At 55.8% G+C, this 230686-nt stretch carries 201 protein-coding genes and 4 pseudogenes (2 of these 205 cut by a window edge); 176 read left to right on the plus strand and 29 right to left on the minus strand.

Going from position 1 to position 230686, the window contains the following annotated elements; genetic code table 11:
• The 14 genes and pseudogenes from CDO73_RS01800 to CDO73_RS01860 form a co-directional block, all read left to right on the plus strand.
• Positions 1–764, plus strand: the 3' portion of a protein-coding gene (locus tag CDO73_RS01800; protein WP_088486788.1) for a class I SAM-dependent methyltransferase. 124 nt of this gene lie to the left of the window's left edge; 764 of the gene's 888 nt are visible here — the last part of the coding sequence; the start codon falls outside the window, past its left edge; it ends in the stop codon at positions 762–764.
• Between the two features lie 115 nt (positions 765–879).
• Positions 880–1845: a hypothetical protein gene (locus CDO73_RS01805; RefSeq protein WP_088486789.1), complete on the plus strand. Its 966-nt coding sequence runs from the start codon at positions 880–882 to the stop codon at positions 1843–1845.
• A 33-nt stretch (positions 1846–1878) separates the two neighbouring features.
• A pseudogene (locus tag CDO73_RS01810) lies at positions 1879–2418 on the plus strand (HAD-IIIA family hydrolase); the annotation flags it as partial.
• A gap of 15 nt (positions 2419–2433) precedes the next feature.
• Positions 2434–2976, plus strand: a complete 543-nt coding sequence (locus CDO73_RS01815) for a GrpB family protein (RefSeq protein WP_088487210.1) — start codon at positions 2434–2436, stop codon at positions 2974–2976.
• A 17-nt stretch (positions 2977–2993) separates the two neighbouring features.
• On the plus strand, positions 2994–3233 hold the full coding sequence (locus CDO73_RS01820) for a DUF3977 family protein (RefSeq protein WP_088486790.1): 240 nt from the start codon (positions 2994–2996) through the stop codon (positions 3231–3233).
• Between the two features lie 98 nt (positions 3234–3331).
• Positions 3332–4165, plus strand: a complete 834-nt coding sequence (locus CDO73_RS01825) for a GNAT family N-acetyltransferase (protein WP_256972516.1) — start codon at positions 3332–3334, stop codon at positions 4163–4165.
• Positions 4166–4207: 42 nt separating this feature from the next.
• Positions 4208–4606 (plus strand): GNAT family N-acetyltransferase, encoded by a 399-nt coding sequence (locus CDO73_RS01830; protein WP_088486791.1) that lies wholly within the window; start codon positions 4208–4210, stop codon positions 4604–4606.
• Positions 4607–4724: 118 nt separating this feature from the next.
• A complete protein-coding gene (locus CDO73_RS01835; RefSeq protein ID WP_256972517.1) occupies positions 4725–5264 on the plus strand; it encodes a hypothetical protein in 540 nt (179 codons plus the stop codon).
• 75 nt (positions 5265–5339) lie between these two features.
• Positions 5340–5849: a GNAT family N-acetyltransferase gene (locus CDO73_RS01840; RefSeq protein WP_088486793.1), complete on the plus strand. Its 510-nt coding sequence runs from the start codon at positions 5340–5342 to the stop codon at positions 5847–5849.
• Positions 5850–6012: 163 nt separating this feature from the next.
• Positions 6013–6159, plus strand: coding sequence for a hypothetical protein (locus tag CDO73_RS26635; protein ID WP_179218474.1), 147 nt, complete (start codon positions 6013–6015; stop codon positions 6157–6159).
• Between the two features lie 31 nt (positions 6160–6190).
• Positions 6191–6751, plus strand: coding sequence for a hypothetical protein (locus CDO73_RS01845; RefSeq protein WP_088486794.1), 561 nt, complete (start codon positions 6191–6193; stop codon positions 6749–6751).
• Positions 6752–6788: 37 nt separating this feature from the next.
• Positions 6789–7259 (plus strand): GNAT family N-acetyltransferase, encoded by a 471-nt coding sequence (locus tag CDO73_RS01850; protein ID WP_088486795.1) that lies wholly within the window; start codon positions 6789–6791, stop codon positions 7257–7259.
• Positions 7256–8044 carry a hypothetical protein gene (locus CDO73_RS26935; protein WP_218821606.1) on the plus strand — a complete coding sequence of 263 codons (789 nt, stop codon included), beginning with the start codon at positions 7256–7258 and terminating at the stop codon, positions 8042–8044. Before CDO73_RS01850 ends, CDO73_RS26935 begins: the two co-directional genes overlap by 4 nt.
• A gap of 78 nt (positions 8045–8122) precedes the next feature.
• Positions 8123–8584: a hypothetical protein gene (locus tag CDO73_RS01860; RefSeq protein WP_088486796.1), complete on the plus strand. Its 462-nt coding sequence runs from the start codon at positions 8123–8125 to the stop codon at positions 8582–8584.
• A gap of 240 nt (positions 8585–8824) precedes the next feature.
• On the opposite strand, the gene CDO73_RS01865 is transcribed toward CDO73_RS01860, so the two are convergent.
• On the minus strand, positions 8825–9229 hold the full coding sequence (locus CDO73_RS01865; RefSeq protein ID WP_088486797.1) for a hypothetical protein: 405 nt from the start codon (positions 9227–9229) through the stop codon (positions 8825–8827).
• Between the two features lie 84 nt (positions 9230–9313).
• Between CDO73_RS01865 and CDO73_RS01870 the strand changes: the two genes are divergently transcribed.
• From CDO73_RS01870 to CDO73_RS01960, 19 genes are all read left to right on the plus strand, one after another.
• Positions 9314–10318: a phosphodiester glycosidase family protein gene (locus CDO73_RS01870; protein ID WP_256972518.1), complete on the plus strand. Its 1005-nt coding sequence runs from the start codon at positions 9314–9316 to the stop codon at positions 10316–10318.
• A gap of 3 nt (positions 10319–10321) precedes the next feature.
• Positions 10322–11335 (plus strand): bifunctional glycosyltransferase family 2/GtrA family protein, encoded by a 1014-nt coding sequence (locus tag CDO73_RS01875; RefSeq protein ID WP_088486798.1) that lies wholly within the window; start codon positions 10322–10324, stop codon positions 11333–11335.
• Between the two features lie 151 nt (positions 11336–11486).
• Positions 11487–11951 carry a hypothetical protein gene (locus CDO73_RS01880; protein ID WP_088486799.1) on the plus strand — a complete coding sequence of 155 codons (465 nt, stop codon included), beginning with the start codon at positions 11487–11489 and terminating at the stop codon, positions 11949–11951.
• A gap of 56 nt (positions 11952–12007) precedes the next feature.
• Complete coding sequence (locus tag CDO73_RS01885; RefSeq protein ID WP_088486800.1) at positions 12008–12820, plus strand: class I SAM-dependent methyltransferase; 813 nt, start codon at positions 12008–12010, stop codon at positions 12818–12820.
• A 29-nt stretch (positions 12821–12849) separates the two neighbouring features.
• Complete coding sequence (locus tag CDO73_RS01890; RefSeq protein WP_088486801.1) at positions 12850–13563, plus strand: hypothetical protein; 714 nt, start codon at positions 12850–12852, stop codon at positions 13561–13563.
• Between the two features lie 164 nt (positions 13564–13727).
• Complete coding sequence (locus tag CDO73_RS01895) at positions 13728–14060, plus strand: hypothetical protein (protein ID WP_088486802.1); 333 nt, start codon at positions 13728–13730, stop codon at positions 14058–14060.
• Positions 14061–14104: 44 nt separating this feature from the next.
• A complete protein-coding gene (locus CDO73_RS01900) occupies positions 14105–14404 on the plus strand; it encodes a hypothetical protein (protein WP_088486803.1) in 300 nt (99 codons plus the stop codon).
• Positions 14405–14513: 109 nt separating this feature from the next.
• A complete protein-coding gene (locus CDO73_RS01905) occupies positions 14514–15203 on the plus strand; it encodes a hypothetical protein (RefSeq protein WP_088486804.1) in 690 nt (229 codons plus the stop codon).
• Between the two features lie 377 nt (positions 15204–15580).
• Entirely contained in the window at positions 15581–16531 is a 951-nt protein-coding gene (locus CDO73_RS01910; protein WP_088486805.1) for an ABC transporter permease, read from the plus strand.
• Positions 16532–16552: 21 nt separating this feature from the next.
• A complete protein-coding gene (locus tag CDO73_RS01915) occupies positions 16553–17437 on the plus strand; it encodes a carbohydrate ABC transporter permease (protein WP_088486806.1) in 885 nt (294 codons plus the stop codon).
• 121 nt (positions 17438–17558) lie between these two features.
• Positions 17559–19124, plus strand: a complete 1566-nt coding sequence (locus tag CDO73_RS01920) for a type 2 periplasmic-binding domain-containing protein (protein ID WP_088486807.1) — start codon at positions 17559–17561, stop codon at positions 19122–19124.
• A gap of 140 nt (positions 19125–19264) precedes the next feature.
• Entirely contained in the window at positions 19265–21115 is a 1851-nt protein-coding gene (locus CDO73_RS01925; protein ID WP_256972519.1) for a heparinase II/III-family protein, read from the plus strand.
• 106 nt (positions 21116–21221) lie between these two features.
• Positions 21222–23591 (plus strand): AraC family transcriptional regulator, encoded by a 2370-nt coding sequence (locus tag CDO73_RS01930; protein WP_088486808.1) that lies wholly within the window; start codon positions 21222–21224, stop codon positions 23589–23591.
• A 109-nt stretch (positions 23592–23700) separates the two neighbouring features.
• The gene (hfq, locus tag CDO73_RS01935; protein WP_088486809.1) at positions 23701–23934 is read left to right on the plus strand and encodes an RNA chaperone Hfq; all 234 of its coding nucleotides are present in this window, start codon (positions 23701–23703) and stop codon (positions 23932–23934) included.
• 166 nt (positions 23935–24100) lie between these two features.
• Complete coding sequence (locus tag CDO73_RS01940) at positions 24101–25480, plus strand: dihydrolipoyl dehydrogenase family protein (protein ID WP_088486810.1); 1380 nt, start codon at positions 24101–24103, stop codon at positions 25478–25480.
• A gap of 64 nt (positions 25481–25544) precedes the next feature.
• Positions 25545–26318, plus strand: a complete 774-nt coding sequence (locus CDO73_RS01945) for a DeoR/GlpR family DNA-binding transcription regulator (protein ID WP_088486811.1) — start codon at positions 25545–25547, stop codon at positions 26316–26318.
• Between the two features lie 89 nt (positions 26319–26407).
• Complete coding sequence (locus CDO73_RS01950) at positions 26408–28159, plus strand: class I mannose-6-phosphate isomerase (protein ID WP_088486812.1); 1752 nt, start codon at positions 26408–26410, stop codon at positions 28157–28159.
• Positions 28160–28186: 27 nt separating this feature from the next.
• A complete protein-coding gene (locus tag CDO73_RS01955; RefSeq protein WP_088486813.1) occupies positions 28187–29197 on the plus strand; it encodes an ROK family protein in 1011 nt (336 codons plus the stop codon).
• Complete coding sequence (locus CDO73_RS01960; protein WP_088486814.1) at positions 29161–31611, plus strand: glycoside hydrolase family 38 N-terminal domain-containing protein; 2451 nt, start codon at positions 29161–29163, stop codon at positions 31609–31611. The genes CDO73_RS01955 and CDO73_RS01960 overlap by 37 nt, the downstream gene beginning before the upstream one ends.
• Before the next feature lie 110 nt (positions 31612–31721).
• Here CDO73_RS01960 and CDO73_RS01965 read toward each other — a convergent pair whose 3' ends face one another.
• Positions 31722–32006: a hypothetical protein gene (locus CDO73_RS01965; RefSeq protein WP_088486815.1), complete on the minus strand. Its 285-nt coding sequence runs from the start codon at positions 32004–32006 to the stop codon at positions 31722–31724.
• A 266-nt stretch (positions 32007–32272) separates the two neighbouring features.
• On the opposite strand from CDO73_RS01965, the gene CDO73_RS01970 reads away from it, so the two are divergent.
• The gene (locus CDO73_RS01970; protein ID WP_088486816.1) at positions 32273–33865 is read left to right on the plus strand and encodes an acetate--CoA ligase; all 1593 of its coding nucleotides are present in this window, start codon (positions 32273–32275) and stop codon (positions 33863–33865) included.
• Between the two features lie 178 nt (positions 33866–34043).
• Here CDO73_RS01970 and CDO73_RS01975 read toward each other — a convergent pair whose 3' ends face one another.
• Positions 34044–34742: a Na-translocating system protein MpsC family protein gene (locus CDO73_RS01975; protein WP_088486817.1), complete on the minus strand. Its 699-nt coding sequence runs from the start codon at positions 34740–34742 to the stop codon at positions 34044–34046.
• Positions 34743–34988: 246 nt separating this feature from the next.
• Here CDO73_RS01975 and CDO73_RS01980 point away from each other — a divergent pair, with 246 nt between their 5' ends.
• Complete coding sequence (locus CDO73_RS01980; protein WP_088486818.1) at positions 34989–35903, plus strand: DMT family transporter; 915 nt, start codon at positions 34989–34991, stop codon at positions 35901–35903.
• On the opposite strand, the gene CDO73_RS01985 is transcribed toward CDO73_RS01980, so the two are convergent.
• On the minus strand, positions 35827–36402 hold the full coding sequence (locus tag CDO73_RS01985) for a GNAT family N-acetyltransferase (RefSeq protein ID WP_179218476.1): 576 nt from the start codon (positions 36400–36402) through the stop codon (positions 35827–35829). The two genes, CDO73_RS01980 and CDO73_RS01985, sit on opposite strands and share 77 nt — an antisense overlap.
• Before the next feature lie 165 nt (positions 36403–36567).
• Between CDO73_RS01985 and CDO73_RS01990 the strand changes: the two genes are divergently transcribed.
• The 7 genes from CDO73_RS01990 to CDO73_RS02020 all read left to right on the plus strand — a co-directional run bounded on the left by CDO73_RS01990 (position 36568) and on the right by CDO73_RS02020 (position 43225).
• On the plus strand, positions 36568–36879 hold the full coding sequence (locus CDO73_RS01990; RefSeq protein ID WP_088486820.1) for a DUF3219 family protein: 312 nt from the start codon (positions 36568–36570) through the stop codon (positions 36877–36879).
• Positions 36880–36926: 47 nt separating this feature from the next.
• Positions 36927–37397 (plus strand): DinB family protein, encoded by a 471-nt coding sequence (locus CDO73_RS01995; protein ID WP_088486821.1) that lies wholly within the window; start codon positions 36927–36929, stop codon positions 37395–37397.
• Between the two features lie 16 nt (positions 37398–37413).
• Positions 37414–38346, plus strand: a complete 933-nt coding sequence (locus CDO73_RS02000; RefSeq protein ID WP_088486822.1) for a LysR family transcriptional regulator — start codon at positions 37414–37416, stop codon at positions 38344–38346.
• A gap of 47 nt (positions 38347–38393) precedes the next feature.
• The gene (locus tag CDO73_RS02005; RefSeq protein WP_088486823.1) at positions 38394–39533 is read left to right on the plus strand and encodes a 5-methyltetrahydropteroyltriglutamate--homocysteine S-methyltransferase; all 1140 of its coding nucleotides are present in this window, start codon (positions 38394–38396) and stop codon (positions 39531–39533) included.
• Positions 39534–39765: 232 nt separating this feature from the next.
• Positions 39766–40908, plus strand: coding sequence for a 5-methyltetrahydropteroyltriglutamate--homocysteine S-methyltransferase (locus CDO73_RS02010; RefSeq protein WP_088486824.1), 1143 nt, complete (start codon positions 39766–39768; stop codon positions 40906–40908).
• 164 nt (positions 40909–41072) lie between these two features.
• Entirely contained in the window at positions 41073–41480 is a 408-nt protein-coding gene (locus CDO73_RS02015) for a hypothetical protein (RefSeq protein WP_088486825.1), read from the plus strand.
• A 173-nt stretch (positions 41481–41653) separates the two neighbouring features.
• The gene (locus CDO73_RS02020) at positions 41654–43225 is read left to right on the plus strand and encodes a DUF4362 domain-containing protein (protein WP_088486826.1); all 1572 of its coding nucleotides are present in this window, start codon (positions 41654–41656) and stop codon (positions 43223–43225) included.
• Positions 43226–43296: 71 nt separating this feature from the next.
• Here the strand turns inward: CDO73_RS02020 and CDO73_RS02025 are convergent, their stop codons facing one another.
• Entirely contained in the window at positions 43297–44118 is an 822-nt protein-coding gene (locus tag CDO73_RS02025; RefSeq protein ID WP_088486827.1) for a helix-turn-helix transcriptional regulator, read from the minus strand.
• A 233-nt stretch (positions 44119–44351) separates the two neighbouring features.
• On the opposite strand from CDO73_RS02025, the gene CDO73_RS02030 reads away from it, so the two are divergent.
• Positions 44352–46091, plus strand: coding sequence for a glycoside hydrolase family 2 protein (locus CDO73_RS02030; RefSeq protein ID WP_088486828.1), 1740 nt, complete (start codon positions 44352–44354; stop codon positions 46089–46091).
• Between the two features lie 117 nt (positions 46092–46208).
• On the opposite strand, the gene CDO73_RS02035 is transcribed toward CDO73_RS02030, so the two are convergent.
• Positions 46209–47849, minus strand: coding sequence for a sensor domain-containing diguanylate cyclase (locus CDO73_RS02035; RefSeq protein ID WP_088486829.1), 1641 nt, complete (start codon positions 47847–47849; stop codon positions 46209–46211).
• A 56-nt stretch (positions 47850–47905) separates the two neighbouring features.
• Positions 47906–48283, minus strand: coding sequence for a hypothetical protein (locus CDO73_RS02040; RefSeq protein ID WP_143536047.1), 378 nt, complete (start codon positions 48281–48283; stop codon positions 47906–47908).
• Between the two features lie 210 nt (positions 48284–48493).
• Here CDO73_RS02040 and CDO73_RS02045 point away from each other — a divergent pair, with 210 nt between their 5' ends.
• The 11 genes from CDO73_RS02045 to CDO73_RS02095 all read left to right on the plus strand — a co-directional run bounded on the left by CDO73_RS02045 (position 48494) and on the right by CDO73_RS02095 (position 66478).
• The gene (locus tag CDO73_RS02045) at positions 48494–50338 is read left to right on the plus strand and encodes an assimilatory sulfite reductase (NADPH) flavoprotein subunit (protein ID WP_088486831.1); all 1845 of its coding nucleotides are present in this window, start codon (positions 48494–48496) and stop codon (positions 50336–50338) included.
• A 72-nt stretch (positions 50339–50410) separates the two neighbouring features.
• A complete protein-coding gene (gene cysI, locus CDO73_RS02050) occupies positions 50411–52144 on the plus strand; it encodes an assimilatory sulfite reductase (NADPH) hemoprotein subunit (RefSeq protein WP_088486832.1) in 1734 nt (577 codons plus the stop codon).
• 590 nt (positions 52145–52734) lie between these two features.
• Positions 52735–54444 carry an alpha,alpha-phosphotrehalase gene (treC, locus tag CDO73_RS02055; protein WP_373446961.1) on the plus strand — a complete coding sequence of 570 codons (1710 nt, stop codon included), beginning with the start codon at positions 52735–52737 and terminating at the stop codon, positions 54442–54444.
• A 39-nt stretch (positions 54445–54483) separates the two neighbouring features.
• Positions 54484–56544: a PTS system trehalose-specific EIIBC component gene (treP, locus tag CDO73_RS02060; protein WP_088486833.1), complete on the plus strand. Its 2061-nt coding sequence runs from the start codon at positions 54484–54486 to the stop codon at positions 56542–56544.
• A gap of 206 nt (positions 56545–56750) precedes the next feature.
• Positions 56751–57476, plus strand: a complete 726-nt coding sequence (treR, locus tag CDO73_RS02065; RefSeq protein ID WP_088486834.1) for a trehalose operon repressor — start codon at positions 56751–56753, stop codon at positions 57474–57476.
• A 315-nt stretch (positions 57477–57791) separates the two neighbouring features.
• On the plus strand, positions 57792–58607 hold the full coding sequence (locus CDO73_RS02070; protein WP_179218478.1) for a cyanophycinase: 816 nt from the start codon (positions 57792–57794) through the stop codon (positions 58605–58607).
• On the plus strand, positions 58588–61392 hold the full coding sequence (cphA, locus tag CDO73_RS02075; RefSeq protein WP_256972520.1) for a cyanophycin synthetase: 2805 nt from the start codon (positions 58588–58590) through the stop codon (positions 61390–61392). Before CDO73_RS02070 ends, cphA begins: the two co-directional genes overlap by 20 nt.
• A complete protein-coding gene (locus tag CDO73_RS02080) occupies positions 61385–62425 on the plus strand; it encodes an asparaginase (RefSeq protein WP_088486836.1) in 1041 nt (346 codons plus the stop codon). The genes cphA and CDO73_RS02080 overlap by 8 nt, the downstream gene beginning before the upstream one ends.
• Positions 62426–62435: 10 nt before the next feature.
• Positions 62436–63392 (plus strand): alpha/beta hydrolase, encoded by a 957-nt coding sequence (locus CDO73_RS02085; RefSeq protein ID WP_088486837.1) that lies wholly within the window; start codon positions 62436–62438, stop codon positions 63390–63392.
• Positions 63393–63681: 289 nt separating this feature from the next.
• Positions 63682–64059, plus strand: coding sequence for a BlaI/MecI/CopY family transcriptional regulator (locus tag CDO73_RS02090; protein ID WP_088486838.1), 378 nt, complete (start codon positions 63682–63684; stop codon positions 64057–64059).
• A 4-nt stretch (positions 64060–64063) separates the two neighbouring features.
• On the plus strand, positions 64064–66478 hold the full coding sequence (locus CDO73_RS02095) for a M56 family metallopeptidase (protein WP_088486839.1): 2415 nt from the start codon (positions 64064–64066) through the stop codon (positions 66476–66478).
• 211 nt (positions 66479–66689) lie between these two features.
• Here the strand turns inward: CDO73_RS02095 and CDO73_RS02100 are convergent, their stop codons facing one another.
• Together CDO73_RS02100 and CDO73_RS02105 are read right to left on the minus strand one after the other, a co-directional pair.
• Entirely contained in the window at positions 66690–67571 is an 882-nt protein-coding gene (locus CDO73_RS02100; RefSeq protein WP_088486840.1) for an amidohydrolase family protein, read from the minus strand.
• 3 nt (positions 67572–67574) lie between these two features.
• The gene (locus CDO73_RS02105; protein ID WP_179218480.1) at positions 67575–70760 is read right to left on the minus strand and encodes a GNAT family N-acetyltransferase; all 3186 of its coding nucleotides are present in this window, start codon (positions 70758–70760) and stop codon (positions 67575–67577) included.
• Positions 70761–70948: 188 nt separating this feature from the next.
• On the opposite strand from CDO73_RS02105, the gene CDO73_RS02110 reads away from it, so the two are divergent.
• From CDO73_RS02110 to CDO73_RS02135, 6 genes are all read left to right on the plus strand, one after another.
• Positions 70949–72232: a S1C family serine protease gene (locus tag CDO73_RS02110; protein ID WP_088486842.1), complete on the plus strand. Its 1284-nt coding sequence runs from the start codon at positions 70949–70951 to the stop codon at positions 72230–72232.
• A 160-nt stretch (positions 72233–72392) separates the two neighbouring features.
• The gene (locus CDO73_RS02115) at positions 72393–72872 is read left to right on the plus strand and encodes a CBS domain-containing protein (RefSeq protein WP_088486843.1); all 480 of its coding nucleotides are present in this window, start codon (positions 72393–72395) and stop codon (positions 72870–72872) included.
• A gap of 228 nt (positions 72873–73100) precedes the next feature.
• Positions 73101–74102: an EAL domain-containing protein gene (locus tag CDO73_RS02120; protein ID WP_088486844.1), complete on the plus strand. Its 1002-nt coding sequence runs from the start codon at positions 73101–73103 to the stop codon at positions 74100–74102.
• Positions 74103–74179: 77 nt separating this feature from the next.
• Positions 74180–75154, plus strand: coding sequence for a GGDEF domain-containing protein (locus CDO73_RS02125; RefSeq protein ID WP_256972521.1), 975 nt, complete (start codon positions 74180–74182; stop codon positions 75152–75154).
• 222 nt (positions 75155–75376) lie between these two features.
• Positions 75377–76078, plus strand: a complete 702-nt coding sequence (locus tag CDO73_RS02130) for a response regulator transcription factor (protein ID WP_088486846.1) — start codon at positions 75377–75379, stop codon at positions 76076–76078.
• Complete coding sequence (locus tag CDO73_RS02135) at positions 76065–78407, plus strand: sensor histidine kinase (RefSeq protein ID WP_088486847.1); 2343 nt, start codon at positions 76065–76067, stop codon at positions 78405–78407. The genes CDO73_RS02130 and CDO73_RS02135 overlap by 14 nt, the downstream gene beginning before the upstream one ends.
• 151 nt (positions 78408–78558) lie before the next feature.
• Here the strand turns inward: CDO73_RS02135 and CDO73_RS02140 are convergent, their stop codons facing one another.
• A complete protein-coding gene (locus CDO73_RS02140) occupies positions 78559–79491 on the minus strand; it encodes a LysR family transcriptional regulator (protein WP_088486848.1) in 933 nt (310 codons plus the stop codon).
• Between the two features lie 148 nt (positions 79492–79639).
• On the opposite strand from CDO73_RS02140, the gene dapA reads away from it, so the two are divergent.
• The 8 genes from dapA to CDO73_RS02180 all read left to right on the plus strand — a co-directional run bounded on the left by dapA (position 79640) and on the right by CDO73_RS02180 (position 91112).
• Positions 79640–80539 (plus strand): 4-hydroxy-tetrahydrodipicolinate synthase, encoded by a 900-nt coding sequence (gene dapA, locus CDO73_RS02145; protein ID WP_088486849.1) that lies wholly within the window; start codon positions 79640–79642, stop codon positions 80537–80539.
• Between the two features lie 419 nt (positions 80540–80958).
• Positions 80959–82386, plus strand: coding sequence for a family 43 glycosylhydrolase (locus CDO73_RS02150; protein ID WP_088487216.1), 1428 nt, complete (start codon positions 80959–80961; stop codon positions 82384–82386).
• Between the two features lie 149 nt (positions 82387–82535).
• The gene (locus tag CDO73_RS02155) at positions 82536–83519 is read left to right on the plus strand and encodes an ABC transporter permease (protein WP_088486850.1); all 984 of its coding nucleotides are present in this window, start codon (positions 82536–82538) and stop codon (positions 83517–83519) included.
• A gap of 15 nt (positions 83520–83534) precedes the next feature.
• Positions 83535–84416 carry a carbohydrate ABC transporter permease gene (locus CDO73_RS02160; RefSeq protein ID WP_088486851.1) on the plus strand — a complete coding sequence of 294 codons (882 nt, stop codon included), beginning with the start codon at positions 83535–83537 and terminating at the stop codon, positions 84414–84416.
• An 81-nt stretch (positions 84417–84497) separates the two neighbouring features.
• Entirely contained in the window at positions 84498–86063 is a 1566-nt protein-coding gene (locus CDO73_RS02165; RefSeq protein WP_088486852.1) for an extracellular solute-binding protein, read from the plus strand.
• A gap of 114 nt (positions 86064–86177) precedes the next feature.
• Positions 86178–87911, plus strand: coding sequence for a sensor histidine kinase (locus CDO73_RS02170; protein ID WP_256972552.1), 1734 nt, complete (start codon positions 86178–86180; stop codon positions 87909–87911).
• Positions 87908–88648, plus strand: coding sequence for a response regulator transcription factor (locus CDO73_RS02175; protein ID WP_088486854.1), 741 nt, complete (start codon positions 87908–87910; stop codon positions 88646–88648). Before CDO73_RS02170 ends, CDO73_RS02175 begins: the two co-directional genes overlap by 4 nt.
• Before the next feature lie 22 nt (positions 88649–88670).
• On the plus strand, positions 88671–91112 hold the full coding sequence (locus CDO73_RS02180) for a glycoside hydrolase family 31 protein (protein ID WP_256972522.1): 2442 nt from the start codon (positions 88671–88673) through the stop codon (positions 91110–91112).
• Here the strand turns inward: CDO73_RS02180 and CDO73_RS02185 are convergent.
• Positions 91096–91995: an AraC family transcriptional regulator gene (locus tag CDO73_RS02185; protein ID WP_179218483.1), complete on the minus strand. Its 900-nt coding sequence runs from the start codon at positions 91993–91995 to the stop codon at positions 91096–91098. The two genes, CDO73_RS02180 and CDO73_RS02185, sit on opposite strands and share 17 nt — an antisense overlap.
• Before the next feature lie 130 nt (positions 91996–92125).
• Here CDO73_RS02185 and CDO73_RS02190 point away from each other — a divergent pair, with 130 nt between their 5' ends.
• The 5 genes from CDO73_RS02190 to CDO73_RS02210 all read left to right on the plus strand — a co-directional run bounded on the left by CDO73_RS02190 (position 92126) and on the right by CDO73_RS02210 (position 98014).
• Positions 92126–92980, plus strand: coding sequence for an amidohydrolase family protein (locus tag CDO73_RS02190; RefSeq protein ID WP_179218485.1), 855 nt, complete (start codon positions 92126–92128; stop codon positions 92978–92980).
• Complete coding sequence (locus CDO73_RS02195; protein WP_088486857.1) at positions 92981–93946, plus strand: aldo/keto reductase; 966 nt, start codon at positions 92981–92983, stop codon at positions 93944–93946.
• The gene (locus CDO73_RS02200; RefSeq protein ID WP_088486858.1) at positions 93943–94962 is read left to right on the plus strand and encodes a zinc-binding alcohol dehydrogenase family protein; all 1020 of its coding nucleotides are present in this window, start codon (positions 93943–93945) and stop codon (positions 94960–94962) included. The genes CDO73_RS02195 and CDO73_RS02200 overlap by 4 nt, the downstream gene beginning before the upstream one ends.
• A 17-nt stretch (positions 94963–94979) precedes the next feature.
• A complete protein-coding gene (locus CDO73_RS02205) occupies positions 94980–97280 on the plus strand; it encodes a glycoside hydrolase family 95 protein (protein WP_256972523.1) in 2301 nt (766 codons plus the stop codon).
• Between the two features lie 134 nt (positions 97281–97414).
• Entirely contained in the window at positions 97415–98014 is a 600-nt protein-coding gene (locus CDO73_RS02210; protein ID WP_088486859.1) for a GNAT family N-acetyltransferase, read from the plus strand.
• 127 nt (positions 98015–98141) lie between these two features.
• Here CDO73_RS02210 and abc-f read toward each other — a convergent pair whose 3' ends face one another.
• Positions 98142–99611 (minus strand): ribosomal protection-like ABC-F family protein, encoded by a 1470-nt coding sequence (gene abc-f / locus CDO73_RS02215; RefSeq protein ID WP_088486860.1) that lies wholly within the window; start codon positions 99609–99611, stop codon positions 98142–98144.
• Positions 99612–99803: 192 nt separating this feature from the next.
• Entirely contained in the window at positions 99804–100751 is a 948-nt protein-coding gene (locus CDO73_RS02220) for an NADP-dependent oxidoreductase (RefSeq protein WP_088486861.1), read from the minus strand.
• Between the two features lie 204 nt (positions 100752–100955).
• On the opposite strand from CDO73_RS02220, the gene CDO73_RS02225 reads away from it, so the two are divergent.
• The gene (locus CDO73_RS02225; protein ID WP_143536048.1) at positions 100956–101510 is read left to right on the plus strand and encodes a TetR/AcrR family transcriptional regulator; all 555 of its coding nucleotides are present in this window, start codon (positions 100956–100958) and stop codon (positions 101508–101510) included.
• A gap of 90 nt (positions 101511–101600) precedes the next feature.
• On the opposite strand, the gene CDO73_RS02230 is transcribed toward CDO73_RS02225, so the two are convergent.
• Positions 101601–102572, minus strand: coding sequence for a DMT family transporter (locus CDO73_RS02230; RefSeq protein ID WP_088486863.1), 972 nt, complete (start codon positions 102570–102572; stop codon positions 101601–101603).
• A gap of 139 nt (positions 102573–102711) precedes the next feature.
• On the opposite strand from CDO73_RS02230, the gene CDO73_RS02235 reads away from it, so the two are divergent.
• The 21 genes from CDO73_RS02235 to CDO73_RS26640 all read left to right on the plus strand — a co-directional run bounded on the left by CDO73_RS02235 (position 102712) and on the right by CDO73_RS26640 (position 128325).
• On the plus strand, positions 102712–103611 hold the full coding sequence (locus tag CDO73_RS02235; protein WP_088486864.1) for a LysR family transcriptional regulator: 900 nt from the start codon (positions 102712–102714) through the stop codon (positions 103609–103611).
• An 86-nt stretch (positions 103612–103697) separates the two neighbouring features.
• A complete protein-coding gene (locus CDO73_RS02240) occupies positions 103698–105494 on the plus strand; it encodes a glycoside hydrolase family 35 protein (RefSeq protein WP_088486865.1) in 1797 nt (598 codons plus the stop codon).
• A gap of 123 nt (positions 105495–105617) precedes the next feature.
• A complete protein-coding gene (locus CDO73_RS02245) occupies positions 105618–106985 on the plus strand; it encodes an AraC family transcriptional regulator (protein ID WP_088486866.1) in 1368 nt (455 codons plus the stop codon).
• 114 nt (positions 106986–107099) lie between these two features.
• Positions 107100–108641, plus strand: coding sequence for a response regulator transcription factor (locus CDO73_RS02250; RefSeq protein WP_179218487.1), 1542 nt, complete (start codon positions 107100–107102; stop codon positions 108639–108641).
• The gene (locus CDO73_RS02255; protein WP_088486868.1) at positions 108638–110449 is read left to right on the plus strand and encodes a sensor histidine kinase; all 1812 of its coding nucleotides are present in this window, start codon (positions 108638–108640) and stop codon (positions 110447–110449) included. The genes CDO73_RS02250 and CDO73_RS02255 overlap by 4 nt, the downstream gene beginning before the upstream one ends.
• Positions 110450–110451: 2 nt before the next feature.
• On the plus strand, positions 110452–111987 hold the full coding sequence (locus CDO73_RS02260; RefSeq protein WP_088486869.1) for a response regulator transcription factor: 1536 nt from the start codon (positions 110452–110454) through the stop codon (positions 111985–111987).
• A 141-nt stretch (positions 111988–112128) separates the two neighbouring features.
• On the plus strand, positions 112129–113781 hold the full coding sequence (locus tag CDO73_RS02265) for an ABC transporter substrate-binding protein (RefSeq protein ID WP_088486870.1): 1653 nt from the start codon (positions 112129–112131) through the stop codon (positions 113779–113781).
• Positions 113782–113912: 131 nt separating this feature from the next.
• Positions 113913–114830: an ABC transporter permease gene (locus tag CDO73_RS02270; RefSeq protein ID WP_256972553.1), complete on the plus strand. Its 918-nt coding sequence runs from the start codon at positions 113913–113915 to the stop codon at positions 114828–114830.
• A gap of 58 nt (positions 114831–114888) precedes the next feature.
• The gene (locus CDO73_RS02275; protein ID WP_088486872.1) at positions 114889–115794 is read left to right on the plus strand and encodes a carbohydrate ABC transporter permease; all 906 of its coding nucleotides are present in this window, start codon (positions 114889–114891) and stop codon (positions 115792–115794) included.
• A gap of 19 nt (positions 115795–115813) precedes the next feature.
• Positions 115814–116818 (plus strand): endo-1,4-beta-xylanase, encoded by a 1005-nt coding sequence (locus tag CDO73_RS02280; RefSeq protein WP_088486873.1) that lies wholly within the window; start codon positions 115814–115816, stop codon positions 116816–116818.
• A gap of 50 nt (positions 116819–116868) precedes the next feature.
• Positions 116869–117858 (plus strand): glycoside hydrolase family 43 protein, encoded by a 990-nt coding sequence (locus tag CDO73_RS02285; protein WP_088486874.1) that lies wholly within the window; start codon positions 116869–116871, stop codon positions 117856–117858.
• Between the two features lie 99 nt (positions 117859–117957).
• Positions 117958–119535, plus strand: a complete 1578-nt coding sequence (locus CDO73_RS02290) for a glycoside hydrolase family 43 protein (RefSeq protein ID WP_088486875.1) — start codon at positions 117958–117960, stop codon at positions 119533–119535.
• Between the two features lie 385 nt (positions 119536–119920).
• A complete protein-coding gene (locus CDO73_RS02295) occupies positions 119921–120871 on the plus strand; it encodes a phosphate ABC transporter substrate-binding protein (RefSeq protein WP_088486876.1) in 951 nt (316 codons plus the stop codon).
• A gap of 84 nt (positions 120872–120955) precedes the next feature.
• A complete protein-coding gene (gene pstC, locus CDO73_RS02300) occupies positions 120956–121879 on the plus strand; it encodes a phosphate ABC transporter permease subunit PstC (protein WP_088486877.1) in 924 nt (307 codons plus the stop codon).
• Positions 121876–122772: a phosphate ABC transporter permease PstA gene (gene pstA / locus CDO73_RS02305; RefSeq protein ID WP_088486878.1), complete on the plus strand. Its 897-nt coding sequence runs from the start codon at positions 121876–121878 to the stop codon at positions 122770–122772. Before pstC ends, pstA begins: the two co-directional genes overlap by 4 nt.
• A 13-nt stretch (positions 122773–122785) precedes the next feature.
• The gene (gene pstB, locus CDO73_RS02310; RefSeq protein ID WP_088486879.1) at positions 122786–123553 is read left to right on the plus strand and encodes a phosphate ABC transporter ATP-binding protein PstB; all 768 of its coding nucleotides are present in this window, start codon (positions 122786–122788) and stop codon (positions 123551–123553) included.
• Positions 123554–123853: 300 nt separating this feature from the next.
• Positions 123854–124669 carry a (2Fe-2S)-binding protein gene (locus CDO73_RS02315; RefSeq protein WP_088486880.1) on the plus strand — a complete coding sequence of 272 codons (816 nt, stop codon included), beginning with the start codon at positions 123854–123856 and terminating at the stop codon, positions 124667–124669.
• The gene (locus CDO73_RS02320) at positions 124666–125301 is read left to right on the plus strand and encodes a metallophosphoesterase family protein (RefSeq protein ID WP_306437501.1); all 636 of its coding nucleotides are present in this window, start codon (positions 124666–124668) and stop codon (positions 125299–125301) included. Before CDO73_RS02315 ends, CDO73_RS02320 begins: the two co-directional genes overlap by 4 nt.
• A gap of 161 nt (positions 125302–125462) precedes the next feature.
• Positions 125463–127451 (plus strand): LTA synthase family protein, encoded by a 1989-nt coding sequence (locus CDO73_RS02325; protein ID WP_088486881.1) that lies wholly within the window; start codon positions 125463–125465, stop codon positions 127449–127451.
• On the plus strand, positions 127448–128083 hold the full coding sequence (locus tag CDO73_RS02330; protein ID WP_088486882.1) for a DNA-3-methyladenine glycosylase I: 636 nt from the start codon (positions 127448–127450) through the stop codon (positions 128081–128083). The genes CDO73_RS02325 and CDO73_RS02330 overlap by 4 nt, the downstream gene beginning before the upstream one ends.
• An 86-nt stretch (positions 128084–128169) precedes the next feature.
• Entirely contained in the window at positions 128170–128325 is a 156-nt protein-coding gene (locus tag CDO73_RS26640; protein ID WP_179218489.1) for a hypothetical protein, read from the plus strand.
• Between the two features lie 148 nt (positions 128326–128473).
• On the opposite strand, the gene CDO73_RS02335 is transcribed toward CDO73_RS26640, so the two are convergent.
• Complete coding sequence (locus CDO73_RS02335) at positions 128474–130135, minus strand: putative bifunctional diguanylate cyclase/phosphodiesterase (RefSeq protein ID WP_088486883.1); 1662 nt, start codon at positions 130133–130135, stop codon at positions 128474–128476.
• Positions 130136–130338: 203 nt separating this feature from the next.
• Between CDO73_RS02335 and CDO73_RS02340 the strand changes: the two genes are divergently transcribed.
• Positions 130339–131061, plus strand: coding sequence for a general stress protein (locus CDO73_RS02340; RefSeq protein ID WP_088486884.1), 723 nt, complete (start codon positions 130339–130341; stop codon positions 131059–131061).
• A 91-nt stretch (positions 131062–131152) separates the two neighbouring features.
• Here CDO73_RS02340 and CDO73_RS02345 read toward each other — a convergent pair whose 3' ends face one another.
• Entirely contained in the window at positions 131153–132370 is a 1218-nt protein-coding gene (locus CDO73_RS02345; RefSeq protein WP_483880246.1) for an MFS transporter, read from the minus strand.
• Between the two features lie 177 nt (positions 132371–132547).
• Here CDO73_RS02345 and CDO73_RS02350 point away from each other — a divergent pair, with 177 nt between their 5' ends.
• The 19 genes from CDO73_RS02350 to CDO73_RS02440 all read left to right on the plus strand — a co-directional run bounded on the left by CDO73_RS02350 (position 132548) and on the right by CDO73_RS02440 (position 157807).
• Positions 132548–132970, plus strand: a complete 423-nt coding sequence (locus tag CDO73_RS02350; RefSeq protein WP_088486886.1) for a hypothetical protein — start codon at positions 132548–132550, stop codon at positions 132968–132970.
• Positions 132971–133105: 135 nt separating this feature from the next.
• Entirely contained in the window at positions 133106–133828 is a 723-nt protein-coding gene (locus tag CDO73_RS02355; protein ID WP_088486887.1) for a YebC/PmpR family DNA-binding transcriptional regulator, read from the plus strand.
• 318 nt (positions 133829–134146) lie between these two features.
• Positions 134147–135217 (plus strand): SDR family oxidoreductase, encoded by a 1071-nt coding sequence (locus CDO73_RS02360; RefSeq protein ID WP_088487220.1) that lies wholly within the window; start codon positions 134147–134149, stop codon positions 135215–135217.
• A 190-nt stretch (positions 135218–135407) separates the two neighbouring features.
• A complete protein-coding gene (rhaB, locus tag CDO73_RS02365) occupies positions 135408–136886 on the plus strand; it encodes a rhamnulokinase (RefSeq protein ID WP_088486888.1) in 1479 nt (492 codons plus the stop codon).
• On the plus strand, positions 136883–138163 hold the full coding sequence (rhaA, locus tag CDO73_RS02370) for an L-rhamnose isomerase (RefSeq protein ID WP_088486889.1): 1281 nt from the start codon (positions 136883–136885) through the stop codon (positions 138161–138163). The genes rhaB and rhaA overlap by 4 nt, the downstream gene beginning before the upstream one ends.
• A gap of 248 nt (positions 138164–138411) precedes the next feature.
• Positions 138412–139251: a rhamnulose-1-phosphate aldolase gene (gene rhaD, locus CDO73_RS02375; protein WP_088486890.1), complete on the plus strand. Its 840-nt coding sequence runs from the start codon at positions 138412–138414 to the stop codon at positions 139249–139251.
• A 190-nt stretch (positions 139252–139441) separates the two neighbouring features.
• Complete coding sequence (locus CDO73_RS02380; protein WP_088486891.1) at positions 139442–139804, plus strand: response regulator; 363 nt, start codon at positions 139442–139444, stop codon at positions 139802–139804.
• A gap of 96 nt (positions 139805–139900) precedes the next feature.
• On the plus strand, positions 139901–140827 hold the full coding sequence (locus tag CDO73_RS02385) for a sensor domain-containing diguanylate cyclase (protein WP_179218491.1): 927 nt from the start codon (positions 139901–139903) through the stop codon (positions 140825–140827).
• Between the two features lie 41 nt (positions 140828–140868).
• Entirely contained in the window at positions 140869–142884 is a 2016-nt protein-coding gene (locus CDO73_RS02390) for a PAS domain-containing sensor histidine kinase (RefSeq protein ID WP_088486893.1), read from the plus strand.
• 39 nt (positions 142885–142923) lie between these two features.
• Positions 142924–143574 (plus strand): response regulator transcription factor, encoded by a 651-nt coding sequence (locus tag CDO73_RS02395; RefSeq protein WP_088486894.1) that lies wholly within the window; start codon positions 142924–142926, stop codon positions 143572–143574.
• 239 nt (positions 143575–143813) lie between these two features.
• Positions 143814–144233, plus strand: coding sequence for a chemotaxis protein CheW (locus CDO73_RS02400; RefSeq protein WP_088486895.1), 420 nt, complete (start codon positions 143814–143816; stop codon positions 144231–144233).
• Between the two features lie 16 nt (positions 144234–144249).
• Complete coding sequence (locus CDO73_RS02405) at positions 144250–146370, plus strand: chemotaxis protein CheA (protein WP_218821607.1); 2121 nt, start codon at positions 144250–144252, stop codon at positions 146368–146370.
• Positions 146371–146453: 83 nt separating this feature from the next.
• Positions 146454–149870 carry a methyl-accepting chemotaxis protein gene (locus CDO73_RS02410; RefSeq protein WP_256972524.1) on the plus strand — a complete coding sequence of 1139 codons (3417 nt, stop codon included), beginning with the start codon at positions 146454–146456 and terminating at the stop codon, positions 149868–149870.
• A gap of 86 nt (positions 149871–149956) precedes the next feature.
• Positions 149957–150775 (plus strand): CheR family methyltransferase, encoded by an 819-nt coding sequence (locus CDO73_RS02415; protein WP_088486896.1) that lies wholly within the window; start codon positions 149957–149959, stop codon positions 150773–150775.
• 5 nt (positions 150776–150780) lie between these two features.
• Complete coding sequence (locus tag CDO73_RS02420) at positions 150781–151833, plus strand: protein-glutamate methylesterase/protein-glutamine glutaminase (protein WP_088486897.1); 1053 nt, start codon at positions 150781–150783, stop codon at positions 151831–151833.
• 63 nt (positions 151834–151896) lie between these two features.
• Positions 151897–152346 (plus strand): chemotaxis protein CheW, encoded by a 450-nt coding sequence (locus tag CDO73_RS02425; protein WP_088486898.1) that lies wholly within the window; start codon positions 151897–151899, stop codon positions 152344–152346.
• Between the two features lie 1484 nt (positions 152347–153830).
• Positions 153831–154403 (plus strand): GNAT family N-acetyltransferase, encoded by a 573-nt coding sequence (locus CDO73_RS02430; protein ID WP_088486899.1) that lies wholly within the window; start codon positions 153831–153833, stop codon positions 154401–154403.
• A 190-nt stretch (positions 154404–154593) separates the two neighbouring features.
• On the plus strand, positions 154594–155193 hold the full coding sequence (locus CDO73_RS02435) for a biliverdin-producing heme oxygenase (RefSeq protein ID WP_088486900.1): 600 nt from the start codon (positions 154594–154596) through the stop codon (positions 155191–155193).
• Between the two features lie 58 nt (positions 155194–155251).
• A complete protein-coding gene (locus CDO73_RS02440; RefSeq protein ID WP_088486901.1) occupies positions 155252–157807 on the plus strand; it encodes a diguanylate cyclase domain-containing protein in 2556 nt (851 codons plus the stop codon).
• A gap of 167 nt (positions 157808–157974) precedes the next feature.
• Here the strand turns inward: CDO73_RS02440 and CDO73_RS02445 are convergent, their stop codons facing one another.
• Complete coding sequence (locus CDO73_RS02445; RefSeq protein WP_179218552.1) at positions 157975–159168, minus strand: cytochrome P450 family protein; 1194 nt, start codon at positions 159166–159168, stop codon at positions 157975–157977.
• A 190-nt stretch (positions 159169–159358) separates the two neighbouring features.
• Here CDO73_RS02445 and CDO73_RS02450 point away from each other — a divergent pair, with 190 nt between their 5' ends.
• From CDO73_RS02450 to CDO73_RS02480, 8 genes and pseudogenes are all read left to right on the plus strand, one after another.
• Positions 159359–159823, plus strand: a complete 465-nt coding sequence (locus CDO73_RS02450) for a DinB family protein (protein WP_088486902.1) — start codon at positions 159359–159361, stop codon at positions 159821–159823.
• A 70-nt stretch (positions 159824–159893) separates the two neighbouring features.
• The gene (locus tag CDO73_RS02455) at positions 159894–160862 is read left to right on the plus strand and encodes an alpha/beta hydrolase (RefSeq protein ID WP_088486903.1); all 969 of its coding nucleotides are present in this window, start codon (positions 159894–159896) and stop codon (positions 160860–160862) included.
• A gap of 188 nt (positions 160863–161050) precedes the next feature.
• Positions 161051–161479, plus strand: a complete 429-nt coding sequence (locus CDO73_RS02460; RefSeq protein WP_088487224.1) for a DMT family transporter — start codon at positions 161051–161053, stop codon at positions 161477–161479.
• 45 nt (positions 161480–161524) lie between these two features.
• Positions 161525–162226, plus strand: coding sequence for a Crp/Fnr family transcriptional regulator (locus CDO73_RS02465; protein ID WP_088486904.1), 702 nt, complete (start codon positions 161525–161527; stop codon positions 162224–162226).
• Between the two features lie 19 nt (positions 162227–162245).
• Positions 162246–162734, plus strand: a complete 489-nt coding sequence (locus CDO73_RS02470) for a DMT family transporter (protein WP_088486905.1) — start codon at positions 162246–162248, stop codon at positions 162732–162734.
• A gap of 34 nt (positions 162735–162768) precedes the next feature.
• On the plus strand, positions 162769–163224 hold the full coding sequence (locus CDO73_RS02475; RefSeq protein WP_088486906.1) for an NUDIX hydrolase: 456 nt from the start codon (positions 162769–162771) through the stop codon (positions 163222–163224).
• A 251-nt stretch (positions 163225–163475) separates the two neighbouring features.
• Positions 163476–163787, plus strand: a pseudogene (locus CDO73_RS27070) (GNAT family N-acetyltransferase); the annotation flags it as partial.
• A gap of 57 nt (positions 163788–163844) precedes the next feature.
• Complete coding sequence (locus CDO73_RS02480; protein WP_256972554.1) at positions 163845–165101, plus strand: aminotransferase class I/II-fold pyridoxal phosphate-dependent enzyme; 1257 nt, start codon at positions 163845–163847, stop codon at positions 165099–165101.
• Between the two features lie 107 nt (positions 165102–165208).
• Here CDO73_RS02480 and CDO73_RS02485 read toward each other — a convergent pair whose 3' ends face one another.
• Positions 165209–165688, minus strand: coding sequence for a DUF2798 domain-containing protein (locus tag CDO73_RS02485; protein WP_088486908.1), 480 nt, complete (start codon positions 165686–165688; stop codon positions 165209–165211).
• Between the two features lie 140 nt (positions 165689–165828).
• On the opposite strand from CDO73_RS02485, the gene CDO73_RS02490 reads away from it, so the two are divergent.
• The 3 genes from CDO73_RS02490 (at position 165829) to CDO73_RS02500 (ending at position 167728) form a co-directional block, all read left to right on the plus strand.
• The gene (locus CDO73_RS02490; RefSeq protein WP_088486909.1) at positions 165829–166260 is read left to right on the plus strand and encodes a MarR family winged helix-turn-helix transcriptional regulator; all 432 of its coding nucleotides are present in this window, start codon (positions 165829–165831) and stop codon (positions 166258–166260) included.
• 105 nt (positions 166261–166365) lie between these two features.
• Positions 166366–166890: a cysteine hydrolase family protein gene (locus tag CDO73_RS02495; RefSeq protein WP_088486910.1), complete on the plus strand. Its 525-nt coding sequence runs from the start codon at positions 166366–166368 to the stop codon at positions 166888–166890.
• A gap of 121 nt (positions 166891–167011) precedes the next feature.
• Complete coding sequence (locus CDO73_RS02500; RefSeq protein ID WP_088486911.1) at positions 167012–167728, plus strand: MOSC domain-containing protein; 717 nt, start codon at positions 167012–167014, stop codon at positions 167726–167728.
• 132 nt (positions 167729–167860) lie between these two features.
• On the opposite strand, the gene CDO73_RS02505 is transcribed toward CDO73_RS02500, so the two are convergent.
• The gene (locus CDO73_RS02505; protein ID WP_088486912.1) at positions 167861–168742 is read right to left on the minus strand and encodes a LysR family transcriptional regulator; all 882 of its coding nucleotides are present in this window, start codon (positions 168740–168742) and stop codon (positions 167861–167863) included.
• 169 nt (positions 168743–168911) lie between these two features.
• On the opposite strand from CDO73_RS02505, the gene CDO73_RS02510 reads away from it, so the two are divergent.
• The 14 genes from CDO73_RS02510 (at position 168912) to CDO73_RS02570 (ending at position 187717) form a co-directional block, all read left to right on the plus strand.
• On the plus strand, positions 168912–170708 hold the full coding sequence (locus CDO73_RS02510; protein ID WP_088486913.1) for an ABC transporter ATP-binding protein: 1797 nt from the start codon (positions 168912–168914) through the stop codon (positions 170706–170708).
• Positions 170705–172447, plus strand: coding sequence for an ABC transporter ATP-binding protein (locus CDO73_RS02515; RefSeq protein ID WP_088486914.1), 1743 nt, complete (start codon positions 170705–170707; stop codon positions 172445–172447). The genes CDO73_RS02510 and CDO73_RS02515 overlap by 4 nt, the downstream gene beginning before the upstream one ends.
• 160 nt (positions 172448–172607) lie before the next feature.
• A complete protein-coding gene (locus CDO73_RS02520; RefSeq protein ID WP_088486915.1) occupies positions 172608–173597 on the plus strand; it encodes an ROK family transcriptional regulator in 990 nt (329 codons plus the stop codon).
• 37 nt (positions 173598–173634) lie between these two features.
• On the plus strand, positions 173635–174867 hold the full coding sequence (locus CDO73_RS02525) for an MFS transporter (protein WP_088486916.1): 1233 nt from the start codon (positions 173635–173637) through the stop codon (positions 174865–174867).
• 445 nt (positions 174868–175312) lie between these two features.
• Positions 175313–177037, plus strand: coding sequence for a DNRLRE domain-containing protein (locus CDO73_RS02530; RefSeq protein ID WP_088486917.1), 1725 nt, complete (start codon positions 175313–175315; stop codon positions 177035–177037).
• A gap of 76 nt (positions 177038–177113) precedes the next feature.
• Positions 177114–182192 carry a polymorphic toxin-type HINT domain-containing protein gene (locus CDO73_RS27075; protein WP_256972525.1) on the plus strand — a complete coding sequence of 1693 codons (5079 nt, stop codon included), beginning with the start codon at positions 177114–177116 and terminating at the stop codon, positions 182190–182192.
• A 9-nt stretch (positions 182193–182201) separates the two neighbouring features.
• The gene (locus tag CDO73_RS02540) at positions 182202–182498 is read left to right on the plus strand and encodes a hypothetical protein (RefSeq protein WP_088486919.1); all 297 of its coding nucleotides are present in this window, start codon (positions 182202–182204) and stop codon (positions 182496–182498) included.
• A gap of 149 nt (positions 182499–182647) precedes the next feature.
• The gene (locus CDO73_RS26940) at positions 182648–183778 is read left to right on the plus strand and encodes a polymorphic toxin-type HINT domain-containing protein (protein ID WP_088486920.1); all 1131 of its coding nucleotides are present in this window, start codon (positions 182648–182650) and stop codon (positions 183776–183778) included.
• A gap of 17 nt (positions 183779–183795) precedes the next feature.
• On the plus strand, positions 183796–184119 hold the full coding sequence (locus CDO73_RS02550) for a hypothetical protein (protein WP_088486921.1): 324 nt from the start codon (positions 183796–183798) through the stop codon (positions 184117–184119).
• 1164 nt (positions 184120–185283) lie between these two features.
• Positions 185284–185520, plus strand: coding sequence for a hypothetical protein (locus CDO73_RS02555; protein WP_088486922.1), 237 nt, complete (start codon positions 185284–185286; stop codon positions 185518–185520).
• An 87-nt stretch (positions 185521–185607) separates the two neighbouring features.
• On the plus strand, positions 185608–185757 hold the full coding sequence (locus CDO73_RS26655) for a hypothetical protein (protein WP_179218494.1): 150 nt from the start codon (positions 185608–185610) through the stop codon (positions 185755–185757).
• 39 nt (positions 185758–185796) lie between these two features.
• Entirely contained in the window at positions 185797–187032 is a 1236-nt protein-coding gene (locus CDO73_RS02560; protein WP_088486923.1) for an RHS repeat-associated core domain-containing protein, read from the plus strand.
• 54 nt (positions 187033–187086) lie between these two features.
• A complete protein-coding gene (locus CDO73_RS02565) occupies positions 187087–187326 on the plus strand; it encodes a polymorphic toxin type 8 domain-containing protein (RefSeq protein ID WP_088486924.1) in 240 nt (79 codons plus the stop codon).
• A 16-nt stretch (positions 187327–187342) separates the two neighbouring features.
• On the plus strand, positions 187343–187717 hold the full coding sequence (locus CDO73_RS02570; RefSeq protein WP_088486925.1) for a DUF2750 domain-containing protein: 375 nt from the start codon (positions 187343–187345) through the stop codon (positions 187715–187717).
• Between the two features lie 88 nt (positions 187718–187805).
• Here the strand turns inward: CDO73_RS02570 and CDO73_RS27400 are convergent.
• Positions 187806–187910, minus strand: a pseudogene (locus CDO73_RS27400) (IS5/IS1182 family transposase); the annotation flags it as partial.
• A 110-nt stretch (positions 187911–188020) separates the two neighbouring features.
• Between CDO73_RS27400 and CDO73_RS02575 the strand changes: the two are divergent.
• Both CDO73_RS02575 and CDO73_RS02580 read left to right on the plus strand, forming a co-directional pair.
• Positions 188021–189172, plus strand: a complete 1152-nt coding sequence (locus CDO73_RS02575) for an RHS repeat-associated core domain-containing protein (protein WP_088486926.1) — start codon at positions 188021–188023, stop codon at positions 189170–189172.
• A 34-nt stretch (positions 189173–189206) separates the two neighbouring features.
• Positions 189207–189929 carry a hypothetical protein gene (locus tag CDO73_RS02580; RefSeq protein WP_088486927.1) on the plus strand — a complete coding sequence of 241 codons (723 nt, stop codon included), beginning with the start codon at positions 189207–189209 and terminating at the stop codon, positions 189927–189929.
• 95 nt (positions 189930–190024) lie between these two features.
• Here CDO73_RS02580 and CDO73_RS27405 read toward each other — a convergent pair whose 3' ends face one another.
• Positions 190025–190252 carry a BsuBI/PstI family type II restriction endonuclease gene (locus CDO73_RS27405; protein ID WP_088486928.1) on the minus strand — a complete coding sequence of 76 codons (228 nt, stop codon included), beginning with the start codon at positions 190250–190252 and terminating at the stop codon, positions 190025–190027.
• A 128-nt stretch (positions 190253–190380) separates the two neighbouring features.
• Between CDO73_RS27405 and CDO73_RS02590 the strand changes: the two genes are divergently transcribed.
• From CDO73_RS02590 to CDO73_RS02680, 19 genes and pseudogenes are all read left to right on the plus strand, one after another.
• Positions 190381–191130 carry a P-loop NTPase family protein gene (locus tag CDO73_RS02590; protein WP_088486929.1) on the plus strand — a complete coding sequence of 250 codons (750 nt, stop codon included), beginning with the start codon at positions 190381–190383 and terminating at the stop codon, positions 191128–191130.
• A gap of 399 nt (positions 191131–191529) precedes the next feature.
• Positions 191530–191841: an RHS repeat-associated core domain-containing protein gene (locus tag CDO73_RS27410; protein ID WP_088486930.1), complete on the plus strand. Its 312-nt coding sequence runs from the start codon at positions 191530–191532 to the stop codon at positions 191839–191841.
• 14 nt (positions 191842–191855) lie between these two features.
• The gene (locus CDO73_RS02600) at positions 191856–192803 is read left to right on the plus strand and encodes a polymorphic toxin-type HINT domain-containing protein (protein WP_256972526.1); all 948 of its coding nucleotides are present in this window, start codon (positions 191856–191858) and stop codon (positions 192801–192803) included.
• A gap of 90 nt (positions 192804–192893) precedes the next feature.
• The gene (locus CDO73_RS02605; RefSeq protein ID WP_143536051.1) at positions 192894–193280 is read left to right on the plus strand and encodes a hypothetical protein; all 387 of its coding nucleotides are present in this window, start codon (positions 192894–192896) and stop codon (positions 193278–193280) included.
• 346 nt (positions 193281–193626) lie between these two features.
• The gene (locus CDO73_RS26385; RefSeq protein ID WP_143536052.1) at positions 193627–194001 is read left to right on the plus strand and encodes a hypothetical protein; all 375 of its coding nucleotides are present in this window, start codon (positions 193627–193629) and stop codon (positions 193999–194001) included.
• A 285-nt stretch (positions 194002–194286) separates the two neighbouring features.
• Positions 194287–194883 carry a hypothetical protein gene (locus tag CDO73_RS02610; protein ID WP_143536053.1) on the plus strand — a complete coding sequence of 199 codons (597 nt, stop codon included), beginning with the start codon at positions 194287–194289 and terminating at the stop codon, positions 194881–194883.
• A 500-nt stretch (positions 194884–195383) separates the two neighbouring features.
• Positions 195384–195614: a DUF7336 domain-containing protein gene (locus CDO73_RS02620; RefSeq protein ID WP_088486935.1), complete on the plus strand. Its 231-nt coding sequence runs from the start codon at positions 195384–195386 to the stop codon at positions 195612–195614.
• 264 nt (positions 195615–195878) lie between these two features.
• Positions 195879–196577: a HEAT repeat domain-containing protein gene (locus tag CDO73_RS02625; protein ID WP_088486936.1), complete on the plus strand. Its 699-nt coding sequence runs from the start codon at positions 195879–195881 to the stop codon at positions 196575–196577.
• A gap of 17 nt (positions 196578–196594) precedes the next feature.
• Entirely contained in the window at positions 196595–197149 is a 555-nt protein-coding gene (locus CDO73_RS02630; RefSeq protein ID WP_088486937.1) for a hypothetical protein, read from the plus strand.
• A 32-nt stretch (positions 197150–197181) separates the two neighbouring features.
• A complete protein-coding gene (locus tag CDO73_RS02635; RefSeq protein WP_088486938.1) occupies positions 197182–197523 on the plus strand; it encodes a hypothetical protein in 342 nt (113 codons plus the stop codon).
• An 83-nt stretch (positions 197524–197606) separates the two neighbouring features.
• Entirely contained in the window at positions 197607–197936 is a 330-nt protein-coding gene (locus CDO73_RS02640; protein ID WP_088486939.1) for a hypothetical protein, read from the plus strand.
• Between the two features lie 214 nt (positions 197937–198150).
• Positions 198151–199068, plus strand: coding sequence for a WG repeat-containing protein (locus tag CDO73_RS02645; RefSeq protein WP_179218496.1), 918 nt, complete (start codon positions 198151–198153; stop codon positions 199066–199068).
• 11 nt (positions 199069–199079) lie between these two features.
• Positions 199080–199463, plus strand: coding sequence for a YxiG family protein (locus CDO73_RS02650; RefSeq protein ID WP_088486941.1), 384 nt, complete (start codon positions 199080–199082; stop codon positions 199461–199463).
• 41 nt (positions 199464–199504) lie between these two features.
• Positions 199505–200059, plus strand: coding sequence for a hypothetical protein (locus tag CDO73_RS02655; protein WP_088486942.1), 555 nt, complete (start codon positions 199505–199507; stop codon positions 200057–200059).
• A 450-nt stretch (positions 200060–200509) separates the two neighbouring features.
• A complete protein-coding gene (locus CDO73_RS02660) occupies positions 200510–200863 on the plus strand; it encodes a hypothetical protein (RefSeq protein ID WP_143536054.1) in 354 nt (117 codons plus the stop codon).
• Position 200864: 1 nt separating this feature from the next.
• Positions 200865–201371 carry an Imm42 family immunity protein gene (locus tag CDO73_RS02665; protein WP_088486944.1) on the plus strand — a complete coding sequence of 169 codons (507 nt, stop codon included), beginning with the start codon at positions 200865–200867 and terminating at the stop codon, positions 201369–201371.
• A gap of 206 nt (positions 201372–201577) precedes the next feature.
• Positions 201578–201856 (plus strand): annotated as a pseudogene (locus tag CDO73_RS27415) (DUF4279 domain-containing protein); the annotation flags it as partial.
• A 282-nt stretch (positions 201857–202138) separates the two neighbouring features.
• Positions 202139–202702: a helix-turn-helix domain-containing protein gene (locus CDO73_RS02675; protein ID WP_088486946.1), complete on the plus strand. Its 564-nt coding sequence runs from the start codon at positions 202139–202141 to the stop codon at positions 202700–202702.
• A 19-nt stretch (positions 202703–202721) separates the two neighbouring features.
• A complete protein-coding gene (locus CDO73_RS02680; protein ID WP_088486947.1) occupies positions 202722–203201 on the plus strand; it encodes a YbaK/EbsC family protein in 480 nt (159 codons plus the stop codon).
• 50 nt (positions 203202–203251) lie between these two features.
• Here the strand turns inward: CDO73_RS02680 and CDO73_RS02685 are convergent, their stop codons facing one another.
• Entirely contained in the window at positions 203252–203833 is a 582-nt protein-coding gene (locus tag CDO73_RS02685; protein WP_088486948.1) for a DUF4865 family protein, read from the minus strand.
• A 117-nt stretch (positions 203834–203950) separates the two neighbouring features.
• On the opposite strand from CDO73_RS02685, the gene CDO73_RS02690 reads away from it, so the two are divergent.
• The 3 genes from CDO73_RS02690 to CDO73_RS02700 all read left to right on the plus strand — a co-directional run bounded on the left by CDO73_RS02690 (position 203951) and on the right by CDO73_RS02700 (position 209303).
• Positions 203951–204838 carry a LysR family transcriptional regulator gene (locus CDO73_RS02690; RefSeq protein ID WP_088486949.1) on the plus strand — a complete coding sequence of 296 codons (888 nt, stop codon included), beginning with the start codon at positions 203951–203953 and terminating at the stop codon, positions 204836–204838.
• Positions 204839–204994: 156 nt separating this feature from the next.
• Positions 204995–206290, plus strand: a complete 1296-nt coding sequence (locus tag CDO73_RS02695; protein WP_088486950.1) for an arsenic transporter — start codon at positions 204995–204997, stop codon at positions 206288–206290.
• Positions 206291–206501: 211 nt separating this feature from the next.
• A complete protein-coding gene (locus CDO73_RS02700) occupies positions 206502–209303 on the plus strand; it encodes a glycoside hydrolase family 2 TIM barrel-domain containing protein (RefSeq protein ID WP_088486951.1) in 2802 nt (933 codons plus the stop codon).
• A gap of 856 nt (positions 209304–210159) precedes the next feature.
• Here the strand turns inward: CDO73_RS02700 and CDO73_RS02705 are convergent.
• Together CDO73_RS02705 and CDO73_RS02710 are read right to left on the minus strand one after the other, a co-directional pair.
• A complete protein-coding gene (locus tag CDO73_RS02705; protein ID WP_088486952.1) occupies positions 210160–212607 on the minus strand; it encodes a molybdopterin-dependent oxidoreductase in 2448 nt (815 codons plus the stop codon).
• Positions 212604–213035, minus strand: a complete 432-nt coding sequence (locus CDO73_RS02710; RefSeq protein ID WP_088486953.1) for a hypothetical protein — start codon at positions 213033–213035, stop codon at positions 212604–212606. Before CDO73_RS02710 ends, CDO73_RS02705 begins: the two co-directional genes overlap by 4 nt.
• Before the next feature lie 248 nt (positions 213036–213283).
• Between CDO73_RS02710 and CDO73_RS02715 the strand changes: the two genes are divergently transcribed.
• The 6 genes from CDO73_RS02715 (at position 213284) to CDO73_RS26660 (ending at position 218052) form a co-directional block, all read left to right on the plus strand.
• On the plus strand, positions 213284–213949 hold the full coding sequence (locus CDO73_RS02715; protein ID WP_088486954.1) for a GntR family transcriptional regulator: 666 nt from the start codon (positions 213284–213286) through the stop codon (positions 213947–213949).
• A gap of 54 nt (positions 213950–214003) precedes the next feature.
• Positions 214004–215704 (plus strand): dihydroxy-acid dehydratase, encoded by a 1701-nt coding sequence (ilvD, locus tag CDO73_RS02720; RefSeq protein WP_088486955.1) that lies wholly within the window; start codon positions 214004–214006, stop codon positions 215702–215704.
• Between the two features lie 26 nt (positions 215705–215730).
• Complete coding sequence (locus CDO73_RS02725) at positions 215731–216333, plus strand: sugar O-acetyltransferase (protein WP_088486956.1); 603 nt, start codon at positions 215731–215733, stop codon at positions 216331–216333.
• 206 nt (positions 216334–216539) lie between these two features.
• The gene (locus CDO73_RS02730; protein ID WP_088486957.1) at positions 216540–217355 is read left to right on the plus strand and encodes an HAD-IIB family hydrolase; all 816 of its coding nucleotides are present in this window, start codon (positions 216540–216542) and stop codon (positions 217353–217355) included.
• A gap of 100 nt (positions 217356–217455) precedes the next feature.
• Positions 217456–217812 carry an MmcQ/YjbR family DNA-binding protein gene (locus CDO73_RS02735; protein WP_088486958.1) on the plus strand — a complete coding sequence of 119 codons (357 nt, stop codon included), beginning with the start codon at positions 217456–217458 and terminating at the stop codon, positions 217810–217812.
• A 93-nt stretch (positions 217813–217905) separates the two neighbouring features.
• On the plus strand, positions 217906–218052 hold the full coding sequence (locus CDO73_RS26660; protein WP_179218499.1) for a hypothetical protein: 147 nt from the start codon (positions 217906–217908) through the stop codon (positions 218050–218052).
• A 71-nt stretch (positions 218053–218123) separates the two neighbouring features.
• On the opposite strand, the gene CDO73_RS02740 is transcribed toward CDO73_RS26660, so the two are convergent.
• Positions 218124–219116, minus strand: a complete 993-nt coding sequence (locus CDO73_RS02740; protein WP_088486959.1) for a helix-turn-helix domain-containing protein — start codon at positions 219114–219116, stop codon at positions 218124–218126.
• A gap of 217 nt (positions 219117–219333) precedes the next feature.
• Between CDO73_RS02740 and CDO73_RS02745 the strand changes: the two genes are divergently transcribed.
• Both CDO73_RS02745 and CDO73_RS02750 read left to right on the plus strand, forming a co-directional pair.
• Positions 219334–220740, plus strand: a complete 1407-nt coding sequence (locus tag CDO73_RS02745; RefSeq protein ID WP_088486960.1) for an MFS transporter — start codon at positions 219334–219336, stop codon at positions 220738–220740.
• Positions 220741–220801: 61 nt separating this feature from the next.
• Positions 220802–222388 carry an alpha-L-rhamnosidase-related protein gene (locus CDO73_RS02750; RefSeq protein ID WP_256972527.1) on the plus strand — a complete coding sequence of 529 codons (1587 nt, stop codon included), beginning with the start codon at positions 220802–220804 and terminating at the stop codon, positions 222386–222388.
• Positions 222389–222554: 166 nt separating this feature from the next.
• On the opposite strand, the gene CDO73_RS02755 is transcribed toward CDO73_RS02750, so the two are convergent.
• The gene (locus CDO73_RS02755; RefSeq protein WP_088487226.1) at positions 222555–223982 is read right to left on the minus strand and encodes a DHA2 family efflux MFS transporter permease subunit; all 1428 of its coding nucleotides are present in this window, start codon (positions 223980–223982) and stop codon (positions 222555–222557) included.
• A 287-nt stretch (positions 223983–224269) separates the two neighbouring features.
• Here CDO73_RS02755 and CDO73_RS02760 point away from each other — a divergent pair, with 287 nt between their 5' ends.
• Both CDO73_RS02760 and ric read left to right on the plus strand, forming a co-directional pair.
• Positions 224270–224863 (plus strand): TetR/AcrR family transcriptional regulator, encoded by a 594-nt coding sequence (locus CDO73_RS02760; protein WP_088486961.1) that lies wholly within the window; start codon positions 224270–224272, stop codon positions 224861–224863.
• A gap of 135 nt (positions 224864–224998) precedes the next feature.
• Positions 224999–225700 carry an iron-sulfur cluster repair di-iron protein gene (ric, locus tag CDO73_RS02765; protein ID WP_088486962.1) on the plus strand — a complete coding sequence of 234 codons (702 nt, stop codon included), beginning with the start codon at positions 224999–225001 and terminating at the stop codon, positions 225698–225700.
• Positions 225701–225844: 144 nt separating this feature from the next.
• Here ric and CDO73_RS02770 read toward each other — a convergent pair whose 3' ends face one another.
• The 3 genes from CDO73_RS02770 to CDO73_RS02780 form a co-directional block, all read right to left on the minus strand.
• The gene (locus CDO73_RS02770) at positions 225845–226966 is read right to left on the minus strand and encodes a DUF4179 domain-containing protein (RefSeq protein ID WP_088486963.1); all 1122 of its coding nucleotides are present in this window, start codon (positions 226964–226966) and stop codon (positions 225845–225847) included.
• Positions 226953–227486: a sigma-70 family RNA polymerase sigma factor gene (locus CDO73_RS02775; protein ID WP_088486964.1), complete on the minus strand. Its 534-nt coding sequence runs from the start codon at positions 227484–227486 to the stop codon at positions 226953–226955. Before CDO73_RS02775 ends, CDO73_RS02770 begins: the two co-directional genes overlap by 14 nt.
• Positions 227487–227692: 206 nt before the next feature.
• Positions 227693–229006 carry an aldehyde dehydrogenase gene (locus tag CDO73_RS02780; protein WP_088486965.1) on the minus strand — a complete coding sequence of 438 codons (1314 nt, stop codon included), beginning with the start codon at positions 229004–229006 and terminating at the stop codon, positions 227693–227695.
• 177 nt (positions 229007–229183) lie between these two features.
• Between CDO73_RS02780 and CDO73_RS02785 the strand changes: the two genes are divergently transcribed.
• Positions 229184–229792 (plus strand): TetR/AcrR family transcriptional regulator, encoded by a 609-nt coding sequence (locus CDO73_RS02785; RefSeq protein ID WP_179218501.1) that lies wholly within the window; start codon positions 229184–229186, stop codon positions 229790–229792.
• 147 nt (positions 229793–229939) lie between these two features.
• Positions 229940–230686, plus strand: the 5' portion of a protein-coding gene (locus CDO73_RS02790; RefSeq protein ID WP_088486967.1) for a hypothetical protein. It continues 294 nt past the right edge of the window; only the first 747 of its 1041 coding nucleotides appear in the window; it begins with the start codon at positions 229940–229942; its stop codon lies off the right edge, out of view.

Below are 230686 nucleotides of genomic sequence, written 5' to 3' on the forward strand. Positions count from 1 at the left end.
AGTTCAACGAGCAGTCTTTTAACGAAGAAGGCCGGAGACGCAGCGCGCGAATCGTCAATTGGCTGGCGAGCCGCGGCGTGCAGTTCGACGGGGCGAAGATTCTGGACGTAGGCGCAGCTTCTGGCGTATTTACGGTACCTTTTGCCGAACGGGGCGCGCAGGTGACCGCGTTCGAATCGTCGCCGCCGCAGGTCGAACTGCTGCGCGCGAACACGGCACGTTTTGCGGATCGTCCGGTCGAGATCGTCTCCGGCGAGTTCGAGAAGATCGATATCGCCGCAAAAGGTTGGAACGAAGCGTTCGATCTGGTGTTCGTCTCGATGTGTCCGGTCGTGCACGATTGGGACAGCGTGGAGCGGATCTTGAGCTGCGCGCGCCGGTTTGCTTATATCAGCATGCCGGTCAGTTCCTCGGAGAACAGCTTGGTCGACGAAGTCGTGCCGCTGATCACGGGCGAGCCGTTCCGACCGAAGATGACGGAGATGACTTATCTGCTGCACTTGCTCGCGCTCAAAGGGTATGCGTTCGAGACTCTGGTCACCCGAGAACTCAAGACGACCGAACACACGCCCGAAGAAGCGTTGGAGGAGACGATGATGTGGCTGCGCCACCATAAGCTGCCTGCGGACGAACGGAGCCGGAGCATCGTCGAAGAACATTTGAAGCGCAATTATCCGGCAGACAACGTACAGATTCATCAGGGCGGCCGTTTCGGCAAGGTATTGATTCGGCTTCAGGACCAGAATATGTACGTCGAAGAGTAAACGAATCGGGAAAATTCCGGCAGGGGTGTTCAAACGAACATCTGTGCCGGTTTTTTTGTGCGGATCGGCTAAAACGGGTATACTGAAAAGACGAGATCAGGCATAGGAGGTTACGATGAATCGTTTTCTTTTAACGCAAGGCCTTTCGATCATTTCCGCCTGCAAAAAGGAAACCGGAGACATCTGGCAGGCGCATTTCGGCGCGGCGGCGATCGGAAGCTGGTTTTTCGCGCAAAATCCTGCATTGGACATCGGGACGCGGCAGCAGATCCATACTCAAGCGGAAAAGATGGTTCGGTCCGTGTATGCTTCGGAAAACGGCAGCCGTTCGGATCAAGCCGAAGACGGACCTCAAGTCGATCGGGCAAAAGCGGAAGCGGCGGTTCTGAACGCGTTGGAACGGACGATCGACGGCCTGCATTGGGTCGGGCATAACGTCATTTACAGCGCGGCGAGTTTGTCTGCGATTCGCGAATTGGACGGGTGGGGAACGGACGAACAGATCGCGGGCCTCGTCGAGCTGATCGCTTCGTTCGAGAAAACGATTCCCGGCCGTTCATGGATCGGATACAGCGCGTCTGAAGTGAAACGTTTGCCGATCGCGCCGGAAGACGGGTTTCCGTTGATCGCGGGGCCCGAAGAGTTGTCGGCTTTCGTACTGGAAGAGTTGGCGTCGTTTTCGGTCATCTACCGCGCGGAAGCGCATCACGATCTGATCGGCCATCTACTGACTTTCTCGCATGCGCTGAACGTGCTGCATGACCTCGGTTATCCGGAGTTTTTCGAGCGAGGTCTTGTTCCTCTGCTGAAGTTGGCCAAAGCGCTGCGCGCAAGCCGCTCGATTGCTGCTATGGAGACGGTTAAGTTGGTCTCTTCCGTGGATCGGCTTCCGCTGCAACCGGCTAAGCGCAGCGCATACCTCCCGCTCGACAGCAAATTCTGGGCCGAAGATTACGAGCGAACGAATTGGGATTTCGGCCATGTGTTCAAGTTCGCGCACAGTTTCTACGATCATCTGGCTCGCGTGAACAAGTCGGAATTATCATACATACAAGCTTTTCGGTACGTGATCGCTCAATAAAAAGAAGCAAAAGAAAGCAGGGATAAGATGGGGATTCCTAAACTGCAAGCCGTTTTTCTGGATCGCGACGGCACGCTGGGCGGCAGCGACGAGATGATTCTGCCGGGAGCGTTCGAATGTTATCCGTCCGTGCCGGAATCGATCGCCGCGCTTAAATCCGCAGGCAAACGCATCTATTCGTTCACGAATCAGCCGGTGATCGCTCGCGGTCAAGCTCGCATGGAGCAGTTCGAACAAGAATTGACGGGTTTCGGATTCGACGGCGTGTACGTATGTCCGCACGAGCACGGGGAAGGCTGCGCGTGCCGGAAACCGGCGGTCGGCATGCTGACCCGCGCGGCGGAGACCGACGGCTTGGATCTGCGAAGATGCGCCGTGGTCGGAGACCGATGGACGGATATGGTCGCCGCCTATGCGGCCGGCTGCATCGGCATTCTGGTTCGGACGGGAGCGGGACAGGCGGAGCTTGACCGGTATGAACGCGGCGAATTTGGCGAAGCTTGGGCAGCCGCGTATCCCGCTTACGTCGCGGAGGATTTGAACGAAGCGGTATCTTGGATATTGGATCAAGAGCAGACCGACGGATCCATAAGCGAAGGTATCGATACGGAGTGGCCGGTCTGGGCGACGGAAGCGATCGAGATCAAGCCGGCCGATCCGGCATGGCTGAGCAAAGGGGAAACGGAAGCTTCCCGCGTTCGCGATCTGCTGGCAGAGTACGAAGTGGATGCGGTGGAACATATCGGAAGCACGTCCATACCGGGACTTCCGGCGAAGCCGATTCTCGATCTGATGGCCCGTATTCCGTCTTACGACGAATTGGAAGCCGTGGTCGCGAAGCTGGGCGAGCACGATTGGCATTACGTGCCGCCGGAATTGGACGGAGTGCCGTCCCGGCGCTTTTTCGTCAAAGTCAAACTCGATAAACGACAATGCCACCTGCATCTGATGCGGCCCGGCGAAGCCAAATGGGACCGGCAGCTGCGTTTCCGCGATATTTTGCGGGAACGTCCGGAGCTTGCGCAGCAGTACGCCGAGCTGAAGACCGACTTGGCCGAGCGCCACGGCGACGATCGGGAAGCGTATACGCGCGCCAAAACCGATTTCGTGCAGCGGGTATTGAGCGAATAACGGGAGGATGTCACGGATTGAAAAAGTATATCGAGATCGGAATCGGCAACCGCTGGTTCGTTCGAACGGAAACCGAGCACGAAGACGGCACCGAGACCGAAGCCCGAGGGATCGTCAGGCCTTTTTCCTGCCGAACGTTGTATATCCGCATCTGGATCGGGAAAAAGGTATGGATTCTGGATTCCCGGGAAGGCTTCAAGACCGCATCGAAAAAACGCAAAGCATTTAAGCTTATCCTCGGGTTTGCCGGGGAATAGGAGGCATCATCGGGGGATCGACGACGCCCGCAATATCGCCCGCATTTTCGTCTACTATCAAGACAAGATAGCTGGAATTTGGCTTAAAGGAGGTTCCTATGTCTATACCTATTGCAAATCACGCTTCCATGCTTCCTTCGCCCGAACTGACCGCCGCGATCGAACGTTCGGAGATCGACTATATGCTTGATCGCATGACGGCGATTCAAGAACGGCCCGGCAATCCGGAAGGCATCGAGATTCGCCGATTCGGCGGCGCCGTCGCTTTTTCCAGCCGGACGATGCCGTGGCCTTCGTTCAACACGGTAAAAGGATTGACGGACGCGAATCTGGACGATCTGGATGCGATTCTGGAATTCTACCGCCTTCAAGGCCGCAAAGCTCAATTGGAAATCGTACCTTCCCGGGTAGGACCTGATTTCCTCAGACGTCTGAACGAACTGGGGCTCTATCAGTCGGGCTTCCATTGTTCGCTGATCGGAGAGCCTCGGCCTCCCGTCTCGGATCGAGCCGGGCAGACGATCGCGATCCGCGAGATCGGCGCAGACGAATTCGAACTGTACGCGACCTTGCACTGCCGGGGGACGGGGCTGCCGGACGAGGGGATTCCGCATGTGCGGCGCAATAACGAAGTGCTGCACGGACGAGCCGGATGGACCTTTTTCGCGGCGGAGTCGAACGGGGTTCCTGCGGCGGCCGCCGTCATGTACGAACGCGGCGGAATCGCTTCGCTGACGTTCGCGGCCACGCTGCCCGAGTTTCGCCGGCAAGGTTTGCAGCGGGCTTTGATCCAACATCGCGCGGCCGAAGCTTCGGCGCGGGGCAGCAAGGCGATCGTCGGCCAATGCGCTTATCTGTCGCAAAGTCATCGCAATATGGAATCTGTCGGCATGAAATTGGGTTATATCCGTACGGCTTGGACGCAGCTCTGAGCCGAACGAATCGATACATAGGAGCATAGGAGGCGAGCAAGCATGACGATCGTATACCACGACTACAAAGGAATTTCGCCGGAAGACGTCTCGAACGTGTTTCGCGGCTCGGGCATCAAACGTCCGTATGAAGATTTGCCGCGTCTGGCGAAAATGATCGAAGGCGCGGATATCGTGATCACGGCATGGGACGGCGGGAAAATCGTCGGTCTCGCCCGGGCGCTGACGGATTACGCGTACTGCTGCTACCTGTCCGATCTTGCGGTCGACGCGGATTATAAGCAGAGCGGAATCGGCAAACGGCTGATCGAAGAAGTACGTGCGAGGATCGGCGACGAATGTTCGCTCGTGCTGCTGTCGGCGCCTTCGGCGACCGATTATTATCCGAAAGTCGGTTTCGAGCGGACGGACAAAGCGTTCGTGATCGCGCGCAAAAAGTAAACGCGAAAAACGGAGGGACGGATCGATAAACGACGAATCGGTAAACGGAGAGGCTTCGACGGGACTGCCTACGCTTCCGCCCGCGGAAGAATGCCGCAGAATCTTCCGGGCGGCGGCCATGTTGGATGCGATACTGTCGCCGGAATGGGAGTTCCGGTACTATTCCTATAACGCGGCTTGGTACGAAGGCGAAGAGATGGCGTCTATGCGCGACGGGGAAGGCAGTCATTACTTTGCTTGGTTCGGTGCGCATGGCTTGATGATCAAAGGTTTCGATCATGAGCTTGTCGAAGCCGGTAAGACAAAGATCGGTGTCGCCCCGGTGCCTGACGCCGTCGCCGAATTTCTGCGGGAGCCGGCATTCATGGGCGAAGAGACGACGTTCTGCTTCTGGATGCTGCCGGACGAATCCGGCTGGACAGCGGACAAAACTTATAGCGAAGAAGAATTCCGCCTGCTTGGGCTGCTGATTGGCGGAGCGGAATATTATCGGAAATGGGCGTCTGAGTACTACGAGACGAAAGTCGATCTCGACGCGGTCAAGCGGGTGTTCGCGCAGGAACCGATAACCGAGGAACTGCTGCGGTCGCTTAACGAAGAGCTGACGCTGGAAGATTTGGCGGAAGATCTGGAAGAGATCGGGTATCCGCGCGGTTAAGCGCGATAGAATGCAGCGGCCAAAACCTTGCGAGAAAGGACGCTGCGAAACCGCAATCGAAGGAGGTAAAGGAATATGGAGATCAAGATCCGCAGATTGAATTCGGACGATCCGGCGATCATCGAAGACGCGTTCCGCGAACAGGGCTGGCACAAGCCTGCGGAATTGTTCGAACGTTATCTGGCCGAGCAAGAAGCCGGGCTGCGCGTGACGCTGGTCGCGGAAGCGGACGGAGCATTCGCGGGTTACGGCAGCGTAATCTGGCAGCCGGACTATCCGCCTTTTCGCGAGCAGAGCATTCCCGAGATCAGCGATCTGAACGTGCTGATTCGGTTCCGCAAACAGGGGATCGCTTCGCGGTTGATGGATCGGGCGGAGCAGGAGATCGCGGAGCGTTCGTCGTCGGCAGGAATCGGGGTGGGATTGTTCGCCGATTACGGGCAAGCCCAGATCATGTACGTCAAACGCGGTTACGTGCCGGACGGTCGAGGCCTGTACATGGGCGATCGTCAGCTTCAATACGGCGATAACATCACGGTGGACGACGATCTCGTGCTGTATTTGACCAAAAAACTGTCCGTATAAAAAAGTTTGGCGAAAAAGCAGGAAGCGTCGGGTTACGAGCTGCTGGACAAAGACCTATTCCGACCTGTTTTGGCGCAATACAAGATCGACGGCGAAGACCCGGATGCCGAATTTGATTTGCTCGAGCAGGTCGAAAATGCGATGAACGAATGTCTGCTTTGCCTTGAATACGGAACTTGCGCTGCGCGAGATCCGCGAAACATTGGAGCAGAACGGACAGCTCGACGGCTGCATGATCGCTTATATGCAAGCTGAGAAATACATATGGTCTTATCCGACCGCGGGCGAAGAAGTCCGATTGTTCTTATAAACGTTCCAATAAAAAGGCGAGGTGAAGCCGAATGAACATCCCCGCTATGATCCAAAAGCTTCGCGGTTACGGCCTTGTGTTCGATCCCGGCTTGACGCCGGAAGAGGTCGAACGTGTCGAGCGCGAATACGGGATTCTTTTTCCGCCGGATCTGCGAGCGTTATTGGAAGCGGCCGTGCCGAGAGGCGAGAAGTTTCCGAATTGGCGAGACTTCTCGGAACGCAATAAACGGCGGATTCGCGAAAAACTCGACTGGCCGCTGGAAGCTCTCTTGTTCGATGTAGAGTACAACCGTTATTGGCACGCGGATTGGGGCGATCGTCCGAGCGATCTTAATGAAGCCAAAGAAGCGGCGAGCCGTTTCTATCATACGAATATTCCCAAGCTGATTCCGATCTACGGCCACCGTTATCTGCCCGAGACGCCGCACGAAACGGAAAACCCGGTGTTTTCGGTATGGCAGGCGGACGTGATTCCTTACGGAGAAGATCTGAAGCAGTATTTCGAAATCGAATTCGGCGGCCGTCCTTATACCGATCTTCGGTACGAGAACGTCAAACCGATCGTGTTCTGGAGAGAATTGTCGGAATAACCCTAAACGTCGATCGAACGAAAAAGGAGGCGAACGTTTGAATATTACGCTGCAATTGGCGGATCTTGAAGACGCGACCGAGATTCAGGCGATGCAGGTGCGCGCTTTTGCGCCGCTGCTTGCGAAATACCAAGATCACGACACCAGCCCGGCCAACGAGTCGGTGGAAGGCATCGAACGACGGATTCGTCAGCCTCAGACCGATTATTATCGGATTCTGGAAGGCGAAGAGGCGGTCGGCGCAATCCGTATCGTGCGGGGAGAACCGGCGCACCGGATCAGCCCTTTGTTCGTTTTGCCGGAATATCAAGGACGCGGCATCGCGCAGCAGACGTTCAAGCTGATCGAGCAGCTCTACCCGGAAGTTCGATATTGGGAATTGGCGACCGTGCGGGAAGAACGGGGCAACTGCCATTTGTACGAGAAAGTCGGCTATACGTTAAAAGGAGAACCCGAAGTCGTGAACGAACGCATGACGATGGTGTTCTACGAGAAGGTGATCGAATGAACGGAGAACTGCATCAACTGCTGCTGCTGTCTTCGGCCGCCAACTTCTATCTGCGAACCCGCGAATATCGGCCGCTGGAAGGGTTCGATCCGCAGGTTTTTCGTTTGCGTTTTCAAGACGAGCAAGGACAACCGCTGCCTGCCGCGCGTAAAGAAGACTCGCTGCAGAGTTGGCTGCATCATCTTCGCAAGCTTCGCTGCCGCGGCGTGCTGGCGATTCGACTGGACGCCGGCGTCAAAGATCGCGAGCTGAGCGGATTCTCGGGCGGCGGGCAAAGATGGGCGCTGGTCGCCAGATTCGCCGAGTTCGACGAGATCTGGACAGCCGATTGGAACGCGGAACGGCAGGGGGACGCGATGCATTGGAATATCGACTATCGCTGCCGCCGGACGACGGAGTTCGATTGGAATGCCGATCGTACCGACCTCGAAAAATCCGCCGGGCGATTGGAGCAAGCCTTGACGGAGATCGGGAAGCTGGCGGACAAGATCGGCGAACGACATTGGAAAATCAACTTTTTCGATCCGGCGTTGGATCTGCTGAGCGGCAGGGTACGTGTGAAAAATCAGCTTCCTAGCGGATATTCCGATCGGGCGCAGCGGGTGTATGCGGCCGTGTACCGGTCATGGGTGTTCGGGGGAATGGGTTCGTGGAACGACGTCCCTCCTTATTCCGCGCATGAACACGGATTGTCCGCCGAATTCGATGCCTGTTCCGATGCGCTGTACTCGGCGATGCAGGAAGCGCTCGAAGCGGCGGTCAACGAGTCGGCGGAGCAGGAGTAGAAGTAGGACCGGTACGGAAGCTGCGAGACGAGAGTGAAGTTGCTTCGACCCCCGAAGAGGGAGAAAGGAGGCCGAACGATGTCGAATCCGCGCAAGATCGTCGTAAACGATCAGCAATTCGTTTATACGCTGAATGCCCAGTATGACGGGATCGACGGGACAAGCCGGGTCGCATTGACGCTGTTCCGAGCAGAGAGCCGCAGGCGCGCGTTCGCGTTTCGTTTTCACACTTGGGAAGACGTCGTCGCGGGCAGCCCGCTGATGGTCGGGATCGATCTTCGCTATCGGGAAACGGGGGGGATCGAGCGATGGAATCTACATCATCCCGGTCGTGTGCGGCTTTTTGTGCTCTATGCGCTTGAAAGTGGATGGGGCGGGAACGCAGAGACGGACGCGGTCGACGGAATCGGCGTGTTGGAGGAGCTGGGTTGGGAAGCCGAGATGCTGCGGCCCGGAAACGAGACGACGCTTTTTGTCTCAAGGGCTACTGCAACCGCAGCAAGCACGCCGTCTCGCCGACCGACTACTGACGATTGTTGACTTTTTGCACACATTTTCGCCTTAAAAAGTGGATTCCAAACAAGATGTTGACGTAAAGTCAACAATTTTCCTCTAAAACGCCGATTGCGAGCGATTATAGGCGAAATTGTTGACCAAACGTCAGCATTTTTCAAATCAAGCTCGAAATCAGCGCAAATTGTTGACGGTTTGCACACATTTCAGCCACGGAGCTTCTTTTACTATAAAAGTCCCGTCACCGTCGCACCGATTTACGCCACTTTACAACAGCACTTCCGGAAAACTGCCCACCGTCTCGTATCTGCACACATACGTACCGCCTCGAATCGCACGCAATAGCCGTTTATCGACCAGACTTTTCAGCAGGCGGCTGCATTTGCGATGGCTGAAGCCGTATAGATCGCGGATGTCTTTCGGTCGAGTCGCTCTCCCCAGACGCCAAGCGGTTCGCAGCACGTCCTTTTCTTCGGGAGAAAGCTCCGACCGCGCCGCGCGGTTCGACGTCTCGATCAGGAGCAGTCCGAGGCTGAGCTGCAGCAGCATCCGGCACACTTCCGGCCGCTGCTGAATATCGTCGAAAGCGAAATGCAGCATTTTCCACCCCATTCCGGTCAGAAACGAGTCGCGGTTCAGCGCATACCGAAATTTCTCGCATTCGAGCAGCATGGCCTCCTCTTTTTCATTTCAGATTCATTTAAGTTCGCTCTCTTATCCTAAGTTCATCACAGAACGCGAAGAGGTGAGCTTCCCATGATGAGAGCAGACGACAACATTTCCATCCGATCCAAAAAGAAGCGCAAGTGGCCGGTGATCGTGCTGGTCATCGTCCTTGTGCTCGGCACCGTTTTATACAGCTTGGCAAACCGTTACCTGATCCCGCACGTCGAAGTCGCCGTCGTGGACAGCACGCTCAGCAGCGGTGGTGGCAGCAGCAACTCCGATTCCGGTTCGGCCGCGACGACGATAGAAACGACTGCCGCCGCAGCGCAAGCGAACGTCACGTCCGACGATTGGAACTATAAGAGCGACGACCTCGACATCAGCATCAAACAGGTCGTGACCGGTTCGGGTTCCGATCAGATCACGTATTACGTCGCCGATGTGGTCGTGGACGACGCGACCGATCTCAAGTCGGCGCTCGCCAACAACAGCTTCGGCACGAATATCACGGATACGACTTCGAATATCGCGTCGAACGCCGGAGCGATTCTCGCGATCAACGGCGATTATTACGGCTTCCGCGACGACGGCGTCATTATCCGTAACGGCACGCTGTACCGCGACGAACCGACCCGGGACGGTATGGCGCTGATGAAGGGCGGCACGATGAAGACGTACGACGAGACGACCATTTCTTCCTCCGAGCTGCTCGCGGAAGGCGCGCTCAACACGCTGTCGTTCGGTCCGATTCTCGTGCAGAACGGCGAGATCGCCGGCGATTTCAGCAGCGTCAGCATCGACAAGAACTTCGGCAACCGTTCGATCCAGAGCGCCAACCCGAGAACGGCGATCGGCATGATCTCCGCCAATCATTACGTGTTCGTCGTGGTCGACGGCCGTTCGAGCGAGAGCCGCGGCATGACGCTCAGCGAACTCGCCCAGACGATGCAAGACCTCGGCGCGACCGAAGCGTATAACCTCGACGGCGGCGGTTCCTCGACGATGTATTTTATGGGCCGAGTGGTCAACAACCCGCAGGGCGAAAACAAAGAACGGGCCGTCAGCGATATCCTGTACGTCGCGGAGGGGGAATAAGCCATGACCATTCTGATTCCTTCTTACGAACCCGACGTGCGCCTGCTCAATCTGATCGTCAAATTGCAAGAATACGGTCTCGGTCCGATCGTGATCGTCGACGACGGCAGCGGACCTTCTTATCGGGATCTTTTCGACATGGCGCGGTCTTACGGCTGCACGGTGCTGACGCATCGGCATAATCTCGGAAAGGGCAGCGCGCTCAAAACCGGTTTTCGCCATATTCGCGAGTGGGATCTGCGCGATCCCGTCATCTGCGCCGACAGCGACGGTCAGCATCTGCCTAGCGATATCAAGAAAGTAGCGGACGCCGTTCTGCTGCATCCTTCCGCGGGCATGGTGCTCGGCAGCCGCAAATTCACGGGCAAAGTGCCGCTGCGCAGCCGTTTCGGCAACAGTGTGACCCGCAGCGTGTTCGCGATCGCGACCGGCGGCAAAGTGCATGATACCCAGACGGGACTGCGCGGATTCTCCTACAATATGCTGGATTGGTTGTGCGATCTTCCGGGCGAGCGTTTCGAATACGAGATGAACATGCTGCTCGCCGCGCGTAAAGACGGGTATGCCATTCGGGAAGTATTCATCGAGACCGTCTATCTGGAAGAAAACAAATCGTCGCATTTTCGTCCGCTGATCGATTCGTTCCGCATTTATCTACCGATTCTGGCTTTCGGCGCTTCGTCTGCCGCTTCGGCGGCGATCGATTTTCTGCTGCTGTTCGTGTTCCAATATCTGACGCATAATCTGTTCTTGTCCGTAGTCGCCGCGCGGCTGTGCAGTTCGATCTTCAATTATTCCGTGAATCGCAGATACGTTTTCGGAGGCGCTAACGCGGCGAAGGTCCGCAGGTCGATGCCGAAATATTTTTCGCTGGTCGTGCTGGTCCTGCTGTTGAATTACGGATTGCTGTACTTCTATAACGAGCAGTTGATCCTCCCGCTTGCGGTTGCCAAGATTCTAACGGAAGTGTCGATCTTCGTGTTCAGTTTCTGGATGCAGCGGCGGTTCGTGTATTAAGCAGCGGAGAAAAGAGGACTCCTTCGGTTAACGCCGAAGGAGTTTTTGGCGTTGTTATCTATTGAAAAAGCCAACCATTCGGACAGACGCGCGTTTATAGTAGATAGAGAGCCGGTAAACAAGGTAAACCGAAGAACGGAGGAGTAGAAGAATGAACGAAAAAAGAAAAATGTGGATATGGCTGCTGATTCCGTTTCTGTACGGGGCTTTGTCGTTCGTGTTCATACGGATTGTGCCTCCACTGATCGCGCAGATCGTGATGGGAGCATTCTGGCTGTGGGTCGGGATGCAGTTCGCTCGCCTCGGCGGCAGCTCGATCCGGAATTTCGTATGGGGCAACAGTCTATGGCTAATCTCGTTCCTGCTGTTCTTGTGGCAGTTCGTACTGTTGAACGACGAGAATCGGAATATGGTCATCGCCTCGCTCAGTCAGAATTACATGTTGGCATTTGTCGTGTCGGGCGTGTGGGCGTACAAGCTATCCAATCCGAGCGTTTTCTATTCGACTACTGCGATTCTGCTCGCTTATCTCGTGATGTTTGCGGTGTTCGCGATCGGATTCGTTTGGGGGAAAATTAAAAAAGCAGGATACAGCAAGCAAACGGCGAATCGTTGAAATAGACGAAGCGGACTGCCTGATCGGCAGCGCAAATAGGAAAAGGAGAGAAAAATATGAGCAGCTTGATCGATTACTATAGCGCTTTCGACGAATGGGGAAGATTGGAGCGCGAGCCGTTGGAATTCACGATTAACCGGCATCATATTCTGGCCCATCTGCCGGCCGAAGGACGGGTGCTCGACAACGGAGCGGGACCCGGGCAATATGCGATGGCGCTCGCCGAGCGAGGATATCGGATGACTTTGACCGATCTGACGCCGAGACTGGTCGAGATCGCCGAAGCCAAAGCGGGAGAACTGGGCTTGAGCGCCGAGTTCGACGGATTCCATGCCCGCGACGCCCGCGATCTGAACGGTCTGGAGGACGAAAGATTCGACGCGGCGCTGATGCTCGGACCGATGTATCATTTGCAGCAGGAAGCCGACCGCGAGCAGGCCATTCGAGAACTGCACCGCGTGACGAAGCCGGGCGGTACGGTGTTCGTTGCGTTTATGCCGCGAACCGCGTTCTTGAGCAAGTCGCTGGCGCATCCGCAATCGTGGAAACCTAATCATAACGCCGAAGGGCTGAATCGCCTGATGACGACCGGCGCGTTCGATCATGCCGACGAAGGACGATTTACCGGCGCTTATTATTTCGAAGTCGGCGAGATCGAACCGTTTATGGCGCGCTGCGGATTCGAGAGCGTCAAGATGATAGCGTCGAGCAGCATCGCGGGCGCGATGAACTCCGAACAATGGGCGTATTGGCGGGAACGCGGGGAAGAAGAGTTTCAAGCGGTGGTCCGGCATCTGATCGACGTCTCGGACGATCCGCATATCTTGGGGATGTCGCCGCATGTGCTGTATATCGGGCGGCGGAAGTAAAGGTTGAGCGCTGACTTTGGAGGTATTTCATGCAGCAGGAACATTCTTTGATTTTCTGGGCCAGAGCCAAAGCAGACGAAACGTTTGATGAAGCGGCGGAAAAAGCTTATCCATTGATGCAATTATTGATGACAAAAGGTGAAGATTTCTTTCCGAAATATAAAGTTCCGAGTCGAGCGAAAAACAAAGATTTGCCGTTCGAATGGACTTTTGAGAATTTTAAAAAGGTTCTGAGAAAAGGAAGCAATCGGGAAGGAAAAGTCGAGTTTCTGGATTTAGGGTATTCAGTGATCTTTGCGTCTTCTTTACAAAGTAAAGATCAAACCTCTATCAAACTTCGAGTAGGCACGCAGCATTCTCGTTTTAGCAATACAATGATTGTTAAGTTTCCGGACAATAGTTCTTTAAGCAGTAAAGAACAAGCTAATCGCTTGGAACAGCTTTTCAAAGATTGTATTCCGCTATTTGATCCTTACTGGGCGGCTATTGTGAATTTGACTAATCGAAGAATACTCAATCCTTATGATAATGGCGGGTTATCTGCTTTTGTGCACTGGTTGAACTACTGGAATAGCGAATATTTTCAAGAATTCATCGAAAATAAGATTAACGATGCTCCTGTATTATCTATGACAGAATGGCAGGATGGCTATCTGATAAAACTCCAAGAAAATCCGATCGACAGCGAGAATCCTGCAGAACTTGAAGCGCAACGAGCCGCTAAAGAATACTTCGGTTTATAGAAAAAATCCATCTCAAACGTCGGTCCTCGCCTTTTAGCGACCGGCGTTATTCCTTTTCATTACAAATAGTCTCAAGAAACTGCCGACTTTAAGTTTGATTTCTGAGTTCAAAAAGATTTCAGTTTGGGTTTGCTCTTAATATTTTACGTAAAAGGAGAGCCTTTATGTCTGTTGCGGCTTTTGTCATCAATGAGTGTGATGCCAATAATACGAATTTTTACGTGCCGATCGCTACAGAAGAGTTTTTCGAAAAATACTGGAAACCGGCCGCTGAAGAGCTTGGTTTAATCTGGATTCCGTTGTTTCAATTCGGGTTAGACATTACGGCCGAGGATATGGAGTCCGTAAACACCGAGCTGGATGCCCTTCAAGAATGGACCGGCAAATATATGTCGGGAGATCCGAAAGAGCATCTATTAACAAGAGCAAACCTTCTGCAAACCAAGTTGAATACGATTTTCGCTGCACAAAAAGACATTCGAATCTGTATTGGATAAGTCGGGCATGATCTAATTCTCTGGCTAAAAGGAGGAAGAAACCGTTGGGTAAATTTATGTGTAGGTGCGGGAAGCTTTTGTCTAATTCTCTAGACCCTAACGAAGTTGAGCTTTGGGTGTATACGGATAAAGAATTCAGCGAAAAAGTAACGGATAAGGAATCGACTTGGCTTATCGATCTCCCTGAATATGCAGTCTGGAGATGTACGCGTTGCGAGCGAATCTACTTTTTTAAAGATTTGCAACCGGTCAAAGTTTATAAACTCGAAGAAGACTGGCAGGATGATGGAGAGGACGAAGATGACGATGAGGAAGAAGGCGAAGTCGTCATCATAGAAACCTAAAATCCAATGCTCGATTCAACACAACAATCATCCGAACGTCGGCCTTTCGCCTCCCAGCGAACCGGCGTTTTTACGACTAGAGTAATAACGCAATCAAGGAGAAGATCCAATGAGAGAGACCAATAAGTTAATCTGCTGGTCTAAATCCAGAGAGGAAGGCTTCGATGAAGCGGCGGAACGAACCTACGCATTGCTTCAAATGTTAAGAGAACATGGAGAAGAAGTGTATCCTCGGTATCAAGGGAAACGTCGCAAAAATAAAGTGCCTTTCGAATGGAACTTAGAGAATTTCAAAAAAGCATTTCGAAAAAGCGGCGATAAAGATTCTCGGGATATCGGATATATGATGTGGTTTTTATCTACGCCGGAAGAAAAGACGCAAGCCTGTATTATGTTTTCGAACGGAACACGAAGCCCGCTCTTGCAAAATACGTTAAAAATTCAGTTGAGTCCGAACTTTTCTTTTTATGAGGAAGAGAATATACACAATGTTGAGCAGATTTTTCGCAAGTGTATTGATCGGTTCGATCCGTATTGGGCTGCCGTTATTAACACAAACAATACGAGCAGACCTGAATATAAAGAAAGCTCTTTGGATGAGTGTGTTCATTGGCTTAATTATTGGGGGCCGGAGCAGGTTGAAGAAGTAGGCGAGGAGAAGATTCAAAAGGCTCCTTTACTCGCTGTCGAGAAACACGATGAAGGTTATCTGTTGAAATTGCAGCCAAGCCCGATTCGCAGTGATGAGGAAGAGGACTTTCGGCGGCAGTTAAATGCGAATCGGTATTTCGGATGGTAAGAACGAAATTGTATTAAAAGTTTATTTAAACGCCGGTCTTCGCGTATGAGCGAACCGGCGTTTTTCTTTTCCCCATCACGAAATCCCCATTCTCTATCCTCACCCGCCAAACCCCGCCGTTAAGCCATTCTCTTGCCAATCCCACCGCATAAAATCACCCTTTCCGCAAAAAACGCCACTTTTTTTACCCAACGTTTTCGTCAAAAAATCGCCATCAGGGCGAATATGAGTCATTGCCCGGAGCGGATCCGGCGGGTAGAGTGGGGACCAGAAATTGAATACGCTTTCAGTCGATCGGCGGGATCTTTTCTCCCTACATACGAATCCCGTCTCAGGCCGCTTAAGCGTTTCGTTCATCCTATCTACGGAGGTGACTCATGCAGCGCAAATCGATCGCCCTGCGCGGTTCGGCGGAGCGCAGAAGCTATCCCATGCTCAGACGCTACGCCAGCCACAAATACTATTTTCTGATGCTGCTGCCGGTCCTGGCCTACTTCATCATCTTCCATTACGTCCCGATCTACGGGGTGCTGATGGCGTTTCAGGACTACCGGATCTTCAAAGGCATCTCGGGCAGCGAGTTCGTGGGACTGAAGCATTTCCGCGAATTGTTCGACGGGATCTACTTCCTGCCGGTGCTGAAGAATACGCTCATTATTAACGCGTACAAGATTCTGTTCGGGTTCCCGGCTCCGATCATTCTGGCTCTGCTGATCAACGAGATCATGCGGCCGAAGTTCAAGAAGTTCGTGCAGACGGTCAGCTACCTGCCGCATTTCCTGTCTTGGATCGTACTGTCGGGCATCATCATCGAAGTGCTGTCGCCGAGCCGCGGCATCGTGAACATGATCTTGATGGAGTTCGGCTTCCAGCCGATCTACTTCCTCGCCGATACGAGTTGGTTCCGTTCGGTATTGGTCAGCACGGAAGTATGGAAAGGCGTCGGCTTCTCGGCGATCATCTACTTGGCCGCGATCGCGGGCATCAGCCCCGATCTGTACGAAGCGGCGGAAGTGGACGGCATCAGCCGATTGAAGAAGGTCTGGTACATTACGCTGCCGTCGATCGCGCCGGTCATCGTGATCATGATCATTCTGAATTCCGGCAGCATCATCAACGACGATTTCGATCAGATCTTCAACTTATTGAACACCAACGTGCAGAGCGTCGGCGACGTGATCTCGACTTACACGTATACCGAAGGCATCGCCAAGATGAATTACAGCTACGCCGCCGCCGTCGGATTGTTTAAGAACGTGATCGCTTTGATCATGGTATTGACCGCCAACACGATCGCCCGCCGTTTCAGCGATCAGGCGATTTTCTAGGAAGAGAGGAGGAGCCAAGAAGTGAAAATCAAAAATCGCAGTTGGGGCGACCGCATCTATGTCGGGTTCGCGTATACCGTATTGGTTCTGCTCTGCGCGTCGATCATCGTCCCGATGCTTCAAGTGGTGACGATCTCGATGAGTCCGGTGGAAGTCATCAACAGCTACGGCTTCCATCTGTTTCCGACCAAATTCGATTTCAGCGGCTACGAGCAGGTCTTCCGCAAATCGATCATTTGGACCGCTTACGGAAACACGATTATCCGTACCGTACTGGGTACCGCGCTGACCGTCATGCTGACCTTTATGGGCGCGTATCCGTTGTCTAAAAAAACGCTGCCTCATCGTCCGTTCTGGACGGCGCTGATCGTGTTCACGATGTTCTTCTCCGGGGGACTGATTCCGAGCTACATGCTGATCAAAAACTTGGGTCTCATGAACTCCGTGTGGTCGTTGGTCCTGCCCGGCGTGGTCAGCGTGTTCCTGCTGTTGATCGTCCGCAACTTTATCTCCGCGCTGCCGGAAAGTCTGGAAGAGTCGGCCAAAATCGACGGCGCCGGCGAAATGTACATCCTCTGGAAGATCATCATGCCGCTGTCCATGCCGATTCTCGCGACCGTCTCGCTCTACAGCGCCGTCGGCCATTGGAACGCTTGGTTCGACTCCATGCTGTACATTCAGGACGAACATAAACAGGTGCTTCAATTGATCCTGCGCCGCATCGTCATCGACGGCACGCTCGATCCGGCCGCCGGCGGCGGAGCGGATCTGATCGACAAGCCGGTCAACGGCGAATCCATGAAGATGGCGACGCTGGTCGTATCGATCGTGCCGATCATCTGCGTGTATCCGTTCCTGCAAAAGTATTTCGTCAAAGGCACCATGCTCGGTTCGGTCAAAGGTTGATCCATAGACCCAGCCGGGTTCACAGCTCGGACAATGTCCGATATAATTTAAGCGGACGGCTATGCGTTTCCTGACATAAAGAAAGGAAGCGTATAGACGCCGTATCTGGAGGGAATAAGGAATGAGAAAAGAGCGATGGGGTCACAAATGGGCAGGATTCGCCGCGGCGGCGCTGTTGGTCGGCACGCTGACGGCATGCGGCGGAGGCAAAACGTCGGATTCCGCGGGAGCGGCCGCCGATCCGTCGAAGCCAGTCGAACTGGATTGGCTGGCGTATAACTCGTATGCCCAACCCGATCCGAATTCGGATATTTTCAAGATGGTAGAGAAGAAATTCAACGCGAAGTTCAATGTCTGGTACGTCGATACGCAGCAGTGGAACGATCAGGTCAACGTCAAATTCGCGGCAGGCGAAATTCCGGACGTGCTTCAGATTCGGGAGCAGATTCCGAAGTATGTCGCGAACGGCATTCTGGCCGACATTTCCGAAGACGATATTCGCAAATACGCGCCGACGTACGCCAAAGTCATCGACGAATACGACGCTTCGCTGTGGAACACGGTCAAGTACGAAGGCAAGATCTACGCGCTGCCGTCCATCAACCTGAACGGAGACTATCCGCAGTCGCTCGTCTGGCGCAAAGACTGGCTGGATAAAGTCGGCATTACTAAAATTCCCGAAACGTTAGAGGAATTTGAAACCGCTTTAAAGAAGTTCCGTAACGAGGACCCCGACGGCAACGGCAAAAAAGACACGTACGGCATGTCCGACCATGCGATCCCGTTCGTGCTCGGCGCGTTCGGACTGCCGGCGGACAATACCAACTATGTCCTCAAAGACGGCAAGATCGAGTTCGCGGCGGTGCAGCCGGAGATGAAAGAAGCGCTTGCGCTGCTGAACAAATGGTACAAAGAGGAGCTGATCGATCCCGAATTTATCACGGGCGAGAATACCGGCGGATATTGGGCGGATTCGCAAGCGTTCTACAACAACCGCATCGGTCTTACCGGCGGCGGCATGTTCTACCATTGGCGCAACAAGCCGATCGGCGAAGGCGACGCGGGCGGCGGACAATATCTGAACTTCAAGAAAGCGCAGCCGAACGGCGAGATCGCTTTCGGAGTGCCGCCGGTCGGTCCGAACGGGCAGTCGGGCGCGCCTCAGTGGGGCGTCAGCAGCACCCCGGTCGGCATCACGCCTAAAGCCGCCGAAGATCCGCGCAAATTGCAGACGATCTTGACCATGCTGGAGGCCAGCTTCACGGATTACGATTATTACATGACGGTGTTCCGCGGCACGGAAGGCGTCGACTGGAAGAAGGAAGGCGACACGGTCGTCAATATCGAGGACCCGAACGACGACAATGCCAGCTTCAAACGCGGCGCGCAGGTGTTCAGCATGATGGAGAACCCGGAGTTCGGCAAGAAAGCGTTCAGCGGATTGTACAAGTTCGGCGATTCCGTCAAAACGAAAGGGTATCCGCCGGTCATCGCTCCGGCCGTGGACAGTCTGTCGCAATATTCGGGCAACCTCGGCAAACTTCAGAAAGAAACGTACACCAAGATCATCATCGGCGAGCAGCCGGTCGACAGCTTCGACAAGTTCGCGAAGACCTTTATGGATAACGGCGGTTCCCAAGTCTTGAAAGACGTCAACGAAGCGTATCAGAAAATGGTCGGCGAGTAAGAGGGAAAAGGGACGCTTCGGCGTTCCGCCTACATACCCGCAGCGTCAACGCCGTCGCCCTTCGGGGGCGGCGGCCGTTTGCGGCTTTATTCGGAATTCATACTATTCGTAACGGAACACGATCGAGGAGGATCAGACTTATGATAGCTTATCATCGATTGAGAGACGCGATCTTGCAGGTAGAGAAGCGGCCGGACGATCTGGCCGGAGCGGCGATCACGCCGGAGAAATTGGCGGAGCTGCGCGAATCGGAGCGCTTGGCGGAGCTGCTCGGCGAGATTCGCGCCGAAGCGAAATTAGGGACGGAAGAAGCGCTGCCGGCGCTGCGTTTCGCCGATTTCCAAGCGTTTCGCGAGCGCGGCACGCGCTTCGAATGCGAACGGCCTTATTTCCGCCGCCGGTCGCGGCTGCTCGCGCTGACGCTCGCGCTGCTGATCGACGAAGACGACAGGTATCTGGCGCTGCTGGAGCAGACGATCTGGGAGATCTGCGGCGAATACAGTTGGGCGGTGCCGGCGCATCTGCCTTACGGCGTGAGCGAAGCCGGCGAAGACATCCTGCCGCCGGACGAGATCGTCGACCTGTTCGCGGCGGAGACGGCTCATGCGCTCGCCGAGCTGCTGTCGCTGGTCGGAGATCGGCTGCATCCGTGGATCGCGCAGCGGATCCGGCACGAAGTGGAACGCCGGATCTTCAAGCCGGCGTTCGGCAGCGAGCGTCCGTTCTTCTGGTTCTCGGTCGAGAACAACTGGTCGGCCGTCTGCGCCGGAGCGGTCGGCATGGCCGCGCTGCTGCTGGTCGAAGACCGGGAGCGTCTGGCTTGGATGCAGGCGAAGGTCGTCGACGCGATGGAGAGTTTCCTTGCCGGTTACGGCGACGACGGATGCTGCCTCGAAGGCGCCGGATATTGGACCTACGGCTTCGGTTATTACGTCTACTGGGCCGAGATGCTGCACGCTTATACCGGCGGCGCGATCGATCTGCTTCAAGGCGAGAAGATCCGCCGCATCGCGGCTTATGCGGGCAGCGTCTCGCTGACCGTGCCGGCCTGCGTCAATTATTCGGACTGTTCGCCGTCCATGCGCCTGCATCCGGGGCTGATCAGCCGTCTGCGGAAGCGCACCGGCGCGCCCGCTCCGGCCGTTCCTTATCCGCCTTCGTTCCACGACGACCACTGCTACCGCTGGCCGCATCAGGTCCGCAATCTGCTGTGGACCGACGAGAGCACGCTGCGCGGCGAGAACGAACCCGGCACGACTTTGTTCGAAGACGCCGGATGGATCATCGACAAACGCGATACTCCCGCAGGCTTGTTCGCGTTCTCCGCGAAAGGCGGAACCAACGCGGAATCGCATAACCATAACGATCTGGGCCATTTTATCGTCCATGCCGGCGGCGAGACGCTGCTGACGGACCTCGGTCCGGGCGTGTACACGCAGGACTATTTCGGTCCCGAACGGTACAAATACTTGAACACGTCTTCGCGCGGCCATTCGGTCCCGGTAATCAACGGGCAGGAACAATCCGACGGCCATGAACGCCGGGCGCGGATTCTTCGCAGCGACAACGACGGCGAAGGGCTGCATTTCGATCTCGAATTGACGACGGCTTACGGCGAAGAAGCCGGCCTGTCGTCGTACATCCGGCATTTCGTCTGGCAGGCGGAGAACGGCCGATCTTCGGCTTCGCTCGCAGTTCGGGATGTATTCGAATTCGCGTCCGAGGCGGCGGAATCCGGCGGCAGCGAGATCGTCGAGCATTTCGTCAGCTTGCACCGTCCGGAGCTGTCTCCCGGCGCGGTCGTCTGGCAGGGCGAGCGCGGCCGCGTCGAACTGAATTATGACGCCTCCGTATTCGAACCGTCGGTCGAACAGTTGGAGAGCAACGCCCATCTGGGCCAGATGCAGAACGTGTACCGCACCGCGCTGACCGCGCGGAATCTGCCGCAGCGTTTCGTCGGCGAGTGGACGTTAAGCTGCACGGCAGAGTAGAAACCGGAAGTTCGAATCGCAAATTCAGCCTGCGGTTCGAATCCGTATACGCAAGCGTTTGAAGCAGACCTCGCGCCGCTTCGAATGACCGAAAGGAGGAACCCGAATGCCGAATCGGCAGCCGCACCCCGCTCCGCCGACGTTATCCGCCGACCCGGTTTCTCGTAACGGTTCCCCGAGAGCGGATCGTCCGAAGCCCGCTTATTATTTTTCCCGATTGCTGTTCTTCAATATCGTCTTGATTCTGCTGCTCGGCGTGCTGCCGCAGGTCGGCATCTTCCAGTACATGATTCAGGCTTACAATAACGAGCTATACCGCTTCAACACGCAGTCGGTCAAGCAGATCCAGAACACGGTGGACGAGCAGCTGCTGATGCCGACCGTGCAGATCGCCAAACGCAATCTGACCGAGATGTCGGACGACCGCAATCCGTTGTTCTATCCGATGACGCACAAGATCCGCAACGATTATTCGGCGATCGTCGACGTGCAGGAGACGTTGTCCGCGCTGCAATCGGAACAGCCGTTTATCCGCTACGTGGACATGTACTACATGAACGATCCGGTCTTTTTCTACGGAACCCGTTATTTCTATTTCCCGGACGAGTCGCGGCGCGAAGACGCTCTCCGCGACAAGTGGTTGAACGATTTCCTGACGACGGACGCGCAGGTCGGTTGGTATGCGGCTTCCGCGCCGGACGCGTCGGGAACGAGCGAACGGCTGATCAGCTACGTGCGCAGCTATCCGTATTTCGCGCCGGTCGACCGGCGCAAAGCGATCTTCGCGATCCATCTTAAGGAAAGTGCCGTCCGGCAGACGCTGAACGATAGCTTCGAACCGTCCAGCGGACTGGCGCTCATTCTCGATAAACAGGGCAATCTGATCTCGGCCAACGGGGAAGAAGCGGGCGGCGAGGCTTACGACCATGCGGCGAAGTTGTGGGCGGATCGGGAGAAAGGCGGCGAGGCGGACAGCGCGGCGGACGACGGGCAGGGCAGCTTCGAGACCACGTTCGACGGCCGCGAAGCCGTCGTCGCGTACGCGCATTCCCGCGTCAACGATTGGGATTACGTGACGCTGGTGGACAAGAGCCTGTTCTACAAAAAAGCGGCCGATCTCAAAAACCTGATGTACGCCCTCTGGGCGGGGCTGCTGGTGGTCGGATTCCTGCTGCTGTACATGCTGACCAAACGCCAGTATCAGCCGATCGATACGACGCTCAAGCAGTATTCGTCGCAGCTTCACGACCTGAACGAGCAGCTGTCGATCAACAAACCGGTGATCAAATATCACGCCGTGATGGGTTTGCTGACCGGAGAAGAAGCCGCCGACAACAGCGGAGAAAAAGAAACGCACCGATTCTTGGATCTGAGTCTGAAAGAGGAACGGCTCTGCTGTTTCGTTCTGCAGCCTCGTGCGGCGAGCGATCCCGGCCTGCCCGCACCGCCGCAGTTGGCCGAAACGTACCAGCTCGCCGAACGGCTGGAGACGCAGGCTTCGCGGATCGAAGAGCAAGCGGTCTTATGGGCGATCGTGGCTCCGGACCGCAGTCTCTACGGCATCGTGAACGCTTCTTGTTCCGCAGAAGAATTGGAAGAACGGCTCTTGGACGTGCTCGCTTCGACCGTCGGCGAACGGTATACCTTATGCATCGGCGGCGTGCGCGAGCAGAGCTCCGGTGCGGCAGCCGAGTCGCACGCCGAAGCGCTCGAAGCGGGCCGGTACGGCTTTTTCTATCCGGAGCGAACTTGCTTGAACTACCGGGAGCTTCATGCCGCGGAGCGCGTATCGACGGGAGGCTCCGTGCGGTTCTTCGCCGAGTTGGAACAAGCGCTGCGCGCGGGCGACGAGAACCGGGCGCTGCAAGCGGTCGGCGGCGCGATCGAAGAGACGCTGGCCGGCGCGTATACCGCGGACTACGGGCAGCATCAGCTGATCGAGCTGGTCTATACGCTCCATAAGACGCTCAAAGGACTGGGCATCGATACACAGCAGCTGTTCGGCGCGGATATTCGCGGCGAAGCGCGCAGCCGGCCGGATATTCGGGCGTACCGGCAGTGGTTGGAAGACTTGATTCGCCGCGCGTTCCGCCATCTCGACGAACGCCGCCAGCGTACCAACCGCGATCTTGTGGAAGGCGTGCGGCAGTTTATCGCGGATCATCTGTACGACGAGATTAGCCTCGACCGCGCGGCCGCTCATCTGGGCGTGACGCCGAATTATGTCAGCCGTCAGTTCAAGCTGAACACGGGCATGACGTTCATCGAATATACGACGGCCCGCAAGCTGGAAGCGGCGGCCGTTCTGCTGCAAGAAGGCGAGTTGAACGTCAGCGCGATCGCCGAGAAGTTGGGTTACCAATCGACGAACCATTTTATCCGCATCTTCAAAGAAAAATACGGCGTGACGCCCAAACAATATCAGAAGAACGGACTTCCCGAAACGGACGATCCGCCGAATCAAGGAATCTCTTGAACGGGCTATGGCTTTTTGGGGATCGGGCATCGGAGTGCTATAATGGAAAAGAGGCGCTCCGGCACGTCCGGACGAACTCGATCCCCACGACAGAGAGAGAGGGATAACGATGCCTAACGGACCGACGGGAGAACCGAGAACGGGTTTCCAACAGGACGACCAGCTTCAGCAGCTTCGCGAACAAGGACGGGATTGCACGGTGATTACCGTCAACGGCGCGCGGATTCAAGGCAAGATCGAAGCGTTCGACCGCTTCGTCATTGTCGTGCGAACGCCTGCCGGCAAGCAGAGTCTGATCTACAAGCACGCCGTTTCGACGGTGGTCGCCGACTCGGCGAAATAACTTTTGCGTATGCAAGACCGAAAAACGGCTTCTGTCGGCGGCGAATCTTTCGCTTCCGAGGGAAGTCGTTTTTGATAGGCGAATACCTTCTTCGGCAGGCGGAGCGGCGCAAGCCGGTTATTCGGGTAATGGTTAGCATCATACGCAGAAAGAGGGATATCCGTACATGACTCCTACTCCTACATCCGCAACCTCGTTCGATCTGATCGTGCTCGGCACGGGCAGCGCCGGCCAGAGCGTCGCGACATCCTGCCGGGAACAAGGCTGGAGCGTGGCCATCGTCGATCCGCGTCCGTTCGGCGGCACCTGTTCGCAGCGGGGCTGCGATCCCAAGCGCGTGCTGGCCGGAGCGGCCGAACTGATCGCGCGCAGCCGCAACCTGACAGGCAAAGGCGTCGAAGACTCCAATCGGATCGTCTGGTCGGACCTGATGGCGTTCAAGACGACGTTCGTCGAAGATATTCCCCAATCGACGGAAGAAAAATTCGAGCAGGCGGGCATCCGTTATTTTCACGGTTCGGCTTCTTTTACCGGGAAAAATCAGATAACCGTCGGCGAACAAGAACTGAACGCGCGTAAAATCTTGATCGCGACCGGAGCCAAACCGGCCAAGCTGAACTTCGAAGGTGAAGAGCTGCTCGGCAACAGCGAAGGATTCCTCGATCTCGAGGAGCTGCCGGAGACGATCGCTTTTATCGGCGGCGGTTATATTTCGTTCGAATTCGCGCATATCGCGGCGGAGGCCGGCGCGAAAGTACATCTGATCCACAATAACGACCGACCGCTGAAAAACTTCGAACCGGAATTGGTGGATGCGCTCGTCGAGCGGATGAAAGAGCTGGGCATCGTGTTCCATCTGAATACCGAGACGAAGAAAATCTCGCGAACCGAATCGGGCGAAGGGTATGTGCTGGAAGGCACGGAGAACGGACAGCCGTTCCGATTGGAGTGCGGGTTGGCCGTGCACGGAGCCGGTCGGGTACCCAATGTGGACGAGTTGGATTTGGAGCAGGGCGGCGTCGACGCGGACAACAAAGGCATCGCCGTCGACGAATATTTGCGCAGCGTCAGCAATCCGGACGTGTACGCCGCCGGCGACGTCTCGGGCTCCCCGGGCCTTCCGCTGACGCCGATCGCCGGACTCGAAGCGCGCGCCGTGGCGTCCAATCTGCTGGAAGAAGGCAGCACGAAGCCGAATTATACGGCGACCCCGTCGATCGTGTTCACTTACCCGATGCTCGCCTCCGTCGGCATGACCGAAGCGCAGGCGAAAGAGAGCGGCCGCGAGATCAAAGTGAACCTCGTAGACATGTCCGGTTGGTATACGTATAAACGCATGGGCGAGAAGCCGAGCCTGGCGAAAGTGATTCTGGACAAGTCGGACGGTTCGATCTTGGGCGCGCATGTGCTGAACGGGGAAGCGGAACATCTGATCAATTATTTCGCGATCGCGATGCGGCACGGGCTGAAAGCGTCGCAGCTCGCGGACACGCTGTTCGCTTATCCGACGGATGCCAGCGATTTGCAGTATTTGTTGGAAGAGTAAAGCGATCGACCGACACCTTAATGTTCGTTTGTGTTAAAATGAGTGAAAAAGCGAGGTGCCGGTCATGCTGCCTTTACAACGAAAACAACGGTTGGCCGCTTACCTGGCCGACAAAGGAGCCGCGACGCTCAAAGAATTAAGCGGGCATTTCGGCGTCTCGGAGATGACGATTCGCCGCGACTTGAATCTGCTGGAACGCGAGCAGGTGATCCGCCGTTCTCACGGAGGCGCGGTGTATCTGGGACTTCCCGCAGCCGAAGAGCCGAAGCTGCCGGACAAGCAGGCGAGCAACAGCGACGTCAAAAGCCGTCTGGCCGCTTACGCGGCGGCGCATTTCGTGCGCGAAGGCGACACGATCGTGCTCGAGAACGGAACGACGGTATCGCGTATGGCCGAGCATTTGAATCATCTGAACGAGCTGACGCTGCTTACCAACGGAATCGATACGCTTAACCTTTTCCGGCCCCATGCCGACGAGAGGCGCACGATGTTGAGCTGCGGAGGCATGTTCAGGGAAGTGTCCGGCACGTTCGTCGGTCCCGAAGCGGAAAGCTTTTTCGCCCATTATCATGCGGATACGCTGTTCCTGTCCGCGCTGGGCTTCACGCCGGAAGCGGGATTTACCGATCCCAACCCGCTCGATACTCAGGTCAAGAAAATGATGATTCGCTCCGCCGCGCGCGTGGTCATGCTGCTCGACTCGTCCAAAGCGGGTCGGCGCTTCTTGTCGCCGGTCGCTTCTTTGTCGGAGATCGACGTATGGATTACCGACGAAGGCTTAAGTCCCGAGAACCGTATATGGATTCAAGAAAACGGCGTGGAACTCCACGTCGTTTAATTTTATGCTCTTTTTCTGTCGCCTTATGTTCATTTGTGTTAACTTGTGTTATATTCTGATCAATCTATAAAAAGGAGCTGAAGGATAAGATGCCGTCAGGCTACGATAAAGAACCTTTTATCGCGATTCGGGGACGCGAAAACGAAGCATGGAGCGGTTATGCGGCGATCGGCCGGGAACTGGCTGCGGCCGTCGAGCGGCTCGGCAGAAACAAAACCGTCGTCGTACTGGAAAGTTATCCGGGCGTGCGGCAGAACGAAATCACGGCCGGTCTGCGAAGCGCGCTGAGGCCCGTGCTGATCGCGGAGGCGGAAGAAGCCGCGATCGCTCCCGAAGACGCGGACCGGAAAGTCGAACGTGATCTGACGGAGGATCGGGTATTCGGGTATATGTCGCCTTTCGAGATCGAAGAGTTCTATGATCCGGGCCGAATCGCGAAGCTGCGCGAAACGATCGAAAGCATCCGCGAAGGAGTCGTTCTGGTCGTCGGCTTCGGCGCTTCGCTGATCGCGGCCGGCGATCTGCGGATCTATGCGGATCTGACGCGTTGGGAGATCCAGCAGCGGTATCGCGCCGGGGAAATCGGAAGCTGGCGTTCGGCGAAGCGGGAAACGGATCTGTTGAAGCTGTATAAGCGAGGCTACTTTTTCGAATGGCGAATGGCCGACCGGTTGAAGAAGCGGGTATTGGTCGGCAGCGATTATTATCTGGACACGACAGTCCGCGATTCTCCCCGTATGGTCACGGGGGCGGCGCTGCTGGACGGACTGGCGCAGGCGTCCCGGCGGCCGTTCCGGCTCGTGCCGTATTTCGATCCCGGCGTATGGGGCGGAACTTGGCTGGAACAGCGGATCGGCCTGCCGAAACGGGAACATCCTTACGCTTGGGGATTCGACGGAGTGCCGGAAGAAAACAGCCTCTATTTTCGTTACGGCAGCGTTCGTCTGGAACTGCCGGCGATCAATCTGGTCTTCTTTCGGCCGATCGAGCTGTTGGGCGAAAAAGTCTATGCCAGATTCGGTGCCGAATTTCCGATCCGGTTCGACTTTCTGGATACGATCGGCGGCCAACCTTTGAGTCTCCAAGTGCATCCGACGACGGACTATATCCGCGAACGGTTCGGCATGGCGTATACGCAGGACGAAAGTTATTACGTGCTGGAAGCCGCTCCCGGCGCGCAGGTATATCTCGGCTTACGCGAAAACGTCGTGCCCGAAGACATGCTGGCCGATCTGGAAAAAGCGCAGGAAGGCGGCTGTACGTTTCCCGCGGACAAGCACGTTTATGCCCATCCGGCGAAAAAGCACGATCATTTCCTGATTCCCGCCGGCACGGTCCATTGTTCGTCGGCCGGCTGCATGGTGCTGGAGATCAGCGCGACTCCTTACATCTTCACGTTCAAGCTGTGGGATTGGGACCGTCTGGGACTGGACGGCCGGCCGCGGCCGGTGCATCTGGAACACGGATCGCGGGTGATCCGCTGGGACCGGACCGAAGAATGGGTGCGGGCTGAATGCGTGAACGCCATCGAACAGGTCGCGGAAGGTCCCGGTTGGACCGAAGAACGCACCGGACTGCACGAACTGGAATTTATCGAGACCCGCCGCCATTGGTTCTCGGAATCGGTCACGCATGAACAGAATGGAAGCGTTCACATGCTAAATTTGGTCGAAGGCGAAGAAGCGACCGTGGAAAGTCCGGACGAGACTTTCGAGCCGTTCGTGGTCCGCTACGCCGAGACGTTTATCGTTCCGGCTTCCGTTCGGTCATACACGATCCGGCCGAGCGGACCCAGCGAAGGCCGCGAGATCGGCACGATCAAAGCTTATGTCCGCGCGTAACGATCAAGAAACAGGGAGGTGCCGCGCATGCGGAATTCGGTAATCGTAGCGTTCGACGTCGGAGGCACGCAGATCAAAGCGGCCGCGGTCGTCGGCGGAGAGGTAGCGAAGTCTACGATCGGCTATTACGAATCGCGGGCGGATCTGGACGCGGAAGCGCTGATCGCGCGCTTCGCTTCCGTATTCGCGGACGTGCTGGAGAGATTGGGACCGGATGCCGTCGCGGACGGCCTCGGCTTGGCGTTTCCCGGGCCGTTCGATTACGCCGCAGGCGTCAGCCGCATTCGGGGACTCGGCAAGTTCGAGCATTTGTACGGCCGCCCCGTCGGGACGCTGCTCGAACAAGAACTGCGGGCGAACGGACGGACGCGTTCTAGGCTCGCGCCGCATTTTCGGATCGTATTCGAGAACGACGCCGCGCTGTTCGGACTCGGAGAGTCGGCGGAAAGCGGAGCGGCGGCTGGCGCTCGCCGCGCTGTCTGCTTGACGGTCGGAACGGGACTGGGGTCCTGCTTCCTCGAACACGGACGCCTGATTAAGCATCGCGGCGACGTGCCTGCCGAAGGGTGGCTGTACGCCCTGCCCTGCCGGAAAGGCGCCGCGGACGACTGCGTATCGCGCAGAGGCTTGCTGAAGCTGGCCGGCCGCTTCGGATTGAACGATGCCGGTCTCGACGCGCGCGATCTCGCCGAACTGGCGAAAGCCGGCGACCGCCGGGCGCTGCGGGCGTTCGAACGCTTCGGAAGGCGGGCCGCGCGGATTCTGGGACCGCCTTTGATCCGCTTCGATCCCGAGGTAATCGTGTTCGGCGGTCAAATCTCTAAGAGCGCCTCTTTATTTCTACCGGCTTTTCGGCAGGAAACGCGGACTGCCGGCCTCGAAGCGGATATTCGCGTGAGCGCGGACACGCTGTCCGGCACGCTGCGAGGCGTCTACGATCTGGTGACGGAAACGCAAAACCTAGCCTTGTCGCATAACCTAGCGAACGGAGGGACTTCATCATGCAAACCGGAAGAAACAAATGGAAAATCTATGTGATCCATCATTCCCATACGGATATCGGTTACACCGAAAGGCAGGAGAAAATCGAACAGTACCAGATCGATTTTATTCGGCAGGCGGTCGATATTTGCGAAGCGGCCCGCTACGGAAGCCGGCCGGAGTGGGAAGGCTTCAAGTGGACGTGCGAGACGTTCTGGGCGGTCGAGCAGTTTCTCGCCGAAGCTTCGGAGGCGGAAAAGGAACGTTTCGTCGGCGCGCTGCGGCGGGGAGATATCGAGCTGTCGGGCACGTATTTGAACATGACGGAATTGGTCGGCTTCGAGCTGATGCAGGAGATGGTCGCCAGAGCCGGACGATTCGCCGAACCGCTCGGTCTGAAGGTCAGATCGGCGATCACGGCGGACATCAACGGTTACAGTTGGGGATACGCGCAAGCGCTGGCGGATGCCGGCGTCGAGAATCTGCTCAGCAGCATCCATACGCATCACGGGATGTACGCGATCGGGCGCAAGCAGTTTCCTTTTTATTGGGAAACGCCCGACGGCAGGCGTCTGCTGGTATGGAGCGGCGAGCATTATATGATGGGCAACGACCTCGGACTCAATCCCGACGGCACGCTGTCCTACTCGGTCCAAGACGAGATTCCGATCTGGGGCGTGGCCGAAGAACATTGGGCGGTCGCGGAAACGCGGATCGAGCGCTATCTGCAGCAGCTCGACCGGGAAGATTATCCGTACGACTTCGCGCTGGTCAACGTGATGGGGCTGCTGCGGGACAACGCGGCACCGAACGGGCGCATCATGAGCTTTATCCGCGAATGGAACGCCAAGCACGGAAACCGGGTCGAGATCGAGATGACGACGCTGAACCGGTACTTCGACATGCTCAGGCAGCAGGAGACGCCGATCGAAGTCTATAAAGGCGATTGGCCGGATTGGTGGTCGGACGGGGTCGCGTCCACGGCCATGCATACGCAGATTTTCCGCGGCGCGCAGCGCACGCTGTCTCTCGTCAAGCGGCTCGATCCGAAGCGGGAAGCCGTCGATCCGGACGAGATCCGCGAAGCGGAGCAGCAGCTCTTGATGTACGCCGAACATACGTGGGGCTACCATTCGTCGATCTCCGAACCGTGGCATCCGTTGGTTCAGGAACTCGCGGTCCGCAAAGAAGCGTATGCCGCCGGCGCGAGCCGTCTGGCTTACCGATCGCTCGATCGGGTGCTTCGCGCTCGCGGAGACGCGCTGCTGCGTCCCGGTCGGGCTTTCGTTTACACCGTCGTCAATTCCTTCGATTATCCGTCGGAAGATCTGGCCTTTTTCTATCTGGAAGAGCAGTGGGAAGCGGATTACTTCAGGCACGGCTTGGAAGTGGTCGACGAAAAAACGGGCGCAGTCGTCATGCATCAGCAGGAGAAAGTCAGCCGGGGGTATCAGATCGCGATCATGGCGCGTCTGGAAGCCGGAGAAGAAAAGCGGTATTCCGTCCGTCCTGCTTCTTCCAAACCTGCGGGAAGCACGACAAGCAGCACGCGGTTGGTCGGGGCCGACCGGATTCGCGACATCCGCGATCTGATCGCGTTCGACGACGAAAAAGGCAGCGGGATCCGCGTCACGGAGCACGGCATCGAATCCGCGTACGTGCGGATCGCTTGGCGTCCGGAAGAAGGCATCGTGTCTTGGATCGACAAGCGGACGTCCCGCGAGCTGATCGATCCCGAGCAGGAACACGGCGCGTTTACGCCCGTCTACGAAGCGACCGCAAGCGTGAGCGGCGATCAGATGACGGTTCGGCGAATCATGGGGCGCAACCGCAAAGGGATGAACGTCAAACGCTCGGCGGGCAAACTCGCCGGAGTGCGGGAGATCGCGAACGGACCTCTGTACGCGACCGTGGAACTGACGTACGAAACGGAAGGCATGAGCCATTATTCGCTGTTCCTCAAAGTCTACGCCGGACAGCCCCGCGTCGACGCGTCCGTGCGCATGCACAAAAACAGCGTGTGGGAACCGGAGAACGTGTACGTGTCCCTGCCTTTCGCCGGCGCGCAAAACGGACAGCTCTGGCTGGACAAAGCGGGCGCGGCGGTCCGGCCGGGCATCGATCAGATTCGGGGCACGCTGACCGACTTCTACTGCATTCAGGAAGGGTTGGCTCTGGTCGGCGAAGACGGAGGGCTGGCGCTCGCCACGCCGGACACGCCGCTGGTCCAGACCGGCCCGCTGGCGTTCGGCGAACGCAAAGTGCACGGCCAACAGTCGGAAGAAGATCGGGTTTCGCTGTATGCTTGGGTGCTGACGAATTACTGGGAAACGAACTTCAAGGCGACGCTCGGCGGATTCTACGAGTTTCGTTACACGCTGCAATGGGAAGCCGAATTCGCGGACGCCCAGCATGCGCTGCAAGCCAATCGGAGCATCAATACGGGAACGGTGGCGTTTCGCAGCGTCTGAGCGGAAGCCGTACCGATCAAGCAGCAGCCGAACGCGCCTTCCGGGCCGGCGTTCGGCTGTTCGGGTTAGTTGATTTACTGATCTCGAGCATAAAAAAAGCACTCCGGCGATTACCGGAGCGCGAGTTCCTCTTGAGGAACCGAAGCGTATGTCTGCCAAGGAATCGATGCCGCGCCGAGTTCCGCGAGATAAGCCACGCAATCGGAATCGCCGCAATATTTCGGCGTGCCGTCGGCATCTTGGGACATCAGAACGATCGGCAGATCCGGGAAAAAGGATGCGTATTTCGCCGCCGTCTCTTCGCAAGTCCCGCTGTAACCCAGTACATGCAGCTTTACCGCCACTACCGCAAAATCCCCGCCCTGCCGCTTGATTACCGCGCCGTCAAAACTCATGATGCTCGCCTCCGTTTGGAATTGGTTTACATCTCTATTAAAACAGATTTGAAATATAATGTTGTGAATAAAATCACGAAGCGAGAAGAAATTGCAAACGTTTTTATTTTAAATTTTGCGGGTTAGTGTTCATAAAGGCGTGCGAGTCGGGTTAACACCTGGTCCTAATACGTGCTATAATAAAAAACATTCACTCCTAAGAGCGGGCAAACCGCTTATCAGTGTTCGTTTCACGACTATGGTTTTCATAAAAGGAGAAGGATCGGATGAAATACAGCGAATGGGTAGCTCCCGAACGCTATAACATGACGGAAGAAATGGAGCGCCATGCGCCGGACAAGATCGCGCTCAAATGGCTGGGCGAATCGGACGAACGGGCGGAGATCACTTACGGCGACCTGCTGAAGCAGGCGAATCGCCTGGCCGGAGGACTCGCGAAGTCCGGACTGCAAAAAGGCGACGCCGTCCTCGTGACGGTTCCGCGCCGGATTATCGCGTACGTGATCTATCTGGCCTGCCTGAAGCTCGGTCTGGTCATTATCCCGTCTTCGGAAATGCTCCGGGCCAAAGATCTCTCGTACCGCCTGCGCCATTCGGAAGCGCGCGCGGTGATCTCTTGGCCGTCGGTAACGGCCGAAGTCGACCGGATCGAAGAAGAACTGCCGGCGCTGAAGCATCGCATCGTGGCGACCGAAGTCGGCGATTTCTCGGCGGCCGAAGGTTGGACGAACTTGAACGCGCTGATGGAGGGCCAAGCGGACTCGTTCGAGACGGTAGAGACGTTCCGCGACGATATGGCGATTCTCGCGTACACCTCGGGTACCACCGGCAATCCGAAAGGCGTGGTGCATACGCACGGCTGGGGATACGCGCATCTTCGCATCACTTCGTCGTGGCTGGGCATCGAAGAGAGCGACACGGTCTGGGCGACGGCGGCTCCGGGCTGGCAGAAATGGATCTGGAGTCCGTTCTTGTCTGTGCTCGGCAGCGGGGCGACCGGATTCTTCTACAGCGGATCGTTCGAACCGAAACGTTATTTGCATCTGCTTCAAGACTACAAGATCGGCGTATTGTGCTGCACTCCGACGGAATACCGCCTCATGGCGAAATCGCACGGGTTGGACGAATACGATCTGAGCGGTCTGCGAAGCGCCGTATCGGCGGGCGAACCGCTGAATCAGGAAGTCATCAACGAATTCCGCAAACATCATGACCTGACGATTCGCGACGGTTACGGGCAGACCGAGAGCACGCTCTTGATCGGCAATCTGCTGGGTTCCGAGATCCGCCTCGGCGCGATGGGCAAATCGATGGCCGAAGGATTGGCGCTGGTCGTCGACGACGAAGGTCAACCGGTCGCTCCGGGCGAAGTCGGCAATATCGCCGTGCACGTCGAGCTTCCGGCGCTGTTCCGCGAATACTTCAAAGATCCGGAGCGCAAAGGCCAATCGATGCGCGGCGAATACTTTATCACCGGCGACCGGGCAAGCCTCGACGAAGACGGCTACTTCTGGTTCGAAGGACGCGGCGACGACATCATTATCAGCTCGGGCTACACGATCGGGCCTTTCGAAGTCGAAGAAGCGCTGACGCGCCATCCGGCGGTCAAAGAATGCGCCGCCGTCGCGAGTCCCGACGAGATCCGCGGCAGCGTGGTCAAAGCGTTCGTCGTGCTGCGCGAAGGCGCGGAAGGCACGCCGGAACTGGTCAAAGAACTTCAGACCCATGTCAAAGAATGGACCGCTCCGTACAAATATCCGCGCAAGATCGAATTCGTGAGCGATCTGCCGAAGACCGCTTCCGGCAAGATCCGCCGGATCGAGCTGCGCGAACAAGAAAAGCGGAAGTCCGGGAACTAAGCCTTTTTGCGTAACGGCAAGCTAAGGGAGCCGATTTCGAGGCCTGCTTGCCGCGAATGAACGGTCGAAACCGGCCGGCCGCATATCGAAAAGAGAACTCCCGCTCTGCGGAAGTTCTCTTTTTGACGCTGCGTATGCCGCTTTTGCTCGCGCGTTCGGTTGTGCCTTTTTCGTTTCCTTATTTCGTCTCGGCGTCTTCGAATACGCAGACCAGAAAACTTTTGTCTTCGCCGAACGCCCAATCCAGATACAAGCCTTTGAGCCTTCGGTCCAGCGTTTCTCCGATTTTGCCTTCGCGAATCAGTACCTGCTTTTCCAGAGTCCGTTTGACTTTGCGGAGCACGCCGGAAGCGCCCTGATCGATGAACGCTTTTTCGATTTTGATCAAGATGCCTTCGCGGATCATCACCAACACGTTAGGCGACGCCCAATACGAATAGATGGCGTCGGGCATCTTTTCGATTTCGTAGGTGATGCCTCCGATTTCCCGGTGCAGTTCCAATTTGCCTTCGTAGTCGTCGCTCGAGTTCCGGTACGCGGCTTCGCCGAACATGCCGATCAGCACGCCGGACAGGTTGCGGTCGGACCAGTCGTAGTAGAAGGAGTCGACGCTGTGTCCGGTTCGCTCTCCGATCTGCCGCTTCAGTTCGGGCAGCAGGTGCTCTACCACCAATTCCCGTACGGAACGCAGCGCGTCGGGATCTTTCGAATCGACGAGATCTTGAATTTCGCTTCCCACGAAGTCTTCGAGATAAATCACCAACGATCGTTCGTCCAGATTCACGTCGATCTTGCGGGGAGGCTGACCGAAATTGAGTTCGAACATCTCATGAACCAATTGTTCGATTTGCGGCTTCGCCGCGTCGTTCTTCAACATGCTGCACCCCCGAATGGCTGGGATAAGAAACGTTTAGCCGACCTGACAAGCACTTAACCTTTCCCTGGCTTTTTGACGCAGCGCCGGATTCGGGCGGGCCCGCCGGCGGATTCGGCGCTTGTTTTTCGGCGAAGCAGCATGAATTGACGATATTTCGATATTTTACAAAGAGATTCGTGTACCTTTTTGATTCGGACGCTGATATGATTATATCTCGAACAACGTACTAGAAAAGTTGGAGGAATCATGAAAAAATCTATCGCAATTCCGCTGGCGATCTCGATCGTGGCGGTATCTTTCTCGGCGATCTTCGTCAAATGGTCCGATGCGCCGTCGACGGTGCTGAGCATGTACCGCATGTGGTTCGCCTGCGTGCTCATGCTGCCGATCGTCTGGACCAAACGCGCGGAATTCCGCAAGATCGGCAGACGCGAAGCTCGCATGTTGGTCTTCTCGGGCCTTTTTCTGGCCATGCATTTCGCGTTGTGGTTCGAATCGCTGAAGTTGACCACCGTAGCCAGTTCGACGATCATTCTGGCGCTTCAGCCGCTCGTCTCGCTGCTGGGCGGATTCCTCTTTTTCAAAGAGCGCACCACTAAAGCTTCGGTCTTCATGATGGTCATCGCCATGTTCGGCGTCGCGCTGATCGGTTGGGGAGACTTCGGATTAAGCGCTCAGGCCGTTCGCGGCGATCTGCTGTCGTTCTTGTGCGTGATCGCGGTCGTCGGCTATCTGTTCATCGGGCAGAGCGTGGTTCGCAAATTGTCGCATTGGATCTACAGCTTCAGCGTGTTCTTGTCCGCCGCCGTGTTCTTGACGATCTACAATGTCGCGACGGCGCAGGAATTGTTCGCTTATCCCGCGCGGGAATGGGGCGTGTTCGCGCTGCTCGCGATCGTTCCGACGCTGGCGCATATCATCAACAACTGGCTGCTGAATTACGTGAACGCCACGACCATCTCGGTCAGCATTCTGGGCGAACCGGTCGGCGCTTCGCTGCTGGCGGTGTGGCTGCTCGGCGAGCATATGACCGGCATTCAGATCGCGGGCGGACTGCTCGTGTTGACGGGCATGTTCCTGTTCCTTATGCGTCAGTCGAGCGGGGTGGCGTCGAAGGGTAAAACTTCGGGCGCGCCAGCACCGACAGCGGAAATCCCATAAACCGGCCGTACAGCCGCAGAAATTCCGCTTGTTCGACCGCTCCGCCGTATACGAGCGCTTCGTACAGAACGCCGAACTCTTTGACCAGAAAGCCGGAGCCTTCATAACCGTTGCGAAGATAGAACCGGCGTCTTCGGGCCCGATCTTCCGCGCCGGGCTTGTCCGGTTCGACGTTCTCGATATTGAGCATGATGCGGCAGCCGGGATGGGCGAGCCGAACCTGTTCCAGCAGCCTGCTGCCGTAGCCTTGCGAACGGTAACGGGGATCGACGGCCAGATACATCAGAAAAACCAGATCGTCGCGGCGCGCCAGATACGTAAAGCCGATCATGGCGTCCTGCTCGCGATACAAGACGAAATCGACATGGGGCTTCCGCGCTTTCCTGAAAAGGATCGACAGCGGGGCCCTTTCGTTTGCCGGGAAAGCTTCTTCGTACAACGTTTTGACCTGCGGAAAGAACGGGGAGTTTCGGGTTACGGCTTCCGCTCTCAAGCTCATGGGGCAGTCTCCTTTTCGGCGATCGTTCTTGGTTTCAAGTCTAAAGCTATGGAATCCCGGGCGCAAATCCATTATAGTAAAGTTGCTTTACCCCCGAACGTCCCGATCGGTTCGAGAACGGGGCGGCGAGGCGGTTCTACATAATCGAGCGAAGGAGGCGAGGCCATGAATACCGATGCGGCCCATGTCGAGATTTGGCTCGACGAAAGGCGCTTCGAAGCGACCGGACTGCGCGAGTTCGCGGTGACGGAGCAAGACGGCTCGGAGCGGCGGGCGTTCGCCTTCGATTTCAAGGTGACGCATGAAGACTATCATGACGTAACGACGCTCCTCTATAAAGGAGAGTTTCGCCTGCGCGTTCCCGCTCTTCAAGCGGAACTTCGGACAGGCATTCATAATTACTCGACGTCCTTGGACAATCTGTACGAAAAAGGGGCGGTCGGCGATTATCATCTGGAATTGATCGAACGCGCCTGACCGCTCCGAGTCTAAGCTTTTCAATTCGAATTTTTCGGAGGGAAACTATGAACAATCGCGACATTTTGCTGGAGCAGCTTCGAACCTGCCGCAACGAGAACGGTTGGTTCACGTCGATGGCTTCCGCGGTCAAAGGATTGACGCAGAAACAAGCCGACTGGAAAAGCAACGAAGAGATGAACAGCGTGCACGAGATCGTTCGCCATCTCAATTTTTACAACGAACGCTATCTTAACCGGTTTCTCGAACTTCAGATCGCCCGTCCGAAAGTCGACAGCAACGACGATACTTTCGAACCTCAGGAAGGCGAAGAAGGTTCGTGGAGCGAAGCGGTGGGCGCGTACGACCGTACGCTGGAAAGATGGATCGAGGCGGTCGAACAGGCGGACGACGACCGGATGAATAAATGGACGGGCGACTTGACCCATCTGACGATCCATAATGCTTACCATATCGGGCAAATCGTGTTGATTCGCAAGCAGCAAGGTTCGTGGGACAAGAAATACGGCGTGAGCTGAAAGCGGGGGACGGGAATTGACTTTACAGCAGCTCAGGTATGCGATCGAGGTGGCGGGCTGCGGCTCCATCAACGAGGCGGCGAAGCGTCTGTTCATCTCGCAGCCGAGCTTATCCAATGCGATCAAAGATTTGGAGCAGGAACTCGGCATCACGATCTTCGACCGGACGAATCGCGGCATTACGCTGTCGGCCGACGGCGTGGAATTCATGGCGCATGCCCGGCAGATCGTCGAACAGGCGGAACTGCTGGAAGGGCGTTATAAGAACAAGCGCCGGAGCGCCATGCATTTTGCCGTATCCACGCAGCATTACGCGTTCGCTTCGGAAGCGTTCGCCGCGCTGCTCGAAGGCGGCGTGGGCGACGAATACAATTTTTCGCTGCGCGAAACGCAGACCTACGACATTATCGAAGACGTCCGGACGCTTCGCAGCGATCTGGGCATTCTGTATCTGTGCGACCGCAATTCCAGAGTCATGAACAAGCTGTTCAGCGACGGCAGCTTGAAATTCACGCCTCTGTTCAATACGCAGCCGCACGTCTTCGTGGGCGCTTCGCATCCGCTGGCGCGCCGGGAGATCGTCGCGCCGGAGGAACTCGAACCTTATCCGTATATCACGTTCGATCAAGGCGAGAACAGTTCGCTGCATTTCGCGGAAGAGATGCTGCCTCTGCCGGAAGCCGCGCGCGGGATCAAAGTCAATGACCGGGCGACGCTCTCCAGTCTGCTGGCCAGCAGCAGCGGCTATACGGTAGGAACGGGAATCCTGGCTTCGGAACTGAGCGGAACGGTATTGAAATCGGTGCCTGTCGATACGCGCGAATTGTTCACGATCGGCTGGATCGCGCACAAAGACCGGCGTCCCAGCGCGATCGCGGCTTCGTACATCGACCTGCTTAACGATCTGGTAGCCAGAAGGTATTTTGCGGCGAACCAATTCCTGTTCTGACGGCAGCGGTTCGCGTCCATTTTCATTCAACATTTCGGGAGGAACGTATGCATAGTCCAGTGCTCGGCACCACCAGAATCCATCCGCCTTTTCGCTGCGATATCGTGGGCAGCTTCCTGCGTCCGCCTGAACTGCTCGAAGCCCGGAAGCTTCATCGGGAAGGGCGATTGACCGACGAAGGGTTATACGAACTCGAGACGGCCGAGATCGTCAAGCTGGCGGAGCGTCAGCGCGAGATCGGCTTGCAGGTGGCTACGGACGGCGAATTCCGCCGTTCGTGGTGGCACCTCGACTTTTTCTTCGGCGTCCAAGGCACGGAACGTATCGACCTGAACGCCGCCGCGGGCCGCACGGACGCGAAGCAGCGGGCGGAGACGTTTCGCGTGAAAGAGAAGATCTCGTTCGGCGATCATCCGCTGCTGGAACATTTCAAAGCGTTCGTGCCGATCGCGAAGCAAAACGGCCTGCTGCCGAAGATGACCATTCCGTCGCCGTCGCTGTTCCATTTCGTGCAGCGTTATAACGGCGGCGAAGCTTACGGCAGCGACGAAGAACTGTACGCGGACATTATCCGCGTCTACCGCGACGCGATCCGCGCGTTCTACGACGCGGGCTGCCGCTATTTGCAGCTCGACGATACGTCTTGGGGCACGTTGTGCAGTCTGCTGCATCGCACGCAGCTTCGCAGTCAAGGCACGGACCCCGATCGGCTCGCGGCCGATTACGTTCGCCTGATCAACGAGTCGATCGCCGAACGTCCGGCCGACATGACGATCGCTTTGCACGTCTGTCGGGGCAACTTCCATTCGACGTGGTTCGCTTCGGGCGGCTACGAGCCGGTGGCGGAAGCGCTGTTCGGCGGCTGCGAAGTCGATGCCTTTTTCTTGGAATACGACAACGAACGGGCCGGAGGCTTCGAACCGCTGCGCTTCGTCCGCGATCAATTCGTCGTCTTGGGTCTGGTCACGACCAAACACGGCGGACTCGAGAGCAAAGAAGTGCTGAAGTCGCGCATCGCGGAAGCCGCGGCTTTCGTGAATCTCGACCGTCTGTGTCTCAGCACGCAGTGCGGATTCGCTTCGACCGAAGAAGGCAATCTGCTGACCGAAGACGAACAGTGGGACAAGATCCGGCTGGTCGCCGAGACGGCGGCCGAAGTGTGGCCGGAAGCGGCGGGATCGTTGTAAGCCGGGGCCGCTATTCGGCTTGTGCTTCGACCTCGCCCTGCGAATAATTCCGACTGCTATACCCCGTTATACGCATTCGCGATAACGGGGTATAGCTTTTTGGCGTTAGTCCGCCCTGATCGAAACGTGGTAGAGTAGCTGTTAATCAGTCGGACCCAGCGAGCAGGCATAACGCTTGCTTAGACATCGAACTCGCGATTCTATTCCGCATTTCCCTAAGGAGGGCTTATTCATGAGCACGATCTTCGAGCAAGCGATTCAAAGAGACACGGTTCCGTTCCGTCACGATATCGTAGGCAGTTTCTTGCGTCCGCAGGCGATCAAGGAGGCCCGCGCTCGATTCGCGGCCGGAGAGATCGACGCCGCGCAGCTTCGCAAGGTCGAAGACGAAGAGATTACCAAGCTGGTCGCCAAACAAAAAGAAGTCGGCCTGCAAGGCGTAACCGACGGCGAATTCCGCCGCTCTTGGTGGCATCTCGACTTCTTCTGGGGACTCGGCGGCGTCGGCAAAAAGTCTTCCGACAGCGGCTATCTGTTCCACGGCGTCGAATCGCGCGCCGAAACGGCGCTCCTGACCGGGAAGGTCGGCGAAGGAGCCGATCATCCGATGGTCGAAGACTTCAAGTTCTTGAAGAGCGTCGCCGGCGACGACGTCGTGGCGCGTCAGACCATTCCGGCTCCGGCCCAACTGCTGTTCGAACTGTTCCGCGGCGACAATATCAAGACCGTGCACGAATTCTATCCGAACGTCCAAGACTTGTACGCCGACGTGGCGACGGCTTACCGCGACGCGATCTTGGCTTTCTACGAAGCGGGCTGTCGCAATATCCAATTGGACGATTGCACGTGGGGCGCGCTGAGCGATCGTCAGTTCCGGGCGATGCAAGAAGAAGCGGGCGGCAACATCGACGAGATGGCAAAAGGATTCCTGCTCGTGAACAATCTGGCGATCGAGAATCTGCCTGCCGACTTGGTCGTGACGACTCACGTCTGCCGAGGCAACTTCAAATCCACGTATGCCGGCGAAGGCGGCGGATACGATCCGATCGCGGAGATCTTGTTCGGCGGATCGAACGTATCGGCGTTCTATCTCGAATACGACAGCGACCGTGCCGGCGGTTTCGAGCCGCTTCGTTACGTCAAGAACCAGCAGGTCGTGCTGGGACTGTTCAGTTCCAAGTTCGGCGAACTGGAAGACAAAGCGCAGATCTTGAAACGGATCGAGGAAGCCGCTCGGTACGTGGACATCAACCAATTGTGCGTGAGTCCGCAATGCGGATTCGCTTCGACGGAGGAAGGCAATATCTTGACCGAAGAACAGCAGTGGGCGAAACTTCGTTTCGTCAAGGAAGTCGCGGACGAAGTCTGGGGCTGAATCCGTTTTAGGAAGTCCCGGTTTTCGGACCGGGACTTTTTTTGTGCGCGAAATGAGCGTACAATAGGGAACCATAACCGATCATACTTTGTCCCGTCAACGGGACTCATCCCATACCCAGCGGCATACGCAGCTGTACGAGAAAAAGGAGCGAAGAGATTCCTATGAATGTTCATGTCCCCGATAATGCCCGGCGCGATCTGGCGCTGGTCGGCTGCCCCGAGTGCGCGTTCCGGTTCGAAACGCCCAACTACCGGCTCGGCATGCAGCATAGATGTCCCGAATGCGACACGGCGGTCAAACCGAAATACGTGCGCCGCGCGCAGGATTCCGGTTACTCGCTGAGCTACCATACTTTTCTGCAACTGCTGACCATGCGCCCGTACCGCGACGAGATCGTGCCGCTTATCGCGGCTTGGTTCGATTACAGCGTCGAATACCGCGGCCGCGCCCTGATCGTGCGCAACGCGGCAGGCCGTACGGTCGACGTGGAGACCATGCACGAGATGATTCAATCGACGCCGCGTTGGCAGATCGTGCTGTATCGGAAAGCCGGGAAGTTTTTTAGATGAACAGGCGGCGAGAACGCCTGCGTCTTTTTATATGACGATTAAGACGATCGCCAAAAAGTTGTTGTTGTAGAGTATGATCCTGCTTATCCGTCTATGTCGAACCAATATCTTATTATATAAACAGGCAACCCTAGCTCCCTTCTGCGCGTCTAGTAGAAAAGGGGGCTTTTTATATGAAAACACGCCTTACCATCATGCTAAGCGGCCTGCTGCTGTTGTTCGGGCTTGCGGCCTGTTCGCAGAAGCCGGAAGCGGGGCCTGCACCCGCGGCCGAAGGTCAGGAGGTCAGCATAACGGTCGACCGATATATTCTCGCGGGCGAAGCCCGGCCGCTGGGCGTATTGAAGTCCGCGGAAGACTGGAACGCTTTTCGGGAAGCTTATCAGAAAGCCGATAAAATCAATAACGAAGAAGCAATGGTAGCGCCCGATTACGAAGTGCGGCTCAAGCAGGGCGATCGGACGGATGAATGGAATCTCTGGATCGCGCCTCCCGGCAAGCCGGGCCTGATTATGGACATGTCCGATACAAGCGCGAGCTACCGGACGACCGCTGAAGCCAACGAAGATCTGCGTCGGCGAATCGCCCGGATTCCATACGGTTCGAAGCAGGCGAAGCGGTTCGGCGACGTGTCGAGCGGGCCGTCGGGCCTGACCCATATCGAGAAATGGACCGCTTTTCTGGAGCAGGTCGAGCGGCAGCAGCCGGCTTCGGTCCAAGTGACGAAGTTTACCGACGAAGGCGATCCGATCTTCCACAATCTCGATTACGACGGAAGCCGCATTCATTATGCTTATGACAATTCGCTGGACGGGTTCGGCACGCCGGACAAGAAGCAGGATACCTGCCGACGTCTGGCCGGCGAACCGACAGCGAACAATCCGGCCGAATCGCGGACGACTTATACGCTGGAAGGCTGCGACGGCTCGGGGGGAGAACGCTTCGGTTTCGTGGTCGAACAAGCGGATTTGAAGACAACCTCGTCAGCTCCGGCGGTCCCGGCCCCATCGACATCGGCGGAAGCCGTATCGGAAGAAGCGATCACGATCTGGCGAGGATTATCCCGCGAAATAGAGCCGGATCGCCCTTTCTACGGACGGTTAACCAATGACGAGAGTCTGCGAGACTTCCGAGAAGCATATTCGACGGCAACCCCGATTAACGCCGATCTGGATACGGAAGTTCCCGATTACGAAGTCAGTTTCCCGATCGACGGAAACTCCGTATCCGCGCACCTCTGGTTGAACGGACAAGGAAAAGCGGGGATGCTGCACGACGTAAACGATCCGAGCGGCCGTTATCTTCGTCTGACATCGCAGGCGGCAGGCCGTCTCTGGGCGCATATCATGAAGCTTCCTTACGATGCCGAGCAAGCCGGGGAAAACGGGGATATCGTGATCCGTCCGAGCGGAGAGCAGATCAATGAGGATCGGTGGACGGATTTTCGCAGCGCGGTAGACAGCGGCAAAAAGGCTTATGCGCAGATCGTGGCTTATACGATCGAAGGCGATCCGATCTTCTACGATCTGAACTACGACGGCAGCGTGATTCGTTTCCAGTACGACAATACGCACGACGCTTTCGGCACGGCGGATCGGCAGTTCGATACCTGCAAAAAAATCGTCGAAGTGCCGATGGAGGAAGTACCCGGAACGAAGGTTTTGCTGGACGGATGTTCGAGCGCGCAAGGCGGACGGAACGATCTGTTCACGCTGCGTTTCCCGACCGAGCCGGCCCATCCGTAAAACCGAACCGTGCCTTGGAAATCCAAAAATAAACGCGACAAGCGGCCGGCGAACTTCTCGTTCCCGGCCGCTTATTCGTCTTTTCCGTGCTGTTTTCGGAACGTCGACGGAGGCAACCCTCGCTCCTTTTTGAACATGCGGCTGAAATGGAATTCGTCGCTGTATCCGCAGGCGCGGGCGATCTCGTGCAAAGACCAATCCGTATGCAGCAGATAGCGTTCCGCATGGCGAAGCCGAAGCCGGGACAGAAATCGTTTGGGCGTTTCGCCCGCGTAGCGCAGAAACAGCTTCCGCAGATGCGAGACCGACACATGCAGTTCGGCGGCTAACTGCTCGGCCGTGAACGGTTCGGCAAAACGCTGCCCGATCAATTCCACGCCTTGTTCGAACCGCGTTTTCGCAAGGTCCTGTTCGGGCGTCAGATCGGCATGCAGCCGCGCGACCAGTCCCAGCAGAGCGGCATGAGCTTCCGTTTCCCGAACCGGCGTACCCGGCGTCCACGATTCGACGATCCGGCTCAATCCCGTGTCCAGCAGCGCGGCATGTTCGCCTTCGAACGCCGAACGATCCGGCAGGTCGAGCCGCTCGACCGGAGACGGATGCAGCCAACGGCCGATCTCGCCCGACAGCCGCGTGCAATCGAACAGAATCATGATCATGCGAAGTTCGCTCCCGCCCCGCGCGGCCATATGCATGTTCAGCCCCGGTTCCAGATAAAACAACTGCCCGCTTTCCGCTTCGTAATCGCCTTTTGCCGATCGAAAACACCCTTTTCCCGAACGAATCCAATAGAAGCTGTGCACGTTTTTCTGATGGCGAATATCGGTCCAGTCTTCCGGCACGTTCTTGTAAGCGGCCCAACGAATCTTAACCGCGAGATCTTGCAGCAGCATATCAGAATTCCTCCGTTTTTCATGTGCGTACCCTCGGTCTTACGGACAGTATATTCCAAACGTTCGCGCAAAGCGATTGGACGTCTCGATTCCGGCGAATCATTTTTGACATGAAACGAGCAGGAACCTGCATGGTTAGAGTGCGCATAGTCCTCTAAAGTAGAGCTTGCGAGGGTACGAGATCGAAAATAAGGCTTGCTCACGAAAATCAAAATGCGCATGGAGGAAAAAAGATGATCCGATTGTTCGACACGCATGAAGTAAGGCCGACGAGAGAGTTGGAAGGATTGTGGGAGTTCCAACCGGTGAGCCGGCAGGGCGAGATTCCGGAAGCCATGAACTACCGCCTGCCCGTGCCGGGCTGCTGGGAGAATCATCCCGAGCTGGGCACGTATCAAGGCGTAGGCTTATATCTGAAAAAGATTCAAACGAGCCGCCGCACCAATCTGAGATTGGAATTCAAAGGCGTCAGCCATACGGCGGACGTCTATATCGACGGCGTGCATGCCGCGCATCATCATAACGCGTATACCTCGTTCGATGCGGTGATTCGCGGCGTCGAACCGGGCGAGCACGAGATCCGGCTGTACGCGGACAACTCGTTCGGCGAACATTCCGCGCTGCATATCGCGAACGATTATTACACGTACGGCGGGCCGATCCGTCCGATCGTGCTGGAAGAGATCGGGGACGTCTATATCGAGCGGGTCGCTTTTTTTCCGGAATGCGAAGACGGCGTCTGGCAAGGGCGTTGGCAGGCGACGGTGCGCAATCTGGGAAACGAGACATGCGAGACGAGTCTGCTGCTGGGCCTGGACGGTCTGTCTTCGTTTCGCGAAACGATAACGATCGAAGCGAATTCAAGCGTGACGTTGGAACGAACCGAGCTTTATCGCGAAGCCGAAGCATGGAATCCCGGCCGGCCGGTCTTGTATACGCTGCGCGCCGAACTATCGAATGAAAAAGAGCGCTGCGACGACTGGATCGACCGTATCGGTTTCCGGCGGATCGACACGGAAGACGGGAAACTGCGCGTGAACGAACAGGAAATCATGCTTCGAGGCGTCAATCGGCACGAAGACCATGCGCTGGCGGGCGCAGCGTTTTCTTTTCCCGATCTGATGCGCGATATTCAGCTCATTGCCGATCTGGGCTGCAATACCGTGCGAACGAGCCATTATCCCAACGACGAACGTTTCTTGGATCTATGCGACGAATTCGGCTTGATGGTCTGGGAAGAAAACCACGCGCGCGGGTTGTCGGAAGAACAGATGCGGAGTCCGAACTTCGCTTGGCAGAGCGAACAAGTCACGCGCGAGATGGTGGAACAGCACGGCAACCACGCGTCCATCGTGATCTGGGCGATCTTGAACGAATGCGCCAGCGATACCGTCTACGGACGGGAGATTTATGCTTCCGAGCTGGCGCTGATTCGCAAGCTCGACCCGACAAGACCGCGAACGTTCGCTTCCCATAATCGGGAACGCGACATCTGCCTCGATCTGCCGGACATCGTTTCTTTTAATATCTATCCGGGTTGGTACACGGACGAAGATCCGGGGGAGCTGATGCGAGAAGCGAGAGGGTGGGCGGACCGGCTCGGCGGCGCGGGCAAACCGATGATTCTCAGCGAATTCGGAGCCGACGGGTACTATGGATTCCGCAGCGCCAACCGGGTCAAAGGTTCGGAAGAACGCCAAAGCGATATTCTTGACGAGAATCTGCGCGCGTATCTGGCGGAAGAAGCTCCGCTGACCGGCGTCTTGATCTGGCAGTTCTGCGATTGCCGCGTGTCGGAATCGACCGGTTGGTTGATGAGCCGGGGCGGCACGCATAACGTCAAAGGATTGGTAGACGTCTATCGCAGGCCCAAGCTGGCTTACGAGACGGTGAAAAAGCATTTCCGTTCGCAGCAATCGAAAAGACCGGCGGACGGAATTCCGGTTCCGGCCCGAACGGACGTTACCGGTTAGGGAATCCTTTTCGCACGGCACGAAAAACCGCGCGGCGCCGAGAGTATCGGACGCCGCGCGGTTTTTTGCCGCTGCTTTTTCGATGGATGTTTACGACCGGCAAGGCCGGATTTCCGTTCAGCTTGCGAAGAGATCGTCGTTTTGGAACGTGACCCGGTTCTTGCCGGCTTTTTTGGACAGGTACAAGCATTCGTCCGCGGCCTGAATGACTTCGGTGACGTTGCGATGCTCGCCGGTATAAAAGGCCACCCCGATGCTGCATCCGATGCTCAGTTGATTCATGTCCACGATAAACGGATTGTTGATCAGCTTCAGCACTTCTGCCGACAATCGCTGCGCTTCTTCGTAAGACCGGTCGATCGGATTCCGCGCGATCAGCAGGAATTCGTCGCCGCCCAGACGGACGGTGATGCCGCCCGGCCGATCGGTCGCCTGAAGCCGCTTGGCCGCTTTCTGGAGCAGAATGTCGCCGATCTGATGGCCCAGCGTGTCGTTGACTTTCTTGAATCCGTCCAGATCCAGATACAGGAAGCTCAGCGCTTCGGTCTGCGAATCGAAAGTCTCGATCGTTTCTTCCAGATAGCGCTCCAGCGCGAGACGGTTCGGAAGCCGGGTCAGTTGGTCGCGGAACGCGGCGGTGCGCATGCTGCCCAGCGCGTGTTCGGTGCGCATCAGGGAATCGAGCAGACTGCGCAGCGATAGCGACAGGCTGCGAAGGTCTTTGAAACCGCGAGTCTCCGGAATCTCGGTCGCTCCGCCTTGACGGATGCGGTCCGCCGCGCGGGTCAAGCGCCGGATCGGGCGCGAGATGAACTCCGCGGTAATCAGCCCGATTCCCGCGAACAGAACGGACGCGACGGCTCCGGCCCAGATCAGATCCTGCTTGATATCGTTGACGGGAGCGAACGCGATCGCTTCCGGCTGCCGGACGAGCACGGTCCAGCCGAGACCCGGATAATCCAGATAACCGTCGCCGTAAGCGTAGCCCGTCAGATACTTTTTGCCGTCGGGCCAGGTCTCGAGCGCCCAGGAGTTGCTTCCGGCCTGCGCGCGCGTTAAGCTGCCGAGCGTCAGTTCGCGGCCTGCCCAACCGTCCGGTCCGAGCAGCACGGCGTTGTCCGCCTTGCTGACGATGAACAGTTCGAACCCTTTGTTGTGGTCGATCTGCGGCTGCAGCAGCGTGCGTTCGACTTCTTTGGCCCATTCCCAGCTCAGATGCGCCGCCAGCACGCCTACGATTTCTCCCTCCGCGTTGCGGACCGCGTAACTCGTGTCCACGAATTGAAGCGGTTCTCCGGTCGGATTCGGCAGCAGTTTGGCGAGCAGCACCGCTTCGTGCACGTCGCCGATGAACGAACCTTTGATGCCTTCGGCGAATACCGGCCGTTCCGAGATATTCTTGCCGACCAGAATTCCGCCGGTTCCCGCGATCACTTTGCCGTGCACGTCCATAAAGCCGATCCATGAAAAAGAAGGGAAATTCGATTGCAGCTGATCGAGCAGGTTCTGAATGGCCCGCGGGTCATTCGCTTCCTGCAAAGGTTGAAGCTGCGTGAGCAGTTTGATCTCGCTCGAACGGGACCACATGAAGTTGTCCAGCTTGTCCGACATCTGGTAGGCCGTTCCGGCCAACGAGAGTCCGATTTCTTCTTCGATCGCTTCGGCGGAACGTTCGCTCATCAGCGAGCCGAGCGTCGCGCTCAACAAAATGACAAATGCCACGAAGATCAGCGCGAGAAAAGTCCTGATTTTAATCATTCTGAATAAACCTCCGTACCCGAGGTGACGGGTTTCCTGCTTAATCTCTTCTTCCTTTATATCGTAAGATGTAAGGTTCGGATGAAGAGCAAAAGCGAGAAATAACGAGATAAAGTGACAAAAAAATCGAATTTTATAGTAAATATTGGTTTTTTCGACTCTATAGAGAGCTTTATGCGCGATAATGCTTCGAAATGAATCAAAAACGTCCAAAAACGCTCAAAAATAAGCCGAAAAAGCCGCAGCCCGGCTTCCGGAACGAAAGCGAAGCTGCGGCGATCGACCTGATAAGGCATGCCCGGGAACGTGTCCGACAGCATCAACTGCCGCGAACCCGAGACGACCAGCGCATGCGCGATACGAGATTTCGCTTCTTCCGGCAGCGGTCCGTCGGGACCTTCCGGCATATCGCCGAACGTCATTCGGTTGACCAATTGGCTTCCGAGCGCGTGCGCATAGAGGAAAGACTATTTTGTTAACCAATTATCAGAAAAACTGATGACTATCATAAAATGAATAGAATTGACCCTTATCAGGTCGTATGATAGGGTCAAGAGAGCAAATTAAATTCTGATCGAATAACTAGGGATTTAATGAAAAAAACGCGAAAATAAGCGAAAATGATGCCGTGCGAGGTGGATATTTTGGAATTGAACGTAACGAACAGCCCATTTAACGAACAACAATCGGAACTGCTGAATCGCCTGCTTCCCACGCTGAACGGCCATCAACGCGTCTGGTTGGGCGGCTATCTGGCCGCGCAGTCGGCTGCCGCAGGCGTGCAGGCTCCGGCCGCGCAGACCGGCTCCGCGCCGTCGCCGGAATCTGCCGCTCCGCTCGCGCAAGCCGCTCCGGCGAAGCCGAAAGAAGCGACCGTCCTGTTCGGATCGCAGACCGGCAACGGCAGCGGTCTGGCGAAGAAGCTGGCCAAGCGCCTCGAAGAACTTCAGGTCAAGACCGAAGTGCTCTCGATGTCGGATTTCAAACCGGCCAACCTCAAGAAGATCGAGAACCTGCTGATCGTGGTCAGCACGCACGGGGAAGGAGACCCGCCGGATAACGCAATCGCGTTCCACGAATTCCTCTACAGCAAAAGAGCGCCGAAGCTCGAACAGCTCCAATATTCCGTGCTGGCGCTCGGCGATACGTCTTACGAATTCTTCTGCCAGACGGGCAAAGATTTCGATTCGCGTCTTGCGGAACTGGGCGCTTCGCGTCTGGCCGATCGGGTCGACTGCGACGTGGACTTCGACGAATCGGCCGGCGAATGGATGAAGACCGTGGCCGAAGCGCTCAGCGCGGCACCGGCTGCGGCGGCTTCCGCAGCGGACGCCGCCGCTCCGCTCAGCGCCGATCCCGATTCGGAATATTCGCGCAGCAACCCTTTCCGCGCGGAAGTGCTGGAGAACCTGAACCTGAACGGACGCGGTTCCGCCCGCGAGACCCGGCATCTCGAATTGTCGCTGGAAGGCTCGGGTCTCCGTTACGAACCGGGCGACAGCCTCGGCGTCTATCCGGAGAATCATCCGCGTCTCGTCGACGAGATCATCGCCGAGATGAACTGGAATCCGGACGAGATCGTGCCGACCGGCAAGAACGCTTCGGCGGCGCTCCGAGAAGCGCTGCACCGTTATTACGAGATTACCGTGCTGACCAAGCCCCTTCTGGAACAGGCGGCCAAGCTTACGGGCAGCGAAGCGCTGACGAAGCTCGTCGCGCCGGAATCGGCGGACGAACTTCGCGCTTACGTCGGCGAACACGATCTGCTCGATCTGATCCGCGACTACGGATTGCAAGGACGGACGGCCGCCGAAGTGACCGGCATTCTCCGCAAGATTCCGGCCCGTCTGTATTCGATCGCGAGCAGCCCGAACGCGACGCCGGACGAAGTGCATCTGACGGTGCGCGCGGTGCGTTACGCGAACCGCGGACGGGATCGTTACGGCGTCTGCTCGGTGCAGATGGCCGAACGTCTGGAACCGGGCGAACATCTTCCGGTCTTCGTGCAGCATAACCCGAACTTCAAGCTTCCGGCGAATCCCGATACGCCGATCATCATGATCGGACCGGGCACGGGCGTGGCTCCGTTCCGCTCGTTCATCGCGGAACGCGAAGAAACGGGAGCGAACGGCAAGAGCTGGTTGTTCTACGGCGATCAGCATTTCTCTACCGATTTCCTGTATCAGACCGAATGGCAGCGTTGGCTCAAAGACGGCGCGCTGACGAAGATGGACGTCGCGTTTTCCCGCGATACGGATCAGAAAGTCTACGTGCAGCACCGGATGCTCGAGAAGAGCCAAGAACTGTACGAATGGATCGACGGGGGAGCCGCGGTGTACGTCTGCGGAGACGAGAAACAGATGGCGCACGACGTGCACGCGACGCTCGAGACGATCATCGCGCAGGGCGGCGGGCTCAGTCCCGAGCAAGCTTCCGAATATTTGCTCCGCATGCAGCAGGAGAAGCGCTATCAGCGCGACGTATATTGACAGGCCGCAGCATACTCGCCGGAAATGCCGGAGAGACGACCGACTGCCCGAACGGGAAAGGAGACGCTTGATATGACGCAACAGACCGAATGGAAAAAATATCCGCCGCACGATCGTCCGCACAGCGACGTGGAGGACATCAAGCGGCGCAGCGAATACCTGCGGGGCAGCCTCGTGGAGACGCTGCGGGACCCGATTACCGGCTCGATTCCGGAAGACGACAACCGCTTGATGAAACATCACGGCAGCTATATGCAGGACGACCGCGACCTGCGCAACGAACGCGCGAAATCGAAGCTGGAGCCGGCTTACCAGTTCATGCTGCGCGTGCGCGCTTCCGGCGGCGTGGTGACGCCCGAACAATGGCTGATGATGGACCGCATTTCCCATAAATACGGCAACGAGACGATTCGTCTCACGACCCGTCAATCGTTCCAACTGCACGGCGTATTGAAATGGAACCTCAAGAACACGATCAAGGAAGTCAACGACGCGCTGCTGAGTACGCTCGCGGCCTGCGGCGACGTGAACCGGAACGTGATGTGCAATCCGAACCCCTATCAGTCGGAGATTCATACCGAAGTCTACGCATGGGCGGACAAGATCAGCCGGCACCTCGATCCGCGTACCCGCGCGTATCACGAGATCTGGCTCGACGAAGAGAAGATCGTGGACAGCCGCGACAACGAAGAGCAGGAGCCGATCTACGGACCGGTCTATCTGCCGCGGAAGTTCAAGATCGGCATCGCCGTTCCGCCGTCCAACGACGTCGACGTGTTCTCGCAGGACTTGGGATTGATCGCCATCGTGGACGAGAAAGGCCGACTCGCCGGCTTCAACGTCACCGTCGGCGGAGGAATGGGCATGTCGCACGGCGACAACAAGACCTATCCGCAGCTCGGCAAGCTGATCGGCTTCGTGACGCCGGAGCAGTCGATCGATCTGGCGGAGAAAATCGTGACCATCCAGCGCGACTACGGCGACCGCGCCGTGCGCAAGCACGCCCGGTTCAAATACACGATCGACGACCGCGGCTTGGATTGGCTCGTGACGGAGCTGCACGAACGTCTGGGCTGGGAACTTCAACCGGCTCGCGAGTTCGGTTTCGACCACAACGGCGACCGCTACGGTTGGGTCAAAGGCAGCAACGGCAAATGGCATCTGACGCTGTTTATCCAGAACGGACGGATCGCGGACTTCGAAGATTATCCGCTGATGACCGGCCTGCGCGAGATCGCGAAGGTGCATGACGGCGATTTCCGTCTGACGGCCAATCAGAATTTGATCATCGGCAATGTGAGCAGCCAGAAGAAACGCAAGGTCGACGCGCTGATCAAGCAGTACAATCTGACGGACGGCGCGCACTATTCGGCGCTGCGCCGAAGTTCGATGGCCTGCGTGGCGCTGCCGACCTGCGGACTGGCGATGGCCGAGTCCGAGCGTTACCTGCCGGGGTTGATCGACAAGATCGAACCGATGCTGGAAGAAGCGGGACTGCGCGGCAAAGAGATCGTGATCCGGATGACCGGCTGCCCGAACGGCTGCGCGCGCCCGATGCTCGCGGAGATCGCTTTTATCGGCAAAGGCCCGGGCAAATACAATATGTATCTGGGCGGCGCGCACGACGGTTCGAGGCTCAACAAGCTGTACAAAGAAAACATCGGCGAAGAAGAGATCTTGTCGTCGCTGCAGCCGATCGTTAACCGTTACGCGAAAGAGCGGTTGGACGGCGAACATTTCGGAGACTTCGCGGTGCGCGCGGCGTATGTGGAAGCCGTGCACGACGGACGTCGATTCCACGCCTGATCTTCTCTTCGCGCGAGCGCGAGCCGATCATGACGGCCAAACGGCAAAGCATAAACGAACCATAACCGAAATAACCCAAACGAAAAGGCGAAAAGCGCAGCCTACGGGCCGTATGCTTTTCGTCTTTTTGCCGTGTCTGCCGATCCGGGAGCGTTGGCAAGTTTGCGGTTTGCCGACGATGGCGCCGATTTTGTACCCCGGGCTTTTTTGTCGGTGTCATGCTTTAAATTTAGGGTAATGGAAAATCGAAAGGGTTTTTAATAAGCGGCCGCAAAGGCAGAATCGACGGGCAGGACCGAGGTCGCTTGCAAAAAAGTTTCGATTTGATGTTTGCTTGCTTTTCCGAAGGGTTATATATTACACATGTTGACTTCCTGTATATACAGGAATACAATGAGTTCGAAAGTGTTCTTGTATATACATGATGGGCGCGGCTGCGGTTATTCGCCGATTCCTGCGGGATCGGACAGAAGCGAATAATCCGCGGCCTAGTGAGTTGACCGCATTTAATCTAAGGTTCGAGCGCTTCGGAAACCTAACATTATTGGTGGTCGGCGTACTAGCTTCATGCCCCAAGGAGGTACGCAGCGATGACAATGCAGAAAGCAAACGGCAAAACGGAATGGTGGCGCAAATCGGTCGTGTATCAGGTGTATCCGCGCAGTTTCAACGATACGACCGGCAGCGGAATCGGCGATATTCGAGGGTTGACGAAGAAGCTCGATTATCTCAAAGACCTCGGAGCAGACATCGTCTGGCTTCAGCCCGTGTACGTGTCGCCGCAGAACGATAACGGCTACGACGTCGCGGACTATCGGGCGATCGACCCGACGTACGGCACGATGGAAGACTTCGACGAACTGGCGGCGGAACTCAAACGGCGGGACATGCATCTCATGCTCGATATCGTGGTTAACCACTCGTCGACCGAGCATGCTTGGTTCCGTGAATCGCGCAAGTCGAAAGACAATCCGTACCGGAATTATTACATCTGGCGCGACCCTGCGCCGGGCGGAGGACCGCCGAACAACTGGCAGTCCAAATTCGGCGGGTCGGCTTGGCAGTACGACGAAGCGACCGGGCAGTACTTCTTGGCGCTGTTCGACAAGACGCAGGCCGATCTGAACTGGGAGAACGAGAAAGTTCGTCAGGAAGCGGCCGATTTGATGCGTTTCTGGGCGGACAAAGGCGTGGACGGTTTCCGGATGGACGTGATCAATCTGATCTCCAAAGATCAAGATTTCCCGGACGACGACGGCAGCATCATGACGGGAGACGGACGCCGGTATTATACGGACGGTCCGCGGGTGCACGAGTACATCAAGGAACTGTACGAACGCGTTTACGGTCCGTACGACGTGGTCACGGTCGGCGAGATGTCGTCCACCACGCTTCAGCACTGCATCCGGTATTCGAACCCGGAAGAACGGGAGTTCTCGATGACGTTCAACTTCCATCATCTGAAGGTCGATTACCCGCAGGGCAAGAAGTGGGAGCTGATGCCGTACGATTTCGAAGCGCTGAAGAGCCTGCTCTCGTCTTGGCAGATCGGCATGCAGCAGGGCGGCGGTTGGAACGCGCTGTTTTGGAACAACCACGATCAGCCGCGCGCGCTGTCCCGTTTCGCGGACGACGGCCGCTGCCGCGTCGCGAGCGCCAAGATGTTGGCGACGACGCTTCACGGCCTGCAAGGCACGCCCTACGTGTTCCAAGGCGAAGAGATCGGCATGCCGAACCCGAATTGGAACGACATCTCGGAATTCCGCGACATCGAATCGAAGAACATGTACCGCATCATGGTCGAGATGGGCAAGACGCCGGAAGAAGCGTTCGAGATCATCGCCAAACGTTCGCGGGACAACGCCCGCACGCCGATGCAGTGGAATTACGGTCCGCAGGCCGGTTTCACCGACGGCACGCCGTGGATCAAGGTCGACGAGCGTTATCCCGAGATCAACGTCAAAATGCAGCGCGACGATCCGAATTCGGTATTCGCCCATTACAAAACGCTGATCGCTCTTCGGAAGACGGAAGACGTGCTGACCGACGGACGTTACGTTCGTCTGGACGAACAGCATCCTCAGGTCTTCGCTTATGCGCGAACGAACGACCGCGATACGCTGGTAGTCGTCTCGAACTTCAGCGGCGAAGAAGCGGCATTCTCGCTGCCGGAAGCTTATCGTTCGCTCGGCGGCTCGCAGGCGGAGCTGCTGGCCGGCAATATGCCGGAGACGCCCGATTGGCAGACCGATCTGCGGCTTGAGCCTTACGCGTCGTTTATGTGGATCATCCGGGGGTAAATCCCCCGGCATTTTATCAGACAGAATGGGGATGAGAAGATGTCAGTAAGAAGAGAGGATGTCGAGAAGATCGTCCAAGCCGTCGGCGGCGCGGACAACATCGAAGTCGCTACGCACTGCGTAACGCGGCTGCGCTTCTCGCTCGCGGACGAGAGCAAGGTCGACAAGCAAGCGTTGGACGATAATGAGCTGGCCAAAGGCTACTTCTCCACGCAGGGGCAGTTCCAGGTCATTATCGGTCCCGGAATCGTCGACAAAGCTTATGACGAATTGATAGCGATTACCGGAGGCCAACGCGCTACCAAAGACGACGTCAAAGCGGCGGCGATCAAGCACAAGAGCCCCGTCCAGCAATTCATCAAGACCTTGTCCGACATCTTCATTCCGCTGCTCCCGGCGCTGGTTACGGCGGGTCTGCTGCTCGGCATCAACAACCTGCTGACGGGCAAAGACATTTTCTTCGCCGGACAATCGTTGGTGCAGGTCTACCCGCAGTGGGCCGACTTCGCGGCGATCGTCAACACGATCGCCAGTACCGCGTTCACGTTCCTGCCGGCGTTGGTCGGATGGTCGGCGGCGACAAGATTCGGCGGCAGTCCGCTGCTGGGCGTCGTGCTCGGTTTGATTCTCGTCAACCCGGGACTGTTAAGCGCTTACGACTACGCGAACGCGGTCAACGAAGGAACGGTTCCGACTTGGAATTTGTTCGGCCTGCATATTAACGCGGTCGGCTATCAAGGCCAGGTTCTGCCGATGCTCGTCGCGGCCTACGTGCTGGTCGTGATCGAGAAGTGGCTGAACCGCAAAGTGCCCGATTCGCTGAAGCTTCTGCTGGTGGCGCCGATCGCGCTGCTCGTAACGGGCTTCTTGGCTTTCGTGGTGATCGGTCCGGTTACGTTCACGCTGGGCAACTGGCTGACAAGCGGCGTGGTGTGGCTGTTCGATACGGTGCCTTGGCTCGGCGGTCTGCTGTACGGCGGATTGTACGCGCCGCTGGTTATTACGGGAATGCACCATACGTTCCTCGCGGTGGATCTACAGTTGATCAACTCCGACGCGGCCGGACACAGCACGTTCCTCTGGCCGATGCTGGCGCTGTCCAATATCGCGCAGGGTGCCGCGGCACTGGCGATGATGTTCGTCATCCGTTCGCAGAAAATGAAAAGTTTGTCGGCCACGACTTCCGTCACGGCGTTCCTCGGCGTTACGGAACCGGCGGTATTCGGGGTCAACGTACGGTATAAATATCCGCTGTTCATGGGTATGGCGGGTTCCGCGATCGGCGGCATCCTGCTGACGATGAACGACGTTCGCGCTTTCGCGGTCGGCGTCGGCGGTCTGCCCGGCTTCCTCGCGATCAACGTCGGCGATTGGCCGATCTTCTTTATCGGCATGGGCATCGCGCTCGTGATTCCGTTCGTCGGTACGGTGGTTTACGGCAAGATCGTCACTCGCAAGCAGGCGCAATCCGGCGAAGCGGTCGAAGAAGATCTGGCGGACCGCGACGTGAAGAAGGTCGAGAACGCGAAAAGTCCAATCCCGGCCGCAGGCAATACGGTCGTGCAGCATGCGGACTCGTCGGCAGCGCGAACTTCGACGGCCGCATCTTCGAGCGAAGCGGTGAATGTATTGGATCTGACCGCGCCGATTCAAGGCCGCGCCGTTCCGCTCGAGAACGTACCCGATCCGGCTTTCGCCGAGAAGCAGATGGGCGAAGGCATCGCGATCGAACCGACGGACGGCCGAGTGGTGGCTCCGTTCGACGGCACGGTCGCCCATGTCATCGACAAGAGCAAACACGCGGTGATTCTGGAGCATGCGACCGGCGTTCAGGTTCTGATTCACGTCGGCATCGATACGGTCGGTCTCAAAGGCAGCGGCTTCAAAGCCCATGTCGCGACCGGCGACGTGGTCAAAGAAGGCCAACTGCTGCTCGAGTTCGATCGCGAAGCGATCAAAGCGGCGGGTTATGCGACCATCTCTCCGGTAATCATTCCGGTCGGTCAAGATATCGTCGAGAGCATCGAAGAGATTCCGGGCAATGCCGAAGCGGGAGAAACGCCGATACTGCGCGTGCATCTGACCGGCTCGGGCGTCTAATTCCAAGCGGATCGATCGCGATCAAGACGAGTTCAACGAAGGGCAGTAAGGACTTTTGCGCTTGAGTCTCGACGGTCCGCCGCCCGGATGATTTCCGGGAAGCGGACCGTCTTTTTATTCGCAGGTACCGAACCTTGTAGGCAACATGACGGACTTCTTTGCATTTTGGACAAATACTCCTTACAATGGGTCACGGTGATCAATCGATGAATAAAAATATTTTTTCGCAAATTTATACCGATTATACGCAGCGCATCGAAACGGGACTGCTCAAAGCGGGGCTGAAACTGCCGTCGGAACACGAAATCGCGGAGGAATACACCACGTCTCGGGAGACGGTCCGCAAAGCGCTGCATCTGTTGGCGCAGAACGGTTACATCCACAAAGTCCGGGGAAAAGGTTCGTTCGTGCTCGATATGAACCGCATGCAGTTTCCCGTCTCGGGTCTCGTCAGCTTCAAAGAACTGTCGGAACGTCTCGGCCGTACGGCTCGCACGCTGGTGCACGAGACCGCGAAGATTCCTTGTCCGCCTTATGTAGCCCGTCAGCTTCAGATCCCGGAAGGCGAGCCGGTCTGGAAAGTCGTTCGGGCCCGGGAGATCGAAGACGAGAAGGTCATTTTGGACAAAGATTATTTCCTTGCATCGGTCATTCCGTCTCTGAACGAACAGATCGCCGGCGATTCGATCTACGCGTATCTGGAAGGCGAACTGTCGCTGAAGATCGCGTATGCGAAAAAAGAGATTTCGGTGGAAAAAGCGTCCGAGGAAGATAAACGACTGCTCGATCTCGCCCGGGACAATCATGTGGTCGTCGTGCGCAACTATGTGCATCTGGAAGACACCACGTTGTTCGAGTACACCGAATCCCGGCACCGGTTGGACAAGTTTCGATTCGTGGATTTCGCGCGCAGAGTGCTGCCGGAAGAATAGACGGCCGCTTTGCTGCCCGGGACCGAAAAGCCTTCCCTTACGGGGAGGCTTTTTTTATGAGTTTTTCTTATAGAAGCTTTCTTTTTATGCTCTGCTTTCCCGATAGCCTGATCCTTTCCCCCTAGATTCGGGAGACTTAAGTTCCGGCTTTCCGTCTCCCGGATATGTCCGAATACCCTTCTTTTCGATTATCGGATAGGAACTGGAATAGAATGGTTTTATCTGCAAAAGGATGGGTAAATAATGCGGGCGACACTCTACATGTCGTGTCACATTACAAAGAGAAGGCAGGGTGAACGCATGCGAGGCGACCTCTTGATCATTGGAGGAAAAGAAGACAAAAAAGGAGATAAAGTCATTCTCCGTCACTTCGTCGAAATGTCCGGCGGAGAAAAGTCTCGGATCGGCATTCTCACCACCGCTACTCAATATCCGACAGAAACAGGGGAAGAGTACGACGAATTGTTCCGTTCGCTCGGCTGCCCGGATACGCAGATTTTCCATCTGGACACGCGGGAATCCGCGGAAGAGGGCGAATTGAAAAAACGGCTCGAAACCTGCACGGGGTTGTTTATTACGGGCGGCGATCAGGTTCGGCTGACGAGCCTTTTGGGAGGCACGTTTTTCTACGACGAGCTGCGCGACCGTTGGCATGACGGAATGCCGATCGGAGGCACCAGCGCCGGAGCGGCCGTCATGAGCTGTCATATGATCATGTCTGCGCTCGAAGTGGAAGACGAATATATCGTGGAGATGGGCGTGGGGTTCTGCTTGATCGAAGACGCGATCATCGATCAGCATTTCTCGCAGCGGGCGCGATTCGGCAGGTTGATGACGGCGATCGCGCATAATCCGCAGGTCATGGGCATCGGAATCGACGAGAATACCGCTATTCACGTGCAGGACGACGGCAGCGTGTTCAGCGTGCTCGGCGAACATTCGGTGACGGTGTTCGACGGCAAGAAACTGGAATACGTCGATACGACCGATCACGGCGACAACACCAATATTACGATCTCCGGCGTTCGGCTGCACTCGCTGGCGTCCGGTTACCGGTTCGATCTGATTACGCGAAAACTTTGTTCATCCGCACCCAGAGAGGAAGACGACGATGACCAACCTCAAGAATAACATCATGAAGGTCAACAAGATCAAATATTGGACCGGCCCCAATCTATACAGCTATAAACCGACCATCTGGGTCGAGCTCGATATCGGAGAGCTGGAATACAAGCCTTCGCATCTGATTCCGGGCTTCGTCGACAAGCTGCTGGAAGTGCTGCCGACCCTTCGGACGCACACCTGTTCCAGAGGGTATGAAGGCGGCTTCGTGGAGCGGCTGCGCGAAGGAACTTGGATGGGTCATATTCTGGAACATATGGCGATCGAGATTCAGGATCTCGCCGGAATCGCCGTGCGGAGAGGCAAGACGATCACCGGCTCGATGCCGGGCATTTATTACGTGACGTTCGGTTTTGCGGAAAAGGAATCCGGGCGATACGCGTTCGAATCGGCGCTCGAGATCGCGGAGGCGATTCTGGCGGGACGAACGGACATCTCGGCGGCTCCTTACGTCAAAACGACGTCGGAGCTTTATTTTCGAAATAAACTCGGTCCCAGTACCGAATCCATATACAAAGCGGCGCTGGCGCGCAAGATTCCCGTCGAACGCGTAGGTCCGAACAGCACGCTGCGGCTCGGCACGGGAATCAAACAGAAAAGCGTGCAGGCGACGATCACCGGCCAGACGTCTTATCTGGCCGTCGAAAACAGCTGCGACAAAGAAGTCACCAAGCAGCTTCTGGAAGAAGCGGGTCTGCCGGTTCCGCGCGGCACGGTCGTTGCCTGCCGGGAAGAATTAAAAGAAGCGGCGGAAGAACTGGGCTTCCCGCTGGTGATCAAACCGCTGAACGGTCGGCAGGGACAGGCGGTGCTGACCGGTTTGCAAACGTTCTCCGATTTGGCGGCGGCTTACGATTTTGCCGTGACGGAATTTCCGCAGTATACGGATTTCATCGTCGAACGCTATTATGCGGGCAGCGATTACCGATTCGCGGTCGTCGGCGGCAGCTTCGTCGCCGCCAGCTTGCGGCGTCCTCCGAGCGTGGTCGGAGACGGCGTCTCGTCGATTCGGACATTGATCGAACGCGAGAATCTCAATCCGCTGCGCGGCGCGGAACATCAGAAACCGATGAGCGGGATTCCGCTCGAACAGGCGGAAGCTTTTCTGACGAAATCTTCGATTTCGTTGGAAGATATCCCTGCCGCAGGTACCGAGCTGCTCGTTATGGGCAGCGCCAACCTCTCCACGGGCGCTTCCGCCGAAGACGTTACGGATCGGGTGCATCCTTCGTACGCGAGAGCGGCCGTGGAAGCGGCCGGAGCGATCGGTCTGGACGTGGCGGGCGTGGACATCATCACCGAAGATCCGAGCGTTCCGTTCGATCCCTCGCGGGCGGCGGTGCTGGAAGTCAACGCGGCACCCGGAATCCGGATGCATCACTTCCCGTCGACCGGAGAAACCCGAGACGTGGGCGGGAGCATCGTGGATTATTTGTTCGCTTCCCGCGAAGAAGCCGCGATTCCGCTGATCGCGGTAACCGGAACGAACGGCAAGACGACGACCGCGCGTCTGGTCGCCCATTTGCTGAGCCGAACGGGCCAGAAGGTCGGCTTGACCTGCTCCGACGGCGTCTGGGTCGGCGACGAACGCATCGATACGGGCGATTGCAGCGGCCCGGGCAGCGCCCGCAAGGTGCTTGCGCGCCGGGACGTGGAAGCGGCGGTGCTGGAGACGGCTCGGGGCGGCATCATGCGCGAAGGGCTGGCTTTCGAGTGGTGCGACATCGGAATCGTGACGAACGTGTCCGAAGACCATCTCGGGCAGGACGGGATCGATACGTTGGAAGACCTCCGCAAGCTTAAGCGCGTTGTTCCGGAGGTCGTCCTGCCGGAAGGCGTCTGCGTGCTGAATGCCGACGACGACGGCTGCACGGCGATGGGCAGCCATACGCAGGGAAGAGTCGTTTATTTTTCGCTGCGGGAACACAATCCGGTCGTACAGGGTACGCTCGACGCCAAAGGCGAGATCTGGTTCCTCAGCGGCGACGGCTGGATCGTCTATTCTTCCCGGGGGCGCGCCCGCAGGTTTATCAAGGCCGCCGACGTGCCGATCGCGATCCGCGGTCTCGCGAAGCATAATATCGCCAACGCGATGGCCGCTCTGGCGGCCGTTCGGGCAACGGGCATGTCGCTGGCGAGCCTGCGCGAAGGGTTGACGACTTTCCTGCCGAGTCCCGAGCAGAACCGCGGGCGGTTCAACGTGCGTCATGCCGCGGGCCGCATGCTGATCGCGGATTACGGCCATAATCCCGCGGGCATCTCGGCCATTTACGAGACGGTCGAATCGATGGCGAAGACACGGCTGATTACGGTCGCGTCCGCGCCCGGAGACCGACCGGACCGGGCGATCGCCGAGATGGGCGCGATCATCGGGCGGCACAGCGACCTGTTCGTTATCAAGGAGGACGTCAACACGCGAGGAAGAAAGCCGTTCGAAACGATCGAACTGCTCCGCCAAAGCTCGGCGCTCGACGAGACGCGAACGTTTGCCGTTCCTGCGGAAGCGGAAGCTTATCGGCGCGCTTGGGAATTGTCCGAACCCGGCGATCTGATTCTGATGTTCTACGACGACTACGAGCATGTCGAATCTTTTATGAACGGACTGCCCGAAGAGGCCGAAGAACGACTCGACCGGAAAGCGGAGAACTGGGCCGCGGGCGAACCCGGAACAGGATCGGAATCTCAAATCGAGCCTCGAATCGAATCCGAAATCGAAGTCGAGTCCTATTCGCTGACGGTCTATCCGCGAATGAACGAGTCGACGGCGCAGACAGGAGACAAACGCCATGGCTGAGAAGCTGACTCTGGTTATACGCGGAAACAATACGGAATCGATCCATTGGGGTTCGGCCGTCGTCGCGACTCCGGAAGGCGAAGTTCGAGCCGAATGCGGCGACCCTTCGCTGCCCGTCTACGGGCGTTCCTGCGTGAAGCCGGTCCAAGTCCTGCCGATGGTTCTGTCGGGCGCGGCGGACCGTTACGGCTTGAGCGATCGGGAGATCGCCGTCTGCTGCGGTTCTCATAACGGTGAGCCGATGCACACGGAGACCGTAAGCGGGATGTTGAAGCGAGGCAGTTTGTCTTCGGACAAGCTGAACTGCGGAACCCATGCGCCTTACAGCGTCGAGGCTTACGAAGCGCTGCTGCGAAGCGGCGCGCAGATCGAGCCGATCCACAACAATTGTTCGGGCAAGCATGCGGGGATGCTGCTGACCTGTCTGCATCTGGGCCTTGATCCGGATACCTATACGGAGAGCGGGCATCTTCTGCAGCGGCAGGTGCGCGAACTGCTCGCCGAGCTGTCGGGCATGGAAGCGGATAAGATCGAAGAAGGAAGCGACGGCTGCGGGCTGCCCACCCATCTGTTTCCGCTGGAGCGTCTGGCGCTGATCTTCGCGAAGCTGGCCGATCCTTCCGGGCTGCGTCCCGAACTGCAAGAAGCGATCTTGCGCGTACGAAGCGCGATCGTTCGCCATCCCGAGATGATCGGCGGCACGGACGAATTCGACACCGAACTGATCCGACGCACGCAGGGAAAGATCATCGGAAAGATCGGGGCGGAAGGCGTCTACGCGCTGGCGATCCCCGAACTCAAGCTCGGGGCCGCCGTCAAAGTGGACGACGGCAATCGGCGGGCCGCTTATCCCGCGGCGGTAGAGCTGCTCCGGCAGGTCGGCGCGCTGTCCGCATCCGAATTCGAGGAATTGTCGGAATTCCGTCTTCCGCTTCAGTGTAATCATCGCGGAGAAGAAGCGGGACGGCTCGAGCCGGTAATCGAATTGAAGCGAACTTCGCGCTTTTTGACGGGCGCGCAGCCGAACGGGTAGGCGGGAAACGATGAGACCCAGTTGGGCGGGATCTTTGTTTTCGGCTGCATCCGTGATGACTTTCTGCAAGCGGATCTATTCGAACGACCGCTGGTTGGCCGCCTACATCGCTTATCGGAAACGCGTCAACGATCGCCCTCGCAGGCCTGCGCCTTTTACCGGACAAGGAGCGACGACGCGCAAACGGACGGAGCAGGGCATGGAGATTTTCGTACGGGAGAGTCCGGAATCCGATAAGGAAACGATCGTGTTGTATCTGCACGGAAGCGGGTATGTCATGCAGCCGACTTGGTTTCATTGGCGGTTTTTCGGGAGGCTCGCGCGGGAACTCCGGACGGAAGTCGTTATGCCGATCTACCCGAAAGCTCCCGTTCATCATTTCGGGGAAGCGTCGGAGAAGCTGATTGCCTGCTACCGGCAACTGCTCGAGCGGAAAAAAAAGGCGCGAATCGTAGTCATAGGAGATTCTTCGGGCGGAGCGGTCGCGCTGGCTTTGACGCAGGAAGCCGTACGCCTGAAGCTTCCCCTGCCGGAGCGCTTGATCCTGATTTCTCCGCTGCTCGATTCTTCGCTGCGGCGGCCGGAGATTCAAGAGATCGAACAGGTCGATCTGCTTCAGACGAAAAAAGTGCTTCGGGCGTTCGGAAAAGCTTGGGCAGGCGGAGAAACGCTTACCCATCCTGCCGTCAGCCCTCTATACGGACCGCTGAGTTCGCTGCCTCCGGTTTCGATCTTGATCGGTACGCGCGATCTGTTATTTCCCGACTCGGCAGCCTGGGTTTCGGCCGTTCGGGCGGCGGGCGGAGAAGCGGAGCTGCTGCCTTACGAGCGGATGATCCATGATTTTCCGCTGCTGCCGATCCCGGAAGCCAAGCACGCCATGAAGCGAATCGCGGAACTCGCCCGGCAAAGCTCCGCCAGATCGGATAAGGGCAGAGAGTCTTACGGCGTGTCTCGAATCGATTGACCACGTATGGAAATACGAATCAATAATCCAAGCAAAACCTTCGCGTTCCAAAAAAGTGCAGGCCCGAGCTCGGCATCGAGCGAACCGGTCCGCGGCTTTTCGGAAACGGAGGTTTTTTGCTGCGTTCCCATGCGAGGCTCGAAAGCTGCTTCGGGTCGAGCCCTAAGCTTCGGCTTTTAGACCTGTCCGCGGATCGGCTTGACATCATAGGATTACAAATGTAATACTTGAATCGAGATTACAGTTGTAATCAATAGCTTTCCGTATTTGAAAAGAGGAGGCGAAGTCGATGGAACGCAACATCCCCAACATCACGGATGCGGAATGGGAAGTCATGAAGGTGCTGTGGGCGAGTTCTCCGCGTACGGCAAGCGAGATCGTGCAGGCGCTGGAAGGAAGCCGGGATTGGAATCCCAAGACGGTAAGGACCCTCATCAAGCGTCTGACCGAAAAGGGAGCCGTCGGCTACGAAGCGGACGGCCGGATCTACCGGTATTATCCGACGGTGCAGGAAGAAGAATGCGTGAAGTCGGAGACGCGTTCCTTCTTGAAACGCGTATACGGCGGAGCGATGCGTCCGATGCTGGCGCATTTTATCCGGGACGAGCAGCTGTCGCGCGAAGATCTCGACGAGCTGCGCAAGCTGCTGGACGAACGAAAGGATTGAGGAAATGAATCATCTTCTGCATATCGGAACGGAACTGCTTCAGTTCGCGTTCAGGCAGGTGCTCTGGTTGTCGGTCATGGGCAGCGTATTGGCGCTGCTGATCTTGGCTTTGCGCCGGATCTTGGGCAAGAGTTTGCGGCCGAGCTGGCTGTATCTGCTCTGGATTCCGCTGCTGCTGCGGCTGTTGATTCCGTGGTCGCCCGAAAGTCCGATCAGCTTGTACGGTTGGATGCCGCAGTCTTGGGTAGGCGCGGCGAACGGAGACACCGCGGGCGCGGCTTTGCAGCAGGCCGCGCTGAATCAAGCGCTGGAAGAAGCGGACGCTTCGCCCCTCGCAGCAGACGGGCCGCCGCTGTCGGCGGAGACCGCGCCGACAGCGGGAAGCGAAGGGGCCGGCTTCAGCCCAGAAGCTGCTGCTTCGGCAGGCGAGCGCGCCGCCGCCGCGAATGACGGCGCTGCGCGCGAAAAAGCCGGAGCTTCCGGCTGGTGGACGGCCGCCGCGCTGGCTTGGCTGGCCGGCGCGTTGGCGCTGCTGGCCTACGGAGCCGCTTCGAGCGCGGCGTTCGGCCGCCGCCTGCGGCGGGAGTCCGGCGGCGAAGCGCCGGAAGAAGCCGCTTCGGCTGCCCTGCTGCTCGAGCGCTGCCGCCGCGAAACGGGGCTGCGCCGGAGTCCGCAGCTCGTCGTGACGGATCGAATCTCCGTCCCGACGGTGTTCGGCGCGCTGCGTCCGAAGCTGCTTCTGCCGAGGACGCTGCTCGGCACGCTCGAAGAGCGGCAGCTGCGTCATGTGCTGCTGCACGAGCTGGCGCATATCAAACGGCGCGATATCGCCGTCAATCTGCTGTGCTTCCTGCTGACGGCCGCGCATTGGTTCAATCCGCTGTTGGCGCTGGCTTTCCGCAAGCTCCGCGAAGACCAAGAGACGGCCTGCGACGAGCTGGCGCTCGGCCGGATGCCGGCCGAAGAACGCCGGGACTACGGCCTGACGCTGCTTGCGCTGCTGGAGCGGGAGGCGGCTCCGCTCAAGCTGCCGCTGGCTTCCGGCTTGTGGAGCGCCAAGAGCGAAGCCGGACGCCGAATCGCCAAGATCGTCGGCTATCGGCGAGGCGGTCTCAAAAGCGCCGGCATCGGCGCGCTCGTTCTGCTGCTGCTCACGGGCTGCGCGCTGACGGGGCCGGCTTCGTCGGCAGGAACGGCTCCGACGGCCGCCGCGCAGTCGAAACAGCCGGCGAAAAGCACGCAGGCGGACGAATCCGTTTCGGAATCGGCCGATTCGCCGGAGACTGCCGCATCGGCGAACAAAAAGGCTTCCGTCAAAGTCGAAACGCCGGCCGCGGGCGACGAAGGCGTCAACGTTTCGGTGTTCGAAGGAGGTACCGTCTACGCGGGCGAATACAACGATCCCGCCCATCCGGGATTAAGCCGATTCACGATCCGCAAAGAAAACGGTACGGCCGTTTCGTATCTCTGGAGCTACGAACCCGGCGGAGGAGCACGTTCCGTACTGGTCTCGTTGGCCGACGTCACCGGGGACGACCGTCAAGAGATCGTCGCGTTTGTCCCGACCGGAAACGGAACGGAGCTGAGTCTTCAAGAAGCGCATGTGCTGGACTTCGATACGCTGGAGGAAATTCCGGTCGAAGACCCGGCGGCCCGATTGGAACGATCCGTGAATTCGTCTATCGCGCGGCAGGGCGAAGACGCGGTGATGAACGCGGAACTAAGCGGAACGCATATCTCGAAACGGTATCCGGATGCCGATCAAGCCGGATTTATCTCCGACCGCGTCGGCTTCGGATCGATCGTCTCTTATGCGCTTACCGATAATCGGATGACGGCGTCGCTGCAAGCGCGCGCTTCCACGACCGAATTCCCGTTCAGCGTCTTCGTGACGTACGATCGGAACCTGGACGTGTCCGAAACGGTTTTGTACCCGAACACCGATATGAGTTACGCCGAGGAAGAGATTCCGGCCGCGGTCGCCGAACGTCTGGGATACGCGGCCTCCGACGCGGAAGCTTGGACGGTTCGGGAAGAGAACGACGTTTATCGCGTGAATGCTCCCGATCCCGATTCGAGCGGCGAGCAGGGTCAGGGAGCGGCCTACGGCGTGAATCGAGCGACAGGCACGATCTTCGATTTCGCGTCGGGAAGCCCGATCGCGTCGCTTAAACGGGAGGCTGCCGGAAAATCGGATCTCGAAAGCCTGCGTTCCGCCGACGGCTCCGTGTATCGGGCGGCGCTTGCCGATCGTATTCGCGATCTTGCCGAAGACGCGGGTTGGGAACTTTCCGAAGGCGACGACGGGTTCGAAGGTTTCTCCGGCGACGGAAACGTTCTTTGCCGAGTGACCTTCGACGGGCGGGAAACAACGGTCCAAGCGGACATTTTCACCGGTTTATGGTCGGAGGTTCAATAGACCGCCGGTCCATGCAGAAGCAGGCATACCAAGACGAAGAATATAGAAATGCGAATAGAAATATTCAAATAAAAAAAGCCCCCGAAAACCGCTTTGCGGCTTTCAGGGGCTTTTTACTGCGTTGAGAACAAACGGATGAGGATCGCTGCAAATCAACCGGAAACGTCCCGCTGACCCGAGCTATCGTCAGCGGATTTGTTCCGATCGAGGACTATTCCAATCCTTTGATCGCTTCCTTGAGTTTCGGGAATACGTCCAGCGCGTTCTGGTAGAACACATGATGCCAATATTTTTCCGGAATCAGATGCTTCACGAACCGGACGTACGAATCGATCGGGATCAGCGGCCAATCGGTGCCGAAGACCAGACGGTCGTAACGCTCGGCGAACACGATGGCCCGTTTGAAATGATCGACGTAAGTCTGTTCGGTCAGCAGCCGGGTAATCTTGTTGTCGTCGCCGACGATCCAGCCCGACAGGTCCGCGTAGAGATTCGGGTTTTTCTCCAGCATCGCGGCGGTATCCATCACCCACGGATCGCCGAGATGGCAGATCATGAAGGTGAGATCGCGATGCGCCAGCAGCGCTTCTTCCATAGATAGGGGATGCGAATGTTTGAGCAGCCCGCGGTCCGAATACGTCAGGCCGCCGTGAATGACGATCGGCAGTTTGTATTTGGAAGCCAGCGCATAGACCGGATCGTACACGGGATCGTTGACGTTGAAATGATAATAGCCCGCGTACAGCTTGATGCCGACCGTCTTGGGATGCTGAAGCGATCGCTCCAGCGCTTCCAGCTCTCCCGGGCGCTGGAGCGTATGCGGATTGATGCCCGCGCATTCGAAGACGTTGGCGGGCAGCGTATCCAGATTGCCGCCGCCGAGATCGAGGCCCATCGGGTTGGCCGCGGCGTTATCGGGAAATCCGCCTGATACGGTCTCGGTCACGCCCATGCCCACGGCGGCCACGACGTTAGCGCGGCGGAATTCGTCGGCCAATCCTTCCGGCGTATAGTTCAGTAGCGAGACTTCGTCGGCCGTCTGCCGAAAGCTCTCGATGTCGGAATAATGAATATGCGCGTCGATGATCTTCATGGATTATTCCTCCTGTTCGAAGCGGATGCCGCGCAGGCCGGATAACGCGTCGTCCTGCGGGTCGAGATCGGTAAAGACATGGAAGTAAGGACGTACGAAACTGAGCGAACCTTCGGCTCCGTCGAAACGGTCGTTGGCATGCATGCCGGCCAGTTCGTTCAGCAGGACGCCGTACTGCTGCATCCCGTTCTCCGCGCCGGGAACGACGATCAGCCGTTCTTGACGTTCGGCGGAGAACAGGCGGACGGGACCTTCGAATTCCAAGTCCGTATCGTAGCGGCCGGTCTTGTACACGATCGGCGCGCCGTGCGAATCGCGGATCTCGAAGCGTCCTTCGCGCAGATCGGACGCGCTGGAATAGTAAGCGTTCTGCTGCATGACCGGATCGTTGATCGGCAGGCCCGAGCGCTGCTCGACGGCCGTGAAGTACGCCATGACCGGCGAGCCGGGACGCAGCAGGAAATATTGGCGATAGACGAATCCTTTGAGCGATTCGTTATGCGCGATCCGGGTCGCGATCTTGATGCCCGTCCAGACGTTTCCGGCGGTGTCCGTCACCTCTGCGAAGTCCGCGTCGATCTCTTCTTCCTGAAGCGAACGCAGCGAGATGCCGCCGGGAGCGCTCAAGATGCCGCCGAACCACGGATTCCAGAACGATTTCGGTCCGGCCTGCGGGAACGAAGAATCGAGCCACTCCCGGCCGCGATAACGCATGGAATACAGAGCGGGACCGAAAGCGGGAGCGACGCGCAGACGAACGACGCCGTTATCGGCTTCGTAAGCGGCCAGCCCTTGATCTTCGACCCGAGCCGTACGTACGGTATCGGCCGACTGCGGAGCAGGGAAGACCAGACGGCTGCCGCGCTGCGAATAAGCGTCCATATCGAAATGCAAATCGATCAGATCCGCTTCCGGTCTGGCGGCCAGTGCCGCTTCGCCTTTGACTTCTCGCAGTTCCGACGCCGGATCGGCGCTGAGCTCCGTATCGGCGATCGAACCGCGCTGCGCAGTCATTCTCAGCGTACCGGCCAGATTGACGTCTTTGTGTTCGAACAGGCGAGTCTCGAACGTCTCCGGCAGGAACGGATTGTCGCGATTGATCGTGCCTGCAAGATGCGGCGTGCTTCGCGAAGGTCCGTGTTCCCATCGCTCTTCGACAGACAGCGGGCCCGGATAACGCGGGTCCAATCGGCTTCTTCCGGTAGCGTAAGCGCGCAGCGCTCGCCAATCTCGGAAGGTGTCAATAAAGAAGCTGATCGGAACCGTCGAGCGTTCTTCGCCTTCTTGAAGCGCGCCGATCTCTTGTTCGAAAGCATAGCGCCAGCGGTCTCTGACCGGACCAACCAGCGAAGACGGCCAGACGATGCCGAAAGCCGCGATCGGCCAGCGGAAGTACAGCCAATTTTCGGTCAGATTCTCCGGTTTCCAATAATCCATATGGATCGCGTCCGCTCCGCTGCCCAGATCGAGGAACGTTCCGTTATAAGGAAGCACGGCTTCTCTGAGCGAGACCGGTACGGTCAATTTGAGCTTCAATCCTTCCGGCAGCGGACCGCCGTTCGTCCGCCGTACGCGGTGAGAGAAGTTCAACGAACCGTTCGGTTTCAATTCGCCGACCAGCGTCAGCGTAAGGCCGTCGGGTTCGTCCCACTCGTAATCGGCTTCCAGCGCAACCGCATCGCCGCGCTGCTGGAAACGGACGTCCGCGGGTTTGCGTTCGATAAAGCGGTCGCTGTAAGGCGGGCCGAGTTTCGGCAGATCGAACCAGAACGGCGAATGTTTCTGTCCTGCGGTCCGCAGCGCGAATTGATTGTTGGATTTGTTCAGGCGCATCGTGACGGGACCGCTGCCCGCGATCCATTCTTTGGGCGTCTCGCCCCAGAAGGTACCGGATACGGACGGGAAGCAAGCTTCCAGTTCGCCCTGCACGGTAAAGGTTTCTTGACCTGACGTAACTTCGATCCGTGCTTGCGAAGCGGCCACTCCCGGACGCTCCACCCGAGCTTGCAGCGAGCAGGTCGCGCGTCCGCCCGCCGGCAGCTTGAGACGAAGTTTGTCCGGATGGAAAGTTACGGCTTCCGAAGCCGGCAGCGTCACTTCGATCTCGACTTCTTCCGCGAAACGGCTCTCGAATCCGATCTGAATTTCGGTCTCTTGTCCCGGAACGCTTAACGGAGCCGGAACGGAAGTCGTCAGCATGATCGGGAACACCGGAGCGACGCCCGTTTTGAACGACGCCCGGAGTCCGTTGATCCGCAGCTCCGTCTCGACGCCCGGGTGGGTCCGCCAGACGCTCGGTTCTTCTGCCGCTTCGGGCAGTTTGAAGAAGCCGACGATTTCCGTCTTGCCGATCTCGTCCAAACGGACCGTCTCGTTCAGAGCGAACTCGACGCCTTTTCCGTCGCGGCCTTCGAGGCCGACTTCCAGCGGAGCGCCGCTTTTGTTGACGATCCGGTAGGTGATCGGATAGCTGCGTCCGAACGGCAGACGATGGCGTTCGATCACGGTTTCGATCGAATAATCGTCGGTTTCGATCTTGCGCAGTCCGCGTCCGGTGCGTTCGAACTGCATCGTCAGGCCGCGGCCGTCTTTTTCCCAATCGTAAGTCAGGTAATCGAAGCCGTTCTCGCGTTCGCCGTCCGGTCGGAGCGACAGATCGCGTTTGCCGTCGGCGTACCAATCGGCCGTTTCGAAGAACGAAGCGACGGCTTCGGTGCGAAGAACGGTCGGGATAAAGTTCATCAGATGCGTCGTATCGTCGCGTTTTTCCCAGAAGAATCCGCATTTTTTGTAAGCCGGAACGGCTTTGGTATTGCCGCCCCAAGTGTAGAGGTCCAGTCTCGGCCAGCCCATCTCTATCGTGCGCCGCACGGCGTTGAGGATCAGCGCTTTGCCGACCTTGCGGCTGTGGTAATCGGGGCGGACGTTCAGCAGCGGGATATACATGGCGCCTTCGTCTTCCTGATAATAAGAAAAGCTGCAGAAACCGACCACGGTGTCGCCGTCCAGCGCCAGAAACGTTTGCAGATCGGTGCTGCGTTCGCGCTTCGCGCGCATGTTTTCTTCCGTATGCACGTAAGCGTCGCCGCCCCAGCTCTCGCTGCTCAAGTTCCACATCTCCGCCAGCGAAGCCGCATGTTTCGGTTCGTATTCGACGATGCGGATCTGCGCCGCATTTGTCGTACTCATGATTCGGGTCCCCCTTTGCCTTGCGCGTATGGGATTTATGTACATGAACTATTATAAGCGTAATTTGGTTGCTATTCCAGAAAAGCCCGATCTCGAGTCCGTTTACTGCCGAATGCGTTCGGGTATGTGTGACTAGGACGTGTTCGACGCGCTGATGGCGCATATTCCCGAACGAAAGGATGAAGCTTATGGAATATCGGAACGAAGGACCGGGCAGAGGACCTCGGCAGGGGAAAGGCAGCCGACTGGGGTACTTTCTGTCCAGCTTGACGGGCCTGGTGATCGGGGCGCTGCTGGTGGCGTTGATTCTGCCGCGTACGGGACTATGGGAGAACGATACGACGAAGCCGGCCGAAGCGCCGGCAGCCTCGCAGCAAGAACAGCAGCAGACGACGGCGCAGCCGGTGTCCAATACCGCCGACGGTCGGGAGCCGTCGCAGGCGGAGACCGCTTCGCTTGCCGCCGGCGGCGTCATGGACGTCTCGGGCGTCGTCGAAGAGCTCGGCGGAGCCGTCGTGGGCATCACGAACATTCAGAGCCGCGGCGGAGGCGGCATGTTCATGACGCCTTCGAGCGAAGACGGCGTCCCGGTAGGCACCGGGTCCGGGGTGATCTATAAGAAAGAAGGCGATCTGGCTTACATCGTCACCAACAATCATGTGGTCGCGGGCGCTAATCAGCTCGAAGTTACGCTCGCGGACGGTACCGACGTGCAGGGCAAATTGGTCGGTACGGATGTCTGGACGGATCTGGCCGTGGTCACGATGGAGGCTTCGGCGGCCGAAACCGTAGTCGAATTCGGCGATTCGTCCAAGCTCAAAGCCGGACAGCCGGTAATCGCGATCGGCAACCCGCTCGGACTGGAATTCGCGGGTTCCGTCACGACAGGCGTCGTATCGGGACTGGAGCGCGTCGTGCCGGTCGACGTCGACGAAGACGGCACGCCGGATTTCCAATCCGAAGCGATCCAGACCGACGCGGCGATCAACCCGGGCAACAGCGGAGGAGCGCTGCTCGATCTATCGGGCAAGCTGATCGGGATCAACTCCGCGAAGATCAGCACGGATACGGTCGAAGGCATCGGTCTGGCGATTCCGATCAACGTCGCGGTCCCGATCATCGAGCAGCTCGAAGCGAACGGCGAAGTGCATCGGGCGACGATCGGCGTAACGACGGTGGATCTGGCGGCGATTCCGTCGGCTTATTATCAATCGGATCTGCGGCTTCCCGCCGAGGTGACCGAGGGAGCGATCGTGCAGCGCGTACTGCCGAATTCGGCGGCTTCCCGAGCGGGACTGCGCCAGTTGGACGTGATCACGGAAGTCGACGGCCAGGCGATCGGAAGTTCGGGCGACTTGAGGCAGTATCTGTTTACGGAGAAGAAAGTCGGCGACGACTTGACCATTACGTTCTACCGCAACGGGCAGCGGCAGCAGGCGACTTTGTCGTTGACCGACAATCTGCAAATTTAATCGTCTTTTCGATCGGGAGGAAGCGGAATCAAGAGTCTGCGCGCGGGCGTCATGCGATGCGCAGGCTCTTTTTCGATTCATGAAGTAAGCGTTTACTTAAAAGTCCGCCAAGAGTAAAATAGAGATAGGTTCGCAACTCTATAGAAAGAAGGAGACAAAGATGAAGGTACGGGACTTTATGATCAAAGACGTGCATACGGTGAATCAGAACGCGAAGGTCGCTGACGTTTTGGAGTTATTCGTCGCCAAACGCATCAACGGAGCGCCTGTCGTCGACGCGTCGGGCAAGCTTGCGGGAATGGTCAGCGATGGCGATATTTTGCGCTATATGAACCCGAACCGGCAGACGGTCTACGATATGTTCAGCTACGTCTTCGTCAGCCCGCCCGAGGAACTGAGCGAAGCGATGGCGTACAAAGCAGGCACTCAAGCGGGCAAGATCATGAAGAAGAACGTCCAATACGTCTCGCCGGATCAGGATCTGGAAGAAGCGCTCGGCATTCTCGCCAAACATCATTTCAAGAAACTGCCTGTGATCAACGATAAAAAAGAAGTCGTCGGCGTCATCAGCCGAGGCGATCTGCTGAAGCAGCTTGCCGTACGCCTCAACGAATTGAACGCGAAGCCGGTCGGCCGATAACGTCAACCCGAAGTTTCCGCCGCCAGCGCCCGTCCTTATAGATCGCTTTTCGAAAACCCGTACCGCTCGCGCGAAAGAGAGGCGAACGATGCGGGCTTTTCGGCATGCCTTTACACGGATTTTACACAGCCTTGACGCTTGCTTGGTCTCGGGGTGTTACGATAGACCCATAGAGATGCTCGAATGCAACTTCCGGCCTCGATTCTACGCATAATTCAGGTGAAAAACATGAAATTTCCGCTTTTGACGCCCGGGAAGCCTTCGATCTTCGGCGATTTGTTCGAGGTTGTCGCTTCTTCGATCCGGACGTACGGCAAATCGCGAGAATTGCAAAAGATCATCAAAGAGCGCAAACTGTCCACCTTTTTTCAACCGATCTTGAATCTTCAAGACGAGAGCTGCCTCGGCTACGAGGTGCTGAACCGTCCGCCCGCGTCGAACCGGTTTGCCGGTACGGAAGACTTCTACGATTATCTGGGCCGGACCGACCGGGTGTTCGAATTCGAACGGTACTGTCGGGAGACCTCGATCGAACGATTCGAGCACGCGCGCAGGCGCATGCAGCTCCCGGGAGAGATTCCGGGCGACGTGGTGTTTATCAACGTGCATCCGTTGGTGCTGGCCGATACGTCTTACCGCAGCGGAGAAACCGTGCGTCTGCTCAAGCGGTACGGCCTGCCGCCCGAACGGGTCGTTTTCGAGTTGACCGAAAAACAGGCCGTCAGCGATTACGCGGAATTCGAACGGGTGCTGTCGCATTATCGGGATCAAGGATTTCGGATCGCCGTCGACGATGCCGGGTCCGGTTACAGCAGCCTTAAGACGATCGTCAGCTTGAAACCGGAGTTTATCAAGCTCGACAAGTCGTTGATTCGGGATTTGCATTTGCACGAAGACCGTCGGCGAATGGTCAAGCTGCTGCAAGAATTTGCCGCCGGATCGGGAACCTCCATTATCGCGGAAGGGATCGAAAGCCGGGCGGAAGCGGAATTTTTGCGAAGCGAAGGCATCGAATACGGGCAGGGCTACGCGCTCGGACGTCCCGCGCCCGAACTTCGGCCGGCGAGATTTCCTTGCGAGGAAGGGACGGCTGAACCGGAAACGGAAAAGTCCGTTCATTTATCCGCGTCCGCCGCTATCAATCCTAGTGAGCTGACCGCACTAAATCTAAGGTTTGAGTCCTTCGGAAACACGCACGGTTCAAGCGGGTTTTCGAAGGGCGAAACCTAACCTCTTAAGCGGTCAGCTTAGGAGATGCCGTTTCGCTTGAAGGCGTCCGCAGGTCGTCTATCCGACATCGAAAGGGGGTGCAGCGGTTGCTGACCCAAATCGGCGAGATCGCGGAAGAAATTCCGGTTGTCGAAGCGCATACCAAATGCGAAGCCGTCGACGAGTTATTCAAAAGAAATCCCAAACTTGAAGGACTGGCGATCGCCTGCGAAGACGGAAGCGCCGCGCTGATGATGCGTATCCAGTTCTATCAGCAGATCGGGACAAGGTACGGCTACACGCTGTTCATGAACCGCCCGGTCGGCGTCATGTCGAATTCGCGGCCGCTGCTGGTCGACGAAGCGGAATTGATTACCGACGTGAGCATCCAAGCGATGAACCGGCCGGAACAAGAACTGTACGATCTGGTGTTGGTCAGCGGCGGCGGCCGCCTTCGCGGAGCCGTCACGGTAAGGAAGCTGCTGCTGTCCGTCGCCGACGTGCGCACGCAGATGGCGACTTTCATGAATCCGCTGACCGGGCTGCCCGGCAACCGGATCATCGAAGACCGCCTGAACCAGACGTTGGGATTGGAAAAATTCAGCGTGCTCTATATCGATCTGGATCAATTCAAATCGTACAACGACGGTTACGGCTTCAAACAGGGAGATCTGCTGCTTCAGGCGACGGCGAACCTGCTCAGCGGCATTTTCAATCAATCGGACACGTTCTTCGGCCATATCGGCGGAGACGATTATATCGCCATCTTGCACCATCACGATTACGAAGAAGCGTGCAGCCGCGCGATCTTCGAGTTCGAGCGCTTAAAGCGCGACTTCTATCGGAGCGAAGATCTGACGCGCGGCGCGGTCGCGGGCGAGAACCGTTACGGCAGCCGAGGTTTGATTCCGCTCGTGTCGCTGTCGATCGCGGTCGTCACCAACCGAAGCCGGCATTACGAGACGATCGACGAAGTCGTGGAAGAATCGGCCCGCATCAAGAAGCGCTGCAAAGCCGTGCAGGGCAGCATCGTGTTCGCGGACGGACAAACGGCGGCTTGCATGGGGTTGTAAACGCCGGAATAAGCCCACACAAAATCGGATACGCAATCGGCCGGTCGTCGAAAAGCGACCGGTTTTTTTTGGCGTTCTCGCCTTTTTTTTCGGTTTCTTTCGAATTTCTTTCGTTTTTCCGCTGGCGTTTGTTTAGAAGCGTTACCTACAATCAAGATATCGCGTTGATAAAGACGGATACATAGACGGTTTGCAGAACGGAAACGGAGGAAGATTGTGGTTATGGCTTATCGAATCTTGGTCGTGGAAGACGACAAAGAAATTCTGGAAGGGGTCTGCATCTATCTGCGGAATCAGGGATACGAAGTGCTGCGAGCGGCAGACGGAGTGGAAGGGCTGGAACAGCTTGAGCGCGAAGAGGTGCATCTGGCTGTAGTGGACGTGATGATGCCGCGTATGGACGGGATCGCGATGACGATGAAATTGAGGGAAAAGCATGATTTCCCGGTTATTTTCCTGAGCGCCAAATCCGAAGAGATCGATAAAGTAGCAGGGCTGAATATCGGCGGAGACGATTACGTCGCCAAGCCGTTCGCCCCGATGGAGCTGCTGGCGCGCGTCAATTCGCAGCTTCGGCGGTATGCGCGTTATCTCTCGGTCATCTCGTCGCAGGAAAACCGACCGGGACGTTTCGCCGTAGGCGGATTGGAGTTGGACGAAGAAACGGTGGAAGTCTGGGTAGACGAATCGCCCGTTCGGCTCACGCCGATGGAATTCAAAATTCTGCATCTGCTGATCCGTCATCCGGGGCGGGTGTTCTCGGCGGACGAGATCTACGAACGGATCTGGAACGAACGCGCCGTCTCCACGGAGACGATCATGGTCCATATTCGCAATATTCGGGAGAAGATCGAGATCAATCCCAAAAATCCGAAGTATCTCAAAGTCGTATGGGGAGTGGGGTATAAAATTGAAAAACAATGAACAATCGATAACGGAACAACTGCGGAAAAATGATTTTACCAAAGCAAGGTCGAAGCGGAACGGCAGCGCTGTTTCCGGATTTCCGCCTTGGGCAGTTAGACTGCTGCTGCTGGCCGTGATCGCTTCGACGGTGCTGCTCTGCTATCCGATGCTGCTAAAGCAAGCTTACCTATCGGCCAAACAGGAGAGCCATGAATTAAATATGACGATATCTCAGCGAAACGTGTTTATCGACCGATTGGTACGAACAAACTACGCGATGCCCATGCTGTTCTTTGAACCTTACGGCTACGGCTATTCGGCCTCGGATTTCTATCTGCCGGGCGGCCAACAAGCTTATCATAGCGATGGCAGCTTCAAGAATGAAGCATTTAAGAAGCGCTTTAACGAAATTGTGGCCGCGTGGAATGACGGCGTCTCTTGGTTAACGGGCGATTACCGGATGGACTATTTAGTTTACGAACACTCGACGGAACAATTTTCGACGAACAATCTGAACGGCCTGGAGCAGTTGGCCAAGCAGGTTCCCGACGAACGGGGAATGATGGACAAATATGCTTTTTACGCTGTAGTCAATTATCGATACGATGGACTTATGCAAATTCCTGTTTGGTATGGAATGGACGAGAATCTCAAGAACAAATTGCTGCTCGACAGCATGAATCGGATTGCTTTTTTTGAAGACATAGGAAGCATACGGCCCTATGTCAATGATACGGAAATCTTCCGCCCGTCGCTCTCCATGGTCGAGGCGCCGCACGGTTTTACGATGGTGTACGCTCTCCCCAGAGACGTTTACAGCAATCCCGGCAGTATGGAAAGAATCAAAAGCAACGCGTTTTTGGATTCGGGATTTGTTCCGCTGTCGGCGGCGGCCTTGGGCGGCGCAGCGTTGGTCGGAATTCCTGCTTTCAAGCGCAAGCGACGCGAAGAGCTTGCCGAGATCGATTTTGACGGAAACGAACATCGTTCGACCGGACGATTCGCCAAGGTTCCGATCGAACTCTGGTTAATCGGAGCTATCCTACCACTCTTCTTTTATAAAAAAATTGCAGGTTGGTCGTATGATGTGGCGCAAGGCGAGCCGGGAACGTCCGGTTTCGGTCCGCATCTGCAAGCTTGGCTGTGCGGGTTGGCTATCTTGATCTGTTGGTGCGGATTATCCCGGTTCCTCGTATCGGCAGTCGCCGAAAAAGCCGCTCCCGCTTTCAACAGAGGAAGTCTGATCGTTTTCGTTGTCGAGCGGACAGGCCGTGTTGTTACCCGATGGTTCTGCTGGCTCCATATGTTCGATCCTTCGGATCGTACCGATCGATCGCTGACCAAAGTGCTGCTCGTGCATTTCGGCGTCGTGAGCGCAATCGTTGTACTGGCTGCCGAGATCCGGTATTATGCGCTATTTGCTCTCGTTCCTTACCTGCTGGCCATAACATACCGGATCAAAAAAGACAAAGACCGTATCGTCAAAGCATATGACCTCCTGTTTACTTCCGTACAGAGTATGGCAAAAGGCAACTTGGACGCGCGCATCGAAGAAAATCTGGGCGTATTCGAGCCGATGAAACAGGAAATTCTGCATATCGGCGAAGGCTTCAAACATGCGGTCGAAGAAGAAACGAAAAGTCAACGGATGAAAAGCGAACTGGTGACCAATGTTTCGCATGATCTCAAAACGCCGGTCACGGCGATTCTCACTTATGTCGATCTGCTTCGTCAGGCCGATCTGCCGGACGAAGAACGACGCGCCTACATCGAAGTGCTTAGCGGCAAATCGCAGCGGCTCAGCCGATTGATCGAAGATTTGTTCGAGTATACGCGGGCTTCCAGCGGGAACGCCCTTATAGCTCCGGTCGAGATCGATCTAGGCGAGCTGCTCAAGCAGTCCCGGCTCGAAGCGGAAGAAAAGCTGGTCGAAAACGGCATACAGATTCGTTTCTCGCTGCCTGATCATAAAGTCGTGCTGCCGCTCGACAGCGAGAAGACGTTTCGGATTTTCGAAAACTTGTATCTAAATATCGCCAAATACGCGATGCCGGGTTCCCGCGCGTATATTCAACTGGAAGACGACGGGCGGGAAGCAAAAGTCTCGTTCAAGAACATGTCTGCCGCCGAACTCGATTTCAAGCCGGAGGAGATCGTGGAACGATTCGCGCGCGGCGACCGTTCGCGTCATACGGAAGGTTCGGGTCTGGGACTGGCGATTGCCAAAAGTCTGGTCGAGCTGCAAGGCGGAATCTTCGCCGTCGAACTCGACGGAGACTTGTTCAAAGCGGTGATCAGATGGCCGCGAAGATACGGAGGAACCGACGAACTGCGCGCCGCTGAATAAGCGCCGAAGCTGTCGCGTGAAGTCTTCGATTTCAGCTTCGGGATTTGATTTTTCGGATTCGGTGCTTGGATTCAGAAAACAAAAAAGAGTTCTTCGCTTAGGCGGAGAACTCTTTTTATATGCATGGATCTAGGCGAACGGATGCCAAAAATCAGGAGAAGGCAGAGTCCGCCGCATTCAACCGCTCATTTACCCGCTCCGCATCTTCCCCGGTCATCAGCCCGATCAGCGTCAAGAGCATCTGCGACATCCATTTCTTGGGATGCAGCAGAAGCTGAAGATGGAATTTCAGATCCGGATGTTCGAACGGGACGGCGGCGAGCGTGCCGCGTTTCAGTTCTTCCTCGACGGCGATCTGCGGCAGGAGCGCGATGCCGAGACCGTTCATGACGCAGTGTTTGATCGCTTCCAGGCTGCCGAGTTCGAAGCCGATGCGGTACGAGACGTGATTCTCGCGCAGCACTTTCTCGAACGTGCTGCGATACAGGCAGCTTCCTTCGGATACGATCAGCTCGCAGCCGCTTAACCGGTCGATCGGCACGCTCGCGTCGGAAACGCCCGCGGTCAGCGCATGACCGGGCGGGGCGATCAGCACCAGCGGTTCTTCGCGCACCGTGATGCAGCGTAGCGCCGGATCGGCCGGTTTGCGGTCGAGCAGCAGCGCGAGGTCGTATTCGCCTTCTTTGAGCTTCAGCACCAGATTGCTTTCGCTGTCGGGCATCATCTGGATGCCGATGCCCGGATGTTTCGAGCGAAGCTGCTGCAAATAAGGGGGGAGATAATAAGCGGCCAGCGAATCGATGGTCCCGATGGTGACCGCCCCGTCGAGCTGCTTGCCGATCGCTTCTTTGGATTCGTCGTACAGTTCGAGCATCTGCACCGCCAGCTTGAGCAGCGCTTCGCCCGGCGGCGTCAGCCGAAGCTGCCGTCCGTAACGCTCGAACAAAGCTACGCCGTATTCGCGTTCCAACTTCTGCATCTGCATGGTGACGCTGGATTGGGCATATCCCAATTCTTCGGCCGCGCGGGTAAAACTTTGTCTGCGCGCCACTTCCCGGAACGTGCGGAGATAGGTCAATTCCATCTTTTCGGCTCCCGTATCAGAATGAATATCATTGAATTTCGACAATCCATCAAAAACTTTGATGCTTTGTATCATTTATTATAGCTAACGCTGATGCAATTTTCCATGATAAAGTAGAGCTAACAAAAGTCTGCTGGGAGGACACCCTATGTTAACCGAACAACAGCTGCACGGTATTTATCTGCCCGTCGTGACCCCGTTCCTGCCGGGAGGGGAGCTTGATCTGGAATCGTTCCACAAGCTGTCGTCGTCGCTCGTCGCTCAAGGCATTCACGGGTTGGTCGTCAACGGGACGACCGGCGAATCCCCGACCGTCAATGCCGAAGAATTGAGCCTGCTGTCCGCCGCCGCCAAGTCCGCGATCGGAGCCGCGGAAGTTCCGCTGGTGCTCGGAACGGGCACGAACGATACGCGCGCTTCGGTCAAGAAGACGGAGCTGGCGGGCAAGCTGGGCGCGGATGCCGTGCTGGCCGTTGTTCCTTACTATAACAAGCCTTCCCAGCGCGGGATTATCGAACATTTCCGCAAGATCGCGGAGGTCGGACTGCCGGTCATCGTTTATGAAATTCCGGGCCGTACCGGAGTGAAGATGGAAGTCGACACCGTGCGCGAGATCATGGAAATGGAGAATATCGCCGGACTCAAAGACTGCTCGGGAAGCTGCGACCTGCTGCGCGAACTGCGCGCTTACGGTCCGTCGAAGCCGGTGCTGTGCGGCGACGACGCCAGTCTGCTCGAAGCGTTGGAAGTCGGAGCGGCCGGCGGCATGCTCGTTTCGGCGCATGTCCGCGCAGCCGAATTTTTGAATATTTACCGGAATTTCCGCGCCGGACGCTTCGACGAAGCGTATGCCGAATTCGAGCCGCTGCTGCCGCTGATCCGGTTAATGTTCGAAGAGCCGAACCCGGCGCCGGTCAAATGGCTGCTGTCCGAGGCAGGACAGATCGCCCACGGTACGCTGCGGCTGCCGATGGTGGAGATCGGCCAAGAACTGCGCGGCAGGCTGCTGCAAGCCGGCGTGCTGCCGGGCGACGCGCTGGCTTTGTAAGACCGGCGAAACCTCGGTCGAAGCCTTGTACGCGTTAGGTTTCGGCCCCGAAAATCTGCTTGAAACGTGCGTGTTTTCGAAGGACTCAAACCTTAGATTTAATGCGGTCAGCTTACTAGTCGTTAAAGGGTTCCGTACGTATCGGAGAGCCGTCAAACTTCCGCGATCGCGCGAAGGTTTGACGGCTTTTCGATTTGTGTCCGATCGTAGGCGATAAGTCCGCTTTCCGAATTTCGGGTTGACAGGCGGAGCATTGGGTCCTTATTCTTTTAGTGCGGAAAGGACGCATGGCTTCGGTTGTCCGTACAACCCTGACCGCGCGGATGACGGACGGAAATTTCGGACAGCTCGGATTGAAAGCGTTTCCTCCGAAATGCCGTTTCCCGATTCACTCCATACAGACGAGGATGAACGCAAACATGGCGAAAAAACAAGGAGTCAACCCGTATCTGCCTTCTTGGGAATACGTTCCCGACGGCGAACCTTACGTATTCGAAGGGCGCGTCTATGTGTACGGTTCGCATGATCGATTCAACGGGCATGTATTCTGCTTGAACGATTACGTATGCTGGTCGGCGCCGGAGAACGATCTGAGCGATTGGCGCTGCGAAGGCGTGGTCTACCGCAGCACCGACGATCCGCTCGATCCCGAAGGCCGCATGTGCTTGTACGCGCCGGACGTGACGGTCGGACCGGACGGCCGGTATTATCTGTATTACGTGCTGGACAAAGTCTCGGTCGTGTCGGTCGCCGTCAGCGACGCGCCGGGCGGGAAGTTCGAATTCTACGGCTACGTGCACGACGCCGAAGGCAAAAGGTTGGGCGAACGCGAAGGCGACGAACCGCAGTTCGACCCGGGCGTGCTGACCGAAGGCGACCGCACGTATCTGTATACCGGATTCTGCGCGAGAGGAGACCGTTCCCGTCACGGCGCGATGGCGACCGTGCTCGGTTCGGACATGCTGACGATCGTCGAAGAGCCGAACTTCGTTCTGCCGAGCGAACCGTACAGCGCGGGCAGCGGATTCGAAGGCTTCGAATTTTTCGAGGCGCCGTCTATCCGTAAACGGGGCGAGATCTATTATTTGGTCTATTCGTCGATATCCATGCACGAATTGTGTTACGCGACCAGCCTGCATCCGACCCGAGACTTTACATACGGCGGCGTGATCGTCAGCAACTGCGATCTGCATATCGATTCGTACAAACCGGCGGACAAGCCGATCTATTACGGCGGCAACAACCACGGCAGCATCGTCGAGATCGCCGGGGGCTGGCAGATCTTCTACCACCGGCACACGAACGGAACGGCGTTCTGCCGTCAAGGCTGCGCCGAGCCGATCCGGTTCGCGGAAGACGGTTCGATCCCGCAGGTCGAGATTACGACCAGCGGTCCGAACGGCGGTCCGCTCGAAGGCCGCGGCGAATATCCCGCTTATCTCGCCTGTCATCTTTTCCGCCGCGAAGACGCGATGTATACCGGCGGATTCGGTCCCGAAGGCGCTTGGATGGACGCGCGTTTCCCGAAAGTCACGCAGGACGGCCGGGACGGGGACGAAGAGGTCGGCTATATCGCCAATATGACCGAATCGTCGACGGCGGGGTTCAAATATTTCCGTTGCGAAGGCGTAAGCAGGGTCAAGATCAAGACCCGCGGCTACTGTCAGGGCGCTTTCGAAGTGAAAACGTCGTGGGACGGTCCGGCTCTCGGCAGCATCCCCGTACGTTCGACGAACGTCTGGGTCGAGTCCGAAGCGGAGATCGCCATCCCCGACGGCGTGCAGGCTTTGTATTTCACTTACGCCGGCACCGGCGGCCCGAGTTTGGCTTCGTTCACGCTCGCATAATCTTTTTCTCCGGGCTCTTTTCCTTCGGGAAAGGAGCTTTTTTCATGTCCGTAGCCGCTCGATATTAAAAAATGATAACGCTTTCTTGAGAATGTTGGCTTATGCCGCCCCTTACGCCGGTAGTAAGCTGAGATCAAGGAGGAGAGCGCATGGACTTGAATACGCAAGTAACGGAACCGAAGCTCGCCGGCAAGTCGGGCTCGCAATTTTGGAAGCGGTTTAAAAAGCAAGCGACGCTGCATGTCTTCGTCGGGATGGGCATGATCTTCTTGTTGATCTTCGCGTACACCCCGATGTTCGGCATCTTGATGGCCTTCAAAGATTATTCGATCTCCGACGGAATCGGCGGCATCTTCACCAGCGAATGGGTCGGCCTTCGGCATTTCGACGAGTTCGTGCACGATTACCAATTCGGCATGATCGTCCGCAATACGCTGGTCTTGAGCCTGCTCAAAGTGCTGTTCACGTTTCCGGCTCCGATCCTGCTGGCGATTCTGCTGAACGAAGTCAAGAGCACGGCTTTCAAAAGAGTCGTGCAGACGGTCAGCTATCTGCCGCATTTCATCTCGTGGGTCGTCGTGGTCGGCATCGCGTTCTCGCTGCTGTCCACCGATATCGGCATGGTGAACAAACTGCTGATGGGCCTCGGATGGATCGACAAACCGCTGGACATTCTGACCAATCCGAATTCGTTCTGGGGCCTTGCCGTCGGCAGCGCGGTCTGGAAAGAAGTCGGCTGGTGGACGATCATCTTCCTCGCTTCGATCGCCGGCATCAATCCTTCGCTGTACGAAGCGGCGCAGATCGACGGAGCGGGACGACTCGCCCGAATTCGGCATATCACGATTCCGGGCATGCAGGGAACGATCGTCGTCGTGCTGATCTTGACGATCGGCAGCATCTTGGGCGGCGGCATGGTCGGTTCCAACTTCGAACAGGCTTTCCTGCTCGGCAACAGCATCAATAACCCGACGTCCGAGATCGTGCAGACGTACGCGTTCAAGGTCGGACTCAAAGACGGACGCTTCTCCTACGCGGCGGCGATCGACCTGATCCAATCGGTCATCTCGGTCATCTTGATTTTCTCCAGCAACTTTATCGCCAAGCGGAGCTCGGGATCGAGCCTGTTCTAGAAAGGAGTAGAGCCATTGAACCTCGATCAAAGGCAAAAAGACCGCATCATGGATACTTTCGTCAACGTGACCTTGTTCATCATTATGCTGTCCATGCTGTATCCCTTTTATTACGTGCTGATCCTCTCGTTCAACAAAGGGACGGATTCGCTGCTCGGAAACGTCTACTTATGGCCCAGAAGCTTCACGTTCGAAAATTACGCCCAGTTCTTGAGCGATCCGGCTTGGTACAAAGCGTTTCTGGTCACGGTCGCGAGAACGGTGATCGGCACCGTGTCGGGCGTCCTGTTCACCTGTCTGGTCGCTTACGGATTGTCGCACGGCGATCTGCTGCTGCATAAGACGTATTTCACGATCATCATCTTCGCCATGTATTTCTCGGGCGGTCTGATTCCGTACTACGTGGTGCTGCGCTCGATCGGCCTGCTGAACTCGTTCGGCGTGTATATCGTGCCTTCGCTGCTGAACACCTTTTTCCTGTTGATCGCCATTTCCTTTTTCCGCGACATTCCGAGCGAACTCAAAGAATCGGCGCATATCGACGGAGCGCGGGAACTGGTCGTATTCTACAAGATCATCATTCCCGTATCCATGCCGCTGATCGCGACGATGGCGCTGTTTATCGGGGTCGGACAGTGGAACTCTTGGCTCGATTCGGCCTATTTCGTCCAATCGGAAGAACTGCGGACGCTGGCGTTCCGAATGATGGAAGTCATCAATCGCAGCAACGCCCCGATGGACGCGATCGCCGCCGCCAACAGCGCTTCCGCGGGCGTCACCAGTTATTCGCTGCAAGTCGCGGCGATGGTCATCTCGATCGCGCCGATCGTCTGCGTGTACCCGTTCTTGCAGAAATATTTTATTCAAGGCATCATGCTCGGATCGGTCAAAGGCTGAAGTTTCGCATCGGAATCTCTAACACGATATTAAGACGTCCGTCTTGATATATAATGATCACAAACGGAGGGGTTATAGAGGATGAGCGCAAAAACACGCAAAAAAATCTCGTTGTTGTCGATGGCCGGCGTGCTGGCGATCTCGCTGCTGTCCGCATGCGGTTCGGGCGGCGGAGACGGCAAAAATGCTTCGGGCGAAGTGCCCAAAGCGGAAGCCGACGCGAACGGAGTCAAAGAACTCTCGATCTTTATCGACGCGCCCTGGTATCCGGTCAAAGAATGGAAAGGCCCGGTCGCGGACAAGATCACCGAAAAAACCGGCATCAAGCTCAAAGTGACGGTGGCGACGGACGATAAGCAGCTTCCGCTGATGATCTCTTCCGGCGATCTGCCCGATCTGGTGTTCACGTACTCCAATATCGACCGCATGTCCGATTCCAAGCTGTCTTATCCGTGGAACGAGCTGATCGAGAAATACGCGCCGGACTTCAAGATCGACAAGACGCGGATCGCGATCCATACGATGGACGACGGCAATTTCTACACGGTCCGCAACTCGTTCGCCACGCAGGAAGAGATGGCGGCGAACAAATACGCGATCGGCAGCGACGGCAATCCGGGGATCGCGGTGCGCGAAGACATCATGAAAGAACTCGGCAACCCGCCGATCCGATCGACCGACGACTTCATGAAGGTATTGGGCATGGTCAAGTCGAAATATCCCGATATGATTCCGCTGATCATGGACAAAGATTGGCTGGAGCAGTATTTCCTGCAGCAGTTCGGCGTCGAAGCGCTGCTTGACGGTTGGTACGAACATGACGGCAAAGTCGATTACGCGATCCGTCAGCCGGAAATGCTCGAATTCTTCAAATTCATGAATGCGCTTTATCGGAACGGCTATATTCTGGGCGAGAACTTCGCGTACACCAACGATCAGATCGACGACCAATACGCGACCAGCGGCAAAGCGTTCGCCCACAGCCATACGGTCAGCGTGGCGGATACCGACAATATCAAGATCAAGAACAGCGGACAGTCCTACACGTTCAAGATGCTGCCGAGCGCGTTGTCCGACAAGACGAAGATCGTCAGCACGGGACTGGGCTTCGCGGGAACCTTTATCACGAAGAAAAACAAAGATCCGGAAGCGTCCATCAAGTTCCTGCAATATCTGGCGAGCGACGAAGGCAAAAAGCTGACGATGTTCGGCGTGGAAGGCGAGCACTGGACGTGGAACGACAAAGGGTACCCGAACCTGAAATACGATCCGTCCGATTCCGACTTCATTAACTCCAACGGCATCAAATGGTGGTATCTGTACAACGACGGCGTGACGGAAGGGCTGCAAGGTTACGTCGAAGGCACGCAGAAGACCAAAGCGCTGATGGAAAGAAAAGAAGTGACGGTCTACAAACCGCAGCTCGGCTTGATCCAGACCCAGCCGGATTCGCAGCAGAAAACGATCAAAACCAAAATCGACGAAATGATCAAAAATGAAAAAGTGAAAATCTATCTGGCGAAGTCGGAAGAAGAAGCGGTCGCCAATTACGAACAAATGATCAAAACGGCCGAGTCGATGGGCTTAAACGATCTGGTCGATTGGGCCAACCAAATTTATCAGGAGAAAAAAGGCTTGTTCGAATAAATTCGGGCAATCGGGAAGACGCCGGCGGAGAGGATCGTCTCTGCCGGGTTTTCTTCGTTAGCGGATCGGCATATCGAGGCGGGAAGAACGGAGGGGAACGACCCTGTGAGCATCATGCGAAAAATTATCTTGGGGTATATCCTCTTTATTTTTATCCCGGTGATCGGGTTCGGTTATTTCTATTACGCGCAGACTTCCAAAAACCTGATCGACCAATTCGTAAGCAGCCGGCAGAAAGTGCTGGAGCAGGCGTACGCCAATCTGCGAACGGACTTCGCGAGGATTCAGTCGGTCCACCGGATGCTGCAGTATAACCCGTATCTGGTCGATTACCTCGACGGCGCTTACGATTACGAAGGAGACAGCGTGTATTCGTTCATTCGTTATATTCAGCCGATCTACACGCAGTCTTATTTCGCCGATCCCGCGATCGAATCGCTGTCCGTCTACAAAATGAAGCCCGACGTGTTTACGATTACGGATTATTTTACGGATATTTCGGCGCTCGATCCCGCTCTGCTCGCCCGCGTCGAGAGCTTGAAGCCGGGCAAAGGCATCTGGCTGCGGCGCAGCGCCGAAAGCCAATGGCCGGAACTGAATTATTATCAATATCTCTATAACGGGCAGTTCACCGAACGGATCGGACTGCTCGAAATGCGTACCAATCAAGACTTGTTCGAACGGTTCTACGAAGCGGCGGGCATCGAAGGCAAATGGCGCGCGACGCTGCTGTCCGAGCAGGGCGAACCGTGGAACGGCGAAGCGCGGACGGCGGATCTCGACGACGCGATGCGGCAGAGATTGGCGAACGGCGAACTGTTTTTCGTGGAGCGCAATACGATCGTCAATCAAGTCGAACTGGACGAACTCGGCGTTCGGCTGGTCGTGACCGGGCAGGTGGACCAAGTCTTTCATTCCGTCAAAAAAAGAGAGACCGTGCTCGTCGGCGCGATCGTAGCGTTATTGATCGGGCTGTCCGCGCTCTATTACGGCCTGGCTTCCACGATTACCAAACGCATTCTCGCTCTGGCCGGCCATATGCGCGCGCAAAGCGACGACAATCTGAAGCAGTACGCGATCGAAACGGGAACGCCGCAGGCCAGAGACGAGATCGGATTTCTTACGGTGACGTACAACGCGATGATCCAGCGGATGGACGAGCTGATCAACAACGTGCACAAAGCCGAACTGCGCAACAAAGAAGCGGCTTACAAAGTGCTTCAGGCGCAGATCAAACCGCATTTTCTGTACAACACGCTGGAAACGATCCGCATGTTGGCCGAATCCAACAACGATCGCGAAGTGGCCGATATCTCGTATTGGTTCGGCAAACTGATGCGATACAGCTTGTCTTCGGAAGACGATCAGACGGTGCTGGCTCAAGAGATCGAAACGGTCGTTTTCTATCTCAATATCCATAAGATGCGTCTTCAGGACCGGTTGATTTACGAGATCGATGTTCGGGTGGACGCCAAAAAGGTCTTCTGTCCGCGCTTTATTCTTCAGCCGCTCATCGAAAACAGCATCGTGCACGGAGCGACCACGCTCAAACCGGTGCATATCCGGCTGCAGGCCGCGGAAGAAGACGGAGAAATCGCGATTCGCATCACGGACAGCGGCGTCGGCATTCCGGCGGAGAAGTTGGCCGGTCTGCAAAAGCGGCTGCGCGATCCGTCCGGCGTCGCGAGAGAAAGCGGCACGGGAGAAGGGAACGTCGGATTGGTCAATGTCAGCGAACGCGTGAAATCCTTTTTCGGAGACGGATCGCGGCTGCTGCTGGACAGTCGGGAAGGGGAAGGAACGCAAGTGACGCTTCGGATCGCGAAAGGAGAGGACGAACCGACATGAAACTGCTGATCGTGGACGACGAACCGATCATTCTGCGCGGACTGGTCAAAGTGATTCAAGATGCCGCTTCGCCCGGCAGCGAAGTGCGCTCGGCCGGCAACGCGTTCGAAGCGATCGAATTAATGAAAGAAGAGATGCCGGACGTGACCGTGACGGACCTGCATATGCCGGAGAAGAACGGATTCGACTTGATGCAGGAAGCCAAAGGCATCGGGTTGTGCGAACGGTTCATCGTGCTGACCGGACATGACGACTTCGAATACGTTCGCCGCGCGCTGCGCAGCGGAGTGGTGGATTACCTGCTCAAACCGATCGACAAAGACGAGATGTCCGAGCTGCTCAAACAGATCGAAAGCAAACTTCCTTCGGACGGCGACGGAGAGAGTACCCGACATATCAAGCGGATTCTGGCCTATACCAAAGCCCATTACATGAACGATCTGTCGCTCGATCATCTCGCCGATCTGATGGAACTGCATCCGTCTTATATCAGCAGTTTGTTCAAAAAAGAAACCGGAGACACGTTCGTCAATTACTTGAACGCGCTGCGCATTCACGAAGCCCGCAAGCTGCTGCATACGCATCGGCATCTGTCGGTAAACGAGATCGGCCGGCGCGTAGGGATCGAAAACAAACATTATTTCAATAAAGTATTCAAGAAATACGCGGGCATTACGCCGGGCGCTTATCGGGAAGAACAAGCGTCCGGAAGCGAAGAACGGGAAAACGAAGCATAAACAGGAGAGGGGAACGAACGTCTTGAAATGGAAAAGTTGGAGCGAATCTTCGGAAGGCGTCACGCTGGAAACGTCCGCGGGCCGGATGAGTCTTGCGTTTCGCGGTCCCGGCATCGTGCGAATCCGTTATACGCTCGAAGCGGATTTCGCGGCGAAACCCAGTCTGATCGTCGTCGATCGGCCGGCGCAAGAAGCCGAGGCGCGTTGGACGACGAGGGAAGACGGAGAGCGGCTGAGCATCCGAACGGACGCGCTCGAGATTCGTATCGACAAAAAGACGTGCGCGTTCGGTTATTTCGATACGGACGGACGGCTGCTGATGCGCGAACCGGTACGCGGCGGCAAGACTTTGGAGCGAATCGAGGTATATCGCACGGTATTCGGTTCCGATCAAGCCGCGCAAGAACAGGATTACGGCGCGGACGGTCTTCGCGTGCGGGCGGAAGAAGAGGAAGTCGTGTTCGACCGGCAGGCTTATCGCACGAAACTCGAATTCGACTGGCAGGACGGCGAAGCGCTGTACGGTCTCGGTTCGCACGAAGAAGGGATGATGAATCTCAGAGGGCGGCATCAATATTTGTACCAGCAGAACCTCAAAGCTTCCGTTCCGGTGCTGCTGTCGTCGCGGGGATACGGCATTCTGATCGATTCCTGCTCGTCCCTGAGCTTTCGCGACGACGATTTCGGTTCGTATCTGCTGACGGACGCCGACGACGAGATGGACTATTATTTCGTGTACGGACCGGAATTCGATCAGATCGTAGCCGGCATCCGCGAGTTGACGGGCGACGCGCCGATGCTGCCGAAGTGGGCTTACGGGTATATCCAGTCCAAAGAACGTTACGTCTCCGCCGACGAATTGATCGCGGTCGCCCGCGAATATCGGGATCGACAGCTTCCGCTCGACTGCGTGGTGCTCGATTGGCAGTCTTGGACCGGCAATCTGTGGGGACAGAAAACGCTCGATCCCGAACGATTTCCCGATCCGGACGCTCTGGCGGACGAGCTGCACGCCATGAACGTCAAATGGATGGTGTCCGTCTGGCCGATCATGAGCGAAGGCGGCGACAATCACCGGGAGATGGCCGAGAACGGATTCCTGCTCGGCAATCGGGCCAACTATAACGCGTTCGATCCCGGAGCGCGGGCCTTATATTGGAAACAGGCCGAAAAAGGACTGTTCAAACACGGCGTCGACGCGTGGTGGTGCGATTGCACCGAGCCGTTCGAAGCCGATTGGAAAGGCGCGGTCAAACCGGAACCGGAGCGCCGGATGGCGATCAACACGGCCGAGAGCCGGCGTTATCTGGATGCGGCCTCGATCAACGCGTATTCGCTCGAACATTCGCGCGGGTTATACGAAGGGCAGAGGGAGTCGGGAAGCCGCAAACGGGTGGTTAACTTGACGCGTTCCGCGTATGCGGGGCAGCAGCGATACGCGACGATCACTTGGTCGGGCGATACGTCGGCGACTTGGGATACGCTGCGCAAACAGATCGCGGACGGACTGAATTTCTGTTTGACCGGTTCGCCGTATTGGACGACGGATATCGGCGCATTTTTCGTCCGCGATCGCGAAGACCTCTGGTTCTGGAGCGGGGATTACGAGGACGGGACAGAGGATCTAGGCTACCGGGAACTTTATCTGCGTTGGTTCCAATTGGCCGCGTTCCTGCCGATGTTCCGTTCGCACGGTACGGATACGCCGCGCGAACTCTGGCGTTTCGGTTCGCCCGGCGAAGTCGTCTACGATACGCTGGAGAAATTTCTCAAGCTGCGCTACCGGCTGATGCCTTGTTTGTATTCGCTTGCCGGAGCGGTTACCCATCAGCGTTATACGATGTTCCGCGCGCTGGCGTTCGATTATCGGGAAGATCCGCTCGTTCACGGGATCGCCGACCAATTTCTGTTCGGGCCCGCTTTTCTCGTCGCGCCCGTTACGCGTCCGATGCATTACGGTCCCGGTTCCGAGGTGCTTGCGGATTCGGACAAAACGCGGAACGTCTATCTGCCGGAAGGTCATTGGTACGATTATTGGACCGACGAAAAGATTGCCGGCGGGCGAACCGTCTCCGCGCCGGCCGATCTGGACACGGTTCCGCTCTACGTCCGCGCCGGTTCGATCGTGCCGACGGGACCCGACTTGCAGTACGCGGACCAAGATCCGGCGGGAACGATCCGGTTGAAGATCTATCCGGGCCGGGACGCCGCGTTCACGCTGTACGAAGACGAAGGCGATTCTTACGATTACGAACAAGGCGCTTTTTCGACGATCGAGCTGCAGTGGTCGGACCGCGAAGAGCGTTTGACGGTCGGACCGCGCAGCGGAAGTTATCCCGGAATGTCCGAGCAGCGCCGATTCGTCGCGGAGATCGTCGGTCGACCGGGAGTCGCGACGCTGGATTATCGCGGCGAGCGGCTCCAAGCGGAAGCGGACGACGAAGGATTCAACGTTCGGGCGTAAAAGGAAGACCTTGTTCGCGCGCGCGTCTGCGGTAAGCCGAAGGCGTCGTGCGCGTATGCTTCTTGAACGTGCGGTAGAAATGCGGCAGACTGTCGAAACCGCAGTCCAGCGCGATCCGTTCGACCTTGTCGCCGGTTTGCAGCAGGCGGTCGCGAGCGGCGAAGATCCGTTTGGTCGATATATAATCGGTCAGGTTCATGCCGAGGCGCTGCTTGAACACGCGGCTGAAATGCGCGGGAGACACGGCGACGCGCTCGGACAAAGCGTTCAATTCCAACCGCGAGAACAGCTCGCTGTCGATATAGGCCAGCGCTTCGCCGAGCCATGCGGGAGCCGAAGAAGAACCGGTCGAAGAAGGCAGGCTCTGCGGCAGGCAGTACCGGTTCAAATGCAGCAGAGCCAGATGCAGCAGCAGCGACAGCGCCTGCTCGCCGTCGGGACGGTCCGGCTGCCATTCGGCGCGAAGAGCGTCGATATCCCGTTCGAGGATATCGGCGTATTCGCGGGCCGGTACATATCTGTATTGTTTGCGCTGCTTCGCCGTCTCGAACAGCTTGAGATAAGCATCGGCTTCCGCGTGCGTGCGCGCCCGGCTGCGGATCAGCTCGGGACCGAAGAACACGGCGGAAGAAGTAACCGGATCGTCTTTGTCCGGAAACGCCCGATGCACCGTATTGCCCGGGATGATAATCACGTCGCCCGGACGCATCTCGTAGAACGTCTGATCGATAAAAAAAGTCCCTTTGCCTTCGTATACGTACACGAACTCGTGCCATTCGTGATGATGGTCCGGCAGTTCGCGCAGCGGACTTTTGGTGTCTTTGTAATCCAGCAGCATCGGCAGCGCGAATTCGCGATCGAACCTTTTGCGCAGCGGTTTCATGGCCGTCTCCTTCCGTGGGATCAAGTTTGCATCCATCATATCAAGAAAAGGTATAATTTTGCCGCTTTACGCAATTTTTATTCCTTAATCGGCTGTTAAAATGAAAAAGAAAACGAACGGAGGGGATCAGGTGCGAATCGACGCCCATCAGCATTTCTGGAAAATCGAACGAAACGACTACGGCTGGATCACTCCCGAGATTCCGGTGCTGTACCGGGATTTCCTGCCGGACGATCTGCGTCCCGAGCTGCGCGAACAGAAGATCGACGCGACCGTTCTCGTGCAGGCGGCGCCTACGCTCGAAGAAACCGAATATATTCTGGAATTGGCCGCGCATGAACCGTTCGTGGCCGGAGTCGTCGGTTGGCTCGACCCCGAACATCCGGACTTCAGGGAGCAGTATAACAAGCTGCGCGAACATCCGAAGTTTGTCGGCCTGCGCGTCATGATCCAAGAGATGGAAGACTCGGCGAAGCTGCTGTCGCCGCCTTTTCTACAAGCGCTTTCATTGTTCGCGGAAGAAGACCTGCCCGTCGACCTGCTCGTGCTGCCGCATCAGCTTCCGCATTTGGAGGAAATGCTGGACCGGGTGCCCGGCCTGCGAGGCGTCGTCGATCATCTCGCCAAGCCGCCGATCGCGTCGGGTGAGATCGAACCGTGGAGAAGCCGCATGGCGGAGATCGCGCGTCATCCCGGAATATGCTGCAAGTTGTCGGGCATGGTGACGGAAGCGGCAGCCGACTGGAAAGCCGAAGACTTTCGGACGTATATCGAAACGGTCTTGGAGCTGTTCGGACCGGAGCGGATCATGTTCGGCAGCGATTGGCCGGTCTGCCTGACCGCCGCGACCTACGCGGATACCGTCGAGCTGCTGCTCGGCGCGCTGCGCGAACGCCTTTCTGCCGAAGAGATCGACGCCGCTTTCGGAACGAACGCCGCGAGATTTTACAAACTTAACTTTTTATCCGACGGAGGTGCAAGCTAAATGCAATACAGAACATTGGGACGTACCGGGTTGGAAGTCTCCGCGCTGAGTTTCGGGGCTTCGTCGCTCGGAAGCGTGTTTCGCGAAGTGCCGGAAGACGAAGGCATTCGGACCGTGCACGAGGCGCTCGACGGAGGCATCAATCTGATCGACGTGTCGCCGTATTACGGATTGACCCAAGCGGAAACGGTTCTCGGCAAAGCGCTGCGCAGCGTATCGCGGGATCGATATATTCTGAGTACCAAAGCAGGCCGGTACGGCAGCGACGAATTCGATTTCTCGCGCGAACGGATCATGCGCAGCGCGGAAGAAAGCATGCGGCGGCTCGGAACCGATTACCTCGATATCCTGCTGCTGCACGATATCGAATTCGGTTCGGCGAAGCAGATCTTGGAAGAAAGCCTGCCCGCGCTGGAAGAGCTGAAGCAGGCCGGCAAGATCCGGTTCTTCGGCGTCAGCGGACTGCCGCTCGGCGTGTTCGAGAAGATCGCGCCGCAAGCAGCGATCGACGTGATCTTGTCTTACTGCCATTATTCGCTTAACGACAGAACGCTGCTGAATCTTCTTCCGCTGCTGGATGCCGGCGGCGTCGGCTTGATCAACGCTTCGCCGATCTCGATGGGACTGCTCAGCGATCGCGACGTGCCGGATTGGCATCCCGCCGACGAAGAAGTCCGAGCCGTCTGCCGGCGCGCGGCCGAATTCTGCCGGGAGCGCGGCGAAGAGATCGCCAAGCTGGCCGTACAATTCTCGACGGCCGACGAACGGATTCCGACGACGCTGGTCAGCACGGCGAACCCGGACAATATCCGGCGCAATATTCGCTGGACGGAAGAACCGATCGACCGCGAACTGTTGGCGCAGGTCGAAAAGATTCTTAGCCCGATTCAAGGGCGGACTTGGGACAGCGGGCGTTCCGAATGGAGCACGAATAACAAGCAGGATGCGGAGGGGAAACGTTCATGAAAGGCATCGTTTGCGAAGAAATCGGTCGTTTCGCGTATCGGGAAGATCTGCCCGAACCGACGCTCGAAGCCGGGCACGCCGTCGTGCGGATCCGCCGGATCGGCATCTGCGGCACCGACCTGCACGCCTATCGCGGCAATCAACCTTATTTCGTCTATCCGCGCATTCTCGGGCACGAGCTGTCCGCCACGATCGAACAGATCGGCGAGAACGCCGAAGGTCTGCAAGCGGGCGATCTCGTCAGCATCATTCCGTATCTGCATTGCGGAACCTGTCGGGCCTGCCGTTCGGGGTTGACCAACTGCTGCCGCAATATGCGGGTATTCGGCGTTCATGTCGACGGCGGCATGCGGGAACGGGTGTCGATTCCCGTCGCCAATCTGCTCAGAGCGGACAAGTTGAATGCCGATCAGGCGGCGATGCTGGAACCGCTGGCGATCGGAGCGCATGCCGTCCGCCGTTCGAGCGCGGGAGAAGGCGACACGGTATTGGTGATCGGAGCGGGTCCGATCGGACTCGGCGTCATGGCGATGGCGCGTTTTGCCGGAGCGAGCGTCGTCGCGATGGACGTGAACGACGAACGTCTGGCGTTCGCGCAGGAGTGGGCAAGCGCGGAACATGCGGTAAACGCGCTGCAAGAACCGGAGCAGGCGCTCGATCGGCTCACGGACGGAGATTTTTTCACGCATGTTATCGATTCTACCGGCAGTCTGGCCTCGATGCAGGCGGCGTTCGGCTATGTCGGACACGGCGGAACGCTGACTTACGTAGGTCTGGCCAAAGGAACGGTGACTTTCGACGATCCGCATTTCCATGCGCGCGAAATGACCGTGCAGGGCAGCCGGAACGCGACACGCGAAGACTTCGCGCGGGTGCTGGACGCGATCGGAAGCGGACATCTTGACGTAAACGGCTATATCTCGCATCGCTGCGCGTTCGAAGAGATGGTCGGACGATTCGAAGATTGGCTGCGGCCGGAATCTAAGCTGATCAAAGCGATCGTGGAGATGGACTGAAGGAGGAGGGATTTCGGTTGATTCGCACAGAATTCGCAAACGGGAACCAAGCCGCACGGCAATCCGAAACGTCGGCGGAAAGCACGCGTCTATGGTACAAACAGCCTGCCGGAGAATGGAACGAAGCGCTGCCGATCGGTAACGGCAGATTGGGCGCGATGTTCTTCGGCGGCGTCGCCGAAGAGAAACTTCAATTGAACGAAGATTCGGTCTGGTACGGAGGACCTCGGGATCGCAACAACGAGGACGCGTTGACGTATCTGCCGGAGGTCCGCCGCCTGATCTTGGCCGGTCGGCTGCGGGAAGCGGAAGAATTGGCGGCGATGTCGATGGCGGCGCAGCCTGAAGCGCAGCGGCATTATCTGCCGCTCGGCGATCTGCTGCTGTCGTTCGGCGGACACGGCAACAGCGGCGAAGCGGCGGAAGATTACCGAAGAGAACTGGATCTGGATAACGGTCTGAGCCGCGTGTCTTACCGGATCGGCGGCGCATTGTACGAACGCGAACTGTTCGCCAGTTATCCCGATCAGGCGATCGCGATCCGGATTTCGACCGAACATGCGGACGGCATTTCGCTCAAAGCCAGATTCGGCCGCGGCGAATGGCGCTACGTCGAGCGGACGGAGAAATGGCTCGATCGCGGCATCGTCATGCGCGGCGCCTGCGGCGGCGAAGGCGGGAGTTCGTTCGCCGCCGTGCTCCAAGCGGTTCCCGAAGGCGGGAGCTGCCGCACGATCGGCGAATACGTGCTGGTGGAAGGCGCAAGCGCCGTCACGCTGCTGCTCGCGGCCGGAACGACGTTCCGTCTGCCCGATCCGGAGCTTGACGCCAAGCGGCGGCTGGACGAATTGAGCCGAGTGCCTTACGCGGAACTTCGGGAGCGTCATATCGCCGATTACCGATCTTTGTACGCGCGCGCGGACCTGCGGCTGCCGGAAGATCCGCGGCTTCGCGAGCTGCCGACCGACGAACGCTTGAAGCGTTTCGGACAGGGCGAAGACGATCCGGGACTGATCGCCGATTATTTCCGCTACGGCCGCTATCTGTTGATCACGTCCAGCCGTCCCGGTTCGCTGCCGGCGAACCTTCAAGGGATCTGGAACGACAGCTTCCGTCCGGCGTGGGACAGCAAGTTCACGATCAATATCAACGCGCAGATGAATTATTGGCATGCGGAGACCTGCAATCTCGCGGAATGTCACGAGCCGCTGTTCGATCTGATCGAACGCATGCGGGAGCCGGGACGAGTGACTGCGCGCGTCATGTACGGATGCGAAGGATTCGCCGCGCATCACAATACGGACATCTGGGGCGATACAGCTCCGCAGGATACGTATCTGCCGGCTTCGTTCTGGCCGCTCGGCGCGGCTTGGCTCTGCCTGCACCTCTGGGAACATTACCGGTTCGGCGGCGATCGGCATTTCCTCGAATCGAAGTACGGCACGATGAAGGAAGCGGCCGTTTTCCTGCTTGATTATCTCATCGAAGACGAACAGGGCCGTCTGATCACCTGCCCGTCGGTATCGCCGGAGAACACGTATATCCTGCCTAGCGGCGAATCGGGCGTAATCTGCGCGGGAGCCAGCATGGACTTTCAGATCATCGAAGCCTTGTTCGGCGCCTGCATCGAAGCGTCGGAGATTCTGGGCATCGACGAAGATTTTCGCGAACGATTGGCCGCCGCTCTGAAACGGATTCCGCAGCCGAAGATCGGCCGGCACGGGCAGATTCAGGAATGGATGGAAGACTACGAAGAAGCCGAACCGGGACATCGGCATATCTCGCATCTGTTCGCGCTCTATCCAGGCGATTCGATCGATGCCGAACATACGCCGGAACTTGCGGCCGCCGCCCGCGTGACGTTGGAACGCCGATTGGCGGCCGGAGGCGGACATACCGGCTGGAGCCGGGCGTGGATCGTCAATTTCTGGGCAAGGCTGCGCGACGGTCAGAAAGCGTACGCGAACGTACGCGCGCTGCTCGAGAAGTCGACGCTGCCGAACCTGTTCGACAACCATCCGCCGTTCCAGATCGACGGGAATTTCGGCGGCGCGGCAGGCATCGCCGAGATGCTGCTCCAGAGCCGCCCCGGCGAATTGTCTTTGCTGCCTGCGCTGCCCGAAGAATGGGCGGAAGGTCAAGCGATCGGACTGCGCGCCCGCGGCGGATATACCGTGGATATCGCTTGGGCGAACTCGCGGATTACGAGCGTGTCCGTGACCTGCGGTTCCGAAGGGAAATGTCGTTTGCAAGGCCCCGGACTCGAGCCGGTTTCTTTCGAAGGGAAAGTCGGTAAGACGTATACGTTCGGCGGTTGAAGAAGCGGAGCCTTTGAATCGGGAGTTGCTCGGAATCAACGAAAAAGGAATTCTGTTCGGACGTCGCGAAGTCATAAGAGGGCGAATTACCGTTCGCCTTCCGCGATTTGCGGAACGAAAGGATGGAGTTTGCGATGAATCAAACGAATTTTAGAGAAAAACCGGTCTTGTCGGGAGAAAAAGTACTGCTGCGTCCGTTCGAAGCAGGCGACGCGGAGAAGTTGTTATCGATTCTGGAAGAGATCGACGTGCGGCGTCTGACCGGATCGGCAGGCAGCGACGAAGAAGCATCGCGGCCGATGACGGAAGAAGAGAAAGAGCGCACCCGCGCTTGGTATGCCAAGTTGAACGCGCAGACCGATCGTCTGGATCTCGCAATCGTGGACCGAGAAAGCGGCGAACTGATCGGCGAAGCGGTATTCAACGAATACGATGAAGAAGCCGGCAACGTCAATTTCCGTATTCTGATTGGAGCGTCCGGACAAGGTCAAGGGCGCGGCACTGAAGCGATTCGACTGTTCCTGCGGCATGGTTTCGAGAACGTCGGCCTGCACCGGATCGGTCTGGAAGTCTTCAGCTTTAATCCGAGAGCGGAACGGGTCTATGTCAAGAACGGATTCGTGCTCGAAGGAGTCAAACGCGAAGATTTTATCTACAACGGGGAGTATATCGATTCGAAAGTGTACGGCATGTTGAAGTCCGATTACGAGCGGGTGCAGGCGGAGCGTACATAATGTCGGCCGGGTGAAGCGCAGTCTAACGCGGTACAAGCCGGAAAAAAGCTTAACCCGCGTATCCGAGTCGAAAAACAAAAAGGAAGCCGAATCCGGCTTCCTTTTTGCGTGCAGAAGAGATCGATCGTTATTCCGGATCGAAGATCGCCAATTTGCGATCGACGATTCGTAGGCCGTAATCGGCAGAGGCGCGGACAAAAGCCCGGTCATGCGAAACGAACAGCACCGTGCCTTCATAAGCGGCCATAAAACGTTCCAATGCCGAAACGGAGTCGGCATCGAGGAAGTTGGTCGGCTCGTCCAGCAGCAGAACATTATAATCTCCCAGGAACAAACGGCAGAGTTGGAGCCTTACCGCTTCGCCTCCGCTGAGCGAGCGAATGCTTCGGGCGAGATCGCGGCTTTGAAAACGCATGGCGTGAAGAGCCGCGCGGACCGCGCCTTCGTGTGCGGAAGAACCGGACGCCGCGAAACGAAGAACGTTCTCGTCCGTTTCGAAACGGTAGCCCGTCTGCCGGAAAAAGCCGACGCGGACTTTGGGCGACAGCAGCACGCCTTCTCCGCCGCGCTCGATATGACGAAGCAGGCTGCTTTTGCCGGAGCCGTTCGGTCCGGCAAAAGCGATCTTCGCACCCAAAGGCACTTGAAAAGACGCGTTTTCCAGCAGCGTGCGATCGCCGGCCGTCAGCGTCAGCCTATCCAGCATAACCGGAAACTTGTTATGCAGCTTGATGCCGGCCGGCTGACAGAACCGGAGCGGCGCTTCTTCCCGGACCGCTTCGACGGCTTCGAGCTGCCTCGAACGCTGCTCGATCGCTTTGGCCGCGCGATGCATCGCTTTCTGGCCGGTTCCTTTCGATTTGCTTTCGAACATTCGGTTCGGCTTGTCTTTGGTGCCTTTGCGGGTCGAACCGTCGGTGCGGGCGACTTTCGCCGCTTTGGCCATTTTGCTTTCGGCCGCCCGTTCCAGCCTTGCGGATTCTTTGAGATAACGTTCATGTGCCTGCGTCTGCCGGTTCCGCTCGATTTCTTTTTGCCGAACGTAATCGCGGTAACGGCCGGCATAGATCCGGACTTCGCCGTTCTCCACGGCCCAGATCGTATCGACCAGTTCGTCGAGCATGACCCGGTCGTGGCTGACCAGAACGACCGCTCCGTCGTAAACGCGCAGACGGTCGGTAAGCTGTGCGATGCCGTCTTCGTCCAAATGCGAAGTCGGCTCGTCGAGCAGCAGCACTTCGCTGCGGCCGCCCAGCAGTTCGGCAAGCTTGAGCCGCGTTTCTTCGCCGCCGCTCAGACGATCCGAATGCACGGGTACCGCCCAGCGTCCGGTCTCGCCGGGATCGGCTGGCTCGAATATTTCGCCCGGCGCCGCCGTCTGACCGAAATAGCCGACGGAAGCGTGCAGACGCGCAATTCCTTGCGTCGGCGCGAGTTCGCCCGCAAGCAGCTTCAGCAGCGTGCTTTTGCCGGCGCCGTTCGGCCCGACGATCCCGATCCGGTCGAAACGGGATACGGTCAGCCGATCGATCTTGAGCAAGGATGCTTCCGCAAACCTCATCTCTATGTGTTCCAATTCCATGCAGGTTGGTTCCATCGTTTGCCACCTCCGAAATTAAATTTCGTATCGGCGGCCTGACGCCGATACGGACTTCGCTATCGAAGTCCGTATCAGAAGAACAACAACATGCACATCGAGATCCTGCCCATAGAGCGGACCCTCCTTTTTTGGCGTTTGCTTACAGAATCAGTGTAGAACGCGTAAAAGTAAAAGTCCAGAGTACAGTGTTTAGCGAACGATCAAATACTGCCCCCGTTTGCCGCGTTCGCCGTCCCGGTAAGCTTGTTCGATTCCCTGCGCGGTAAAAGGAAATTCGGCCGCGGTATGGATTTTCAGGCGTCCTTGACTCGTTTGCGCAAGCAGCTCGTTCCAGTCGCCGACGTCCGGCCGAACGCGGGCGAAACGAAAGCGAATGCCGCGAGCGGAAGACGTCTGTTCGATCTGCGGCGAGAGAAGCGACACGTATATTCCGCCGTCGGCTAGAAGTTTGGCGGCTTGCGGCTCGCCGCTGCCCGGCGCTGTCTGTAAGCGCGATTCCCGAATCATGCCCAACGCCAGATCGAACGGGTCGGAATGCCGGAGCGACGAGCGATCCCGGTATTCGTCGGGTTCGATCGTTTCGTCGGCGCCGATCGCGCGCAGAAACTCGTGGTGGACCGATCGGGCCGCGGCAGCGACGTAAGCGCCTTGAAGCTTGGCGAGCTGAACCGCCAGATGGCCGACCGCGCCTGCGGCGGCTTCGATCAGGACGCGGCTGCCGGGCCTCAATTCGCCGAAGCGGTACAGAGCCTGCCGGGCGCTGAGACCGGCGGCGGCCAGCGAGACCGTCCCGCCGAAAGCCAGATTTTCCGGAATCGCCGCAGCGTGCGTTTCTTCAAGAACCGCATAGTCCGCGTATCCGCCGCCGGACGGATTGAGGCCGATCACGCGATCTCCTTCGCGAAAAGCCGTGACGCGGCTGCCGACCGCGCGTACGATACCCGCGAATTCCATGCCGGGCACATAGGGGAGCGGTAAAGGCAGCGCGGTGCGCATCTCGCCCGATACGATCATTCGATCGCCGGAGTTGACCGCATTGACGCGGACCTCGATCAGCAGTTGGGTATCGGAAATTTCGGGTCGTTCGCTCTGAGCCTCCCGAAGCTTGCCGTATTCGTGCATTTCGATTCGTTTCATGTCGATGTTCGCTCCTCGCTTCAGACGGATTCGATAGGCGGCCGACGGCTTGCGCCGCCGCTTCTCTTAGGATTAAAGTAACAAGGAGAAGCCGTCGGGTCCATCCGCAAAAATCGGCGAATCGTCGGCTAGGCAACGGTTCGCCGCAAATCGTCGATTAACGGCTTGACCGGCGAGACGAACGGAAGAAAAGAGGGAACGAACGTGGACAGACGCATTCCGAGAACGCGAGAAGCCATCGGAGGCGCTTTTATCGCGCTGTTGGCCGAAAAAAGCTTCAAACAAATTACCGTCAACGAAATCGCCGAACGGGCGAACGTGAATCGGGCGACCGTTTATTCGCATTATCAAGATAAATACGATCTGTTGGAGCGCTGTGCGGAAGAAGGGCTTGAACGCGTGTTCCGAAGCTGCATGCCGCAGGCGGAAACCGGGCAGAACGGACTGGAAGCTCGGCTGCTCGTGGCGCTGCGGGACCTGCAAACACAGAAGGCCGCTTTTTCGGCGCTGCTGACGAACGAAGGCGTGCCGGCGTTCCGCGAACGAATGTCGGAGACGATGAGGCGCCAACTCGGCGAACGGATGCCGATTCGGGGCGAAAACGCGAAGATCGGCAAAGAAGTGCTGACGCGTTTTTTGTCTTCGGCGATCGTCGGCGTGCTGGAGTGGTGGATCGCGGAACATATGGCGTATCCCGAGGAGCGTCTGGCTTCGGAGTTGGCGGCATTGTTCGGGCGGCACGAAGGTACGTCTTCCTGAATGCCCCGCAGAGTTTCTGGACCGAACGTTATGCGAAAAAAGAGCCTTTGCCCGCGCGGGCAAAGGCTCTTCGGTATGATTTCGAAAGGTTCAAGCGCCCGTTCCGCTGCTTGAAGCGGCGTCGGCTTCCTGCGTCCGCACCCGGCTGACCGCCCGGCGGGGTTGTCCGGGAATCCGCGGAGGCCGAGGGATCGAACGTCCAGGCGTTTTTTTGTAACCCGAGACGAGCACGCCCGCCAGAATCAGCAGCGCGCCGACGTAACCTTGCCCGCGCAGCACTTCGCCGAGGAACAGGAAACCGAACAAAGCGGCGAATACGGGCTCGAGCGAGAAGAGTACGCCGATTCGCTCGGGCGTCGTATATTTCTGGGCGACGGTCTGCGCGATGTAGCCGAAAGCGCTGCAGACGACGGCCAGTCCGATCACGGACAGCCAACCCGAGGTGCCGCTCGGCAGCGAAGGCGTCTCGAACAGGAAACCGAAGATCAGGCCGAACAAACCGATGAATCCGATCTGGAGCACGCCGAGGGTCAAACCGTCGGAGCGCTTCGAGAACCGGTTCGTCATGATGATATGCACGGCGTAGACGAACGCTCCGGCCAAGCACAATGCGGAGCCCGATTCGAACGTCAGGGAATGCTGCAAAGTCAGGAGCGCGATTCCGCCCATCGTCAGCGCGATTCCGGCCGCGGTCGCCCAGCTCGGAGCGCGGCGCGTAAGCACGATCTGGATCATGGGCACGAAGACGACCATCGCGCTGGTCAGGAATCCGGCCGACGAAGCGGTCGTGGTCTCTAAGCCTTTGATCAACAGCGACAGCATGACGAACATGACGAAGCCCAGCGCGGCGCTTTCTCCTATCGTTTTGAGATCGGCCGTTCGCAAGCGCCGCCAGAACAGCGGAGCCGTCAAAGCGAAAGCCAACAGGAATCGCCAAGCGATCAGGGTAAAAGGCTCCATTCCGTCCAATCCCGTCTTCATAAGCAGATAGGACGAACCCCATCCCGCCGAGACCAGGGCGATCGCCAGGTCGGCCGTTTTTTTCGTCATGCGCAGTTTCATTTTCGTCGTCATCCTCTTCGTCATAAAAATCCGTTGCAATTTTGCCTTTCCCAGTATAAGTTGAAGAAAAGCATGAGGAAAGCGAATGTTTTTCATGCTGAACATGAAGAATGTTAATGATAGAAAGAGGCGCGAGTCCATGTCCAATCACAAATACGAAGCCTTCCTCAAAACGCTGGAAACCGGCAGTCTCACCAAAGCCGCGGCGGCGCTCGGTTACACGCAATCGAGCATCAGCCATATGCTGAACGCTTTGGAAAAAGAATGGCGTCTGACCCTCCTGATCCGCGATCGCTCCGGGATTCGGCTCACCTCCGACGGTCAGCGGCTGCTCCCGTATATCCGGGCCGCCGTGCAGGCGCAGCGCGAACTGATCGACGAGACGGCGAACCTGCGCGGACTGCGTTCGGGCCTGATCCGGCTCGCGACGTTCACGAGCGCCGCCGTCAATTGGCTGCCCGAATTGATCAAGACGTTCCAGCAGGAGTATCCGGGCGTCGATTTCGAACTGCTGCACGGCCATTATACGGATATCGAAAATTGGCTCGAAACCGGGCAGGCGGACTGCGGATTTCAGCGTTTGCCGGTGCGTTCGGGCTTCGAAAGCCGTTTTCTGACACAGGACCGGCTGCTGGTCATTCTGCCGGAAGATCATCCGCTGGCGGGACTCGAACAGTTTCCGATCGAAGCGCTGAGCGACGAATCGTTCCTGCTGCTGGAAGAAGGCACGGTCAACGAGATTACGGAAATCTTCGAGCTGCACGGCATTCATCCCAAAGTGAGATTCACGGCGCGCGACGATTATGCCATCATCTCGATGGTCGAGAGCGGACTCGGCATCAGCATCCTGCCCGAATTGGTCTTGAACCGAACGCCGTATCGCGTCGTGCAGAAAGAGCTCAGCGTTCCGGCTTACCGGCGTTTGGGCATCTGCTTGCGCAGCGGCGAACATGCTTCGCCCGCGCTGCGCCGATTTCTCGAGCATGTGGCCGCTTACCCCGCTTTTCGTCAGGAAAACGCGACGGGAGCGAAGCAGTAAGTCTTTTTTGAGGAAAAAGGAAGGAATCTTTCGCGGTCGCCGCGAATTGAACAGAGGAGAAAACCGCACAGTCGGGGAGGTAGCTTATGTCCACGTTCGAAGCAAAAGGAAACCGCTTTTATTACGAAAACGAACCGATTCAACTGCGTTCGGGAGCGATTCATTATTTCCGGGTGGTTCCGGAATATTGGGAGCATCGGCTGCGCCATCTGATCGCCTGCGGGATGAACGCGGTCGAAACGTATGTCGCATGGAACGTGCACGAGCCGAAAGAAGGACGATTCGTGTTCGACGGAATCGCCGATCTGGAAGCTTTCGTGCGTCTGGCCGGTTCGCTCGGCCTGCATGTCATCGTGCGCCCGAGTCCTTATATTTGCGCGGAGTGGGAATTCGGCGGACTGCCGGGCTGGCTGCTCAAGAACGGGGATATCCGGCTTCGCTGCGCCGACGACGCTTTTTTGGAAAAGGTGGATGCGTATTTCGACGAGCTGCTGCCGCGGCTCAAGCCGCTGCTGTGCACGAACGGCGGGCCGATCATCGCGATGCAGATCGAGAACGAATACGGCAGTTACGGTTCGGATAAAGCGTATCTTCGACATATGAAAGACGGGATGATCCGGCGGGGAATGGACGTGCTGCTGTTCACTTCGGACGGTCCGGAAGACTTCATGCTGCGCGGGGGCACGCTCGAAGGCGTGCTGGCGACCGTCAATTTCGGTTCGGGTACGCGGAAAGCGTTCGAGACGCTGCGCAAGCATCAACCGGAAGGCCCGCTCATGGTCATGGAATTCTGGGACGGTTGGTTCGACCGTTGGCTCGGTCCTCACCATACGCGGCCCGCTTCCGAAATCGTCGCGGAACTTGAGCAGATGCTCGATCTGGAAGCGTCGTTCAACTTCTACATGTTCCACGGCGGCACGAATTTCGGCTTCATGAACGGCGCCAACCATGTCAATTTCTACGAACCGACGATTACCAGCTACGACTATAGCGCTTTGCTGACCGAGAACGGGGAGACGACCGAAGCTTACGACGCGGTGCGCGAGCTGCTGGCGAAACGCTTGAAACTGACGCTGCCGGAGCCGCCGGAAGCCAATCCGACAGCGGCTTACGGACGGGTGACGCTGAACCAACACGCGGAACTGTTCGGCCAAGCGGAAGCGCTGTCCGGCGGAGCGATCCGCTCCGCCACCCCGGAACCGATGGAACGCGTGGGTCAGGAATACGGCTTCATTCTCTATTCGACTCGCGTCGGCGCCGAACATCACGGCGGCAAGCTGATCTTGCAGGACGCGCACGACCGCGCGATCGTGTTCGCCGACGGCGAGCAGATCGGCCTCGTGAACCGCTGGGAAGAGCAGCACGGCATCGAATTGAATATACCGGAGGAAGGCATCGCGCTCGATATTCTCGTCGAGAATATGGGCCGCATCAACTACGGCCCGCTGATGCGCGACCGCAAAGGAATTACCGAAGGCGTGCGCGTCGGCAACCAATTCCTGCACGGCTGGGAGATCCGCCCGCTTCCGCTCGACGACCTCTCGGCGATCGAATTCGCCGAAGCGAACGCCGTCTCCGGGTCCGGCGACGAGAAGACCGGTTCGCGTCCGGCCTTCTACCGCGGAACCTTCGATACGCAGGAGCCGGCGGATACGTTTATCCGCACGGACGGCTGGGGCAAAGGCGCCGTCTGGATCAACGGCTTCGCGCTCGGCCGCTACTGGCAGGCCGGCCCGACCAAGACGTTGTACGTGCCGGCGCCGCTGCTGCGCCGCGGCGAGAACGAGATCGTCGTGTTCGAACTGCACGGCTTCTCGGCAGCCGGCGAAAGCGGCTCCGCCGTACCTTTCGTGGAACTGACGGATCGCGCGGATCTGGGCTGAAGGAAGAAGCGGCTTCGATCGGCCGCATTGCACGGCAGGAACAGGCCCGCCTTCGTTCAGAGGCGGGCCTGTTCCCGTCTGACGGTCGATCTTACATCCAAGAAAACAAGAGGAGGCAGTCTTATGTCATGGACTTCGGAAGCCGGAGGCGGCCGGGAATTCAATATCGGCCAGAATGCGCTGCCGGATCTGCGTTTTTCTTTTCAGATGTGCGGGACCCATTGGCGCCAAGTCACGACGGGATGGTCGTACCCGAGACACGATCACGCGCTGTTCGAATTGAATTACGTGATGGAAGGACAGCAGATCATGACCGTCGAAGGCCGGCAGCACGTTCAGCAGACGGGCGGGCTTCTGCTGCTCGAACCGGGATGCAGCCACGAGAGCCGGATCGGCAGATCGCCTTCGATGACTTATTTCTGCATGCATTTCGATATCGACGACGATGTCATGTACGGGCGGATCGCGGCGCTGGGCAGCGTATTGTTCGCGGCCGATCACGAGCTGACGCTGAAACTGAAGCCGGAATTGGAACGGCTGACCCGGCTCTGCGGCGGCGAATCCGACGGCGTATCGGAGACACTGGCGGTTCGCGCTTCGCTGCTGCGGGTTCTGCTGGAATTATGCGAGTATTCGTTCGGCATGGCCGGATCGGAAGAAGAAGCGAAAGCCGCGAACAGCCGCCAACCCGAAGCCGCCCGGCTGCTGCGCGAGCGTTATGCGTTGGAGAAGAAGATCGAAGATTTTCTCGGCGATCCGAACGCCGGAGAACGCCTCAGCGACCGCTCGTTATTCCCGCCTTTTCATTGGGTGGGATTGTTCTCCGTCCGCGTACCGGATCGCGAGTTCTGGGGGAAGCCCGATCGTTTCTTGGCGAAAACGCTGCTGGACGACGCGCTGTCGGAGTACGGCGTCTCTGCGGTAGCGGCGGGGGAAGAGCATCTGACGGCGGTGCTGTTCGCGAACGGTTACAGCGTGCCGCCGTTAGAAGAATACGCTTCGGACTGCCGCCGAATGCTGGAACGGCGGTTGAACCGGACGGTTCGGCTCGGCCTCGGCGGGATCGCTTCGTCGCCCGGCGAATTGAAAGGATTGTACCGGCAGAGCTTGAACGGATTGGGGCTGAACGAATCTTACGATCCGCAGCCCAATTTCGATTTCATGAATCGGACCGTGCGGTTGGCGCTGCTTGCTCTGGAGTCCGAATACGAAGATCCCGGGCTGACGCTCGGGCGGTTGGCCGAGAAGTTGGAATTGACGCCGAATTATCTGAGCGCGTTGTTCACGTCGGAGACGGGCCATCCGTTCACGTGGCACTTGACGCGAATTCGCATAGACCGGGCCTGCCGTTTATTGAAAGAAACGGTGCTGAAAGTTCATCAGATCGCCCGGCAGGTCGGGTATGCGGATCAGGCTTATTTCAGCCGATGCTTCAAAGCGGCGGTCGGCGTCAGTCCTGCCGCCTATCGGGCAAGCCGAAACGAGCAATAAAGAATACGCTTACAAATTGTCGTAGAATTATCCAAGAAAACGTAGATGCGTACATTGTCTGCCTCGTGCGCCAGTGACATACTGGAACCAAAGCGCAGCATGGGAGGGACAAGCATGTATAAAGTGATCGTCGCGGATGACGAGCCGATGATGCTGGAAGGTTGGAGAACGATGATCGACTGGGCCGGCTGCGGATACGAATTGTGCGGAGCGGCTTCCGACGGCGAAGAAGCGTTGGAGATGTTTCGCGCGGTCAATCCGGATCTGATCGTGACGGATATTCGCATGCCCGGTCTGGACGGTCTGGAATTGATTCAGGCGATCCGAAGCCGCCCGGAATGCCATGTTCGAAGCGTGATCGTCAGCGGATACGCCGAATTCGGTTATGCCCAGCAGGCGATGCGTTTCGGCGTCGACCGTTACGTGCTCAAGCCGATCGTGACCGAAGAGATTCACGGCGTGCTCGAAGATCTCTTCGCCCTGCTCGATCAAGGACGCCGCGAGCGTCAGTCCGACGAGGTTCTTCGCGCCGCGGAAGCGGAAGCGTCGGTGCTTCGGCTGCTTCAAGGCGGCTGTTCGCAGACGCAGGCTTCGGCAATCCTCGGATCTTCCGCCCGCGCGGGATTCTGCGTGCTGTTGGCCGAAGCCTGCGGACTGCCGGAATCCGACGAGCGCGGCCGCGAATCCGCGCGCGCCGCTCTGCGCCTCGCGTCCGGCGAGCTGCGCGCGTCGGGAACGCCGTGCTGGACGTTCGAAGAAGGCGCCGGCAGAGCGGGTCTGCTCGCCGCGTGCGAACCTAGACTTCTCGAGCGGCGTTTGGAATCGCTGCGCGAGACGTTTCCGTGGCTTTGCCTGTATGCCAGCGCGGGAGAGCAAGGATACGAAGCGCTGCCGAAGCTGTACGGACAAGCGCTGGCCGTTCGCGAACGGGTTCTTCCGTTCGGGCGTTCCGGCTGGTATCGGCATGCCGATTTCGAACAGTTCGGCCGCGTCGGATTCGCCGAATCGTTATCTTCGGCGCAGAAAGTCTTGGCGCGCGTAGAAGCCGGCGAACCGGAAGAAGCGTCCCGCGCGGCATCGGACCTGTTCCGGCTGTTCGAACGTTTATCCGCGCCGGCGGGCTGGATCGAAGGAATCGTTCGTCACGTAGCGGGCGAAATGATGCGCCGCCGGGCCGAATCGGCAAACGAAAACGGCAAAGCGCTCCAAGCGTCTGCCGCGTCGGACGAGCCGTTCCGTGTTCCCGGAACGGAAGCCGAATTGGTGCGGCGCTGCCGCGAGGAAGCGGAACTTGTCCGAAGCGCGCGCCTGGCGGCCGAAGCAAGCAGTTCGCCGCTGCACGAAGCCGTCGAATACGTTCGTCGCCATTACAAAGATAAACTGCAGCTGCGCGAATTGGCCGACAAATTCCATCTGAATCCGGTATATTTCGGTCAGCAGTTCAAACGCGAGACCGGTCACGGATTCAACGACTACGTGCATCTGATGCGTGCGCAGGAAGCGCAAAAGCTGCTGCGCCGCACGGATATGAAAGTGGCCGAGATCGGCTGCATGCTCGGTTACCACGACACCGAATATTTTACGTCCAAGTTCAAAGCGGCGACCGGCGAGCTTCCTTCGCAGTACCGGGCCAAAGAATGGGTGAGAGAATCATGAAAGAAAAGCGCTTCTCTCGGCCCTGGCTGGACGATGTGCCGCTCAAACGGAAGTTTCTGCTGATCTATCTGCTGTGCGTCCTGCTGCCGATCATGTCGATCAATTTGTTTTTCTATTATCGAACCTCGGCAGACATTCAGATCCGCGAACAGGAGAATCTGCGCCGCTCCGTCGAACGGGCGAACGGCGAGTTGATGGGCATGATCGACGAGAGCGTCGCGCTCAGCCGATCGATAGCGGCTGACGACTCGCTTTACGAGGCGATTGATCGGACTTACGAGTCGCCGGCCGATTACTATGTGGTGTACGACGAATTTCTGCGGGACAAATTGACACGCTACATGTCCGCCAATATTTTGGACGTGCGCGTCTATACCGAGAACGAGAGCATCCAGAACGGGTCGAATTATCGGGTGCTCCAGTCGGGAGGCAAAGAGCCGAGCTGGGTGCACGCGTTGGAGAAATCGGATTCTTCGATCGCTTTGGCCGCTTACGTGGACGGAGAATATAAGCAGGGCCGTCGAATCAGCATCGTCGGCAAGATGAACGTCTACCCGTCGTATTCGACGTACGCCAAATATTCGCGCGTCGATCTCGACCTGGGCAGAGTTTCTTCGATTCTGAACCGGGAAAAAGGAAGCGTCAAATTCAGGCTGGTGGACGAACGGAACCGGGTCGTGGCGGACGGAATCGGAGGACGCGACGGCGAAGGATCGTTCTACGGCAATCCTGCGTTGACCTCCGAGCAGAAGAAGTCGGGCTTCGCGCTGGAGCGTTCGCTCGGCGCTCAGAATTACGTCAAAGGCTGGAAACTCGTCGGCATCGCGGATACGCGGTATATCGACGGTCTGATGGGCGAATCTTTGCGTTCGATTCTGGCGTTGGGCATCGTCAGCACGATCTTGCCTTCTCTGCTGATCTTCTTTATTTTCCGCTCTTACCATGCCCGCATCGCCAAGCTGTCCCGGCATATGGAACGGGTGCGCAGCGAACGCTTCGAGCTGATCGACATTCCGGAAGGCAAAGACGAGATCGGCGGCCTGATTCGGACGTTCAATCTGATGACGGGACGAATCCGTTCGCTCATCAACGACGTCTATAAGTTGGAGATTCGGCAGAAAAATCTGGAGTTGGATCGCGTACGAACCGAGCTGGCGATGCTTCAAAGCCAGGTCAACCCGCATTTTCTGTTCAACACGCTGAACGCCGTTCTGGTCGTCTGCACGAAGAACGGCTACCGCGAGATAACGGAAATCGTGAAGAACCTGTCGCTCTTGATGCGGCAGCTGCTCAGCAGGCCGGACGACATGGTTCCGCTGGAAGAAGAATTGCAGTTTATCCGCATGTATCTCGAGATCGAGAAATTCCGCTTCGGCGACCGGTTCGATTACGCGTTCGACATCGGACCGCGGGCGACGGAATTCCGCATTCCCCGCATGAGCCTTCAACCGCTTGTCGAGAACGCTTGCAAACACGGGCTGCAAGGGCGCAAAGAAGGACGGAAGATCGTCATCTCGGCGCATGTCGGCGGCGAAGGCTTGCAGCTGCTCGTACGGGACAACGGAGTCGGCATGAACGAGATCCGGCTTCGCGAAGCCAACGAACGCATGCGTTTGGACCATCCGCCGGACGGGCGAAGCGTGGGACTTCGCAACGTGCACCGGCGATTGGAATTGTTCTATCGGGGCGACGTGAGGCTGCTGATCCGAAGCCGCGAAGGAGAAGGAACGGAAGCGGGATTCCTGATCCCGGCCGTCTGGCTGACGCAAGGAGAGCATATCCCGTATCCGTGGGAAAAGGAGGCCTGAAGATGTACGACGTACTGTTGGTCGACGACGAACCGTTGGCGATCGAAGGCTTGAAACTGCTGGTCAACTGGGAGAAATACGGATTCCGCATCACAGGCACTTGCGAGAACGGAGAAGAAGCCATTCGTCATATTCTTAGCGATCCGCCGGATCTTGTCGTGACCGATATCCGCATGCCGGTGATGGACGGCCTTCGGTTGATCGAAGAGACTCGCGAAAAGGCGGAGCGCGCCCCGATGTTCGTGATCATGAGCGGGTACGACGATTTCGATTACGCGCTCCGGGCCATGCGTCTGGGCGTATCCAATTATTTGACCAAACCGGTCGCCGACGACGAGGCCGAAGAGATGCTGCGGAGCTTGAGCGAACGGCTCGAAGAGAAGTCGAAGCAGGCGCAGATCGCCCGCGAACGCGAAGCGCAGAGAGAGCGCCGAGCGCTGGCTTTTCTGCTGTTCGGCAGCGAAGAGCAGCGTCAGGACGCGCTTCCGGAACTCGGGCGCTTATCCGCTTCGGCCCGGAGTTGGATTTATGTCCGCATCAAAACGGAAGCTCCGTTTCTTCCGTCTGTCAGAAACGCCGTGCGTTCGCTCGAAGAACAAAGCGGCTGCCGAATGGTCGAAGCGGGCAATTTTTCGCTCGGCGCGGCGATCGGATCGGACACAGGCAGCGCGGAAGAAGCGGCGCGGACGTTTGCGGAACGATTGTTGAAGGCGCTCCCTCCGGAATCGCGCGGCCGTATCCGAATGGCTGCCGGACGCAGCGTAGCGAATCCGGAAGAACTCAAAGCCTCGCTGGAAAGCGCCGAAGAAGCGGCCAAGTTTTTGTTTTTCAGCGAAGAGGAATTGGTAGTGTTCGCCGACGTGAAAGATCGAGAGCTGTCCTGCGACCCTTCGGTACTGGGGCTTGCCGACCGGATCGCCGCGCTGACGGAATCGGGCGGCGAAGACGAGATCCGGGCGGCGATCCAGGAAGCGTTCGAACGGTTCGAAGCCCGGTTGACTCTGCCGGAACTGGTCGAGACGTTCGCGACCCGCGTCGCGGTACGATGCGCTTCGATGTGCGAAGAGCTGGGCGGAGACGCGGAAGAAACGCTGCGCCGTTCGCCGTTCTTCGGCAGCGTGGCGAATCGCCGCGATCTGGGCGCGACGCAGCGGCTGCTTGAAGGATTTTGTTTGGCTTTCCGCACGGAAGCGTCAAGGCTGCGAGAGCGCAATAGCGGAGGCATTCAGGCGCAGGTAGCGGATTTCCTTCGCAATCATTATACGCAGACGTTTACGATCCGCGAGCTTGCCGAAATGTTTTACGTGCATCCGGTTTATTTGGGACAATCGTTCACCCGACGTTACGGCATGGGCATCGCGGAGTTCGTGCACGATCTTCGCATCGAAGAAGCGTGCCAGCTGCTGCAGGGCAGCGATCTTCCTTCCGGCGTCATCGCGGAACGGCTCGGATATAAAGCTTATCAGCACTTTCTGAAGCAATTCGAGAAGAAAACGGGTACCAAACCGGCGGAATACAGAGCGCGAGCCTTCGGCTAAGCGTTCTTTTTTTGTCTCGTACCGGTAAGGAAGTTAAATTCAGGGGGGGAGAAGCTTAAATCCAGTTATGATGTAAGCGTATTCATTAGTACATAATAAAAGAGCAAACAGGATCACATTTTCGAGGAGGTCAACCTACCTATGGGGGGATACAAAATGAAAAAAATGTGGGGCGGAGTTTCGCTGCTTATGGTAACGGCCCTGACGCTGTCGGCATGCGGAGGCGGCGACGCGAAAACTTCTGAAAGCGATTCCGGCAAGATGACGATTTCCGCGTTTATCAGTACGCCGAACCAAGCGCCGACGGACGATAACCGCATTTACAAAAAGATCGAAGACGAACTCGGCGTCAAGCTGAACATGGAATTCTTGGTCGGCGATTTGCAGCAGAAACTGGGCGTTATGATCGCGGGCGGCGATTACCCGGATCTGATCACGGCCGATACGAAATTGGTCGCGGCGGGCGCCGTGATTCCGCTCGAAGACTTGATCGAGAAGAACGCGCCGAACCTTAAGAAACACTACGAGAAATACTGGAACCAAATGAAAGACTCCAGCGACGGTCATATCTACTGGCTGCCGAACTACGGCGCTTACTCCGGCGAATTCCACAACAACAACTATAACGGACCGGCGTTCTGGATCCAGAAAGCGGTACTGGAAGACGCGGGTTACCCGACGCCGAAAACGTTGGAAGACTTTACGAAACTGATTCGCGATTACGCGGCCAAGAACCCGACGATCGACGGACAACCTACGATCGGATTCTCGACGCTGGCTTCCGACTGGCGGACGTTCCCGCTGCTTAACCCGCCGGAACATTTGACGGGCCACCCGAACGACGGCGGCGTCGTCGTGGACAACGACGTAGCGACCGTATTCGCGGACAAAGACATCTCGAAACGTTACTACAAAGAATTGAACGGCCTGTACAATGAAGGATTGTTCGATAAAGAAGCTTTCGTGCAGAACTACGACCAATATCTGGCGAAACTTTCCTCGGGCCGCGTGCTCGGCATGTTCGACCAAAAATGGAACTTCCAACCGGCCGAAGATACGCTGATCTCTCAAGGCAAGATCGACCGCACGTATGTCGGCTTCCCGCTCACTTACGATTCGTCGATCAAAGACCACTATCTGGATCGTCCGGTCATCAACTTGAACAACGGCTTCGGTATCAGCAAAAACGCCAAAGACCCGGTCAAGATCATCAAGTTCCTCGATTCTTTGATGGACGAAAAGTATCAAAAACTGCTCAGCTGGGGCGAAGAAGGCGTGGATTACGTCGTCGACGACAAAGGACGGTTCTCCCGCACGCCGGAACAGCGCAAGCAGCAAGAAGACCCGACTTGGAAACTGGCGAACCGCGCGGACGGATTCTACGGAGCCGCTCCTAAGACGCAAGGCACGTTCACGGACGGCAACGCGACGAGCGCCGGCGAGCAGCCGGAAGAGTTCTACGCCAGCTTGAAAGACGAAGACAAGAAACTGCTCGATACTTACGGCTTCAAAACATGGGCCGACTTCTTCTCGCCGGCTCCGGAGAACGCCGTGTATTATCCGGCTTGGCAGATCGACTTGGTCGAAGGCTCCGATGCTTCGGTAGCCAACAAACAAATGACCGATACTTCGCTCAAATTCCTGCCGCAGGCCGTTATGGCTCCGGACGGCAAGTTCGACTCGGTATGGAACGATTACGTCGACGCGTTCGGCAAGATCAACGTCAAAGCGTACGAAGACCGCATCAACGAACAGATTCAATGGCGCATCAAGAACTGGGCTGTCGAAAAGTAAAAAAGGCGTAACGGATCGGGGAGAGCGCTGGGCGTTTTCCCCGATCTTAAATAGCCGATATAGGCCGAGAGGCCGGTTAGGGGGAGAGCACCATGGCTAAAGCCATTTCGCGCAAGTCCGCTTCGGCGGATATGCCTAAGTCTTCGTTCATGAAGAAACTGCGTGGTCAGAAGCAGCTCATGTTCATGTCGCTTCCGATCGTCGTTTATATTTTGGTTTTCTCGTACTACCCGATCTGGGGTTGGACGATGGCTTTCCAAGACTACAGTCCGGCCAAAGCCCTTTCGGAACAGAAATGGGTCGGATTCAAACATTTCGCTTTCTTGTTTACCGATGACGCGTTCCTTCGCGTGCTGCGCAATACGGTCGCGATGAGTTTGATCAACATGATTCTCGGCTTCGTGACCGCCATTTTGTTCGCGCTGCTGTTGAACGAGATCAAAGGACGCTTTTTCAAAAGAACGATTCAAACCGTTTCTTATCTGCCTCACTTCTTGTCGTGGATCATCGTAACGGGGATCGTCGCCACTTCGCTGTCCGTAGACGGCGGGATCATCAACGTGGTCCTGATGAAGCTCGGATTCATCAGCGAACCGATCATGTGGCTCAGCATTCCGAAGTATTTCTGGGGCATCGTCGGCGCTTCCCACGTCTGGAAAGAACTCGGGTGGAACGCCATTATCTACTTGGCTGCCATTACTTCGATCGACCCTTCGCAGTACGAAGCGGCCGAGATCGACGGAGCCAACCGGTATCACAAAATGATGTTCATCACGCTTCCGGGCATCAAGTCGATCGTCGTCATCCTGCTGATCATGAATATGGGTTGGATGCTGGAAGCCGGATTCGAAGTCCAATACCTGCTCGGCAACGGCGTCGTCGTAGACTGGTCGCAGACCATCGACATCTTCGTGCTGAAATACGGTTTGCAGATCGGGAATTACTCGCTCGCGACCGCGGCCGGCATATTCAAAACGCTCGTCAGCATTACCTTGATCTTCGCCGCGAACTCGATCGCCAAACGTCTGGGCGAAGACCGGCTGATCTGATGACTTGTCTCGTTATGATTCGGAGGCAAGACATAAGCATGAAGGAGGACAATAAACGATGAATACGAAAAAAATACGGGTAGAGCCGATTGTATTCCATACGCTGAACGGCTTGCTGATGATTGCCATCGCCGTAATCACGCTGTATCCGTTTCTCAATACGTTCGCCGTATCCATGAACGCCGGCAACGATACGATCCGGGGCGGCATTTACTTGTGGCCGCGAGTCTGGACCGATCAGAACTATCGTGCCGTATTCGCTAACGGCCACCTGCTGAACGCTTTCTGGATTTCGGTAGCCCGGACGGTCATCGCGACCGTGCTCAGTTTGTTCCTGACTTCCATGCTGGCGTACACGTTAAGCCGCAAAGATTACGTTCTGCGCAAGCCGATCACGATTCTGGTCGTGCTGACGATGTACTTCAGCGCCGGTCTGATTCCGACCTACTTCCTGATGAAAGACCTGCATTTGGTCGGCAATTTCTTGGTCTATATCGTTCCGGGCCTGATCAGTGCGTTCAACATGATCGTCATTCGGACTTATATCCAGACGCTGCCGGAAGGGCTGATCGAATCGGCGAAGATCGACGGCGCCGGAGACTTCCGAACTTTTATCTCGATTATTCTTCCGCTCTGCCAGCCGGTACTGGCGACCGTCGCGCTGTTCGTGGCCGTCGGTCAATGGAACTCTTGGTTCGATACGTTCTTGTACGCTTCTTCCAAACAAAATCTGAGCACGCTGCAATTCGAGTTGATGAAGCTGCTGTCTTCCTCGATGAACTTGAACAGCAGTATCGCCAGCTCCAGCGGAGCCGATCCGTCGGCGGCCGCTCAGAACATGGTCACGCCGGTATCGATCCGCGCCGCGATCACGATCGTCGCTTCGGTGCCGATCCTCATGGTCTATCCGTTCATGCAGAAGTATTTCGTGCACGGCCTGCAATTGGGCAGCGTCAAAGAATAGAAAGGAGCAATCATCCGATATGAATACCGAAACGCCGTCCTTGTACGGAGCATACGCAGGCACTTTTAAGATCGGTGCCGCAGTCAGTACGCGAACCATCCGCCGCGAAGGCGATTTTATCGCGAAGCACTATAACAGCTTGACCGCCGAGAACCAGATGAAATTCGAAGAGATTCACCCGGAAGAAGGCCGTTACGATTTTGCGGCGGCCGACGAGATCGCGGAATTCGTCGGGAAGCACGGCATGGCCCTGCGCGGCCATACGCTGGTCTGGCACAATCAGACGCCGGACTGGGTATTCGAAGAAGCGGACGGCAGTCCGGCTTCGCGCGAGAAAGTGCTGGCGCGTCTGCGCGATCATGCGGCGGAAGTCATGACGCGCTACAAAGGCCGCATCTCCGCTTGGGACGTGGTAAACGAAGCGATCGAAGACAAGAGCGACGCTTACTTGCGCGAAACGAAATGGCTGTCGACCGTCGGCGAAGATTATTTGGAGCAGGCTTTCCGGATCGCCCACGAGATCGATCCGGGCGCGCAGCTGTTCTACAACGATTACAACGAGACCGATCCGGTCAAACGCGACAAGATCCATCGGCTGGTCCGTTCGCTGCTCGAAGCGGGCGCGCCTGTTCACGGCATCGGCATGCAGGGGCATTGGAACCTGTACGGCCCTTCGATCGAAGAGATCCGCGAAGCGATCGAATTGTACGCTTCGCTCGGCGTCCGGCTGCATGTGACGGAACTTGATCTTTCCGCTTTCCGCTTCGACGATCAGCGCAAAGACCTGCTGGAACCGACGCAGGAAATGCAAGATCTGTTGACCGAACGTTACGAAGCGATCTTCCGCTTGTTCCGCGAATATCGTTCGGCGATCGACTCGGTGACTTTCTGGGGCGTCGCCGACAGCGGAACTTGGCTGGACGGATTCCCGGTGCGCGGCCGCCTCAACTGGCCGCTGCCGTTCGACCGTCAACTGCAGCCGAAACCGGCATTCTGGAGCATTCTCGATCAGGCGCGCGTCTGATCGGGACTCGTTAGAACTTTATCCTATTTGTCCCGTAAAGGAGCGCATCGATGACTACCAAATTCAACGAGCCTATCGTCAATCATATTTATACGGCAGACCCTTCCGCTCACGTATTCGAGGGCAAACTGTACATCTATCCTTCGCACGATCTGGATCACGACGAACCGAGCAACGATAACGGCGACCAATACAAGATGGAAGATTATCACGTGCTGTCGCTGGACGGAATCGGAGCGGAAGCGGTCGATCACGGCGAAGCGCTGCATGTGCGCGACGTGCCGTGGGCTTCCGTTCAGATGTGGGCGCCGGACGCCGCGTACAAGAACGGCAAATATTATCTGATTTTCCCGGCGCGCGATCATGAAGGCATCTTCCGGATCGGAGTCGCTTCGTCGGATTCGCCGGCCGGACCGTTCCAAGCGGAACCGAATTATCTCGAAGGCAGCTACAGCATCGATCCTGCCGTGCTGGTCGACGACGATAACGAAGCGTATATGTATTTCGGCGGATTGTGGGGAGGCCAGCTCGAGAAATGGCAGAGCGGAAGCTACGAAGCGGATCGGACGGAAGGTCCGGCGGCCGACGCGCCGGCGATCGGCCCGCGCGTCGCGAAAATGAGCGAAGACATGCTGTCGCTCGCCGAAGAACCGAAAGAGATCTCGATCGTCGACGAAGAAGGCAATCCGATTCTCGCAGGCGACGAAGACCGACGTTATTTCGAAGGTCCGTGGGTTCATAAGTACCGCGGCCTGTATTACTTGTCGTATTCCACGGGCACGACCCACAAATTAGTCTACGCGGTAAGTCCGAATCCGCAAGGTCCGTTCGTGTTCAAAGGCGTGATCTTGACGCCGGTCGTCGGATGGACGACCCACCATTCGATCGTCGAATTCGACGGCAAATGGTATCTGTTCTATCACGACAGCTCGCTGTCCGGCGGCGTCAACCATAAGCGCTGCGTGAAATACACGGAGCTGCATTACAACGAAGACGGCACGATCCGGACGATTCATCCGTATGCCGAAGTGGAAGCTTAAGACTCGTAAGTCCGCCGCAGTGTACGCGGCGGACTTTTTTGATGACCGAACGCCATCACACATGATCGCGAAGTCCATTCGCGCAAGCAGGAGGTTCTTATGACCGCTCATTCGTCTATTTCCGGTTCGCGTAAAGCCGCGTATGCCAATCCCGTTCTTTCCGGTTTCTATCCCGATCCCAGCGTCGTCCGCGCCGGAGAATATTATTATCTGATTACCAGTTCGTTCGAATATTTCCCCGGCGTCCCGATCTTCCGCAGCCGCGATCTGTTCCGCTGGGAACCGATCGGACATGTCTTGACCCGGCGTTCTCAGATCGATCTGAGAGAACGCGCGAGTTCGAGCGGCGTTTACGCTTCGACGATCCGTTACCATGCGGGCCGCTTCTATATGATCACGACGGACGTCAGAGGCATCGGCAATTTCTACGTGACGGCCGAGCAGGCGGAAGGACCGTGGTCCGATCCGATTCGGCTTCCTTACGGAAACATCGACCCGTCCTTATTCTTCGACGACGACGGCCGGGCTTACGTGACGTCGCAGAACGGCGAAGGTTACGATTCGCATATCATCCAATACGAGATCGATCCGTCCGACGGCACGATCCTTTGCGAGCCGAAGGTCATCTGGCGCGGCGACGACGGGCCGTGGCTCGAAGGGCCGCATCTCTACAAGATTCGCGGGCGCTATTATCTGACGGCCGCTTCGGGAGGGACTTCCTTCGATCATCGGCAGCTCGTCGCGAGAAGCGACAGCCCTTACGGTCCGTTCGAAGACAAACCGGAGCCTATTCTCACCCATAGAGGACTCAAAGACCATCCGGTCCAGTGTCTGGGCCATGCCGATCTGATCGAAGGGCTGGACGGCCGTTGGTGGAGCGTGTTTCTCGGTATGCGTCCGATCGAAGGCGAATATTCGACGCTCGGGCGGGAAACCTTTCTTGCTCCCGTGCGTTGGACCGAAGACGGATGGCCCGAGATCGATATCAACGAAGGCACCGTTACCGAAGGGGACTTCGATGCGGCCGGTTCGCCGGTGCGGATAGCGAACGATCTCATGAGCAAAAAAGAGAGCGATCGGGGTTCTGCGGTTTACGAGAGCGGATTCGGACCGGAATGGTCTTTTCTGAGAGACTTCGACGCTTCGCGTTATATATGGAACAAACATAAGGGAGGCGTAACGGTCATCGGCAGCGCGTATTCGCTCGACGACGAAGCGCCCGCGGTCTTCGCCTGCCTGCGTCAACGGCATAAACGGATGGAATTGTCGGCCGTCCTCGACTATCGGCCGCAGGCCGAAGACGAACGGGCGGGCTTGGCCGCGCGTTTGAATCAGAGGGCATACTTTTTCGCGGGCCTGGCCAAGCTGGACGGCCGCCGCGTTTTGCTGGTCGAATTCCGAAACGGCGAGCACAAGGAACGAAAGGTCATCATGGATCTGTCTCAAGAAGGCGAAATTTCTTTGAGGCTCTTTGCCGACGAGAAAGGATACGGCGCAGCCTATTCCGAAGACGGAGCGCATTGGACCGATGCGGGCCTTCCGGCTCCGGTGTCGGCCCTTTCTCCCGAAACGAACGGCGGATTCACCGGCGTCTGCGTCGGATTGCATGCCTGCGGCGTCGAAGAAGACGCGCAGCCGGCTTTTTACCGTTCCGTCATTTATTCGTTTACCTGCTAGATTTTCTCGTTCCGCTCAAATTCGAATCCTTTTCTTGATTTCAATACGCGATTTGTAAGCATTCGCAGAAAGCCGCATCGGAAGCTTAAGCTCGCGAATTTCTTTCAAAATCGGCTCGTTTATACCGCCTAAGTAACTTTCTCGGCACTCTGAACGCCCGCGACGATGCGGGCGTTTTTTTGTTTTGGGCCTATTTTCGAACGCGCGGAAGTGTCGATAAACGAATTCTTGCTGCCTCGCTTCATATTTTACATTCGTTTTACAAAACGAGTGTTTTGCGTTAATTTTCGAATCCTACAATGAGTACTGTAAAGCGGCGCGGACAACTCGGACAGAGAGAAGACGACCGCAATCGTATGAATCCACTAGGAGGGTCTAACCAGACATGAAATCGAAAAAAACGTTATTCGGAGCTTTGACACTTTCCGCTATGCTCGCACTTACGGCTTGCGGCAACAACGGAAGCACTACCGCATCGGGCAGCACGGAACCGGCTGCGACGGGAACGACGACGCCGGCAGCTACGGAACAGCCTGCAGACGCGAAAGTATCGGGCGAAATCTTGGCAGTCGGATCGACGGCTCTGCAGCCGCTGGTCGATCAAGTGGGTCAAAAGTTCATGGGCGATAACGGAGACGTTACCGTACAAGTACAAGGCGGAGGCAGCGGTACGGGCCTGACGCAAGTATCCGAAGGCGCGGCAAATATCGGCAACTCCGACGTATTCGCGGAAGAGAAGTTGGACGCGGACAAAGCGAAAGAACTGGTTGACCATCAAGTCGCGGTTGTCGCGATGGCAAGCGTCGTAAACAAAGACACGGGCGTAACGAACCTGACCAAGCAGCAGCTGGTCGACATCTTCAAAGGCAAAATCACGAACTGGAAAGACGTAGGCGGCGCGGATCAGAAGATCACGATCGTTAACCGTCCGAGCAGCTCGGGCACGCGCGCTACTTTCGAGAAATTCGCTCTGGGCGAAAAAGTCGAAAACGTAGCCGGTTCGATCGAACAGGATTCCTCGGGTACGGTTAAACAAATCGTGGCCGACACGAAAGGCGCGATCGGTTACTTGGCTTTCTCGTACCTGGACGACACGGTTACCGCTCTGAGCTACGACGGCGTAGAGCCGACGGAAGCGAACGTGCAAGACGGCAAATACCCGATCTGGGCTTACGAGCACATGTACACGAAGGGCGAGCCTGACGGCGCGACGAAAGCTTTCCTCGATTACTTCATGTCGGAAGAAGTACAGCAAGCCGACGTAACCGAACTGGGTTACATTCCGGTATCCAGCATGAAAGTAAAACGCGACGCGGAAGGCAAAGTCATTCAATAATCGACTTCTTGCACCGGCAACAAAAGAGGCGGGGTCTCCGCCTCTATTTGCGCGTTTATTAACGAATGGAGAGGGTAACCACTTATGGAAAATACTAAGGTCGTGGCGGAGCCTAAAAAACGCAGCTTCGCCAAGCATCACCGCGAAGACATGATCGGGAAAATCTATACGAATCTGTGCGTGCTGCTGCTGATCGTCGTGATCGTCTCGATCGTGTATTTCGTCGCTTCGAAAGGCTTGAGCACGTTCTTCAAAGACGGCGTCAGCCCGATCGAATTCCTGTTCGGCACGCATTGGAGTCCGGACGGCTCGCCGGCTTCGTTCGGCGCGCTGCCGTTCATCGGCGGATCGTTCGTCGTCTCGATGCTTGCGGCGCTGATCGCCGGCCCGCTCAGCATCTGCGCCGCGCTGTTCATGACGGAGATCGTGCCCGGCAAAGGCAAACGGATTCTTCAACCGGTCATCGAACTGCTGTCGGGCATTCCGTCCGTCGTCTACGGCTTTATCGGCTTGACCGTGCTGGTGCCCTTCATCTCGGCTCTGACCGGCGGCAATTCGCTCGGTTACGGCGTAGGCGCGGGCGCGCTCGTGCTGTCCGTCATGATCCTGCCGACCATCACGAGCATCGCGGCGGACGCGCTGGCTTCGCTGCCTCGCGGCATGCGCGAAGCTTCGTACGCGCTCGGCGCGACGCGCTGGCAGACGATCTACCGCGTCGTGCTGCCGACGCTGGCTCCTTCGCTGTGGACCGGCGTTATCCTCGGCATCGCGCGCGCGTTCGGCGAAGCGTTGGCCGTGCAAATGGTGATCGGCAACGCGCCGTTCCTGCCGACTTCGCTGCTGACGTCCGCATCCACGCTGACCAGCGTGATAACCTTGAACATGACGAATACCTCGACCGGTTCGGTTCAGAACAACGTCCTCTGGAGCATGGCCTTGATGCTGCTCTTCATGACCTTCGTGTTCATTATCATCGTACGGTTGCTCCAAAGGAGGAATAAGCTGTGAAAGCCAGAACTGCCGACAAACTCGCCACCGGCGTCATTATATTCTTTGCTATCCTGATCGTCGCCATTCTGGGCGGGCTGCTCGGATTCATCCTGATCCGCGGGATCTCGCACATCGATTGGCATTTCTTGACCTCGCCTTCGCAGAACTTCAAAGCCGGCGGCGGGATCGGACCGCAGCTCTTCAACTCGCTGTTCCTGCTCGTGCTCACCATGATCATTACCGTACCGCTCGGATTGGGCGGCGGAATCTACATGGCCGAATACGCCAAAGACAATAAATTGACGGGCTTTATCCGACTCGTCGTCGAAGTGCTCTCGTCGTTCCCGTCGATCGTCGTCGGTTTGTTCGGCCTCCTGCTCTTCGTCAACACGTTCGGCTTCGGTTACTCCTTGCTGTCCGGCGCGATCGCGCTGGCGATCTTCAACCTGCCGCTGATGGTGCGGATCACGGAGCAAGCGTTCCGGGCCGTACCGCGCGAACAGAAGGAAGCGGGACTCGCATTGGGACTGTCCAAATGGAAGATCATCACTTCGATCCTGCTGCCGGTCGCGCTGCCGAGCTTGATTACCGGCACGATTCTGGCCGCCGGCCGCGTATTCGGCGAAGCGGCGGCGCTGCTCTTCACGTCGGGGATGACCACGCCTCCGCTGAACTTCAGCGACTGGAATCCGTTCCACGCGCGCTCGCCGATCAACCCGATGCGCTCGGCCGAGACGCTTGCCGTGCATATCTGGAAAGTCAACAGCGAAGGCCGCATTCCGGACGCCAAAGACGTATCGGCCGGCGCTTCGGCCGTGCTCGTGATCATGGTGCTGCTGTTCAATCTCGTGGCCCGTTGGTTCGGCCGTTTCGTTTACCGTAAGATTACCGCTTCCAAACAAGTGAACTAGGAGGACTTCCGTTATGCAGACCCGTACACAACCCCGCTTCGGTACGGAAGAACTAAGCGTGTTCTACGGAACCAACGAAGCCGTCAAGAAAATCAACATGGAATTTCCCGAGAAAAGCGTCACCGCTCTGATCGGACCGTCCGGCTGCGGAAAATCGACTTTCCTGCGTTCTTTGAACCGGATGAACGACGAGATCGCTTCCGCGAAAGTCGTGGGCAAGATCTGGATGGACGGAGAAGATTTGAACGACAAAGATACGGACGCCATCACGCTTCGCCAGAAGATCGGCATGGTCTGGCAGCGTCCGAATCCGTTCTATAAGTCGATCTACGAGAATATCGCGTTCGGTCCCCGTTACCACGGAACCAAAAACAAAAAGCAGCTCGACGAGATCGTGGAGCAGAGCCTTCGCCGCGCCGCGTTGTGGGACGAAGTCAAAGACCGTTTGAAAGAGTCGGCTTTGGCGCTCTCCGGCGGACAGCAGCAGCGCCTGTGCATCGCGCGCGCCTTGTCGGTCAGCCCGCAGATTCTGCTGCTCGACGAGCCGGCGTCCGCGCTCGACCCGGTCTCGACCGGCAAAGTCGAAGAGCTGATCATCGAGCTGAAAAAAGAACTGCGCATCGTGATCGTGACGCACAACATGCAGCAGGCCGCGCGCGTCTCGGATTCGACCGCCTATTTCTATCTGGGCAATCTGATCGAACACGACGAGACGACCAAGCTGTTCTCCAATCCGTCCAACCAGATGACGCAAGAGTATATCATGGGCCGTTTCGGTTGAATTCGGACCCGCCCGTTTCGGCACTTCCGGCGATCCGCGAAAACAAGAAATTCCTTTTTCCGGCCACCGGTTCGCAATCATTCATACGATAAGCGTTGGGCCGTTCCCGTCGATCTTGAGGGAACGGCTTTTTTTGCTGCGCAGTTTCGGAGCCGTCGCCCGGAAGTCGGCTTCTTGCCGATATTGTTCGCCGGTTAACCATCGTTGAATTGCGTCTTGCGATCAAGTACGATAGACCCATGAGAAACATTCCCGATCCGACAGAATAACGGGGTCGATAGCAGAAAGGATGAACGGAAGATGAGCGATGCCTCCAAGATCGAATTCGCCCCCGAGCTGCTTCAACCGCAGTTCTACATGACGGCCGAGCCGAAACCCGGTGCCGAACTTACGCTGACGCTGCAAGAATTGTCCGCGCCGGAAGGCGCCGAACGCTTCCTGCGCGCATTCGCGGATATCCTGAGAGCGCCGGACCTGCAGGCGGCGGTCACTTATTTCTGCAGCTGGTTCAGCGGCGTCGCCGTCGCCTCGCTCTATTTCCCGGCCGCCGCCGGTCTGAGCCCCGACTTCTCGGCGGACAATCTGAGCGCGCAGTTGTTCCGTACCGAGAACGGGCACGCGCTGAATTTCGTCATCGGCAGCCGCGCGGCCGGGACGGCGCCGCAGGCGGAAGAAGCGCGCGACGAATGGACGCGCGCCGCGTTTCGCGGGTTCTACGGCGAGACCTGCCGCCGCCTGTTCGAGAATTTCGCGGCGGCGTCCGGCCTCGCCGTCGGGATGATCTGGGCCCAGCTTCCGGGCCGGGTGGATTATTTCGCCGAGACTTGGCGCACCCATCCGGAGATCGGCGCCATGCTGGCGCCTTATCGCGAGCGGCTCGAACGCGATTACGCGTTGCTCAAGACGTTGGAACCGGCAAGCTTCGGCCGCAAGAAAAATCCTTTCGACCTTCGGTTCCGCGATGTCGAACATCCGACCGACCCCGCGCAGCAGGTTCGGCTTCGCCCGAGCTGCTGTCTGTATCACACGCTGCCGGAAGGCGAGTACTGCTACACCTGTCCGAAGCTGAACGAACAAGACCGCGCGGCCCTGCGCGCGAAGCGGCAAGCGCAATGAGCCGAGTCCGCGAGTCCGCTCAGACTTCCCCCGCGATCCGGGTACGCATCGGCCCGAACGAACGCGCAGCGACCGCTGCCGAGAACGTCGAAGGCATGTCGAAGAAGCCGATCAAGATCGTCGTCGTGTCCGATACGCATATGTTCCGTATGGCGAAGGTTCTGCCTCCGTCGCTTGTCGAAGAATTGTCGGAAGGCGTCGATCTGATCCTGCATGCCGGCGACTGGACGGCGCCGGAAGTGTACGATCTGCTGGCGGCTTACGCACCGGTCGAAGGCGTGACGGGCAATAACGACGGCCCCGCGATCGCGAAGCGGTGGGGCGATCGCCGGATCATCGAGATCGGAGGCCGCGTTATCGGTTTGACGCACGGTCATCTGGGACGAAAAGGGACCGAAGCGAACGCGCTTGCCGCTTTCGAGGAAGACGATGTCGATATGATCGTGTTCGGCCATTCCCATGTACCACTGTCCCGTTCGGTCTTCAGAGACCGCTATGATCGAAGCGTCGATCTGTTCAATCCCGGTTCCCCGACCGACAAACGCAGGCAGGCGAGATATTCGTACGGCGTGATCGCGCTTGACGGGCTTCTTGCGACTTTCGAACACCGTTATTTCGATTCCAAGATTTGAAGCGGCCTTGTCGGATATCGAAAGCTTTTCGGAACTTACCGGTTCCGAAAGGCTTTTTTGGCGTTTTGTAAAGCGAGTGTTTTGACCATGTAAAGAGAGTGTTTTATAATGGGAGTTTGAATCGATGTTTATCAATTTCTAGTCAAAGAGGGTAGTTTACCATGAATCTGATTACCGCAAGGCAGGGAATAAGCCGCAGACCGGATCGCGTGTTCGTCGGCGTCGCCTGCATCCTGTTCGCGAAGCTGCTGCTGCTGCGCTGGTTTTTCTTCTCGGAATTCCAACCGGGCGGCATCGTGATCGATCTGTCGACCGCTCTGGGTCTGACCTGCTTGCTGGAACTTCTGGTTCCGCATCGCTGGCGGACGCGCGCGGCGTGGATCGCCAATCTGCCGTTATCGTTTCTTTTTTTCGCGGCGGCCGTTTACCATTCGTATTTCGGCTCCGTTCCGACTTATGCGGTCTTGACCGCGCTCGGCCAAGTGCCCGAAGTCGGCAACGTGGTCAGCGGATTGATCAAGCCGATCTATTTCTTGTTTTTCGTCGATCTGTTGATCGCGCTGGTACGATTCGTCTGGACGCGCGCGAGACGTCGCGGGAATCGCGGCGGCCTGAATTTCGGCGCCCGGAAGTCGGAACGGCCTTTCGCTTCATGGAACGAAACGGCGACGCGCATGAGCCGCATCGTCGTATCGGTCGTGCTCGTCGTCTGTCTGCTGCTGTCCGGCGTATGGATTAACCGCGGCCTCGCGATCAGCAACGAGATCGTGCGCGCGGAGAACGTCGGTTTCCTCAATTATCAGGTCAGCACGGCGATCGAGAAGCGCCAAGAACGCGAGTTCATCGCGTCGACCACGCCCGAAGAAATCGCGGCGCAGGTGAAGACGCTGCAGCAGTCGTTTCCTTTTGTCGATCAAAAGGCTGCTTCAAGCTCCGGCGGCAAATCTTCTTCCTCCGTTCCTGCGTATTTCGGGGCGGCCGAAGGCAAAAACGTGATCGTCGTACAGATGGAGTCGTTCCAGAATTTCCCGATCAACTATAAACTCGACGGAACCGAAGTGACGCCGAACCTGAACAAGTTGGCCGCTCAGAGTTTCTATTTCCCGCATATTTTCCAGCAGATCGGTCAAGGCAATACCTCGGACGCCGAGTTCATCTCGAATACGTCGATCTACCCGACCGGCAAGATCGCCATGTCTACCGGTTACGGAGATCGAATCATTCCGAGTTCGCCGCGCTTGTTGGAAGACAAAGGCTACAAGACGGCGACGTTCCAGATCAACAGCGCGACGTTCTGGGATCGCAATCAGCTCTATCCGGCGCTCGGCTTCCAGAATTATTACGACAAGCCGAACTACGACAATGATCATTTCAACAATTTCGGAGCTTCCGACGAAGAGATGTACCGCGTAGGCTTGGAGAAGATCGACGAGATGCGGGCCGACGGTTCGCCGTTCTACGCGCAGTTCGTCACGACGTCCAGCCACGCGCCGTTCGAAGTGCCGGAGCAGTTCGAGCAGTTCGCGCTGCCGGAGCGGCTTCAAGGCACGCAGCTCGGCAGCTACCTGAACGCGCAGCATTATACGGATTATGCGCTCGGCAAGTTGATCGAAGGCCTCAAAGCCAAAGGGCTGTGGGAAAATACCGTTCTGCTCGTCTACGGCGACCACGGCGGATTGTCCACGGCGGAGAACGATCCGGCTTGGGTTTCTTCGATGCTCGGCATCTCCTATGACGCGAACGTCAGCCGTTTCAATATCCCGTTGATCGTGCACGTGCCGGGAATCGAACAAGGCAAGAAAGTCGAACTGTCCGGCGGACAGATGGATTTCGTGCCGACTCTGATGAATCTGCTGGGCATTTCGCTGGACCAAGAGAAGCATCTCGTATTCGGCCGCGATCTGCTCAATACGGACCGCAACGCGGTCGGAATTCGTTATTACCTGCCGACCGGATCGTTCGTGGGCGACGGCGTACTGTTCATTCCGGGCGAAGGATTCGACGACGGTACGGCGATCGATCTGGATACGCACGAACCGGTGACGAATCTCGAACCTTACCGCGAAGATTACGAATATATTTTGCAGTTGATGAAGCTCTCCGACGATTACGTGAAGGTACTGCCGAAGCGCGGACCCGGACAGAAATGAGCTCGGAAAAAGAAGCGGCAGCGGGGAGGGAACGGAATTTGCAGCAGCCGGTAAGATGCCGATGGGTCAACGACGACCCGCTCTATATCCGTTATCATGACGAAGAATGGGGCGTGCCCGTCCATGACGACTTGAAATGGTTCGAGCTGCTGACGTTGGAAGGCGCGCAGGCGGGACTCAGCTGGTACACCGTGCTCAAAAAGCGCGAACGTTACCGGGAAGTGCTGGACGGTTTCGATCCTTCGATCGTGGCGGAATACGACGCGGCGAAGATCGGGGAGCTGATGGGCGACGCGGGCATCGTCCGCAATCGCCTGAAGCTCGAATCGACGGTGCGAAACGCGAAAGCTTTTCTGAAGGTGCAGGAGGAATTCGGCAGTTTCGACGCTTATATCTGGGCATTCGTGGACGGCAAACCGATCGCGGGCAGCCGGACCCGGCCGGAAGACGTGCCCGCCCGCACGGAAGTATCGGACCGATTGTCCAAAGATTTGAAAAAACGCGGTTTTGGCTTCGTAGGCAGCACGATCTGTTACGCGCTGATGCAAGCCTCGGGCCTGGTCGACGACCACCTTCGGGATTGCTTCCGCCGCGGCCCGGTATCCGAGTCGCAAAAATCCGTTCGCGGTTAGCTGCCTTGCGCGTCGCATCCGTCGGTCGCCGGGTAATGGGCAGTAGAAGCGCCGCGATCTGCGGCGAACGAGAGGAGCGCATGACGATGAAGATCATGATTACGCAGGAAGAAGCGATGCAGCGCAAAATCTGGGACCGGATTATCGACATGTTCGGACTGGACGCGGACAAAGACTACTGGGACAGCGAACAATTCATCTTGACGGAGGAACAAGCGCGTCAACTGGGATTGATTCGATAAGCTTGCGCTCAAGGTCTGACAAATGCGGCAAAAGAAAAAGCTGTGCCAACCCGTATTCGGCGGGTTCGGCACAGCTTTTTGCGTGGACGCATACGGAGGCTTCCGGGTTGAAACGACGGAACGCGCTCTTCTCGAATCGGCATGCTTGTTAAACCGGATGCGGTTGAATATCGGGAAACCAGATGCCGGGCAGATCGTTGACGCTGACCGGGCGGCAGATCAGATAGCCCTGAATGCCGGGACAGCCCATATTCATCAATTGAATCAACTGCTCGCCGTCTTCGACGCCTTCCGCGACAACGTCCAGATTCATCGCCCGCGCCATGGCAAGCAGAGCGGAGATGACGGCCGGATTCATCTGAACGATGAACGAACGGTCGAGCTTGAACTTGTCGATCGGAATCTGGGCGAGAATCCCCAGCGACGAATAGCCGGTTCCGAAGTCGTCCAAGGAGACCATATAGCCTTGCGCCCTCAGCTGCTCCAAGATGACGCAGATCTCGTCCAAATTGCGCATGACCAGCGTTTCGGTGACTTCCAGATCGAATTGGGCCGGCGTCAGTCCTTCGTGCGCGATAATCTCGTTCAGCCGATCGACGAAATTCTCTTCTTCGAATTGGGCTCGGGAGATGTTGACGGCGATACGCACGTCAGGACCGAAGCGCTCGCGAATCTTGGGGAAATCTTTGCAGGCCTGACGGATGACCCATTCGCCGATCGGAACGATCAAGCCGGTCTCTTCGGCGACAGGGATGAAGTCCGCGGGAGAGACCAGTCTGCTGTGGCCGAGATTCCAGCGCAGCAGCGCCTCGACTTCGACGACTTGGTTGCGCGAAGCGTCGAAGATCGGCTGATAATGAAGCAGCAGTTCGTCGCGTTCGATGCACTGGTTCAATGCGATCTCGTAATCGAATTTGACTACCTGATCGTAACGGATCGATTCGTTGTATTCGTGGTAGCGGCTTCGCCCTTTGCTTTTCGCGTAATAGAGCGCGATATCCGCTTGACGCAGCAGCGCGGACAATTCGGTACGTTCGGAAGTCGAAGCGAAGCCGATGCTGGCGCTGACCCGGATCATGCGATCGCCGAGCAGGAACGGTTTGTCCAATACTTCGAGGATGAGCTTGGCTTTGTCCGAAGCGCGGGTGATCGGTTGATCGCAGACGAGGATGAATTCGTCCGCGCCCTGTCTGGCGATGATATGAGGCGGACCGAAAGTTTGTCTGAAACGCTCGGCAACCTCCGTCAGCAGCGTATCGCCGATTTCGTGTCCGAGCGCATCGTTGATGTTTTTGAAATTATCGAGATCGATCAGAAACAAGCTGAACGGCTTGGCGATGAATTCGTACAGAAAACGCCGGTTGAACAATTGGGTCAATTCGTCGTGATAAGCGTAATGATGCAGGCGCTGCCCGCGTTCCGCGTTCGTGATCATGTCCCGGGTCACGCAGACGACGGACTCGATCGGGCCGGCTTCGCCTTCTTCGCCGAAGATCGGCGAGAGAATGCTTTCGCCGCTGAGCGCGCCGGTGGGCAGAAGCGTGCCGTCCGCGAAGCGGATGCTTTCGCGTCCTTCGATGATTCTCATATATTTGTGATGCAAATATCTGGCCATTTCCGGCTCGTGTTCGTAAACTTCGAAGAAAGTCATTCCCATGTGCTCCGGGCCGATTCGGCTGAGTGCCGAGGCTGCACGGTTGACGTAGCGGTAGCGAAACTGTTCGCCGTCCCAATCCATCACATAAATACAATCTTCGAGCGCACGAAGGAGTCGGGCCAAGATCGGTTCTTGTTGTTCCGCGTCTTCCATACCTTAGATGTCCTCCTTATCGCTCCGATCGCGAATGCCAAAATCGCATAGTCCTATCATACTATGCGAACGCCCGAGCGCCAAGAGAAGAAAGGGGGATAGGGATTTTAAAGAATCTGGATTGCCTTCCCATTTTCGCGGGTTTGGCGGAATGCCCGATCGGGTAAAAAACCATAAATCGACAACGCGAGGAGGAACTCCGAATGAACAAGAAAATATCTGCGACATTCGAACGTGAACACCAAGCGGTCCAAGCGATTCATGACCTTCAAGACGCGGGATACGAGCGGGACCATATCTCGATCGTCGCCAAACATACTCAGGAAGCGGAAGAAATTCGCAAAGAGACCGGAACTAAGGCGCAGGGCGGATTGACGGCCGGAGCGCTGACGGGCGGCGCGTTAGGCGGGACTTTGGGCGTAATCGCCAGCTTGGGCGCTCTGGCCATTCCGGGGATCGGGCCTCTGCTGGCAGCGGGGCCGATCGCGGCCGGACTCGCGGGAGCCACGGTCGGCGCGGGAGTCGGCGGCTTGGCCGGAGGATTTATCGGACTGGGGATTCCGGAGAAAGAAGCCAAGTACTACGACGAACGGGTACATCAAGGGGACGTATTGGTTCTCGTGGACGCGGACGAAGCGATGCGAAGTCAGATCTACGAGATCTTCCGGCGCAACGGAGCGAATAACACGTCTTATTTCGACGAAGACGGTACCGCGCGGACGTCCGGCATGGCTCCGGTCGATGAACGGGTTCCGCCGGCGGGCGTGAACGAAGCGGAGTCGCTGGACGATTCGGAACATCGCGAGCATAAGGTTCGTTACCGCGAAGACGATATCGACCCGAACGCGACGACCGATCCGACCCGCCAAGCTTCCAACCTGATCATCGGCCGTAACGATCGGCCTTATACGGGCGGCGATAAATAAGAAGCCGAATAACGGATACGCCAAAAAGCGGGAGATCGTCATCTCCCGCTTTTTTTGTGCGACGAAACGCAGAGTCCGCAAAATTCCGGATTTACGCCGAAGCTTCCGGAGTTTCGGCGCGAACCGAAGAAGTCCGGTCGTCCGGACGCCGCCGCTCCGAGCGATGATGCAGCAGATAATAAGCGATCAGCGAGATCGCCGCTGCCGCGCCTCCGGTCAAGTACATGGCCGAATAACCGGCGGACGAAGCGACAAGGCCGAGCAGATAAGAACCGAGACCGTAACCCAGATCGAAGAACACGAAATACGTCCCGGTCGCAAGACCGCTGCGATGAGCGGGTGCGGATTGGATCGCCAGCGTCTGGAAGCTCGGAATGATCGCGCCGTAGCCGAGGCCGATAATCGCCGCCGTCAACAGGAAGAAAACGGCCGATCCGGCTTGGCTGAGCGCGATCAAGCCGACCGCGAACAACGCGATGCCGGGATAGACAAGCGTATGCGCGCCTTTGCGGTCGAACAAGCGGCCGGTAAACGGACGCGACAGCAGGACCGTAGCGGCGAACACGACGAAGAAATAGCTGGCCGCGCTTTTGAGGCCGAGCGAATCCGCGTAGACCGAGATGAAGGTCGAGATTCCGCCGTAAGCGAAAGCGATCAGGAAGCCCGCGGAAGCTACCGGAATAGCGCGGAATTCGATAAAGCGCTTGATATGCCAAGCCCCGAGTTCGCTCGGGCGGCGTTCATGCCGCGGAATCGGCGTGATCACGCCGAACAGGCAGGCCAATAAGGCAAAGACGGCAATAAGGATGAACAAAGTCGTATAGCCCGCGCCCGAAGATACGGACAGACCGATGAACGGACCGAAGACCATGGCAAGACTCATGAACAACGTGAAATAGCCGATCCCTTCGCCTTTGCGTTCGTTCGGAATGACATCCAGAACGACGGTGGAAGTCGTCGTGGCCGCGATGCCGAAAGAGATGCCGTGCACGAACCGAAGCGCCAGCAGAAGCGGATAAGTCGGCACCCACAGATAGAAGAAGCTGCACGCGGCAAACATGACCACCGAGAAGACGAGCAGTTTTTTTCGGTCGAGCTCGTCCAGCCATTTGCCGGTAAGCGGTCTGAAGATGACGGCCGCAATAACGAAAACGGTCGTAACCAAGCCGATTCCGTCCGGATTTCCGCCCATATGTGACATTGCGTATTCCGGGAGCGTCACCGCCAAGATATAGAAGTTGATAAAAATGAAGAAGCTGCTGAAACTGATCGTCAAAAAGTCGCGGCTCCACAATCGTTCGTTTTTCAAAGCGATTTCCTCCTGTAAATGATGAAAATTAAGAAAAGTCTATTTTCAAAAATGGTTGTCTGAACAAGTATATCGGTAAAACGAACTTTTTGTCAACGGATCCGGAGAAGTAAGCAGGAAATTCGACGTTTTATGATATGCTGAAGCCAGAACACTGCGGGAACGGGGGAGAAGCTTATGTCGGACGAAGTCAGCAGGGTGCATCGGATTCCGTTCAGTCGGATCTGCGGCATACTGGGGATCAGGCAGAAGATTATCAATGTGTATCCGGATCATGTCGACAAATGCGTGGTGGTCGAGACGGACAAGAACGTACGCAATCCGAGCACCATTATCGAAGTGAAAAATACGTATCTGGACGTCAGGACCGTCAGCGCGGAAGAATACAATCGGATGCCTTATACGCCTAACGTCTCGGATAAGCTCAAAGGGCTGCTGGACGAGTCCGAACGCGAAGCGCTCAAAGAAAGTTTGCACCTCGCGATCGGCGACGCCGAACATCGTTTGCGCGAACAACTGCCCGCCGAGGAACGCCGCCGCCGGGAGCTGTTTTTGGAGAATGCTCGGCGGGCTTTCAACAAGCTGAACGGCGACGTGTGACGAAGCCGGCAATCCCGGTCTCGGCTTGACGACTCGAAAACGGATAGAGACTTGTTCCGGTGGCTTTTTCACGCTACAATAAGTGGGTGTGAAATTCAGCGCAGAACCAATAAATGGAAAGCGAGCGGGATAGATATGGGTCGTAAATGGAATAACATTAAGGAAAAGAAAGCTTCCAAAGACGCCAATACCAGCCGGGTTTACGCCAAATTCGGCGTTGAAATTTATGTGGCGGCCAAAAAGGGCGAGCCGGACCCCGAATCGAACCGTGCTTTGAAAGTTGTACTGGAACGTGCCAAGACTTACAACGTGCCGAAAGCGATCATCGACCGCGCGCTCGACAAAGCCAAAGGGAGCGGCGACGAGACGTATACGGAGCTTCGTTACGAAGGCTTCGGACCGAACGGTTCGATGGTCATCGTGGACGCGCTGACGAACAACGTTAACCGTACGGCTTCGGACGTACGCGCCGCGTTCAGCAAGAACGGAGGCAACCTCGGCGTCAGCGGATCGGTCGCCTACATGTTCGACGAGACGGCCGTCATCGGGATCGAAGGCAAGAACGAAGAGGAAGTGCTCGAGCTGCTGATGGAAGCGGACGTGGACGCGCGCGACATCGTCGCCGAAGACGAAGCCGTCATCGTCTATGCCGATCCGGATCAGTTCCACAACGTGCAGGAAGCTCTTCGCGCTGCGGGAATCGAAGACTTCACCGTAGCGGAGATCACCATGCTGCCGCAGACGTTCGTATCGCTGGACGGCGACGCGGAGAAGCAGTTCGACAAGATGATCGACGCGCTGGAAGATCTGGAAGACGTGCAGCAGGTCTACCATAACGTCGATTCGGACGAAGAATAAAGCCGGAACCTTCGCGTTCCCCCAAGACTGTCGAGAAATTCTCGGCAGTCTTTTTTGCGTGTACGAGCCGGTCGTTTTTTTCGAAGACGAAGAACGAAACGACATGCAGCCGGAAGCCGAACGAAAAAGGGTTGGGCAGGGAGAAGGAAGGGTAAGAAGGAGTAATCGTTTTTACGACAGGAGGATATTATGAATACTCGACAACCCGAAACCACGGATCCCAACTTGAATATGAGCGCACCGGTGGAGGAAATGTCTTTGAACGAATCGGCAGGGGACGCGAAGCCGGGCGTCTCCGTTTCCCCTGCTCCCGACGACATGCAGCAGATTCCCGCGCCTTCGGATTCTTCTTCCGAAACGGGACGCGGCGCTTTCGGGCGTCTGACGCTTAAGCCGTTATCCGAACAGATCATCGTCATCACGGGCGCATCCAGCGGCATCGGACTGGTTACCGCCCGGATGGCCGCGGCGGCGGGCGCGAGAGTCGTGGCGGTAGCGCGCAACGAAGAAGCGCTGAAAGAACTGATCGCCGAACTGGAAGGGAAAGGGCAGACCGCCGCTTATGTCGTGGCCGACGTCGGCAGGGAAGAAGACGTGCAGCGCGTGGCCGAGACGGCGATCCGGCAGTTCGGCACGTTCGATACTTGGGTCAACAACGCGGGCGTCTCGATCTTCGGTCAGGCGATGGAAGTGACCACCCAAGATATGAAGCGCATGTTCGATACCGTCTATTGGAGCGTCGTCTACGGCTCCAAAGCGGCGGTTCGCCACTTCAAGGAACGGGGCGTGCCGGGGGCGCTGATCAATATCGGCAGCATCTTCGGCGACCGCGGAGTCGTGGTTCAATCGACGTATTCGTCCGCCAAGTTCGCCGTGCACGGTTGGACGGAAAATCTGCGGATGGAGTTGGAAAAAGAAAAAGCGCCCGTTTCCGTCACGCTGATCCATCCCGGACGAATCGATACGCCTTACAACGAGCACGCCCAGAGCTATCTGGACAAACAGCCCGTGCATCGCGGCATGATCTATCCGCCGGAAGCCGTGGCCGAAGCCATTCTGCATACGGCCCAGCATCCGAAGCGCGATATGTTCGTCGGTTCGCAGGCCCGTCTCGGCGCGCTGTTCGGCAATCTGGTTCCTCGCCTGACCGACAAGGCGTTCGAATGGATCATGTTCCGCGGACAGCAGTCGCACGAGCGGCCGTCCCATCCTCGCGAAGCGGGTTCGCTGTACGAGCCGGGATACGGCATGCACGAGCGCGGAACCAACGAAGGGTTCGTGCGCGGAGGAAGCCTATATGTCAAAGCTTCGAAGCATCCGGTCGCTTCGACGCTTGCCGTCGCCGGATTGAGCGCGCTGGTCTGGACGCTGGCAAAGCGCAAACGTTGAGAAACGAAGCTTAAACAACAGCATAAAAGAAGAATAGAAGCAGGTCCGATAACGGATCTGCTTTTTTATATTGAAAAACAGAATAAACAAACATAAAACAACATAAATAATGTCTGTATATGTTGACCGACCAACAAAAAACAGGTACGATAAAGAAGCAAAGAAGAATGGCTTCAGCGGAGGAATGAATATGAGACATGCGATCGCTGTCGATATCGGCGCATCCAGCGGGCGTTTGGTAGCGGCGACTTTAGCGGAGGGCAAGCTGGAGATCTCCGAGCTTCATCGTTTTGGTAACGCTTTTACGGAACGCGAAGGGCATGATTATTGGGATATGGATTCGTTGTTCGCGGAGATTCTGACCGGTCTGCGAAAAGCGAAAGCGGCGGGGATCGATTCGTGCACGCTCGGCATCGATACTTGGGGCGTGGATTACGTGCTGCTAGGCGAAGAAGGAGAACGGCTTCACGACGTCTACGCTTATCGCGACGCCCGCACCGTCGGGGCGGCGGATCGCCTGCATCGGGAGAAGATCGACCGCGATGCCGTATACGCCAAGACCGGCATTCAAGAACTGAGTTTCAATACGCTGTATCAATTGTACGTGCATGATCGGGATCAGTTGGATCGTGCCGAGCGGATTCTGCTCGTGCCCGATTATTTGTATTACCGCCTCACGGGCCTTTTTATTAATGAAGCGACGAACGCGTCGACGACGCAGATGCTGAATTTGCGGACCCGGGACTTCGACGAAGACCTGCTGCGGGCGCTCGGACTGAAGCGGGAACAATTCGCCGAACTGACTCGGCCGGGCGCTCTGCTCGGCGGATTGAAGAGCGAGCTTACGAGCAGCGGCGAATATCCGGATTGCACGGTCGTCGTCGCGCCTACCCACGACACGGCGTCGGCGGTTGTCGGCGTACCGGCTGCGGAAGACCGGAGTTGGGCTTATATCAGCAGCGGGACTTGGTCGCTGCTCGGCGCGGAATTGGACGAACCGCGCAGCGGAGAGGCGCAGCGCGAAGCCAATTACACCAATGAATGGGGCGCTTACGGAACTTTCCGTTTTCTCAAAAATATCATGGGGCTCTGGATGATCCAAGAAGTGCGCCGCGAACACGGCGGGGAGCAGAGTTTCGCCGAACTCGCCGAGCTGGCGGAGCGCGAAGAAGGATTCCGAAGTCTTGTTCCGTGCAACGACGACCGTTTTCTGAATCCGTCCGGCATGACGGAAGAGATTCGCGCCTTCTGCCGGGAAAGCGGACAGCCGGTGCCGGATACGCCGGCGCGTTTGGCGAGATGCATCTTCGACAGTCTGGCTCTGACTTATCTGGATGCCATGCGGGAATTGGAACGTCTGACGGATCGACGTTACGAAGTGCTGCACATCGTCGGCGGCGGAGCCAATAACCGCCTTCTCTCGCAGTTGACCGCCGATCTGTTAGGCATCGAAGTCCGCACCGGACCGTCCGAAGCGACGGCGATCGGCAATATTGCCGTACAGTTGATCGCCGCGGGCGCGCTGCCGGATCTCCCTTCGGCGAGACGCGCGATCGCGGCGTCTTTCCGGCCCGCGGTCTGCTTCCCGAATCCGGTCGCCGACCGGAACGAGCTTTTGGAACGTTGGCAATCCCTCACCCACAATCGATTGAAGGAGACCTTACAATGAGCGAATCGACTCGCAATGCATATCTGGAAGCGAAAAAATTATATGCGAAACACGGCGTAGACACGGATGCGGTACTGAATAAGCTGTCCGAGATCAAGATCTCTCTGCACTGCTGGCAGGGCGACGACGTCAAAGGCTTTTTGTTCCGCGACAAAACGCTGAGCGGCGGCATCGCCGTGACCGGAAGTTACCCGGGCCGGGCTTCGACGCCGGGCGAGCTGCGGGCCGACTTGGACGAAGCGTTGTCCCTGATCCCGGGCAAACATAAGGTGAATCTGCATGCCATCTACGCCGACACGGACGAGAACGTGGACCTCGACCGGCTCGAACCGCGCCATTTCCGGGGTTGGATCGATTGGGCCAAGCAGAACGGCCTCGGTTTGGACTTTAACCCGACGCTGTTCTCGCATCCGAAAGCCGAAGACGGCTTTACGCTCAGCAGCGCCGATCCGGATATCCGCAAGTTCTGGATCGACCACTGCAAAGCGTCCCGCCGCATCGCCGAGACGTTCGGCCGCGAATTGGGGCAGCCTTGCGTCACCAACCATTGGATGCCGGACGGCTACAAAGACACGCCGGTCGACCGCTGGTCGCCGCGCGCCCGGCTGCGCGATTCGCTCGACGAGATCTTCGCCGAGAAGATCGACGAGCGCTATAACGTCGATGCGGTCGAAAGCAAGCTGTTCGGCATCGGCTCGGAGAGCTACGTCGTTGGTTCGCACGAATTCTACATGGGCTACGCCATGAGCCGCGGCAAAACGGTCTGTCTGGATGCCGGCCATTTCCATCCGACGGAAGTGATCTCGAACAAACTGTCTTCGATCCTCATGTTCACCGAACAGCTTCTCCTGCACGTCAGCCGTCCGGTACGCTGGGACAGCGACCATGTCGTGACCATGGACGACGAACTGCTGGAGATCGCTCGCGAGCTCGTTCGCGGCGATCTGCTGCCGCGCACGCATATCGGCCTCGACTTCTTCGACGGCAGCATCAACCACGTCGCCGCTTGGGTCATCGGCGTCCGCAATACGCAGAAAGCGCTGCTGCGCGCCATGCTCGAACCGATCGAGCAGCTCAAACAGATCGAGCTGGAGAAAGACTATACCTCGCGCCTCGCGCTGGTCGAAGAATTCAAGTCGTATCCGTTCGGCGCCGTCTGGGATTATTTCTGCGAACAAGCCGGCGTCCCGGTCCGCGAAGACTGGCTGGCTCAAGTAAAGACTTACGAAAAAGAAGTTTTGTCCAAACGAGGCACGCCGAGCGAAGTGCTTCAATAAACGGTTCTTCCAGCCGACCGGACCGCCGGTCTTAGACGAAGCCGACAAGCTTCGTTTGCTTTTTCCTAAAATAAAAATCGAGATTGCACGCATCAAGCGAAGGAGAGAAGGAAGCGGAGAAGCGAAGCGCTCGCATTTGGAATTTTGATTTCAACCTTATAAAAATAAGATCAGAAATCAAAATCCAACGGCGATCGAAGTCTCCTTCTTTCCGCAGCGCCGCCCAAGCGTGCCAAAAGGAGCGCAAAATGAGCACATTAAATCCCGACAAAGTCGCCAAATCCCTGGAAATCCCGTTCGTCCGCGAAATGGCCGAAATCACGCAGCATATGTGGCGCAACGGCTGGGACGAACGAAACGGAGGCAACGTCAGTTATATCCTCGACGAAGCCGAAGTCGCGAAATATCTCGATATCCATAACGTAATCCGCGTGATCGAACCCGCATTTCCGGTCAACGAATTAGCCGGCAAATATTTTATCGTGACCGGCTCCGGCAAATACTTCAAGAACGTGCTGCAAGACCCGGCCGGCAATCTGGGCGTGCTGCGCGTGACGAAGGACGGCACGAGACTGGAACTGCTCTGGGGACTCGAGAACGACGCCAAGCCGACGAGCGAACTTCCTTCGCACTTCATGAGCCATATCGAGCGCTTGAAAGCCGATCCGGACCACCGCGTCGTCATCCATAATCACGCGACGAACGTGCTGGCCATGACGTTTATTCACGACTTGGACGAAGCCAAATTCACCAAGACGCTCTGGGAAATGTGCACCGAATGCATCGTGGTATTCCCGGACGGAATCGGCATCATCCCTTGGATGGTTCCGGGTTCCAGCGAGATCGGCCGCGCGACGGCGGAGAAGATGAAAGAATACCATTCCGTGATCTGGCCGCAGCACGGCATCTTCGGTACCGGCACGTCGATCGACGAAGCGTTCGGCTTGATCGAGACGATCGAGAAAGCCGCGCAGATCTATATGCTGGTCGCTCATCACGAGATCAAGCAGCGGATCACCGAACAAGAATTGACCGATCTGGCCGCCGCTTTCGGCGTGACGCCGCGCCCCGGCATCCTCAGCGTTTAACCGACCGTCTCGAATGATCCGACAAAGCCGCCTACGGGCGGTTTTTTTGTCGCGTTTTTCTTTATTTTTTTCGGGCTTTGCGCAGCCGCGCAAAAAAGTTTGCGGACTACCCCGTTCCTTTTTCGTTTCTGCGTTTTTGCTTGCGGCCTATAATAAAAGCAGACGAAGACAGATCTAGGGGGAAACGCAAATGACGAGAGTAATGATCGTGGACGACGCGGCTTTCATGCGTATGGTGCTGAAAGAGATTTTGGTTAAGTTGGGGTACGAGGTCGTAGGGGAAGCGGGGAACGGAGCCGAAGCCGTCCTCGAATACGAGCGGTTGAAGCCGGATATCGTGACCATGGATATTACGATGCCCGAGATGGACGGCATTACGGCGGTACGGAAAATCAAGGAGATCGATCCGAACGTGCGAATCGTCATGTGTTCGGCAATGGGACAGCAGGGAATGATCGTGGAAGCGATTCAAGCTGGAGCGCGCGATTTCATCGTCAAACCGTTCCAACCGGATCGCGTCGAACAAGCATTGCGAAAATTGCTGGGAGCCTGAGCGTCTTTCCGTCCCCGGTAGTAAGTTTTTCTTATTTTAAAACCGATACCTAAAAAGCGGAAGTTTGATTCCGATATCAGAATGAAGGAGACGAAAATGATCATTCAAGAGATTGCGTCGCGTGAACCGTTCGTGGCTATGTCCAGAAATGTTATGGAAGTTCTTCGCCGTTCGGTCGATGTTCAATCGCTGTTTATCACGGTTAACAACAAAGTCGACAATTTTATTGTGGCCGCTGCGGATCAGCAGAATCAGCTGCTCGATGCGGGCGCCTCGCTTCCTTTCGAACAGACCTACTGCAAGCTGGTTTGCGCAGGAGGGAGAACGGCGACGGTCATTCCCGATACGCAGCGCGATCCGCTGACCGCGGTATTGGGCATCACTCGTCAGCTGGGCCGAAGTTCGTTCATCGGCGTTCCGCTTTGTTGGAGTAACGGGGAAGCGTTCGGAACGATCTGCGCGCTCGACAAAAGAGTCAGGCATTTTTCGCCGCAGGAAGTGGATCTGTTCCAATCGATGGCGGCGCTTCTCTCCCATGTCCTGTCCGTGGAATACGAACGTTATAAAGATCCGGTAACGGATGCTTTCAATCGAAAATTTCTTGAGACGCTTCAGCTTTCTCGCGACGTGACCCGTTCTCCGCTGGCGGCTTTGTACGTCGATTTGCGGGGATTCAAAGAAATCAACCGCATGTTTGGACATGCTTACGGAGACGGACTGCTGTCCAGATGCGCGCGCACGATCATCAAGTTCTGCGGAGAAGAAGCCGCGCTCGTCCGCCTGCAAGGCGATCAGTTCGTGGTGCTGATTCCGGAGACCCATCCGATCCGTCTGGCGGAACGGGGACAAGCGCTTTTGGCGGGACTTCAGAAAATCCGACTGCCTTCGGGCGAATTTTTGACGGCCAGCATCGGAGCGGCGCTTTCCGATGCGTGGACCGCCAGCATCAACGATTTGATTTATCGCGCCGATATCAAAATGCTTTCCGTCAAGTCCCGCTCGGGTCACGGGTTCGTTTATTAAGCGGCGGCCGGGCGGCGGAAAGCCGGGAGTGGATAGAGACGATGTACATGGAATTCCGGCTTGAACTGTTTTTGATGCTGGCTTTCGCTTGTTCGATTATGCTGGCTTTCGGCATTCAGCTGCAATTGCGAAAAAACGAAAAAAAGCGCAAAGAAGCAGAGGAGCGGGGCGAATATTACCATTCCCTGTTCGAGCGGCATCGGAACGCTATCATAGAAGTCGATTTGAACGGAACGATTACGGGATTGAATCCTTACGCGGCGAGATTGGTAGAAGAAGCCGGCGTGCCGTGCATCGGAGAACCGCTGCTCGCGTTCGCTTTTCCGGAGTACAAGGCCGAAGTTTCTGAAGCTTTCGCGCGCGCTTCGGCAGGAGAAACGAGCGTGATCGATCAGCTTTCGATTTTTTTGTCTCCCGAACATACGCATTGGCATGCGACGTACAGTCCCGCTTACCGTTCGGGAACGATCAGCGGAGTGTTCGTTACCGCGGTCGACTGCACCGATAAACATAACCTGCAGCTTGAACTTCAGCGTAAAAGACTGGCTTACGATCAGGCGGCCGAGAGTATCATGGACATCGTTCTCGTGCTCGATCGCAGAATGGTTCCGCTCTACGCGTCTCCGTCTTTCGAAAAAAGGTTGGGATACCGGCGCGGAGACTATCTTTTCGAAATTCCCGTCACCGAATACGTGGACGACGAAGCGAACGATCGAATCCGGAAAGAGTTCGAGCGATTGTCCGAAGGGATGTCGGTTTCCGGCTTCGAACTGAAATTTCCGCGCAGCGACGGCCGCATGATCGATCTGGATTGCAACGCGACTCCCCAGTTTGACGAAGCCGGAGAACTGGACCGGATCATCGTCGTGCTGCGCGACATCACGCTGCGCAAAAACGCCGAACAGGCGCTGCTCGACGGAGAAAAAATGTACCTGAAGCTTCAGCACAGCCTGGACGCTTTTTCGGAAGAGGCTCTATATATGATGAAGGCCGCCGAATTGGAGCAGCGGCTGCTCGCGGAATTGCGGAATATTCTTCGTCCGGCGCGCGTCGCTGTTCTGGAAACGACGGGATTCCGGCATTTCGCCTGCCGACAGGGGGATCGTCCCGAAGAAGAACAGTTGGAGCGGCTTCGGGACTTTCGAGGAATTCGTCTTCCGGTCGGTCAGGTATTCGAACTTGATTCTTCCGCTTTTATCATGATCGGAGATCACCGCGGCATGACGCAGTTGGTCTGGCTGGAAGGATGTTCCGACGAATTGGCGAAAAAGCCGATTCGCGTCTGGCTTCAGACATTGTCCCGATACACGGATTCTTTTTACGAAAATATGCTCAAACTCAAAGACTTGACCCATGAACTGGAATCGTTGTCGCAGAGGCATCGCACGCCGGCTTGGCTGCTGCGGTTGATGTATGCCGTGTCGGAAAAAGAACGCCGGAGACTCTCTCAAGATCTGCACGATGCGGCGCTTCAAGAGCAGATCATCTGGTACCGTAAGCTGGAGATGCTCCAGCATTCGCGCGCCGTCGAAGAGAAAACGCAAACGGAAATCGGACGCATCTGCGAAGGGCTGTTGGACGTGATTCATCAGATCCGAATGACCTGCCACGAACTGAGGCCTCCTTTTCTGAAAGAGTGGGGAATCGGTCAGGCGCTTGAAGCGCTGTACGATCAGACCCAGATGCGAGCCGATTACCGGATCGCTTTCGATTCGAGCGGATTTACCGCGAAACTCGAAGACGAGCAGATGATCGCTCTGTACCGAATCAATCAGGAGCTGCTCAACAATGCCATCAAGCATTCCGAAGCGTCGGAAGTCCGTTTGTCGCTGACCGACCATGCGGATGGCGTATTGATGACTTATCAGGATAACGGCGTCGGCATTCCCGAAACGAAGCTGCAAAATCTGCTGTCTTCCATGGGGCTGTACGGAATCAAAGAAAGAGTAAGAAGTCTGGAAGGAGACGTGCAGATCGAATCGGCCGCCGGAGAGGGGCTGTCCATTCACGTCTATCTTCCCAAAATCCATGCCGCCGCGATACCGGCCGCCGTATAGAAGCCGCGCTTGTTTCCATTATCGAATACGGAGGACTTTATGCTGAACATACTTTTACTCGATGACCACCCTGCCGTTACCGAAGGCACCAAGCTGATTTTGGAACGGGAAAACGAATTCCGCGTGACTGCGCTCAACACTTTCGAAGGTCTGCTTGAACGGGTGCGGCGCGAACATTTCGACGTGATGCTGTTCGACCTGTTCATGCCGCCCTTCAACGGCATCGAACTGGCTTCCGAAGTGATCGCCGAAATACCGAATGCGTGCATTCTGATCTATACAGGGTTCGATATCGCTCCCCACTTGAACCGGTTAATCGACTGCGGTCTGTCCGGCTATGTGCCGAAGACCGCTACGCGCGAACAGCTGGTCGGCGCTATCCGCTGCGCGACCCGCAAAGAAGTGGTGCTGCCGCTCGACGTGTTCCGCGCCATGCGCAAAAATCAGCAGGAAGTCCGCGCGGAGCTCCAACCGTCCGCGAGACCGGCACTGCTCGAACGAGATATCGAGATTCTGCGGCAGATCGCCAAAGGCAAAGGCAACCGCCTGATCGCGGAACAGATGTGCATGAGCCAGCGCTCTTTGGAATATCAGCTGACCCATCTCTTTCAGAAATTGGGCGTCAAATCGAGAATCGAAGCGGCCGGCAAAGCCAAAGATATCGGCATCCTCGACGACGTGATGGTCTGAAGCGGATCGGCCGCTGCCCGCAAACCGGATCCCCACAGGATCCGGTTTTTTGGCGTGTCCGAAATACGCCGAATGCTCGGTCTCCCGGGTTGCGGAATCGCGCAAAAAGGTTTGCGCGTTCCCGAATGCTTTTTTACGGTTACCAATTCGCTTTGCGCGGCTATGATAAAGACAAGGCAATTAGAAAACGAAAATAATTCTAGGATTAAATTCCAATCGATACGAAAGGCGAGATCCGCATGGAAGACTCCGGTCGACAATTTATCGTGATCGAACTTGGCGGCGAACGATACGCGCTTCCTATTTCCGATATTCACGAAATCATTAAAATGCAAAAAATCACCGTCGTTCCGAACAGCCGCTTTTTTATGGAAGGCGTCACGAATTTGCGCGGAAAGATCGTTCCGATCATTAACTTGCGCAAGCGCTTCGGAATGGAAGAAGCGGATCCGACGCGGGCGACCCGCATCGTCGTGGTCAACGACCGGGACGAGATCGTCGGGATGATCGTGGACCGCGTGCGGCAGGTCATTCAGTTTTCGTCCGTCGAAGACTCGGAGAACAGCACTTCGGGAATCGACAGCCATTACTTTTCGGGAATCGGGTACTTGGAAGACGATTTTATCACGATTTTGAATACCGGCAGCACGCTGCGATGAAAGGAGGCGAGAAAACGTGAACCGCGACGAACTGATGAAGTTTTTTCTCGAAGAAGCGGACGAACAGCTTCAGCTGCTCGAACAAGAGGTGTTGAAGCTCGAACGGGACGGCGGATCGGATTCGACCGTCCAATGCATTTTCCGTGCGGCGCATACGCTGAAAGGTTCTTCGGCGGCTATGGGCTTCGACGCGATGAAGAATTTGACGCATGAAATGGAAAACGTGCTCGACCGGATTCGCGGCGGGAAGCTGAAAGTCGGCGAACCTATCGTCAACGCGCTGTTCCTCTGCCTGGATCAGTTGAACGATTTCAAAAGGCAGATCGAAGAGCAAGGACAATGCGCCGGAGAAACCGGACCGCTCGTTCAGGAGCTGCGAAAGCTGATCGCCGAAGAAGAACGGCCGCCGACCCCGGTTTCCGAGGAACTCGACGATCCGTTCGACGCCGAAGAAAGAAAGGTGCTCGAAGAAGCGAAACAGGAAGGCTTCGGCGGTTGGGCGGTTCGTCTTCGAATTGCCGAAGCCTGCGAGATGAAGATGGCGAGAGCGTTCATTCTTCGCAACCGGATCGAAGAGTGCTCGAAGGTGATCGGCATGCGTCCGGGACTGGAACAGATCGACGAAGAGTCCGAAGGGCCGCTCGAGATCCGTTATCTGATCGCCTGCCTCAAAGAGCGCGAGTGCTTGGAACAGCATCTGTCCGCGATCATGGAAGGCGAACCGGTGGAACTTTTCGAGCTGCTGGACGAGAAGCTCCGGCCGCTCGGCGCTCGGAAAGAGAGCGAACCGCTTCGGCAGGAGAAGCAAGACGGTGCCGGCGCTCCGGCTGCCGATAACGACGAAGCGCTTCCCGCGGCGGTTCCGGTTCTGCCTCCGGTCAAAGCCGACGGAGAAGAGCCGCGCAAAATCACCGGACAGAGCGTACGGGTCGACGTGGAACGTCTGGAGAACCTGATGAACCTCGTCGGCGAATTGGTCATCGATCAGACCCGGATCGCTCAGGTCGGCAGCATCTTGAGAGACTTGGTCCACGCGGATGCCGACGATACGATGGACGAATTCGACAGCATCGCCAACCATATTTCCCGGGTTGTCGGAGAGCTGCAGGAGAGCGTCATGAAAACGAGGATGCTGCCGATCGAACAGCTGTTCAACCGTTTTCCGCGCATGATCCGCGACTTGGCGCAGAAGATCGGCAAGCCGATCGATCTGGTCCTTGAAGGCCGCGAAACGGAGCTCGACCGGACGGTGATCGAAGAGATCGGCGATCCGTTGATCCACCTGCTGCGCAACAGCGCGGACCACGGCATCGAAGAACGGGAGAAACGGCTTGCGGCCGGCAAGCCGGAGACCGGCACGATCCGTTTGAACGCGCTGCATCAGGAAAATCAGGTCGTGCTGACGATCGAAGACGACGGGGCGGGAATCGACGCCGACAAAATCAAACAGTCGGCGCTGAGCAAAAGGCTCGTTACCGAAGCGCAGGCTGCCCAGATGTCCGAACAGGAGCTGATTTACTTGATCTTCGCGCCGGGATTTTCGACCGCGAAAGAAATCAGCGACATCTCCGGCCGGGGCGTCGGCATGGACATCGTCCGCAGCCATATCGAGAAACTTAACGGCATCATCGACGTGGAAACGAAACCGGGCGAAGGGACGAAGTTCACGATCAAGCTTCCTCTGACGCTGGCGATCATGCGCGGGCTGCTGATCCGGATTCACAGCTCGACCTACGCTCTGCCGATCAGCAGCGTGGCCGAGATCATGCGACTGCCGCGCCGGGAGATTCATTCGATCAAAGGGCAGATGGCGGTGCGGATTCGGGAACAGGTACTTCCTTTGGTCTGGATCCATGATCATTTCAACGTGCCGAGACCGGCGGTGCGCGGCGACGACAACGTGTTCATCGTGATCGTGGGCGCTGCGGAAAAGCGCATCGCGCTCGTCGTCGACGAACTGGTGGGCAATCAGGAGATCGTCGTCAAGTCGATGGGTTCTTATGTAGGCAAAGTGGACGGAATATCGGGAGCGACGATATTGGGAGACGGCGGAGTGGCGCTGATCCTCGATATCACGGGAATCTTCGGTTTGTCGGGCAGGGAAAGGGGACTCCCGCACGACGATTTGGCCGGGTGACGCGCTAAGACGGCACGATTCGAAGCATTTTTAAACCAACAATCAACCAATCAATCATCAGGAAATATACAGGGGGAACCAATATGGGATTCACATCGAAACTCGCGGCGAAACGAATCGGAGAACTGGGCATCGAACGTCAGGTCGTTCAAGCTTCGCAAGATGCTAAACAGCTTGATCGCAGTTTAGACGATATTGCCGGCAAAACGAAGCAAATGGCCGAAGGCGCGCAGGGACAAGCTTCGCTGGCGGAAGGACATACGCGCGGGGCGAAAGAATTGGCGGAATCGCTCGAAGAGCTGTCGGGGCAGTCGGACAAGGCCAAACGCATTCTTCAAGAAACTTCCGAAGCGTCGAGCCGGCTGCTGCGTTCGCTGGAGCAGCAGTCGGAAGCCGAGCTTCAGACGGAGCGTCTGCTCGAAGGGGCCGTCGAAAGCGTCCGTTCGGTCGGCTCGGGGACTTCATTCCTGACGCAACAGGCCGACGAAGCGGCCGAAGCGGCATCGGAAACGTCCGCGTCGGTGCGCGCTTTGAACGCGGCGTTGGAACAAAGCGGACGGGCTGCCGAAAGCGCGGCCGAAGCGGCGCAAGCGACTGTCCGGATTTCCGGTTCGCTGAAAAGCAGCGCCGAGAACGTCCAAGAACAGACCTCTCTGACCGGCCGTGCCGTTGAAGAAGCGGCTGCCGAATTCCGCGGAATCTGCGGGGAAACGGATAGGCTTCGCGATCACGCGAACAGTTCTTCGGCATCGGTCGAAGAAATCTCGCGGCAGATCGAAACCATGGACGCTTCCATCAAAGAAGCGGCGGACAGCGCCGGAAGCCTGACCGGCTCGGCCGAAGAAACGGCGGCGGCGATTCAGGAAATGGCGGCTTCCATTCAGCAGGTGGCCGGCAACGCGGAAAGCACGTCGGCTTCGGTGGAGCAGATCTCCGCGTCGATCGAAGAAATGGGCGGATCGGTCAAAGGCGTGGCCGCCAATGCCGAGAGCATGACCGCTTCCGCGTTGGAAGTGACGGATGCCGTTCAGGAAATGGTAGCCTCGATCGAACAAGTCGCCGGCAGCGCGACGAGCACGGCGGGATCGGTCGAAGAAATCTCCGCTTCGATCGAAGAAATGGGCAGCTCCGTCAAGGGAGTAGCGGATAACGCCGAAAGCTTGACCGCTTCCGCGCAGGAAACGGCGGCTGCCGTCCAAGAGATGGCGGCTTCCGTGCAGCAGGTCGCCGGAAACAGCCAGAGTACGGCCAGCTCGGTGGAACAGATTTCCGCTTCGATCGAGCAGATGAGCCGTTCGATCAAAGGGGTGTCCGACAATGCGGAAAGCTTGACGTCCTCCGCAAGAGAAACGACGGACGCCGTTCAGGAAATCGTCGCTTCCATTCAGCAGGTGGCCGGCAACAGCGAAAGCACGGCCAGTTCGGTGGAGCAGATCTCCGCTTCGATCGAAGAGATGGGCAGCTCCGTCAAAGGCGTGGCCCGCAACGCGGAAGAGCTTCAGCACTATACCGGCGAAACGTCGGCTGCCGTTCAGCAGATGGCGGCTTCCATCGAGCAGGTCGCCCGCAACGCGCAGACGGTCAACGGATTTGCCGAAGAAGTTCGGACGGATGCGAGAGACGGACAAACGGCGGTGGTGCAATCGGTCGAAGGGATGAAAGAAATCGCCGACGTCGTGACCCGGGCTTCCCGCGTCATGACCAATCTGGGCAAAAGTTCGGAAGAAATCGGCAGCATCATCGAAGTCATCGACGACATCGCGGAGCAGACCAATCTGCTGGCGCTGAACGCGGCGATCGAAGCGGCAAGGGCCGGAGAACACGGAAAAGGCTTCGCGGTGGTCGCGGAAGAAGTGCGTAAACTGGCGGAACGCAGCGCCAAAGCGACGAAAGAGATCGCGCAGCTGATCAAAGGCATCCAGTCCGAAACGTCGGACGCGATCAAAGCGATCGATCTCGGTACGGAAAAAGTTCAGCACGGAACGATGCTGGCGGACGAAGCCGGCAGCGCGATCCGGAAAATCGTGGGCGGCATCGACCGAATCACCGGCGAAATGTCCCAGATTACGACGGCGACCGTCGAGCAGGCCAAAGGAGCCGAGAATGTGGTCGAGTCCATTTCCCGCCTTGTCGAACAGTCGGAAATGGTGACATTGGCGACCAAAGAGCAGGCCGCCGGCGTCGAAGAGATCGTCAAAGGCATTACGAACGCCCGCGAGCAGGTTCGTCAGGTGACGGACGCTACACGCGAACAGGCGAAGCAGGGAGAAAATATCGCCCGGGCCGTGGACAACGTGAGCAAGCAGGCCGAGATGGTCTCGACGGCGGTCAAAGAGCAGGCGACGGGCGTCGGCGAAATCATCAAAGGAGTCGTCAATGCCCGCGAGCAGGTCGGACAAATCAGCAGCGCCATGACCGAGCAGGCCCAGCAGAGCCGAGAATTGGTCGCAGCCGTGGAAAACGTGACGAGACAGGCCGAGATGGTTACCGTGGCTGCCGTCGAACAAGCCGCGGGAGTAAAAGATATTATTAAAGGCATCACGAACGCCCGCGAACAGGTTCGTCAAATTTCGGCCGCCATGGTCGAGCAGACTCAACAGGGCAGAATGCTGACGGAAGCGACGGCTAACGTGACGAAGCAGTCCGGCATGGTTGCCGCTGCCGTGAAGGAGCAGGCTCAATCGGTCGAAGAGATCGTCAAAGGCATCGTTAACGCTCGCGAACAGGTGGGACAAGTTACGTATGCTGCCGTCGAGATGGCGAAGCAGAGTCGGGAAATCTTATCTGCCGTCGAAAACGTGACGAAGCAGTCCGAAAACGTCGCCGTCTCCGCCCGCGAGCAGGCTGCTGCATCGGGCGGCGTGGTCGTCGGTATTCTCAATGCCAGAGAAAAGCTCGGTTTGATCCGCGCTTCCTTCGCGGAGCGGGCGAATAAAGAATCGGTCGTATCGAGCTTTATCGAACAAGCGGTTTCCTATTCCGGACAAGCCGCCGCTGCGGCCGCCGGGCTGACCGAAGGAGCCCATGCGGTGTCGGCACGTTCGGAAGAAGCACGCCAAGCGGCACTGGAGCTGCAAATCGCGGCTTCCGAACAAGCGGCCGCTGTCCGCCGGCTTGAAGATCGCAGCCGTTCGGCAGCCGAAGCTGCGGTCGAAGCGAGATCGGGAGCCAAAGAACAGGCCGAGCAGTTCCAACTGTTGGGACAGGCGCTTGACCAGATTCGTTCGACGCGAAGACTCTCGGAATCCGAGCTTCGGCTCCAACTCGGCAGAACGCTCGGCGAACGGACGGCGGAAGCTTTCCGCTCCGTCGACGGCTCCTTCGAGACGCTGCGCCTGAGCGGCGATCAAAGCCGAAAGCTGGCGCGCGAAGCCAAAGAAGCAGGCGAGTTCACGGCGCGCTTCTCGGACGAACTCCGCCGGATGAGCCAAAGTTTCGCGGAAGCCGCGGAGCGCGCGCAGATGGTCGGACATTCCTTGAACAACGTCAAATTCCGCTGATCGGCGGACCGCAAGTTCGTCTCGTGTGCAGAAAGCTTACCCGCGCTTTCTGCACGCCATTTTTTTCGAAAGGAACGCGAATACGCATGACTGAACCTTTGGATTTTCAATATGAAGAAAACGCGCCGCTGGCCCGTTTGGCCGATATGATTTATCGTCACAGCGGCTTGAATTATCGGAACAATTTGTTTACGCTGGAACCCAAAGCCGCGAAAAGATTCAAAGAACTCGGCTTGGATTGTGCTTCTTATATCGAGTTTCTGGAACGCAGTCCGCTGGAATGGGAAGTGCTGATGCAGCATGTCACCATTAACGAAACGTATTTCTTCCGCGAAGAAGCCCAACTGAAGGAACTGGTAAAAATCGTCGAAAAGACGCCGCCCGGGCAGGAGATCCGCATCTGGAGTTCGGCCTGCTCGACGGGCGAAGAGCCTTACAGCATCGGCATGATGCTGGAAAAGGCGGGAATCGCCGCGCGCAATCCGGTCCGCATCATCGGCTCCGACATCAATCTGCGCGTCATCAAAACGGCGTTCGAAGCGTTTTATCCGTCGTCGTCGCTCTGTTTCCGCCGGACGGACGATCTGCGCAAAAACGCTTTTTTCACGAAAGAAAACGATGGATACCGGGTCAACGCTTCGATCCGCGATCTCGTCGAATTCCGCAGGATCAATCTGTTGAATGCCGGACAGATGGATTCGCTCGGACAGGTCGACGCCATTTTTTGCCGGAACGTCATGATCTATTTCGACGCGGAAACGATTCGAGGCTTGGTCGGACGTTTTCATCGGCTGCTCAAGCCCGGCGGCCATTTGTTTCTGGGTCATGCCGAGACGCTGCGGGGACTGGATTGCGGATTCGAAACGGTTAAGGAGAACGAGACTTTCTTCTATAGAAAGGGGTAGGCAATATGGGCAGTTATGGAGTCCTGATCGTCGACGATTCCGCTTTCATGCGCCGCGCGATCTCGTTGTTGTTCGAATCGGACCCGGACTTCTTTATCGCGGGCATCGCGAGAAACGGACGGGAAGCGATCGAGAAGATTCAAAGGTTGAAGCCGGATCTGGTCACGATGGACGTCGAAATGCCGGAAATGGACGGTATTGCCGCGCTTGCGCATATTATGGAGCATCATCCGGTCCCGGTCGTCATGCTGAGCGTGCAAACCGACGAAGGAACCGAAGCGACGATTCGCGCTCTTGAGCGGGGAGCGGTCGACTTTTTCCTCAAAGACCGGCTCGTCCACGAACACGACCGCTCGGCGGTGGTATTGGACTTTCTCGAACGGGTCAAGTCGGCGGCGGGAGCCCGGATCGTCCGGCCCGGTTCGGCGGCGAGCGTCGTGCGGGAACCGGAAAAAAAGGCGCAGAATGTCGGCGTCCGCAAAGCGGATCTGCTGGTCATCGGCTGTTCTACGGGCGGCCCTTCCGCGCTGCAGTCGATTTTGCCTCGTTTTGCCGCGGATTTTCCGATTCCGATCGTCGTTATCCAGCATATGCCGCCCGGCTTCACGAAGCCGCTGGCGGACCGCTTCGACAATCTCTGCGCGCTCGAAATCCGCGAAGCGGCAGACCGGGACGTGCTGAAGCCCGGAAGGGCGTACGTGGCGCCCGCCGGCTACCAGACGGTGACGGAACGCAATCCGGACGGAAGCTTGATCCTGCGGATCCGTTCGGATCTTGCTCCCAATGCCCTGTACAAGCCTTCGATCGACGTAATGCTGACTTCGGCGGCGCCGATGCTGGGAGCCGGACTCTTGGTAGCGATTTTGACGGGCATGGGAGTCGACGGGACGGCCGGATGCCGCGACGTCAAAAATATGAAAGGCCGGGTAATCGCCGAAGCCGAAGAAAGCTGCGTCGTTTACGGCATGCCCAAATCGGTATACGAAGCGGGACTCGCCGATCGTCAAGTTCCGCTGTCGCAAATTTACGCGAACCTCGTCGATTTTGCTTTCGAATAAGCGGCATCTCTCCTATAATGGAAGAAATGAAGCATATACCAATACGGGAAGGGGCTGCGCGTGATGTTTCGCGACCACGCCGAGCAGTATGTCGTTTTTAAGATCGAAGGGGAAGAGTACGGACTGCCGATTCAGCATGTGCTGCAAATTGTCAACGTGCCCGACAATGTTCCGGTCTCGGATTATTATTCCGCCATACGCGGCATGATGAAGATTCGCGGCAAGATCATGCCGGTGTTCGACGTCCGATTCTCGTTGGGCTTCGAAGAAGCGACGCCTGATCCGAAGCAGCGGATGCTGGTGGTGGAATCGGGGAGATTGACGACGGCCTTGATCGTCGACGAGGTGACGGAAGTGCTTCAAGTCGGCGCGCAGCCTCCGCAGATCGCGGACGGGAAGAGCCGGGGCAAACGGCCGGGTTCTTTTTTTACCGGTATGTACAAGACGCCTGAACGTATCGTGATGCTGTTCGATCTGCAAGAGATGTTGGAAGAAGAAGGACTGGACGTTTAAGAACACACAAATACCCCCGCATCCTTGAATCAACAAGACTGCGGGGGGCTATTCGTTACGATCCGTATTCAATTTTCTTCGTTCCTCCTGAAGATCCAATCCACATGCTTGACATGGTGAACAAATTTCTTGCGTTTCCAGTCTTGCCGATTGGCGTATGCTTCACAGCTTTCGTCAACCGTTTAGCGGTTTGATTCTGATTTTTGTGTTGCGAACTCTTTGTTACGGACTTCTCTTTACTTGCCCGGGTCTTGCATCCGTACTCCGTTATTATCGGAGCATCCCGCATATTCGCGGTATTACCATGTCTTTTGCATATGGGGGTAAGTTCCCGCATACATCGATCCCACGAAAGACGTTTTCACGGACGCCTTTCCTTTGCGTGAACCGTGCTAGTATGCTTCGCTATCGCTATTGCATTGGAATCCTGCTCCTTCCTACGCAAGGCCTAATCCTGCTCGAAACGGCTTCTTCCGCTGAACAATAGTTTTCCTTTGGTTTGACACCCGAATGTTTCGCATGAGGCGTCTTCTGGACTTACGGGTCCAGTATGCGTAAACAGCGGCCTGCCTGCCTAACCTATTGCATTGGAATCATGCTCCTTTTTCGCAAGGCTTATTTCCTCGCTCGAGATCGCTTCTTCCTTCTACAATGGTCTTCTTCAAGTTGACACCTTAACCTTTTGTTCAATTTCGCCTTTTTCGACGGGCGACTATGAGTTTCCCACATACCTGATCTCACAGCAGATGCTGTCACGGACATCTCCTGAACGTGAAACCACTCAGTATGCTTCGCTGACCTGTTTCATCGGAATCTCCTCCTGTTCGGCAGAAACGAATATCTGCTGTTGGCGTGATCCGTCGTTTCGGTCTGGCTGTTCAGGTTGGGTTCCCACGAATCCTCGATCTCACGAAAAACGTTGTCACGGCCGTTTTTCATGCGTGAAAATCGGTCATTGATCCGCTTCGCTAACCTATGTCATCGGAATCCTGCTCCCTTCGCACAAGATGGAAATCTCGTTTGAACCGGTTCAACTTTCCGTCCTCGTCAATGGTCTACGGTGAGTATCTGAGTTCCCGCATACCCGAATCTCTCGAAAGACGTTTTCACGGGCGCCTTTCTTTCAATTTAAGAGTTCTGAAGATATGCTTCGCTTACCCTAGTCCATTGGACTTGTCCCTCCTTATAAGGATGATGGAAAAGTCTTGAGTGGCACCGGCGTCTTCTGGAGTACTGCTGTTGAAGTATCGCTGGTGTTGTTCATATCTTAACCCCGAGCCGGGAAAAGTAAAACGTTTGTAAAAATGTCTCGAAGTTTGTAAACGCATACCTGGGCGATCCAGCTCCTTCGTTCTTGAGCGGACGTTTAATTTCGCTTTATTTTGCCGTTTTTCTCGATTTCGGAAGTCGGCAAGCTCGGATTGTTTGCGAAATCTGGGTAATAAGCAACATGGATAACGAGCAGAATCGAGGAGGCGGAAAAGATGGCGATGTTGAAGACGATCAAAACGAGCATGACCCAAATCAAAGAAGCGCAGGACGGCATCAAAGCGTCGATGGACGGTCTCAAAAAAGAAGTCGACGTGTTGAAAGGCAATATGGAACGCGTGCAGGAACAGATGAAAGACAAACCCGCCAAGTTCAAAGCTTCGCTGGCTTACCTGAAATTAGGAGCCGGAGACGTAAAAGCTTCGATCGGCGAGATCAAACAAGGCGTGACGTTGATCAAGGATGCGGGCAAAGATCGGGAGCCGGCCGCGCAGCAGATCGCGGGAGCGGAATTGATTCGCGAACAGTGGGGATTCAAATTGAAAAGAGGCGGCGACGCGATCGGCGAGATCCATTATGCCGAAGGACCGGACCCCGATATTTGGTTGGCTACGCATACGTACGTAGAACCGGAATACCGCGGAGGAGACGTTGCCAAGACGCTGCTGAACCGGTTGGTCGAAGAAGCCCGCATGCAGGGAAAACGCATATTCCCGGCCTGCTCTTACGTAAGAGCGCAGTTCAAACGCGACGCGGCTTATGAAGACGTCTGGCATGAATATCGATGAATGTGAATATTAATTAATTTGGGAGAACATGCTTGCAATTTTATGGGCAAAGCGGCGAGAGCATGCTTTTTTTTAGCTCGAAAATCGGGTATTCTTAAGGTTGAACCGAATTATATCGTTCGTGCAAGATGCGGCGGCCGACCGGCCGTCGCATTGTTTTTCGGCGCGGCCGCAAGGAGAGTAGAATACGATGACCGCCAACATATTGGAACGGCTCAGAAACGAAAGCGCGCCTCATCACGATCGGGTTGAAGCCAACCCTTACGCCAAAGCCATCATGGCCGGCACGATCGATCTGAACGAGTACAAAAAGTACTTGGAATTGTTTTACGGTTATATCGCTCCGCTCGAACGTCTTGCCGAGGCTTCGGACGCTTTGGCCGAATCCGGCTACGATCTGGAGCAGCGGCGAAAGACGCCGATGTTGGAGAACGATTTGGTCAGGCTCGGCGAAGACCGAACCCGGCTGGAATCGCTGCCGATCTGCGACGAGCTTCCCGATTTGTCTACTCCCGGCAAACTGCTCGGCTGCTTTTACGTGATAGAAGGTTCCACGATGGGCGGACAGATGATTACCAAGAAGCTGTCTCAGTCCCTGAACCTGACGCCCGAAGAAGGCTTGTCTTATTTCTATTCCTACGGCGCGGAAGCAAGAGCGCGTTGGAGCGAATTCCGGGAACGGCTGCTCGAAGCCGGACAAACCGAAGCCGCTCAGGAAGAAATGGCCGAATCGGCAGTCGAAACTTTCCGTCTGCTGGAACGTTGGCTTGACGAAGGCGCACGCCGCTGACTTATAGACTTTACATCTACGGAATAAGACACACAGCACAGGAGGTTACCGCTCAGTCATGTCCAACGTCAACACGAATTCCGAAAACGATCCGCTCGATCGTTCGCTTCTTACCGGCGACGATTTCGTTACGGATGAAGCAATCGATCTGACGAATTGCGATAAAGAACCGATTCATATTCCCGGCATGATCCAACCTAACGGGGTGCTGCTCGCGGCACGGCGCACGCCTACGGGCAAGATCGTGCAGTGCAGCCGCAACTCGGGAGCGCTGCTCGGGCGTACGCCCGAAGAACTGCTCGGAATTCCGCTGGCCGACCTGATCGGTTCCGAGATCATGATGGATCTCGTACAGCGCGATCTTAACGCCGTCGCTTCGTCCGACCTGCAATATTTGAAACTGAATATCGAAGTGGACGGGCTGCCTGTCCGCTTTACGGCCGTCGCTCACGAGAGCGAAGGCTTATTGATTCTCGAGCTGGAACTGGAATCCGAAGGCGACGACGAAGGCCAAGACGACTTCGGTTGGATTCGAACGTTCTTCGTCAAGCTTAAGCAAAGCGCCAACCGCTATACGGCCAGCCAAGCGGCGGCCGAACAAGTCAAAGAGATTCTCGGTTATGATCGCGTCATGATCTACGAGTTCGACAAAGACTGGAACGGCAAAGTCATCGCCGAAGCGAGGGAGCCGAATCTGGAGCCTTTCCTCGGCCATCATTATCCGGCTTCGGATATTCCCAAGCAAGCGCGGGCTTTATACCTGCGCAATTGGCTGCGTACGATCGTCAACGTGGACTACGCGCCGGTGGAGATCGTGCCGACGGTCCAACCTTTGACGGGCAGACCGCTGAATTTGAGTTTGTCGGTACTGCGCAGCGTCTCGCCTATGCATATTGAATATTTGCAAAATATGGGAGTCGGAGCTACGGTCACGATTTCGCTTATCCATGACGGACAGCTCTGGGGCATGATTACCTGCCATCATTATTCGCCGAAATACGTGACGCACCGTATTCGCAATCTGTGCAACTTCCTCGGCGCCTTTTTCTCCAACGAACTGTATCAGCGGCAGCAGCTCGACGAATATCAAGCCGAACTGCGGCTTCGCACGGAAGCGTCGAGAATCTCCAAGCTGTTTATCGGCAGTTCCAGTCCGTTTCAAGTCGTCGAAGAACTGTACGCGTCGGAAAGCCGTCTGCTTCAATTGATGGACGCTTCGGGCGTTGCGGTCAGCTACAACGACAAACTGCTGCTGTTCGGCGATACGCCTGCGCCGGGACAGGTGCGGGAGCTTGCGGCTTGGATGGGCGGCCGGGCGAAAAATTATACGCATCACACGTCCAGATTGAGCCTTGAATTCTCTCCGGCGGCAGCTTACAAAGAAAAAGCGTCGGGAGCGCTTTATGCCGCTTTGTCTCCCGGACAGCAGAACTATATCATCTGGTTCCGTCCGGAAGTGCTTCAGATCGTGGATTGGGCGGGAGATCCGGCCAAAGCGGTCATCAAAGACGACGACGGCATTCGCTTATCGCCTCGCAAGTCGTTCGAGAAGTGGCGCCAAGTCGTTCAATCGACCGCGTTCGACTGGAAGATCGAACAGCTCAACGCGTTGGCCGAACTGCGCGCCGTCGTCGATAATCAGACCAAAAGCGATTTGCAGCGCGCCGAAGATCAAGCTCTGCAAAACGCGCGGGTGCTCCGTCAGAACGAACAGCGTTACTTGCAGTTGATGGAATTCTCGCCGGTGGCGTTCTTCACCATCACCGACCGACATATCGTCTACTGCAACGAGCAGGCCGCGAAGCTGTTGGGCGAAAAAGACAAAGACGAACTGATCGGTCGCGATTTCTTGCCGTTCGTGCTTCAGGAATCCCAAGAATCGATGCGTCTGCTGCTGCAAAAGCTCGAAGAAGACGCTTCGGCTCTGGTATCGGGCAGCCAAGCGTTCGTCAACGTCAAATGCGAGCCGATGCATCTGGACATTACGCTGGCGGCCGTGTCGCACAGCGGAAGGCCGTCGGTCATGCTGATCGCGCGCAAGATCGCCGAAACGGCGGAGCAGCAGACCGAATATACGAGCATTACCGATCAATTGAGCAACTACATGTCGACCGATCCGCTTACCGATCTGCCGAATCGCCGTACTTTCGAACAGCAGCTCGAAGAAGATTGGAATGCCGCTCCGCAAGCAGGAGGCGCTCCGATCGCGCTGCTGGAGATCGATATCGACGATTTCCGCGCGTACAACGCGGTTCACGGCTTGCAGGGCGGCGACTTGTGCATTCAGAATATCAGTCAGGTGCTTGATCTGTTCGGGCGTCAACACGAAGCCAGCGTTTCCCGAACGGGGGGCGGAACGTTCATGCTGCGTCTGGACGCCTGCCATGTCGATCGGGCCGAAGAACTGGCGGAGCAGCTTCGTCAGGGCGTGCTCGATCTTCAGATCCGCAAGGACGAAGGCAGCGGTTCGGAAGGTTACGTGACGGTCAGCATCGGCGGAACGGTCATGCGGCCGAGCCGGGATTACCGCTTCACGCATTTTATCGCGCAGGCCAACCGTGCGCTCATGAAAGCCAAACGCGAAGGCAAGAACCGCGTCGTGTTCATCGATTGAGATTGCCGTTAAGTCCGCGTTTGCCGAAGTCGCTTCGCATTTGTTAACGCGTTAGCCATGCGCAAGCTTCGGCGCTGCGCCAAAAGGCCGCTTTTCCCTAAGGGAAAGCGGCCTTTCTTATGGGTGTCGTTCGTTTATCGCCGAACTTAATTGCAAAGCTTGCTTTTTCATAAAGACAAAGGGATCTCTTTGACTCCGCGCACGATCATGCCCGGACGCCATTCCAATTCGCCGGCATCTTCGCGCAGACGGATATTCGGGAAGCGGCGCAGCAGCGTATTGACGGCGATCTCGCCTTCCAACCGGGCGAGCGGAGCGCCGAGGCACATATGGATGCCGTGGCCGAACGCCAGATGGCGGCTGCGTTCGCGCGTAATATCGAACAGATCGGGATCGTCGAACTGGCTGCCGTCCCGATCGGCGGAGTCGAGCGCCACGATGACCAGATCGCCGCTTTTCATTTGGGCGCCGCGGAATTCGAGATCTTCGGCGGCCCATCTCGAAGTGCTGAACTCGACCGGTCCGTTGTAACGCAGCATTTCTTCGATCGCGCCTTTGATCAGGCTCGGATCGTCGCGCAGCAGGCGAAGCTGATCCGGATGCTGAAGCAGCGAGACGATGCCGTTGCCGATCAGATTGACGGTCGTCTCGTGACCGGCGATGATCAGCAAGGAGACGACGCCGTACAGCTCTTGTTCCGACAGGCGCTCGCCGGCTTCTTCGGCCGTGATCAGTTGGCTGATCAGATCGTCGCCGGGATCGCGGCGCACCTTCTCGAACCAACGGCCGAGATATTCGGTGAACTCCTGCATATGCCGATAGACTTGATCGTCGAATTCCGAGTTCGACGCGCCGACGATCGAATTCGACCAAGTGCGGAACTTGTCCCGATCTTCCAGCGGCACGCCGAGAATCTCGCTGATCACGATGATCGGCAGCGGGAACGCGTAATCGTCGATCAATTCCATCTCGGTGCGGCCTTCGACGGCATCGAGCAGTTCGTCGGCGATCTGTTGGATATGTCCGCGCATGCTTTCGATCAGCTTCGGCGTAAAACCCTGTTGAACCAAACCGCGCAGGCGGCGGTGATCCGGCGGATCGGCGAACAGCATGTTGGACGTGAAGATGCTTTGGCCTTCGCTGCCGTAGACCTTGGTAATGTCTTTGATAAACCGGTTATCTTTCAGCACGTCGACGGCATCGTCGTAACGGGTGATCATCCAACCGAACTGGCCGTCGGGAAACATCAGCTTCGCGATCGGTTCTTCTTCGCGCATTCGCGCGTAAACGGGATACGGGTTCTGGACGAATTCCGGTGTAAACAGATTTTCTTTGGGAGACGGATTCGAAGAATTCAATATAAGGGCTCCTCTCGAAATCGATTCTCTTATTTGGGTCGACGTGCTATTCCATTATAGGCCCGAGAAGAGCAAATGAAAAATCCCTGCCCTATTCGTCGCGTTGCTCAGGCAAAAAGAGACGGTGTATACTGGACTTATGGCGAAAATGAAATAAAGATTCGAAATTTGCGATTTGACGGAGGAGATCGGAATGACTGACGCATTCGTATTCAAAATGACGGACCGGGCGCAAGCGCAGGTCCTAAAGTATCTGGAAGGGGTGCCTGAAGAAGCGAGAACGATCGTTCCGCCGGGATTCTCCAACAACCTGCATTGGCAGCTCGGACATATCCTCGCGGTATCCGATCGGGTCGTCAACGGTTTGTCGGGACGTCAACCGGTTCTGCCCGCCGCTTACGCGACGTATTTCGCGCCGGGCACGAAGCCTGCCGACTGGGAAGGCGAACCGCCGGCGTGGGACGAGCTGATCGAGAGCCTGCGCGGGCTTCCGCAGCGGTTCCGCGACGCTTACGACGGCAAGCTGGACGAAGAATTGGCGAACAAAGAGAACTTCGCCAAAGCGGACACGTTGGGCGATCTGGTCGCGTTGAACGCCGGACATATGCAGCATCACGGCGGGTTCATCAACGCGCTGGCGCGCGTCGTCCGTTCCTGATCGGTCAACGTACCGGGACTGCCGGAATCGTATATTCGGGCGGACACCCCGCCATAAGGAGAGAATTCATTTGAGAAAATCGACCGCGTTATGGACCGCTCTGGGCATCGCTGCCGTTCCGGCGGCGGCCGTGGTCGCGGGCAGCTTCTATTTCTACCGTCTGGCCGTGGAACGCGCGCCCAAAAAATTCTTGGATGCCGATCCGGGCTTGCAGCCGAATCCGGACGTGCAGACGGAAACGACGGCCAGCCGGGAATGGTGGGCCGCGCAGAACTTCGAACATCGTTCGCTGCTGTCCGGCGACGGGCTGAAGCTGCATGCGTACTACCTGCCGGCCAAGACGCCGACCAAGCGGACGGCCATTCTGGCCCACGGCTATTCGGGCGACGCTTCGATCATGAGCGGAGTGTCCAAGTTCTATCACGAAGAGCTCGGCATGAACATCCTCGTTCCCGACGCCCGCGGCCACGGCCGCAGCGAAGGCGCGTATATCGGCTACGGCTGGCACGAACGCGTCGATTATCTGGGCTGGATTCGCCGGATGATCGCGCAGGACGGCCCGCAGGCGGAGATCGTGCTGCACGGCATCTCCATGGGCGGCGCTACCGTGATGATGACGAGCGGGGAAGACCTGCCGCCGCATGTCAAAGCGATCGTCGAAGACTGCGGCTACACGTCGGTGCGCGCCGAATTGGAGCATCAGATGAAGCGGATGTACAAACTGCCCGCTTTCCCGATGCTTCCGGCCACCGAAGCGCTGACTAAGATTCGCGCGGGCTATTCGTTCACGGAAGCGTCCGCGCTGGAACAGGTTCGCCGCTGCCGCACGCCGATGCTGTTCATTCACGGTTCGAACGACGTGTTCGTCCCGACGTCGATGGTCTACGAATTGTACGAAGCGTGCCCGGCGGACAAAGACCTGTTGATCGTGGACGGCGCCGGACACGGCGACTCGTTCTTGATCGACAAAGCGGCGTATACGGACAAAGTGAAACAATTTTTGCAGAATCGTTTGAGCGAACCGGCCGCGGCCGATTGATCCTAATACGCTCACGGTGAAGCTTTTCTCCGTTCTCGGACGGAGAGAAGCTTTTTTTGCGCGAATTTTGCGATTTGGGACATATGTCCTTCCCTATACCGGCCGTCGTATCCGTATAATAGGAAAGGAATTCGAGGCGAACGTTCACCAAGCGGCGCTTCGAAACAGGAAACGGAGGCATTAAAGTGATAAAAGGAATCCTTTTCGCGTTTCTGGGCGGAGCTTGCATTACGCTGCAGGGCGTCGCCAATGCGCGAATCAGCGAAAGCATCGGTACCTGGCAGGCGGCGACCTTGACGCAGCTGACCGGCTTCATCATGGCGTTCGCGATCTACTTGTTCGTCAAAGACGGCGGCGACCTGCGCGGCTTCACTAAAGTCAAACCGCTGTATCTGGCGGGCGGCGCGTTCGGCTCCGTGATCATTTTCGGCGAAGTCACGGCGATTCACACGGTCGGCGTGACATTTGCGATCGCCGCGCTGCTGATCGCCCAATTGTGCGTGACGTTCCTGATCGACACGTTCGGTTGGTTCGGCACCGTCAAGAACAAGATGGGCGCGCCGCAGTTTATCGGGCTGGCGATGATGATCGGCGGCGTGCTGCTGATGAAGCTGTAACGGAGGCGGACGAATCATTTTACGGACGAAGGAGCCTCGGCGATTATGAGGGAAATCAAAGAAACGGCGCGGCTCGAGGCTTATCTGGCGCAGCACGGGCTGGAAGACGTATTCCACGAACCGCTGCGTCCGTACTTGGGATTATACGCGTTCGAACCGGGCGAAGAATTGTGCAGCCAAGGCGCGAAGGCCGATATGCTGTACGTGCTCGTCAAAGGCAAGATCAAGATCTACACCACGTCGCCGGAAGGCCGCACGCTGGTGATCTCGTTCAAGAATCCGCCGGAAGTGATCGGAGACATCGAATACATCCGGGATCTGGATATCATCAACACGGTCGAAGCGGTCTCTCCGGCCCACGTGATCGGAATCTCGGGCAAAATGCTCAAAAAATACGGAGAACATCACGCGCCGCTGCTGCGCTTCATGCTCGATATCATCACGAAGAAGTTTTATATCAAATCGGACTTTCTGAGCTTCAATCTGATGTATCCGGTCGAAGTAAGGCTTGCCAGCTACCTGCTGTCCGTCTGCTACGACGAGAGCGACGCGGGGTTCGAAGGCCGTCTGGCGACTTCGGAGATGACCGACACGGCGAATCTGATCGGCACCAGCTACCGGCATCTCAACCGCGTGATCCGCAAATTGGCGGAAGACGGCTTGGTGGAGCGCAGCGGAGGCTATCTGCATGTACGGGACCGGGCGCGTCTGGAGCAGTTGGCCGGCCGGAACTTGTACGAGCATTAACGAAAAGGAGGCAACAAGCATGATAACGGGACTGCTGCTCGCGGCTTTCGCGGGGGCGATGGTCGCCCTGCAAACGATCTTCAATAATCGCACGGACGTGCATATGGGTTCTTGGGCGACTACGACATGGGTGCTGGGCATGGGCTTTATCGCTTCGCTGGCCTGCAGCTTGATCTTCGAAGGCAAACGGACTTTCGAGCTGGGCGGCATGGAGCCGTGGTTCTGGTTCAGCGGATTGATCGGCGTAGGCGTCGTGATCTGTCTGGTTCTCGGCGTCAAGATCTTGGGACCGACGTTCTCGGTATCGGTCACGCTGACGGCCCAACTCGGCTTCGCGCTGCTGTTCGATTCGTTCGGCTGGCTCGGACTCGAGAAGATGCCGTTCGATTGGAAGCAGCTTGCGGGCGTCGCGGTCATCATGGCCGGGATCTACGTGTTCAAATTCGGCGGGAAAAAGAAGACGGAGACGCCGCAGCCGGCATCTTCCGCGGTCGGCGAGACGTTATAAACAGAGATTACGGAGAGAAACGGAGGCAGGACGTATGAAATCGAACGAATCGAACCGGCAAACGGCGCAGACGCCGACGATCATCGATAAAGTGGCATGGATTCGCGTCGAGAACGGCAAAGTGCTGAGCGCGCGTTCCCGTGGCAAATCCATCTATTATTTCCCCGGCGGCAAACGCGAAGCGGGCGAAAGCGACGTCGAGACGTTGGCGCGCGAGATCGAAGAAGAACTGACGGTACGCATCAAACCGGAAACGGCCAGTCCGTTCGGCATCTTCGAAGCGGAAGCCGACGGCAAAGCGGAAGGCGTGCGGGTTCGGATGGTCTGCTACACCGCGGATTACGAAGGACGGCTGGCGCCTGCGGCGGAGATCGAAGAACTGGCCTGGCTGGACGAAAACGACCGGGACCGCGTCTCGGAGGCCAGCCGACTGGTGTTCGACGCGATCTACCGAGCCCGCAGCGGCGGAAGAGCGTGCGAGACCGAATAGAAAGCCCGCCCATACAGCGGATCAAGAAGCGGCTCGTTCCTCGGGCCGCTTCTTGGCATAGAAAATAGGCCGACGGAATCGAAAAGCGACAGGCCGGCGTGTTATGCTAAAAGATAAAGCAAGCCAAAAAAGCGACTTGGGAGCAGGAGGCGAAGCATTTGGAAATCAGAACGCTGCGCGCGGAAGATAACGCCGCGATCGAGACCATCATTCGGGATTGCCTGATCGAATACGGCGGCAACCGGGAAGGGTTGGCTTGGCAGGATGCCAGCCTGTCGGCGCTGTCCGTATTCTACGACGAAGCGCCCGAACGCGAATATTGGGTAGCGATCGAGAACGGGAAGCTGCTCGGCGGCTGCGGGATCGCGCCTTTTGCCGAATCGCGGGAAGTCTGCGAACTTCAGAAAATGTATCTGATCGCGGAAGCGAGAGGGACGGGAGCGGCGGGACAACTTCTGCGAATCGCGCTCGATTTCGCTTCTCGGCATTATCGCCAGTGTTATCTGGAGACGCTGAGCACGATGAAAGCGGCGCATCGCTTCTATCGCAAACACGGCTTCCGCGAATTGGACGGGCCGCTCGAAGGCACCGAACATTATGCATGCGACGCTTGGTATATCATGGATCTGGACAAGGTTTCGAATCCGAGCGGCGGCGTTCCGAGCAAGAAACGCTCATGGAAAGCGGACAAGCTCGGCTCGATGGGATCGCCGATCTTCTCCGAAGCGGCCGAGTGGAGAGCCGAAGCGCAGCGCGCCGGCAAGATCGTCATCAATCTCGGCATCGGAGCGCCGGACGAAGCGCCTGCCGAAGATATTCGCCGCAAATTGAGCGAAGCGGTGCTGCGCGCGGACGCGTACAAATATCCCGGTACCGAAGGAACGGCCGATTTTCGGGAGCGCTGCGCGGAGTGGGTGAAATACCGCTTCGGAGCGGAACTCGATCCCGCAGCGGAGATTCTGCCGCTGCTCGGCTCGCAGGACGGATTGGCGCATCTCGCTCAAGCCGTCTGCAATCCCGGCGATCTGGCGATTCTGCCCGATCCGGGTTATCCGATCTATGCGGGATCGCTGGCGATCGCCGGCGTTACCCCGTGGCTGCTGCCGCTGCGGGAAGAACATGATTTTCTGCCCGATCTAGCCGCGATTCCGGATGAAGTCTGGGAGCAGGCCGTGTTTATGCTGCTCAATTTTCCGGGCAATCCGGTAGCGGCGTTGGCCGATTACGAGTTCTTCGAGAAGCTGGTCGCGCTGGCGAAAAAATGGAACGTGCTGATCGTGCACGATCTGGCGTATTCCGAGATGGGCTTCGACGGCCATCGCCCGCACAGCGTGCTGGAAGTGCCGGGAGCGAAAGAGACGGCGGTCGAGCTGCATTCGTTCTCCAAAAGCTTCAATATGGCCGGCTGCCGGATCGGATTCCTCGCGGGCAATGCCGAAGCGGTCGGCGCGCTGCGCGAACTCAAAGGGCATATCGATTTCGGCGCGTTCGAGCCGATTCAAGAAACGGCCGTATACGCGCTGGAACGCGCGATGTCCGCGCCGGAAAGCGATCGGGGCGTAGCCGCGTTGTACGAGCGCAGACGCGACGTCTTCGTATCGGCGTTGGCGGCGGAAGGTTGGCATGTCCGCAAACCGGGCGCGACCATGTTCGTCTGGGCGCGGCTGCCGGAGAGCTGGACGAACGGCGAATCGGACCGGTCGTCCAAGTCGTTCTCGCGGGAGCTGATGCGGCAAGAAGGCGTCGGCTCGATTCCCGGCAGCGCGTTCGGCGCGCAAGGCGAAGGATATGTGCGCTTCTCGCTCGTGCGCGAGGAAGAAGCGCTCCGCGAAGCGGCGCGCCGGATCGGACGTTTCGTGCGTTCGGCCGAACGCTGATCCGAAAGACGGCAAAAAGGATGCGTATCGCTGATCGGCGACTGCGCATCCTTCTTTTTATTTGAGTTTTCCTTATACTTGCGAAGATTCCCGTCCGGCTCTTGCGATTAAGCCGCTGCCGCTCGAGAAGAAGTCTGCGGCGGGAAGAGCTTGAAGAAGACGGCGCGCGTCAGCGGACCGACGACGACCAACTGAAGCGGCAGGGCGCAGATGAAGTTGAGCCACAGATTGCGCACGTAAGCGGCGCCCAATTCCGGTCCGAACCCGACATGCGTGATCGCTCCGTAAAGCGACATCGACACTACCATGCCGAGCACCATGCAGAAAGAGATCGTCAGCACTTTGCGGATCATCGGGCTGCCCGGTTTGACGAGTCGTCCCGCGATATTTTTGGCGACGACGCCGACGACGAAGAGATCGAGCAGCAGCGCCACGACGAACGCCGGCACGTAGCCGATCGCCATCGTTTTGAACGCGTCGGCCGTAAATCCTTTCAGAAGCAGTACATTATATACGGTCATGCCTAGCACCATCAAGGCGCACATGATCGTCGTGAAAATCAGACTTTCTTTTTTGTTTTTGCCCATGTTTCCGACTCCTTGTCCCCGTTCGGGGTTTAATTTTATTGTCCACTTGGTTTACAATATCATTGAGGTGTTCGGAATGTCAACTTGGTTGACGATTAAAATTTAAAACTATTTATTTTAGCTGACAGGGGTGCATCGCCATGAAAGTTACCGATCCATTATCGACCTCCGTCAATCTCGTCGATCTGATGAGCGAGAAGCATCTGTTCCTGCGCCGCAAAGTAGGGGAGCTGGACGGAGAAGAATTGAACCGGACCGAAACGCATATTCTGGCCGTGGTCGAGCAGAGCGGAAGCCTCTCCATTTCGGACATCGGGCGCGCCGTCAGCCTGACTCGTCAGGGAACGCACAAAAGCGTACTGGGTCTGATCGAACGCGGCTATCTGGCGGAAAGCGAGCACCCGGATAACCGCCGCGATCGCCGCGTGACGTTGACGGATCAAGGACAACAAGCTTGCGATAACCAACTGGCGATCAAGCGGGAATTGGAACGCCGCGTCGCGGAGAAGCTCGGGGCCGAGAACGTCGAACGACTCAAGAAGCTGTTGATGGAAAAATGGTTGGAAGATTAATCCTCTTTTTCGGTTGCTCCGGGGCTTCTGCGTTCGTATAATGGGAACAAGCTTAGGCTGTGGATTGCGATATCTCGCGACCTGCCGAGAGAGGAGAGAACGAATATGGGACACCGACAAGGATTGTTGATCGTGGATGTGCAGAACGTCATGTTCGACGAACAATGGCCGGTCTATGAAGGGGAAGAAGTAGTCGATCGCATCTCGGGACTGCTGGAACAGGCGCGCGCCGCGGAGGCTCCGATCGTGTTTATCCGGCACACCGAAGAGGAAGGCCCGATGGTCGAAGGCACGGAAGGCTGGCAGATTCACGAGAAACTGACCCCGCGTCCGGGCGAGACGATCCTTCAGAAAACGGTACCCGATTCGTTCCATGACACCGGGCTGCAAAGCAGGCTGCAAGAGCTGGACGTGGATCGTCTGGTGATCGTCGGCATGCAGACGGATTATTGCATCAATGCCACGACCCGCCGCGCGGCGGAGCTCGGCTATCGTCCGATTCTGGCCAGCGACGGGCATACGACGATCGATACCGACGACGAGACGGCTCCCGCGATCATCGAGCGCCATAACCGCGAGCTGGTCGAAGCCGACGTGGAACTGCGTCCGGCGTCGGAGATCGCGTTCTGAGTGATTTCGTTCGCGAAGCCGCAAGAGGATACGAAAAACAAGCTTAGTGAGTTGAGCGCATTCAATCCAAGTACTTAACCTTATTTGCGATCGGCGCACTAGGTATACGGAGGACACGGAATTGACGGTAAATGTCGGCGTTATTCGAGAAATCAACCGGTATCCGGTGAAATCGTTCGGCGGGGAGCAATTGGACGCCTGCCGGATCGAACCTTACGGTCTGGAAGGCGACCGTTTCTGCTCTTTTTACGACGAAAGCAAAGAAGGTTGGGCTAGGTACATCACGGCTCGCCGAATTCCTAAAATGTTGACTTATCGCGCACGCTATCTGGGCGGAGAGATCGAAGTAACCTCCGAAGACGGGCGGCGTTTCGGCTGGGACGAGTCGCTGCTGCAAGAGATTCAGGCTTTGAGCCGCGTGCCGATCAAGATGTCGAAGCCTAGAGATCCGCATCCGGAACACCCGCATCTGCTGTCTGTGGACGGAGCCAGCATTCTGCTGGTCACGGATGCGAGCTTGAACCGTTTGGCGGAGCTGCGGGGGCATGACTTGGATCAGCGGCGGTTCCGCGGAAACTTCGTGATCGCGCTCTCCGATTCGACGACTTTCGAAGGCGATTGGATCGGACGCAGACTGCGGATCGGCGGCGTAGAGCTGCAGGTCGACGAGTTCTGCGAACGCTGCGTCATGACGACGATGGACCCGGACACCGCGGCCAAAGATCCGGACGTGCTCAAGATCGTGCACAAAGAGATGAATCTCAAGTTCGGCGTCTACGCTTCGGTCGTACATACCGGGGAGATTGCGCTCGGAGACGAAGTCGTGCTGATCGACTGACGGGCGGCGGCAGGCTCAGGCATAAGAAAGACTCGTTCGGGCAACGGACGGATTCAGAGAAAAGAAAAAGAAGCGCTGATCGGGGACATTCGCCGATCGGCGCTTTTTCGCGTGGTCTTGCGGGTTATGCGGCTAAAGCGCAAGCGTTTCGCCTTGAAAACACTCGATAAACTTTCTCGCGAGCGCCGACAGGTATTTGTCTTTCATCCAGACGGCGGCTACCCGCGTGCGCAGCGCTTCGGCGCGGATTTCTGTGCAGCGCAGATTATCGCTACGCAGCAGACCGAAAGCCGACTGAGGCACGATCCCGATTCCTAGACCCGCGTTCGCCCATAATAATGTCGTGCGGGCATCATCGTTCATACAGAAAATATCCGGTTCGAAGCCTTGCTCCCGGCAGGTCTCGCGGATCAGAGGCTCGAAGCGGCGGTACAGGATCAGCGGCCTGCCTTGCAGTTCTTCGAGAGCGATCGAATCGGCGCCCTCGGTCCAGTCGTGTTCCGCGCTCATGACCGCGACCATCGGCTCCTCGGGCGTATAGACGCATTCCAATCCCGCGCTGCTGAACGGCATGCGGATAATGCCGATCTCGACGATTCCTTTGGCCAGCAGATCGAGCACGCGGAACGTATTGCCTTCATGCAGTTCGAAGCGCGCTCCGGCATTCTGGCGATGGAACAGCATCAGCCGCTGTTCCAGCAGCGCGGCGGCCGACGACGACACGGTGCCGATATTCAGCGTGCCCTGCACGCCGCGCGCGTAATCGCCCAGCTCGCGAGCGGTCGAATCGGTCAACTCGATAATCTGCTCGGCGCGGTCGCGCAGCAGCATCCCGGCTTCGGTCAGCCGAATGCTGCGGGGGCCGCGCTCGACGAGCTTGACGCCAAGCTCGTCTTCCAGCAGTTTCAACTGCTGACTGAGCGGCGGCTGCGACATCTGCAGCTTGCGCGCCGCCGAAGTGATCTGTCCTTCTTCGGCGATCGCCAGAAAATATTTGAGCCGGCGGATATCCATCTCTGACTCCTCCTAATTTGCGGTCAGCGTATTAGATTGCCATATGTATTTCGTATGGGAAGAAGATGAAAACTATATTATTAATATAACATCAACTATGTCATAATCGTAAAGGGTTTATAGCCGGCCGAGTGACGGAACATTATCTATAGAAGTCGGAGGAGTTGTCGTGTTCAAACTTGCTGTTTATCTGAAACCTTATCGAAAAGAGGTGATTCTCGGGCCGCTGTTCAAGCTGCTCGAAGCCATTCTGGAACTGCTGCTGCCGACGATCGTCGCGCTGATCGTCAATCACGGCATCGGCGAACGCGACAGCGGGTACGTCTACCGCATGGGCGGACTGATGGTCTTGATGGCGCTGCTGGGATTCGGCGCTTCGATGGTCTGCCAATATTATGCCGCGCGCGCGTCGCAAGGATTCGGCACGCTGCTGCGCAACAAGCTGTTTCGGCATATTTCGTCGCTGTCTTACGCGGAAGTCGATACTTTCGGCACGCCGTCGCTGATCAACCGCTTGACCAACGACGTCAATCAGCTTCAGCTCGCCGTGGCTATGCTGATCCGTCTCGTGATTCGGGCGCCGTTTATCTGCATCGGGGCGATTATCATGTCGCTGTTCCTCGATTGGCGGCTGGCGCTGATTCTGCTCGCGGCCACGCCGGTATTCGGCGTCATTCTCTATCTGATCATTGCCAAAAGCGCTCCGCTGTACCGAAGCTACCAGCAGAAGCTGGATCGTCTCGGCAAAGTGCTGAGCGAGAACCTCACCGGACTGCGCGTCATTCGCGCGTTCGCCGAAAGCCGCCGCGAACAGCGCCGCTTCCGAGAGTCGTCGGAAGATCTGACCGAGACCGCCGTTCGCGTAGGCCGCATCTCCGCGCTCCTTAGTCCGGTCACGACGCTGGTCGTCAATGCGGCGATCATCGCGATCTTGTGGGCGGGCGGCGGGCGGATCGATCACGGTGATCTGTCGCAGGGCGAGATCATCGCGTTTATCAATTACGTCACGCAGATTCTGCTCGCGCTGGTCGTCGTGTCCAATCTGGTGATCATCTTCACCAAGGCTTCTTCGTCGGCCGCGCGCGTCGGCGAACTGCTGGCGACGGAGCCTTCGATTCAAGGATCGGCCGAGAATGACGCTTTCGTTACGCAAAACCAAAGCCGCAACCAAAACCAAATTCGAAGCTCGAACGAAGCGATCGGAGTTGAAAAAACGGATACTCCGGCGATCGTGTTCGACGACGTGTCTTTCGCTTACAGCGCGACCGGGGACCCGGCGCTTCGACACATCTCGGTCGCGATTCGCCGCGGAGAAACGATCGGCGTGATCGGCAGCACGGGTTCGGGCAAGACCACTTTGGCCAATCTGATCCCGCGATTCTACGAAGTTACGGAAGGCCGCGTGCAGGTCGACGGAACGGACGTGCGAGATTATACGCTGGAAGAACTGCGCGGCAGGATCGGCATCGTGCCGCAAAAAGCGCTGCTGTTCACCGGCACGATCGCCGAAAATATCGCGTTCGGCCGACCTGACGCCACGATCGAAGAGATTCGGGCGGCAGCCGAAGCGGCGCAGGCCGCGGAGTTTATCGCGAAGCTGCCCGAAGGGCTGGACACGCAGGTCGCCCGAGGCGGCCAGAATCTCTCCGGCGGTCAGAAACAGCGTTTGACGATCGCCCGCGCGCTGGCTTTGCAGCCGCAAATTCTCATACTGGACGATTCTTCGAGCGCGCTCGACTTCGCGACCGACGCCGCGCTTCGCCAAGCGCTGCGCGCGTACAGCCGCGATCTCACCGTGCTGCTGATCTCGCAGCGGGTGAGCAGCGTCCGGCAGTCGGACCGGATCATCGTGATGGACGACGGCCGGATCGACGGCATCGGCAGCCATGAGGAGCTGCTGCATAGCTCCGCGGTCTACCGCGAGATCTGCGATTCCCAGTTATCCGGCGAGGAGGTGCAAGCATGAATACCAGACAGACATGGACGCGGATTCTCGGGTTCGCCCAGCAGTACCGAAGATTGGTCTGGATCGCGGCGGCCGCCGCGCTGATCAGCGTATCCGCGAGTCTCGCCGGACCGCTGCTGATCGGACGAAGCATCGACCAAATGACTGGCGCGGGCCGCGTGGATTTCGATGCGTTATGGCCGCTGCTGCTTGCGCTGGTCGTCGTCTACGCGGTCGGCGGGTTGTTCGGATGGCTGCTCAGCTACAGCACGAACCAGATCGCTTACCGGACGGTGTTTTCGCTGCGCGAAACGTTATTCGGCAAACTCGATCGCCTGCCGCTCAAATACCACGATAACCATGCGCAGGGCGACAGCATCAGCCGATTCGTCAACGATATGGACGCCGTATCGGACGGACTGCTGCAAGGTTTCAACACGCTGCTGACCGGGATCGTGACCATCGTCGGCGCGATCGCTCTGATGCTCTATATCAGTCCGCTGATGACGTTGGTCGTGCTGCTGTCCGCGCCGGCCGCTTATTATGTAGCGCGTTTTATCACGATGCGTTCGCAGCAGACATTCCGCGAGCAGGCGAAAGTCCTCGGGAATCTGAACGGCTACGCGGAAGAAATGATCGGCGGGCAGCGCGTGGTGCAGGCGTTCGGTTACGAAGATCGCGCGTTTGCTCAATTCCGCAGCCATAACGAACAGCTCTACCGGACGGGGATGCGGTCGCAGTTCTACGGATCGCTCGCGAATCCGACGACCCGGCTCGTCAATAACGTGACGTTCTCCGTTATCGCGGTGATCGGCAGTATTCTGGTGATCGCCGGGCGGTTGTCCGTCGGCGATTTGTCCAGCTTCCTGATCTTCTCCAATCTGTTCGCCAAGCCGTTCAACGAGATCACCGGCGTGCTGACGCAGCTTCAATCGGCCACGGCATCCGGGCAGCGGATCTTCAAGGTGCTGGATCTGACCGAAGAAACGCCCGACGCGCCGGACGCTCGGGTACTCGGCGGCGGACAAGGCACGGTCACGTTCGACCGGATTCATTTTGCTTATACGCCGGAACGTCCGCTGATTCGCGATTTCAGTCTGGAAGTGAAACCGGGCACGCGCGTCGCGATCGTCGGTCAGACGGGAGCGGGCAAGACCACGCTGGTCAATCTGCTGATGCGTTTCTACGACGTGGACAGCGGAGAGATTCGGATCGACGGCACGGATATTCGGCAGATCTCCCGCGACAGCCTGCGCCGCAGCTTCGGCATGGTGCTTCAGGAGACTTGGCTGTTCGGAGGCAGTATTCGCGACAATATCGCCTACGGCAAGCCCGACGCGACAGAGGACGAGGTGATCGCCGCCGCGAAAGCGGCGAACGCGCACGGGTTTATCAAACGGCTGCCCGAAGGTTACGACACGATCGTCTCGGGTTCGGGAGACAATCTGTCGCAAGGACAGCGCCAACTGCTCACCATTGCCCGCGTCATGCTGGTCGACCCGCCGATGCTGATTCTGGACGAAGCGACCAGCAGCATCGACACGCTGACCGAGATTCGGATTCAGCAGGCGTTTCTGGCGATGATCGAAGGACGGACCAGCTTCGTGATCGCGCACCGCCTCTCCACGATTCAAGGATCGGATCTGATCCTATTCATGAAAGACGGCGATATCGTGGAGCACGGAACGCACGAAGAACTGCTGCGGCAGGGCGGTTATTATGCGCGGCTGTATAACAGTCAATTCGATGTCGTTTCTTGATGGGAACATCAGACTGAACGTAGAGAACATGTTAGCTTCGATTCCGCGCGAATCGAAGCTTTTTTGCGTTTTTTAGAAAAGCGTTGACAAGATCGGCCGGAACGGGCAAACTGTATGAAGACACTTAATAAAGGATGTTTATAAAGCGAGGAGGACGACGATGAAACGCGCCGATACGACGTTGATGAAAGCTTTCAATCTGAACGCGGTCCGGCGGGTGCTCAGGCAAAAAGGTTCGGCGACCAAGCCGCAGCTTGCCGCCGAAACCGGACTTAGCGTGGTGACGGTAGCCGCGTTGGTCCGCGAGTTGGAAGAACGCGGCGAATTGATCGAAGAAGCGGACGGGACATCGACAGGTGGACGTCCGGCCAGCGTCTATCGTTTCGATTACGGCCATACGCTTGCGCTGGTCATGCATCTGCACGAGATTCGCGGCGTCGATACGGTCATGGCTTCAGTCGTCGATCTGAACGGACAATCGCTGACCGAAGAAACGAAGGCGTTCAAAGGGCTGAATCGGAAAACGTTTTTGGAATGGGTAGAGGATCTGTTGACGGCGTTCCCGAGGATTCAAGCGATCGGTCTGGGCATTCCCGGGCAGGCGATCGAAGGACGGATCGAAGTCAGCAGCCATGAACGGCTGCTGGGACTGAATCCGGCGGAGCTGCTCGGCGAGCCGTTCGGTCTGCCGGTCGTGCTGGAGAACGACGTCAATGCGGCGCTGCGGGGATATTTGGCGGCGGGCAGCGAAGAAGGCACCGTGCTAGGGATTTATTTTCCCGACAAATACCCGCCCGGCATGGCGATCTGTATCGACGGCGATCTGATCGCGGGCAAGCAGGGCATGGCAGGCGAAGTCAAATATCTGCCGCTGGGCATCGATTGGAATTCTCCGCCGGAAGGCGAAGCATGGAGCGAAGCCGTCTGCAAACTGGTTCATCTGGTGTCCGTCGTGCTCGCGCCGCATCGGATCGTCTTGTACGGCGACCGGACAGACGGCGGGACATGGATCAAAGATTGGCGGCGATACCTGAATCGGTTCCCGCTGCCCGCCGAACCGGAGATCGAATGGAGCGACCGCTTCGCGGAGCACTTCGCTTCGGGCATTCGGGAATGGACGTTAAAAACATTGGAACCGCGAGTTTTATAATCATGATGATCATCAGGCAAACGAGAGGAAGAAAAATATGGCGACTTGGTTTTTGATCGTAATTTATTTGGCTTTTATCAGTTTGGGGCTGCCCGACTCGCTGCTCGGATCGGCTTGGCCGGTCATGCGTCCGGAGCTCGGCGCGCCGCTGGAATCGGCCGGGATGCTGGCGATGATCGTCGCCGCCGGCACGATCGTGTCGAGCCTCGCAAGCGGCCGGCTGATCGCGAAGATCGGCACGGGCCAGATCACGATGATCAGCTGCTTCATGACGGCGGCCGCGCTGCTCGGTTTCTCGTTCGCGCCGTCGGTGCTGTGGCTCGCGCTGCTGGCGATTCCGCTGGGGTTGGGCGCGGGAGCGGTCGATTCGGCGCTGAACCACTATGTCGCGACCCATTACGAAGCGCATCATATGAGCTGGCTGCACTGCTTCTGGGGCGTCGGCGCGACCGGCGGGCCGCTGCTGATGTCGTATTTTATCAAAGAACATGACTCGTGGAGAGCCGGATATACCGCCGTGGCGATCGTGCAGTTCAGCCTCGTGATCATTTTGCTGGCGACGCTGCCCTTATGGAAAAAGGTAGCCGCGATCCGCAGCGCCAAGCCGGCGATCGAGCAGACCGCCGATCCGGCCGGACCTGCGCCGGAGCCTTCGTCCCACGCGGCCGCACGCGATGATCAACCCGCCAAACGTCCGCTGCGCCTGCCGGGCGTCCGTATGACGCTGCTGGCGTTCTTGTTCTACTGTGGCGTCGAAACGACGGTCGGACTATGGGGCGCCAGTTATCTTGTCGGTTCGCGCGGCGTAGCGGCGGAGACGGCCGCTTGGTGGATCTCGCTCTACTACGGAGGCATCACCGTCGGCCGCTTGATCACCGGATTTATCACGCTCAAAGTCAGCAATCGCGTGCTGATTCTGGCCGGTCAGTTCATCTCCGCCGCCGGGGCGCTGCTGTTGATGCTTCCGCTGCCCGACGCGACCGTACTGGTCGGGTTCGTCTTGATCGGTCTCGGCTTTGCGCCGGTCTATCCGGGGCTGATCCACGAGACGCCGATCCGCTTCGGCGGAGCCAACTCGGCCAAGCTGATCGGCTACCAGATGGCCGTAGCGTACACCGGCACGACTTTCCTGCCGCCGCTGTTCGGCGTGCTGGCTTCGTGGGCCGGCATCGGATTGTTCCCGATCGTCACGCTGCTGCTCGTCGTGTTCATGCTGCTGAGTTCCGAACAGGTGAACCGGGCGTTGAACCGTTCGCGCGGAACGTACTGAACGGAGGTACCCGGCAGACGGAAAAAAGAATCGGAGAACGAGGTAAGTCATTGAGCCTGATTCGCTAGACGCGGAAAACGTCTGTCGAATCGGGCCTTTTTTGATGTCGATTTTTGGCGGATTTCATGTAAATTTTGGATTTTATATTTTAAAATTTTGCTTGCTCGGTTTATTCAACTCTTGTCATATCTGAACGCAGGGTAAAGTTGGCAAAAAAAGAAATGTCAATCATTCATGGTGCATTAAATTTTCAGGACTTATTTCCTGTTTGGGGTGGAAAAAAGCGGTTTAAATACCTCTTGCTTCAACGCGAGGACCTTTCGGATCAAAGACTATCGATGCAGATTCGAGAGAGTTTGCAATCGGCGGACAGTCTTAAGGTCAGTTGCCGTACGGTTCTTTCGGTTGTTTGCCATCTTATTCAGAAACAGGAGGAACAATGCACATGCACGAAAAACGAAAATGGCTTCTTTCTACGCTGCTCCTCTCCTCGCTCGGGGTGCAGAGCTTGGCCCCGCCGGTCTCGGCCGAAGCGGAAGCGCCGCAAGCTCCGGACGAACAGAAGGTTCAGAATCAAGCCTCGGATGCGGCCTTCGTCGAAGCGCCGGCGGAAGTGGTCAGCGAAGTCGCCGAGAACCGTACGCTGTACAGCAAAGAGTATCTGCTCAGCGACGACAGTCGGGAAACGGTTTTGTCGGCCGCTCCGCTCCATTATCGAGATGCGAGCGGCAGTTATCAGGACATCCGCTTGTCGTTGACGCTTCAGGCGGATCTGCCTGCGGAGAACGAATCGCAAGCCGCGCCTTCGAAAGACGAAAGCCACAAACCAGAGACCCCTGCGGAAGAGCCGCTGCCGTCTTCCGAGACCGGAAACCCAAGTTTGCAAGCCTCCGCTTTGTCGGAAACTCCATCGCCGGAGGCTCAGACGGACGAAGAAGAGTCGCCTGCCGATCCGGCAGCGGACAAGACCGATTCTGATCCGACCTCATCCGACGAAGCTTCCGCTTCTGAGACCCCGGATCTCGTCTCCGAACAGCCTGCCGCACCGGCTTCGGAATCCGGCTCTGCTTATACCTCGTCTACCGTTCCTTACACGCCGAACCTACATAATGCCTATACAGAAGGATTTTCCCTCGGCGCAAACGGCAATTCCCTTACCTTGATCCCGATCGGCGCGCAGGATGCTCAAGCTGACGTTTCCGCTGCCGCTCAAGGCGTACTTACTTATTCGAACGTATGGACGTCTACCGCCGCCAAACTCGCGCTGACGCCTTCCGGCATCGAGCAGACGCTGACTCTGACGGACGATTCCGCACCTTCCGAGTTCCGCTTTACCGTACATGGCGATCTCGGCGAAGATCTGACCGGAGGCGGACTGGCCGCGCTTCCCGCTTGGCTGATCGACGCGAGCGGCGAACGTCGCGAAGTATCGCAGAACTTGATCGTCCAAGACGGCGTACGCACGCTGCAGCTTCAAGCGGATACGAGCGGTCTGACTTACCCGGTCGAACTCCGTACCGGTCTTGCGCTCGATAGTCCGGCGCAGCAGGCGGTTACCGCCGACAGCAATCTCCCGGCCGCTTCGGGCACGAGTCTCATGGCCCGCTCCGTCGCTGCCGAACCGCAGCCGCAGGATGAACGCACGTATCTGCAATTCGATCTCTCCGCGCTTCCGGCCGGCACGCCGATCCGCGAAGCTTATCTGACCAGCGGTTCGGCCGATTCGCTCGGCGATCCGGATACGCTGCGCGTGCTGCGCGCCGCCGAACCGTGGACCGAAGCGACGTTAGCGACCGAAGAACCGAGAACGGCGCTGCGCGCCGACGGAGCCAGCTACGGCAAACTGCGTACGGACAGCGAAGGCGTGCAGCGGATCGAACTCGATCCCGATCTGGTCACGCGCTGGCTGACGGCCGAAGAACCGAACTACGGCATGCAGATCGAAGGCGCCGAGCCTTCCGCGCTGAACGAGACGCCGCAGCTCCATATCCGCTATGGAGGCGAGAGCGTCAATACGCTGAGCGCCGCTGGTACGCCGATGCAATTCCAATATGTCTACGATAACCAGAGCCGTCTGCAATATATCCTGTTCTCGACGGGCGAGCGCATCAACTTCACGTACGATACCAGCGGCAATCTGATCAAACGCCAATACGTGCCCGGCCCTTGAGCCGAATACGACAACTCCATACAGATAAAGAAAATCAGATAAAGAAACCAAGATGAGAAACGAGGGGAAATCGTTCGTGAAAAAACCACTGTTCAAGATTCTCAACGCGACGCTCGCCGCCGCGTTGCTGCTGCCGCCCGTCAGCGCCCCGAACCGCGTTTCGGCCGCGCCGTCCGTCTCCGCACCGACTGCCGCAGGCAGCGTCTCGACGCTCGCGGTCAACGGACCTTTTAACGATACGGCTTCGCCGATGTCCTTATACGAGATCGCGGCGAATACGCCTTACAGCGGCGCGACCGAAGGCGAGAATGTTTCCGACGCTAGCGGCACGCTGACCCGGATGGAGACCGACCTCACGCTACCGGGCCGAAACGGTCTGGACTTCACGCTCGGCCGTCTGTATCAGAGCAATACTGCATATATCTGGGAGCCGAAGATCACGCAGACGACGAACGCTTCCGGCCAGACCGTGTACACGAACGACAACGAATATTACACTTACAACGAACGCACGTCGAACCTCGGCGTCGGCTGGAGTTGGGCGTTCCCTTCCGTCGAGCAGCGCGGCAGTCAGCGTTACCTGCATATGGCGGACGGCACGGTCTATCCGATCGCCGCGAACGGGCAAGGGCTTGTCGATTATCCGCTCAAAGACGTCACGTTCGGCCCTTCGACCGGCACGCTGAGCACTAAAGACGCTTCCGGCGCGACCGTCAGCGCGACGATCGCTTATGCGCTAACCGATACACTGGGGACGAAAGCCTTCTTCAACACCGACGGACGCTGGATCGGCACGAAAGACGCGTACGGTAATGTCATTCTGGTGCAGTACGCGCAGACGGCGGTCAACGAGCAGAACGCCTACCCGATGATCAGCCGCGTGATCGACACGCTGAACCGCGAGATCAAGTTTACGTATTCGGCGGGCGACGTGAAGGTCAACTATGATACCGGCAAGACGTTGACTTACGGCAAAAGCCTGATCACCGATACGCAGAAGAAACGCAATCTGGCCGGCGTCACCAACGAGAACGGCGAGACGGTCAGCTATCGCTACGATAAGAAAAACGCCGCTTTCGATGCGGACGGACCGGGCGGCGCGGCTGCCGGAGCGACGACGTATTCCGCGCTGACCGGCGTCGTGTATCCCACCGGAGCCAGCACGGGTTACGACTACGGCAAAACGACGAAGCATTTCGGCGACGCCGGAACCGCGGATTACTACCGGGTGACCCAGCGCTCGGATTCGTTGAAAAAAGACGGGAACAGCGTGCAAAGCGAAAGCGTCGTGACGTACGATTATACGAACGCGACCGACTTCTCCGATCCGGCGCAGACGACTTCCACGGTCAAGCGTACGCTGGTGAACAATCCGAATGATGCCTCGAATGTGCCGCGCGTCGATAAGATCACCGAGAGCACGACGCTCAACGCGGATCATCTGGCGGTAAAAGAGGTACGCGAGAAAGCAGGCGAGTACAAGAAACAGATCGACACCGTCTACGACCCGGATCAGCAGCTCGCCGTGCAGGTCACAGAGACAGATAGCGACTATACGCAGAACCCCGCTCAGACCGGGGCCAAAGTCTCGGCGTACACGTACGACGATTACGGAAACGTACTGACGTATACCAATCCGCTCGGCCATATCTCGGCATACACGTATTCGCCGACCTACCCGGGACTGCTGACTTCGGAGCGCAACACCGTCTCCGGCGTCGTGACCGACGATGTCACCTATACGCCGGACGCGTCGCTGCCGCATATCAAGCAGACGGTGCAGAATTATACTGACGACAGCGGTCAAGCCAGCTTCCTGCAGATGACGTATCAACATGACGCTTACGGCAATATGACGCAGGCGGTGCAGCAGTTGGAAGACGGCAAGACGCAGCAGACGGACATCGCGTATGCGGCGGCTTACAAAAATGCGTATCCGACTTCCATCAAGCAAAAAGTGACGGTAAACGGCACGCCGAAAACGATCGAAGAACGTTACGAATATGATCTGCCGACCGGACGCGTAACAAAGCACTTTGACGGTAACGCGGTCGCCAAAGGCGCGCCGGCCGGATCGGACGAAGCGTACGAATACGACAGCGTCGGCCGGATTACCAAAGTCACTCGTTCGGCGGAAGCCGACGGCACGAGAGCGAGCGCGACTTCCGCGTTCACGTACAGCACGATCAGTCAGAACGGGATTTACTCCACGGTCGACGAAGAAGGCAAAGAAAGCAAACAGTTCTATGACGGCCTCGGCCGCCCGTCTTCCACGCAGCTCAAGCGCAAAGACAACAATAACAACGTCGATTTCTATACCGCGCAGTCCAACCATTACAATGCGCTGGGCGAAATGGATTACACGGTAGACGGCGAAGGGCATAAGACCACTTATGTGTATGACGCCAACGGCGACGTGAAACAAACGATCTCCGCTGCGGGCCGCGTCACCGGCTATGCGTACAACGATATGCTGAACCAGGCGACGACCACGACGGATTACGGCGAGAAAGTCACGTCCCAAACCGATGCAATCGGCCGGGAAACTGGTTCGAAACGCGAAGACGGAGCCGGCAACAGTATCACGTCCACGAATGCTTACGAAGTCGGCGGCAATCCGTTTGCCACCAGCGCCACCGACGGCAAAGGGTTGACGACAGGCTTCACCAATGACGGCCTTCATCGTTTGCAAAATGTCACACAGAGCGCAAGCGGCACTTCGCTCAGCACGAAGTATTCGTACAACAAACTCGGTGCGATGACCGAAAAGCTGTACCCGGATCTGACGAAGATCACGTACGGCTACGACGAACTCGGCCGCAGATTGTCCAAAACGGATTCGGTGTTGGGTAAGGAAACCTACACCTACGATGACAACAGCAACATCACGGGCGGCAAGACGCGCGAAGGCATCAATGTGCTCAATCAGTATGATGCGCAGAACCGATTGACCTCGTGGAGCAGCGGCGACAAGAACGGCAGCTTCACTTATTACAAGAACGGCCTGCGCAAGACGATGGTCGACGAGACCGGCACGACCCAATACTTCTACACGCTGGATAATCAACTGGAACGGATGATCTATCCGGACGGCAAACAGATCTCGTATACCTATTACAAGAACGGACTGCCAAGCAGCATGACCGATCCGTTCGGCCTGACGACGACGTATCTGTATAACGACGACAATCAATTGGTTCAAGTTCGGACCAGCAGCACGACGCAGGCGGAATACGTCTACCGCGACGGCGTGGCTCAATCGGACGCCAACTACTTGAAATCGTCGCAGCTCTATCAGACGAAGCAGGCGAATGGACAGATCACGACGACGTATACGAACGACGGGTTCGGGCGTCTGACGAACCTGCTTCAATCGGCTGTCGGCTTGACCCGGTCGTACACGTACGGCTACGATAACAATGACAATATTATCAGCCGCGGCGACGGCACGACGAACAGCACGTTTACGTACGACGAACTGGATCGGATCATCACCAGCTCCGAAGGTTCCGAGACGTACACGTACGACGGCAAAGGCAACCGCTTGACGCTGCAATCCAGCATCCAGATGCCGCATAAAGACAACGTGGATTACACGTACAACCAGGCCGAGCAGCTGGGCAAAGTCGTACGCAATCAGACGTCGGTAAGCTACAAGTACAACGGCGACGGTCTGATGACCGAGCGCAGCGTGACGAAGAACGGACAAGCGACGACGACACGTTATTACTACGACGGCATGAACATCATCGCCGAAGGGTCGGTCGCAGCGAACGGGACCGTAACGTTCAAAGCGCGCTATGTACGCGGAGCGCAGCTCATTTACCGTGAAGATGCCAACAACCAGAAAGCGTACTACCTGCACAACGGCCACGGCGACGTCACCGCGCTGCTCAAAGCCGACGGCACGGTGCTGAATCGTTACACCTACGATATCTGGGGCAACCCGCTGACATCCGATGTGCAGGTGGAGAACCCATTCGGGTACTCGGGCGAATTCTGGGACGGCGATACCGGACTGCAATACCTGAGAAGCCGGTGGTATGATCCGAGCATCGGGCGGTTTATTCAGGAGGATACGTTCGAAGGGTATGTGAACCGGCCGAGCAGTTTGAATCCGTATACGTATGTGGAGAATAACCCGCTGAAGTATCTCGATCCTTACGGCTACGCGCCGCAGTGGCTTCAGAACACCTGGAGCGCGGTTAAAAAAGGAACGAAAGCCGCTGCGGACTTCCTGGTCATCGACGATATCAAGACACTGACCAGTTCGCAGTCTTCGACCATCGACAAGGTTATCGCAGGAGCGAGTCTGATCCCGGCAGGCAAGATCATCAAAGGCGGAAAGTTAGTCGTGAAGCTGGCGAAAGCGGGAGATAAAGCATCCGACGCTTCCAAAGCGACTAAGGCCGTTGCGAAAGCCTGCAACTGCTTCACGGCAGGAACAAAGGTCAAGACCGATCAAGGCGACAAGAACATCGAAGATGTGCAAGTCGGTGATCGAGTGCTGTCGCAAGACGACAACACCGGCGAAGAGGCGTACAAGACGGTCACGGCGACGTTTAACCATGAAACGGACGAGATCTATCGTATTCATGTGGGTGGTCAGGTGATCGAATCCACGTATAACCATCCGTTCTGGGTTGTGGGCAAAGGTTGGGTCTTCGTCAAAGACCTGAAACCGGGCGACCTGCTGGAACAGAGCGACGGGAAGACACTTGAAGTCGGCAGCATCGAGATTCAGCAGCGACAGGCGACTGTTTACAATATGACGGTGGATGGTTTCCATACGTATTTTGTGAGTAGTTTAGGGGTTTGGGTGCATAATGTTGAGTGCGCATTTACTCATGGACAGCTATTTGAAACATCAGTAATGTCGAAAACAGGATTGAACATCAAAGGAATGGCTGAAGTTCATATTGAAGGCAGTACAATAACTTTGAAAGATTTAGCGATTTATCCAGATGGTGTGATTGATAATTCTGCCAAAAATAACATTGGTCCTAGAGAAATCATAGCCTGGAAAAATCAGGTTTCGAATTTGGCTAAAAATCAAGGTTTTTCTAGATTGAGAATAACAGGAAGCAGAGCGGAAAACTCGTCTTCTGCTAATCCCGGAAAAGGTATCGACTTAAATATTGACTTAACAAAATAGGAGGAAAGTATGTTTTCTGAAGAAGAAGTGGAAGAAATAGATGTTTTGAAAGAACTTTGTGAAAATGCCGAATTTGAAGGAGTTCCTATTGTATGTTTTGAGATTCTCTCAGATATTGCACATACCAAAAAAGATTTTTCTCAGTTTTCGTCAGATGATTTATTACTGCTAAAAAAACAGCTTTATGGTTATAAAAAGTTTTGGGGAAAGGCTGATTGGTTCGATAATCGTGTGTTTTTAAATATCTTACCGAAAGTTAGAGATAGCATAAATAAAGAACTTTTAAAGTATAAAGATGATCAATAAAGATTTAGATTAGGCGAATTGTAAAGCGAAACGCAATGACTTCATCTGAAAGTAATCATAACATTCAAAAGTACACTTTTTAAAAATTCTATTGAGAAAACCTACTTTCAATGACCTTTGAAAAGAGGTTTTCTTTTTTATGAGTCTAAATGTTATGGGAAAAAGCACATTATAAAATCAATCATAATGCGTACAGTAATACAACGCAGGCGATTCAAGCAGCTCGAATACAAGACCCAACAGGTAGATATCCGACTGCTCTAAGCCGACGGACCGCGTTGAAGCACTACACTCATGATATCTCAGGCAACCCGCTGACGTCGGATGTGCAGGTGGAGAACCCGTTCGGGTATTCGGGCGAATTCTGGGACGGCGATACCGGACTGCAATATCTGAGAAGCCGGTGGTATGATCCGAGCATCGGGCGGTTTATTCAGGAGGATACGTTCGAAGGGTATGTGAATCGGCCGAGCAGTTTAAATCCGTATACGTATGTGGAAAATAATCCATTGAAATATGTGGATCCCAGTGGGGACTTCTTGGATACGATCTATGACCTGCTTTCGACCGGCTACGATATTTATCAGTTGGCAAAAGATCCAACTTGGGAAAACGCAGCCTACGTCGCAGCGGATGTATTGGCTGTTGCGATTCCAGCCGTACCAAGCCCAAGCGCAGCTGTGCGTGCAAGCCGAGCAGCTACGAAAGCCATTGATGAAGGACGCGTGGCTTCGAAAACAACTAAAGCGACCAAAGCGGTAAGTAAAGCATGCAATTGCTTTGCCTCAGGCACGAAAGTGAAAACCGATCAAGGCGAGAAAAATATTGAAGAACTGAAGATCGGCGACAAGGTGTTGGCGAAAGACGAAAACACCGATGAAGTCACCTACAAGCAGGTTACAGCAACCTTTAACCATGATACGGACGAAATCTACAGCATCCATGTCGGCGATCAGGTGATCGAATCGACATATAACCATCCGTTTTGGGTTGTAGGCGAAGGCTGGGTGTTTGTCAAAGATCTGAAGCCAGGCGATTTGCTAGAGCAAAGTGATGGAAAGACTTTAGAAGTCGGAACCATCGAACTCCAGCAGCGCCAGACAACGGTTTACAATATGACGGTTGAAGGGTTCCATACGTACTTTGTGAGCGGGTTGGGGATTTGGGTTCATAATGAAGAATGTAGAGTTATATCTTCTAGATTTGCGGATTCTCCAGTCGCTAATCAAGTTTTAGCGCCAGACAAAACTATTTTGTCTTTTGGAGGAGTTAGAAATTAAAAATAGGAGAATAAGATATGAAAGATTGGAGAAATATTACTATAGAAGGCATTGGAAGTATTGAAAAGGTGGTTGCGGAGTTTAACGTCTGGCCTGATCACAGATTGTCAATTTCGAAGTTTAAAGTTAAAATCCGTGAAAAAAAATCAGGCTCATTTTTTGGTACAGCTAATGTGGCAGTCAAAAGTCAAATTGATGGAGAGCCGGACTGGATTAGTGGTAGCGGAGATACAGTTGCGGAAGCATTGGAAGACACTGTGAGAAATTTTTTGAGTACACTTGATGGATTTTCTGAATTACTAGAAGATGATTTTATCTGGGCTGATCTTTATGATTTTTAAGGGCCATTTGAATAAGAACTTGTTCTAAAAGTTTCTTATTCAACGGAAAACAAAATTTTTAAATCTATATGTAAAACGAAACTTTCGTGCATGGATATCCAAGACCTTAATCTTTTTAAGAGGTGATGGAAGTAGGCTTTTTCATTCAAGTTGGAGCTCCCCGAAGTTTTGAAAACTTAAGTGATGACGGAGACACATTATCAGAAATGAAGTAGCAAGTTTACTCCCAGGCTGGATTGCATTTAGACAAAGCGTGGACGAATCTTGGCAAAGCTAAAGAAGAGAAGTTGTATTGGTATAAAGATCTAACACTGAAACAATTCCGTGTGTATACTAGCGATAGAGAAAAAACTTGGTTATCAGTTATCTTCAAAGATGTGTCTGTAGAAGCTTTTGATTAAATAATTTTTTATAGAAAGAAATGGCTTCTTAATAAAAACCATTTATTTCTTTTTTGTGAAAAATGAATATAATTAGGGTGAAGAAACCTGACTACAATACCTAAGAAGCCATTGGTTAAGATCCAAGTGTTGGACGATGTTTTAGACCTTTTCGCTAAAGGCAAACGGAGGTAAGAATGGGAAACATAGTTTTTGGGTGAAAGCATTCATAATAGTTTTGAGTGTACTTTCTGGAAAGGGTGATGCTTCTATGAATCAGGATCATGCAACCAATGATCATACAGTGACAAAACAGATTGTTGCACTGATGAAGAACAGATTAGAAAATCAATTTTACTTCTCAAGATCTGACATGCTTGCGATCAATGCATACATGGATAAAAAAATGACAATCCTGACGTAAAAGAAATAAAAAAAGACATTAGTGAGATTTATACAGGACTGGCTTTAGATCATCAAGTCGCTAGACTGAACAAGACTGAAGTACAAAAAAATGTTTATGACTTTTACTTGGAGTCTATCATAAAAGTCGAAGAAAAATTGAAAGATAAATGATTTGATTTTACAAAATTAATCCTATGGTTAAAACTTTTACGGAGTTGCTTGTTTCACTAGAGCAACTCCTTTTTTAGGTTATAAAACTGTTGATGAGATATGAAGTAGTTCATCTAAAAACATCTGAACATAGTTACACAAGTTCAGCCGAGCAAGTTTCTTTAATATGTCCGAAAAGGTGTGCCTTTAGGGATGTCCTAAAAACTGCGTGTCTTACGTCCTTAAATCGTACAACAAACTCGGCGCGATGACCGAAAAGCTGTACCCGGATCTGACGAAGATCACTTACGGCTATGACGAACTCGGCCGCAGATTGTCCAAAACGGATTCGGTGTTGGGTAACGAAGCCTATACTTACGACGACAACAGCAATATCACGGGCGGCAAGACGCGTGAAGGCATCAACGTGCTGAACCAGTACGATTCGCAGAACCGTCTGACCTAGGAATCGAAAATCGCGTATCCCTTCGGGCATGGCGAATCTCGATTCCCGCGCTAAGCGATAGCTTACAAGAACGGCCTGCGCAAGACCATGGTCGACGAGACCGGCACGACTCAGTATTTCTATACGCTGGATAACCAACTGGAACGGATGGTTTATCCGGACGGCAAACAGAACTCGTATACGTACTACAAGAACGGACTGCCCGGAACCGGGAATCGCCTACCCCTATGGGCTTAGCGATTCCCGGTTCTCGCGTTGAGCGAGCTTTTTAACAGCATGACCGATCCGTTCGGCTTAACGACGACTTATCTGTATAATGACGACAATCAATTGGTTCAAGTTCGGACCAGCAGCACGACGCAGGCGGAATACGTTTACCGCGACGGCGTGGCTCAATCGGACGCCAATTACTTGAAATCGTCGCAGCTCTATCAGACGAAGCAGGCGAACGGACAGATCACGATGACGTATACGAACGACGGTTTCGGGCGTCTGACCAATCTGCTTCAATCGGCTGTCGGCTTGACCCGGTCGTACACGTACGGCTACGATAAGAATGACAACCGCCGATCGAAGCGGAACGGTTCAATCCGCTTCGATATCATCAGCCGCGGCGACGGCACGACGAACAGCACGTTTACGTACGACGAACTGGATCGGATTATCACCAGCTCCGAAGGTTCCGAGACGTACACCTACGACGGCAAAGGCAACCGGCTGACGCTGCAATCCAGCATCCAGATGCCGCATAAAGACAACGTGGATTACACGTACAATCAGGCGGAGCAGCTGGGCAAAGTCGTACGCAATCAGACTTCGGTGAGCTACAAGTACAACGGCGACGGCCTGATGACCGAGCGCAGCGTGACGAAGAACGGACAAGCGACGACGACGCGTTATTATTACGACGGCATGAACATCATCGCCGAAGGGTCGGTCGCGGCGAACGGGACCGTGACGTTCAAAGCTCGCTACGTGCGCGGAGCGCAGCTGATTTACCGCGAAGACGCCAACAACCAGAAAGCGTACTACCTGCACAACGGTCACGGCGACGTTACGGCGCTGCTCAAAGCTGACGGTACGGTACTGAACCGCTACACCTACGATATCTGGGGCAACCCGCTGACGTCGGATGTGCAGGTGGAGAACCCGTTCGGGTATTCGGGCGAATTCTGGGACGGCGATACGGGACTGCAATACCTGAGAAGCCGATGGTATGATCCGAGTATCGGGCGGTTTATTCAGGAGGATACATTCGAAGGGTATGTGAACCGGCCGAGCAGTTTGAATCCGTATACGTATGTGGAGAATAATCCATTAACCTACATTGATCCAAGTGGTGAATTTTTAGATACTTTATATGATATTGCATCTGCTGTATATGATACTTACGAGTTCATTAAGGACCCTTCTAAAGAAAATGCGGGGTATTTAGCAGTAGATGTAGTGTCAGCTCTTGTTCCAGGAGTCCCAAGTGCAAGTGGAGCTTTACGAGCAACTAAGGCTGCATAAAAGAAAGCAACTAAATCGTCGAAGAGTACAGGCAGAAGCGGTAAACAGACAAGATTGAAGGACATAGCAAAGGATGATAAAGTTTCATCAGCTTTAAAGGGAGAGATCAAGCGTGATATAAATCAAATAAAAAGAAAAAAACGATCAACTGTTCGAGTTCCTCAAGGCCATGTATTAGCTCATAGAAGAGGAAAAGAGGCTCGAAAAGGAAATGGTTATGCTGACAGTGATTTGCAAGTGGTAAAAAGTCATAAAACTCAACATAAATATGATAATAACGGAAAAAAAAGATGAGGAGTGAAACACTTATATGGATACACGTGAGTTGGAGGCAATGGTAAGCCGACCAGCTGATGTAAGATATAAGTACTTCGTCAAGAGAGTCGTAGATGAAGAAATTGTCTGGGGACTTTTTGAAGACGGTTGGATGACTACACAAGATGAAAAAGGAAATCGATTAGTTCCTTTTTGGCCTAAAAAAGAATTTGCTAAACACTGTGCAATTAATGATTGGCAAAATGGAACACCTAAGTCTATAGATTTATATGAATTTATAGAAACTTTTTTGCCGGACATGTACCAAAAAGGGTATAAAGCTTCTATTTTTTATAATAATGAAGATTCGATTGTAATAAAAATGGAACGTTTGTTGGCAGATTTAGAAACAGAATTAGAGAAATACTAGTTGCAAAACGAGTTGTCTAAGTTGCGTTATGTATCAGACAACTCTTTTTGTTGTTTACAAACTCAGATTCTAGGGCGTGTACGCAAACTTATTTAAGCCAGAGTCGAATTGAAATTAAAGCTAAAAAAAACTTGAACATGCTCGCTGTCTTGTCGTAACGAGTCGCTAGGCGTCGGCAGTTTTTCATCTTATGACGAATTGTCAATTCAAATGCAACGATCTACTTAAAGGCATCTGTATAAGTTGAAGATGCTGTTCAAAGAATTCTCCGAAAGAAACCTCTTTTTCAATAATTATTGAAAAGTGAGGTTTTCTTTTTTTGTAACTCTTTACTATTATAACAGGGAGAACATCATCGCCGAAGGTACGGTAGCGGCGGATGGCAGCGTCACATTCAAAGCGCGCTATGTGCGTGGTGCGCAGCTTATCTACCGTGAAGACGCCAACCGCCGGTCGAAGCGGAACGCTTCAATCCGCTTCGACAACCAGAAAGCGTACTATCTGCACAACGGCCACGGCGACGTCACCGCACTGCTCAAAGCCGACGGTACAGTGCTGAACCGCTACACCTACGATATCTGGGGCAACCCGCTGACGTCGGATGTGCAGGTGGAGAACCCGTTCGGGTACTCGGGCGAGTTCTGGGACGGCGACACCGGACTGCAATATCTGAGAAGCCGTTGGTATGATCCGAGTATCGGGCGGTTTATTCAGGAGGATACGTTCGAAGGCTACGTGAATCGGCCGAGCAGTTTGAATCCGTATACGTATGTGGAGAATAATCCGCTGAAGTACGTGGATCCTAACGGTTACGCTGGTCAATATGTACTTGGAGACAAAGAGTATGGAAATTATGCTCATACAGCTCTTCAAAAGATATTCAAATCTGTAAACCTTTTCGTTAATCCTAACATTGCTTTTACGGAACAATCTGTAACGTATGACAACGGGGGAAAAGGTAGACTAGATTTTGCTTTACACAAAGGAAACGATCAATATGAAATTTATGAGTTAAAAACGGTCAAATGGCAAACTGGAGATCTTCATCAACAGGGAGTTCAGCAGTTAGAAGGATATGTTGATGCCATTAACACTAATGGATTTCGTGGTGAGGCTGATGCGTCTGCGCGAAAAGGAACTAGCTGGAATCCTGACTATTTCACTATACCGGATCCCTATGATAACGATTTACTTATAAGATACTATACGCATGCTAATGATCCCGGAATGATTTATTATGGGAATGTACAGAGAAAACCTAAAAAGGGACCAGTTGTAGTTCCTACTACTGAGGAACAACCCTCTACATTTTGGGAAAAGTTTTTGGACACATTTAAATATCGGGAACTGCCCGGTCCAGATGGACTACCTCCAATAGGAGATTTAAAAAAGCAGCAAGAAGGAGGATGGTTCCCAATCCCAGTCCCCAGCTTCAGAGGGTTTAGGTTTAGTTAAAACGCAAAATAAACTGTAGATTAGGGAGGAAACTATGAAGTTAAGTCAAGCAATTAAAACCAAATTCGTTCCTGAAATTGAGCGAATGGGGTTCGAGTACATGGGGCAGGAGGGCGAATTTATTTTTGAACGCAAAATTGATTATGTAAAAGAAAGAATAACAATCGATAAAAGCGATTGGAATTCAAACTGTCTTCGTATCGAATTTATTACTAAGGGAGCCTCAATCAATGGTAATTCATTGATTGGAAGAAAGTCTGAAGAATGGTTTCAGTATGAGAACAAGGAAGATGTCCCAAACCTGATCGAAAAGTTTGTGGAAATCGCACGGAATCATGGATTGAAATGGTTTGAAGAAAATCGTCCGCATGAAGTGCCCTTAGAGAAAAATATTTTAGAAACAAAATTCACTTCAATTATTGAACCGTTTATTCAAAAGCACAAAATCGATCTTGACTGTACAGATTCCCTGCAATTTCTTCATCAACAGTTAGTTGAGAAAAAAATTCATAATAACGATTTCATAGCTGTTGTGTATGTAGTGGGAGAAATAATTATTCGTAAGTTAGGAGGGATGTGGGACTATAACGAGTTGAACGAGCCATTAGTTAGAAACCTAGGCGGAAAATCAGGTTTTGAGAAAAATATTCATAAACTTATTAAACGGTATGAAAAAGAATTTTATGGTTTTACATTAATGGAAACTTTTGATACATGGGCTTCCACAGTAGAGAATATCCGAAAAAATAAAGCGTGAACCCATTCAGAACGGAGAGTAGCACTCAGATTGAAAATTTATTGAATAAATAACTCAAAAGAACCAGAAACCTGATCAGGTTTCTAGTTCTTTTTTTATCTTAGTCCTAAAAATCTGTCGCCATTCAAATACATCAAATGTTTGGGTTGGTTTCTGAACCAAACTTCGGTTTCCCAAGCAAGGTCATCCGAATATTTTTTAAATTTTGCTATGTCAGGGAAAGCAGTCACGAATACGAGACCAGCTGTACATTTTTCAAACATTTTTTCCAACTCGTATTTGCGCTTATTGGAAATAGGGCCATGCGAAATCACCTTTACCATTACCAGTTCCGCGCCCACGTATCTCGTTTTTCATTCCATAAAATTTTTATTGAGGTATCAAAATGAATGACTGAATTATTATATCCCACGCAACCGTGGGATATAATAATTTTAAAAGGAGCGAGAAAATGAGAACATTAAGCCAACACTTGAAACTTATCATAACCCCTTTTTTAAATAACAAAGGGTTTAAAATTCAAAAAAAAGAAACTTCCACCATATGGACATACGTTAAAGTTCACGAAAAAAGAGATCAAATTATACAAATTTCTCAGAGCAATTACGACAAGAATTCAATTAGGTTTTATGCTTATGTAGAAGGATTAAATGAAGAAAAAATGGGGGGTAAGTTTATATATTACAAAAATGAAGAAGAGCTTGAGAACATTTTGAAAAATTTTATTTCAATTTTTGAAACCAATGTGTTTCCTTATCTTGATCAAAAGTCCAATGAGATCGTTTATGGGCCTTCTCTAAAACTTGCTAAGAAACTTTTAGTTTCGTACAAAAACATAGCTCAAGAGTTTATAAATATGTACAATCTAAATCTAGACAACGGTGAAGAAATAATAGATTTTTTGCAGGACTTTCTTTATATTAAGAAAAAACAAAGTGAGCTTCCGACAGAAGCAAATATGGAGTCTGTTTGTGCAACATTAATGAGCCTTTTGGAGTACTACTATGAATTTGAACTGACTTTAGATGAATATACAAAAAGTCCTTTTCTTAAAAAAATAGGAGATAATGAAGAAGTTTTCTTATTCCCGCTGAATTTAGTTTATACTTACTGGAATAAAATGGATAATAATGAGGATTTATTAATGAATGTTTGGAATGATATTAATCAAAGAAGTGGAATAAAACGAATAGATGAGTAGAGTGACGGATTGTAAAATGAAGTATAACATCTTGAATGGAATAAAAAAGTTCTCATTTTAAAATTGTTGCAGATTCAAGCGAAAAATCAAAGCTGGATATTTATTTGAGATCAGAGTATGGACAAATGGGTTTTGACTTGTTTGCAAAAAAATTATTTAAGATAGCAGCTTTAGGAGTAGAAGTGACCTTCCGTATTTTGTCATTTGGTTTGGTTGAAGAATAAAATATTAAAAATTAAGTACCATAATAAAACTTATTCCTCTTTACAATTGCAAAGGGAAGCGCAACGATTTCATCTAAAAGCAATCATAAAATTCAAAAGTATTTTTTAAAATCCTCTTAAGAAAACCGTCTTTTCAGTGAAGCTTAAAAAGAGGTTTTCTTTTTTATGAGTCTAAATGTTATGGGAAAAAGCACATTATAAAATCAATCATAATGCGTACAGTAATACAACGCAGGCGATTCAAGCAGCTCGAATACAAGACCCAACAGGTAGATATCCGACTGCTCTAAGCCGACGGACCGCGTTGAAGCACTACACTCATGATATCTCAGGCAACCCGCTGACGTCGGATGTGCAGGTGGAGAACCCGTTCGGGTATTCGGGCGAATTCTGGGACGGCGATACCGGGCTGCAATACCTGAGAAGCCGGTGGTATGATCCGAGTATCGGGCGGTTTATTCAGAGGATACGTTCGAAGGGTATGTGAACCGGCCAAGCAGCTTGAATCCGTATACGTATGTCGAGAATGATCCGCTGAAGTATCTCGATCCTTACGGCTACGCGCCGCAGTGGCTTCAGAACACCTGGAGCGCGGTTAAAAAAGGAACGAAAGCCGCTGCGGACTTCCTGGTCATCGACGATATCAAGACACTGACCAGTTCGCAGTCTTCGACCATCGACAAGGTTATCGCGGGAGCGAGTTTAATCCCGGCAGGCAAGATCATCAAGGGTGGAAAGTTGGTCGTGAAGCTGGCGAAAGCGGGAGATAAAGCATCCGACGCTTCCAAAGCGACTAAGGCCGTTACGAAAGCCTGCAACTGCTTCACGGCAGGAACAAAGGTCAAGACCGATCAAGGCGACAAGAACATCGAAGACGTGCAGATCGGTGATCGAGTACTGTCGCAAGACGACAACACCGGCGAAGAAGCGTACAAAACGGTTACGGCGACGTTCAACCACGAAACGGACGAGATCTATCGTATTCATGTTGGCGGTCAGGTGATCGAATCTACGTATAACCATCCGTTCTGGGTTGTGGGCAAAGGTTGGGTCTTCGTCAAAGACCTGAAACCGGGCGATCTGCTGGAACAGAGCGACGGGAAGATACTTGAAGTCGGCAGTATCGAGATTCAGCAGCGTCAGGCGACTGTTTACAATATGACGGTGGATGGTTTCCATACGTATTTTGTAAGTAGTTTAGGGATTTGGGTTCATAACTCAGAATGTGAATTATATCTTAATGAAGCCTTACGTAGACAAGGCTTAACTCAAACACCAGACGGGCTTGACGAAAGTTGGTCAAGAAATGGATATGACTATCAAGTAAGAGCACACGAAGTCGATCCTCGATATGATAAAGAAGGAATCATATATAGAGTTGCTCGACGCAAACAAGGTTTAAATGAGAAAAAAACAAGGTCATGGATGGGAATATTTGGATCCTTCTGATCAGTGGCATCATACAAGTACTTTAAAGCGCAGTAACAGTACTTATAATGAAAAAGCTGCGGCCGACACACACATACAAGTTCCACGTAATTGAGAGGAGGAGCACTAATTCAAGAACAACAAATCAAAGAGGAATTGGATAAGATAAACAATTATCTTAGGAGGAATCCGTTTTTTTATTTGGAAATATCGGATTTTTCGAGATGGGAATTAAACTTGGTAGGTGGAAAGAGTTTAACTTATGCGCATGAATTAAGAATCATATTTAAGGAAGTTTCGTTTGTATCTTTACCTATGGATTGGGAGGTAGATGTTTCAGCTCTTGGGATAGCTTTAGCGGAGGGGAAAGAAGAATGTGAGATTAATTTAAAATATCAAATTGAAATAGGAAATTATATTTTTAAATTATTTCCTAAAGGATATGACGATAAAATAGAATTCATTATTATTGCAAAGGAGGTTTTTGCCTCTTTTTAAAATGTGAATATTTAACTTCAATTAACTTTTACTAGGGATTATAAAGATTGTATGCACAAACCTCAAAAGACCGATAGTAAAGAAATTTGTATATGCATAGTGGACTTAGTACTGTGAAGGCATATAAGAATCTGCTGAGTTAGGCCCCCCAGTCGCCAATCCCTTGGGTACAGCGGTTGGGGGTCCCGCGTTAAGCGACAACAGCTACACGAATACGTCCAACTATCTAGCTCTGTTCACCGCCGGTAGTTAAAAGGATGATGTTTCGTACATTTGTACGACCTGAGCAAGCACACGGAGAAAAAGGTCAGATCATAAAGAATGTATTTTAGTAAGGGGCGAAACATTGCTGCATATTGATAAAGGATGTTTAGTAAGATTGAATAAAGCAGGTTTTATTAGACCGTACTCAGGTGATGGTCCTTCCCCATATGATTTTTACGATTTTAACGGGAATGAGTGGTCTTTAGGGGGTCAATTGACAAAACAAAGTAGTATTTTAGCTCCGCGCGAAGTCTATGAACAAGGAACGTTATTACCAACAATCACAGATTTAATGAATTGGCTAGAAAATGAAGGCTTTATGTTTTCGATTACTTTTAACGGTAATGGTTACAGAGTGATGGCACAAGATAAAGGTGGAACGGAATATAAAGGTAAGGGCGGTACCTTGCCATATGCATTAACCTCAATCGTCGAAAAATTGTTACTAAGTAGATAGCTAGAAGTAGAAGACCTTGTCGGCAAGAGCCTTCAAGGTCTTTCTTTTCCTCTACCCAGTGCCGAATTGATCGGGCAGAACATTCAAAGAGGGGCAACGAAAGTGAAAGGTTTACGGTTGGAAAAGAATAATCAAGTTCCTAATGGTGAAGCTCTAGTCAATCCGCTATGGATGTATGCAATGATTCCGTTTGACAGGTGTTGAGCAGAAGGGAAGCGGGGATACATGGACGCGGAAAGCGTCTGTCGAATCAGGCTTTTTTATTCGGAAAATAAGAGGGTATATATGACTATCCGTATAAGAATTCCAAAAGAAATGGAGACGGAAATGTATTATATCCAAGTCAAAAAGTACTCCCCTCTTACCAAAGGGCAAACTACTAAAAAGAAGATCAGAACTTGGACGTCTATACATGATATCGGGAACTTCTATCATGGTTCTAAACTGACTCAGGAAGAATATCTGCATATCGAAGACAAGTATGTAACAGCCGTTAATTTATATTTGGATTTCAAAGGGATCGATTCTTTGGAAATCAGAGTACCCGATAAAATCGATGAAGAATTATTTGCGAAGTCTGTTCAAAAGTATCCGAAATGCTATGGGGAAGATCTTGCGGAGTTTTATTATTCCCTTTCCGATCATGCTTTTATACAAAGAAATTTTATCGAGTACGCGATCCGGCTTTCGCTTAGAGAAGACATATACTCGCAAATGAGAAGAGATCATCTTTTTTTCGTGGAATGTAATTATGATTTATACATGGATATAGGAAGCGATCAAAAGGATGAGACGATTATAAAAGAAATAGAGAATTTAGGTCTGTACGTCAATGTCATCGATTATGAATATCCGAACAACTTCTGGACAAGATCCGAATAAAGCTTTGCATAAAACGAATAAGGAGAGAAAAATGAGCTCTTTGATCAAATTCATTGAGAACGGTTTCATTGGAGAGATTCATTTAGGCATGAAAAGATGGGAGGTCGAGAACTTATTAGGGAAACCCCAAGATCGATCCGTTTCCAAGAAACCTTCATTTTGAAATATGATTCGATCCAATTATCCTTTGATAGCGACCGTCGAGAAGATCAGCTTCGATCTATACACGTCTATTTTTCTGACAATGTCGAATTTCCCGAGAGTTTAAAGATAAAAGGATGGGTTCCCTATAAAGATATGGAATTCAAGAAGTTTATGCACGAAATTGAAACTTTTAAGGTCCAACTCTTGAGAGACGACAAACATACTTTGGAAAACACTCAGTTAGGTTTTAGATCACAAGCAGGCGTAGTCCTCATTTTTGTAATAGAAGGAGAGATGGCGAGGTTAGATAGTTTTCATTTAAGCGATTTTTAATTCTGAGTACGGAGGAAAGGTTCATGAACTCGGTATTTTTCGTACAGCATTCGTATCAAACAGGAGAAGACGACCTTGAAAAAAACAAAATCATCGGCATTTACTCTTCGCGTCAAAACGCCGAAAAAACGATAGCTCGATTGAGCACAAATGAAGGCTTCCGAGATCATCCTGAAGGTTTTGAAATAGAGGAATATTATTTGGACCGAACGTTATGGGAAGGAGGGTTCTTTACTATAGATTTGGAGGAATGATAAAGTGACCTTTAAAACGAGCATTAGAAAAATTTCGAATAAGTGTGTGAGTGCTTGTGGGTTGCTTTATTATCATTATCTGCATGATGACGATCTTATTTCTTTAGAAGAAGAGTCGGTCGAATTTATTATTGAAAAAGCATACTAAAAACGGGCCTCGGAGATTTCGTTCTCTGAGGCCTGTTTATTTAAAGTAGTAGTTGTTAAAAACTGGACAGCATGAAAAGCTAATTTGCAGAAACACCTACGCATAGGAGCGATGAAATGGGAGAAGACGACGAATCAGAAGCTCTAACTTATTTGACTAAGCTCGAAGAGAATCCCGAAGCGGAAGCGGACTTCGAACTTTTGGAAACGTATGCAAAAAGCGATTCGGAACTTGTCAGATACCAGACAGCGGCTGCGCTCGTTTTTCCTTTTACTCCAAGAGGAGAAGAGATCTTGATCGCTCTGACCAAGGACCGCAAATGGTTGGTCCGTGCGGAAGCCTGCGATGCGTTAAGCTCAAGCAGCTCTGACAGGGTGTTCAAGATTCTAAAATCAAAAGCGCTCAAGGATCCTGCGAAAGTCGTCCGATTATTTTCCGTTCTTTCGCTGCTCGACGTAGCTTTGAGAATAGGCGAAAATCGCCAGACTCTCGAATCTTTTTTTGAAGATGGGCTTGCTCAAGAGACTGCGGAAAACGTGAAGTTATCTTATTATTCTGTACTCTATCAATTAGGGAAGAAAGAATACTTGCCCAGAATCATGAACGCTATGGTCTCCGAACCCTATGAAGTGCGACGCGCGGCTGTAAGCCGTCTTGAAGAATTAGCTAACGAGGAGAACTATAAGCAGATTCTTCAATTCACTACCGAGATCATCGACTTGGAAACCACAAAAATGTGCAGGTCTACGAAGCAGCAGCTTATCGACCGCTGTATAGCTATTCAGACTCGACTGGATAGATCGAATAGAGAGTAGAAGACGGGGGGATAAGCATGCATCACGGGAATCGCTTTATGAGAGAATATCCCGCAATCAAAGATGTATTCGAAAAACTTTACTTCAAACGCCAAGCCGACAAGTGGTATATCGATACATGTAAAAGGCAGTTATCGCTTCCGGAAGATTTATATTCTTTAGAGCATATCGTAGAGATCAAGGCTCAACATCAGGTATCTCCTTCGAATTATTTCTATATTAAGCTTCCAGACGTAAAAGGCGAAGGAGGATTTTGTTTGTCGCAAGAAATCCAACTTATTATTTCCAAAATCGTTCCGGTCTATACCTACGATTTAGTTTATTTAATGAAACACGACTCTTTAAAAAGCGATCTCGATATGTCGGGATCGTCTAGTACGCTAGAAATGATCGAGACCGAAACCAGCATAAGAAGCATCATGGAAAAAGCAGGTTACCTTTTATTGAATCACGAGTATGACTTATACGATACCGTTTACGAATGGAGCGAATTGGAGAGGATTGATCCTGTAAATCGAAGACTTATTCTCAAAGATGCGGCGTTTGTCGATATTTTAGAATTGTGCCCTTGATAAATTCTATAAAACTTAAGGAGTTGATGTGAATGGATATCGAAGAATTGATTCGCAAAATAAGGGGGAGACCCGGAATGTATGTGCAGGATAAGCGATTGGATTATATCACGTATTTCATTTCAGGATTTTACTACCACGGTAGTATGACGGGAACAGCAGAGCCTATCGATATTCATTTTAAAGAACAATTTCACGGCTGGGTAAGAGATTGGATCGCGGATAATCGGGGCCTTACATACCAAGGAGAGAGTGGTTGGTATGAGTATATTACTTTTTCGACTCAAAGCAATGAAGAAGCCTTTGACTTATTTTTCAAGCTAGCTGAAGAGTTCTTCGCAGAGTTTCATCGATTACCTGAGCAGCACGAATAAAACCGTAGAGCCGAACTACTTTCTGTTATCGCTCTCATTTGATGGATAAGAAGATTTGGTACGAGTATGGAAGGAGGCGCGGAATGCTGTTGCTTGAAGCCGAAATCTATTTGCATAAACCATCCGATAGCGCTTCCGCATTAAAAAACGATCTGGAGACGCGTCATATCATCCGGCCGTCCATTAATTTCGGCAATGATCAGTTATTCTCGGGCGATATCTGGGCGCTTCATCAAGAAAAAATGTTTTATCGAGGCGTAAATTATACGGTCCTGATCAAGATGCCTACCATAGAAAGCGAAGCGTTCGAAAGCATCGGTCGATTCGTTCGTCCCGGGAATTCTTTTCGTATACAAACCGGTCTTCGAGTGATCGGAACCGGCACAATTAAGGATTACATATATGAAGAATAACAACGATCGATGACACAACCCATTAATCGCCGGAGAAAGGACAGAAGCCATGCTGAACGCATCAACGACATTCGGAGGTATCGCATTCGTCGTCTTAATAAGTATCGCGAGCGGGTTGCAGGGCTGTTCGGCAGATTCAGAGTCTCCGCGACCTACGCCTTATGCGTATGCGGAGAACGAGATTTATCCCGTCGTGATAGGCGACGATCATCTTATGGGTTACGTGAACGACTCCCGCCAGATCGTGATCGAAGCTCAATTCGAGCACGCCGACGAATTCCGCGAAGGTCTGGCGGCAGCGTGGAAAGACGGCAAATATGGATACATCGACATTTCGGGAAAATGGGCAATCGAACCTCGGTATGACTATGCTTACGGATTCGAGAACGGAACCGCCGTCACGATGCAAAAAGAAGATCCCGATGCCAGCGACAGCGTGGAATATTGGAACTTGATTGACGCTTCGGGAAAAGTGAAAGCCAAGACAGACTCCTTCAGAATCTATGATTTTTCGGAAGGTCTGGCTCCGGCTTGGTTGGACTATGAGGGCAATAAAGGTTTTATCGACGAGAAAGGTAAGGTTGTCTTGGAAGGATACGACGAAGTGGACTTTTTCCGTGAAGGATTAGCTGCGGTATCAAAAGCCGGCAAATGGGGATTTATCGATCGGACCGGAAAAGTCGTGATCCCTCTGATCTACGAACATGCTTTTTCTTTTAGCGGTCAAAGGGCTGTGGTGAAGGTAGCGGACAAATGGGGATTTATCGATCATCAAGGGAAAGCGATCATTGCCCCGCGTTACGATGCTGCACACTCTTTTTCGGAAGGGTTGGCGCTGGTCAAATTCAAAGGCAAGATTGGATATATCGGCCCTGCGGGTCAATGGGCAATCCCACCGGAGTGGGACGAGGCAGAAGATTTTTCGGAAGGTCTAGCTGCCGTATCGGTAAACAGCGTGCAAAAAAGAGGATACATCAATAAAAAAGGAGAGCTGGCGATCAAACCCGAATACTTGGAGACTTTTCCCGCCGAACACGGTCTGATGAAAGTAAGCCGCGATCAGGTGGGCGAATATTTTTATATCGACAAACAAGGCAATGAGGTGGAGTTTTTGCCTTTGCCGAAAGAATAAGGCGGTGGGAAATGAGAACGCTTGAAGAACTGACATCGTTATTATGGGGATGCGAGATTACGGATTATCATTTCGACCTTAAAAACCATTCCGTTTCTTTGAATCTCAAAAGAGTGTTTAATCATACGAAGACTCTGTTCGAGGCGAGAATGAAAGGCGTGTGTTCATTTTCTTGGATAAACGCAGCCGCGGACGAACGGAAAAAGGTGGACGATTGGGAGTACATCGATCTGGTTTCTTTTGATGTAATAAGCGGCGTAAGAATGCATATCAAAGGCGATGATTTTCTGAACGATTATGTACAAGCCCCTAATCTATGTCTGGAGATCGGCGATTCGGTGCTTTTGATCGAAGCTCGATTTCTTTGCATCGACGGCGAGGATTTTGAATTATAGAGCGTTGAAGAAATAACACACCTCTTAGTTAGGAGACCCCTATGCATTATTGGCAGATCAGAAAGTACCCTCCGCTCGAGAAAGGGAAAAAACCTCGAAAAAAGATCCGGACATGGACGTCTATCGTCGATATCGGAAACTTCTATTACGGATCCCTATTTACCGAGGAAGAATATTTGGAAATCGAAGATAAGTATGTAGAAGCGGTGAATTCGTATCTGAAGTTTTTGGGAATTGATCGTTTAGAATTGATGTTTTTAGGCAGCGATCAGAAAACATTTATCGAACATAGCCAAAAGTATCCGAAATGCTATACGGAAGAGATCATTGAATTTTATTACGAGCTTCACGGCGATGCTTTCGTAGCCGGAGATTGTATCGAACACGCGGTGCGGCTTTCGTTGAGAGAAGACGTATCGTGTCAAATGAGAAAAGAACGGCTTTTATTCGTGAACTGCACTTATGATTTATACATGGACATAGGGAGCAATCAAGAAGATCGCGGGGTTATCGAGAAAATAAGACAATCGGGTTTGTACGCGGATTTGTGGGATCATGAATGTCAGACTAATCTTTGGGAACCGCCTAAGGGATAAGAGCATATACATATAGAGGAAAATATTGTTACGCCGATGAAAAGATATATTCGATTAAAAAATGAATTATCGGAAAAGACGTTCGATGATAGGGCAAGGTCTATTGAGCTTAATCTTCATTACGAAGAAGTCGTCCCGTTTTTATGGAACTGCAAATGCTGGGCGGTGGTCACTCTGATCTTACAAATTAAAGTCCGAACATAGGGATCCAAGTTCCAGACGCTTGGGTTCCCCTCTTTAAGCCTCTATCCACTTAGAAAAGAAGTGAGATTATGGCACAGAAGCTCTATCATCTTATCTTGCCGCGGGGATATAACTTTTACGAATCCCCCTTCAACTGGTAGTCGAATGCAAAGAACTGCCGAATGGCTTATTAATCTCCACGCCATTTTGACGTACATGAAGAGAGACTGTTTTTTTACGCATTCGAACGCGAAGCGAGGAGGCCTCATGACATTCACACATGTGCTGTTGGAAGTGTATTGCAGCAAATTCGATCCGGAGCTTAACGAAACTTGCAGCAAAGAAGAAGTACCCGGCTATTCGTGTTTGGCAGAAAGATGTCCGAATGTGAGCTATACCTATGCCGATCACGAGATTGCTTATACAGGCAAACTCGGCCAAACTTCGGATACGCAATCTTTTATCGGGTTCGGGGGAGAGATGCTGCCGGATGACGCGGACGAGCAGGAAGAAATCCGATTGAAAAAAGTCTGGGAAGAGATCTGCAAAAAGAAAATCGCCGAAGCTTACGAAGAGTATATGTCCGGATTGTATTCGGATCACAAGAATAGAGAGGGATAACATGATTATAGGAAACCGATCCCGTTTTGCTGTCGAATTCGAAATGAACGATCCCGATCAAAACGTTTTGGAAGGTCTATATCTCTGGATCAATAGCGAAAAATTTGGCGGCACGGAAGGGTGGTTGTCTATAAGAGACGTCGTGTTCGTGATGCAGGATGCAATGATGTATAGAGGCCGAAGAATCGATCCAGACTTATTTTCATTATCCGGAGCGGAGGCTTTTTATAGATTGCATGCGGCTCTGTACGAAGGCGAGAGCGAATGGGCAGCTATCGCGAATAGGGAAGAATGGGCAAGATTTCAAATCGCGATGAGTATCGGGGAGTTGGGCGACTATCAGATTTTTCTGATCGAGAACGATCTTCTGCGCAAGGGACGTATATGGATTGCGGATGTCACTTCGAGAGGTTCCGATATGGAAGTAAAAGAACATGAACTTTCGTATGGAGAGTTTGATCAGGTTCTCTCGTTAACTTGCGAAGCTTTAGAACGACTAAGCAAATGATGCGGGCATGAGAGAAAGATTTATTCGATCAGCTTACCGCAAAGATATCATGCAGAACGGGGGAAGACATGAACGATCCTAGAATCCGAATCGACTTTTGGCTGACCGGAGACGTGTTCGATCCTCACGAAATTACGGAAATTCTTGGGATCGTTCCCACGCGGACCTGATTAAAGAAAGATTGCCCGCTTCCGCAAACGGCAGCAACCACTTGGAAACTCTCGACGGAAAAAGAAGAGTCCCGATCGATCAGCCGGACATTGGATCAACTATTGGAACAGCTGCGACTCAAAATTCCGGACATTAACGAGATTTGCCGAAAGCGGGACTTAATGGTTTCTTTTGTCGCTATGGTAGAGATGGAAGCAGAGAACAGACCCGAATTTTGGCTGACCCAAGATCATATTTCTCTGATGGCCGCGTTGCAAGCCGATTTCAGCATCGATCTGTATGTGTACGAGGATTTAGAAACGACTTTTTCGTAAAGAGGGAGCCTATGCGCAAATCGAGAGAACTTTTCATTGATCCCATGTCGGCGTTTCTGCATGCCTTAGATTTCCGTCGACAAAGCAGTAATTGGATTTTGTATTGTATACATAAATAAATGTATAGTATAATATACAAAAAATCAGACCATTCGCTCGTTCGCCGCAAAACATGAAACCAAGCACATTCTAAAAATAACAGAGCTGACGTTATAACGGCTCTGCTTTTTTAATCCTGCATAACGGAAGCGGCGAACCGCGGACCTAGGAGGGAGCGCCGTATTGGAAGACGCCATTCACGTCCGCATTGGACAAAATTTGCAGCGGATTCGCAAGCAGCGCGGTCTTAGTCTCGACAAGCTGGCGGCTTTGACGAACGTCAGCAAAGGCATGCTGCACCAAATGGAACGGGGAGACATTCAACCGACGGTAACCACCGTCTGGAAAATCGCGACAGGGCTCAATATTTCCTTCTCGTCCTTGCTGCGCGACGATGATGCGTCCGTCGTTGTCGCCACCCCGGCCCATCTGCCGAATGTGACGGAGGATGACGGTCGCTGCCGCATCTATATGCTGTTTCCGTTCGATCCGCAAACGAAGATGGAAATGTTCACGATGGTGCTGGATGCGGGTACCGATTATACTTCCGTTCCGCACCAGCAAGGCGTATATGAATTTTTGAACGTAACGGACGGTACGCTTCGGATGGACATTCAGGGCGAGTCTTATACGCTGAACGCCGGACAAGCGATCCGATTTGCCGGACATGCGGCGCATCGATATATCAACCCGTCTGCGACGATCACGACGGTTCAAGTTACGATGTACTACAGCGAACAAGAATGATTCGAAGGAGGAAATTTAGATGGAATCTCTGCGCAACGAAGGCAGCAGACGCGTGCAAGCCGCACTGATCGAGGGCGGTTATCCGAACAAGCTCGTCGAGCTGTCCGATAACGCCCACACCGCACAAGCAGCCGCGGAATCGCTTGGCTGCGACGTTGCACAAATCGCCAAGTCGATCGTATTCCGATTGAAAGAAAGCGACAGTCCGCTTCTCGTGATCGCGAGCGGAATCAACCGGGTCAACGAAAAGAAAATCGCGGCCGCCCTGGACCAGCGCGTCGGCAAAGCGGATGCGGATTTCGTGCGGGAAAAAACCGGCTTCGTTATTGGCGGCGTGTCTCCGATCGGACATCTCCGGCCGATTCGGACGATTGTCGACGAAGATCTTTTTCAATACCGAACCTTATGGGCTGCCGCCGGACATCCGAAAACGGTGTTCGAGGTAACGGCCGCGCAGCTGGTCGCCATGACGGGCGGACAGGTGATGTCGATTACGTGATTTGTTCTCTTAGACTGCAATTATCGCATCTGGCAGGTACAAGTTTTCGCTTACCGCGATACATGCAGTACCTCGTACACCGTAATCGCATAGTCCTTTCCTTGTAATCGTCGATCCCGCTCCGTCTGATCTCTCCATTCCTCCGGTAGCGTCTCGTAAAAAGCAAACCGGCTGAATCCCCACTTATCCGGGTTATACACCAGCACCTCGCTCGCCGCGTCTCCGGCATTCGGAAGCTGCGCCGCCAATATTTCTCCGAAACCGGTGAGCGACGCAGCGCGCGGAATGCGGCCCGCAACCTCGACGGCCCAGCGCACGCGTGGGAACTCTTCGCCGATCCGCATCGACAGCGGCACGCCGATATTCACCTGCTGCCAGCCGAACGAAGCGAGGATATTGTCGTAAGGCCCGCCCAGCAGAAATCGATTCATCCCTCCGTGGTCGTTCCATAAATAGAAAGGCGCGTAGCGATTAGCGTCGTTGCCGAATCGGTCTTTTTCCGAGATCAGATACGTTTTGAACGCCAAGTCGGGGAAACCGTCGGTCTTGGATCCGTTCTGCTGCGCTCTCTCCTTGATGATCTGCATGTTATAATCGGCAGGAAGAGGAATCACGTACTGCATGGCAATCATGAGGATCGTCCTTTCTTTCGCGTAGTCGTTTGTTGCCTTTTCAGCTTACAAGAGAATGTCGGGCGGCAGGTAACGATCGGAAATGAATAGGGGGATCATCGAAAGTGAGGGGACAAAATGGAGCTGAACGATCTGGAGATCTTCCGCAGCGTGGCGAAGCACGGTTCGATGTCCAAAGCGGCGGCGGAACTCGGTTACGTCCAATCGAACGTCACTTCGCGGATTCGGGCGTTGGAAGAAGAATTCGGGGTTCGCTTGCTGGACCGTTCGCCGCGGGGAGCGAGTCTGAGACCGGAAGGCGAACGGCTGCTGATCTACGCCGATCGTATCCATGAATGGATCGAACAGGCGAAGCTCGAAGTGCCTTCGGCCGAGCGGCGTCCGCTGCGGATCGGCGCTACGCAGACGCTGACGGCGGCTTATCTGCAAGAAGTTCTGCTCGACCCCGAAGAAGGAGCGCAGCTGTTCACCCGAACGTTGGACGAACTGTCCGCGATGCTTGATCGCGGCGAACTGGATCTGATGCTGGTCAATCGGGAGCCGGAGAGAGCGGAACGCTGGGTTAGAATGTTGGAAGCGGACGAACCGATCGGCTGGGCGGCGGGTTCTTCTGTTTCCGCTCAGGCGGCAGGGTCGGCGTTTCCGCCGGAACTTCCGGTGCTGGCAGCGCGCGACCCGCTTTGTCCGTACCGGCGGCAGACGCTGAACTGGCTCGCGGAGACAGATTCGCCGCGCCGGTTGATCGAAGCCGATACGCTGGATAGCGTGATCGCGATCGTGGAGAGCGGCCGCGGGATCGCGCTGCTGCCTCGGAAGCTCCATACGACGCGCATGCGCGAAGCGGAGATGCCGGGATTCCGCGAAGAAGCGGTGAAGATCGCCGTCTATGCCCGCGCCGAACTTCCGGAATTCGCGGAGCGGAAGATCGAAGAATTTTGTCGAAATTTGCAGGGCATGATTGAACAAGACGCAAACGGTCCAATAAAAACGGGAGAGACGGCTTAACGGCCGGGTTCTCTCTTTTTGCTTGCTTCGTTTCGAAGAAGCGGATACTCTATATAAAGTCATGCCCATGCTGAATGACGGACGCAAGTACCTTGACCAAGTTAACTGTAAGGTTGGTTAAAGTACTAGATCCGTCTAATTACTGGAGGTTGAAAGGTGCACGCTGCGCTGTGGGCAATTTTTATTTTCGTATTGACGCTGTTTCTGGTGATTCGCCGTCCGTTCGGTCTGCCGATCGGGTGGTCCGCCTGCGGAGGAGCGGCGTTGGCGCTGCTGACGGGCGTCGTCGGGCTGCAGGACGTGCGCGACGTGACCGACGTGGTCTGGAACGCGACGCTGGCTTTCGTGGCGATCATCCTGATCTCGCTCGTGCTGGATCGGGTCGGTCTGTTCGAATGGGCGGCGCTGCACGTCGCGCGCGCGGCCGGAGGAAGCGGAACGCGGATGTTCGTCTATCTGGTGCTGCTCGGAGCGGTCGTGGCCGCGCTGTTCGCCAATGACGGGGCCGCGCTGATCTTGACGCCGATCGTGCTGGCGATGGTACGGGCGCTGAAGCTCGACGAGAAACAGGTCTTTCCGTTTATTATCGCGGGCGGCTTTATCGCGGATACGACGTCGCTGCCGCTCTTGATCAGCAATCTGGTCAATATCGTATCGGCGGATTATTTCGGCATCGGCTTTATCCGGTACGCGGTCGTGATGTTCATGCCGAACTTGTTCGCGTTGGCGGCGAGTCTCGGGGTGCTGTACTTCTTTTTCCGCAAAAGCATTCCTCGCACCTTCGACGCCGCCGGGGTTAAAGCTCCGGTTACCGCGATTCGCGATCCGAAGCTGTTCCGCATTTCGTGGGTGGTGGTCGGTCTGCTGCTCGTCGGATATTTCGCGGGCGAGCTGGCCGGCATTCCGCTGTCGCTGACGGCCGGCGCGATCGCGATCATTTTCTTGATCATGGCCCGCCGCAGTCCCGCGATTTCGGTCAAATCGGTACTCAAAGAATCGCCGTGGTCGATCGTCTTTTTCTCCGTCGGCATGTACGTGGTCGTCTACGGCCTGCGCAACGCGGGACTGACCGATCTGCTGGCGGAAGGCATCCGGGCATTCTCCCATTCGGGACTGTTCGCCGCGACGATGGGCATGGGCTTCTTGAGCGCCGTGTTGTCTTCGGTCATGAACAATCTGCCGACGGTGCTGATCGGGGCGCTGGCGATCGATACGGCGGATATCGGCGGCAAGATTCACGAAGCGCTGGTCTACGCGAACGTGATCGGAGCCGACCTCGGACCGAAACTGACGCCGATCGGCTCGCTGGCGACGCTGCTCTGGCTGCACGTGCTGAACAACAAAGGCATCCGCATCACTTGGGGAACCTATTTCAAGATCGGCGTCATCCTGACGATTCCGACGCTGTTCATCACGCTGCTCGGCTTGTATTTGTGGCTATTGGTCGTCTAGCCGACGTATGCGGAAACGGAACATTTTAATAACGAAGATCCCTGAATCCTTGAGATTCGGGGATTTTTTCATATAAGAATATGGAATTGTATAGCGCTTACGAAAACGTTATAGTAATACAGGAAGGCGGAAGGAGAACGGCGGAAGATCGCAAACGTTCGACGCTTCCGGACTTTGATGAGAACGCATTCAATAACGGGGAGAGATGACCATGTTAAACCAAATAGATCTGTCCGGCATCTGGCGATTGAGTCTGGACGAGCAGCAGCAAGGGCAGCCGAGCAAGTTCGAAGACACGATCGAACTGCCGGGGACGACGTCGCACGCGCGCAAAGGCAAACGCAATGAAGAGAAGCTGATCGGTTCGTTGACGGACAGCTACAAATTCGAAGGTTCCGCTTGGTTCGCCCGAGAGATCGAAGTGACGGACGAGCTGGCTTCGCGTACCGTATTTCTGCATCTGGAGCGCACGCGCTTGACCACGGTCTGGCTGAACGGCGAAAAGATCGGCAGCCGCGATAGCTTGAACGCCCCGCACGTCTACGATCTGACCGGCAAACTGACGGCGGGAACCGCCGAGCTGGTCATTCGCGTCGACAATGTCGGCTATCCGACCAAAGGCGGTCATATGACGTCGCCGGACACGCAGACCAACTGGAACGGGATTACGGGAGCGATCGAACTGCGCGTGTATGGAGCGTCGCGTCTGGAAGAGCTGCGCACCTATCCGAACGTCGCCGGCCGCAGCGTGCGGATTACGGCGAAGGTCGCAGGCGCCGGGGCGGCGAGACTGCGCGTGTCGGCCGAGAGTTTCAGCGGAGAAGGAGAACTTGCGGTCGGGCCGGCCGAGTTCGAATTGAGCGGCGGCAGTCTCGATGTCGTCTACGAAATGGGCGAAAAGGCGAAGCTCTGGAGCGAATGGTCGCCGGAACTGTACAATCTCAAGCTGGAACTGCTGAGCGCGGACGGCGAAGCGATCGATACGGAGAAAAGCATTTTCGGGCTGCGCGAGTTCAAACCGGCCGGCGACAAGTTCGAGATCAACGGGAAGCGGACGTTTCTGCGAGGCAAGCACGACGGCCTTATTTTCCCGCTGACCGGCTATGCGCCGACCTCGGTCGACGAATGGGTGCGCGTGCTGAACATCTCCAAGTCGTACGGCATGAACCATTACCGTTTCCATACGGCCTGCCCGCCGGAAGCGGCGTTTATCGCGGCGGACATGCTGGGCGTCTACATGGAGCCGGAGCTGCCGTTCTGGGGCACCGTGACGGTACCTGGAGACGAGAATCACAATCAGGCGGAGCAGGATTACCTGATCGAAGAAGGCTATGCGATTCTGCGCGCGTTCGGCAACCATCCGTCGTTCGTCATGTTCTCGCTCGGCAACGAACTGTGGGGCAGTCGGGAGAAGATCGACTCGATCCTCGCGGACTACAAAGCCTTCGACGGCCGCCCGCTCTATACGCAGGGTTCGAACAACCATCAATGGGTGCCGGAGCTGCTGGAACACGACGACTTCTTCTGCGGGGTGCGTTTTACGCGCGAGCGGTTGTTCCGCGGTTCGTACGCCATGTGCGATGCGCCGCAGGGCCATGTGCAGGTATCGCCTCCGGGCACGCTGACGGATTACGACGAAGCGATCAGTCCTTCGCGCCGGCAAGCCGGCAGCGACGAAGAAAGCGGCAAGCAGCAGATTCAGATCCAATACGGCACGGAGATGAAAACGGTCGAAGGCGACGGCGGAGGCGATTGGGTGTCGCCGCTGCCTGTCGTCTCGCACGAGATCGGGCAGTACGCGACGTATCCGGATTTCCGCGAGATCGACAAATATACCGGTTCGCTGCAAGCGGAGAACTTCAAGATCTTCAAGCGGCGGCTGGAGGAAAAAGGACTCGGTCATCTGGCGCAGGCTTATTTCGAAAATTCGGGCAAGCTGGCGATGGAGAATTACAAAGAAGAACTGGAAGCGGCGCTGCGTTCGCGCAAATTGGCCGGTTTCCAACTGCTCGATCTGCAGGATTTCAGCGGGCAGGGGACGGCGCTGGTCGGCGCGCTGGATGCCTTCATGGATTCGAAAGGGCTGATCTCGCCGGAAGATTGGCGTTCGTTCTGCGCCGACGCGGTTCTGCTCGCGCGCTTCGAGTCGTACCATCTCGTTAGCGGCGATACGTTCCGCGCAGCGGTCGAGTTGAGCTGGTTCCGTCCGGAAGCGCCGGGAGCGCTCGAAGTGTCTTGGACGTTGGCATCCGGCCGCGAGACGTTGGGCGAAGGCATGATCGCGGCCGAGATCGCGGCGAGCGGCGATCTGTTCGAAATCGGCAGGATCGAATGGAAAGTGCCGGATGTCCGATCAATGCGCAAAATCGAGTTGACGCTGCGCCTTGCGGGAACCGACGTCTACAAACGCTACGATCTGTGGCTCTATCCATCGGATGTCCGGGTCGATTACGACGGCGTGCATGTGTTCGAGAATTTGACGGACGAAGCCCGGACGCGGTTGGCCGAAGGCGGCAAGGTCCTGCTGATGCCCAAGATCTCGGCGTTGGAAAATACGATCGAAGGGACTTACGCGGCGGACTTCTGGTGCTTCCCGATGTTCCGTTCGATCTCCGAAAGCATGGACCGCAAGATTCCGGTCGGCACGCACGGCCTGCTGGTGCGCAATCAGCATCCGGCGCTGCGCGATTTCCCGAGCGAAACGCATTCCACCTACGCTTGGTGGAACGTGGTCATGAATTCGCGTTCCGTCATTCTCGACGGCACCCCGAGCGAGTGGGAGCCGATCGTGCAGACGATCGACAATTTCGAACGCAACCATAAGCTGGGCCTGCTGTTCGAATGCCGAACGGGCGGCGGCAGCCTGCTCGTCTGCGCCGTCGACGCCGCCGCGGCCGGACAGTCGCCGGACGGACGGCAGTTCCTGAGCAGCGTGCTGAATTACGCGCGGTCGGAAGCCTTCGCGCCGACGTTCGAGATCGGGTTGGAAGAGTTGGAAGCGATGATTCGTTAAGGAGAACGGACACGTCGGATACTCGATCTCGATCAGATTTCTGCTCTAACGGAACGAGACGACGCTTAGAGCCCGATTTCGGACGTTTCAAAATCCTAACGGAACCAGATGACGCTTAGAGCGAAAAAACAGTCATTTTTCGCGATTTTCGGCCGGTTTTGCGATTCTAACGAATCTGTGTTCCGTTAGGATTCCAATGACCGCTCAGAGGCCGCTCTAACGAATCTACGATCCGTTAGAGCGGCTGAAGCGGCGGAGGTGGGGGGGCGGCGAGTTCGCTTCTCCGCCCGCACGATGTAGGAGCGCTGATCCTGCTGCTCCGATCCGAGAGGGATTGGAGCGGCTTCATGCTCGCGGCCGTTCGGATCGGAGCCGAACCGCTAACGAGCGCGAAGCGGTCAAGCAGCCGAACCGCTGCCTTCTGGCCGATCTTCCTTCTAGCGGCCGGTGCGCCCGGAATCGCCGGAACGTCGAACCGCTCCGGCGTTCGAGCATCGTCGCGAACCGCTTAAAGCTCGACAAAAAGCCGTACTCTTCAAACCGAAGAGTACGGCTTTTCGATTTACCTTCGACGGTATCCGTTCGTTGTCCGATACCGAACATTCTCGCTCGACATCAAGATCCGTCGATATCGAGACATGAAGTCTCGACATCTGCCATGACTGAATACGACATCCCGATGTCTCGTTCCGACTCGGCTGCCTAAGCCGGAGTCGCGACCCGAATACCTGCCGCCGAACCGAATTGAAACTCTAGCGCGAAGCTGATAGCTTGGCGTTATGAATCCATAAATCCATAGAGCTGCAAGGACATCGACTATCACGCTGTCGCGCCGGCACGCCCGATCAGCCTCGTATCACTCCTCCATCGTCGTCCGCTGAAACTCCGTCCGCTGCGGCGTATAAGGCTGGATCGGGACGTTGATCACGGAGATCGGGACTTCGAGCTGCTGGCCGGTCTGGATGCCGTAAGGCGTCTCGATCCGGTTGACCTTGAGCAGGTCTTCCACGCTCATGCCGTACTGCTCGGCGATGTAGCCGAGCGTCTCGCCGCTGGCGACGAGATGCGGCTTGCGCAGCTTCTCGATCCGGCAGGCCGACTGCTTGAACGTCGGCTGCTTGGACAGCGGATCGACGAAGTCGGCCGTCAGGTCGTTGGCGGCCTGATTGCTTTCCCAACTGCCGAAATGGAACGGCACGAACACAAGGCCCGGCTGTACGGCGTCGCCGATCTTCGCCGGCACTTCGATCTGTCCGCGCGGGGACGCCACGCGCACGACTTCGCCTTCGACGATGCCGAGTTCGCGGGCATCCTCGGTATTCACTTCGACGTAGCCGTGCGGAGCGGCGGCTTGCAGATAAGGCGAGCGCCCCGTCTTGGTGCGCGTATGCCAATGCCAGACGAGCCGGCCGGTCGTCAGCCACATCGGGAAGTCGCCGCCGGGCTGCTCGGACGGCGGGTTGTAGCGGGTCGCGTGCAGAATCGCGCGCCCGTCGGCCTTTTTGGCCGCGTATTCGTCGTGGGTCAGCGCGCGGCCGGTGAACTGATCTTTGGTGTAGCTCTGCGCGTAATCGGCAGAGGTATGGAATTTGAGGTCCTCGTACAGCCGGACCGTGCCTTCCGGGCGTTCCGCCGTCGCGGGCCAACGCAGGCCGTTATGCTGCTCCAGCAGATCGTAGGTCATTCCAGTCATGTCGCACGGACGGCCGCGCGAGACTTCTTTCCATTCTTCGAACGCTTCTTCCGGCGTCGAATAACCGATCAGCGGATTGCCGTCTTTGTCGCGGAAATCCATGCGTTTCGCGAAGTCGAGCAGAATGTCGAGGTCGGAACGCACGCCTTCCGGCGGCTCGACCGCTTGGCGCAGCAGATTGATGCGGCGGTCGGCGTTCTCCATCGTGCCGGTCTTCTCGCCCCACATGGCGGCGGGGAGGACCACGTCGGCGACTTTGGACGTTTCGGTCAGGAAATGGTCCTGCATGATCACGAACACTTTTTCCAATGCGGCTTTTGCCCGCTTGCGGTTGGGCAGGGACACGAGCGGATTCGTGCCGATATTCCAGAAGATGTCGATCTGACCCTGTTCGATCATCTCGAGCTGTTCTTCGATGCCTTTTTCCGGACCGGCGGGCAGCTTCGATTCGTCCACGTTCCACAGCTTCGCCATCTCTTGCAGATGCTGCGGGTTCATCGGATTGCGGTGCGCCGGATAGGTACCCACGCCGCCCGCCGTGCGGTTAGCGGACGAACTCGGCTGCCCCGCCATATGCAGCGGGCCGCAGCCCGGCTTGCCGATCAAGCCGCGCACCAGATGCATATTGTTGATCGCCACGCAGGCGGTCGTCGCGTCCGCGCTCTGGAACGCGCCCTGCAGCGTCGTCGTGACCAGCGAAGGCGTCTCGGACAGCATGCGGCCGGCTTCCCGCAGCGTCTCGACCGGAATGCCGGTGACTTCGGACGTGCGTTCCGGCGTCCATTCGTCCAGCGCTTCGCGCATCCCGTCGAACCCGATCGTATGCTGCGCGATAAAGTCTTCGTCGGCGGATCCGTTGTCCAGCATCATCCGCAGCAGCCCGTTCAGCAGCGGCACGTTCGTGCCGGGACGAAGCTGCAAGTGCAGATCCGATCCGCGGACGGTCAGCGTTTTGCGCGGATCGACGGCGATGATGTACGGTTTGCCGGTGTGCGCTTTGCGGTCCATGATGCGTTCGTGCAGCACCGTGCCCGTCTCGGCGACGTTATGTCCGAACAGCATCAGCGTATCGGTCGCGTCGACGTCGTCGTACGAAGCCGGCGCGCCGTCCGCTCCGAACGATTGCAGCAGGCAGAATTCCGTCGTGGCCGTGCACAGCCGCGTATTGGCGTCGAGCAGATGCGTGCCGAGACCCGCGCGTCCGATCTTGGCGATCGTATAATAATCTTCGAGGAACGCTTGTCCGGTCGAATAGATCGAGATGCTGTTCGGTCCTTTGCTGCCCAACGCTTCTTTCATCTTGGCCGCGATCAGATCCATCGCTTCGTCCCATGTCGCGGGCACCAGTTCGCCGAGATCGTTGCGAATCAGCGGAGAGAGGAGGCGATCGGGACTGGCGTTGGCCTGCCACTGGTTTTCGCCTTTGGGTCCGAGCCGTCCGCGGTTAATAGAGTGGTTGCCGTTGCCGCGGATGCCGACGATCCGTTCGTCTTTGACCGCGATCTCGCAGCCGCAGCCCACCGAGCAGAGATTGCAGGTGCTGTATACCCAACGATCCACTTCGCCTTGACTGTAGACGTTCATGTCGATGCGTTCTTTTTGCCAGCTCATCGCACGCCTCCCGTTTGCGGCCGGTACAATGCGGGTACTACATATTTGCTCGCATCGTGGCCGTACGTTTCTTCGATTTCCGCCGCCGCTTTTTTCAAGGTCTTTTTGATGCCGGGAAAACGGTTCTCCAGCTTGGCCGCTTCTTCCGAATCTTCGTGATCCATCCAATCGACCGCCCGCAGCCAAGCGCGAAACGTCGATTCGACGATCTCGTCGTTCAAGTAGACGACCGAACAGTCTTTTTTGAAGTCTTCCAGTTTCGGTTCGTTCTGTTCCAATGCAGGCAGGAGCCGGTTCAGCGCTTCCTGTTCCTCTTCCAATGCCGTGCGAAACAAGACAACGAGCGGGTGACTCATCTGTGCGGTTTCTGTCAGCGTCGTTTCGACTTCGCCGAGCACTTCGGCAAAAAGGGCATGCAATCTGCTCATGAGACTCCTCCTGTTCGGCTTGCGTTTATGCACAACATTACATACCCGTCTTCGCATTTTCGTTAACAAAGACGCGATCTCGTTCGGCTGCACCGATTCTCGGCAGAGTATGGAAAGATAGGGCGACGCCGAAAGACATTTATTTCTGCTTGCGAATCAGCATATGTATGCGATATATTGCATGTAGAACATGTAGGAAGTGAAGATTCGATCATGATCTTTAACCGGTTAATAAAGGAGGACGTTCGTTGCCGATTCCCAAAGATTTTGCCGCGCCTGCGCGAACGACGGCCAAAGAACGGGCATTCTCGCAGATTCAGCGCTGGATTATCGACGGAACGCTGCAGCCCGGAGAGAAACTGCTCGAAGCGGAATTGAGCGAGACGTTGGGCGTAAGCCGGACCCCGGTGCGCGAAGCTTTTCAACTGCTGGAGATGAGAGGGCTCGTCGCGACTTACCCCGGCAGAGAGACCCGAGTCACGCAGATCGAGAAGAAAGACATTTTCAAACTGTATTCGACGCTTGCCGCGCTTCACGCGCTCGCTGCGGAAGTGGCGGCCGAGACCATCGACGCGCAGCGGATCGAACGTCTCCGAGAGCTGAACGCGGAGTTCGAAGAAGCCGTCGAGAACAGTCGGGTTTACCGGGCGATGGAGGCGGACGAGCAATTTCACCGTTTGATCGTCGAAGCATCGGATAATCCGTACACGCTGAGCTTCAGCGACTCGCTTCAGATTCATATTCGCCGTTTCAAATACGTGTTTCTCAAGCAGCATATGGATTCGACGCAAGCGTCCGTCCAAGAACATCTTCGGATCATCGAAGCGTTCGAGCAGCGGCATGCCGCCAAAGCCGGCGAAGCCATGAAACAGAATTTGATCCGCCCGATGCGCGAGTTGGAACGTCTGCTCTAAATTCGGCTTTTCCCGAATGAATCTAACCTCACCTACAGACAGGAGCGAACCTCAATGGAATCGAACACGAACAAAGGCAAAGATCTGCGGATCCGCAGCAAAGTCATCAGCGAGGGAGCGAATCGGGTTCCGAACCGGGCGATGCTTCGAGCGGTCGGATTTACCGACGAAGACTTCAAGAAACCGATGATCGGGGTAGCCAGCACATGGAGCGAAGTGACGCCGTGCAACATGCATATCAACGATCTGGCCTTCAGCGCCAAAAAAGGGGTCAAAGACAGCGGCGGCGCGCCGCTCGTGTTCAACACGATTACCGTATCCGACGGCATCTCGATGGGGCACGAAGGCATGCTGTTCTCGCTGCCGAGCCGCGAAGCGATCGCCGACTCGATCGAGATCGTGACGGGAGCCGAACGTTTCGACGGACTGGTGGCGGTAGGCGGCTGCGACAAGAATACGCCGGCCTGCCTGATGGCGATCGGCCGGATGAACCTGCCCGCGGTCTACGTCTACGGCGGCACGATCCAACCGGGCATTCTGGACGGCAAAAAGATCGATATCGTCTCCGCGTTCGAAGCGGTCGGCCAATATCAAGAAGGCCGCATGACCGACGAAGAATTGAAAAAGGTCGAATGCAGCGCTTGTCCGGGTCCCGGCGCGTGCGGCGGCATGTATACGGCCAACACGATGGCGGCTTCGGCCGAAGCGATGGGCATGAGCCTGCCGGGTTCGTCTTCGACGCCGGCGATCTCGGCCGGCAAAGCGGAAGAATGCGAACGCGCCGGCGCGGCGGTCATCAACCTGCTGGAACAAGGCATCTATCCGCGCGACATCATGACCAAAAAAGCGTTCGAAAACGCGATCACCGTCGTGATGGCGCTCGGCGGTTCGACGAACGCGTTCTTGCACCTGCTCGCGATGGCGCATTCGGTCGAAGTCGATCTGACGCTGGACGATTTCGAGCGCATCCGTCAGAACGTTCCGCATCTGGCGGATCTGAAGCCGAGCGGCGCGCACGTCATGCAGGATCTGAACGATATCGGCGGCGTGCCGGGCGTCATGAAACTGCTGCTCGAACGCGGACTGCTGCACGGCGACTGCATGACGGTAACGGGTCGCACGCTGGCGGAGAATCTCGCGGATATGCCGTCTCTGGAAGAAGGGCAGGATATCATCCGCTCGTTCGACAATCCGCTTAAGCCGAGCGGTCCGCTCGTGGTACTGCGAGGCAATCTGGCTCCGGACGGAGCGGTCGCCAAGATGTCCGGCATGAAAAAGTCCCGCTTTACCGGACCGGCGAAAGTTTATGACAGCGAAGATGCCGCGACGGAAGCGATTATGAAAGACGAGATCCAAAAAGGCGACGTGCTGGTCATCCGCTACTGCGGACCGAAAGGCGGACCGGGCATGCCGGAAATGCTGTCCGTGACCGCGATGATCGTCGGCAAAGGCTTGGGCGGCGAAGTGGCGCTCATGACGGACGGACGTTTCTCCGGCGGTTCGCACGGCTTCGTCGTCGGCCACGTTTCGCCGGAAGCGCAGGTCGGCGGACCGATCGGGCTGCTGCGGACGGGCGATATGGTGACGTTTGACAGCGAAAGCCGGGAGATCACGATGGAAGTTTCCGAGGAAGAATTGGCCGCGCGCGCGGCCGCTTGGACGCAGCCGCCGCTCAAGTTCTCTTCCGGCGTGCTCGCCAAATACGCGCATCTGGTCTCTTCCGCTTCCAAAGGCGCCGTAACCGATCTGTTCTGATTCGGGAAACGGGCAGAAGAGAAAGGATGAATGAATTGAACAAGACGGAAAAAGAAAAAGCGGCCGAAGGGCTGCTGTACGACAACAACAACGATCCGCAGCTCGTGCGCGAGCGGTTGTACTGCAAATCGCTGTGCTTCGAGTATAACCAACTGAGTCCGCTGAAGCTTGCCGAACGCGAAGAACTGATCCGTAAGATCGTCGCCCGGGCGGACGGCCCGTTCTTGATCGAGCAGCCGTTCTACTGCGATCAAGGCTACAATATCGAGTTGGGGAGCAATTTCTTCGCCAATCATAATCTGATCATTCTGGACGCGGCGAAAGTGAAATTCGGCGAGAACGTCTTTATCGGACCGAACTGCGGGTTCTATACCGCCGGCCATCCGCTCGACGTCGAGCAGCGCAATCAAGGATTGGAGTATGCGTATCCGATCACCGTCGGCGACAACGTCTGGTTCGGCGGCAGCGTCGTCGTGCTGCCGGGCGTAACGATCGGCGCAGGCAGCGTGATCGGCGCGGGCAGCGTCGTGAATCGCGATATTCCTCCGGGCGTGGTCGCCGCGGGCAATCCGTGCCGGGTGATTCGCGAGATTACGGACGAAGACCGCAGCCGGTACAAACGAGGATAGAAGGTTACAGCAAGTTCTATGCCCAACAAGCGGCGCGAACCGGACCAATCCGGACGCGCCGCTTTTTTGTCGTGCGGACGCCGATTTCTTTTTCGCCGATCGGATGCTTGACATGAAACGCGTTCCACGTCGTATCCTGTGATCAACACTTAATAAAGGATATTTATGAAGTCGAAAAACAGATAACGGGAGCGAGGAGAAATAGCATGTTTAAACTGGTGGTCAGCGATCTCGACGGTACGTTTTTGAATAGCGAAGGCGCATTCGATCGAACGCGGTTCTCGAAAGTCTACGAGGAAATGAAACATCTCGGCATTGCGTTCGCGGCGTGTACGGGCAAACAATGCGAGCGGGTCGAGGAACTGTTCGAAGGATTCGAAGGCATCTGGATTCTCGGCGACAGCGCGACCCGGATCAAGCGGGACGGCGAAGTGGTGCAGGAATTCGCGCTGGCGCGCGATCTGGCGCTTCGGTCGATCGAGCGGATCGAAGCTTTCGATCCGAATCTGGTCGTCATCGCCTGCACCGGCCGTGCCGCTTACGTCAGCGAACGGATCTCGGACGAACACTACGCGTTGGTCAAACGTTCGTATCGCGAAGTGCTGAAGACGGCGGCGTTCGACGCTATTCCGGGCGAATTCGTCAAAGTCACCGTATACGACGACGAAGGTCGAAGCGCGGAATTGCGCCGCCGCGTCGAAGAAGAGTTAGCCGGCCGATTGTACATCGTCGATTCGGAACCGCGTTGGTTGGATATTACGGCGCTCGGCACGCACAAAGGCGAGACGGTCAAACGGCTGCAAGAACGTTTAGGCGTCACGCGGGAAGAAACGATCAGTTTCGGCGACGGCGAGAACGACGTGGAACTGATGGAGATCGCGGAATTCAGCTTCGCGATGTCCAACGGCTGCGAGAATACCCGAGCGGCGGCCGCTTTTGTCGCCAAGTCCAACGACGAAGACGGCGTGCTGCTGACGATCGAGAAGATGATGCGGCTGCAAAATCGGATGCAGGCTTGGTAGATGACGGGCAGGCGGATAGAACTTTGAAACCCTTTGAAGAGGAACGTACGTTTGTTATACTGAACAGAAGACCTAACCTCGGAAAAGGAAGGGAAAACGAATGGACAAACAGCAGTTGATCGAACATTGCCTGACGTATGCGGGCGCGTACGAAGATTACCCGTTCGACGAGACTTGGACGGTAATGCGGCACGGCGGCAACAAAAAGTCGTTCGCGTTCATCTATACCCGGGGCGGCCGCGACTGCGCGAATCTTAAATGCGATCCGATGCGGGCCGCGATGCTGCGCGATCTGCACGAAGAGATCATGCCGGGCTATCATATGAACAAAGAACACTGGAATACGGTTATGCTGGACGGCAAGCTGGAAGACGAAGACATTTTCGATCTGGTGCGGCACAGCTTCGAATTGACGCGGCCGAAGATTCGCAACAAACGCGCGGCGGACGATTTTTAGAAAAAGCGGCGCGGTCCGATTCTACGAATTCACGAACGTCTCTTGCGGGTTATGTAGGGTAAAGAGCGCGGAAGTGAGGAAGGAGGATGCGGAATGAAGAAAGCATGGGGCATTCTGATCGGCATCGGGCTGTTGACGTTTGCCGTAGGCTGCGGTTCGGACAACGACGACCATGACGGCATGGATATGGACGACGCGGAACATCAGCAGATGGACGATAACGATAACGACGGGGATTGAACCGGTTCCGTTCGGCGGAATCGCGAGGGGAAGCGCACGTTCGAGCGTGCGCTTTTTTGCGTTGTCCGCTTCTACGTCGTTCTCTGCTCCGCAGCCCGTTTGCGATACTGCTTGGGCGTCATGCCGTAATGCGAAGCGAACGCGCGATAGAAAAAGCCCAGGCTTCCGTAACCGACGTTCCGCGCGATGTTTTCCACGCTGTCGCCCGTGTTCGCGAGCAGCGCGGAAGCGTGCAGCATGCGCTGCGTTTTGATCAGCTCCATAAAGGTGCGGCCGGTTTTCTTTTTGAGCAGATTGCCCAGATAATTCGGATTGAAATTGAACGTCTCCGCCAATTCGCCGAGGGTGCAGGTCCGGTAATGACGTTCGATATACGCCAACATGTCGAGCAGATCGGCCCGGGCGCCGTCGGCCGACTCGTTCGTCCGGTACGAATAGACGCGCATCAGCTCGGTGAATACGATCATCATATGCCCGTACAGCATCTCCTGCGCGTACCGCTCTTCCCCGAACGCTTCGCACATCATATTTTGCACGAAAAATTGCAGTTTCTCGTGTTCTTCGGATTCGAAGACGACGTAGCGATCATGCGAAGCGTCTCCTGCCATCGCGTTGAGCAGAAACTGCGAGACGATGCCGCCGGTAGCGAAGCGCCCGAGGATCGCCGACGCGAACACGTCTTTGCGGATCAGGATATTGACCAGAATATCGTTTTCGTCCATCCGGTCGATGCTGTGGAGCACGTCGGAATCGAGCATGCAGAGCTGACCTTGCCGAAGCTTCACGGTCTCGCCGTTGATCCGCTGCACGCAGCTGCCGGAATAGATGTAGTTGATCTCGATAAACGAATGCATATGCGGAAACATGGGCGAGAATCGGTTATGTTTCCGCAGTTGAATCGGCCCGTTTTCGAAAAACAAATGATCCGGCATACGAAAAGCGGTCATGTCGTCCGTCTCGGACGCTTTCAGAGGAAGATCGTTGACATTGTCGCCGGTGGCAAGCTGCTGCGCTTCGACATCGGTGATCGCGCGCAGATATCGGTCCAGTTCAAGGAGATTCATATCGAGCTCCTTTTCATGATCTGTAATTCGAATAAAAAACAGACGTAAAATCGAAATTGTCGCTTTATTCGGAAAGCGCTTTAATAAGATTAACTTGATCCTAGCAGACGATCGCAGGACAAGCAAGGTTTCTTTCCGGAAAGAAACCAACACAATCAACAAGAATTTTCGCAAAAAATCTTGCAATAACGTTGATTTAAAAAGAGGAGGGATCCTAATGCAAGCATCTTCCGATGCTGTAAAAAGAGTAGAAACGCCCGGTAACCCAAAAGACGGAGCGTTAAGCGCTTTGAGTTGGGGAGAACGAATCGGTTACGGCGCGGGCGACGTCGCCAGCAATCTGATCTGGACCGCGCTGTCCATGTTCGTCTCGTATTATTATACGGACGTGGTGGGACTTGCGGCGGGCGCGATCGGCACGTTGTTCCTGCTCGCAAGGGTGTTGGACGCGTTCGTCGATGTGGCGGTGGGCGCGGGAGTCGACAAGACGCGAACCCGTTGGGGCAAAGCGCGGCCGTGGTTGATGTGGATGGCGATTCCGTTCGCGATTGCCGGCGTGCTGCTGTTCTCGTCGCCGGACTTCGGCCCGGGCGGAGCGCTGGTCTACGCTTACGTGACGTATCTGCTGATCAACGTCATCTATTCGGCGATCAATATTCCGTACGGCGTGCTCAGCTCGCTGATGACGCAGGACCCGTACCAGCGTTCGCTGATCAATATCGTGCGCATGGTGATGGCGTTGGTCGGCATGATCGCCGTCTCGAATCTCACGCTGCCGCTGGTGAACGCGTTCGGCGGAGGCAAAGGCGGTTGGACGCTGGCGTTCGCGATCTTCGGAGCCGTCGGCGCGATTCTGTTCTTCGTGACGTTCCTGACGACGCGTGAACGCGTCACGCCTTCCGTCGTCGACAAGCCGATCCCGCTCAAACGCGGCCTGCCGGCTCTGTTTCGCAACAAGTATTGGGTAATGGTGCTGCTGCTTAACACGTTCTTCTACGGCAGCCAAGCGGCGATGTCAGGGATCAACGTCTATTATGCGCAGTACATCCTGGGCGACAAAGACTTGGTCGGTCTGCTGTCGACCGCGCAGCTTATTCCGATGATGGCCGTTCTGCTCCTGCTTGCCCCGCTGATCAAACGTTTCGGCAAACGCAACGTCGCCTTGATCGGTATCGTCATTACGGCGGTCGGCGCGCTGATTCCCGTATTGAATCCGGCAAGCCTTACGCTGGTACTTGTCTCCACAATCGTCAAAGCGATCGGCATGGCGCCGGTGGTCGGCACGATCTTCGCTTTTATGGCGGATACGGTCGATTACGGCGAATGGAAAACGGGCATGCGGACGGAAGGGTTGATCTTCAGCGCGTCGAGCTTCGGCGGCAAGGCCGGCAGCGGTCTGGGCGGCGCCATGATCGGCTGGCTGCTCGCGTTCGGCGGATATGTCGGCGGAGAAACGACCGTGTCGGGTTCGGCTTCGAATTCGATCGAATTCATTTTCATTTACGTGCCTTTCATCTTGTGTCTCTTGCAGTTTGCCGTACTCTGGTTCTATAAGCTGGACCGCGAATATCCGAAAGTGCTTCAAGAACTTCAAACCGTCAAAGCGGGCCGCAGCGAATCTTGATTTTTTAGAAGAAGAGGCTTGCTCGTGTCTAAACGAATCCCAAACAAAAGGAGCGAATCGGATGAGTACTTATCCCAATATGCAAAATCAACAAACGAACATCGTTCGCAGCGAGCCGCTGATCGCCCGAGCGGAGGCGTTGAAACCTCGATTGAGCAGCCGCGAAGTCGGCATGCGAGGCCTGATCGAAGTCCAAGCGGACCCGCAAGCGCTCCACGGCTGGCGAACGAAACGAATCGCGGGCGCGGAAGGCTTGAACGAACGAAGCTTCGGCAAAGGCGACTCCGCGATCGTCGACTTCGGCGATCATCGCGTCGGCTATCTGTCGCTGAACGTCTCGCCGGTCGGCAGTCCGCCGGACGCGCCGCTCAAGCTGAAGCTTACGTTCGGCGAGATGCCGGTCGAGATGGCCGAGCCGTTCTCTTCTTACGACGGATGGATCAGCAGTTCGTGGCTGCAAGAAGAGACGCTGTTCGTCGACGTGCTGCCCGCCCGGCTCGAACTGCCTCGGCGCTACAGTTTCCGTTACTTGAAGCTCGAAGTGCTGGATACGTCGCAGAAATACAAAGTCAGATTCGATTCGCTGCGCGTAAGAACGGTAACGTCGGCGGATGCTTCGGCGGTGCGGCCGCTCGAATCCGACGATCCTATGCTGGCGGAGATCGATCGGGTCAGCATCCGCACGTTGGAGGACTGCATGCAGGACGTATTCGAAGACGGCCCGAAACGGGATCGCAGGCTGTGGCTGGGCGATTTGCGCTTGCAGGCGTTGGCGAATTACGAGACGTTCCGCAGCAGCGATCTGGTCAAACGCTGCCTGTATCTGTTCGCCGGACTGCCGGACGAACAAGGGCGGGTCAGCGCCAATCTGTTCATCGAGCCGAAATTGATCGCGGACGATACCTACCTCTACGACTACTCGTTGTTCTTCGCGGCTTCGCTGTTCGATTATTGGGAAGCGACAGGCGATCGGGTTGCGCTGCTCGAACTATGGCCGACGGCTCGTCGGCAGGTCGAATCGGCCCTCGAACACGTAACGGACGGATTGGTTAAAGACAGCGATTCTTGGTGGTCGTTTATCGACTGGAACCCGGACTTGAACAAACAGGCCCCGACGCAGGGCGTCTTGATCTACGTGCTGAAACGGGCTTTGAAGCTGGCCGAAGCGGTCGGCGGCGAAGAAGGCGCGACCTGCGCGGAAACTTGGACCGAAGCGGTGCGGCAAGCGGAGAAAGCGGCCGTCGAGCAATTATGGGACGCCGAGCAAGGATTCTTCGTCAGCGGCGAAGCGCGTCAGGTTTCTTGGGCTTCGCAGGTGTGGCTCGCGCTTGCCGAGACGCTTCCGCAGGAAGAGAACAGGGCGCTGCTGCTGCGGCTGCTGGAGAAGAAGCCGATTGTAGGCATGACGACGCCGTATATGGTGCATCATCTGGTCGAAGCGCTGCTGGTCGCGGGACTGCGCGAAGAAGCCGTGCGGCAGCTCAAAACGTATTGGGGCGGCATGATCGAAGACGGAGCCGATACGTTCTGGGAATTGTACGATCCGCAGGACAAGAACTTTTCGCCTTACGGCAGCCATCTGATCAACAGTTACTGCCATGCGTGGAGCTGCACGCCGACGTATCTGATCCGGAGATACGGGTTGTAGGGCGGAAACGAAAGACAAGTGTAGAAAAGGAGTAAGAAAAAAAGAGCAACCGCTGCGGCGGCTGCTCTTTTCGGCGTTTCGTTCGATAGGCGATCTTTTGAACCGTTCAATCCGCGAATACTTTGCGAATCGGTTTCGACCGGTACACTTTTAAACGGCCGAACGATCAAGCTTTTGCGGCTTTGCTTTTGTCGGCGTGCACGATTACCGTTTCGCTTTCTTCCCCGCGCGTGACTTTGCGGATGAAGAACGAGAGGATCAGACCGACGATTCCGATGCCGACGATGACGAGATAAGCGTCGTTGATGCCGGCGATCTGAGCCTGCGTAGCGATCTGCGACGGATCGGTGCCGTTCGTCATCATCTCCGCGGCATGGCTCTTGGCCCGGTCGGACATGACGGTAATCAGCAGCGAAGTGCCGATCGCGCCGGCGACCTGCCGGATCGTATTGCTGATCGCGGTACCGTGCGCGTTCAATCGCTGCGGCAGTTGGTTCAGACCCGCGGTCTGAAGCGGCATCATCATGAAGGCCATGCCGATCCGGCGGGCGGTCGACATCAGCACCAGATACGTATAGCTGGTGGAGTCGGTCAGGTTGATGAACCCGAGCGTCGTTCCGATCACGATCGCCATGCCGATCAGCGTCAGCCATTTGGCGCCGAACTTGTCGAACAGGCGGCCGGTCACCGGCATCAATAAGCCCATCAGCAGCGCGCCGGGCAGCAGCAGCAGACCCGATTCGATGGCCGTATAACCGCGCGCGTTTTGCAGATACAGCGGAAGCAGCATCATATCCGCGTACATGATCATGGTAACCGCGATGCTGATGACCGTCGTCAGCGAGAACATGCTGAACTTGAATGCGCGAAGATCCAGTAGAGGAGACTGCATGCGGAGCTGGCGCCAAGAGAAGACGGCCAGACCGACGACGCCGAGCGCGATCATGGTCAGCACTTCGCCGCTGGACCAACCCAAGCTGCCGGCGCGGCTGAAGCCGTACAGCAGCGCGCCGAAACCGATCGTGGACAAAATCACGCTGATTCCGTCGAAGCGGACGTTCAGGCGTTCGCCGACGTTGCGCAGATAGACGAATCCGAGTACGATGACCAGCACCGCCAGCGGGATCATGGCATAGAACATCGTTTCCCACGAATAATTTTCCAGCACGTAACCGGCGAGCGTAGGCCCGATCGCGGGCGCGACGATAATCGCAAGACCGACCAGTCCCATCGCGGAACCGCGTTTTTCCGGCGGGAACAGAGCCAGAATAACGTTGGTGAGCAGCGGCATGATGATGCCCGCTCCGGCGGCTTGGATCAAACGTCCGGTCAGCAGAACAGGAAATCCGCTCGCGAGCGCGGCCACGATCGTACCGGCCAAGAAGATGATCATCGAAGCTTGGAACAACTGGCGCGTGGAGAACTTCTGCATCAGATAAGCGGTGATCGGGATCAGCACGCCGTTCACCAACAGATAGCCGGTCGTCAGCCATTGGGCCGTAGCGGCCGTAATGGCGAAGTCTTTCATCAGTTCGGGCGTAGCGACGCTCATGATGGTTTGATTCAACGTCGCGAGGAACGCGCCGAGAATCATGACGAACAAGATCGGTCCTTTTTTGACCGCTGCCGCGTCGATATTTGGGGTACTGCTCAATTTCTCTCCGTCCTCTCGTGTCGGGTATAGACTTTTTTTACAACGTGTCGGATAATCGACATTGCATAAACCCGATTATAGCGAGGCGGGCTTCCTGCTTACAAGCGACACTTTTTGACGAAATGTCAATTAATCAGCAGAATTCGTCCGGACTGTTGTTTAAAATTTGAATAATCTACACGGATCTCGAATATGTAAATAAGAACATGCGGAAAGGAAGCGCAATCATGAGCGAATCGACAGGAAAACGAACGGACCCGAGAGTGCTGAGGACGCGTCAGCTGCTTAAAAATGCTCTCGTCGAGCTGCTTCAGGAGATGAGTTTGGACAAAATTACCGTGAACAAGATCGCGGAACGCGCCACGATCAATCGAGTTACGTTCTATTTGCACTACCGCGATATTCCCGACATGCTGGAGAAGATGGCGGAAGAGATGGTCGTGGACGTGGAACGCGCGATGGATCGCAAAAGCAAAGAGCAGCCTTGGAATTCTTCCGACGGCATCTTGCTCGAACTGCTCGAACATATCGCGTCCAATGCCGAATTTTACAAAGTGATCATCGGGTCGCGCCGCGTGCCGATCTTCCACGAACGGCTGCGCGACGTCTTTACCCGCAAGATCGGCGAAGGCATGACGGACAAAGGCCTGAACGAACGGGGAATTCAGCAGGATGTGGCGCTCTGGTTCGGTTCGGCCGCTCTGCTCGGCACGATCGCTTCGTGGCTGCGCAGCGACCTGCCGTATTCGCCGCAGTTTCTGGCCCGTCAGTTCGTGCTGCTGCTGCGGCCGGACGATATCCGACCGGAAGAAAAGGCTTGATTCCGCAAATTCATGATAAAGTGCTTGAAATCACAAGGCGTCCGCTTGAGCCTCCTTATACTGAAGAAGCAGCAGGCGGCGCGCCGAAATGCTGCCGATAACCACTTACTTTATGCCTATAGGGAGGCCTATGAGATGACCACGACTGTACAAGCAAATACTTGGGTATCCGATATCGTCAGCGAAATGCCGCGCACCGGCGATCTGTTCCGCGAGCTGCGGATCGACTTCTGCTGCGGAGGCAAGATCCCGCTGCGTCAGGCCGCCGAAGAACGCGGTCTGAATACGGACGAGGTGCTCGTACGCATCGAAGCGATTGCCCGCGAAGACGCCGAACGTCAAGAGTTGAAGCCGTCTTCGCTGGAACCGGAAGCGCTGATCGCGCATATCCAACGCAAATACCACGAAGCGCTGCGCGAAGAACTGCCTGCGCTGACGCCTTACGTCACCAAGCTTGCCCGCGTGCACGGCGGACATCGCCCGTATCTGCTGCGCGTGCAGGAGATTTTCTCGCTGCTGAAGCATGACCTTCTGGAACATACGACGGACGAAGACCGGAACGTATTCCCGCGGCTGAGCGCTTACTTCCGAGATCCTTCCGAAGCCAATGCCGCTGCGTTGAAGCCGCATCTGACGGAGCTGGAGAGCGAGCACGAAGCCGCCGGCGAGCTGCTGAAGGAACTGCGCGAGATCACCGGTGATTTCGTGCCTCCGATGGATGCCTGCGGTACGCACCGTCTGGTACTGAACCGGCTGGAAGCGCTGGAGAAAGACACGTTCGAACATATCCATCTGGAAAACAACGTGCTGTTCGATCTGGCGCGCAAAGCGGTCTGAACGATGCGCGGGTTCCGGCGGATTTGTCCGGGCTTCGAGGAAACTGAAAACTTAGATGTTTTAACGAAACGACAAAAGAAGGCTTCGCGATAATTCGCGGAGCCTTCTTCCTTTATGGGGTCGCGTATCAGGTCGAAATTCTGTTTATTTGACCGTATCCAAATCAATCTTGACTTCCAGATCTTGCAGATAATTTTTCTTGTCGCCCGAATCGTCGCCCGATCGGATATAAGGCTTGACGATCACGTACTTCGCTCCGCTCAGATCGGCGCCGTAGTTGGAAACGTACCGCATCGCGCCGCGATCGAGCTGGCCTTGACCGCCTACGACGTCGAGCGTACGGCCTTGATCGTCGACGATCTCGAAGGCTATGTCCATCAGCGCCGCTTCTTGGCTTTGGGCCGAAGCCGACGCATCGTTCAGCTTAAGCGACGTGCTGAGCTGAACCGTCGAAGCGGTCACGTCGAAGCGGTCGATATTCAGCGTGTATCGTGCGCCTACTACGGAAGGACCCGGCGTCAGATGGCGTTCGTTCGAAGAGCCGATGCGCTTGAACGGAACTTGGACGGTCAGCGGCTGTTCTTGATTGCGCAGGGTAACCGAGACCGTACCTTCGAAATGCTGTCCCAGTTTCTGCGCGTCGGCGGCATTCAGCGGCAGATTCATCAAGACCGAATACGTATGAGGGCCTTCTTGGGTCGGCTTCGTATAGAAGAATCCGTTCATTTCGCGTCCGACGACGTTGAGCGTGACGTTCTCCATGGCTTCTTCGAATTTGCTTGCGTTTTTCACGCCCGGGACGGTCAATTCGAGCGCAAAAGCAAGCCGCGTGCCGTCGAAAATCGTTTCTTTGATGTTCATTCGGCTGTCTCCTGCGGCCGCCGAAGCTTGAACGACCGATCCTTGATTGCGTTCTCCGGCGGTCTTCAAGCCCGCGTCGCCTTCGATCTTGCTGAACAGGCTGCCGATGACCGGGATGTCCCGAATGGTGTCGGCCATCGCCGGCGATACGAAGCCCGAAGCGAACAGTCCGGTCGACAGAACCAATGCGGAAGCGGCAGCGACGGCCGTGCGCCGCAGAGGCGAGAAGCGTCGGCGAGACTGGCGCGTTGTTGCGGAAGAGGTCCGCGTTTGTTCCGGCGTATCCGGCAGAGAAGCGTAAGCGGCATCCAGACGGGTCCGCACGTAAGGAGACATCGGCGGGTTTTCTTTGGCTGCCGACTTCAAAGCAAGGTCCAGATGCTGCTCGGTTTCAGATCGATTCATAATTCATACTCCCTCTCGAGTTGGATTGAAATTTGTTCATCAGCGCGGTACGCGCCCGCATCAGCCGCGCTTTCACGGCGCTCTCCGTCACTTCCAGCGTCTGGGCGATCTGCGAGATGCTCAGGTCTTCGAAATAATGCAGGATGATCACCGTTCGCTGCTTATCTTCGAGCCGATCGACCACGTCGCGCAGATCCACCTGATCGTATTCGTTCGTGCGCGAAGCGGTCACCGGGAAGTCGGCTACGGTTACAGTCCGCCCGCGGCTTCGAAGCAGCGTATTGCATTCGTTGATCAGAATGCGGAAGATCCATGTTCGGAAAAATTGCGGCTCCCGCAGCGAAGATATCGAACGGTAAGCTTTGAACACCGTCTCCTGCATGGCGTCCGCCACGTCTTCTTCTTTTCTGAGCATCGACCAAGCCATATGGTGCAGCGCGTCTTCCGTCTGCCGCATCAATTCCACGAAAGCTTCCCGATCCCCGTCTCTTGCCCGTCGGACTTGTTCTTCTTCGATCAAGCAGCATCTTCCTTTCTTCTTTTCGGATGAACATTAGATGGACGGGTCCGACGTTCGGTTACATCGAATTCGGCGAATAATGAAATAGACGCCGTTCAACGCGGAATCCCGGCGGAACGCAGCAAAAAAAGCGCCCGTTCGCGGGGAGCGAGCGGACGCTTGCGGCAGTGCGGAAAGCGAAGAAAGCGGGGAGAAAGAAAAGAAAATCAGACGCCGCGCACCAACATCGACTTATGATGCGAGAACGTCTCGAAGCTTTGGCGGCCGTGATACGAACCCATGCCGCTCTCGCCGACGCCGCCGAACGGCAGCTCGTGAGAACTCATATGCAGCAGCGTTTCGTTGACGCAGCCGCCGCCGAACGAAACGGTATTCAATACGAGATTTTGAACCTCTTGATCGCGGGTAAACAGATACAGGGCCAACGGCTTCGGACGATCGACGATCTTCTCGAGCACGTCGTCGAGATCGGTATACGTCATCATCGGAAGGATCGGTCCGAAGATTTCTTCCTGCATGACCGGCGATTCCCAGTCGATGCCTTCGAGCAGCGTCGGTTCGATCAGCAGCTGTTCGCGAACCGAACGTCCGCCGATCAGCGCCTTGCCGTCCTGCAGGAAGCGGCTCAAGCGATCGAAGTTGCGTTCGTTGACGATATGCGGGAAATCGGGATTCGACAGCACGTCTTCGCCGTGTTTGTCCGCGATCTCGAGCTTGATCTCCTGCACGAGCGCTTCGCGGACGTCTTCGTGCACCAGCAGATAATCCGGCGCGACGCAGGTTTGTCCGGCGTTCAGGAACTTGCCGCGTACCAGGCTTTGCGCCGTTTTCTTGAGATCGGCGTCAAGGTGCACGATCGACGGGCTTTTGCCGCCCAGTTCGAGCGTGGTCGGCGTCAGATGCTCGGCCGCCGCTCGCATCACGACTTTGCCGACCGGCGTGCTGCCCGTAAAGAAGATATAGTCGAATTTCTCGCGCAGCAGTTCGGTGCTGGTCTCGACTTCGCCTTCCATGGCGGCCACGAATTCCTGCGGGAAACATTCGGCGATCAACTGAGCGCTGATCTTCGAGACGTTCGGTGTCAGCTCGGACGGCTTAAGCACCGCGGTATTGCCGGCCGAGATCGCGCCGACAAGCGGAGAGAACGCCAGTTGGAACGGATAGTTCCACGGCGCGATCACCAGCGTGACGCCGTACGGTTCGGGATGGATGCGGCTTACGCCGTCGGGAATCTGGCTCGAAGTCGGCACGACGCGAGGAGCGGCCCATTCTTCCAAGTGCTCCAACGTATAATCGAGTTCGCCGAGGACCAAACGGATCTCCGTGTGGAAGCCTTCGGCTTCGGATTTGTTCAGATCGGCGCGCAGCGCGGCCAGAATGCGGGTCTGATAATCTTCGATTCCTCGGCGCAGCCGTTTGAGGGCTTCGATGCGGTAAGGCAGGCTTTTGGTCTGTCCGGTGCGGAAAAATCGGCGCTGCAAGGAAACCAGTTCTTGTGCGCTCAGCGTTGCGGAAGTCATGATGAATCTCTCCTGTCATTTATGTTTTTATAAATTAAATTGTCAACAACTCATGATTCGGATTATAAAGGACTTTGAAAAGAACGGCAATAACCATCAAATACACGATTGCGGCTTATGACTCATTTGACATATAATTGGGGTCTGACTTTTTGAGAAAAGAAAGGAGCACGCATGATGACGATTCATTCCGATCCGCCGAAAAGGTTGGATCCCCGAGTCGCGCGTACGCGCAAGACGCTCAGCGAAGCGCTGCTTGAGCTGTTGAACGAAAAATCGTATGACCGCATTACCGTCGTGGATATTACGGAACGCGCGAACGTCAACCGCAAAACCTTTTACCTCCATTACGAAACCAAAGATCATCTGCTTCAGAGCGTAACGGACGAGATTCTGGACGACTTGTTCGGAAAAGCGAAAGCCGCGCAGCGTTTGGAGCTGTCGATCGACGAGATGCAGAATTATATGGCCGGACGCGTCTTCGCCTATGTCAAAAAGCATCGGACGTTCTTCGAAGTCATGTTCGAGCGCAAAGCGATGACGGACTTCGTCCAATACATGAAGCGGTATTTCGCGCGTTTCTATGAAGAGAAGTTCGCCGATCTCGACGAAAGCAAACTTCCGGTGCAAAAAGACGTGCTCGCCAGCTATATCGGGTCCGCTTATGTAGGCGTGATCCACGGCTGGCTGAACGACGGGATGCGGCAGCCGCCGGAAGAGATGACCAGACAGATGATTTTGCTTAATTCGCAAGGACCGATTCAAACGGTGAAAAATTCACAATAGAGGACTGAAAATCCAAAACCCGAATAAAGAAGCTGATGGAATAGAGGAATTGGGCATTTGGAGCGAAGTCGTGACGGAACTTGTTCATTTTGCGTTCATTAGGAGAAGCGTACTTGCCCAAGAACATCTATTCCAAGGAGGCCACTCATGCGTCTGAAAGAACTGAAAGACATGATGCTGCTCCCCGACCGCGAAATTCTGCTCAACCGTCTGGTTAAGATCAACAATAACGATATCCTGCTGATTGCCATTACATCGGAGCGCGGGATTCATAAGCTATGGACACTCCGCCGATTTCCGGATTATTTATATGAAGAACAACCGGCGGATGAACCTCAAGAACCCCTTTCGAATCGCGATCGCGTGCAGCAGTCTTTGCAGGGGGATACGATTTTCGAAGATCAGGAGGATCATATCTCCAAGATGATCATCCAAGATCGGCTTATGACCTTTAACGGCATGGAGGCGCGGTTTTGCACGGAGCAGGATCACGAGACCTATATGAGGCTGCAGCATTTTGTGGAAAAGGGAGTGGACCTCTCGGGATTCGCGGAAGCAGAGCTCTACCGTTTATTTCTGACTTCCTACATGCAAGATTCCTCCGAACCTTTTCCGGATCTGGATTTGAACAAAGAGCTGGATATCGCTTTGCGATTCGATCGTACTTTTCGCAGAATTCCTTTGCAAGTCGAACCCATCGTGCTGGAATACGGCCATTCGCCGCAAGCGATCCGGCGTTCTTTTTACGATTCCGTACATGAAGAGAATCGTTCCTTCTATATGTACGGATGGACCCATTACGATGTCTGGGGAGAATACGAAGAAATGTTAGCCAGACCTTGCTCGCCGGGATTTACGGACGAAGAATGGCAGCAGGTCAAAGAGCAGCGACGC

It is taken from the genome of Saccharibacillus sp. O23, from assembly GCF_002205895.1.
GTDB lineage: Bacteria > Bacillota > Bacilli > Paenibacillales > Paenibacillaceae > Saccharibacillus.

Excerpts from the sequence above, each read along its gene's own strand:
- CDO73_RS02105 (WP_179218480.1), bottom strand. The coding sequence starts at position 70,760 with ATGAGTACGACAAATGCGGCGCAGATCCGCATCGTCGAATACGAACCG.
- CDO73_RS01885 (WP_088486800.1), top strand. The coding sequence starts at position 12,008 with ATGAGCAGCTTGATCGATTACTATAGCGCTTTCGACGAATGGGGAAGA.
- hfq (WP_088486809.1), top strand. The coding sequence starts at position 23,701 with ATGCCTAACGGACCGACGGGAGAACCGAGAACGGGTTTCCAACAGGAC.
- CDO73_RS02745 (WP_088486960.1), top strand. The coding sequence starts at position 219,334 with ATGCAAGCATCTTCCGATGCTGTAAAAAGAGTAGAAACGCCCGGTAAC.
- CDO73_RS02645 (WP_179218496.1), top strand. The coding sequence starts at position 198,151 with ATGGGTTACGTGAACGACTCCCGCCAGATCGTGATCGAAGCTCAATTC.
- CDO73_RS02130 (WP_088486846.1), top strand. The coding sequence starts at position 75,377 with ATGGCTTATCGAATCTTGGTCGTGGAAGACGACAAAGAAATTCTGGAA.
- CDO73_RS02120 (WP_088486844.1), top strand. The coding sequence starts at position 73,101 with ATGAAATTTCCGCTTTTGACGCCCGGGAAGCCTTCGATCTTCGGCGAT.
- CDO73_RS01895 (WP_088486802.1), top strand. The coding sequence starts at position 13,728 with ATGTCTGTTGCGGCTTTTGTCATCAATGAGTGTGATGCCAATAATACG.
- CDO73_RS02090 (WP_088486838.1), top strand. The coding sequence starts at position 63,682 with ATGGAACGCAACATCCCCAACATCACGGATGCGGAATGGGAAGTCATG.
- CDO73_RS02410 (WP_256972524.1), top strand. The coding sequence starts at position 146,454 with ATGGGATTCACATCGAAACTCGCGGCGAAACGAATCGGAGAACTGGGC.
- CDO73_RS01835 (WP_256972517.1), top strand. The coding sequence starts at position 4,725 with ATGTTGGATGCGATACTGTCGCCGGAATGGGAGTTCCGGTACTATTCC.
- CDO73_RS02700 (WP_088486951.1), top strand. The coding sequence starts at position 206,502 with ATGTTAAACCAAATAGATCTGTCCGGCATCTGGCGATTGAGTCTGGAC.
- CDO73_RS02195 (WP_088486857.1), top strand. The coding sequence starts at position 92,981 with ATGCAATACAGAACATTGGGACGTACCGGGTTGGAAGTCTCCGCGCTG.
- CDO73_RS02400 (WP_088486895.1), top strand. The coding sequence starts at position 143,814 with ATGGAAGACTCCGGTCGACAATTTATCGTGATCGAACTTGGCGGCGAA.
- CDO73_RS01890 (WP_088486801.1), top strand. The coding sequence starts at position 12,850 with ATGCAGCAGGAACATTCTTTGATTTTCTGGGCCAGAGCCAAAGCAGAC.
- CDO73_RS02285 (WP_088486874.1), top strand. The coding sequence starts at position 116,869 with ATGACTACCAAATTCAACGAGCCTATCGTCAATCATATTTATACGGCA.
- rhaD (WP_088486890.1), top strand. The coding sequence starts at position 138,412 with ATGAGCACATTAAATCCCGACAAAGTCGCCAAATCCCTGGAAATCCCG.
- CDO73_RS02155 (WP_088486850.1), top strand. The coding sequence starts at position 82,536 with ATGGACTTGAATACGCAAGTAACGGAACCGAAGCTCGCCGGCAAGTCG.
- CDO73_RS02525 (WP_088486916.1), top strand. The coding sequence starts at position 173,635 with ATGGCGACTTGGTTTTTGATCGTAATTTATTTGGCTTTTATCAGTTTG.
- CDO73_RS02380 (WP_088486891.1), top strand. The coding sequence starts at position 139,442 with ATGACGAGAGTAATGATCGTGGACGACGCGGCTTTCATGCGTATGGTG.
- CDO73_RS02010 (WP_088486824.1), top strand. The coding sequence starts at position 39,766 with ATGAGCACGATCTTCGAGCAAGCGATTCAAAGAGACACGGTTCCGTTC.
- CDO73_RS02110 (WP_088486842.1), top strand. The coding sequence starts at position 70,949 with ATGGAATATCGGAACGAAGGACCGGGCAGAGGACCTCGGCAGGGGAAA.
- CDO73_RS02295 (WP_088486876.1), top strand. The coding sequence starts at position 119,921 with ATGAAATCGAAAAAAACGTTATTCGGAGCTTTGACACTTTCCGCTATG.
- CDO73_RS02550 (WP_088486921.1), top strand. The coding sequence starts at position 183,796 with ATGAAAGATTGGAGAAATATTACTATAGAAGGCATTGGAAGTATTGAA.
- cysI (WP_088486832.1), top strand. The coding sequence starts at position 50,411 with ATGACGCAACAGACCGAATGGAAAAAATATCCGCCGCACGATCGTCCG.
- CDO73_RS02590 (WP_088486929.1), top strand. The coding sequence starts at position 190,381 with ATGAGAACATTAAGCCAACACTTGAAACTTATCATAACCCCTTTTTTA.
- CDO73_RS01870 (WP_256972518.1), top strand. The coding sequence starts at position 9,314 with ATGATGAGAGCAGACGACAACATTTCCATCCGATCCAAAAAGAAGCGC.
- CDO73_RS02730 (WP_088486957.1), top strand. The coding sequence starts at position 216,540 with ATGTTTAAACTGGTGGTCAGCGATCTCGACGGTACGTTTTTGAATAGC.
- CDO73_RS26940 (WP_088486920.1), top strand. The coding sequence starts at position 182,648 with ATGTTATGGGAAAAAGCACATTATAAAATCAATCATAATGCGTACAGT.
- CDO73_RS02770 (WP_088486963.1), bottom strand. The coding sequence starts at position 226,966 with ATGAATCGATCTGAAACCGAGCAGCATCTGGACCTTGCTTTGAAGTCG.
- CDO73_RS01875 (WP_088486798.1), top strand. The coding sequence starts at position 10,322 with ATGACCATTCTGATTCCTTCTTACGAACCCGACGTGCGCCTGCTCAAT.
- CDO73_RS01840 (WP_088486793.1), top strand. The coding sequence starts at position 5,340 with ATGGAGATCAAGATCCGCAGATTGAATTCGGACGATCCGGCGATCATC.
- CDO73_RS02315 (WP_088486880.1), top strand. The coding sequence starts at position 123,854 with ATGAGCGATGCCTCCAAGATCGAATTCGCCCCCGAGCTGCTTCAACCG.
- CDO73_RS01825 (WP_256972516.1), top strand. The coding sequence starts at position 3,332 with ATGTCTATACCTATTGCAAATCACGCTTCCATGCTTCCTTCGCCCGAA.
- dapA (WP_088486849.1), top strand. The coding sequence starts at position 79,640 with ATGTTAACCGAACAACAGCTGCACGGTATTTATCTGCCCGTCGTGACC.
- CDO73_RS02200 (WP_088486858.1), top strand. The coding sequence starts at position 93,943 with ATGAAAGGCATCGTTTGCGAAGAAATCGGTCGTTTCGCGTATCGGGAA.
- CDO73_RS01905 (WP_088486804.1), top strand. The coding sequence starts at position 14,514 with ATGAGAGAGACCAATAAGTTAATCTGCTGGTCTAAATCCAGAGAGGAA.
- CDO73_RS26660 (WP_179218499.1), top strand. The coding sequence starts at position 217,906 with ATGAAGAAAGCATGGGGCATTCTGATCGGCATCGGGCTGTTGACGTTT.
- CDO73_RS02185 (WP_179218483.1), bottom strand. The coding sequence starts at position 91,995 with ATGAAACCGCTGCGCAAAAGGTTCGATCGCGAATTCGCGCTGCCGATG.
- CDO73_RS02330 (WP_088486882.1), top strand. The coding sequence starts at position 127,448 with ATGAGCTCGGAAAAAGAAGCGGCAGCGGGGAGGGAACGGAATTTGCAG.
- CDO73_RS01805 (WP_088486789.1), top strand. The coding sequence starts at position 880 with ATGAATCGTTTTCTTTTAACGCAAGGCCTTTCGATCATTTCCGCCTGC.
- CDO73_RS26640 (WP_179218489.1), top strand. The coding sequence starts at position 128,170 with ATGAAGATCATGATTACGCAGGAAGAAGCGATGCAGCGCAAAATCTGG.
- CDO73_RS02470 (WP_088486905.1), top strand. The coding sequence starts at position 162,246 with ATGATAACGGGACTGCTGCTCGCGGCTTTCGCGGGGGCGATGGTCGCC.
- ric (WP_088486962.1), top strand. The coding sequence starts at position 224,999 with ATGACCACGACTGTACAAGCAAATACTTGGGTATCCGATATCGTCAGC.
- CDO73_RS02265 (WP_088486870.1), top strand. The coding sequence starts at position 112,129 with ATGGGGGGATACAAAATGAAAAAAATGTGGGGCGGAGTTTCGCTGCTT.
- CDO73_RS02325 (WP_088486881.1), top strand. The coding sequence starts at position 125,463 with ATGAATCTGATTACCGCAAGGCAGGGAATAAGCCGCAGACCGGATCGC.
- CDO73_RS01845 (WP_088486794.1), top strand. The coding sequence starts at position 6,191 with ATGAACATCCCCGCTATGATCCAAAAGCTTCGCGGTTACGGCCTTGTG.
- CDO73_RS02530 (WP_088486917.1), top strand. The coding sequence starts at position 175,313 with ATGCACGAAAAACGAAAATGGCTTCTTTCTACGCTGCTCCTCTCCTCG.
- CDO73_RS02685 (WP_088486948.1), bottom strand. The coding sequence starts at position 203,833 with ATGATTGCCATGCAGTACGTGATTCCTCTTCCTGCCGATTATAACATG.
- CDO73_RS02250 (WP_179218487.1), top strand. The coding sequence starts at position 107,100 with ATGTATAAAGTGATCGTCGCGGATGACGAGCCGATGATGCTGGAAGGT.
- CDO73_RS01970 (WP_088486816.1), top strand. The coding sequence starts at position 32,273 with ATGAAATACAGCGAATGGGTAGCTCCCGAACGCTATAACATGACGGAA.
- CDO73_RS02235 (WP_088486864.1), top strand. The coding sequence starts at position 102,712 with ATGTCCAATCACAAATACGAAGCCTTCCTCAAAACGCTGGAAACCGGC.
- CDO73_RS27405 (WP_088486928.1), bottom strand. The coding sequence starts at position 190,252 with ATGGTAAAGGTGATTTCGCATGGCCCTATTTCCAATAAGCGCAAATAC.
- CDO73_RS01945 (WP_088486811.1), top strand. The coding sequence starts at position 25,545 with ATGCTGCCTTTACAACGAAAACAACGGTTGGCCGCTTACCTGGCCGAC.
- CDO73_RS02240 (WP_088486865.1), top strand. The coding sequence starts at position 103,698 with ATGTCCACGTTCGAAGCAAAAGGAAACCGCTTTTATTACGAAAACGAA.
- CDO73_RS01950 (WP_088486812.1), top strand. The coding sequence starts at position 26,408 with ATGCCGTCAGGCTACGATAAAGAACCTTTTATCGCGATTCGGGGACGC.
- CDO73_RS02780 (WP_088486965.1), bottom strand. The coding sequence starts at position 229,006 with ATGACTTCCGCAACGCTGAGCGCACAAGAACTGGTTTCCTTGCAGCGC.
- CDO73_RS02255 (WP_088486868.1), top strand. The coding sequence starts at position 108,638 with ATGAAAGAAAAGCGCTTCTCTCGGCCCTGGCTGGACGATGTGCCGCTC.
- CDO73_RS02580 (WP_088486927.1), top strand. The coding sequence starts at position 189,207 with ATGAAGTTAAGTCAAGCAATTAAAACCAAATTCGTTCCTGAAATTGAG.
- CDO73_RS02690 (WP_088486949.1), top strand. The coding sequence starts at position 203,951 with ATGGAGCTGAACGATCTGGAGATCTTCCGCAGCGTGGCGAAGCACGGT.
- CDO73_RS02785 (WP_179218501.1), top strand. The coding sequence starts at position 229,184 with ATGACGATTCATTCCGATCCGCCGAAAAGGTTGGATCCCCGAGTCGCG.
- CDO73_RS02505 (WP_088486912.1), bottom strand. The coding sequence starts at position 168,742 with ATGGATATCCGCCGGCTCAAATATTTTCTGGCGATCGCCGAAGAAGGA.
- CDO73_RS02355 (WP_088486887.1), top strand. The coding sequence starts at position 133,106 with ATGGGTCGTAAATGGAATAACATTAAGGAAAAGAAAGCTTCCAAAGAC.
- CDO73_RS02385 (WP_179218491.1), top strand. The coding sequence starts at position 139,901 with ATGATCATTCAAGAGATTGCGTCGCGTGAACCGTTCGTGGCTATGTCC.
- CDO73_RS02610 (WP_143536053.1), top strand. The coding sequence starts at position 194,287 with ATGACTATCCGTATAAGAATTCCAAAAGAAATGGAGACGGAAATGTAT.
- CDO73_RS02465 (WP_088486904.1), top strand. The coding sequence starts at position 161,525 with ATGAGGGAAATCAAAGAAACGGCGCGGCTCGAGGCTTATCTGGCGCAG.
- CDO73_RS02660 (WP_143536054.1), top strand. The coding sequence starts at position 200,510 with ATGACATTCACACATGTGCTGTTGGAAGTGTATTGCAGCAAATTCGAT.
- CDO73_RS01955 (WP_088486813.1), top strand. The coding sequence starts at position 28,187 with ATGCGGAATTCGGTAATCGTAGCGTTCGACGTCGGAGGCACGCAGATC.
- CDO73_RS02450 (WP_088486902.1), top strand. The coding sequence starts at position 159,359 with ATGACTGACGCATTCGTATTCAAAATGACGGACCGGGCGCAAGCGCAG.
- CDO73_RS02210 (WP_088486859.1), top strand. The coding sequence starts at position 97,415 with ATGAATCAAACGAATTTTAGAGAAAAACCGGTCTTGTCGGGAGAAAAA.
- CDO73_RS01960 (WP_088486814.1), top strand. The coding sequence starts at position 29,161 with ATGCAAACCGGAAGAAACAAATGGAAAATCTATGTGATCCATCATTCC.
- CDO73_RS02085 (WP_088486837.1), top strand. The coding sequence starts at position 62,436 with ATGAGACCCAGTTGGGCGGGATCTTTGTTTTCGGCTGCATCCGTGATG.
- CDO73_RS01985 (WP_179218476.1), bottom strand. The coding sequence starts at position 36,402 with ATGAGCTTGAGAGCGGAAGCCGTAACCCGAAACTCCCCGTTCTTTCCG.
- pstB (WP_088486879.1), top strand. The coding sequence starts at position 122,786 with ATGCAGACCCGTACACAACCCCGCTTCGGTACGGAAGAACTAAGCGTG.
- treC (WP_373446961.1), top strand. The coding sequence starts at position 52,735 with ATGACAATGCAGAAAGCAAACGGCAAAACGGAATGGTGGCGCAAATCG.
- abc-f (WP_088486860.1), bottom strand. The coding sequence starts at position 99,611 with ATGGAACCAACCTGCATGGAATTGGAACACATAGAGATGAGGTTTGCG.
- CDO73_RS01865 (WP_088486797.1), bottom strand. The coding sequence starts at position 9,229 with ATGCTGCTCGAATGCGAGAAATTTCGGTATGCGCTGAACCGCGACTCG.
- cphA (WP_256972520.1), top strand. The coding sequence starts at position 58,588 with ATGACCAACCTCAAGAATAACATCATGAAGGTCAACAAGATCAAATAT.
- CDO73_RS01965 (WP_088486815.1), bottom strand. The coding sequence starts at position 32,006 with ATGAGTTTTGACGGCGCGGTAATCAAGCGGCAGGGCGGGGATTTTGCG.
- CDO73_RS02640 (WP_088486939.1), top strand. The coding sequence starts at position 197,607 with ATGCTGTTGCTTGAAGCCGAAATCTATTTGCATAAACCATCCGATAGC.
- CDO73_RS02165 (WP_088486852.1), top strand. The coding sequence starts at position 84,498 with ATGAGCGCAAAAACACGCAAAAAAATCTCGTTGTTGTCGATGGCCGGC.
- CDO73_RS02490 (WP_088486909.1), top strand. The coding sequence starts at position 165,829 with ATGAAAGTTACCGATCCATTATCGACCTCCGTCAATCTCGTCGATCTG.
- CDO73_RS27410 (WP_088486930.1), top strand. The coding sequence starts at position 191,530 with ATGTTATGGGAAAAAGCACATTATAAAATCAATCATAATGCGTACAGT.
- CDO73_RS02140 (WP_088486848.1), bottom strand. The coding sequence starts at position 79,491 with ATGGAATTGACCTATCTCCGCACGTTCCGGGAAGTGGCGCGCAGACAA.
- CDO73_RS02475 (WP_088486906.1), top strand. The coding sequence starts at position 162,769 with ATGAAATCGAACGAATCGAACCGGCAAACGGCGCAGACGCCGACGATC.
- CDO73_RS02740 (WP_088486959.1), bottom strand. The coding sequence starts at position 219,116 with ATGAATCTCCTTGAACTGGACCGATATCTGCGCGCGATCACCGATGTC.
- CDO73_RS02275 (WP_088486872.1), top strand. The coding sequence starts at position 114,889 with ATGAATACGAAAAAAATACGGGTAGAGCCGATTGTATTCCATACGCTG.
- CDO73_RS02360 (WP_088487220.1), top strand. The coding sequence starts at position 134,147 with ATGCAGCAGATTCCCGCGCCTTCGGATTCTTCTTCCGAAACGGGACGC.
- CDO73_RS01975 (WP_088486817.1), bottom strand. The coding sequence starts at position 34,742 with ATGTTGAAGAACGACGCGGCGAAGCCGCAAATCGAACAATTGGTTCAT.
- CDO73_RS02425 (WP_088486898.1), top strand. The coding sequence starts at position 151,897 with ATGTTTCGCGACCACGCCGAGCAGTATGTCGTTTTTAAGATCGAAGGG.
- CDO73_RS02035 (WP_088486829.1), bottom strand. The coding sequence starts at position 47,849 with ATGATTAAAATCAGGACTTTTCTCGCGCTGATCTTCGTGGCATTTGTC.
- CDO73_RS02635 (WP_088486938.1), top strand. The coding sequence starts at position 197,182 with ATGGATATCGAAGAATTGATTCGCAAAATAAGGGGGAGACCCGGAATG.
- CDO73_RS26655 (WP_179218494.1), top strand. The coding sequence starts at position 185,608 with ATGGTCGACGAGACCGGCACGACTCAGTATTTCTATACGCTGGATAAC.
- CDO73_RS02080 (WP_088486836.1), top strand. The coding sequence starts at position 61,385 with ATGGCTGAGAAGCTGACTCTGGTTATACGCGGAAACAATACGGAATCG.
- CDO73_RS02020 (WP_088486826.1), top strand. The coding sequence starts at position 41,654 with ATGAAAACACGCCTTACCATCATGCTAAGCGGCCTGCTGCTGTTGTTC.
- CDO73_RS02115 (WP_088486843.1), top strand. The coding sequence starts at position 72,393 with ATGAAGGTACGGGACTTTATGATCAAAGACGTGCATACGGTGAATCAG.
- CDO73_RS02245 (WP_088486866.1), top strand. The coding sequence starts at position 105,618 with ATGTCATGGACTTCGGAAGCCGGAGGCGGCCGGGAATTCAATATCGGC.
- rhaB (WP_088486888.1), top strand. The coding sequence starts at position 135,408 with ATGAGACATGCGATCGCTGTCGATATCGGCGCATCCAGCGGGCGTTTG.
- CDO73_RS02435 (WP_088486900.1), top strand. The coding sequence starts at position 154,594 with ATGACCGCCAACATATTGGAACGGCTCAGAAACGAAAGCGCGCCTCAT.
- CDO73_RS02025 (WP_088486827.1), bottom strand. The coding sequence starts at position 44,118 with ATGCTGCTGCAAGATCTCGCGGTTAAGATTCGTTGGGCCGCTTACAAG.
- CDO73_RS02655 (WP_088486942.1), top strand. The coding sequence starts at position 199,505 with ATGCATTATTGGCAGATCAGAAAGTACCCTCCGCTCGAGAAAGGGAAA.
- CDO73_RS26935 (WP_218821606.1), top strand. The coding sequence starts at position 7,256 with ATGAACGGAGAACTGCATCAACTGCTGCTGCTGTCTTCGGCCGCCAAC.
- CDO73_RS01990 (WP_088486820.1), top strand. The coding sequence starts at position 36,568 with ATGAATACCGATGCGGCCCATGTCGAGATTTGGCTCGACGAAAGGCGC.
- CDO73_RS02540 (WP_088486919.1), top strand. The coding sequence starts at position 182,202 with ATGTTTTCTGAAGAAGAAGTGGAAGAAATAGATGTTTTGAAAGAACTT.
- CDO73_RS02320 (WP_306437501.1), top strand. The coding sequence starts at position 124,666 with ATGAGCCGAGTCCGCGAGTCCGCTCAGACTTCCCCCGCGATCCGGGTA.
- CDO73_RS02485 (WP_088486908.1), bottom strand. The coding sequence starts at position 165,688 with ATGGGCAAAAACAAAAAAGAAAGTCTGATTTTCACGACGATCATGTGC.
- CDO73_RS02350 (WP_088486886.1), top strand. The coding sequence starts at position 132,548 with ATGTCGGACGAAGTCAGCAGGGTGCATCGGATTCCGTTCAGTCGGATC.
- CDO73_RS02515 (WP_088486914.1), top strand. The coding sequence starts at position 170,705 with ATGAATACCAGACAGACATGGACGCGGATTCTCGGGTTCGCCCAGCAG.
- CDO73_RS02175 (WP_088486854.1), top strand. The coding sequence starts at position 87,908 with ATGAAACTGCTGATCGTGGACGACGAACCGATCATTCTGCGCGGACTG.
- CDO73_RS01910 (WP_088486805.1), top strand. The coding sequence starts at position 15,581 with ATGCAGCGCAAATCGATCGCCCTGCGCGGTTCGGCGGAGCGCAGAAGC.
- CDO73_RS01860 (WP_088486796.1), top strand. The coding sequence starts at position 8,123 with ATGTCGAATCCGCGCAAGATCGTCGTAAACGATCAGCAATTCGTTTAT.
- CDO73_RS02005 (WP_088486823.1), top strand. The coding sequence starts at position 38,394 with ATGCATAGTCCAGTGCTCGGCACCACCAGAATCCATCCGCCTTTTCGC.
- ilvD (WP_088486955.1), top strand. The coding sequence starts at position 214,004 with ATGGAATCGAACACGAACAAAGGCAAAGATCTGCGGATCCGCAGCAAA.
- CDO73_RS01880 (WP_088486799.1), top strand. The coding sequence starts at position 11,487 with ATGAACGAAAAAAGAAAAATGTGGATATGGCTGCTGATTCCGTTTCTG.
- treR (WP_088486834.1), top strand. The coding sequence starts at position 56,751 with ATGAATAAAAATATTTTTTCGCAAATTTATACCGATTATACGCAGCGC.
- CDO73_RS02480 (WP_256972554.1), top strand. The coding sequence starts at position 163,845 with ATGGATCTGGACAAGGTTTCGAATCCGAGCGGCGGCGTTCCGAGCAAG.
- CDO73_RS02420 (WP_088486897.1), top strand. The coding sequence starts at position 150,781 with ATGGGCAGTTATGGAGTCCTGATCGTCGACGATTCCGCTTTCATGCGC.
- CDO73_RS02705 (WP_088486952.1), bottom strand. The coding sequence starts at position 212,607 with ATGAGCTGGCAAAAAGAACGCATCGACATGAACGTCTACAGTCAAGGC.
- treP (WP_088486833.1), top strand. The coding sequence starts at position 54,484 with ATGTCAGTAAGAAGAGAGGATGTCGAGAAGATCGTCCAAGCCGTCGGC.
- CDO73_RS02570 (WP_088486925.1), top strand. The coding sequence starts at position 187,343 with ATGGATACACGTGAGTTGGAGGCAATGGTAAGCCGACCAGCTGATGTA.
- CDO73_RS02030 (WP_088486828.1), top strand. The coding sequence starts at position 44,352 with ATGATCCGATTGTTCGACACGCATGAAGTAAGGCCGACGAGAGAGTTG.
- CDO73_RS02100 (WP_088486840.1), bottom strand. The coding sequence starts at position 67,571 with ATGAAGATCATCGACGCGCATATTCATTATTCCGACATCGAGAGCTTT.
- rhaA (WP_088486889.1), top strand. The coding sequence starts at position 136,883 with ATGAGCGAATCGACTCGCAATGCATATCTGGAAGCGAAAAAATTATAT.
- CDO73_RS02015 (WP_088486825.1), top strand. The coding sequence starts at position 41,073 with ATGAATGTTCATGTCCCCGATAATGCCCGGCGCGATCTGGCGCTGGTC.
- CDO73_RS02755 (WP_088487226.1), bottom strand. The coding sequence starts at position 223,982 with ATGATTCTCGGCGCGTTCCTCGCGACGTTGAATCAAACCATCATGAGC.
- CDO73_RS02495 (WP_088486910.1), top strand. The coding sequence starts at position 166,366 with ATGGGACACCGACAAGGATTGTTGATCGTGGATGTGCAGAACGTCATG.
- CDO73_RS01925 (WP_256972519.1), top strand. The coding sequence starts at position 19,265 with ATGATAGCTTATCATCGATTGAGAGACGCGATCTTGCAGGTAGAGAAG.
- CDO73_RS02220 (WP_088486861.1), bottom strand. The coding sequence starts at position 100,751 with ATGAAACGAATCGAAATGCACGAATACGGCAAGCTTCGGGAGGCTCAG.
- CDO73_RS02630 (WP_088486937.1), top strand. The coding sequence starts at position 196,595 with ATGCATCACGGGAATCGCTTTATGAGAGAATATCCCGCAATCAAAGAT.
- CDO73_RS02760 (WP_088486961.1), top strand. The coding sequence starts at position 224,270 with ATGAGCGAATCGACAGGAAAACGAACGGACCCGAGAGTGCTGAGGACG.
- CDO73_RS02560 (WP_088486923.1), top strand. The coding sequence starts at position 185,797 with ATGACCGATCCGTTCGGCTTAACGACGACTTATCTGTATAATGACGAC.
- CDO73_RS02340 (WP_088486884.1), top strand. The coding sequence starts at position 130,339 with ATGAACAAGAAAATATCTGCGACATTCGAACGTGAACACCAAGCGGTC.
- CDO73_RS02290 (WP_088486875.1), top strand. The coding sequence starts at position 117,958 with ATGACCGCTCATTCGTCTATTTCCGGTTCGCGTAAAGCCGCGTATGCC.
- CDO73_RS02170 (WP_256972552.1), top strand. The coding sequence starts at position 86,178 with ATGCGAAAAATTATCTTGGGGTATATCCTCTTTATTTTTATCCCGGTG.
- CDO73_RS02150 (WP_088487216.1), top strand. The coding sequence starts at position 80,959 with ATGGCGAAAAAACAAGGAGTCAACCCGTATCTGCCTTCTTGGGAATAC.
- CDO73_RS01980 (WP_088486818.1), top strand. The coding sequence starts at position 34,989 with ATGAAAAAATCTATCGCAATTCCGCTGGCGATCTCGATCGTGGCGGTA.
- CDO73_RS01940 (WP_088486810.1), top strand. The coding sequence starts at position 24,101 with ATGACTCCTACTCCTACATCCGCAACCTCGTTCGATCTGATCGTGCTC.
- CDO73_RS02620 (WP_088486935.1), top strand. The coding sequence starts at position 195,384 with ATGAACTCGGTATTTTTCGTACAGCATTCGTATCAAACAGGAGAAGAC.
- CDO73_RS02095 (WP_088486839.1), top strand. The coding sequence starts at position 64,064 with ATGAATCATCTTCTGCATATCGGAACGGAACTGCTTCAGTTCGCGTTC.
- CDO73_RS02395 (WP_088486894.1), top strand. The coding sequence starts at position 142,924 with ATGCTGAACATACTTTTACTCGATGACCACCCTGCCGTTACCGAAGGC.
- CDO73_RS02650 (WP_088486941.1), top strand. The coding sequence starts at position 199,080 with ATGAGAACGCTTGAAGAACTGACATCGTTATTATGGGGATGCGAGATT.
- CDO73_RS01930 (WP_088486808.1), top strand. The coding sequence starts at position 21,222 with ATGCCGAATCGGCAGCCGCACCCCGCTCCGCCGACGTTATCCGCCGAC.
- CDO73_RS02390 (WP_088486893.1), top strand. The coding sequence starts at position 140,869 with ATGTACATGGAATTCCGGCTTGAACTGTTTTTGATGCTGGCTTTCGCT.
- CDO73_RS02735 (WP_088486958.1), top strand. The coding sequence starts at position 217,456 with ATGGACAAACAGCAGTTGATCGAACATTGCCTGACGTATGCGGGCGCG.
- CDO73_RS01920 (WP_088486807.1), top strand. The coding sequence starts at position 17,559 with ATGAGAAAAGAGCGATGGGGTCACAAATGGGCAGGATTCGCCGCGGCG.
- CDO73_RS02625 (WP_088486936.1), top strand. The coding sequence starts at position 195,879 with ATGGGAGAAGACGACGAATCAGAAGCTCTAACTTATTTGACTAAGCTC.
- CDO73_RS02260 (WP_088486869.1), top strand. The coding sequence starts at position 110,452 with ATGTACGACGTACTGTTGGTCGACGACGAACCGTTGGCGATCGAAGGC.
- CDO73_RS02750 (WP_256972527.1), top strand. The coding sequence starts at position 220,802 with ATGAGTACTTATCCCAATATGCAAAATCAACAAACGAACATCGTTCGC.
- CDO73_RS01830 (WP_088486791.1), top strand. The coding sequence starts at position 4,208 with ATGACGATCGTATACCACGACTACAAAGGAATTTCGCCGGAAGACGTC.
- CDO73_RS01995 (WP_088486821.1), top strand. The coding sequence starts at position 36,927 with ATGAACAATCGCGACATTTTGCTGGAGCAGCTTCGAACCTGCCGCAAC.
- CDO73_RS02665 (WP_088486944.1), top strand. The coding sequence starts at position 200,865 with ATGATTATAGGAAACCGATCCCGTTTTGCTGTCGAATTCGAAATGAAC.
- CDO73_RS02230 (WP_088486863.1), bottom strand. The coding sequence starts at position 102,572 with ATGAAACTGCGCATGACGAAAAAAACGGCCGACCTGGCGATCGCCCTG.
- CDO73_RS02415 (WP_088486896.1), top strand. The coding sequence starts at position 149,957 with ATGACTGAACCTTTGGATTTTCAATATGAAGAAAACGCGCCGCTGGCC.
- CDO73_RS02520 (WP_088486915.1), top strand. The coding sequence starts at position 172,608 with ATGAAACGCGCCGATACGACGTTGATGAAAGCTTTCAATCTGAACGCG.
- CDO73_RS02280 (WP_088486873.1), top strand. The coding sequence starts at position 115,814 with ATGAATACCGAAACGCCGTCCTTGTACGGAGCATACGCAGGCACTTTT.
- CDO73_RS02680 (WP_088486947.1), top strand. The coding sequence starts at position 202,722 with ATGGAATCTCTGCGCAACGAAGGCAGCAGACGCGTGCAAGCCGCACTG.
- CDO73_RS02710 (WP_088486953.1), bottom strand. The coding sequence starts at position 213,035 with ATGAGCAGATTGCATGCCCTTTTTGCCGAAGTGCTCGGCGAAGTCGAA.
- CDO73_RS02430 (WP_088486899.1), top strand. The coding sequence starts at position 153,831 with ATGGCGATGTTGAAGACGATCAAAACGAGCATGACCCAAATCAAAGAA.
- CDO73_RS02270 (WP_256972553.1), top strand. The coding sequence starts at position 113,913 with ATGCCTAAGTCTTCGTTCATGAAGAAACTGCGTGGTCAGAAGCAGCTC.
- CDO73_RS02335 (WP_088486883.1), bottom strand. The coding sequence starts at position 130,135 with ATGGAAGACGCGGAACAACAAGAACCGATCTTGGCCCGACTCCTTCGT.
- CDO73_RS02725 (WP_088486956.1), top strand. The coding sequence starts at position 215,731 with ATGAATGAATTGAACAAGACGGAAAAAGAAAAAGCGGCCGAAGGGCTG.
- CDO73_RS02440 (WP_088486901.1), top strand. The coding sequence starts at position 155,252 with ATGTCCAACGTCAACACGAATTCCGAAAACGATCCGCTCGATCGTTCG.
- pstC (WP_088486877.1), top strand. The coding sequence starts at position 120,956 with ATGGAAAATACTAAGGTCGTGGCGGAGCCTAAAAAACGCAGCTTCGCC.